General features: G+C 70.5%; 223 protein-coding genes, 10 tRNA genes and 1 riboswitch (2 of these 234 cut by a window edge). Of the genes, 105 read left to right on the forward strand and 128 right to left on the reverse strand.

Features of this window, described 5'->3' with window-relative positions; all coding sequences use genetic code 11:
• Together rnr and IEY69_RS00275 are read right to left on the reverse strand one after the other, a co-directional pair.
• Nucleotides 1–1,344: the 5' end (the start) of a ribonuclease R gene (rnr, locus tag IEY69_RS00270; RefSeq protein WP_189071187.1), read on the reverse strand. 2,745 nt of this gene lie to the left of the window's left edge; only the first 1,344 of its 4,089 coding nucleotides appear in the window; it begins with the start codon at nt 1,342–1,344; the stop codon falls past the left edge of the window.
• Nucleotides 1,345–1,589: 245 nt separating this feature from the next.
• Nucleotides 1,590–2,354, reverse strand: a complete 765-nt coding sequence (locus tag IEY69_RS00275) for an exodeoxyribonuclease III (protein WP_189071188.1) — start codon at nt 2,352–2,354, stop codon at nt 1,590–1,592.
• Nucleotides 2,355–2,510: 156 nt separating this feature from the next.
• Between IEY69_RS00275 and IEY69_RS00280 the strand changes: the two genes are divergently transcribed.
• Nucleotides 2,511–2,819 (forward strand): hypothetical protein, encoded by a 309-nt coding sequence (locus tag IEY69_RS00280; protein WP_189071189.1) that lies wholly within the window; start codon nt 2,511–2,513, stop codon nt 2,817–2,819.
• A 55-nt stretch (nt 2,820–2,874) separates the two neighbouring features.
• Here IEY69_RS00280 and IEY69_RS00285 read toward each other — a convergent pair whose 3' ends face one another.
• Both IEY69_RS00285 and IEY69_RS00290 read right to left on the reverse strand, forming a co-directional pair.
• Nucleotides 2,875–4,026, reverse strand: coding sequence for an aminotransferase class I/II-fold pyridoxal phosphate-dependent enzyme (locus IEY69_RS00285; RefSeq protein ID WP_189071190.1), 1,152 nt, complete (start codon nt 4,024–4,026; stop codon nt 2,875–2,877).
• 95 nt (nt 4,027–4,121) lie between these two features.
• Complete coding sequence (locus IEY69_RS00290) at nt 4,122–4,520, reverse strand: hypothetical protein (RefSeq protein ID WP_189071191.1); 399 nt, start codon at nt 4,518–4,520, stop codon at nt 4,122–4,124.
• A gap of 147 nt (nt 4,521–4,667) precedes the next feature.
• On the opposite strand from IEY69_RS00290, the gene IEY69_RS00295 reads away from it, so the two are divergent.
• From IEY69_RS00295 to trpD, 5 genes are all read left to right on the forward strand, one after another.
• On the forward strand, nt 4,668–5,210 hold the full coding sequence (locus IEY69_RS00295) for a DUF2721 domain-containing protein (protein ID WP_189071192.1): 543 nt from the start codon (nt 4,668–4,670) through the stop codon (nt 5,208–5,210).
• Nucleotides 5,211–5,229: 19 nt separating this feature from the next.
• A complete protein-coding gene (locus IEY69_RS00300) occupies nt 5,230–5,514 on the forward strand; it encodes a DUF1905 domain-containing protein (protein ID WP_189071193.1) in 285 nt (94 codons plus the stop codon).
• Between the two features lie 206 nt (nt 5,515–5,720).
• Nucleotides 5,721–7,145: an anthranilate synthase component I gene (trpE, locus tag IEY69_RS00305; protein WP_189071194.1), complete on the forward strand. Its 1,425-nt coding sequence runs from the start codon at nt 5,721–5,723 to the stop codon at nt 7,143–7,145.
• 50 nt (nt 7,146–7,195) lie between these two features.
• Nucleotides 7,196–7,822, forward strand: a complete 627-nt coding sequence (locus IEY69_RS00310) for an anthranilate synthase component II (RefSeq protein WP_189071195.1) — start codon at nt 7,196–7,198, stop codon at nt 7,820–7,822.
• Nucleotides 7,823–7,836: 14 nt separating this feature from the next.
• Nucleotides 7,837–8,823 (forward strand): anthranilate phosphoribosyltransferase, encoded by a 987-nt coding sequence (gene trpD, locus IEY69_RS00315; RefSeq protein ID WP_189071196.1) that lies wholly within the window; start codon nt 7,837–7,839, stop codon nt 8,821–8,823.
• A 117-nt stretch (nt 8,824–8,940) separates the two neighbouring features.
• Here trpD and rpsI read toward each other — a convergent pair whose 3' ends face one another.
• The 14 genes from rpsI to murF all read right to left on the reverse strand — a co-directional run bounded on the left by rpsI (nt 8,941) and on the right by murF (nt 22,052).
• On the reverse strand, nt 8,941–9,342 hold the full coding sequence (gene rpsI, locus IEY69_RS00320; RefSeq protein WP_046843115.1) for a 30S ribosomal protein S9: 402 nt from the start codon (nt 9,340–9,342) through the stop codon (nt 8,941–8,943).
• Nucleotides 9,342–9,767: a 50S ribosomal protein L13 gene (rplM, locus tag IEY69_RS00325; protein WP_046843114.1), complete on the reverse strand. Its 426-nt coding sequence runs from the start codon at nt 9,765–9,767 to the stop codon at nt 9,342–9,344. Before rplM ends, rpsI begins: the two co-directional genes overlap by 1 nt.
• A gap of 171 nt (nt 9,768–9,938) precedes the next feature.
• Nucleotides 9,939–10,331: a hypothetical protein gene (locus IEY69_RS00330; protein ID WP_189071197.1), complete on the reverse strand. Its 393-nt coding sequence runs from the start codon at nt 10,329–10,331 to the stop codon at nt 9,939–9,941.
• Nucleotides 10,328–10,759, reverse strand: a complete 432-nt coding sequence (gene aroQ, locus IEY69_RS00335) for a type II 3-dehydroquinate dehydratase (RefSeq protein WP_058975605.1) — start codon at nt 10,757–10,759, stop codon at nt 10,328–10,330. Before aroQ ends, IEY69_RS00330 begins: the two co-directional genes overlap by 4 nt.
• A gap of 67 nt (nt 10,760–10,826) precedes the next feature.
• Nucleotides 10,827–11,882 carry a 3-dehydroquinate synthase gene (gene aroB / locus IEY69_RS00340; RefSeq protein ID WP_189071198.1) on the reverse strand — a complete coding sequence of 352 codons (1,056 nt, stop codon included), beginning with the start codon at nt 11,880–11,882 and terminating at the stop codon, nt 10,827–10,829.
• Nucleotides 11,869–12,645: a shikimate kinase gene (locus IEY69_RS00345; RefSeq protein WP_308425416.1), complete on the reverse strand. Its 777-nt coding sequence runs from the start codon at nt 12,643–12,645 to the stop codon at nt 11,869–11,871. The genes aroB and IEY69_RS00345 overlap by 14 nt, the downstream gene beginning before the upstream one ends.
• On the reverse strand, nt 12,646–13,794 hold the full coding sequence (gene aroC / locus IEY69_RS00350) for a chorismate synthase (RefSeq protein ID WP_189071199.1): 1,149 nt from the start codon (nt 13,792–13,794) through the stop codon (nt 12,646–12,648).
• A gap of 94 nt (nt 13,795–13,888) precedes the next feature.
• Complete coding sequence (locus tag IEY69_RS00355; protein ID WP_189071200.1) at nt 13,889–15,853, reverse strand: secretin N-terminal domain-containing protein; 1,965 nt, start codon at nt 15,851–15,853, stop codon at nt 13,889–13,891.
• A 3-nt stretch (nt 15,854–15,856) separates the two neighbouring features.
• Nucleotides 15,857–16,975 (reverse strand): hypothetical protein, encoded by a 1,119-nt coding sequence (locus IEY69_RS00360; RefSeq protein WP_189071201.1) that lies wholly within the window; start codon nt 16,973–16,975, stop codon nt 15,857–15,859.
• Nucleotides 16,972–17,616, reverse strand: coding sequence for a GspMb/PilO family protein (locus tag IEY69_RS00365; protein WP_189071202.1), 645 nt, complete (start codon nt 17,614–17,616; stop codon nt 16,972–16,974). The genes IEY69_RS00360 and IEY69_RS00365 overlap by 4 nt, the downstream gene beginning before the upstream one ends.
• Nucleotides 17,606–18,301, reverse strand: a complete 696-nt coding sequence (locus tag IEY69_RS00370; RefSeq protein WP_189071203.1) for a fimbrial assembly protein — start codon at nt 18,299–18,301, stop codon at nt 17,606–17,608. Before IEY69_RS00370 ends, IEY69_RS00365 begins: the two co-directional genes overlap by 11 nt.
• Nucleotides 18,294–19,472 carry a type IV pilus assembly protein PilM gene (pilM, locus tag IEY69_RS00375; RefSeq protein ID WP_189071204.1) on the reverse strand — a complete coding sequence of 393 codons (1,179 nt, stop codon included), beginning with the start codon at nt 19,470–19,472 and terminating at the stop codon, nt 18,294–18,296. Before pilM ends, IEY69_RS00370 begins: the two co-directional genes overlap by 8 nt.
• Nucleotides 19,473–19,900: 428 nt before the next feature.
• Nucleotides 19,901–20,623 carry a hypothetical protein gene (locus tag IEY69_RS00380; protein ID WP_189071205.1) on the reverse strand — a complete coding sequence of 241 codons (723 nt, stop codon included), beginning with the start codon at nt 20,621–20,623 and terminating at the stop codon, nt 19,901–19,903.
• 103 nt (nt 20,624–20,726) lie between these two features.
• On the reverse strand, nt 20,727–22,052 hold the full coding sequence (gene murF, locus IEY69_RS00385) for a UDP-N-acetylmuramoyl-tripeptide--D-alanyl-D-alanine ligase (protein WP_189071206.1): 1,326 nt from the start codon (nt 22,050–22,052) through the stop codon (nt 20,727–20,729).
• A 93-nt stretch (nt 22,053–22,145) separates the two neighbouring features.
• On the opposite strand from murF, the gene IEY69_RS00390 reads away from it, so the two are divergent.
• Nucleotides 22,146–23,903: a bifunctional metallophosphatase/5'-nucleotidase gene (locus tag IEY69_RS00390; RefSeq protein ID WP_189071207.1), complete on the forward strand. Its 1,758-nt coding sequence runs from the start codon at nt 22,146–22,148 to the stop codon at nt 23,901–23,903.
• Nucleotides 23,904–23,967: 64 nt separating this feature from the next.
• Nucleotides 23,968–24,951 carry an acetamidase/formamidase family protein gene (locus IEY69_RS00395; protein ID WP_189071208.1) on the forward strand — a complete coding sequence of 328 codons (984 nt, stop codon included), beginning with the start codon at nt 23,968–23,970 and terminating at the stop codon, nt 24,949–24,951.
• A 7-nt stretch (nt 24,952–24,958) separates the two neighbouring features.
• Here IEY69_RS00395 and IEY69_RS00400 read toward each other — a convergent pair whose 3' ends face one another.
• Nucleotides 24,959–26,299: an amidohydrolase family protein gene (locus IEY69_RS00400; RefSeq protein WP_189071209.1), complete on the reverse strand. Its 1,341-nt coding sequence runs from the start codon at nt 26,297–26,299 to the stop codon at nt 24,959–24,961.
• Between the two features lie 568 nt (nt 26,300–26,867).
• Between IEY69_RS00400 and IEY69_RS00405 the strand changes: the two genes are divergently transcribed.
• Nucleotides 26,868–27,005: a hypothetical protein gene (locus IEY69_RS00405; RefSeq protein ID WP_189071210.1), complete on the forward strand. Its 138-nt coding sequence runs from the start codon at nt 26,868–26,870 to the stop codon at nt 27,003–27,005.
• Between the two features lie 41 nt (nt 27,006–27,046).
• On the opposite strand, the gene IEY69_RS00410 is transcribed toward IEY69_RS00405, so the two are convergent.
• The 11 genes from IEY69_RS00410 to IEY69_RS00460 all read right to left on the reverse strand — a co-directional run bounded on the left by IEY69_RS00410 (nt 27,047) and on the right by IEY69_RS00460 (nt 34,101).
• Nucleotides 27,047–28,294, reverse strand: coding sequence for a glycoside hydrolase family 16 protein (locus tag IEY69_RS00410; protein WP_189071211.1), 1,248 nt, complete (start codon nt 28,292–28,294; stop codon nt 27,047–27,049).
• Nucleotides 28,295–28,673: 379 nt separating this feature from the next.
• Nucleotides 28,674–30,284 (reverse strand): RNA-binding protein Rsr, encoded by a 1,611-nt coding sequence (gene rsr / locus IEY69_RS00415; RefSeq protein ID WP_229783514.1) that lies wholly within the window; start codon nt 30,282–30,284, stop codon nt 28,674–28,676.
• A 116-nt stretch (nt 30,285–30,400) separates the two neighbouring features.
• Nucleotides 30,401–30,475, reverse strand: a tRNA-His gene (locus tag IEY69_RS00420).
• An 82-nt stretch (nt 30,476–30,557) separates the two neighbouring features.
• Nucleotides 30,558–30,632: transfer RNA gene (locus tag IEY69_RS00425), tRNA-Asn, on the reverse strand.
• Nucleotides 30,633–30,636: 4 nt separating this feature from the next.
• A tRNA-Arg gene (locus IEY69_RS00430) sits at nt 30,637–30,712 on the reverse strand.
• 141 nt (nt 30,713–30,853) lie between these two features.
• Nucleotides 30,854–30,973: transfer RNA gene (locus IEY69_RS00435), tRNA-OTHER, on the reverse strand.
• 9 nt (nt 30,974–30,982) lie between these two features.
• Nucleotides 30,983–31,126, reverse strand: a tRNA-OTHER gene (locus IEY69_RS00440).
• A 21-nt stretch (nt 31,127–31,147) separates the two neighbouring features.
• Nucleotides 31,148–31,286, reverse strand: a tRNA-OTHER gene (locus tag IEY69_RS00445).
• A gap of 342 nt (nt 31,287–31,628) precedes the next feature.
• Nucleotides 31,629–31,703 (reverse strand) — tRNA-Gly (locus IEY69_RS00450).
• 444 nt (nt 31,704–32,147) lie between these two features.
• Nucleotides 32,148–33,707: a DAK2 domain-containing protein gene (gene fakA / locus IEY69_RS00455; protein WP_189072277.1), complete on the reverse strand. Its 1,560-nt coding sequence runs from the start codon at nt 33,705–33,707 to the stop codon at nt 32,148–32,150.
• Nucleotides 33,708–33,768: 61 nt separating this feature from the next.
• Nucleotides 33,769–34,101, reverse strand: coding sequence for an Asp23/Gls24 family envelope stress response protein (locus tag IEY69_RS00460; protein WP_189071212.1), 333 nt, complete (start codon nt 34,099–34,101; stop codon nt 33,769–33,771).
• 133 nt (nt 34,102–34,234) lie between these two features.
• Between IEY69_RS00460 and IEY69_RS00465 the strand changes: the two genes are divergently transcribed.
• On the forward strand, nt 34,235–35,557 hold the full coding sequence (locus IEY69_RS00465; protein WP_189071213.1) for a M17 family metallopeptidase: 1,323 nt from the start codon (nt 34,235–34,237) through the stop codon (nt 35,555–35,557).
• A gap of 48 nt (nt 35,558–35,605) precedes the next feature.
• Here IEY69_RS00465 and IEY69_RS00470 read toward each other — a convergent pair whose 3' ends face one another.
• Nucleotides 35,606–36,526 (reverse strand): DUF4032 domain-containing protein, encoded by a 921-nt coding sequence (locus IEY69_RS00470; RefSeq protein ID WP_189071214.1) that lies wholly within the window; start codon nt 36,524–36,526, stop codon nt 35,606–35,608.
• Nucleotides 36,527–36,753: 227 nt separating this feature from the next.
• Here IEY69_RS00470 and IEY69_RS00475 point away from each other — a divergent pair, with 227 nt between their 5' ends.
• The 4 genes from IEY69_RS00475 to IEY69_RS00490 all read left to right on the forward strand — a co-directional run bounded on the left by IEY69_RS00475 (nt 36,754) and on the right by IEY69_RS00490 (nt 40,197).
• Nucleotides 36,754–37,350 carry a sulfite oxidase-like oxidoreductase gene (locus tag IEY69_RS00475; protein ID WP_189071215.1) on the forward strand — a complete coding sequence of 199 codons (597 nt, stop codon included), beginning with the start codon at nt 36,754–36,756 and terminating at the stop codon, nt 37,348–37,350.
• 43 nt (nt 37,351–37,393) lie between these two features.
• A complete protein-coding gene (locus tag IEY69_RS00480; protein ID WP_189071216.1) occupies nt 37,394–37,924 on the forward strand; it encodes a mismatch-specific DNA-glycosylase in 531 nt (176 codons plus the stop codon).
• Entirely contained in the window at nt 37,921–38,670 is a 750-nt protein-coding gene (locus IEY69_RS00485) for a hypothetical protein (RefSeq protein WP_189071217.1), read from the forward strand. The genes IEY69_RS00480 and IEY69_RS00485 overlap by 4 nt, the downstream gene beginning before the upstream one ends.
• Nucleotides 38,671–38,763: 93 nt before the next feature.
• Nucleotides 38,764–40,197 carry an alpha/beta fold hydrolase gene (locus IEY69_RS00490; RefSeq protein ID WP_189071218.1) on the forward strand — a complete coding sequence of 478 codons (1,434 nt, stop codon included), beginning with the start codon at nt 38,764–38,766 and terminating at the stop codon, nt 40,195–40,197.
• 57 nt (nt 40,198–40,254) lie between these two features.
• On the opposite strand, the gene IEY69_RS00495 is transcribed toward IEY69_RS00490, so the two are convergent.
• Nucleotides 40,255–40,563: a hypothetical protein gene (locus IEY69_RS00495; protein ID WP_189071219.1), complete on the reverse strand. Its 309-nt coding sequence runs from the start codon at nt 40,561–40,563 to the stop codon at nt 40,255–40,257.
• A gap of 68 nt (nt 40,564–40,631) precedes the next feature.
• Entirely contained in the window at nt 40,632–41,480 is an 849-nt protein-coding gene (locus IEY69_RS00500) for a GNAT family N-acetyltransferase (RefSeq protein WP_229783515.1), read from the reverse strand.
• Between the two features lie 300 nt (nt 41,481–41,780).
• Here IEY69_RS00500 and IEY69_RS00505 point away from each other — a divergent pair, with 300 nt between their 5' ends.
• Nucleotides 41,781–42,464 carry a DUF4258 domain-containing protein gene (locus tag IEY69_RS00505; protein WP_373290962.1) on the forward strand — a complete coding sequence of 228 codons (684 nt, stop codon included), beginning with the start codon at nt 41,781–41,783 and terminating at the stop codon, nt 42,462–42,464.
• Between the two features lie 82 nt (nt 42,465–42,546).
• Nucleotides 42,547–43,260: a hypothetical protein gene (locus IEY69_RS00510; protein ID WP_189071221.1), complete on the forward strand. Its 714-nt coding sequence runs from the start codon at nt 42,547–42,549 to the stop codon at nt 43,258–43,260.
• 133 nt (nt 43,261–43,393) lie between these two features.
• On the opposite strand, the gene IEY69_RS00515 is transcribed toward IEY69_RS00510, so the two are convergent.
• The 3 genes from IEY69_RS00515 to purH form a co-directional block, all read right to left on the reverse strand.
• Nucleotides 43,394–44,611, reverse strand: coding sequence for a cytochrome P450 (locus tag IEY69_RS00515; protein WP_189071222.1), 1,218 nt, complete (start codon nt 44,609–44,611; stop codon nt 43,394–43,396).
• A complete protein-coding gene (locus IEY69_RS00520; RefSeq protein ID WP_189071223.1) occupies nt 44,608–45,078 on the reverse strand; it encodes a MarR family winged helix-turn-helix transcriptional regulator in 471 nt (156 codons plus the stop codon). The genes IEY69_RS00515 and IEY69_RS00520 overlap by 4 nt, the downstream gene beginning before the upstream one ends.
• 357 nt (nt 45,079–45,435) lie before the next feature.
• Nucleotides 45,436–47,001 carry a bifunctional phosphoribosylaminoimidazolecarboxamide formyltransferase/IMP cyclohydrolase gene (gene purH / locus IEY69_RS00525; protein WP_189071224.1) on the reverse strand — a complete coding sequence of 522 codons (1,566 nt, stop codon included), beginning with the start codon at nt 46,999–47,001 and terminating at the stop codon, nt 45,436–45,438.
• Between the two features lie 32 nt (nt 47,002–47,033).
• Nucleotides 47,034–47,125, reverse strand: a riboswitch (ZMP/ZTP riboswitch).
• A 197-nt stretch (nt 47,126–47,322) separates the two neighbouring features.
• Between purH and IEY69_RS00530 the strand changes: the two genes are divergently transcribed.
• Nucleotides 47,323–48,555, forward strand: coding sequence for a PrnB family protein (locus tag IEY69_RS00530; protein ID WP_189071225.1), 1,233 nt, complete (start codon nt 47,323–47,325; stop codon nt 48,553–48,555).
• A 174-nt stretch (nt 48,556–48,729) separates the two neighbouring features.
• Here IEY69_RS00530 and IEY69_RS00535 read toward each other — a convergent pair whose 3' ends face one another.
• The 4 genes from IEY69_RS00535 to IEY69_RS00550 all read right to left on the reverse strand — a co-directional run bounded on the left by IEY69_RS00535 (nt 48,730) and on the right by IEY69_RS00550 (nt 50,606).
• Nucleotides 48,730–49,284 carry a hypothetical protein gene (locus tag IEY69_RS00535; RefSeq protein ID WP_189071226.1) on the reverse strand — a complete coding sequence of 185 codons (555 nt, stop codon included), beginning with the start codon at nt 49,282–49,284 and terminating at the stop codon, nt 48,730–48,732.
• Nucleotides 49,285–49,326: 42 nt separating this feature from the next.
• Nucleotides 49,327–49,554, reverse strand: coding sequence for a hypothetical protein (locus IEY69_RS00540; protein ID WP_189071227.1), 228 nt, complete (start codon nt 49,552–49,554; stop codon nt 49,327–49,329).
• Between the two features lie 99 nt (nt 49,555–49,653).
• Entirely contained in the window at nt 49,654–50,226 is a 573-nt protein-coding gene (locus IEY69_RS00545) for a GrpB family protein (protein ID WP_189071228.1), read from the reverse strand.
• A gap of 23 nt (nt 50,227–50,249) precedes the next feature.
• Nucleotides 50,250–50,606, reverse strand: a complete 357-nt coding sequence (locus IEY69_RS00550; protein WP_189071229.1) for a winged helix-turn-helix transcriptional regulator — start codon at nt 50,604–50,606, stop codon at nt 50,250–50,252.
• A gap of 87 nt (nt 50,607–50,693) precedes the next feature.
• On the opposite strand from IEY69_RS00550, the gene IEY69_RS00555 reads away from it, so the two are divergent.
• Nucleotides 50,694–51,314: a nitroreductase family protein gene (locus tag IEY69_RS00555; protein ID WP_189071230.1), complete on the forward strand. Its 621-nt coding sequence runs from the start codon at nt 50,694–50,696 to the stop codon at nt 51,312–51,314.
• A gap of 164 nt (nt 51,315–51,478) precedes the next feature.
• Nucleotides 51,479–53,167, forward strand: coding sequence for a bifunctional metallophosphatase/5'-nucleotidase (locus IEY69_RS00560; protein ID WP_189071231.1), 1,689 nt, complete (start codon nt 51,479–51,481; stop codon nt 53,165–53,167).
• A 218-nt stretch (nt 53,168–53,385) separates the two neighbouring features.
• Here the strand turns inward: IEY69_RS00560 and IEY69_RS00565 are convergent, their stop codons facing one another.
• The 7 genes from IEY69_RS00565 to IEY69_RS00595 form a co-directional block, all read right to left on the reverse strand.
• Nucleotides 53,386–54,984, reverse strand: a complete 1,599-nt coding sequence (locus IEY69_RS00565; RefSeq protein WP_189071232.1) for an ABC-F family ATP-binding cassette domain-containing protein — start codon at nt 54,982–54,984, stop codon at nt 53,386–53,388.
• Between the two features lie 365 nt (nt 54,985–55,349).
• Nucleotides 55,350–56,162, reverse strand: coding sequence for an SDR family NAD(P)-dependent oxidoreductase (locus tag IEY69_RS00570; RefSeq protein WP_189071233.1), 813 nt, complete (start codon nt 56,160–56,162; stop codon nt 55,350–55,352).
• Between the two features lie 119 nt (nt 56,163–56,281).
• Entirely contained in the window at nt 56,282–57,091 is an 810-nt protein-coding gene (gene mntB, locus IEY69_RS00575) for a manganese ABC transporter permease MntB (RefSeq protein WP_189071234.1), read from the reverse strand.
• Nucleotides 57,092–57,167: 76 nt separating this feature from the next.
• On the reverse strand, nt 57,168–57,890 hold the full coding sequence (gene mntA / locus IEY69_RS00580; protein WP_189071235.1) for a manganese ABC transporter ATP-binding protein MntA: 723 nt from the start codon (nt 57,888–57,890) through the stop codon (nt 57,168–57,170).
• Between the two features lie 104 nt (nt 57,891–57,994).
• The gene (mntC, locus tag IEY69_RS00585) at nt 57,995–58,921 is read right to left on the reverse strand and encodes a manganese ABC transporter substrate-binding protein MntC (RefSeq protein WP_229783518.1); all 927 of its coding nucleotides are present in this window, start codon (nt 58,919–58,921) and stop codon (nt 57,995–57,997) included.
• Nucleotides 58,918–59,163 (reverse strand): 50S ribosomal protein L28, encoded by a 246-nt coding sequence (gene rpmB, locus IEY69_RS00590; RefSeq protein WP_110830972.1) that lies wholly within the window; start codon nt 59,161–59,163, stop codon nt 58,918–58,920. Before rpmB ends, mntC begins: the two co-directional genes overlap by 4 nt.
• 67 nt (nt 59,164–59,230) lie before the next feature.
• On the reverse strand, nt 59,231–60,286 hold the full coding sequence (locus IEY69_RS00595) for a CobW family GTP-binding protein (protein WP_189071236.1): 1,056 nt from the start codon (nt 60,284–60,286) through the stop codon (nt 59,231–59,233).
• 31 nt (nt 60,287–60,317) lie between these two features.
• On the opposite strand from IEY69_RS00595, the gene IEY69_RS00600 reads away from it, so the two are divergent.
• The 3 genes from IEY69_RS00600 (at nt 60,318) to IEY69_RS00610 (ending at nt 62,527) form a co-directional block, all read left to right on the forward strand.
• Nucleotides 60,318–60,809 carry a hypothetical protein gene (locus IEY69_RS00600; RefSeq protein ID WP_189071237.1) on the forward strand — a complete coding sequence of 164 codons (492 nt, stop codon included), beginning with the start codon at nt 60,318–60,320 and terminating at the stop codon, nt 60,807–60,809.
• A gap of 57 nt (nt 60,810–60,866) precedes the next feature.
• Nucleotides 60,867–61,841: a thioredoxin-disulfide reductase gene (gene trxB, locus IEY69_RS00605; RefSeq protein WP_189071238.1), complete on the forward strand. Its 975-nt coding sequence runs from the start codon at nt 60,867–60,869 to the stop codon at nt 61,839–61,841.
• A 170-nt stretch (nt 61,842–62,011) separates the two neighbouring features.
• Entirely contained in the window at nt 62,012–62,527 is a 516-nt protein-coding gene (locus IEY69_RS00610) for an HD domain-containing protein (RefSeq protein WP_189071239.1), read from the forward strand.
• A 191-nt stretch (nt 62,528–62,718) separates the two neighbouring features.
• On the opposite strand, the gene IEY69_RS00615 is transcribed toward IEY69_RS00610, so the two are convergent.
• Nucleotides 62,719–63,198: an FKBP-type peptidyl-prolyl cis-trans isomerase gene (locus IEY69_RS00615; RefSeq protein ID WP_189071240.1), complete on the reverse strand. Its 480-nt coding sequence runs from the start codon at nt 63,196–63,198 to the stop codon at nt 62,719–62,721.
• 102 nt (nt 63,199–63,300) lie between these two features.
• The gene (locus IEY69_RS00620; RefSeq protein WP_189071241.1) at nt 63,301–64,515 is read right to left on the reverse strand and encodes a CAP domain-containing protein; all 1,215 of its coding nucleotides are present in this window, start codon (nt 64,513–64,515) and stop codon (nt 63,301–63,303) included.
• Between the two features lie 62 nt (nt 64,516–64,577).
• On the opposite strand from IEY69_RS00620, the gene IEY69_RS00625 reads away from it, so the two are divergent.
• Nucleotides 64,578–65,771 carry a molybdopterin molybdotransferase MoeA gene (locus IEY69_RS00625; RefSeq protein ID WP_189071242.1) on the forward strand — a complete coding sequence of 398 codons (1,194 nt, stop codon included), beginning with the start codon at nt 64,578–64,580 and terminating at the stop codon, nt 65,769–65,771.
• A 56-nt stretch (nt 65,772–65,827) separates the two neighbouring features.
• Here the strand turns inward: IEY69_RS00625 and IEY69_RS00630 are convergent, their stop codons facing one another.
• Both IEY69_RS00630 and IEY69_RS00635 read right to left on the reverse strand, forming a co-directional pair.
• Entirely contained in the window at nt 65,828–67,294 is a 1,467-nt protein-coding gene (locus tag IEY69_RS00630) for a glycoside hydrolase family 13 protein (protein ID WP_189071243.1), read from the reverse strand.
• A gap of 57 nt (nt 67,295–67,351) precedes the next feature.
• Entirely contained in the window at nt 67,352–68,650 is a 1,299-nt protein-coding gene (locus IEY69_RS00635) for an HD domain-containing protein (RefSeq protein WP_189071244.1), read from the reverse strand.
• A 104-nt stretch (nt 68,651–68,754) separates the two neighbouring features.
• On the opposite strand from IEY69_RS00635, the gene IEY69_RS00640 reads away from it, so the two are divergent.
• The 11 genes from IEY69_RS00640 (at nt 68,755) to IEY69_RS00690 (ending at nt 81,342) form a co-directional block, all read left to right on the forward strand.
• Nucleotides 68,755–68,829: transfer RNA gene (locus IEY69_RS00640), tRNA-Ala, on the forward strand.
• A gap of 484 nt (nt 68,830–69,313) precedes the next feature.
• On the forward strand, nt 69,314–72,124 hold the full coding sequence (locus IEY69_RS00645) for a sensor domain-containing protein (protein ID WP_189071245.1): 2,811 nt from the start codon (nt 69,314–69,316) through the stop codon (nt 72,122–72,124).
• 81 nt (nt 72,125–72,205) lie between these two features.
• Nucleotides 72,206–73,726 (forward strand): GGDEF domain-containing protein, encoded by a 1,521-nt coding sequence (locus IEY69_RS00650; RefSeq protein WP_189071246.1) that lies wholly within the window; start codon nt 72,206–72,208, stop codon nt 73,724–73,726.
• Nucleotides 73,727–73,818: 92 nt separating this feature from the next.
• Entirely contained in the window at nt 73,819–74,586 is a 768-nt protein-coding gene (locus IEY69_RS00655) for a sulfite exporter TauE/SafE family protein (RefSeq protein ID WP_189071247.1), read from the forward strand.
• Nucleotides 74,583–74,861 carry a hypothetical protein gene (locus IEY69_RS00660; RefSeq protein WP_229783519.1) on the forward strand — a complete coding sequence of 93 codons (279 nt, stop codon included), beginning with the start codon at nt 74,583–74,585 and terminating at the stop codon, nt 74,859–74,861. The genes IEY69_RS00655 and IEY69_RS00660 overlap by 4 nt, the downstream gene beginning before the upstream one ends.
• A gap of 34 nt (nt 74,862–74,895) precedes the next feature.
• Complete coding sequence (locus IEY69_RS00665) at nt 74,896–75,789, forward strand: phosphotransferase (protein WP_189071248.1); 894 nt, start codon at nt 74,896–74,898, stop codon at nt 75,787–75,789.
• A gap of 44 nt (nt 75,790–75,833) precedes the next feature.
• Nucleotides 75,834–78,179, forward strand: coding sequence for a 3-hydroxyacyl-CoA dehydrogenase/enoyl-CoA hydratase family protein (locus IEY69_RS00670; RefSeq protein WP_189071249.1), 2,346 nt, complete (start codon nt 75,834–75,836; stop codon nt 78,177–78,179).
• A gap of 37 nt (nt 78,180–78,216) precedes the next feature.
• On the forward strand, nt 78,217–78,591 hold the full coding sequence (locus IEY69_RS00675; RefSeq protein WP_189071250.1) for a four helix bundle protein: 375 nt from the start codon (nt 78,217–78,219) through the stop codon (nt 78,589–78,591).
• On the forward strand, nt 78,588–79,811 hold the full coding sequence (locus IEY69_RS00680) for an alpha/beta hydrolase (protein WP_189071251.1): 1,224 nt from the start codon (nt 78,588–78,590) through the stop codon (nt 79,809–79,811). Before IEY69_RS00675 ends, IEY69_RS00680 begins: the two co-directional genes overlap by 4 nt.
• Entirely contained in the window at nt 79,808–80,149 is a 342-nt protein-coding gene (locus tag IEY69_RS00685; RefSeq protein ID WP_189071252.1) for a hypothetical protein, read from the forward strand. Before IEY69_RS00680 ends, IEY69_RS00685 begins: the two co-directional genes overlap by 4 nt.
• Nucleotides 80,149–81,342 (forward strand): thiolase family protein, encoded by a 1,194-nt coding sequence (locus IEY69_RS00690; RefSeq protein WP_189071253.1) that lies wholly within the window; start codon nt 80,149–80,151, stop codon nt 81,340–81,342. Before IEY69_RS00685 ends, IEY69_RS00690 begins: the two co-directional genes overlap by 1 nt.
• 60 nt (nt 81,343–81,402) lie before the next feature.
• Here IEY69_RS00690 and IEY69_RS00695 read toward each other — a convergent pair whose 3' ends face one another.
• From IEY69_RS00695 to IEY69_RS00730, 8 genes are all read right to left on the reverse strand, one after another.
• Nucleotides 81,403–82,263 carry an Ig-like domain-containing protein gene (locus IEY69_RS00695; RefSeq protein ID WP_229783520.1) on the reverse strand — a complete coding sequence of 287 codons (861 nt, stop codon included), beginning with the start codon at nt 82,261–82,263 and terminating at the stop codon, nt 81,403–81,405.
• A 157-nt stretch (nt 82,264–82,420) separates the two neighbouring features.
• Nucleotides 82,421–83,653 carry an MFS transporter gene (locus IEY69_RS00700; RefSeq protein WP_189071255.1) on the reverse strand — a complete coding sequence of 411 codons (1,233 nt, stop codon included), beginning with the start codon at nt 83,651–83,653 and terminating at the stop codon, nt 82,421–82,423.
• Nucleotide 83,654: 1 nt separating this feature from the next.
• Nucleotides 83,655–84,128 carry a hypothetical protein gene (locus IEY69_RS00705; RefSeq protein ID WP_189071256.1) on the reverse strand — a complete coding sequence of 158 codons (474 nt, stop codon included), beginning with the start codon at nt 84,126–84,128 and terminating at the stop codon, nt 83,655–83,657.
• The gene (locus tag IEY69_RS00710) at nt 84,125–85,372 is read right to left on the reverse strand and encodes a M16 family metallopeptidase (RefSeq protein WP_189071257.1); all 1,248 of its coding nucleotides are present in this window, start codon (nt 85,370–85,372) and stop codon (nt 84,125–84,127) included. The genes IEY69_RS00705 and IEY69_RS00710 overlap by 4 nt, the downstream gene beginning before the upstream one ends.
• A gap of 5 nt (nt 85,373–85,377) precedes the next feature.
• Nucleotides 85,378–86,052: a thiopeptide-type bacteriocin biosynthesis protein gene (locus IEY69_RS00715; protein ID WP_189071258.1), complete on the reverse strand. Its 675-nt coding sequence runs from the start codon at nt 86,050–86,052 to the stop codon at nt 85,378–85,380.
• Nucleotides 86,049–88,013 carry a lantibiotic dehydratase gene (locus IEY69_RS00720; protein WP_189071259.1) on the reverse strand — a complete coding sequence of 655 codons (1,965 nt, stop codon included), beginning with the start codon at nt 88,011–88,013 and terminating at the stop codon, nt 86,049–86,051. Before IEY69_RS00720 ends, IEY69_RS00715 begins: the two co-directional genes overlap by 4 nt.
• 99 nt (nt 88,014–88,112) lie before the next feature.
• Entirely contained in the window at nt 88,113–88,298 is a 186-nt protein-coding gene (locus IEY69_RS00725; RefSeq protein WP_189071260.1) for a hypothetical protein, read from the reverse strand.
• Nucleotides 88,299–88,338: 40 nt separating this feature from the next.
• On the reverse strand, nt 88,339–88,512 hold the full coding sequence (locus IEY69_RS00730; RefSeq protein ID WP_189071261.1) for a hypothetical protein: 174 nt from the start codon (nt 88,510–88,512) through the stop codon (nt 88,339–88,341).
• A 126-nt stretch (nt 88,513–88,638) separates the two neighbouring features.
• Here IEY69_RS00730 and IEY69_RS00735 point away from each other — a divergent pair, with 126 nt between their 5' ends.
• From IEY69_RS00735 to IEY69_RS00745, 3 genes are read left to right on the forward strand one after another with little or no spacing between them, the layout of a single operon-like run.
• On the forward strand, nt 88,639–89,598 hold the full coding sequence (locus IEY69_RS00735; protein ID WP_189071262.1) for an MsnO8 family LLM class oxidoreductase: 960 nt from the start codon (nt 88,639–88,641) through the stop codon (nt 89,596–89,598).
• Nucleotides 89,595–90,911: a radical SAM/SPASM domain-containing protein gene (locus IEY69_RS00740; RefSeq protein WP_189071263.1), complete on the forward strand. Its 1,317-nt coding sequence runs from the start codon at nt 89,595–89,597 to the stop codon at nt 90,909–90,911. Before IEY69_RS00735 ends, IEY69_RS00740 begins: the two co-directional genes overlap by 4 nt.
• Nucleotides 90,908–91,069: a hypothetical protein gene (locus tag IEY69_RS00745; protein WP_189071264.1), complete on the forward strand. Its 162-nt coding sequence runs from the start codon at nt 90,908–90,910 to the stop codon at nt 91,067–91,069. Before IEY69_RS00740 ends, IEY69_RS00745 begins: the two co-directional genes overlap by 4 nt.
• 149 nt (nt 91,070–91,218) lie before the next feature.
• On the opposite strand, the gene IEY69_RS00750 is transcribed toward IEY69_RS00745, so the two are convergent.
• Nucleotides 91,219–93,705 carry a hypothetical protein gene (locus tag IEY69_RS00750; protein ID WP_189071265.1) on the reverse strand — a complete coding sequence of 829 codons (2,487 nt, stop codon included), beginning with the start codon at nt 93,703–93,705 and terminating at the stop codon, nt 91,219–91,221.
• 281 nt (nt 93,706–93,986) lie between these two features.
• Between IEY69_RS00750 and IEY69_RS00755 the strand changes: the two genes are divergently transcribed.
• The 4 genes from IEY69_RS00755 (at nt 93,987) to IEY69_RS00770 (ending at nt 98,338) form a co-directional block, all read left to right on the forward strand.
• Entirely contained in the window at nt 93,987–95,222 is a 1,236-nt protein-coding gene (locus IEY69_RS00755) for a cation:proton antiporter (protein WP_229783521.1), read from the forward strand.
• A gap of 80 nt (nt 95,223–95,302) precedes the next feature.
• Nucleotides 95,303–96,511, forward strand: a complete 1,209-nt coding sequence (locus tag IEY69_RS00760; RefSeq protein ID WP_189071266.1) for a 23S rRNA (cytosine(2499)-C(5))-methyltransferase — start codon at nt 95,303–95,305, stop codon at nt 96,509–96,511.
• Nucleotides 96,512–96,535: 24 nt separating this feature from the next.
• Nucleotides 96,536–97,609, forward strand: a complete 1,074-nt coding sequence (gene dinB, locus IEY69_RS00765; protein ID WP_229783522.1) for a DNA polymerase IV — start codon at nt 96,536–96,538, stop codon at nt 97,607–97,609.
• Between the two features lie 33 nt (nt 97,610–97,642).
• Nucleotides 97,643–98,338: an HAD family hydrolase gene (locus IEY69_RS00770; protein WP_189071267.1), complete on the forward strand. Its 696-nt coding sequence runs from the start codon at nt 97,643–97,645 to the stop codon at nt 98,336–98,338.
• A 349-nt stretch (nt 98,339–98,687) separates the two neighbouring features.
• Here the strand turns inward: IEY69_RS00770 and ppsA are convergent, their stop codons facing one another.
• A complete protein-coding gene (gene ppsA / locus IEY69_RS00775; protein WP_189071268.1) occupies nt 98,688–101,051 on the reverse strand; it encodes a phosphoenolpyruvate synthase in 2,364 nt (787 codons plus the stop codon).
• A 182-nt stretch (nt 101,052–101,233) separates the two neighbouring features.
• On the opposite strand from ppsA, the gene IEY69_RS00780 reads away from it, so the two are divergent.
• Nucleotides 101,234–102,043 (forward strand): pyruvate, water dikinase regulatory protein, encoded by an 810-nt coding sequence (locus tag IEY69_RS00780; protein WP_189071269.1) that lies wholly within the window; start codon nt 101,234–101,236, stop codon nt 102,041–102,043.
• Nucleotides 102,044–102,512: 469 nt separating this feature from the next.
• On the opposite strand, the gene IEY69_RS00785 is transcribed toward IEY69_RS00780, so the two are convergent.
• Together IEY69_RS00785 and pgi are read right to left on the reverse strand one after the other, a co-directional pair.
• Entirely contained in the window at nt 102,513–104,843 is a 2,331-nt protein-coding gene (locus IEY69_RS00785; RefSeq protein ID WP_189071270.1) for an AfsR/SARP family transcriptional regulator, read from the reverse strand.
• A gap of 145 nt (nt 104,844–104,988) precedes the next feature.
• Nucleotides 104,989–106,620: a glucose-6-phosphate isomerase gene (pgi, locus tag IEY69_RS00790; protein ID WP_189071271.1), complete on the reverse strand. Its 1,632-nt coding sequence runs from the start codon at nt 106,618–106,620 to the stop codon at nt 104,989–104,991.
• A gap of 270 nt (nt 106,621–106,890) precedes the next feature.
• Between pgi and IEY69_RS00795 the strand changes: the two genes are divergently transcribed.
• The 3 genes from IEY69_RS00795 (at nt 106,891) to IEY69_RS00805 (ending at nt 110,083) form a co-directional block, all read left to right on the forward strand.
• Nucleotides 106,891–107,106, forward strand: a complete 216-nt coding sequence (locus IEY69_RS00795) for a hypothetical protein (protein WP_189071272.1) — start codon at nt 106,891–106,893, stop codon at nt 107,104–107,106.
• A 210-nt stretch (nt 107,107–107,316) separates the two neighbouring features.
• The gene (locus IEY69_RS00800) at nt 107,317–108,603 is read left to right on the forward strand and encodes a thiolase family protein (protein ID WP_308425419.1); all 1,287 of its coding nucleotides are present in this window, start codon (nt 107,317–107,319) and stop codon (nt 108,601–108,603) included.
• A 109-nt stretch (nt 108,604–108,712) separates the two neighbouring features.
• Nucleotides 108,713–110,083, forward strand: coding sequence for a 3-oxoacid CoA-transferase (locus IEY69_RS00805; protein ID WP_373290965.1), 1,371 nt, complete (start codon nt 108,713–108,715; stop codon nt 110,081–110,083).
• A 54-nt stretch (nt 110,084–110,137) separates the two neighbouring features.
• On the opposite strand, the gene IEY69_RS00810 is transcribed toward IEY69_RS00805, so the two are convergent.
• A complete protein-coding gene (locus IEY69_RS00810; RefSeq protein WP_189071273.1) occupies nt 110,138–110,791 on the reverse strand; it encodes a TetR/AcrR family transcriptional regulator in 654 nt (217 codons plus the stop codon).
• Nucleotides 110,792–110,992: 201 nt separating this feature from the next.
• On the opposite strand from IEY69_RS00810, the gene hpf reads away from it, so the two are divergent.
• The 4 genes from hpf (at nt 110,993) to tsaD (ending at nt 114,233) form a co-directional block, all read left to right on the forward strand.
• A complete protein-coding gene (gene hpf, locus IEY69_RS00815) occupies nt 110,993–111,556 on the forward strand; it encodes a ribosome hibernation-promoting factor, HPF/YfiA family (RefSeq protein WP_189072285.1) in 564 nt (187 codons plus the stop codon).
• A gap of 120 nt (nt 111,557–111,676) precedes the next feature.
• Nucleotides 111,677–112,756, forward strand: coding sequence for a butyrate kinase (locus IEY69_RS00820; RefSeq protein ID WP_189071274.1), 1,080 nt, complete (start codon nt 111,677–111,679; stop codon nt 112,754–112,756).
• A 55-nt stretch (nt 112,757–112,811) separates the two neighbouring features.
• Nucleotides 112,812–113,132: a hypothetical protein gene (locus tag IEY69_RS00825; protein WP_189072286.1), complete on the forward strand. Its 321-nt coding sequence runs from the start codon at nt 112,812–112,814 to the stop codon at nt 113,130–113,132.
• Between the two features lie 93 nt (nt 113,133–113,225).
• Nucleotides 113,226–114,233: a tRNA (adenosine(37)-N6)-threonylcarbamoyltransferase complex transferase subunit TsaD gene (gene tsaD, locus IEY69_RS00830; protein WP_189071275.1), complete on the forward strand. Its 1,008-nt coding sequence runs from the start codon at nt 113,226–113,228 to the stop codon at nt 114,231–114,233.
• 115 nt (nt 114,234–114,348) lie between these two features.
• Here tsaD and IEY69_RS00835 read toward each other — a convergent pair whose 3' ends face one another.
• A complete protein-coding gene (locus IEY69_RS00835) occupies nt 114,349–116,058 on the reverse strand; it encodes a long-chain-fatty-acid--CoA ligase (protein ID WP_189071276.1) in 1,710 nt (569 codons plus the stop codon).
• Nucleotides 116,059–116,395: 337 nt separating this feature from the next.
• Between IEY69_RS00835 and IEY69_RS00840 the strand changes: the two genes are divergently transcribed.
• The 5 genes from IEY69_RS00840 (at nt 116,396) to IEY69_RS00860 (ending at nt 119,056) form a co-directional block, all read left to right on the forward strand.
• Nucleotides 116,396–116,977: a nucleoside deaminase gene (locus IEY69_RS00840; RefSeq protein WP_189071277.1), complete on the forward strand. Its 582-nt coding sequence runs from the start codon at nt 116,396–116,398 to the stop codon at nt 116,975–116,977.
• Between the two features lie 65 nt (nt 116,978–117,042).
• A complete protein-coding gene (locus IEY69_RS00845; protein WP_189071278.1) occupies nt 117,043–117,936 on the forward strand; it encodes a ribokinase in 894 nt (297 codons plus the stop codon).
• A 54-nt stretch (nt 117,937–117,990) separates the two neighbouring features.
• Nucleotides 117,991–118,518, forward strand: a complete 528-nt coding sequence (locus IEY69_RS00850; protein ID WP_189071279.1) for a DUF1999 domain-containing protein — start codon at nt 117,991–117,993, stop codon at nt 118,516–118,518.
• Entirely contained in the window at nt 118,518–118,742 is a 225-nt protein-coding gene (locus tag IEY69_RS00855; RefSeq protein WP_189071280.1) for a heavy-metal-associated domain-containing protein, read from the forward strand. The genes IEY69_RS00850 and IEY69_RS00855 overlap by 1 nt, the downstream gene beginning before the upstream one ends.
• 2 nt (nt 118,743–118,744) lie before the next feature.
• Entirely contained in the window at nt 118,745–119,056 is a 312-nt protein-coding gene (locus tag IEY69_RS00860) for a DUF503 domain-containing protein (RefSeq protein WP_189071281.1), read from the forward strand.
• A gap of 81 nt (nt 119,057–119,137) precedes the next feature.
• Here IEY69_RS00860 and lepB read toward each other — a convergent pair whose 3' ends face one another.
• Together lepB and IEY69_RS00870 are read right to left on the reverse strand one after the other, a co-directional pair.
• Complete coding sequence (lepB, locus tag IEY69_RS00865; protein ID WP_189071282.1) at nt 119,138–119,935, reverse strand: signal peptidase I; 798 nt, start codon at nt 119,933–119,935, stop codon at nt 119,138–119,140.
• Between the two features lie 35 nt (nt 119,936–119,970).
• Entirely contained in the window at nt 119,971–120,837 is an 867-nt protein-coding gene (locus IEY69_RS00870) for a patatin-like phospholipase family protein (protein ID WP_229783523.1), read from the reverse strand.
• 93 nt (nt 120,838–120,930) lie between these two features.
• Between IEY69_RS00870 and IEY69_RS00875 the strand changes: the two genes are divergently transcribed.
• The 8 genes from IEY69_RS00875 (at nt 120,931) to IEY69_RS00910 (ending at nt 127,555) form a co-directional block, all read left to right on the forward strand.
• Nucleotides 120,931–121,683, forward strand: coding sequence for a serine/threonine-protein kinase (locus tag IEY69_RS00875; RefSeq protein WP_189071283.1), 753 nt, complete (start codon nt 120,931–120,933; stop codon nt 121,681–121,683).
• 214 nt (nt 121,684–121,897) lie between these two features.
• Nucleotides 121,898–122,620 carry an endonuclease III domain-containing protein gene (locus IEY69_RS00880; protein ID WP_189071284.1) on the forward strand — a complete coding sequence of 241 codons (723 nt, stop codon included), beginning with the start codon at nt 121,898–121,900 and terminating at the stop codon, nt 122,618–122,620.
• A 30-nt stretch (nt 122,621–122,650) separates the two neighbouring features.
• Nucleotides 122,651–123,676, forward strand: coding sequence for a 3'(2'),5'-bisphosphate nucleotidase CysQ (locus IEY69_RS00885; protein ID WP_189071285.1), 1,026 nt, complete (start codon nt 122,651–122,653; stop codon nt 123,674–123,676).
• A gap of 5 nt (nt 123,677–123,681) precedes the next feature.
• Nucleotides 123,682–124,245 carry a GNAT family N-acetyltransferase gene (locus IEY69_RS00890; RefSeq protein WP_189071286.1) on the forward strand — a complete coding sequence of 188 codons (564 nt, stop codon included), beginning with the start codon at nt 123,682–123,684 and terminating at the stop codon, nt 124,243–124,245.
• 4 nt (nt 124,246–124,249) lie between these two features.
• Entirely contained in the window at nt 124,250–125,173 is a 924-nt protein-coding gene (locus IEY69_RS00895; RefSeq protein WP_189071287.1) for an NAD(P)-dependent oxidoreductase, read from the forward strand.
• 1 nt (nt 125,174) lies between these two features.
• Nucleotides 125,175–125,624: a methyltransferase family protein gene (locus IEY69_RS00900; RefSeq protein ID WP_189071288.1), complete on the forward strand. Its 450-nt coding sequence runs from the start codon at nt 125,175–125,177 to the stop codon at nt 125,622–125,624.
• 46 nt (nt 125,625–125,670) lie between these two features.
• A complete protein-coding gene (locus tag IEY69_RS00905; RefSeq protein WP_189071289.1) occupies nt 125,671–126,834 on the forward strand; it encodes an alkaline phosphatase family protein in 1,164 nt (387 codons plus the stop codon).
• Between the two features lie 160 nt (nt 126,835–126,994).
• Entirely contained in the window at nt 126,995–127,555 is a 561-nt protein-coding gene (locus tag IEY69_RS00910) for a hypothetical protein (protein ID WP_189071290.1), read from the forward strand.
• Between the two features lie 10 nt (nt 127,556–127,565).
• Here IEY69_RS00910 and IEY69_RS00915 read toward each other — a convergent pair whose 3' ends face one another.
• From IEY69_RS00915 to IEY69_RS00930, 4 genes are all read right to left on the reverse strand, one after another.
• Entirely contained in the window at nt 127,566–127,991 is a 426-nt protein-coding gene (locus tag IEY69_RS00915; RefSeq protein ID WP_189071291.1) for a DUF5063 domain-containing protein, read from the reverse strand.
• Nucleotides 127,991–129,169: a tRNA 2-thiouridine(34) synthase MnmA gene (gene mnmA / locus IEY69_RS00920; protein WP_189071292.1), complete on the reverse strand. Its 1,179-nt coding sequence runs from the start codon at nt 129,167–129,169 to the stop codon at nt 127,991–127,993. The genes IEY69_RS00915 and mnmA overlap by 1 nt, the downstream gene beginning before the upstream one ends.
• A gap of 89 nt (nt 129,170–129,258) precedes the next feature.
• Nucleotides 129,259–130,107 (reverse strand): sterol desaturase family protein, encoded by an 849-nt coding sequence (locus tag IEY69_RS00925; protein WP_189071293.1) that lies wholly within the window; start codon nt 130,105–130,107, stop codon nt 129,259–129,261.
• Complete coding sequence (locus tag IEY69_RS00930; protein ID WP_189071294.1) at nt 130,100–130,792, reverse strand: GntR family transcriptional regulator; 693 nt, start codon at nt 130,790–130,792, stop codon at nt 130,100–130,102. Before IEY69_RS00930 ends, IEY69_RS00925 begins: the two co-directional genes overlap by 8 nt.
• 116 nt (nt 130,793–130,908) lie before the next feature.
• Between IEY69_RS00930 and lysA the strand changes: the two genes are divergently transcribed.
• Nucleotides 130,909–132,054, forward strand: coding sequence for a diaminopimelate decarboxylase (gene lysA, locus IEY69_RS00935; protein ID WP_189071295.1), 1,146 nt, complete (start codon nt 130,909–130,911; stop codon nt 132,052–132,054).
• A gap of 63 nt (nt 132,055–132,117) precedes the next feature.
• Complete coding sequence (locus IEY69_RS00940) at nt 132,118–133,110, forward strand: nuclease-related domain-containing protein (protein WP_189071296.1); 993 nt, start codon at nt 132,118–132,120, stop codon at nt 133,108–133,110.
• A 51-nt stretch (nt 133,111–133,161) separates the two neighbouring features.
• Here the strand turns inward: IEY69_RS00940 and IEY69_RS00945 are convergent, their stop codons facing one another.
• Nucleotides 133,162–133,794, reverse strand: coding sequence for a phospholipase A2 (locus tag IEY69_RS00945; RefSeq protein ID WP_189071297.1), 633 nt, complete (start codon nt 133,792–133,794; stop codon nt 133,162–133,164).
• Between the two features lie 101 nt (nt 133,795–133,895).
• Between IEY69_RS00945 and IEY69_RS00950 the strand changes: the two genes are divergently transcribed.
• The 4 genes from IEY69_RS00950 to IEY69_RS00965 all read left to right on the forward strand — a co-directional run bounded on the left by IEY69_RS00950 (nt 133,896) and on the right by IEY69_RS00965 (nt 137,788).
• The gene (locus IEY69_RS00950) at nt 133,896–134,495 is read left to right on the forward strand and encodes a TetR/AcrR family transcriptional regulator (RefSeq protein WP_189071298.1); all 600 of its coding nucleotides are present in this window, start codon (nt 133,896–133,898) and stop codon (nt 134,493–134,495) included.
• Between the two features lie 187 nt (nt 134,496–134,682).
• The gene (locus IEY69_RS00955; RefSeq protein WP_189071299.1) at nt 134,683–135,456 is read left to right on the forward strand and encodes a TerC family protein; all 774 of its coding nucleotides are present in this window, start codon (nt 134,683–134,685) and stop codon (nt 135,454–135,456) included.
• 77 nt (nt 135,457–135,533) lie between these two features.
• Nucleotides 135,534–136,016, forward strand: a complete 483-nt coding sequence (locus IEY69_RS00960; RefSeq protein ID WP_189071300.1) for a hypothetical protein — start codon at nt 135,534–135,536, stop codon at nt 136,014–136,016.
• Between the two features lie 455 nt (nt 136,017–136,471).
• Nucleotides 136,472–137,788, forward strand: a complete 1,317-nt coding sequence (locus IEY69_RS00965) for a LysM peptidoglycan-binding domain-containing protein (RefSeq protein WP_189071301.1) — start codon at nt 136,472–136,474, stop codon at nt 137,786–137,788.
• On the opposite strand, the gene IEY69_RS00970 is transcribed toward IEY69_RS00965, so the two are convergent.
• Entirely contained in the window at nt 137,776–138,627 is an 852-nt protein-coding gene (locus IEY69_RS00970) for a group III truncated hemoglobin (RefSeq protein ID WP_229783525.1), read from the reverse strand. The two genes, IEY69_RS00965 and IEY69_RS00970, sit on opposite strands and share 13 nt — an antisense overlap.
• Nucleotides 138,628–138,637: 10 nt before the next feature.
• Between IEY69_RS00970 and dusA the strand changes: the two genes are divergently transcribed.
• Nucleotides 138,638–139,684 carry a tRNA dihydrouridine(20/20a) synthase DusA gene (gene dusA / locus IEY69_RS00975; RefSeq protein WP_189071302.1) on the forward strand — a complete coding sequence of 349 codons (1,047 nt, stop codon included), beginning with the start codon at nt 138,638–138,640 and terminating at the stop codon, nt 139,682–139,684.
• Between the two features lie 158 nt (nt 139,685–139,842).
• On the opposite strand, the gene apaG is transcribed toward dusA, so the two are convergent.
• Nucleotides 139,843–140,235 (reverse strand): Co2+/Mg2+ efflux facilitator ApaG/CorD, encoded by a 393-nt coding sequence (apaG, locus tag IEY69_RS00980; protein ID WP_189071303.1) that lies wholly within the window; start codon nt 140,233–140,235, stop codon nt 139,843–139,845.
• Between the two features lie 129 nt (nt 140,236–140,364).
• Here apaG and IEY69_RS00985 point away from each other — a divergent pair, with 129 nt between their 5' ends.
• Nucleotides 140,365–141,414, forward strand: coding sequence for a M42 family metallopeptidase (locus IEY69_RS00985; RefSeq protein ID WP_189071304.1), 1,050 nt, complete (start codon nt 140,365–140,367; stop codon nt 141,412–141,414).
• Between the two features lie 65 nt (nt 141,415–141,479).
• On the opposite strand, the gene IEY69_RS00990 is transcribed toward IEY69_RS00985, so the two are convergent.
• Complete coding sequence (locus tag IEY69_RS00990; RefSeq protein ID WP_189071305.1) at nt 141,480–142,037, reverse strand: desiccation-associated late embryogenesis abundant protein; 558 nt, start codon at nt 142,035–142,037, stop codon at nt 141,480–141,482.
• A gap of 84 nt (nt 142,038–142,121) precedes the next feature.
• Nucleotides 142,122–142,487 (reverse strand): hypothetical protein, encoded by a 366-nt coding sequence (locus IEY69_RS00995; protein WP_189071306.1) that lies wholly within the window; start codon nt 142,485–142,487, stop codon nt 142,122–142,124.
• 99 nt (nt 142,488–142,586) lie between these two features.
• On the opposite strand from IEY69_RS00995, the gene IEY69_RS01000 reads away from it, so the two are divergent.
• Together IEY69_RS01000 and IEY69_RS01005 are read left to right on the forward strand one after the other, a co-directional pair.
• Nucleotides 142,587–143,555 carry a DUF1517 domain-containing protein gene (locus IEY69_RS01000; RefSeq protein ID WP_189071307.1) on the forward strand — a complete coding sequence of 323 codons (969 nt, stop codon included), beginning with the start codon at nt 142,587–142,589 and terminating at the stop codon, nt 143,553–143,555.
• Between the two features lie 65 nt (nt 143,556–143,620).
• Nucleotides 143,621–143,947: an HNH endonuclease gene (locus tag IEY69_RS01005; protein ID WP_189071308.1), complete on the forward strand. Its 327-nt coding sequence runs from the start codon at nt 143,621–143,623 to the stop codon at nt 143,945–143,947.
• 62 nt (nt 143,948–144,009) lie between these two features.
• Here the strand turns inward: IEY69_RS01005 and IEY69_RS01010 are convergent, their stop codons facing one another.
• From IEY69_RS01010 to IEY69_RS01020, 3 genes are all read right to left on the reverse strand, one after another.
• Nucleotides 144,010–144,696, reverse strand: coding sequence for a c-type cytochrome (locus IEY69_RS01010; RefSeq protein WP_189071309.1), 687 nt, complete (start codon nt 144,694–144,696; stop codon nt 144,010–144,012).
• 107 nt (nt 144,697–144,803) lie between these two features.
• On the reverse strand, nt 144,804–145,628 hold the full coding sequence (locus IEY69_RS01015) for a phosphatase PAP2 family protein (protein ID WP_189071310.1): 825 nt from the start codon (nt 145,626–145,628) through the stop codon (nt 144,804–144,806).
• Between the two features lie 77 nt (nt 145,629–145,705).
• Nucleotides 145,706–146,149: a hypothetical protein gene (locus tag IEY69_RS01020; protein ID WP_189071311.1), complete on the reverse strand. Its 444-nt coding sequence runs from the start codon at nt 146,147–146,149 to the stop codon at nt 145,706–145,708.
• Between the two features lie 97 nt (nt 146,150–146,246).
• Between IEY69_RS01020 and IEY69_RS01025 the strand changes: the two genes are divergently transcribed.
• A complete protein-coding gene (locus IEY69_RS01025; protein ID WP_189071312.1) occupies nt 146,247–147,821 on the forward strand; it encodes an ABC transporter ATP-binding protein in 1,575 nt (524 codons plus the stop codon).
• A 101-nt stretch (nt 147,822–147,922) separates the two neighbouring features.
• Here IEY69_RS01025 and IEY69_RS01030 read toward each other — a convergent pair whose 3' ends face one another.
• From IEY69_RS01030 to glgP, 3 genes are all read right to left on the reverse strand, one after another.
• Nucleotides 147,923–148,753: an EamA family transporter gene (locus tag IEY69_RS01030; protein ID WP_189072289.1), complete on the reverse strand. Its 831-nt coding sequence runs from the start codon at nt 148,751–148,753 to the stop codon at nt 147,923–147,925.
• A gap of 178 nt (nt 148,754–148,931) precedes the next feature.
• On the reverse strand, nt 148,932–149,306 hold the full coding sequence (locus IEY69_RS01035; RefSeq protein WP_189071313.1) for a carboxymuconolactone decarboxylase family protein: 375 nt from the start codon (nt 149,304–149,306) through the stop codon (nt 148,932–148,934).
• A 114-nt stretch (nt 149,307–149,420) separates the two neighbouring features.
• A complete protein-coding gene (gene glgP / locus IEY69_RS01040) occupies nt 149,421–151,937 on the reverse strand; it encodes an alpha-glucan family phosphorylase (RefSeq protein ID WP_189071314.1) in 2,517 nt (838 codons plus the stop codon).
• 105 nt (nt 151,938–152,042) lie between these two features.
• On the opposite strand from glgP, the gene IEY69_RS01045 reads away from it, so the two are divergent.
• Nucleotides 152,043–152,498 (forward strand): hypothetical protein, encoded by a 456-nt coding sequence (locus IEY69_RS01045; RefSeq protein ID WP_189071315.1) that lies wholly within the window; start codon nt 152,043–152,045, stop codon nt 152,496–152,498.
• 253 nt (nt 152,499–152,751) lie between these two features.
• On the opposite strand, the gene IEY69_RS01050 is transcribed toward IEY69_RS01045, so the two are convergent.
• From IEY69_RS01050 to IEY69_RS01070, 5 genes are all read right to left on the reverse strand, one after another.
• A complete protein-coding gene (locus tag IEY69_RS01050; RefSeq protein WP_189071316.1) occupies nt 152,752–153,000 on the reverse strand; it encodes a hypothetical protein in 249 nt (82 codons plus the stop codon).
• A 254-nt stretch (nt 153,001–153,254) separates the two neighbouring features.
• Nucleotides 153,255–155,036 (reverse strand): GAF domain-containing sensor histidine kinase, encoded by a 1,782-nt coding sequence (locus IEY69_RS01055; RefSeq protein ID WP_189071317.1) that lies wholly within the window; start codon nt 155,034–155,036, stop codon nt 153,255–153,257.
• A gap of 47 nt (nt 155,037–155,083) precedes the next feature.
• Nucleotides 155,084–155,881 carry an RNA methyltransferase gene (locus tag IEY69_RS01060; RefSeq protein WP_189071318.1) on the reverse strand — a complete coding sequence of 266 codons (798 nt, stop codon included), beginning with the start codon at nt 155,879–155,881 and terminating at the stop codon, nt 155,084–155,086.
• A gap of 148 nt (nt 155,882–156,029) precedes the next feature.
• Nucleotides 156,030–156,887 carry a hypothetical protein gene (locus tag IEY69_RS01065; RefSeq protein ID WP_229783526.1) on the reverse strand — a complete coding sequence of 286 codons (858 nt, stop codon included), beginning with the start codon at nt 156,885–156,887 and terminating at the stop codon, nt 156,030–156,032.
• A complete protein-coding gene (locus tag IEY69_RS01070) occupies nt 156,884–158,272 on the reverse strand; it encodes a glycogen synthase (RefSeq protein ID WP_189071319.1) in 1,389 nt (462 codons plus the stop codon). The genes IEY69_RS01065 and IEY69_RS01070 overlap by 4 nt, the downstream gene beginning before the upstream one ends.
• Nucleotides 158,273–158,407: 135 nt before the next feature.
• Between IEY69_RS01070 and IEY69_RS01075 the strand changes: the two genes are divergently transcribed.
• The 5 genes from IEY69_RS01075 to IEY69_RS01095 all read left to right on the forward strand — a co-directional run bounded on the left by IEY69_RS01075 (nt 158,408) and on the right by IEY69_RS01095 (nt 162,196).
• Nucleotides 158,408–158,483: transfer RNA gene (locus IEY69_RS01075), tRNA-Ile, on the forward strand.
• A gap of 4 nt (nt 158,484–158,487) precedes the next feature.
• Nucleotides 158,488–158,562: transfer RNA gene (locus IEY69_RS01080), tRNA-Val, on the forward strand.
• A 135-nt stretch (nt 158,563–158,697) separates the two neighbouring features.
• Nucleotides 158,698–160,422: a sensor histidine kinase gene (locus IEY69_RS01085; RefSeq protein ID WP_189071320.1), complete on the forward strand. Its 1,725-nt coding sequence runs from the start codon at nt 158,698–158,700 to the stop codon at nt 160,420–160,422.
• Nucleotides 160,419–161,495, forward strand: coding sequence for a DUF4097 family beta strand repeat-containing protein (locus IEY69_RS01090; RefSeq protein ID WP_229783527.1), 1,077 nt, complete (start codon nt 160,419–160,421; stop codon nt 161,493–161,495). The genes IEY69_RS01085 and IEY69_RS01090 overlap by 4 nt, the downstream gene beginning before the upstream one ends.
• A gap of 20 nt (nt 161,496–161,515) precedes the next feature.
• Entirely contained in the window at nt 161,516–162,196 is a 681-nt protein-coding gene (locus IEY69_RS01095) for a response regulator (RefSeq protein WP_189071321.1), read from the forward strand.
• Here the strand turns inward: IEY69_RS01095 and IEY69_RS01100 are convergent.
• The 4 genes from IEY69_RS01100 to IEY69_RS01115 all read right to left on the reverse strand — a co-directional run bounded on the left by IEY69_RS01100 (nt 162,193) and on the right by IEY69_RS01115 (nt 164,693).
• On the reverse strand, nt 162,193–162,792 hold the full coding sequence (locus tag IEY69_RS01100; protein ID WP_189071322.1) for a TetR/AcrR family transcriptional regulator: 600 nt from the start codon (nt 162,790–162,792) through the stop codon (nt 162,193–162,195). The genes IEY69_RS01095 and IEY69_RS01100 overlap by 4 nt on opposite strands.
• 146 nt (nt 162,793–162,938) lie before the next feature.
• Nucleotides 162,939–163,607, reverse strand: coding sequence for an LrgB family protein (locus tag IEY69_RS01105; RefSeq protein WP_189071323.1), 669 nt, complete (start codon nt 163,605–163,607; stop codon nt 162,939–162,941).
• On the reverse strand, nt 163,604–163,990 hold the full coding sequence (locus tag IEY69_RS01110) for a CidA/LrgA family protein (protein ID WP_189071324.1): 387 nt from the start codon (nt 163,988–163,990) through the stop codon (nt 163,604–163,606). The genes IEY69_RS01105 and IEY69_RS01110 overlap by 4 nt, the downstream gene beginning before the upstream one ends.
• 4 nt (nt 163,991–163,994) lie before the next feature.
• A complete protein-coding gene (locus IEY69_RS01115; protein ID WP_189071325.1) occupies nt 163,995–164,693 on the reverse strand; it encodes a 5'-methylthioadenosine/adenosylhomocysteine nucleosidase in 699 nt (232 codons plus the stop codon).
• Nucleotides 164,694–164,897: 204 nt separating this feature from the next.
• On the opposite strand from IEY69_RS01115, the gene IEY69_RS01120 reads away from it, so the two are divergent.
• A complete protein-coding gene (locus IEY69_RS01120; protein WP_189071326.1) occupies nt 164,898–166,079 on the forward strand; it encodes a MalY/PatB family protein in 1,182 nt (393 codons plus the stop codon).
• Nucleotides 166,080–166,141: 62 nt separating this feature from the next.
• On the opposite strand, the gene hisG is transcribed toward IEY69_RS01120, so the two are convergent.
• Both hisG and IEY69_RS01130 read right to left on the reverse strand, forming a co-directional pair.
• Nucleotides 166,142–166,777: an ATP phosphoribosyltransferase gene (hisG, locus tag IEY69_RS01125; RefSeq protein WP_189054742.1), complete on the reverse strand. Its 636-nt coding sequence runs from the start codon at nt 166,775–166,777 to the stop codon at nt 166,142–166,144.
• Nucleotides 166,774–167,982 carry an ATP phosphoribosyltransferase regulatory subunit gene (locus IEY69_RS01130; protein WP_189071327.1) on the reverse strand — a complete coding sequence of 403 codons (1,209 nt, stop codon included), beginning with the start codon at nt 167,980–167,982 and terminating at the stop codon, nt 166,774–166,776. The genes hisG and IEY69_RS01130 overlap by 4 nt, the downstream gene beginning before the upstream one ends.
• 75 nt (nt 167,983–168,057) lie before the next feature.
• Here IEY69_RS01130 and IEY69_RS01135 point away from each other — a divergent pair, with 75 nt between their 5' ends.
• From IEY69_RS01135 to IEY69_RS01145, 3 genes are all read left to right on the forward strand, one after another.
• The gene (locus tag IEY69_RS01135; protein ID WP_189071328.1) at nt 168,058–168,630 is read left to right on the forward strand and encodes a hypothetical protein; all 573 of its coding nucleotides are present in this window, start codon (nt 168,058–168,060) and stop codon (nt 168,628–168,630) included.
• A gap of 102 nt (nt 168,631–168,732) precedes the next feature.
• On the forward strand, nt 168,733–169,323 hold the full coding sequence (locus IEY69_RS01140) for a DedA family protein (RefSeq protein WP_189071329.1): 591 nt from the start codon (nt 168,733–168,735) through the stop codon (nt 169,321–169,323).
• 77 nt (nt 169,324–169,400) lie between these two features.
• Nucleotides 169,401–169,769, forward strand: coding sequence for a hypothetical protein (locus IEY69_RS01145; protein WP_189071330.1), 369 nt, complete (start codon nt 169,401–169,403; stop codon nt 169,767–169,769).
• 79 nt (nt 169,770–169,848) lie between these two features.
• On the opposite strand, the gene IEY69_RS01150 is transcribed toward IEY69_RS01145, so the two are convergent.
• From IEY69_RS01150 to IEY69_RS01190, 9 genes are all read right to left on the reverse strand, one after another.
• Nucleotides 169,849–171,447 (reverse strand): alpha-amylase family glycosyl hydrolase, encoded by a 1,599-nt coding sequence (locus IEY69_RS01150; RefSeq protein WP_189071331.1) that lies wholly within the window; start codon nt 171,445–171,447, stop codon nt 169,849–169,851.
• A 101-nt stretch (nt 171,448–171,548) separates the two neighbouring features.
• Nucleotides 171,549–172,694 carry an LCP family protein gene (locus IEY69_RS01155; RefSeq protein ID WP_189071332.1) on the reverse strand — a complete coding sequence of 382 codons (1,146 nt, stop codon included), beginning with the start codon at nt 172,692–172,694 and terminating at the stop codon, nt 171,549–171,551.
• Between the two features lie 54 nt (nt 172,695–172,748).
• On the reverse strand, nt 172,749–173,315 hold the full coding sequence (locus tag IEY69_RS01160) for a GNAT family N-acetyltransferase (RefSeq protein WP_189071333.1): 567 nt from the start codon (nt 173,313–173,315) through the stop codon (nt 172,749–172,751).
• A 67-nt stretch (nt 173,316–173,382) separates the two neighbouring features.
• Entirely contained in the window at nt 173,383–173,802 is a 420-nt protein-coding gene (locus IEY69_RS01165) for a hypothetical protein (protein WP_189071334.1), read from the reverse strand.
• A 76-nt stretch (nt 173,803–173,878) separates the two neighbouring features.
• Nucleotides 173,879–176,095, reverse strand: a complete 2,217-nt coding sequence (locus IEY69_RS01170) for an AAA family ATPase (protein WP_189071335.1) — start codon at nt 176,093–176,095, stop codon at nt 173,879–173,881.
• Nucleotides 176,092–176,409: an ATP-dependent Clp protease adapter ClpS gene (clpS, locus tag IEY69_RS01175; protein ID WP_188841595.1), complete on the reverse strand. Its 318-nt coding sequence runs from the start codon at nt 176,407–176,409 to the stop codon at nt 176,092–176,094. Before clpS ends, IEY69_RS01170 begins: the two co-directional genes overlap by 4 nt.
• Before the next feature lie 121 nt (nt 176,410–176,530).
• Nucleotides 176,531–176,797, reverse strand: a complete 267-nt coding sequence (locus IEY69_RS01180) for a hypothetical protein (RefSeq protein ID WP_189071336.1) — start codon at nt 176,795–176,797, stop codon at nt 176,531–176,533.
• A gap of 100 nt (nt 176,798–176,897) precedes the next feature.
• Nucleotides 176,898–177,989, reverse strand: coding sequence for an enolase C-terminal domain-like protein (locus IEY69_RS01185; protein ID WP_189071337.1), 1,092 nt, complete (start codon nt 177,987–177,989; stop codon nt 176,898–176,900).
• Nucleotides 177,986–178,780, reverse strand: coding sequence for a DEAD/DEAH box helicase family protein (locus IEY69_RS01190; protein WP_189071338.1), 795 nt, complete (start codon nt 178,778–178,780; stop codon nt 177,986–177,988). Before IEY69_RS01190 ends, IEY69_RS01185 begins: the two co-directional genes overlap by 4 nt.
• A gap of 117 nt (nt 178,781–178,897) precedes the next feature.
• Between IEY69_RS01190 and IEY69_RS21900 the strand changes: the two genes are divergently transcribed.
• The 4 genes from IEY69_RS21900 (at nt 178,898) to IEY69_RS01205 (ending at nt 182,598) form a co-directional block, all read left to right on the forward strand.
• Nucleotides 178,898–179,032 (forward strand): hypothetical protein, encoded by a 135-nt coding sequence (locus tag IEY69_RS21900; protein ID WP_268243842.1) that lies wholly within the window; start codon nt 178,898–178,900, stop codon nt 179,030–179,032.
• 19 nt (nt 179,033–179,051) lie between these two features.
• Nucleotides 179,052–180,791: a PRC-barrel domain-containing protein gene (locus IEY69_RS01195; RefSeq protein WP_189071339.1), complete on the forward strand. Its 1,740-nt coding sequence runs from the start codon at nt 179,052–179,054 to the stop codon at nt 180,789–180,791.
• A gap of 107 nt (nt 180,792–180,898) precedes the next feature.
• Nucleotides 180,899–181,852, forward strand: a complete 954-nt coding sequence (gene cysK, locus IEY69_RS01200) for a cysteine synthase A (RefSeq protein ID WP_189071340.1) — start codon at nt 180,899–180,901, stop codon at nt 181,850–181,852.
• Between the two features lie 77 nt (nt 181,853–181,929).
• On the forward strand, nt 181,930–182,598 hold the full coding sequence (locus IEY69_RS01205) for an MIP/aquaporin family protein (RefSeq protein ID WP_189071341.1): 669 nt from the start codon (nt 181,930–181,932) through the stop codon (nt 182,596–182,598).
• A gap of 155 nt (nt 182,599–182,753) precedes the next feature.
• On the opposite strand, the gene IEY69_RS01210 is transcribed toward IEY69_RS01205, so the two are convergent.
• Nucleotides 182,754–183,530 carry a DUF937 domain-containing protein gene (locus IEY69_RS01210; RefSeq protein ID WP_189071342.1) on the reverse strand — a complete coding sequence of 259 codons (777 nt, stop codon included), beginning with the start codon at nt 183,528–183,530 and terminating at the stop codon, nt 182,754–182,756.
• Between the two features lie 185 nt (nt 183,531–183,715).
• On the opposite strand from IEY69_RS01210, the gene IEY69_RS01215 reads away from it, so the two are divergent.
• From IEY69_RS01215 to IEY69_RS01235, 5 genes are all read left to right on the forward strand, one after another.
• Entirely contained in the window at nt 183,716–184,561 is an 846-nt protein-coding gene (locus tag IEY69_RS01215) for an ABC transporter permease (protein WP_229783529.1), read from the forward strand.
• Complete coding sequence (locus IEY69_RS01220; protein WP_229783530.1) at nt 184,554–185,372, forward strand: ABC transporter permease; 819 nt, start codon at nt 184,554–184,556, stop codon at nt 185,370–185,372. Before IEY69_RS01215 ends, IEY69_RS01220 begins: the two co-directional genes overlap by 8 nt.
• A 171-nt stretch (nt 185,373–185,543) precedes the next feature.
• Nucleotides 185,544–186,500 (forward strand): ABC transporter ATP-binding protein, encoded by a 957-nt coding sequence (locus IEY69_RS01225; RefSeq protein WP_189071343.1) that lies wholly within the window; start codon nt 185,544–185,546, stop codon nt 186,498–186,500.
• 5 nt (nt 186,501–186,505) lie between these two features.
• Complete coding sequence (locus IEY69_RS01230) at nt 186,506–186,892, forward strand: hypothetical protein (protein ID WP_189071344.1); 387 nt, start codon at nt 186,506–186,508, stop codon at nt 186,890–186,892.
• Nucleotides 186,889–187,512, forward strand: a complete 624-nt coding sequence (locus IEY69_RS01235; RefSeq protein WP_189071345.1) for a DNA-3-methyladenine glycosylase — start codon at nt 186,889–186,891, stop codon at nt 187,510–187,512. Before IEY69_RS01230 ends, IEY69_RS01235 begins: the two co-directional genes overlap by 4 nt.
• Here IEY69_RS01235 and meaB read toward each other — a convergent pair.
• The 6 genes from meaB to scpA form a co-directional block, all read right to left on the reverse strand.
• Nucleotides 187,496–188,455 (reverse strand): methylmalonyl Co-A mutase-associated GTPase MeaB, encoded by a 960-nt coding sequence (gene meaB, locus IEY69_RS01240; protein WP_189071346.1) that lies wholly within the window; start codon nt 188,453–188,455, stop codon nt 187,496–187,498. The genes IEY69_RS01235 and meaB overlap by 17 nt on opposite strands.
• Nucleotides 188,440–188,940, reverse strand: coding sequence for a hypothetical protein (locus tag IEY69_RS01245; protein ID WP_189071347.1), 501 nt, complete (start codon nt 188,938–188,940; stop codon nt 188,440–188,442). The genes meaB and IEY69_RS01245 overlap by 16 nt, the downstream gene beginning before the upstream one ends.
• On the reverse strand, nt 188,916–189,452 hold the full coding sequence (locus tag IEY69_RS01250; protein ID WP_189071348.1) for a hypothetical protein: 537 nt from the start codon (nt 189,450–189,452) through the stop codon (nt 188,916–188,918). Before IEY69_RS01250 ends, IEY69_RS01245 begins: the two co-directional genes overlap by 25 nt.
• Nucleotides 189,446–189,796: a hypothetical protein gene (locus tag IEY69_RS01255; protein WP_189071349.1), complete on the reverse strand. Its 351-nt coding sequence runs from the start codon at nt 189,794–189,796 to the stop codon at nt 189,446–189,448. The genes IEY69_RS01250 and IEY69_RS01255 overlap by 7 nt, the downstream gene beginning before the upstream one ends.
• A gap of 125 nt (nt 189,797–189,921) precedes the next feature.
• A complete protein-coding gene (locus tag IEY69_RS01260) occupies nt 189,922–190,146 on the reverse strand; it encodes a hypothetical protein (RefSeq protein WP_189071350.1) in 225 nt (74 codons plus the stop codon).
• Between the two features lie 71 nt (nt 190,147–190,217).
• A complete protein-coding gene (gene scpA / locus IEY69_RS01265) occupies nt 190,218–192,347 on the reverse strand; it encodes a methylmalonyl-CoA mutase (RefSeq protein WP_189071351.1) in 2,130 nt (709 codons plus the stop codon).
• 197 nt (nt 192,348–192,544) lie between these two features.
• Between scpA and rpe the strand changes: the two genes are divergently transcribed.
• From rpe to nspC, 4 genes are all read left to right on the forward strand, one after another.
• Nucleotides 192,545–193,219 carry a ribulose-phosphate 3-epimerase gene (gene rpe / locus IEY69_RS01270; protein ID WP_229783531.1) on the forward strand — a complete coding sequence of 225 codons (675 nt, stop codon included), beginning with the start codon at nt 192,545–192,547 and terminating at the stop codon, nt 193,217–193,219.
• 1 nt (nt 193,220) lies between these two features.
• Complete coding sequence (locus tag IEY69_RS01275) at nt 193,221–193,940, forward strand: 2-phosphosulfolactate phosphatase (protein WP_189071352.1); 720 nt, start codon at nt 193,221–193,223, stop codon at nt 193,938–193,940.
• A gap of 93 nt (nt 193,941–194,033) precedes the next feature.
• Nucleotides 194,034–195,641: a hypothetical protein gene (locus IEY69_RS01280; protein WP_189071353.1), complete on the forward strand. Its 1,608-nt coding sequence runs from the start codon at nt 194,034–194,036 to the stop codon at nt 195,639–195,641.
• A 47-nt stretch (nt 195,642–195,688) separates the two neighbouring features.
• Nucleotides 195,689–196,918: a carboxynorspermidine decarboxylase gene (nspC, locus tag IEY69_RS01285; protein WP_189071354.1), complete on the forward strand. Its 1,230-nt coding sequence runs from the start codon at nt 195,689–195,691 to the stop codon at nt 196,916–196,918.
• Between the two features lie 371 nt (nt 196,919–197,289).
• Here the strand turns inward: nspC and IEY69_RS01290 are convergent, their stop codons facing one another.
• Nucleotides 197,290–198,561: a DUF4384 domain-containing protein gene (locus IEY69_RS01290; RefSeq protein WP_189071355.1), complete on the reverse strand. Its 1,272-nt coding sequence runs from the start codon at nt 198,559–198,561 to the stop codon at nt 197,290–197,292.
• 196 nt (nt 198,562–198,757) lie between these two features.
• On the opposite strand from IEY69_RS01290, the gene IEY69_RS01295 reads away from it, so the two are divergent.
• Nucleotides 198,758–199,156, forward strand: coding sequence for a hypothetical protein (locus tag IEY69_RS01295; protein WP_229783532.1), 399 nt, complete (start codon nt 198,758–198,760; stop codon nt 199,154–199,156).
• 6 nt (nt 199,157–199,162) lie between these two features.
• On the opposite strand, the gene IEY69_RS01300 is transcribed toward IEY69_RS01295, so the two are convergent.
• A complete protein-coding gene (locus IEY69_RS01300) occupies nt 199,163–199,936 on the reverse strand; it encodes a DUF554 domain-containing protein (RefSeq protein ID WP_189071356.1) in 774 nt (257 codons plus the stop codon).
• A 359-nt stretch (nt 199,937–200,295) separates the two neighbouring features.
• Between IEY69_RS01300 and IEY69_RS01305 the strand changes: the two genes are divergently transcribed.
• Together IEY69_RS01305 and IEY69_RS01310 are read left to right on the forward strand one after the other, a co-directional pair.
• The gene (locus IEY69_RS01305; protein ID WP_373290998.1) at nt 200,296–200,472 is read left to right on the forward strand and encodes a helix-turn-helix domain-containing protein; all 177 of its coding nucleotides are present in this window, start codon (nt 200,296–200,298) and stop codon (nt 200,470–200,472) included.
• A gap of 22 nt (nt 200,473–200,494) precedes the next feature.
• Complete coding sequence (locus tag IEY69_RS01310) at nt 200,495–201,241, forward strand: hypothetical protein (protein WP_373290966.1); 747 nt, start codon at nt 200,495–200,497, stop codon at nt 201,239–201,241.
• Here IEY69_RS01310 and IEY69_RS01315 read toward each other — a convergent pair.
• From IEY69_RS01315 to IEY69_RS01330, 4 genes are read right to left on the reverse strand one after another with little or no spacing between them, the layout of a single operon-like run.
• Entirely contained in the window at nt 201,180–202,142 is a 963-nt protein-coding gene (locus IEY69_RS01315) for a phosphotransferase enzyme family protein (RefSeq protein WP_189071358.1), read from the reverse strand. The two genes, IEY69_RS01310 and IEY69_RS01315, sit on opposite strands and share 62 nt — an antisense overlap.
• Entirely contained in the window at nt 202,139–203,398 is a 1,260-nt protein-coding gene (locus IEY69_RS01320; protein WP_229783536.1) for a cytochrome P450, read from the reverse strand. Before IEY69_RS01320 ends, IEY69_RS01315 begins: the two co-directional genes overlap by 4 nt.
• Complete coding sequence (locus IEY69_RS01325; RefSeq protein ID WP_189071359.1) at nt 203,395–204,204, reverse strand: DivIVA domain-containing protein; 810 nt, start codon at nt 204,202–204,204, stop codon at nt 203,395–203,397. The genes IEY69_RS01320 and IEY69_RS01325 overlap by 4 nt, the downstream gene beginning before the upstream one ends.
• Complete coding sequence (locus IEY69_RS01330) at nt 204,201–204,851, reverse strand: YggS family pyridoxal phosphate enzyme (RefSeq protein WP_189071360.1); 651 nt, start codon at nt 204,849–204,851, stop codon at nt 204,201–204,203. The genes IEY69_RS01325 and IEY69_RS01330 overlap by 4 nt, the downstream gene beginning before the upstream one ends.
• A 317-nt stretch (nt 204,852–205,168) precedes the next feature.
• Between IEY69_RS01330 and bamA the strand changes: the two genes are divergently transcribed.
• From bamA to IEY69_RS01350, 4 genes are all read left to right on the forward strand, one after another.
• The gene (gene bamA / locus IEY69_RS01335; protein WP_189071361.1) at nt 205,169–207,760 is read left to right on the forward strand and encodes an outer membrane protein assembly factor BamA; all 2,592 of its coding nucleotides are present in this window, start codon (nt 205,169–205,171) and stop codon (nt 207,758–207,760) included.
• Between the two features lie 104 nt (nt 207,761–207,864).
• A complete protein-coding gene (locus IEY69_RS01340) occupies nt 207,865–209,427 on the forward strand; it encodes an Rqc2 family fibronectin-binding protein (protein ID WP_189071362.1) in 1,563 nt (520 codons plus the stop codon).
• 68 nt (nt 209,428–209,495) lie between these two features.
• Nucleotides 209,496–209,858 (forward strand): aspartate 1-decarboxylase, encoded by a 363-nt coding sequence (panD, locus tag IEY69_RS01345; protein ID WP_189071363.1) that lies wholly within the window; start codon nt 209,496–209,498, stop codon nt 209,856–209,858.
• A 97-nt stretch (nt 209,859–209,955) separates the two neighbouring features.
• Nucleotides 209,956–211,308, forward strand: coding sequence for an HD-GYP domain-containing protein (locus IEY69_RS01350; RefSeq protein ID WP_308425421.1), 1,353 nt, complete (start codon nt 209,956–209,958; stop codon nt 211,306–211,308).
• Nucleotides 211,309–211,674: 366 nt separating this feature from the next.
• Here IEY69_RS01350 and IEY69_RS01355 read toward each other — a convergent pair whose 3' ends face one another.
• The 10 genes from IEY69_RS01355 to ccsA form a co-directional block, all read right to left on the reverse strand.
• Nucleotides 211,675–212,586: a carbohydrate kinase family protein gene (locus tag IEY69_RS01355; RefSeq protein ID WP_189071364.1), complete on the reverse strand. Its 912-nt coding sequence runs from the start codon at nt 212,584–212,586 to the stop codon at nt 211,675–211,677.
• 205 nt (nt 212,587–212,791) lie between these two features.
• A complete protein-coding gene (locus IEY69_RS01360; protein WP_189071365.1) occupies nt 212,792–213,286 on the reverse strand; it encodes a GNAT family N-acetyltransferase in 495 nt (164 codons plus the stop codon).
• 8 nt (nt 213,287–213,294) lie between these two features.
• Nucleotides 213,295–213,891 carry a Rieske (2Fe-2S) protein gene (locus IEY69_RS01365; protein ID WP_229783538.1) on the reverse strand — a complete coding sequence of 199 codons (597 nt, stop codon included), beginning with the start codon at nt 213,889–213,891 and terminating at the stop codon, nt 213,295–213,297.
• Nucleotides 213,888–214,940 carry a c-type cytochrome gene (locus IEY69_RS01370; protein WP_189071366.1) on the reverse strand — a complete coding sequence of 351 codons (1,053 nt, stop codon included), beginning with the start codon at nt 214,938–214,940 and terminating at the stop codon, nt 213,888–213,890. The genes IEY69_RS01365 and IEY69_RS01370 overlap by 4 nt, the downstream gene beginning before the upstream one ends.
• On the reverse strand, nt 214,937–215,422 hold the full coding sequence (locus IEY69_RS01375; protein WP_189071367.1) for a cytochrome c-type biogenesis protein: 486 nt from the start codon (nt 215,420–215,422) through the stop codon (nt 214,937–214,939). Before IEY69_RS01375 ends, IEY69_RS01370 begins: the two co-directional genes overlap by 4 nt.
• Complete coding sequence (locus IEY69_RS01380) at nt 215,419–216,018, reverse strand: TlpA family protein disulfide reductase (RefSeq protein ID WP_189071368.1); 600 nt, start codon at nt 216,016–216,018, stop codon at nt 215,419–215,421. Before IEY69_RS01380 ends, IEY69_RS01375 begins: the two co-directional genes overlap by 4 nt.
• Nucleotides 216,019–216,058: 40 nt before the next feature.
• The gene (locus IEY69_RS01385) at nt 216,059–218,032 is read right to left on the reverse strand and encodes a heme lyase CcmF/NrfE family subunit (protein WP_189071369.1); all 1,974 of its coding nucleotides are present in this window, start codon (nt 218,030–218,032) and stop codon (nt 216,059–216,061) included.
• Between the two features lie 43 nt (nt 218,033–218,075).
• Nucleotides 218,076–218,558 carry a cytochrome c maturation protein CcmE gene (ccmE, locus tag IEY69_RS01390; protein WP_189071370.1) on the reverse strand — a complete coding sequence of 161 codons (483 nt, stop codon included), beginning with the start codon at nt 218,556–218,558 and terminating at the stop codon, nt 218,076–218,078.
• On the reverse strand, nt 218,555–218,686 hold the full coding sequence (locus IEY69_RS21905; protein WP_268243843.1) for a hypothetical protein: 132 nt from the start codon (nt 218,684–218,686) through the stop codon (nt 218,555–218,557). Before IEY69_RS21905 ends, ccmE begins: the two co-directional genes overlap by 4 nt.
• Nucleotides 218,679–219,386 carry a cytochrome c biogenesis protein CcsA gene (ccsA, locus tag IEY69_RS01395; RefSeq protein WP_189071371.1) on the reverse strand — a complete coding sequence of 236 codons (708 nt, stop codon included), beginning with the start codon at nt 219,384–219,386 and terminating at the stop codon, nt 218,679–218,681. Before ccsA ends, IEY69_RS21905 begins: the two co-directional genes overlap by 8 nt.
• Nucleotides 219,387–219,528: 142 nt before the next feature.
• Between ccsA and IEY69_RS01400 the strand changes: the two genes are divergently transcribed.
• Nucleotides 219,529–220,230 carry a hypothetical protein gene (locus tag IEY69_RS01400; protein WP_229783539.1) on the forward strand — a complete coding sequence of 234 codons (702 nt, stop codon included), beginning with the start codon at nt 219,529–219,531 and terminating at the stop codon, nt 220,228–220,230.
• 67 nt (nt 220,231–220,297) lie between these two features.
• Here IEY69_RS01400 and IEY69_RS01405 read toward each other — a convergent pair whose 3' ends face one another.
• The 3 genes from IEY69_RS01405 to IEY69_RS01415 are packed head-to-tail and all read right to left on the reverse strand — an operon-like array spanning nt 220,298 to nt 222,341.
• On the reverse strand, nt 220,298–221,014 hold the full coding sequence (locus IEY69_RS01405) for a heme exporter protein CcmB (protein WP_229783540.1): 717 nt from the start codon (nt 221,012–221,014) through the stop codon (nt 220,298–220,300).
• Nucleotides 221,011–221,667, reverse strand: coding sequence for an ABC transporter ATP-binding protein (locus IEY69_RS01410; protein ID WP_189071373.1), 657 nt, complete (start codon nt 221,665–221,667; stop codon nt 221,011–221,013). Before IEY69_RS01410 ends, IEY69_RS01405 begins: the two co-directional genes overlap by 4 nt.
• A complete protein-coding gene (locus tag IEY69_RS01415; protein WP_189071374.1) occupies nt 221,664–222,341 on the reverse strand; it encodes a cytochrome c biogenesis CcdA family protein in 678 nt (225 codons plus the stop codon). Before IEY69_RS01415 ends, IEY69_RS01410 begins: the two co-directional genes overlap by 4 nt.
• 82 nt (nt 222,342–222,423) lie before the next feature.
• Here IEY69_RS01415 and IEY69_RS01420 point away from each other — a divergent pair, with 82 nt between their 5' ends.
• Nucleotides 222,424–222,594 carry the 5' end (the start) of a hypothetical protein gene (locus IEY69_RS01420; RefSeq protein WP_189071375.1) on the forward strand. It continues 231 nt past the right edge of the window, so only the first 171 of its 402 coding nucleotides appear in the window; its start codon is at nt 222,424–222,426; its stop codon lies beyond the right edge, outside the window.

Here is a 222,594-nt window from a genome sequence, read left to right on the forward strand (position 1 = left end):
GTCCGTCAGTTCACGCCAGCCGCCCAAGCGGTTCATGGTCTGCCGCGTGAACGTCCGCTCCAGATCCCGCACGTGCACGGGGCGGCCCAGCTTGCGCAGCTGCGCCACCACGATGGACTGCAGCGGATTGGTGTCCGGCTGCGCGTCCTCGCCGTCCGGTGCGTCCTCCCCGGTGAACGGCTCAGTCCCCTGATCCACCACCGGCGCCGACTCGTCCGCCGCTGCGGGCGTCGCCTCCGGCACGGGAGCCGCGTCCGCCCTCTTCTTGCGGTCCCGGCGGCCCTTCGCCTGGGCGGGGGCCGAGGTGGACTGGGCAGCAGCGGAGTCGTCGACCGGAGTCGACGCTGCGGGCGCCGGGTCGGCCGAGACGGCCTCCACGCCACTCAGGACGTCCTCGAGGGGGGCAGTCGGGAGCGCCTTCTTCCGGCGGCCTCCCCGCAGGCGCGGCACCTCCAGAATCACCGGATCGGAGTCCACCGGGGCCGGAGCGACCTCGGGCTGGGCGTCCACCACCGGGTCCGCCTGCACGGGCGCGGCTTTCGAGGTGCGGCTCCGGCGGGCAGGTTTCACGCCCGGCTCGGCCACAGCGACCTGCGGCTGAGGCGCGCTGGCCTGGACGTCAGGCGTGGCCACGACCTCCGCGGCGGTGACCTCCAGCGCCGACGCCTGCTTGCGCGGACGGCCGCCCCGCTTCTTCGGGGTGCCCTCCGGGGCTTCTGGAGCCGTCACGGAAACCGGGGTCACGAGGGTGGCCTCGGCGGGTTCTCCCCCCGCGGATTTGCGGGCGCGTGACCCGCGGCCGGGTTTGCGGGCCGCCGGTTCAGCCGGAGTGGCCAGCGCGGTAACTGTCGTGTCCTGAACCGGAGCGGGGTCCGCCTCGGCCGTGACGAAGGCCGTCGGGGGGGTCGGCGCGGGGCGACCCCGGCGGGCCGCCCCGGTCTTCCCGGGTTCGGTCCCGACCGGAGCTGCGGCCTGCTTCGACCGCGTCTGGACGCTGGTCTTCCCGGCGCGGGCGGCGTTCACCGGCCCGGCAGCCTGGGTGGGTTCAGCGACGATTTCCGTCGGCATGGGGAGGGGCGCGGCCGCTTCGACCGGAGCCTCTTGAACCGCAGTCTTCTTCGAGCGGGGCGTCGCAGCTTTCCTGCTGCCCTGCGCGGTGGGTTTCTTCGCGGGCGTCTGGTCGGTGCTGGTGTTGGCCGGACGTGCGGTCTTGCTGGCCGCGGCTTTCGGCGCGGTCTGGGCGGCCTGCTTCTGAGCGCCGCGTTTCTGTGGGGTGGTCTTGGTGATCTCGGTGCCGGTCCTCTCGGTGCCGGGCACCGCTTCCGTCTTCTTCGTTTTCGGCATGTACGTTCCTGGTCACTCAGGACGCGCCCGTGGGGGTTAACTCGTGTGAGACGCGCTTCTCAGGCCCTGCGGCGCTGGCGTGCGCGCGACCCGCCCACGGGAACAGGTGTTCGCTATCCTCGGGTTGCGCCCTCCCTCCGGTGATCGGTCAGCAGGGGCTGAGCAGTCCCGGCAGGGGGCGCTGTCCTGAACCCGGCAGCCCGCCCAGCATAACACGCCCCCCCGGGCCGCATCTGACGCGGACTTTACCCTTCCTGACGGATGACGCCGCTCAGCGGCGCGTGGTCACTCAGGCGCGCCTCCCGGTCAACGCTCACTTCCCGCACGGTCACGCCCGCCGCCAGCAGGTAGTCGATCCGCCAGCCCACGTTGTTCGCGTAGGCGTTCGCGCGGTTGCTCCACCACGTGTACTCCGCCGCCTCGCCCAGGCAGTTGCGGTGTGTGTCCGTCAGGCCCGAGGCGAGGTGCGCGGTCATCCACTCCCGCTCGTGCGGCAGGAACCCGCTGTTCTTCTGGTTCGACCGCCAGTTCTTCAGGTCCACCTGCCGGTGCGCGATGTTGTAATCCCCACCCATCACGACCGGGTGCCCCTCGGCCAGCAGCGCGTCCGTCCACGCCTGGAAGTCCAGCAGCATCCGGTCCTTGAAGCCCTGGCGCTCGGGACCGCTGCTGCCGCTGGGCAGGTAAACGCTCACGAAACGCACGCCGTCCACCACGGCGCTCAGCACGCGGCCCTCGGCGTCCATCTCCGCGTGCGGCATCCCCAGCCGGACGTCCGTGACGGGGCGGCGGGACAGGACCGCCACGCCGCTGTACCCGGCCTTCTGCGCCGGGAACCACGCCCCCGCGTACCCCAGATCCGCCAGCGCCTCCGGCATGGGGTCCGCGCGGACCTCCTGCAGCAGCAGCACGTCCGGCTGCTCACGGGTGACCCAGTCACGCAGCCCCTTGCGCAGCGCGCTGCGGATCCCATTCACGTTCAGCGTGGTGATCTTCAGACCTTCCGTCATCGCCCACCACCCTAGCGTGCCCTGCCGAATCGCGCGCCGAAACCGGCCAGAGGCGCGCCCCGAGCGGTACCGCTTCCACGCCCTGTGGTACACATGAAGGACCGTTCGCGCAACTCTGCACGCAGTTCACGTGGCGTCTGTTACGCTGAGCCCACCATGGTCGAGATCAAGTTCCGCAACGAAGCCGACGGTCAGGAATTCCAGATGACCCACCCCAAGGCCGCCCGCGTCCTGTCGGACATCCAGGCCTGGGCGCAGCACAACGCCTTTGAACACATCGTGTTCTGGCGCGACCCGGAAGACCAGCACAAACTCTGGGTACAGCTCGGCGACGACCGGCTGAACTACTGGATTCACGACAGCACCTTCACCGAGGGCAAACACGAGACGGTCGAGATGCAGATGGACTATGCCCGCGGAGCGCAGCGCCGCAGCGCCGCCGGGTACGACAAGTTCGACAAGTAAACAAGGTGGGTGGCGGGGCGCGGGACGCGGTGAGACGTCCGCGCCCCGCCCGTCTTCAGGCGGTCGGGACCGTTCCCAGCTGCCGCGCCGCCTCGCGCAGGACCTCGGGCGGCTGCACCAGCGCGAACCGCACGAAGCCCTCGCCACCCGCCCCGAAGGCCGCACCCGGACTGACCGCCACACCGGTCGTCTCGGCGGCGCGGACCGCGAACGCCACGCTGTCCCGCAGGCCCGGCACGCGCGCCCAGGCGTACATGCTCGCCTGCGGCAGGGCCACCTCCCAACCGAGCTCGCGCAGCGCAGGCACCAGTGCGTCCCGCCGCGCCTCGAACACCGACGCCCCCACGCGGCCCACCTCGTCCGGCAGCGTCAGGGCATGCGCCGCCGCCCGCTGAATCCCCAGGTACGGGTGGAAATCAATCGCGCCCTTCACGCGGGCCAGCGCCCCGATCACCCGCGCGTCCCCCGCCGCGAAGCCCACCCGGAAGCCGCCCATGTGATGCGTCTTGCTCAGCGAGTGGAGTTCCACCACCCCATCCACGCCCGCTTCCAGCGCACTCGGCGCGCGGTACGACCCGAACGTCAGTTCCGCATACGGGTGGTCATGCACCAGCAGCGTTCCCCGCGCCCGGCACCACGCCGCCGCCCGCCGGAAGAACCCCGCGTCCGCCACCGCCGACGTCGGATTGTTCGGGTAGTTCAGCAGCAACGCGCGGGGCTGAATACTGTCCGGCACGGCGTCCAGATCCGGCAGGAAACCCAACTCGGGCCGCAGGGGCAGCGTCACCACGTTCAGGCCCGCCACCGCCGCCGCACCCAGGTACGGCGGGTAGCAGGGGTCCGGCAGCAGCAGCGTGTCCCCCGGATCGGTCACCGCCAGCAGCAGGTGCGCCAGCCCCTCCTGCGCGCCGATCAGCGGCAGCACCTCCCGCTCCGCGTCCACCGTCACGCCGAACCTCCGCGCCATATAATCCGCCGCCGCCTCGCGAAGTGGCGCCGTATCACTGAACAGCGGGTACCGGTACGTCCCCGGATCGCGCGTCGCCTCCCGCAGCACATCCAGCACCGCGTCCGGCGGCGGCAGATCACTGCTGCCGATACTCAGGTCCACGATGTCCAGCCCGGCCGCCCGCGCCCGCCCCTTCGCCGCGTCCATCAGCGCGAACACGCTGCCCGGCACCGCCGCCGCCCGCTGAGATTCCCACATGCCCCGCAGCCTAGAGCATCCGCCGCAGCGACCCGCAACGCGAAAGCCCACTCCCGAACGGAAGTGGGCACGCACCCTGGTGAACCCTGGATCGGTTACTCGCCGGACGCGGCGCCGTACACCGGGATCTGCACGGTGGTCAGGGTGCTGCCACCCGCGTTCACGTTGATCTGCGCCAGCGCGTTCACGTTCCCGTCCGTGCTGTCCCGGGTGACCGACACGAACAGCAGCGCGTTGCTGCCCTCGACGCTCACGCTGTCCAGCGTGATGTACGTCCCGGCAGGCAGGCCACTGACGGCGATGCTCAGGTCACCGGGCACCGTGCCACCCAGGGTGTTCAGGGGCACCTCGATAGCCATCCAACTCGACTCGGTGTACAGCCCCTGGAACTCACCGCCGTTCCCGTCGGTGGCGTACACGGTCATGGGGGTGGCCGCGAAGGCGGTGGTGGCGAGGCTCAGGGCAGCGGCGACGGTCAGCAGCATCTTCTTCATGGTGGGTCTCCTTTTCGATCCGGGTGCGGCCCGCGCCGCTTCCCTTCTCCTGATCCAGAGGATGACGGGGGGCCGTGCAGGCTTTTCGCAGGGAATGTGCAGATTTATCGAAGGTGTCCCAGCGCGGTTCTGGCGTACCTTCAGGGCATGGCCGACGCGAACCTGCAGGTCCTGACCGCGATGATCACCCCGGCCGTGCTGATCAGCGGCGCGGGCACGCTGCTCATGAGCACCAGCAGCCGCCTGGGCCGCGTGACGGACCGGGTGCGGCAGCTCACGGCGCGCTTCAAGGTGCTCGTGACCGACGAGGGGCGCGCCGAGGCGCTCGCGCGGGACGAGAAACGTCTGATCGTGCAGCAACTCCCGCGGCTGGCGCGGCGCAGCCGCATCATCGTGCGGGCCATGACGGCGCTGTACCTCGCCGTGGCACTCCTGGTCCTGACGAGCATCCTGATCGGCGGGAGCGCCCTGATCGGCGAGGCCGCCGGGCCGTTCCCCGTGATCATCGCCATCGCAGGGGCCGCCGCGCTCGCGTACGGCGCGCTGCTACTGAGCTTCGAGACGCGCCTGAGTGCCCGCACCACCAGGGAGGAGATGCAGTTCCTCGTGAACCTTGGCGAGCACTACGCCGGACTGTACGACGAGGCCCTGATCCGCAGCGCCCGTGAAGGCGTGGAAGAGAGCCGTTGATTCCCGCTACGCTGCCCGCATGGCCCTGACGTTCACCGCCGAGCTGTTTCACTGGCGGGGTCCCGCCCCGCATTACTTCCTGCGCGTGCCGGAGGATCTGGTTCCGGATCTGAAGGACGCGGCGCGCTTCGTGACGTACGGGTGGGGCATGATCCCGTGCGAGGCGGTGGTGGGGGAGACCCGCTTCCGCACCTCGATCTTCCCGAAGGACGGCGGGTACCTGCTGCCCGTGAAGGTCGCCGTGCGCCGCGCCGAGGCGCTGGAGGAGGGTCAGGCAGTGACGGTCACCGTCACGCCCGGCTGACCCGTCCGCCCGAGCGGCAGCCTGTCTACACACACCCTCTTCAGGCCGGGGGGGCGCGCTATGCTGCCACGCATGACCGTGTACGGTGCGTGGTGGTGGCCCAGCAGAACCTGGGTCTGATCTCGCATTCCGACATTGCACGGACGCGCCCAGGTGGAACTCCCACCCGGGCGTTTTTTCTTCCCCCCAGACCCCCCAGGAGACCCATGACGCAACCGAATCCGCGCCCACCGCTGGCCGTCGCCGTGCAGGAACTCAACGCCGACCTTGACACGCCCGTCACCGCCTACCTGAAAGTCGCGCAGGGCGAGACCGTCACCTTCCTGCTCGAGAGCGTGGAGGCCGGGGAGAAACTGGGCCGCTACTCCTTCATCGGCGTGGGCGAGCAGGGCCGTTTCGAGGCGCGCGGCGCGCACGTCACGAGCAGCGGTACCTTCGGCGACTTCGACGGGCAGGGAACCGACCCCCTGGCGCGGCTGTACCACACCACCGTCCGCCCCGCGCCCATCCCGGACGGCCTCCCAGCCTTGATCGGCGGCGCGATCGGGTACGCCGCGTACGACCTGATCCGCAACTACGAACGCCTCCCCGACGCGAACCCCGACGAGCTGAACGTCCCCGACGCGTGCTTCATCGCGCCGCGCGGCATGGTCATCTTCGACCACCTCAAACACCGCCTGATCACCGTCGCCACCGCCGATACCCACGCGGGCGCGCAGGAGGAAGTGCAGCGCCTCACCCAGCGGCTGCGCGGGCCGCTCCCTGCCGTGCCGGGCCGCACGCCCACCACCCCGCCCGAGTTCACCAGCAACTTCACCCCCGACTCCTTCCAGGCTGCCGTCAGAGAGGCCCTGGAGTACATCCGCGCCGGGGACATCTTCCAGGTGGTGCCCAGTCAGCGCTTCAGCGCCGACCTGGGCGACCTGCACCCCTTCGCGCTGTACCGCGCGCTGCGCCGCGTGAACCCCAGCCCGTACCTCGGGTACCTGCAACTCGGCCCCGTCACGCTAGTCGCCAGCAGCCCAGAGAGCCTCCTCGCCAGCGACGGCCACACCGTCACCACCCGCCCCATCGCCGGGACCCGCCCCCGCGGCACCACCCCCACCCACGACCAGGCCCTCGCGGACGAACTCCTCGCGGACGACAAGGAACGCGCCGAGCACCTCATGCTCGTGGACCTGGGCCGCAACGACCTCGGGAAGGTCAGCGAGTACGGCAGCGTCCGCGTGCACGACGCCTTCACCATCGAACGCTACAGCCACGTCATGCACATCGTCTCCAGCGTCACCGCCACCCTCCGGCAGGGCCAGACGCCCCTGCACGCGCTGGCCAGCGTGCAACCCATGGGCACCGTCAGCGGCGCGCCCAAGATCCGCGCCATGCAGATCATCGACGAACTCGAACCCGTCCGCCGCGGCCCCTACGGGGGCAGCTTCGGGTACATCGCCCTGAACGGCAGCATGGACATGGCCCTCACCCTCCGCACCATGGTCATCACCAAGGGCCGCGTGCACATCCAGGCCGGAGCGGGCGTCGTCGCGGACAGCGACCCCGCCAGCGAGGAACTGGAAACCCGCAACAAGGCCGCCGCCCTCATGCGCGCCGTCGAACTCGCCGCAGGCGGCCTCTGATGGCCATCACGCCGGCCGACCCGAATGCCGCCCGCTCAGGAGACTCACCGATGACCCAGGCCACCGCCCCCCTCCGCCTCCTCCTGATCGATAACTACGATTCGTTCACGTTCAATCTGGTGCAGTACTTCGGGGCGCTGGGCGCGGAGTTGACGGTGTGGCGCAATGATGCGTTTTCGCTGGATGACGTGCGGGCGCTGAATCCGGATGCGATCGTGGTGTCGCCGGGGCCGTGCACGCCCACCGAGGCGGGGCAGAGTGTGGCGGTGATCCGTGACCTGGGGTCCAGCGTGCCGGTGCTGGGCGTGTGCCTGGGGCATCAGAGTATCGGGGAGGCGTTCGGGGCGCAGGTGGGCCGCGCGCTCCTGCCGGTGCATGGGAAGACCAGTCCGGTGCGGCATGACGGTTCGGGGCTGTTCGCGGGCCTGCGGGACGGCGTGACCGTCACGCGGTACCACTCGCTGGTGGTGCGGGACCTGCCGCCGGAACTGGTGGCGACAGCCTGGACGACCGATCCGGGCGAGGAGGTCGTGATGGCGCTGCGGCACCGGGAGTTCCCGGTGTTCGGGGTGCAGTTCCACCCGGAGAGCATCGCGACGGAGGATGGGCTGGAGATGCTGCGGAACTTCCTGGCCGAGGTGCAGGCGTTTCGTGCGCGGCGGGAGGGAGTGAAGTGATGCACGCGAGGTTGATGAACGGAGAGCGCCTGACGCAGGTGGAGGCGGCGACCTTCATGCGCGAGGTGATGGAGGGCGAGCTGAGTGGCGTGCGGCTCGCGGCTGCACTGGCGGCCCTGCGGGTGCGGGGTGAGACGTCCGAGGAGATCGCGGGCTTCGCGCAGGCCATGCGGGAGCACGCGGTGCGCGTGAATGTCGAGCCGCGCGAGGTGCTGCTGGACGTCGTCGGGACCGGCGGGGACGGAGCGCACACCTTCAACATCAGCACCACGACGGCGTTCGTGGTGGCGGGCGCGGGCGTGCCGGTTGCGAAGCACGGCAACCGCGCCGCGAGCAGCCGCGCCGGGAGCGCCGACGTGCTGGAGGCGCTGGGCGTGAACCTGGACGCCACGCCGGACGTCGTGGCGGACGCCGTGAACACCCTGGGCATCGGGTTCATGTTCGCCCGGAACTACCACCCGGCCCTGCGGCACGCCGCGCCCGTCCGCTCGGAACTCGCCGCCCGCACCGTGTTCAACATCCTGGGGCCACTCAGCAACCCGGCGGGCGCCACGCACCTCGTCGTGGGCGTGTTCAAACCGGAATTGACCCGCACCCTGGCGGAGGTGCTGCGCCTGCTGGGTGCGCGCGGCGCGACCGTCGTGAACGGCAGCGGCCTGGACGAGTTCACCGTCAGCGGCGTGAACACCGTCTCCGGCCTGCGCGACGGCGAGATCATCGACCGCACCATTCACCCCGAGGAGGCGGGCGTGAGTCTGCACCCGCGCGAGGCGATCGTGGGCGGCAGCCCCGCCGAGAACGCCGAGATCACCCGCGCCCTCCTCACCGGGGGCGGCACGCCCGCCCAGCGGGACATCGTCGCCCTGAATGCCGGGGCGGCCCTGCGCACCGCGGGCCGCGCCGCGAGCATCCGCGAGGGCGTCGAACAGGCCCGCGAGGTCATGCGCGGCGGGCAGGGCTGGGACATCCTGCAACGCTACGCCGCGCATACGCGGCGGTAATGGAAGACAGTTGATGGTTGATAGAGGAAAGCGGTCCAGCCTCTATCACCTTTCAACCATCAACAAAAAAAGCCCCCGCACCCGAAGGTGAGGGGGCTTTTCGCAGCGTTCCTCGGATCAGCGCTTGCTGAACTGGGGGGCGCGGCGGGCCTTCTTGAGGCCGTACTTCTTGCGCTCGACTTCGCGGGGGTCGCGGGTCAGCAGGCCCTTGGGCTTGAGCTGCGCGCGGAAGTCAGGGTTGACCTTGAGCAGGGCGCGGGAGATGCCCAGCTTGATCGCGTCGGCCTGGCCGGTGGGGCCGCCGCCGACGACCGTGATCACGGCGTCGTAACGGCCGGCGGTGCCGGTTTCACGGAAGGCCTGCAGGGCGTGCACGGCGCGGAGCAGACCACGGAAGTAGGTCTGGAATTCCTTGCCGTTCACGATAATCTTGCCTTCGCCAGGGCGGAGGAACACGCGGGCGACGGCACTCTTGCGGCGGCCGGTGCCGTAGAACTGTTCGGGTTGCTGAATCGCCATTATTTGACCTCGAGCGTCTGGGGTTTCTGAGCGGCGTGGGGGTGCGCCTCACCGGCGTACACCTTCAGGCGGCTGTGCATGGCGCGGCCCTGGCGGCCCTTGGGCAGCATGCCGAACACGGCGTGCTCGATGACGCGCTCGGGGTGCTTCTTCAGCGCCTCGCGGGCGGTCTCCTTCTTCAGGCCACCCTGGTAGCCGGTGTAGCGGGTGTAGACCTTGCCGTCCAGCTTGTTGCCGGTCAGGGCGACCTGGGCGGCGTTCAGGACGACCACGAAGTCACCCTGGATCATGTTGGGGGTGAAGTCGGGGCGGTGCTTGCCACGGATGCGGCTGGCGATCAGCGTCGCGAGGCGGCCGAGGGGCACGTTCGTGGCGTCCACGACGACCCAGTTCTGCTCGTCATTTTTGGGGATGTAGGTTTTCACCGTGAAACTCCGAAGTTGGGGGATTTGGCTGCGACACGGTCCAGGCCGACGGGGGAGAAGGCTGCTGGCGTGTCCGGGTGCCTCCCGGTCATCTCGGCCCTACCAAGCGCGAGACACTAAAGGCAAGGGTACCAGATGAGGGCTGGCGGGGCAAGCGACGAACCGGAGTGCCTACGAACCGCGCTGGACAGCAGGCTGCTCAAGGCGCCAGTTCGAGTGCTCCTTCGGCGGATCGCCGACATCGCAGACGTGCTCGGGCAGGAACGGTACCTCCACTCCGGGGCGCAGGGAATCACCGCACGCCGTATGCGGCGTGGAATCCAGGACACCCACGTACACGTTTCCCTCCTGCCGGGAGACGATGACCCACATCCGCTCTGTGCCGAGCATCGGCCTTCCGTTCTCCTGAAACAGAATGTCGAACAGCAGTTTTGCAGCCTGTCCCCGCTGAAGGGAGGATCGAACCTGCAGTGTCGGAATCCAGAACGTGTCGGGGTGTGCCGCGTGCCGTTCCTCGGCAGACAGGAGCTCGAAGCCGTCCCGTTCGTACTCGGGCCATCTCACGCCTGTCCCTCGACAAGTGCTTCCAGGCCCAGGCGGTACCCAAGGAAGCCCAGGCCGCTGATCTTGCCGCGGCACACGGCGGCGGTGACGCTCCTGTGGCGGAATTCCTCGCGGGCGTCCACGTTGCTGATGTGCACCTCGATCACGGGGACGCGCTGCCCGGCGATCGCGTCGCGCAGCGCGTACGAGTAGTGGGTCAGCGCGCCGGGGTTCAGGACGATGCCGGTGAAGCCGTGTTCCTCGGCTTCGTGGATCCATTCGATGAGCTGGCCCTCGTAGTTGCTCTGGCGGCAGGTGACGGCCTGTCCGAGTTCCGCGCCCCAGGCGTCGCACTGGCGTTCCAGGTCTTCGAGGGTCTGGGAGCCGTACACGCCGGGTTCCCGCAGGCCGAGTCGGTTGAGGTTGGGGCCGTTCAGCACGAGCAGCATGCCCGCAGCGTACCGCCCCCGGCGTGTGGGCCAGGGGCGGATTGTGCAGCCCGCATGGAGGGGGCGCTCAGGTCAGCAGGTTCAGGTCGCGCAGATCGCCCTGCCAGCCGCTGAATTCCTCGCGCAGCACGTCTTCCGGCACACGCCTCAGGTACGGCTGCGCGAGGTCACGCAGGAGCACGAAGCGCACGCCGTCCGCGTCGGCCTTCTTGTCGCGCGCCATGAAGGTCAGGGCCTCCTCGAAGGTCACGGGGGGCAGGGGCGCAGGCTGCTGCCACGTCAGGAACGCGCGGGTGTGCCCGGTCAGGTCCGCGCCGCCCAGCGCGCGGGACAGCCGCGCCGCGTAGTGCATCCCGTACCCGACCGCGTCGCCGTGCGACACGCCGTGGTGCGTGACGGCCTCCAGCGCGTGCGCCAGCGTGTGCCCGAAGTTCAGGAACGCCCGCTCGCCGCGTTCGGTCAGGTCACGGGTCACGACGCCCGCCTTCACGGCGATCGCGTCGGCCAGCGTGCCCTCCAGCAGCGGTCCGCCGGGCCGGAAGTCCGGGGACAGCACCCGGTCCAGCAGCGTGGGGTCGCTGATCAGGCCGTGCTTGAACGCCTCGGCGGCCCCCTCGCGGAACACCGCGCCGGGCAGGGTGCCCAGGGTATCGGTGTCGCACCACACGGCGCGCGGCGGCCAGAACGCCCCCACCAGGTTCTTCCCCTCGGGGAGGTTCACGCCGGTCTTGCCGCCCACCGCCGCGTCCACCATGCCGAGCAGTGTGGTCGGCAGCGTGTAGAACGCCACGCCGCGCAGGTAACTGGCCGCCGCGAAGCCCGCCAGGTCGGTCGCCGCGCCGCCCCCCAGCCCCACGACCGCGCCGTCGCGCGGGATGTTCGCGCCCGCCAGCCGGGACAGCACGCCCGAGAGAACCTCCAGCGTCTTGCAGTCGTCCCGCGCGGGCACGGGAATCGTCACGGTGGGTTGCAGCGCCGCCTGCACCCGCGTCACGAATTCCTGGGGCAGGTCGACCGGGTGAATCAGGGCGACGTGCCGCTCGGGGACCCTCAGCGTGTCCAACAGGCCCGCGCCGACCTCCACCGCGTACGGTGACGCGCCACCGACCTCAATCCGACGCACGCGACTCCCCGCCCGGCGTGTGGTCAGGCGCCGCATGATCCAGAGCCGCATGATCCAGTGCCCAGGCATGCTGCGCGTCCGCCCACGACCACAGTCGGTCGATGATCTCCTCGACGATCTCCTCGCTGGGCCGCCCGTCGCTGTGCACATGGATAGTGCCCTGCTGGTATACCGGGGCGCGCTCGTCCATCAGCGTGCGGATGCGCTCGAGGGGGTCCTCGGTGCGCAGCAGGGGGCGGTCGCTGTGCTTCGTGCGCTGGTAGATCGTCTCCGGCGTCGCCCACAGCACCACCACCGGCCCGCGTTCCAGCAGGCAGCGGCGGTTCTCCTCCTGGATGAACGTCCCGCCGCCCAGGCTGATCACGGCGTGCTCCAGCCGGGTCACGCGGCCCACGACCTCGTGCTCGCAGGCGCGGAAGTACCCCTCGCCCTCCTGCGCGAACACCTCCGGGATGCTCTTGCCGACCACGCGCGTGATCAGCTTGTCGGTATCCACGAAGTGCAGCGCCAGCGCCCGCGACAGTTCCCAGCCGATCCGGCTCTTGCCGGTGCCCATGAAGCCCGCCAGCGCCACCCACGACACCGGACGCTCGATGAGGCCCGAACTGAACATGGGGGACAGTGTACGGGAATCCTCCGGCAGCGGCGTGACGCGTCCCCCGATGTCCTCGGGAACGTCGCGCAGGTGCCCGGCCAGACCGTCCTCCAGTCCGGCCCGGAACGCCTGCAGGTGCGGGCGGCCGCCCTCGGTGTCGTTCAGCATTCAGTAGGACTGCGCGAAGGCCCGCGCCGCCGCCACGCGCTCCTGCAATTCCGGCAGGGTGTCCCCACCGAACTTCTCCAGCATCGCCTCGGCCAGCACCCAGCCGATCACGCACTGCAGGATCACGCCCGCCGCCGGCACCGCCGTGGTGTCGCTGCGTTCGCGGGCCGCGTCGGACGCCTCGTGCGTGACCACGTTCACGGTCGGCAGAGGTTTCATCAGCGTGGCGATCGGCTTCATGGCGACCCGGACGATCAGCTCCTCGCCGTTCGTCATTCCGGCCTCCAGGCCACCCGCGCCGTTCGTGTCCCGCGCGTACGTGCCCTCGCGGTAGTACACGGCGTCATGCACGCGGCTACCCGGCTGAACGGCGTTCTCGAAGGCCCGGCCGATCTCCACGCCCTTCATCGCCTGCACGCTCAGGGCCGCCTGCGCGATCTTCCCGTCCAGCTTGCGGTCGTAATGCACGAACGACCCCAGGCCCACCGGCAGGCCCCGGAAGCGCACCTCCAGGATGCCGCCCAGCGTGTCCCCGTCCTTCTTCGCCTGATCGATCCGCTCCCTCATCTGCGCCGCGGCGTCCTCGTCCGGGGTGCGCAGGTCGCTGTTCTCGATGGCGTCCAGCGCGTCCCAGCTGAACGGCACTGTCGTCTCGATCCCCGCGAGGCTCGACACGTAGTTCGCGCCCTCCACGCCCAGCTCGGACAGCAGTTTCAGCGCGATACTCCCGACCGCCACGCGCGCCGCCGTCTCCCGCGCCGAGGCGCGCTCCAGCACGTCCCGCAGGTCCTTGTGGCGGTACTTCACGCCGCCCGTCAGGTCCGCGTGACCGGGCCGCGCGTCCGTCAGGGCCTTCTTGCGCGGCTCGCCGCCCGGCTCGGGCGACATGATCTCCGTCCAGTTCCGGTGATCCTTGTTCGCGATCGCCAGCGTGACCGGCGCGCCCGTCGTCCGCCCAGCCCGCACCCCGGAGAGGATCTCGGCCTCGTCCGTCTCGATCACCATGCGCCGCCCACGCCCATACCCACCCTGACGCCGGCGCAGCCACGGGTCGATGTCCCCCTTGCCGAGCGGCAGCTGGGAGGGCAGACCCTCGATGATGGCCGTCAGTTGCGGCCCGTGCGATTCGCCAGCGGTCAGGTACCTCATGCCACACGACTGTAGCGCCATCCCGCTGCCCGCCGCGCGCCCCTGCACAAACAAAGCGCGCCCCCGTGAAGGAGGCGCGCCGGGAAGACCCGCGTTACTGGACGATGTTCCCGGTGATGACCACCAGCAGCTGCGTCTGCTGCTTGGTCGTGCTCTGCGAACCGAACAGCGCCCCGACCACCGGGATGCTCGACAGGAACGGCACGCCGGCATTCGTGGTGGATTCCTTGGTGGCCAGCAGCCCGCTGAGCAGCAGCGTCTGCCCGTTCTTGAACGTCAGGGTCGTCTGCGCCTCGCTGTTCGTGAACTGCAGGATGTTCGGCAGCGTCGAGGCGTTGATGGCCGTCTGGAGGGCATTCACCTGCCCACGCACGCGCAGCGTGATCGTGCCGTCCGGGGCCACCTGCGGGCTGTAGAAATCCAGGTTCACGCCGTAATCGATCTGCTTCTGAATGGCCTGCACGTTCGCCGCTGCCGAGGGAATGTTCACTTCCAGGCGACCGCCGCTCTTGATGCTGGCCGCTGCCGTGCTCGACGCGTTCTGCGTGTCGCCCGACGCACCCAGCGAGCGCTGACCGCTCTGCATGGTGATGCTGCCGTCGTACACGCTCTTGCTGAGCCCCTGGTTCTGCAGGGTGTTCAGCGTGGCGCCGAGGTTGAAGCCCACGAGGCTCTGCGTCGGGTCAAAGGACAGGGCCAGGCCACTGGCGGCGCCCGTGGAGACGTTGAAGCCGCCGAAGCCTGCTTTCAGGTTCACGCCCAGACTGCGCGCGGCCGTCTCGGTGATCTCCTGAATGCGGACCTGCACGTTGATCTGCGGCACCTTCTGGTCCAGCTGCGGAATGAGTTCGGACACCTGGGCCACCTGACCGGCCGTGCCGCGCACGATCAGGGTGTTCGTCCGCTTGTCCGCGATAATGGTGACGGCGTTGGCGGTCGGCGTCGCGGCGGCGGCCGTGGTCGTCGGGATGGCCGGCGTCGCCGTGCCAGTGGCCGTGGTCGCCGTGGTGCCTGCCGCTGTGGTCGGCGTCGCGCCCAGTTCCCGGGCCAGCGTGCCTTCCAGCGTGGCCTTGACTTCCTCCGCGCTGGCGTTCACGAGCGTGAACACCCGCTGCGTGATCTGCTCACCGGCCACGACGGGCGCGGCGCGGTCCACCTGACCCAGCAGGGTCAGTGCGGCGTCCAGCTGGTTCTGCGGGCCGGTCACGACCAGTTGACCGGTCTGCCCGACCGGCGTGACCTTCAGGCCCGGGTACTGCGCAGCCAGCAGCGCCACGATGTCCGCCTGAGCGCCCTTAACGGCGTACACCCGCTGAACGGTCTGGATTTCTGGCGTACTGGTCGTCGCCGTGCCGGTGGTGGAGGTGGTGTCCAGCTGACCCAGCAGGCGCGTGACCTCCGCCACCTCCTTGTTCGTGCCGCGCACGATGACGGCGTTACTGCGCACATCGGGCACGATCCGCAGGGTGGTGCTGTCAAGCTTCACGTCCACCAGCGTGCGGGTCACTCCGACGGTGTTGCCCTGCGCGTCCCGCTGAGGGGTCTCGCTGTAGGTGGGCGTCCCGAAGAACAGCTTGACCTGCTGGGCCGCCTGGGTGGCGTCGGCGTTGCGCAGCGTCACCGTCCGCTGGATGGGCGTATTGCTCACGCGCAGGACCGGCTGGCCGGCCAGGGTGACCACGTCGTACGTCAGGCCGTACACGTCCATCAGCAGCGGCCAGACCTCGTTGAACGGCTTGTTCTGGAAGGAGTACACGACGGGACGGGCAGTGTCGGTCACGCCGGTCGCTGGGGTTCCCGTGGCGGTACCGGCGGTGGGCGCGGTGCCCGCCGCCTGGGGCAGCGCGTCCACGTTCGTGTCGAGGATCAGGCCGTACCCGGCGCTCTTGGCCAGCGCGGCCAGCAGGCTCGACAGCGGTCCGGCGTACCGGCCGATCTCGATGGTCACGTTGGCGTTCGTGAGGCTGGAGTCGGCCACCGAGGAGGTCGTGGGGGCGGTCTGAGCGGCGGCCATGCCCAGTGCAGCGGTCAGCAGGAGAGAAGCGAAGCGTTTAGTCATGGCTCACCTTTTATCCAGTTCGAGGGTCTTGGAGTCGTTACCGAGGCTGAGTGTCGCGCCAGTCGCCGTGACTTCCTTCACGGTGACCTGGCTGTCCGGCAGGGTCTGTCCGACCGCCACCACCACGTAGCCGTCCTTGCTGCGGAAGATGGCGGTGTTCACCGGGCCGAGCACCACGGCGTTGAAGGCCAGCTGCTGGGTCTGGATGAAGGTGTCGAGGGGAGTGGCGGCGGGCGCGCTGGGCGTGCCGCTGCCGACCTCGCTGATCACCTGGGGTGTGACCGGTACCGGCACGCTGGTCGGCAGCGCCGTGCCCGCCGACGCACCGGCAGGGGACGGAGTGGAGCCTGTTGCGCTGGCCACGGGACCGGTCGGGACGCGCGTCACGGCTGGAACGTTCACGCCCGCGACCGGCGGTTTCACCGGGGCAATGGCGACCGGCTCGGGTGCCGTGCTGCCGGGAGTGACGGCCACCGTGCCGCCGGGGTTGAGTGGCGTGACGACCGGAGGATTGGTGCTGCCGTCCGCTCCGGGAATGGTGGGCACCGGGATCGGACCGGTGGAGGTGCTGCCCGTCGACGCCGACGAGCCGGGCAGCGGACTCAGGCCCAGGGCACCGCCTGAAGTGATCGGCGTGACGCTGGGCGTGCTGACGACCGGTTCACTTGTGCTGGGCGTACTGACCGGCGAGGGCGTGGATGGGGCGGGCGTGCTGGTCTGGGCGCCCTGCCCACTCTCCGTGATGGACAGCGGACGGAACGGGTTGTTGCCCGGCACGGCGGCCAGCGTCCCGGCTGGATTGATCCCGGCGGGGGTGGGGGGCGTGTCCGTGGGCGCTGCGGGCTCCGGTGTGGTGGCTGAGCCGTCCGTGGGGAAAGGCGGAATGACCTCGACGTCCACCTCACCGCCGGACTGCACGCCACTGCCCTGACCGGCATTCCCCTCCGCCGGCTGGGGCGGAGTGACCGGCACGGTCTCGCCCGGCGTGGTGACGGGCGTCTGCGCCTCGGGGGTGCTGCCGCGGTTGGTCAGCACGTACCACAGGCCGATCGCGGCGACCAGAAGCAGCAGACCCAGCAGCAGTTTCATTTCTCGGGAGAGTTTGACGGGAGCGCGCGTCACTGGGTGCCTCCTGCCGGGGCGGGCGCGGCCGGCGCGGCGTCCGGAGCGGCCGGCGTCGCGCCAGCTGCGGGCGCGCTGGCCTGCGTGGGATCAAAGGTATACACGGTCAGGGCCAGGGTGCCTTCCAGATCCGGATCAAAACTGGACGCTTCGGGCAGTTGAAGGCTGATGTTGTTCACGTTGGTGAAGCGGCTCATGGTTTCGACCGAGCGCAGCAGCTGGAACAGTTCGCCGAACGTGCCGGAGACGTTGACGTTCAGATTGATGGGGCGGACACCGCCGGGCAGACCGGTGACGTTGCCGCTCGCGACGTTGAACGAGGACATGCTCGCGCCTGCGGCGGCTGCGTTGAGGCGGATCTCATCCAGGATGCGGTAGTAGTTCGCCGTCTGAGGCAGCGCGGCCAGGAACTCGTCCTGCTGCACCTTCAGCTTGGCCACCTCCTCGCGCAGGGCGGGCAGCTGCTGGGCGTTGCTGCGCAGGACAGCGACGCGGGTCTGCGCCGTTTCCAGGTCACCCTGAAGCAGACTGATCTCCTGCTGCCGCGACTGGAACCGCAGGGTGTACCACAGGGCGGCCACCAGCAGGCAGGCGGCCAGGACCACGAAGAACAGGTTGCGGGGAGTGAGCTTAATCGACACGTCCGCCCTCCTTCACGCTCACCGGTGCTCCGGGTGCAGCGGGCGCGGCCGGCGTGGTTCCGGCCGGCGTGGTGGGGGTCGCGGCGGAGCCGTTCACGATGCCCACCGAGGCACTGAAGGTGTACTGTCCAGTGTCCCCTTCACTCTGCAGGCTGCGGAAGTTCACGCCGAAGTTCGGATTGCTCTCGAAGGTCCGCAGGAAGTTCACGACGGCCTGCTGACTGCTCGCAGAGCCGCTCAGTTCAATTTCACGGGTCACGTTCTTGCCAGTGTACACACCGTTCTGCTGCTGAGTTGCGAGGTTGGCGGCGTCCAGCGGGCGGATGGTCATGCTCTTGAGGGCCACTCCGCCGCCGCTGGGCAGCTGGGCGGTGAAGGTGGCCAGGTCGTTGGTCCAGTACGTCTTGGCGTCGCGCAGCTGCCCGGCGATGGCCGTGATCTGCTGCAGCTGGGTCTTCTCCTGCGTCAGCTGACGGTACTCCTGATCGGCCGGGGTCAGGGCAGCGATCTCGCCGTTGACGCTGTCGAGCTCCTTGCGGATGTTGCCGACCTTCGTGGCGGTGGCCACCTCGACGCCGATCAGGATCAGTGCGGTCAGGACCGCCACGCCGATCGCGGCGGGTTGCCACAGGGTCGGTTCGTTCTGTTTGCGGTACTGCTGGGGCAGCAGGTTGACTTCAACCACGGCTGGTCACCCCCCGCAGCGCCAGGCCCAGCGGCACCGTGAATTCCGGCGCGTTGGCCTGCAGGTAGCCGGTGTCCACGTTGGCCTGATCGGTCTGAACGGTCAGCCAGGGGCTGGCGACCTCCACGCGGAAGCCCAGTGCGTCGCTGATCGCGGCGGCCAGACCGCGCAGTTTCGCGCCGCCCCCGGCCAGGAACGTCCGGTCGATGACGACGTCGCCACTCTGGACGCGGTAAAACTCCAGGCTGCGGCGGATCTCGGTGATCAGGTCGCCCAGCACGGGGCGCACGACCTCGAACACGCGGGCCGGGGAGTACTGCTCTCTGGACATGTCGAAGTTCAGCAGGTCCTCCTCGTCCTCGGTGGGGGTCGTGGCCGTCGCGTAGCCGAGCTTGACTTCCTCGGCGGCGCTGAAGTCCAGGTCGAACGCCTTCTGAAGCGCGGTCGTGAAGTCGTCGGCAGAGACGTTGATGTTGCGGGCCATCAGGACGCGGTCGCCGCGCACGAGGTTGATGACCGAGCTGCTCGCGCCGATCTCCATGACCAGGGCGACCTCGCCGGCCTCGGTGTAGTTGCTGCCGGTCAGGGTGCTCTTGGTCAGGTGCTCGCCCAGCAGGTTACCGCGCAGGGCGCGCAGGGCCGCGAAGGATTTGAGGTCCACGATGCTGGGCTCCAGGCCCGCCAGGCGCAGCACCTCGACCTGACGCGCGACGGCCTCGGTGGGGGCCGCCGCGATCACGACCTCCATCTGCCCGTCGTCCGGGACGTTGGCCGGATCGTCGAGCAGGTCGAAGTCCAGGCTGACGTCGTCGATGGGGTAGGGGATGTACCGCTCGGCCTCCCACTTGATGGCCTCCTGCAGGTCCTTGCGGTCCATCTTGGGCACCATGATGTTCCGCGTGACCGCCACCTGGTTCGGGACCGAGGTGACGGCGAAGCGGTTCGTGATGCGGTGCTCGGCCAGCAGGTTCTTGAGTTCGGTGGCGACCGCCTGCGGCTCGACGACCAGCCCGTCCCGCATGCTACCGATGGGCGTGGGCACCATCACGGCGTGCTGGAGGGACGGCGGCGCGCCGGGGCGTAGGGCAACGACCTTGATGGCACTCGTGCCTATTTCCACGCCCAGGGCATTCGGGCGCGGACTGAGTAAGCGGTTCAGGAAACTCGACATTCTCCCTCCAGGATCACGCGGATTTTAGCATTCACTCATCTGGCGGCGGGAAGGCCGGAGCAGGCAGCGAGACGACGACGCACGAACAACGAAGTGAGGACCGGCTGTTCAACTCCAAGATCACCTCACCACTCACGCAACCCTGACTCCCTGAAACGCGCACGGCGCGGCCGGGCGTCTTCCAACTCCGGTCACCTGCTGCCGCCTCCGGACCCTGGTGGGCACGACACGAGCAGCCCGGTCACCCCCCCGTGCATGAACATGAAGGCTTCTTGAACGGGGTGCTTTAGTACACCACAAGTCAGGCCCGTATTTCATCCAATTCCTCACGCTCCCGTGAGCCGAAGGCATGAAGCAGATGAGCGCCGCCTCCCGGTCCGCCCGCCCATCGGAACCGGGCCGGGCTCCGGCCCCCGCTCCATGCCGTTCTAGCGGGCTGCGAGATCCGGAGTGAAGACCCGCACGGCACCACGGGCGTCGACGGTCACCAGCCAGGCACCCACCATGCCCAGTCGCCCCGGCGGGTGCGGCACCCGGCCCCTGAGCACGCCCGCCGCGTCCCGGCGCTCCAAGTGGTCCCCCGTCAGCCGGTACGTTCCGGCAGGGATCTCGACCTGTGACTGCTGGTCCCCCTGCACGCCATCGGCCCGCCAGTTCAGGACCGTGAAGGCCGCCCCTGGCAGCGCCCAGCCGTCCGCGACGCGGACCACCCGGCCGTCCAGCAGCACGTACTCCTGACCGTCGCCGCCGGTGAGAGCTGCGGCCGGCGTCCCCAGCACGCCCGCCGCAGGAGTCCCGGCGTAATCGACCGCCGTGCCGTTCTCCCGGTACACCCGCCCGGCGCTGAGCGCCGCGACCCGACCCACCGTGACCGTCCGCGGCGCCCCGTCCAGTGTCACGATCACCCCCAGCGACGGCACGCCTGCCCAGGCCTGCCCCGCCTGCCACGCGACATCTGCCGCGCGGGGCACGGCCGGGCAGCTGACCTGGAAGGAGGGAGCGCGGGCCACGCAGGCCCGTCCGGCCGCGACCCACGCGACCCCGGCCTCGCTGAACGCGGCCCTCAGACCATCGTCCGGGCGGGAAGCCGTGGTCACGGACGGCGCGCACGCCGTCAGACTCAGAAGCAGGGCACTCAGCAGGACACGCATCCCAGTATTCTGCCCAGCCGGTCCCTGAGCGGCATGAAGGCCGCCCCCGGCGCCCCTCTGGCGGCACGCCCCCGAGCTGGCCACGGACACGCTTCGCCAGGATTCAGGTGCCTGGGCGGTCGTCCAGGCTGCCGGCCCGTTCCAGGAGAGCCTGCACGACCACGTCCAGACCCACCCCCTCCTGCGCGCGCCGCTCGGGCGTCCAGCTGATCCCGCGACTGGCCTTCACCAGAACGACGTCCCCGTCCCGGACCTCGGCCAGCAGCGCCGACAGCAGCTCCGGTACGGTCGCGACCGCCCGTTCGCCCAGCTCGGCGGCGAAGGCCCCCACCCCGAACGTCAGGTCCGCGCGTTCCCGGGCGTACGCGCCCACCTCGGCATGCAGGGCCCGCTCGGTCGGGCCGAGTTCCAGCATGCGGCCCAGCACGCTGATGCGCCGCCCCTGCCCGCCCGGCTGCCCCCACCCGTGCAGGGCGTCCAGCGCCGCGCGTACCGCCACGGGCGAGGCGTTGTACGCGTCGTCAATCACCGTGAAGCGCCCCGGGTGCACCCGGTACCGGCCGCCGGGCACGCTGACCGCCGCGAGCCTCCCGGCCGCCTCTGAGAGGTCCAGCTGCGCGTCCCGCGCCAGCGTGAGGGCCAGCACCGCCGCCTCGGCCTGCACCCGAGCGGCCAGCGGCAGCACCACCGGCACCCCCTCGAACGTGAACGACGCGCCCTGCGGCGACACCGTCAGGTTCTGCCCGGCGTGCGTCACGGTCCCGAAGCCGTAGCTGTCCACGCCCGGGTAGTAGGCCGAGGCCTGCTCGCCGACCAGACCCCGCACAGCCTGCCCCGGCCCGTCCATCAGGATCACGCCCTTCTCCCGCGCGATGCCCTCGATACTGCCCAGCTGCTCCAGGTGCGCCGGGCCGATGGTCGTGACGACGCCCACGTCCGGGCGGACCAGATCCACCAGTTCAGCCATCTCCCCGACCCGGTCGATGCCCATCTCGACCACCAGCGGCCGGCCCGACCGACCGAACTCGATCAGGAAACAGGCAATGGCGGGCATGGTGTTGAACACCGGCATGAACAGCGCGTCCAGCGCGGCCGCCACGTAACTTTTCGCGGTGGTCTTCCCGGCGCTGCCGGTGACGCCCACCACCAGCGGGGCGTACGCGCGCTCCGCCCGCGCCCATGCGAACAGCGCCGCCTGCGCCTCCGGCACCCGCACGGCGCGCGGCACGTCCAGATCCGTCAGGACGAACGGCGCCCCCGCCGCCAGCGCCTGCTCCACGAACGCATTCCCGTGCATCCGCTCGCCGGGCAGCGCCACGAACGCCACGTCGGGCGACGCCTCGCGTGAATCCCAGGTCAGGCGCCGCGCCGCGCGGGCCTCCGGGTGAACAGTGGCCTGAAACGGCAGGGGCAGATGCGGGTCCAGCATGATGGGCAGGCTAACACCCCGGCGGACCCCGGTCCGGCACTGACCGCCAGCACATCAAGTCCCGCCCCACCGTGAGTAGACCATGCAGGTCTTATGAAAACCATGCCTGTTCTCCTGCTGACCGTTGCGCTGGGCCTGACCGCCTGCACCACCGGTCCCCTCACCCCGGTCCCCGCCAACGTCACCATCCTGGGTCTGAACGACTTCCACGGCAACCTCGCCCAGAGCGACTTCACCCCTGTCGACGGAAAGACGATCAAAGCCGGTGGTATTGAAGCCATCGCCGCCGAAATCAGCGACGCCCGCAAAACCAACCCGAACACCATCTTCGTGGGCGGCGGCGACCTGATCGGTGCAAGCCCCATCAACAGTGGCCTGCTGCGCGACGAACCCGCCGTGTACGCCCTGAACAGCATGGGCATGAAAGTCAGCGCGCTCGGCAACCACGAGTTCGACCAGGGCCTCGACGAACTGCTGCGTATGCAGAACGGTGGATGCAACAGCAACGACGCCGCCAAAGCCTGCCAGTACGAACCCACCTACACCGGCGCGACCTTCAAGTGGATCGGCGCCAACGTCACGTACAACGCTGCCTCCGGCAAGACCGGAATGCCCTTCGCGCCCTACATCATCCAGGACATCAACGGCCTGAAGATCGCCTTCGTGGGCGCCGTCACCAAAACCACGCCCGGCATCGTGTCCCCCGACGGCGTGAAGATGCTGAACTTCACCGACGAAGCGGCCGCCGTGAACAGGTACATCCCCGAGATCAAGGCCAAGAAACCCGACGCGATCATCATGCTGATCCACGAGGGCGGCGACATTGTGCGGAAAGACGCCGCAGGTAACGACATCAACAAAGACGTGAATTACAGCACCGTTGGGTGCAAGGTCCTGGATGAGAAGACGCCCATTGTCGACATCGCCAAGCGCGTCGACCCGGCCGTCAGCGCCATCATCAGCGGCCACAGCCACCAGGGCTATAACTGCCTGGTGCCCGACCCCACCGGCAAGGACCGCATCGTCATCCAGGGTGAACAGTACGGTCACCTGCTCCAGCGGCTCGACCTGGTGGTCGACAAGGCCAACCACCGCGTGATGGAAGTCAAGGCGGCGAACCTCGTCGTGAACTACGACGCCCGCAAGGCCAACGGCACGCTGGACGCCAGCATGACCACCATCCTGAACAAGGCGAACGCGAAGGTGACCGCGATCAGCAGCGTGCAGATCGCCACGCTGGGCGATCAGCAGATCCGCCGCGGCTACACCAACGGCGCCGAGGACCGGAAGATCGAATCCGCGCTCGGCGACGTCATTGCCGACGCCCTGCTGTACGCCACGAAGGACCAGGGCGCCCAGATCGGCCTGATGAACCCCGGCGGCATCCGCAAGGACCTGCCCGGCACCGTCAACCCCGGCAACGCCGTGACCTTCGGTGACGTGTTCGCCGTGCACCCCTTCGGCAACACCACCACGGTCGTGACCCTGACCGGCCAGCAGATCAAGGACCTGCTGGAGCAGCAGTGGAGCGGCGGGAACGCGACCGCCAACAAGCTGCTCCAGGTGTCTGAAGGCTTCAGCTACAAGTACACGCTGAGCAACCCCGACGGTCAGCGCGTGAACATCGCCGACATCACCCTGAACGGCACGCCCATCAGCGCGACCGCCACCTACCGCGTCGCCACGAACAACTTCCTGGCGGGCGGCGGCGACAACTTCAGCGTGTTCAAGAGCGCCACGAACGTCACCCAGCTGCCCGGCCTGAGCGACACCGACGTCCTCAGCAAGTACCTGAAGGCGTTCGGCCCCAGCCTGAAGAACGTCGTCAAGGGCCGCATCATCAAGCTCTGATCTGACCTGCTCCCTGCCCGCCCTGGCTGACGCGCCGGGGCGGGCTGTGCTTTACCCTGACCCCGTGACCCGCCACCACCTGACTCTGGACGCCCTGCACACCGTCTGGGACCACGCCCTTCCTCCCGCCCTGACCGTCGCCAGCGGGGACACCGTCACGCTGGATACCCTGGACGCCTCCGGCGGCGGCGTGGCCCGCCGTGTCGCGAGCGGCGATCTGAGCGCCCCGGAGGACCTGCGCGCCCTGATCCTCGCGGACGCCCGCGACCCCCTGAGCGGCCCGCGCGGGCATCCTCTGACCGGCCCGGTGTACGTGGACGGCGCGCAGCCCGGCGACGCCCTGCGCATCGAGATTCTCGAGGTCCGCACCGCCGCGTGGGGCTGGACCGGCTGCCGCCCGGACGGCATCGGCCTGCTCGACGCCGCCCTGGCCGCCGAGGGCCTGCGCCCTCACACGCACCTGTGGGACCTGCGCGCCGGAACGCACGCGGATTTCAGGCCCGGCATCCGCGTGCCCCTCGCACCGTTCCCCGGCGTGATCGGCGTCGCGCCCGGCACTCCGGGACCTCACCCCACCGCGCCGCCCCGGCACGTCGGCGGGAACATGGACGTCCGGCAGCTCGTGGCGGGCAGCACCCTGTGGCTCCCGGTCGAGGTGTCCGGCGCGCTGCTGTCCGCCGGGGACCTGCACGCTGCGCAGGGCGACGGCGAGGTGAGCGGCACCGGCATCGAAACCGGCGGCCAGCTGACCCTGCGCGTCCACGTCGAGAAGGACGCCGGGATCACCACCCCGGAATTCACCACGCTCACCGGCGGCGGCCACAGCCGCCAGTGGCACGCCACCACTGGCCACCACCCCGACCTGATGGAAGCCGCCCGCATCGCCCTGCGCGCTGGCCTGCGCCGCCTGCAAGCGCGGGGCCTGAGCCTGGAAGACGCCTACGTTCTCGCCAGCGCCTGCGTGGACCTGAAGATCAGCCAGATCGTGGACGCCCCCCACTACACCGTCAGCGCGTTCCTGCCCCTGGACATCTTCTTGGAGGGCTGAACAGCCCTCACGCCCCCAGCGCGCCGCGCAGGGCCGCCGGGGTCAGGGGCCGACCGCCCTGCACGACCAGCCGGACGTCACGGGTGGCGCGGACGTCGGTCGTGGGATCGCCCGCCACGACCAGCAGGTCCGCGACCGCGCCGGGCTGCACGCGGCCCAGATCGGGGCGGCCCAGGATGTCGGCCGCCGATCCCGTCGCGGCACGCAGGGCCTGCGCCGGGGTGAGGCCCGTCTGCACCAGCCGCTCCAGTTCCGCGTGCAGGCTCCCGCCGGGCAGGGTGAACGCGCCCGCCGGGGTGTCGGTGCCCGCCCCGACCTGCCCGCCCAGCCGGGCGACCCGCACGGCGAGCTGCGCGGCCAGTCGCCCGTCTGCCTCTGCCAGCGCGCGGATGGGTCGGGTGCCCGCGTGCACGGCGTGCCACTGGGCGTCCAGGCTCTCGCGCAGAGGCCCACCCTGAGCGGCGAGCGGCAGGTCACACTGATCCAGTGGGGTGTCCGTCGCCAGCGGCGCGAACACGCTCAGCGTCGGCACGAGGGCCGTTCCCGCCTGCACGGTCAACGCGGCCAGTTCATCGAGTAGGTCCGTGGGTAGTGCGCCCGCCGGGTCAAAGCCCGCGCGGGCCGCAGCCAGGGCGAACCCGCTGGCATGCTCGATGGACCGCACGCCCAGCGCCAGGGCCTGCCGGGCGTCCACCTGCGCCGCGCGTCCGCGCGTGGTGAGCATGCCCAGGTCGGTCATGACCGGCAGGTTCAGCCGGGCGGCGGCGCGCGTGGCCGCCGCGTAGACGTCCGGTGCCAGCGCCTCGTACAGCTTGAGGTGCGTCACGCCCTGACCGGCCAGGAATGCCACGGCGCGTTCCGCCTGCGCGGGCGTGCGGACGATCAGCGCCCCGGCACTACGCTCCTGCCCGTCGCCCGGTTCATGCACCGCGCCGGGCCCGAACTGGCGGAAGAAGGCGTCCGGACCGTCCAGCAGTGGCCCCGAGGGCAGCACGCGCGGCGCGAGCCCCGCCGGGTTCAGCAGCGCCGCGACCATCTCCAGCGAGTTGCAGGCGTCCCGCACGGTCGTCACGCCCGCCGCCACGAACCACGGCAGGTACCCCGGCCGGGCGTGCACATGCGGGTCGATCAGTCCCGGCAGGATCGTGCCCGCCGTCTGCACGGTCACGGCGTCCTCCGGAATGGTCAGCCGTGCGGCGGGGCCGACTGCCTCGATCCGCCCCGCGCGGGTGAGGACCGCGCCGTCGTCTAGCGGGGTGTCCTGCACGCCGGTCCACACGCGGCCCCGCCACAGGACCGGCGTGCTGGGGGAGAGGTCGGGCAGGTCCGGCAGGGTGAAGGTGGGCATGGAGCCAGCTTCACGGGTAGGCTACTCACCATGGCAGGCTCTGCTGTGAGTAGCCCGTGCGAGGTGACCGACCCGGCTGCCGTGACCCTGCTGGCGCACGACCGGACCCGCCGGGTGCTGGGCGCATTTCTGGGTCGCGAGCAGACCGTGGCGGGTGCGGCGCGTGGGGCAGGGCTGGACCTCCGCGTGGTGCACCGGGACGTGCAGGCCCTCACGCGGGCTGGCCTGCTGCGCGTGCTCCGCGAGGAGGCCCGTGCCGGACGGCCCGTGAAGGTGTACCGCGCCTGTGCCGACGACCTGTTTGTGGACGCCCGGCACCTGCCCCCGCCGGACGCGCAGGCGGCTGCGCTGGACACCCTGTTTCACCACGCGGCGGGGCGAGAATTCCGCCGCGCCCTGAGCGACTTCGCTCCCGGCTGGGGCCTGCGCGTGTACGCCACGCCGGACGCGCCGGGGTTCGCGGTGCTGGAGGGACCCCGCACAGCCCGGCGGCTCAGCCCGCTGGACGGCTGGCAGGGCCCCCCGGCGAACCCCCTCGGCCCGCCTGACCGCCGCTCAGGTGACCGAGGTGCAGCGCGACCTGATCCTCCTGATGCGCAAGGTCGCGGACTTCACCGCCGCCAACGACGGCGCGGGCCAGCCCGTGCTGCTGCGCCTGGGACTGGCCCCGCTGAACGAGGACGAACTCCGGGGCCTGCACCGCTGACGATCAGCGCTGGCCCCAGTCTGGAAACATGGTCAGCAGGGTTACTGCCTGAAGAACTCCACGTCGTCGAAGTAGAGGTACTGGTACGCCCCGGCGGCCGTGTGGAAGCCGATCTCCGCCTGCCCATTCGTGACGTTCACGTTGGGGATGCTCACCTGAGTCCAGTTCGTGTACCCCCGGATATCGAGGCTGCGCTGCGTGCCGCCGAAGTTCTTGACGAGCATCTCGCCGACGCTCTGGCCGCCGGTGGAGCGCACCCAGGCGCGCAGGGTGTAGTTCCCGCTCGCCAGCCCGGTCCTGATCTGGTACGTGTGCACCTCGTACGGCGCGGCGCTGTACTCGGTGCCGTGCATGCCGTTGCGGCCACCGTACGTCTCGGCGAACGCCGTGCCCTGGAAGGCGTTGTTCGGGGACCACACGCCCCAGCCGTTCAGGCCCCCGTCGAAGGTACCGTTCGTGACGAGGTTCGGCCCCGGGCCGGTGCTGCCGCCCGTGTCGCGGTACACGCGCACGTAGTCCACGTACTGGTACTGCGGGAAGGTCGTGCTGCCATCCGGATTCCCGTCGAACATGCCGCCCACGGCGGTGTTCATGACCAGCTGCATGGTGCCGCTCGTGACATTCGCGGTGTGGCGGGCGCGCTGCACGCCGTCCACGTAGAACGTGATGCTGTCGCCCAGCCACTCCACGCGGTACGTGTGGAACGCCTGACTGAGGTCCGGGCCGGTGTACGTGCTCGTCTGGGACGCCTGGTTGGGATAGCTGCCCCACCAGTGCGTCATGAGGTTCACGGTCGGCTGGGAGCCACGCACCTCCATCACGTCGATCTCGGGCGGCCACGCTGAACCGCAGCCGTTGATGCCGTCGCAGGCGGTGCTGACCAGCCAGTTCGCAGGCCAGATGCCCTTGCCCCTGGGGATCTTCGTGCGACACTCGACGGCACTGCCGCGCGTGACGGTCACGTTGTTGCCGCTGCGGACCTCGCCGGACGAGTACCCGCGCCCGCCGAAGGAGCGTTTCTGGGTGCGCAGGACCAGGCTGCCGTTCTGCACGTACACGTCCTCGGGGGTGTAGTACTGCAGTTCGCTGTTGATGTTCGCGGGGCCGTTCACCGCGATCCACCGGCTGGTGTCCAGGGAGGTGCCGTTGAACTCGTCGGCGTACACGAGGCTCCAGGTGGCCTGGGCGGTCAGGGTGGGAGCGGCAGCTGCGGTGACGGGCTGGGGTGTCTGCGTGCAGGCGGCGAGGGTCAGGGCGAGGGTGGCGGCGAGGAAGGGGAAACGGTGCATGACGGACCTCCGGCTGGGCCACCGGCTCCCGCTCAGCGTCGTGCAGGGTACGACCTGAGGACGGGTGCGGGTCACCCGGTGAACTGTGGAATACCTCACCCTAACAAGAGGTGAAAGCGTTTTCAACCCCCTGAGAGGCGCCCCATCACAGCAGCATCCAGAGGGATGGATGGAAGCCCCCATTCCTCTGGATCAAGCGCAGCAGGTCCTGGACACAGCAGGAGGCGAACATGGAACGGGGGCGTGCCGTCGGCTCCTCCATGGAATGGGCACCGGCGGGCAGCGCGGCCCCTGGGGTCTGGCCAGCCACCTCCTTCCAGACACCACCGAAGACCGGGGCGCCGGAGCAAGACCACCTCCACGCCCCGCTCCACTCGCGCTACAGCCCGCCGCGGGCGAAGTCTGCCATCACGCCCGGCGCGGCCGAGTCGAAGCCCACCACGTCCAGCATGTCCGCACGGTCGGGGTCCGCGATGCTGAATCCCGTGGCTGTCAGCCCCACCACGATCAGGCGCGCGGGGATCCCCATCGTCTGCCGGTACGCGTCCAGCGCGGCGGTCGGGTGGACCTTCCCGGCCCAAGTCTCGTTGTCGGTGTACACCACGAACGTCTCCACCTGCACCTTCGCCTTCGCGGCCCACAGCATCGGCAGGGCGCAGTCGGTCGCGCCGAAGCTGTGGCTCTGCGCCTTGCGCATCGCGCCGTCGAGCGTGTCCCGCGCCGTGATGCCCAGCGGACGGAACGAGTCCGCGAAGCCCATCGTCAGGGCGTCCGGTTCGGTGCGCAGCGCCACCAGACTCATCGCTGCCGCGGCCATGTTCGGGCTCAGTCCCGGCACGCCGCCCACCACGCCGCAGGTCATGCTGCCTGATACGTCCAGACCCAGCAGGTGCCGCGTGCCCGCCGCACGCACGTTCCCGAACGACAGGTGGAACGCGTCCTCCAGGGCGTCCACGACCTTCGGCACGGCCAGCCACTCGCCCCGGCCCTTCACGCCGCGGCCCTGCGCGTACACCAGTCGCGCCTTCAGCACGTCCAGCGGGTGAATCCGCCCGCGCCGCAGCGCCTCCGGATCCGTCACGCGGCTCGTGACGGCGCGGATCACCTCGCGGTCGTTCACGCTCAGGACGCCCACGCGGCCCAGGTTCCCCAGGTTCCGCAGCAGCCACGTCAGGCCATTCGTGTCCATCGCCGCGCGGTAGACCTCCGCGCCGCGCAGGTGCGTCGGGACCGCCTCGATCGGCAGGCCGGACTCGCGCATCAGGGCCGCCGCCGCCGCGTCGGAAGTGACGCCCTGCACGCGCAGGTGCCCCTCGATCACCCGCAGGGCCGGTTCACTCACGCCGTCCAGGTCCGGCAGCACACCGTCCACCATGAACTTCAGGATGGCGTTCCGCCCGGCGTCCGCCACTTTCGGGTGGCTCAGGCGCAGCGCGTCCGCCTGACTCCAGCCGTCCCGCGACTTGTACTTCACGGCCCACAGCGCCAGCCGCGCCACGTCCACCGATTCGTACACGTTCGCCACGCCCCGGCGCGTCAGGCGACCCCAGCCGCCCAGCGCGTCCGCGAACGCCAGGAAGTGCAGCAGCATCGTGCCCGTGCGTGCCACCTCCGGCAGCGCCGCCCACGCGGCCCGGCGGTGCTCGGCGTCCGGGGCGGTCTTCGCGATCAGCGCCAGCACCAGCAGCGCCGGGTCCGCCTTCGGCGCGCGGCCCTCCCGCACGACGGCCAGCGTCACCGCCAGCGCCCGCGCCGCGTCCACCTGCACGAACGTCCGCACGAACTCGGTCGCCTGCACCGTGTGCGCCCGCTCGGACGCGTAGAACGTCCCGCCGTCCGTGCCCAGGATCAGGAAGCGCGTCAGGCGCGCCTCGTCCGACACGGCGTACACGAAGCCTCCGGCGTTGTTGACGACCTGACGGGCGTCCAGACGCTCCGTCTGCGGGCGGTTCAGGGGGTTGATGGCATTCAGCAGGTTCTTCATGGGCATTCGGCCCTCCTTCTTCGACAGGGCGGCAGGGGACACCCGGAATCGCCGGGCGCGAACAGGTGAACTGGCCGCCCCGGGCATCCACGCGGGATGGCCCAGGGGGCGCGGCACACGGTTGGGGAGGGTGGCGGGAATCGAACCCAGAACTTCCGCCTCCACAGGGCGGCGTGCAGCCTCTACACCACACCCTCCACAGCGCACGTTCCTCCCCGCGCCGGTCACCCGGCCTGCACTGACGGTCTGGTTGACTGACGGCCAGATGGCCGGCAGGGGTGGCTCCGGGAGCAGGGATCGAACCTGCGACGTCCTGCTTAACAGGCAGGCGCTCTGCCACTGAGCTATCCCGGAATGGTGGTGAACCGGGCAGGACTCGAACCTGCGACCTCCCCGTTCGTAGCGGGGTGCTCTTCCAGCTGAGCGACCGGTTCAGGTGGACTCCGGCGGTTGGTTTGGCACAACCGCGCCATTCAAGCGGAGCGAGAAGGAGAGAAGGAGGCGTCCGCGCGTGAAGCTGGCGGGTCGGTGTCTTCCGATCCGTCAGCGGAACAGACGGACGCCGCGTAGGGTGTTGGAACGGGTGGGATTCGAACCCACGACCTCTCGATCCGAAGTCGATGAGCCTGACGCTTCGGCCCCGGCGGGGCAAGGGACGCGCAGGCAACAGTGCTCTGCCACTGAGCTACCGTTCCAGGCTTGTGGGGGACGGGCGGGACTCGAACCCGCAGAACCTCTCGGTTGCATGTTCCAGAGAACCTTCACGCATCGGCCCTGAAGGGCAAGAGGTGGTGAAGGAACGCCCGCAGAGGGGCGACATGTGCGTCGACCAGTTCCGCCACCGTCCCCACGGTGGACTTGCAGATGGGTGCGGCGGAGCGGGCATCGAACCCGCGACCGTCTGATGAAGATCACCTTCCCCGAACGGCCCGCCGGGCGGACAAGAGGGTGGGGAAGAGGATGCCCGTGAAGGCAGTCAGATGCTCTGCCAGCTGAGCTACCCGCCGCGTACTGATACCCCCCCCGGGGTGCTCCTCAGGGGCTGGCTGCTCATTTCAACCGATGTGGTGGATGGAGTGAGATTCGAGTCTCACCTGCCGTCAGGCAGCCGATGGACAGTCGTCCGCGACTCGCCGTCGCCGCCCATCCAGAAATTTCGCGCCTGGACAGGGTGGGGATTTCGACGTTTCAGCGGCGTACCCCGGGTGACCGGCATGAACGGCCCTCGCTGCTTCTGCCCGTTTCGCCGTGCGTTCTTCAGTTGTGCGCTGGAAGCGGGAAGGAGGGGGAGCGGGAGTGCGTTCATGGGATGACCTCTGGACGTGGATTTGCCGTGCTGTTGGGCCTGTGTGGAGCAGACGGGTGGAGTTGCACCACCGTCACCTCGTTGGCAACGAGGCATCCTGACTGCTGGACGACATCTGCGTGGGGCGGGCAAGGGGTGAAGGTCGGCGTGGGAGTCGAACCCGGACCCGTGAGGGTCATCGCCAGAGAACCGATCCTTCCTCGGCCCGACCGGTGAAGCAGGGCGGCGGACAAGTGGGTCACGCAGGGTGGTTCCTTTTCAAAGAGAACCCTGGGTGTTCGGCCCGCGCCGGGTGCGAGGGGTGCCCTCACCTGCCGCGCAGTCTACGGGGGAGCGCGTGTGGGCCGCATTCGCCGCATGGCGTACGGGCGGACTACGCCATGCGGCGGGTCGGCCGTGAGGCCCGGGGTGACTGCGGTGGGGTGCCGGCCCGTGAGCAGCTATGCAGAGGGGGACTCTGTTCGCCGAAGGCGCATCGTCTGACGGGTACGTCCGCCAGTGAGTGGGGCCCGCAGAACGGCCGGAAGCGTGATTCTTCCGGCCGTTCTGCGGGGCGCTGACCCTTACTCCACGGTGACGAGGTAGTCGTACAGGTCCGGCCCGCCGGGGTGCGCTTCGACCTCGGCCATGCTGAATTCCTTCCCGATGCGCCCGGCGAGGGTCTCGAGGTCCTCCTGGGTGTGCTGCGGGCCGCCGAACACGGTGATGATCTCCTGCCCCTGGTAGTGGCGGTTGAGCATCTCCATGACGCTGTCCTCGGGGGTGCCGCCGCTCTGGACGAGTTCGTCGTCCATCAGGCCGATCACGTCGCCCTCCTTGATGTCCAGGGTGCGGCCGTCCTTCACGGTGATGTTGGTGGTGCGGCTGGCGCGGGTCACCTCGAAGGTCGTGACGGCGCGGGACGCCTCGGTCATGCCGTCCACGAGCTCTGAAGCGGGCACGTCGGGGCTGAAGTTCAGCGCCGCGCCGATGCCCTGGCCGAGGGTGCGGGTGGGGATGACGACCGCGCGGCCCTCCATGAGTTCCATGGCCTTCTCGGCGGCCATCAGGACGTTCTTGTTGTTCGGCAGGATGATGACCTGCTCGGCGCTGACCGACCGGACGGCGTCCACGATGTCCTGCACGCTGGGGTTCGCGGTCTGCCCGCCGGACACGATCCTGGCCCCGAAGCTGCGGAACAGTTTCACGAGGCCGTACCCGCTGGCGACTGCCACGAGGCCGCTGGGCGCGATTTCCTCCTCGGCGCGGGCAGTGGCGCCGGCCATGCCGAGGATCTCGGTGTGCTGCTCGCTCATGTCCTCGACCTTCGTCTTGAGCATCTTCCCGTAGCGGCCCACCGTGGCGAGCAGCTGGTCCGGCTCGTTCGTGTGGATGTGGCCCTTCACGTAGCCTTCCGCGCCCACGACGAGCAGGCTGTCCCCGAACGGCGTGACCAGTTCACGGATCTCCTCGATGGGCTTGGTTGCCTCGCTCATGAGGAACTCGGTGCAGAAGCCGAACTCCTCGTTCTCGAACTGCTCCTGCGCGTAGCTGGTGATCTCGGGCGCGGGGGGCAGCGCCTCGCCGCGCAGCTGCGCCAGCATGCCCTGCACGACGTACAGGTACCCCTGGCCGCCGCTGTCGATCACGCCCGCCTGCTTCAGCGCCGGGAGCATCTCGGGCGTCTGGTCCAGCAGCTCCTGCCCCCTGAACAGGGCGTTTTCCAGCACGTCCTCGATGTGGTCACCTTTCGCGCCCTCGGCCACGCCGCGCGCGACAGTCAGGATGGTGCCCTCCACGGGTTTCATGACGGCGCCGTACCCGGTCTTCTGCGCCGCCTGGAACGCGCGGCCCAGCGTGGCGGCGTCCACGACCTGCTGGTCCTTGATGGTCTCCGCGAAGCCCTTGAGCAGCTGCGAGAGGATCACGCCGCTGTTCCCGCGGGCACCCAGCAGCGCGCCGTAACTGATGGCGCGGGCCACGCCGGGCATGCTGCTCTCGTCGCAGGTGTCCAGTTCGCGGCGCACGGACTGCATGGTCAGGTGCATGTTCGTGCCGGTGTCGCCGTCCGGGACGGGGTAGACGTTCAGGGCGTTGACCTGCTCGCGGTACACGCCGAGCCAGTCGGTCGCGTAACGCAGCATGCGGGCCAGGTCGGCGGGGCTCAGGTGCGCGCGGTGCCCGGTGTGCGCGGCGTTCGTGACGTCAGACACGCTGGACCCCCACGGCGTGCACGCGGGTGGCGCTCAGGTCGATGCCCGCCTGGGTCTTCACGGTGTGCTCCACGCGCTCGACGACGTTGCGGGCGACGGTGGGGATGCTCACGCCGTACGCGACGACCACGTACAGGTCCGCGGCGTACTTCCCGGCGTCGCGGCTGATCACGACGCCGTCACTGACGTTCGCGCGGCCCAGCACGCGGCTGAGGCCCTCCTTGAGGTTGGCGGGGGCCATGCCGACCACGCCCGGGATCTCGTGGGCGGTCAGCCCGATCAGTGAGGCGAGGGCCGCCTCGGTGATTTGAATGGAACCATTCACAGTAAAGGGCAGTATACCTGCCCACCCTCACGCCTCCCCGGCACGCCGGTGACGCTCAGGGTTCGCTCAAGCCCACTTCCCGGCGTCCGGGTTCGCGGAACCCGCCGGGGGCGGCGCGTGATCTACTCCGCGCATGCCTCTGGTCACTTCCATGGACGCCGCCGACCTCACCCTGTCGTTCGTCACGCCGGACGGGGGCCGCCTGACCCGTGACCTGGACGGGGGAGAGGTCCGCCTGACCGCCCGCACGGACGCGGGTGATCAGGCCGTGGCGCTCGCACCCGCCAGCCCGGCCGAGGGGCAGGAACTCGGCGGCGCCCTGATCCGCCTGGCGCGCGAGCTGAAGGCCACCCGCGTGCGCGTCCCCGCCAGCGAGCACGCCGCCGCGCTGGCCGCCGCCGCCCTGAGCGCCGGGTGGCGCGACGGCCGCTACCGCCGCAGCGCCCCGGGGGACGTGCAACTGTTCGTGGAGGGCCTGAGCGCCGACGAGCACGCCCGCGTGGAGGCGCTGAGCGCGGGCCTGACCCTCGCGCGGGATCTCGTGAGCGCCCCCGCGAACGTCCTGAACCCCGCGACCCTGGCCCGCGAGGCCCGCACCCTGGAAGCCCTCGGCGTGGATGTGGACGTCTGGGACGGCGACGACATCACGGCGCGCGGCATGAACCTCCTCGCGGCGGTCGCGGCGGGCAGCGCGACGGGACCGCGCCTGATCCGCGCCACCATTCCCGCGCGGGGCGAGGCGCACACGGTCGTCGCGCTGGTCGGGAAGGGGATCACCTTCGACACCGGCGGGTACTCCATCAAGCCCGCCGCGGGCATGGTGAACATGAAGAGCGACATGGGCGGCGCGGCCGCCGTGCTGGGCGCCGTGCGCGCCCTGGCGGCCCTGCGCGACCTGATTCCCGAGGGGGTCGAGGTCCGCGCGTACGTCGCCGCTGCCGAGAACATGGTCGGGCCGGACGCCATGCGCCCCGGTGACGTGTACCGCGCCGCGAACGGTCTGCACGTGGAGATCACGAACACCGACGCCGAGGGCCGCCTCGTGCTGGCCGACGCGCTGACCGTCGCCTGCGAGGAGGGCGCGACCGAGGTCGTGGACCTCGCCACGCTGACCGGCGTGAAGGTCAGCGCGCTGGGCAACGACATCGCCGCGCTGTTCAGCAGCGACGCTGCCCTGACCGCCCGCCTGAAGGCCGCCGCGCAGGGTGCGGGCGAGCACGTCTGGGAACTGCCGCTGCACCAGCCGTACCTGAAGACCTACCGGAAGGGCACCATCGCGGACCTGAAGAACAGTGACATGCAGCCCGCCGGGGCGAGCATCAAGGCCGCGCTGTTCCTCCAGCAGTTCGTGACGCGCCCCTGGGCGCACCTGGACATCGCCGGGAACGCCACCCGCGAGGAACACGCGACCGGCTGGGGCGTCGGCACGCTCGTCGAGTACGTCCTGGCGCGGTAAACGGGTCGTGGAGAGTGGGTCGTGGTGAGTGGAATCACCACGACCCACTTACATCGCGGGGTTCAGTTTGCCGCGCAGCACGAGTTTCATGCGCTGACTGAGGCGCTTGTACATGGGCGGGGAGTGCTGCGCGCGGAAGTCCATGGTGGCCTCCTCGCTGCCCACGTCATGCCCGTACTTCTGCGTCAGGAAGTAGCGGTGGTCCATGATCCACAGGTACAGGTCCGCCTCGGTCCGCCCGGGGAAGCGGGACATCACGTCGTGCAGGTCGATGTTCTCCACGATCCGGCAGTACAGGCGGCGGTACCAGCTTTCCACCGCCTCCTCCCACGTGACGGGCGGCAGGCCCGCGCGGTCGGGTTTGCGGTCCAAGAAGTACTGCCGGGTGCGGATGTGCTCCAGCAGTTTCTCGTAGCGGCCCGGCGTGGTGAAGCGGATCGGGTGGTGGTTCGGGACGAGCGTGTCGAGGTTCGTGGCCTTCAGGAACTGCGCGTACTCGCCCTTGATGATCAGGTCCTTCAGGGTGTCGCCCTCCTCGGGCGGGACGGTGACGTGCAGTTCGATCACGTACGCGTCGATGTACTTCTGCCCCTGGCGGCGGGCGACGGACACGCGGTGGTTGCCGTCCTTGACGAAGTACAGTTCGCCGACCTTGTACACCTGGATGGGCGGCAGCTCCTTGCCCTGCAGCTGCGCGGCGCGCACGCCGATCCAGCGTTCGTCCAGGTGCGCTTCCTTGGGCAGGTAGTGCCGGTCGAACTCGCGGTAGCGGTCCACCGACCCGATGATGTGGTCCACCTCGATGGTCTCCAGGCCGCGCTGGTGCTCGCCGTCGGGGGCGAGGTGCCGGACCCAGTCGAACGGCAGCAGTTCGTTCGGCTGCCGCCGCAGGATGGACAGGAGGTCGCGCACGTCCCCGAGAAAACGGGCGCGTTCGACGTCGTGTTTGGCCTGATCGAAGATGGACATGGGACGGGTCACTCCTTGAGCCCCCTGCGGTCGGGGGCGGGTGGGGCCGGGTCGCCTCTGTCGTCGCCGGGAGAGAAGAAACCCGGACTTGCCGCCATGCTAGCGCAGCCCCTGTCAGGCGTTGGTGACGAAAGCCCCCCGGGCGGCCCTTCTGAAAGCGTTTAGGTTTCCGGTCAATGGTGTCCGGTGCCGCCAGCGTCCCCGCGCCCGCCGGTGTTGAATGCGGCATGCTTGGCAAGTTCTTCAAGAAGCCCGCCGATGACATGGGCGGCCGCGTTCCCCCGGGACAGACCCTCACCGTGCGCTTCCCGGTCCTCACGTACGGCCCCACGCAGCACTACCGGCCCGAGGACGTCGTCATCCGCATCACGGGACTCGCCGAGGAGCACACCTTCACCTGGGCGGACCTGATGGCCCTGCCGCAGACCACACTGACGTACGACATCCACTGCGTGACCCACTGGAGCAAGCTGGACACCACCTGGACCGGCGTGCGCGTCACCGACCTGATGGCGCACATCGGGCTGAAGCCCGGCGCGACGCACGTCATGCAGCACTCGGTCGGCGGCTACACCACCAACCTCAGCCTGGAGGACTTCCTGCGCCCGGAGAACCTGCTGGCCCACACCTTCGACGGGCAGCCGCTGGACGCCGAGCACGGCGGGCCCCTGCGGCTGGTCGTGCCGCACCTGTACTTCTGGAAGAGCGCCAAGTGGCTGACCGGCCTGGAATTCATGCCGGGCGACCAGCCGGGCTTCTGGGAACGCAACGGGTACCACATGCGCGGCGATCCCTTCGCGGAGGAACGCTACGACGACGACTGACCCCACCGGCACGCCCGACCTGACCGGCGGCGGCGAGTACCTCGTGCCGGACGTCCTGCGGCCCGGCCTGACGCTGATCCTGGTCGGGACCGCGCCCAGCCGCATCAGTGCCGCTGCCCGCGCCTACTACGCCAACCCCGGCAACCGCTTCTGGCACACGCTGGCCACCGTCGGCCTGACCCCGGAGCTGCTCATGCCGCAGGAGTACGCCCGCCTGCCCGAATTCGGCATCGGCCTGACCGACGTCGCCAAGCGGCACAGCGGCGTGGACGCCGACCTGCCCGCCGGTGCCTGGGCGCCTGATGAGCTGCGCGTCAAACTGCGGACCTACCAGCCCCGCGTGATCGCGTTCACCAGCAAGCGCGGCGCGGCCGAGACGCTGGGCGTGCCCACCGGCCGCCTCCCGTACGGCCCGCACCCCGAACCCCTGGAAGGCGCAGAGGTCTGGGTGCTGCCCAGCACCAGCCCCCTGGCGCAGACGCACTTCCAGCTGGCACCCTGGCAGGCGCTCGCGGCGCGCGTGCAGGCCCTGCGCGGGAACCCGGGCGAACCGGGCCGCGTACCGGAGTCATGACCCGCTCCCGCCCCCATCTGCGCGGTGGCGCGCGCCTCGCCCGCCAGCTGCTGACACCCACCCCCGACCCCGCGCCCGGCGGGGACCCGTGGCAGGTGCAGCGCCCCGGTGACCCCCGCGCCGCCCTGGCCCGCGGGCGCGGACAGGCCCGGCGACTGGGCGGCGTGGGCCTGCTGATTGTCCTCACACTGGTCGCCCTGTCGTTCCTGGGCACCCTGAGCGTCCTCCTGGGGATCGGCGTGGCATCCGGTAGTGACGTCGCCGGGTGGCTCTTGGCCCTGACGCTTCTGCTCAGCTTCGCCGTGATCGCCTGGAGTGCCCGCCGCGCCCGCCGCCTGCTGCGCGCCCCCACCCCCGACACTGTCACGCTGCACGCCGCCCCCGGCGACGAGCTGGGCCTGCTGCGCACCCTGCGGCAGTACGAACGCGCCCTGCCCACCCCCAGCCTGCCCGCCTTCCAGCAGGCCGTGACCGCCACCCGCGACGCCCTGCGCGTCACCGAGCACGCCTCCACCCTCACCCGCGACGTGTTCGACGCCCGGCAGGCCGCCCGCGAGGACCTGCCCCGCATCCTCGGCAGCTACGCCGCCGCCCACACCCCCGACCACCGGGAACTGGACCGCCAGCTGCAGCTCATCGAGGCCCGCATGACCGCCATCACCCGCGAACAGGCCCAGGCGCAGCGCCGCGACCAGCAGGCCGACACCACCTTCCTGCGCGACAAGTACACGCCCCCCCAGGACTGACGGGCACGCAGGTAAAGGCCACCTACAGAAAGCCGCAACCGCAGCGAAGGAAACCGGGGCCAGCGGCCTGCCGCCACCTGCCAACCTGACCTCATGTCCCGCCCCACCCCCCTCCTGACCGCCCTGCTGCTCGGCACCCTGCTGGCCCCCACCGGCTCGGCGCAGGACGCCGCGCTCGATGAACTGAACGCCCAGGCCGCCACGACCCTCAACCGCGTCGCCGCCACCCGCGTCACCCGGCCCGGGGCGGCCGTGCCCGGCACACCCACCGCCCTGAACACCAGCGTCACCGTGCGCTACGGCCCCACCCGGCCCGGCGCGGTGCTGCTGCTGATGCCCGGCTACCTGGGCGGGGCGGGCAGCTTCGACCGGCTGGCCCGGCAGCTGACCAGTCTGGACCCCACTCTGGCCGTGTGGGCTGTGGACCGCCGCTCGAACCTGCTTGAGGACCATGCGCTGCTGCTCAGCGCCGCTGCGCCGCAACTGGCTCAGATCGTCCAGCGCGGCCTGCCCACCCGTGACCCCGCCAGCGTCACGTTCATGAAGGACTGGGGCCTGGACACCACGCTGCGCGACTGGCGAGCTGCCGTGCTCGAAGCGCGGACCCTCACCCCGAACGTGTTCATCGGCGGGCACTCCATGGGCGGTACCCTGACCGGCCTGTACGCCACGTACGACTTCAGCGGCAAGGCCGGCGCGCAGGACGTACGCGGCCTGGTCATGCTCGACGGCCTGCCGGGCCTGATGAGCACCAAACCCATGACCCAGGACCAGTACCAGCAGGGTGGCGGCGCGAACCTCATGGGCGCCGTCCCGGGCCTGCAGCAACTGAGCCGCGCGCCCTTCGTCAGTGCGCCCTACTTCAGCCCTGACCTGGCCGCCCGCGCCGCCGCGCAGGCCCGCCTGGCCGCCCTGCAACCTGACGCGCGGGCCCCGCAGGGCGGCTTCGCGTCATTTCCCGCCACGAACCTCGCGGCGGCCATGACCCGCCTGGACCAGCGGTACGCCCTGCTGCCGTTCATGGCCATCAAGGCCGGACGCGCCATCAACGCCGCCGACGCGCCCTTCCTGCCCACCCAGGCGCTGGGCGGCAAGGGCACCCGCTGGATCACCGGCGCGACCGACCCGACCAAACCCGTCGGGTGGGTCAGTGACGCCTCCCAGCTGACCGACGCCCGCGACTTCGTCCGCCGTTATCTGACGCCCCTGAGCGATTACACCGAGTGGTACTTCCCCGCCCGCCTGACCCTGGATCTGGCCGCCGCCCGAACCGACACCACCGGCACCCCGTTCGAGAAGACCCTGCCGGTCCGTCCGTCCCGCACCCTGACCCTGCCCGTCCTGGGGATCGCCGCCGAGCAGGGCGTGACCACCGAGACGCAATTCCGCGAATATGCCGCCGGGACCCGCATGGCCCTGACCACGCGCACCCTGAAGGGCGCCGCGCACCTGGACATCACGACAGCCAGCAGCGATCAGGTCGCCCGCTGGATCTTGTCCTGGCTGGGGCCCCTGCGCCGCTCCTGACCGCCGGGAGGCCAGCAGGTGATCGACCTCCCCTCCGGCCTTGCCCCGTGGTCCGCTTTACCAGCTCTCGTCGTCCCGCTCCTCTCGTTTCCCGTCCCGGCGGGCCCGGCGCCGCTCGTCCTTGCCGCCCTTTCGTTTCGGTTTGGGCGGGAGTGACAGCACGTACAGCCGCTCCGGCTGGCACGGCGCGGGAATCTCCCCCAGGGCGTCCACCGGGTCGGCTGCACGCAGGCTGCCGATCACATGCGCGTGGCGCTCACCGCAGTAGGGGCAGGCGTCCACCACCCAGAACATCACCCGGGTGCCCGGCATGTCCCGCAGGGTCACGAACGCCGGTTGCGGGGTGCGCCGATCCTTCTTCGCCATAGGCGCGCAGCGTACCCCCGCACCCCGCGCGCATGTGTGGCGGGGCGCGGAATCTGCGCTGCGTGACCTTACACGTCCTCGTCGCCGTCGCGCATGTAGGTCACGATGCTGCGGCAGTGCGTGAAGCCCGCCCGGGAATACAGGGCGCGGGCGGGTTTCATGTGATCGTGCGCCCGGACCCGCAGGGTCCGCACCTCGGGGTGCGTGTCGGCCTCGGCGGCCGCTAGGGCCAGCAGCTTCTGGCCGTAGCCCTGCCCGCGCTCGGCCGGGTGCACCGCCACGTACGTCACGTCCGCGCGGGCCTCCTCCGGGCAGAATTCCAGTTCCGCGAACCCCAGCGGCTGCTCGCCCCGCATCAACGCCACGAGCCGCACGTCGTCCCGCGCGAAATGCTCGTCGAACTGCTCAGGTGTCCAGTTCAGCCGTCCTGCCCAGGCGTCCTCGCTGGACTTGAACAGCTCGCGGTACGCGCCCAGCGGCAGCTTCCGCGCGATGCGGGTCCCGGCGGGCGCGCAGGCGTGCGGCGTCAGGCGCTCCAGCGGGGCGCTGTAGAAGTCCGTGGTGTGCATCGCCCCGAACCCTGCGGTGTCCAGCGCCTCGCGGACCGGCAGGTTGTCCCGCGCAGCGAACGCGTACACCGGTAGCCCGTCACTGTGCGTCAGGGCGCGCCGCAGCAGGGTGTGCACGTGCCCTCCGTCACTGATCGGCCCTTCCAGCACCAGCCCGTCCCGGAAGGGGGAGAGCGCGCAGTACGCCAGGACGCCCTCGTCCTCCACGTCCACGAGGCAGAGGTTGTCCTCGCATTCGGTCTGCAGTTCGCGCGGGTCGCGGGCGTCGGGGGAGAACACCTCGCGTTCGGGGGCGTCGTCCATCCAGGAGAGCAGGGCGAGCACGTCGGGAACATCAGTGGCCAGCATGGGTCGGATCATGAGGTGACCTCCGGGCGCAACCGCCCAAGGAAAGTGACGCGAAGCACGTGGCGGCAGAACGGCAACAGGTCGCTGCTGACCTTCAGCCTAGTGACGCGCGCCGCGCGCTGTCTGCCCCGCCCGTCACGCCGCGCCGACCCGGGCGCGTGGTATGCTGCGCGCATGCCCTGAACAGGGTACGCCGCCTGCCTCCCCACAGACACGAAGCCGTGTTTGAGGGGCCTTTTCTTTTTGAAAGGGGCGGCCTGCGCGCCGCAGCAGACCCGGCCTGACCGGAGGTGCACCGCCGTGACGAAACAGTCCAGCAAACCGGCTTCTGGCCCCCTGCCCCGCCGAGCCCGCCCCCACACCGATGCCGCGCGCGCCGCCGACCCCGGCACGGCCCACACCCTGGCCGCCAGTGCAGACCTGCTCGCCCTGCGCGCCCAGCTGTCCCGCGCCGAGAAGGCCGCCCGCCGCGCCCCCACGCCCGCCCCGGCCCGCGCCGCGCGTCCCCAGGCTCCGTTGAAACCGCAGCGGGAAGCGGAACTGGGCGGCGTCAGCACCGACGACTTCAGCCTCGCGCAGGCGCACGCCCGACTGCGCGACGCCGTGTACGACGGCCGCTACCACCTGTGCCCGCACGCCATCGGGCACGCCCGCGCCGAGGGCTTCCTGGAACACGACGTGCTGAACGTCCTCCTGACCGGCCGGGTGCGCGCCGTGTACACCCAGGAGCGCCGCTGGCTGGTCTGCGGGTACTTCGAGGCGTGCGGCGTCGCCCTGCCCCTGCACGTCGTCGCCGAACCGCAGCGTGACGGGCACGTGGACATCGTCACGGCGTTCGTGCCCAGGCACCCGCACCACATCATCAGCCGCGCCCGGCTGGCCGTCATGCTCCGCTACGACGACCAACACGTCCGCGCCCGCACCGCCCAGGCGGGCAACCGCGTCGGGCACCGCGGCAAGGGCCGCTGGAAGAAGAGCGCCTGACCGACTGTGGGACCGGGGCTGACCTCCGGTTCCAGGCGTTCTGGACCCTGACGGAACACGGCCACGCTCTACACTGGCGGGCATGACCCCACCAGACGCGGCGATACAGGTGATCGGCGGGGCCGCGGTCCTGCTGCTGCTGTGGCTACTGCGGCCCCTGGTCCGCGCCGGGCTGGACCGCGCCAGAGCGCGCCGCACGCCACCCCCCGAACCACGGGATCCGGACGATGAATGGAAGCGGCGCGAGGCGGCACACCGCCGGGACGTCATGCGGTCCGGGCTGCTGCACGTCGCGTTCGACCGGGACAGCGTCAGCATGGGCGACGACAGCGAGGAGCACTGGCGCCTGCTGATGTTCGAGGAGAACCTCTCCCTGTCCGCTGCGCTGGGCCCCCCCATCTTCCGGGTGCTGACGTCCATGCCGGGCGGGCAGGCCACCTGGCTGATCGAACTGCGCGAGGAGATCCGTGCGCCTCAACGCTCGGCGGCAGGGAAGCTGGACCGCCCGGGCCTCGTGAGGGTCACGCCCCTGGCGGTGGTGGCGCAGCAGTGGTCCGAGCCTCACCTGCTGCACGCGGACGTGCCGGTGTCCCGACTGATGGGCGCCACGCTGTACGCCCGCTCCCTGGGACGGCAGGACCCGGCCGAGGTGGCGGGATCTGCCCACTTGATCCTGGAGGAGGAGACCGTCACGACCACCGCATACGACGAGTCGCAGGTGAGCGCGGATGACCGCGTGATGATCCGCGTCCGCCCGCGGCAGGTGGAGGCGGACGCTGCAGGTGAGCGCAGGTGACATACAGGTGCTGTCGTGACGGCCGAGCAGACGGGTACAGCTCCGCAGGAGCGCGAATGAAGAGGGTCGAGCAGGACGGGGAATGGAGGCATCATGCGTCTGCTGTCCTGATGCCTCCATTCGGGGAACTGCTCTAGGCCCGTCCCAGCGCGACGCGCAGGCCGCGCAGTTCGTAGCCTTTCACGACCTCGTTGAAGGTCACGCGGGGTTCCTGCACGAGGCGCAGGTCCTGCCAGATCAGCAGGCGACGCAGGAACGTGTCGGTCTCCTTGATGGCCAGGAACGCGCCGGGGCAGCGGTGATGCCCGTCCCCGAACGCCATGACCGGGGCCTGCACGCCGCGCGGCAGCGGCCGGGCGGGGCACAGTGCGGCCGGGTCGGCGCCCGCCACGCCGGGATCGGTGTTCACGTCCGCGAGGTTCAGGGCGAGCAGCGTGCCCTGCGGGATGGTCTGCCCGTCCACGGTCAGTTCGGTCTGCGCGCGGCGGTACAGGGTGGATACGACGGGTTCCAGGCGCAGGATCTCGTGCAGGATATCCAGGCGTTCCTTCTCGGTGCCGTGCACGTACTCGGCGCGCAGGTCGGGGGCGCGCAGCAGGTGCCACGTGGCGACCGTGATGAACTCGCGGGTGGTGACCATGCCCGCCGTGCCGTACGTGAGGCACTCGGTGAGGATCTCGATGTCGCTGTACTCCCGGTCGATCAGGTGGCTGATCAGATCGTCCCGGCGCGCCCGGCGGCGGGCCTGGATGGCGGGTTTCACGTCCAGCAGGTAGAAGGCCAGCAGGTGCCGCTGATCCAGGATGCTGTGCAGGCGGCCCTTCTCGGGGCTCAGGCCGGGTTCGCTGTTGCCGTCGTGTTCCACGAACCTCATGACGCGGTGCTCCAGCCCGGGCAGGCGGCTGCTCGTGAGTCCCACCACCTGCGAGGCGACCTGCACGGCCAGGGTCAGGCTCAGGTCGTCAATGTTGGCCTCGCCGCGGGTGGCCAGCTGCCCGATCAGGTCGTCGCTGAGCGCCGCGATCATGGGCTGGTACGTGGCGACCGCGGCGGGCGTGAAGTACCGGGCGGTGTCGCGGCGCATCTCGTGGTGTTCCTCGCCTTCGGTGAACAGCACGGGGCGGCGCTTGAGGATCCCGGCTTCGTTGACGGTCTCGGCGCTGAAGCCGGCCTGCGTGACGGCCTCGCTGCGCAGCACGTCCCGCGCGCCCTGGAACGAGTGGACCTGCACGACGCCGCGCGGGTCCGGGGTGGGGGCGGCGCCCGGCTGGTCCGGGCGGTCGGCGCGGCGGGTGAGGGCGTCGCCGCCGAAGGGGCAGCGGGGGGCGGGCGTGGATTCGGGAACAGTCATGGGGTGGCCTCCGGTGAGGTGGGGGAGAGGTCGGTCAGGGCTTCCAGTCCGGCTGTGACCGTGTTCAGCTGCGGTCCGAGGCGATCCAGTGCGGGCTGCGTGGCGTGCTGGACGGTCTGCATGGCTGCTCGCCACAGGTCCTGACCGGCGGGCGTGGTGTGCAGGGCGTGCCGTCGCGCGTCGCCGGGCGGCCGCTGGTACGTGACGGCTCCGGCCTCCTGGAGGTGGCGCAGGGCGCGGGCGACCTCGTAGCGGGGCAGGTCCAGCGTGCGGGCGAGGTCGCTGGGTGTCTGGGGGCCTGCCTGCACGTGACTGAGGATCAGGAAGGCGCGCAGGTCGAGGTCGTTGTGCTCGCGGCGCAGAGCGGCCTGCACCTGTCCGCTGATGCCCTGCCACGCCGTCCAGTAGGCGGCCAGAAACCGCAGCGGCTGCCGCGAGAGGTCCAGCTCGTGCGGATCAGGTGACATGATTGCATTCTGCAACAATCCACGCGCCGGTGGCTGAGGACCGGGTGAAGGAGCACGCGGCACAACAGACAGGGCATCGGGAGGGGAAGCGTGACGTGAGCGGTCACAGCGGTGTCCAGTTGCACCCCGGGGCCAAGGGCACGCCCCAGGGCTCCCCGTCCAACCGCTGTCCTTCTCAGGTGCTCGCTCTGCGGCGCAGCTCTTCGGGTCCGCTCAATTCAGAGATATTGAGAAAACCCTTCAATACCTCTGAATTCTGCTGTCAGATCGTGCGCCCGCTGTGGGCTACCATCCATCACCCAAAAAGTAAGGGGGTGGACGCCGCCACGTCCACCCAGGGGGTTCAGGGTTGGGGGGTCAGTGTTTGAAGTGGCGTGAGCCGGTGAACACCATGCTGATGCCCAGTTCGTTGCACGCGGCGATCACTTCGGGGTCGCGTTTGGCGCCGCCGGGTTGCAGGATCGCCGTGACGCCCACGCTCGCCGCGAGGCGCACCACGTCGTCGAAGGGGAAGAACGCCTCGGACGCCAGGACGGACCCCTGGGCCTTCTCGCCCGCGTTCGCCACGGCGCGTTCGGCGGCCCAGATGCGGCTCACGGCGCCCGCGCCCAGGCCGACCGTCACGCCATCTTTGGCGAGGACGACGGCGTTGCTGCGGGCGTGTTTCACGGTCGCCCACGCGAAGCGCAGGTCCAGCCATTCCTGCTCGGTCGGTTCGCGTTTGGTCACGACCTCGGGGCACAGGTCGTCCCAGGGGCGCGCGTCGCGTTCCTGCACGGCGAACCCGCCGGTCAGGGGCCGCACGTCCAGCACGCTGACACCCTGCGCGGGCGCGGCGACGAGAACACGCAGGTCCGGTTTCTTCTCCGCGAACCACGCGGCAGCCTCGGGTGTGACCTCGGGCGCGATGAGCACCTCCAGGAAGGTGCCGCGCGTCGCCTGCGCCGCCTCCAGCGTCACGGGCTGGCTGACGGCGACCACGCCGCCGAACACGCTCAGGGTGTCCGCGTCACGGGCGCGTTCCCAGGCGGTCTTCACGTCCGCCGCGACGGCCACGCCGCAGGGGTTGGCGTGCTTGACCGCCACGCACACGGCGGCGTGCTCGGGCAGCGCCGATTCCTGCGCGGCGAGTTCCTGGCACAGCGCCCAGGCGGCGTCCGCGTCGGCGTAGTTGTTGAAGCTCATGGGCTTGCCCGCCACGACCTGCGCGTCGATGACGGGGCCGCTGGCGCTCCCCAGGCGGTAGATCGCGCCGGGCTGGTGGGGGTTCTCGCCGTAGCGGACCTGCGCGGCGCGCGTCAGGTTCAGCGTCAGCGTCTCGGGCAGCGCGGTGGGCAGCTCGTCGCTGGCGCCGGTCAGGTACGTGGTGATGGCGGCGTCGTACTCGCTGGTGTGCCGGTACGCCTTCGCGGCGAGGCGGCGTCGCTCGGCGTCACTGACCTCGTCCTGCAACGCCACGGAGTAGTCGGCGGGGTCCACCAGCACGAGCACGCCCGCGTGGTTCTTCGCTGCCGAGCGGATCATGGCGGGGCCGCCGATGTCGATGTTCTCGATCACGTCCGCGTCGGGCGCGCCGCGCGCCACCGTCTCCCGGAACGGGTAGAGGTTCACGCACACCAGATCGATCGTGCCGATCCCGTGCGCCTCCAGCTGCCCCAGGTGTCTGGGTTCGCGCACCGCGAGGATGCCGCCGTGCACGGCCGGGTGCAGCGTCTTCACGCGGCCGTCCAGCATCTCGGGGAAGCCCGTCACGTCGCTCACCTGCCGCGCCGCAATCCCGGCCTGCACGATGCTCTGGTACGTGCCCCCCGTGCTGAGGATCTCCCAGCCGCGCGCCTCGAGCTGCCGCGCGAACTCCACGACGCCCGTCTTGTCGCTCACCGAGATGAGGGCCCTTCTGCTCTGTGTCCCATGCTGCGTCACTGTGACCTCCGAGGACCCCGCCAGCAGAGGCGGGGATCGACCCAGGCGCGCGATCAGGAAAAAAGTCCGTGTCGGGGGCTTCCCCGTGGTGTGCCCACGTTCAGCGCCAGTCGCCCCCCGGCCCAGCGGGCAGTGTACCGTCACGGGGCGCACGTGACCCCGCCCACCCCGGTCAGCAGTCCCGGACGCACCCACCCGACCAGCACCGCGCCGGGCGTGCCGGGGAGCAGCATGAGTCCTTTACCCTCCGGGTGGATGACGGAAATACGCAGCGCGGCCCGCCTCCGCTTCCTACAGTGGAGGTCAGGTCAGGAGGTTCAGTTGCGCCACGCGTCCCCCACCCTCCCCACGATCCTGGACACCTTCGAGCGGCAATTCGCCCGGACCGGGTTTCTGCCGCCCCAGGCGCCCGTCCTCACGCTGCCCGGCCCGTACCAGGTGGTACCCGACCTGATCCCCACACTGGCCAGCGCGTACGGCGACACCGGCGTCCGGCCCCTGATCCGGGAGGCGGTCGCGTCGTGGCCCCGCGACCTGCACGCGGGGCTGGCCGCGCTGGACGCCGATCAGCGCGACGCGCTGCTGTCGGCCACCACGATCCTGATGCACCTGTACCGCTGGAACGCCGTGCCGGTGGACCCCGCGCGCTTTCACGAGCACCCGGAGTTCCCGCGTGCCCTGGCGCACCTGTTCCGGACGCTGAGTGACGCGCGGGACCTGCCGCCCTGCGGCAGCCTGTACACCCTGAAGTACCTGAACTGGCGCAGCCCCGACGTGACGCCCGGCGAACCGTACGACGCGGACACGCTGCACGCCGGGAACGTCCGCATCGCGCACCCCTGGCAGGAGGGCGTGGCGGGCGAGCAGCTGGACCTGTGGATCCAGACGTTCGTCCTGGCCGAAGCGCGCGGCCTGGGTGTCCTGCGCGCGGGCATGGCGGCCCTGCGCGCCGCGCACAAGCAGGACTGCGCGGCGCTCGAGGCGGCGCTGGAGGACCTGCACCACGCGATCCGCACCGTGGCGCGCGGGATCAACGTGTACACCCGCTTCCACGTGATCCGCACCGACCTGTGGCGGGTGCACACCCAGCCCACGTTCGGCTGGGGTCTGACGGAACAGGGGCGGCTGCTCGAGGGCGCCAGTGGCCTGCAGCTGGGCGCCACGCAGTTCGCGGACCTCGCGCTGGGCGTCCCGTTCAGTGGACCGCTGGGCGGCGCGCTGCTCGCCTCGCGCGCGTACCTGCCGCCGGAACAGCGGGCGTTCCTGACCGCCTGGGACGGGCACCGGCGTGACGTCCGGGCAGGCGTGACCGGCTGGGGCGGCAGCCGCGCCCGCGACCTGTTCGACGCGTGCGTGCAGGACATGGAACGCTGGCGCGTCAGTCACCGCGAGCGCGGCTCGGCCTACCTGCGCGGGGACGGCCGGGCGCACGTCATGGCGTCCACCGGAACGCAGTTCTCGGCGGGCACCCCCCACGATCAGGACTTCCGGCACCTGATGAACTCCCGCATTCACGACACCCGGCGCCAGCGCATCGCGGACGACCTGCTCTAGGCCAGCAGGTGGGTGTTACAGCAGCATTCAGAGGTACTGAGGGTATCCCTCGATACCTCTGAATCGAGCGGACTCGAAGAGCTGCGCCGCAGAGCGAGGACCTGAAAAGGACAGGGGTTGGAAGTGGAGCCCAGGGGCGTGGTGCTGGCCCTTCAATGGAACTGGAAACCGCTGTCAGTTGCTGTTGCCGCTGCCGTCCGGTGAGGGACTCAGGAGGGCCGGGTCCTGCGGGGCGGGCGTGCCCGAGCCCAGCAGGGCGCGCAGTTCCTCGATCACGGCGCGTTCCTTGTCGTTCACCTGTTCGCCGCCGATGCCCAGGAACCCGCCTTCCTTCGCGGCCCCCGCGGTCCGCTCGGCGACGTTGAGGAGCATGGCGCGGTACGCGGCGGCGTCCTCGGGGCTGGTCTTGGCGGCGACCACCCACGCGGCCTGCCGCACGCCCTCGAGGCTCTGCTCGCGGGCCTCGTCCATGCTGCGGGCGCGGTCCTGATGCGGCATGGCCTGCGGGTCGGGCGCGGTCCCCAGCAGGTCGGCCGCCATGGCCTCCAGCAGCGGCGTGCGGGTCTGGGCGCTGACGCTCTCGCGGACTGCCTGCCCGATGGCCTGCGCCTCGGCGACCAGGCCGGTCAGGCCGCTGGGGCTGGCGGCCACGACCGCCGCGCCCGCCCGACCGGGGCCGGTCATGACCTTGAACCACTCGTCTGCCGTGAAGTTGTCCTTGATGCTCATGCGTTCAGGGTACGCGCCGCGCCCGGAGCGCGTGTTCGGGGTTCATTCACGCTCGGGCAGGGCACTCAGGTCGAACTGCACCCGCTCGGTGTCCTCGCGCATGCTGACCGGGTCGGCGTCCAGGCCGTGCGAGCCGAACATCCCGCCCGCCGCGCCGCTCGCGCCCAGCGGGTCGTGGCTGCGCTCGTCGGGCGGCACCAGGGGCTTCATGCGCAGGGCCAGCACGATCAGGACGGTGGGCAGCACGATGAAGATCAGGAATGCACTCACGAAACCTCCGGCGCACTCCGGTTCAGGGGAGGCGTGACCTCATGCTGTCACGGCGCGCCCCCGCTCCGCTGCCGGAAACCGGGCGCGCCGGGGGGTGATTCAGGCGTCGCTGGGGGGCACGCGCCAGCCGGTCCGGGTGGCCCATTCCTGAGCACCCGCGACGATCAGGTCCATGACGGGGTCCTTCACGGCGTAGTAGGCGTCCACGTCACGCGGGTGCAGCCGGGCGAGCTGCACCTTCACCTCGCCGTACGCGGCGGCGGCGGCCGGGGCGGCGCGCAGGAAGTCGCGCATCAGCAGCGGGTAGCGGTGATTGAAGCGGCCCACCTCGCGCACGTGTAGGTGGACCTGCCCGGCGCGGCTGGCGTAGGCCTTGCGCAGCTCGGCGCCGGGCAGGGTCAGGCCGGGGGGCAGGTGGTCGGCGGTGACGGCGGGGCGGGGTTCATAGCCCAGCGCGGCCAGGGTTTGCAACAGGGCCGGGGCGGCGTTCAGGTCGCTCAGGCCGATCTGGAGGTCGATCACGTCCTTGGCGCTCAGGCCGGGCACGGCGGTCGAGCCGATGTGGTGAAGCTGCGCGTCGGCGGGCAGGGCCGCGCGGATGGGGTGGGCCAGGGCGTGAAAACGTGCCGCCCAGGTGGGATCGGGCGGCACGACCGTGATGACCTTCGACATGGCGCTTGGCGGAGTGGCCGGGGTCAGCAGGGGGCCGGTTCGGGGTGCGGCGCGGCGGGGGCGTGCAGGTGGGTCTTGGCCCAGCCGTCGATGGCGTCGATGACGCTCTGGAGTTCCAGTCCAGCCGGGGTGAGGCTGTAGACGCTGCGGGCGAGTTTGCCGTGGCTGTCCTCGGTGCGTTTGTTGATCAGCGAGAGGGTTTCGAGTTGCTCGAGGCGCTGCGTGAGGGTGGCGCTGTTGCAGCCGCCGACGGCGCGCGCGAGTTCGTTAAACCCCTTCTCGCCGTTCAGCAGGGCGCGGACGATGTGCAGCACCCATTTCTCCTGCAACACCCCGATGGCCCGGTAGACCGGGCAGAAACCAGCGTGTTCAGTGCTCATGGGACAAGTCTACACGGCGGGACTGACCAAATCATGACGGAAGACACATCGCTTGACAATTCAAAGCAGTTGACCTAACCTCTCGGCATGACCGCGACCACCACCAAAGCCCTGAACGTCAAAGACGCCATCGAAACCCGCCGCAGCATCCGCAAGTTCGTCCAGGAACCCATGAACCAGGACGACCTGCACGAGATCCTGCGCCTCGCCAGCCTGGCCCCCAGCGCCTGGAACGCCCAGACCTGGCGCTTCGCCGTCGTGCAGGACCCCGCCATCAAGCAGCAGATCCAGGACGCCGCCTACGGCCAGGGTCAGGTCACGGGCGCCCCCGCCGTCATCGTCGTGTACAGCGACATGGAAGACACCCTCGCCACCGTCGAGGAAACCGCGCACCCCGGCATGGGCGAAGCCGGCCGCACCGGCCAGCGCACCACCTTCGACGGCGTCTTCGGCGGCCAGCCCGTCGCCCAGCGCGGCCAGTGGGGCCTCAGCCAGGCCAACATCGCCTTCGGCTTCCTGATGCTCGCCGCCCGCGGCCTCGGCTACGACACCGTACCCATGCTCGGCTTCGACCCCGCCAAGGTCAAGGAAATCCTCGGCCTGCCCGAGCACGTCCAGTTCGCCGGCCTGCTCCCCGTCGGCCAGCGCGCCGAAGAGGGCTTCCCCCACCACCGCCACAACGTCGAGCGCATCACCAAGTTCTACTGATCCACCACCGGTGTCGGGCCCGCGCGCGCGGGCACACCGGACTTCAGGCCGCCCCCACCGGGGCGGTTTTTTCACATTCCCCCTGTCCCCTCACCGGTACTGCACCCGGCGCGCCGCGCGGGCTGATATTCCACAGACAGGGAAAGCCCTACAATGTGGAGCGCATGAAAAACAACCTTCTCCTGATCGGCGCGGCGCTGAGCCTCAGCAGCTGCTCCATGATCCTGGGCCCCTCCACCGTCGACGTCACCGTCATCGGCGTCAACGACTTCCACGGCAACCTGCTGCCCACCAGCTTCCGCGTGCCCGACCCCGCCGACCGCACCAAGACCCTGACCGTCCAGGCCGGCGGCGCCGAAGCCATCGGCGGCATCCTCGCCGAGGCCCGCAAGGCCAACCCCAACACCGTCTTCGTGGGCGTGGGCGACATGACCGGCGCCAGCCCCCTGATCAGCGGCCTGCTGCGCGACGAACCCACCATCCTCGCCCTGAACGGCCTGGGCATGGCCGTCAACGTCGTCGGCAACCACGAATTCGACTACGGATTCGCCGAACTGATGCGCTACCAGAAGGGCGGCTGCAACAGCAACGACGCCACCAAGGCCTGCAAGTTCAACAACACCTTCGAAGGCGCCAAGTTCCCCTACATCGCCGCGAACGTCCTCGACGAGACGACCGGCAAGCCCGTCCTGCCCGCCTACAAGATCGTGCAGGTCGGCAAGGCCAAGATCGCCTTCGTCGGCGCCGTCCTGAAAGACACCCCCACCGTCGTCACGCCCGCCGGCGTCGCCGGACTGAAATTCGAGGATGAGGTGAAGAGCATCAACGCCGCCATCCCCGCCATCAAACGCATGGGCGCCGACGCCATCGTCGCCCTCGTCCACCAGGGCGGCACCAGCCGCGACGCCTTCGACGTCGTGGACTGCAAGACCCTCACCGGCCCCATCGTGGACGTCGCCAGGGGCCTCGACCCGGCCATCAGCGCCATCATGACCGGCCACACCCACCGCGGCTACAACTGCCTGGTGCCCGGCCCCGACGGCAAGGACCGCGTCGTCATCCAGGGCGACGCCCTGGGCCACCTGCTGCAGCGCCTCGACATGACCGTCGACACCCGCACCAACCGCGTCACCGCCATCCGCGCCAGCAACGTCGTTGTGGACGCCGCCAAGGCCCCCAAGGACGCCGCCATGACCGCCCTGGTGAACCAGGCCAAGACCCTCACCGACCCCATCGCCAAGACCGTGATCGCCACGCTGGGCGTCGAGCAGATCAGCCGCACCGCCACGCCCAACGGCGAGAGCCCCCTGGGCCGCGTCATCGCCGACAGCCAGCTGGCCGCCGCCGCACCCGCCGCGAAGGGCGGCGCCGTCATCGCGTTCATGAACCCAGGCGGCATCCGCGCCGACCTGCCCGTGAACGTCCCCAACGCCAGCAAACAGGTCACGTACGGAGACGCGTTCACCGTGCAGCCCTTCGGGAACATCCTGACCGTCATCACCCTGACCGGCGCGCAGATCAAGGAAGCCCTCGAGCAGCAGTTCGACAACCCCTCCGCCGGCAGCAACCGCATCCTGCAGGTCAGCAGGGGCTTCACGTACACCTGGGACAACGCCAAACCCAAGGGCGAGAAGGTCAGCGACATCACACTGAACGGCCAGGCCATCGACCCCGCCGCCAGCTACCGCGTCGTCGTGAACAACTTCCTCGCCGACGGCGGCGACGGCTTCACCGCCTTCGCCAAGGGTACCAGCCGCCTGGGCGGCGACCTGGACATTGACGCCTTCCGCGCGTTCCTGACCAGCGGCACCGTCACCCCCGACACCACCGAGCGCGTCAAGCGCCTGAACTGATACGGATTCCGGTTGAACGGTTTGCATAAACTGTTCAACCTGAGCGGATGCGACTCGTAGAGCTGCGGAGCAGAGAAGGAGCAAAGCGGGTTCCGGGCGTGGAGTTGGCAATCCGGTGAAGTTCCGGGTTGTCAACGAAACAGACGGAATCCGTATGAACCCAGCCGCAGGATGACTGGAGGCCGCTCACGTGCGGCCTCTGTTTCATTGCGGCCGGCTCACGCCTCCTGCACCCCGCTGCCCCCGACGCGCCACTCGCGGGTGGCGACCCGCTCCAGCAGCCGCCGGTCGTGGCTGGCAAGCAGCACCGTGCCTGGAAAGTCCAGCAGCAGCGCTTCGAGCGCCTCGATGGCCCGCACGTCGAGATGATTGGTGGGTTCGTCCAGCAGCAGTACCTGTGAGCGCGTGACCCGCAGCCGTGCGAGGCTCAGGCGGGTGCGCTGCCCGCCGGACAGCCCGGACACGGGGAAGGCCGGGCCGCCCGGCACCTCCAGCGCCGCCGCGACCTCGTGCAGCTGATGCGGCGTCAGCAGGGGATTGGCGTCCAGCAGCGCCTCGCCCACCGTGCCCAGCCCGTGCAGTTCCTCGCCGTGCTGCCCGATCAGGCTGACGGCCAGCCCCGCGCCCCACGTGACCGACCCCGCGTGCGGCAACCCGCCCAGCAGGGCGCGCAGCAGCGTACTCTTGCCCCCGCCGTTCGGGCCAGTCAGGGCCACCCGGTCGCCCCGGCGCACGTACAGGGTCACGCCGGACAGCACCACCTCCGATTCCCGAACCACGCCCAGGTCACGGACGGTCAGGACCTCCAGCGGTCCCGGTGGTACGGGCGGCAGCGTCAGCCGCAGCGTCCGCGCGTCCCGGAACGGCTTCTCCGGTGCCTGGGTGTCCATCCGTTCGATCTGCCGCTTCATGGCCCGCGCGCGGTTCGAGAACAGCACCTGCGCCCGCCCCGCCTTGTGCGACGACAGGAACTTGTCGTTGTCCCGCGCCCGCGAGCGGTTCTCCTCGACGCTGCCCCGGCTGCTCAGGCGGCGGCGTTCCTCGTCCAGCGCCGCGCGCCTGCGGCGGTACGCCTCGAAATCACGGACCTTCGCCTCGCGGAGCGTTGCCTTCAGCACCATCGCTTCCGAGTAGGTGCCGGGGTACACGCTCAGCGATCCGCGTTCCAGTTCCGCCACGCCGGTCGCCACCTCATCCAGGAACGCCCGGTCGTGACTCGCCAGCACGAACGCCGCATCCGACGCCCGGATCCAGTCGCGCAGCCACGCCGCACCCTCCGCATCCAGGTGGTTGGTCGGTTCGTCCAGCAGATACACGTCCGCCGGGGCCAGCAGCAGCGCCGCCAGCAGCACCCGCCGCGCCTGCCCGCCCGACAGGCGGTCCGCCCGCGCCCCGGCATCCAGACCCAGCTCCGCCAGCACCGCCGCCGCGCGCCCCGCGAAGTCGTAGCCGCCCGCGAGCCGATAGGCCTCCTCGGCGTCCGCGAAGGCCAGCAGCGCCGCCTCCGACCCGTCCGAGAGCGCCGCCGAGGCCGCGTCGAACGCCAGCTGAGCCTCCGTCAGTGCCGGGGGCGTGACCGCCTCCAGCACCGATCCACCGACTGACCCCGCCTGCGCCAGCAGCGCCACACGGCCCGAGCGCGTCACTACGCCCGCATCCGGCGCGTCCAGCCCCGCCAGCACGCGCAGCAGCGTGCTCTTGCCACTGCCATTCTCTCCGACCAGCGCCAGCCGCTCTCCGGCCCCCACGGTCAGCTCCACACCCGAAAACAACACGCGGTCCGCGAACGACCGCGCGACCCCACTCAACATCAGCATTTGATCCCCCTGACGGGACAGGCCAGCCCACACGCGGCAGGCGGCAACTCGGAACACGGCAGTCAGGGGTTACAGACGCAAGACAGGGGAGTCCTTTGAGTGAACGGAGGGGCAAACGACCGGGCAACCCCGGTGGTCAGGGCTGACCGTACCACTCGCCGCGAGATGAACGCATGCGCCGGGTGGCGTAGCGACCCCTCACCCCAGGGCAGAGGTCGGTTGGTCCGCTCATACGGATTCCGTTTGTTTCGCTGACAGATCGGAACACCACCGATCTGCCAGCTCCACGTCCGGAACCCGTTTTTCTCCTACTCGCATCCGCTCGGATTGAACGGGATTTGCAGCCCATTCAATCGGAGTCCGTATCACTCCTCGGCGGGCACCTCGGGGAAGCGCGACAGGGGGAAGGTGTCCACGTTCGCGCTGCGCTGCTGCACCAGCACCCCACCGTCCACGACCACGAACTGCCCCGTCACGTACGCCGCGTCGTCTGACGTGAGGAACGCCGCCGCGCCCGTCAGGTCCTCGGCGGTGCCGTAACGGCCCAGCGGCACGGTCTTCTCCCGCTGCGCCAGATCCTCACCTTCCAGCCCGTACGTGTTGATGAACCCCGGCGTGATCCCGTTCACGCGCACCCCGTACGGGGCCATGTCCAGCGCCAGCGCCCGCGTGAACGCCTCCACGCCGCCCTTCGCCGCGTCGTATGACGTGAAGCCCCGGTGCGAGCGGGTCGCGCCGCCACTCGACACATTCAGGATCACGCCGCGCCGCCGCGCCGCCATGCCCCGCGCCGCCCGGTGACTGCACAGGAACACGCTTTTGAGGTTCACGCGCAGGAACAGGTCCCACCACGCCTCGTCCGCGTCCAGGAAGTGCCGCTGATCACTCGTCAGCGCCGCGTTGTTCACGAGCACGTCCACCGGCCCCAGTTCTGCCTCGGTCGCCGCGAAGATCGCCTCCACGCCGTCGGCCACGCTCACATCCCCCGGCACGCTCAACGCCCGCGCGCCCGCCCCCGTCAGGGTGCCTGCGACCGCCTGCGCCGCCGCCGCGTTCACGTCGTTCACCGCGACCCGCGCCCCCTCCGCCGCATACCGGTGCGCCAGCGCCGCGCCGATCCCACCCCCCGCCCCCGTGATGAGCACCGTCTTCCCCGTGAACCGCTGCAAAGTCGTCATGACGCACAGGGTACGGCAGGGGAGACGGCATGAGCTCTGGGCTGTGAGCGAAAGAAAAGGCCGGAGCGTGTGCCCCGGCGTTCTTTCTCACAGCTCAAAGCTCAAAGCCCACCGCCCCTTCACTCCCGTCTACGGAACGCCAGTGCTGCCAGGAAGATGGCGGTGTTCACGAGGACGATGGTCGCGCCGGGGGCGGTGTCCTGGTAGTAGCTGAGGTACAGCCCGGTCACGCCGCCGACGGTGCCGAGCGCGGCGGCGAGGAGCATCATCTTCTTGAGGCTGCGGGCCAGGAGGCGCGCGGCGGCGCTGGACGTGATGAGCAGGCTGACGCTGAGGGTCGTCCCGACGAGCTGCACGGTGAGGACGACGACGAGGCCGATCAGGATCAGCAGCAGGCTCTCCAGGCGGCGCACGGGGAGGCCCACGGCGCGCGCCTCGGTGGGGTCGAAGGACGCGAGCAGCAGTTCCTTCTGGATGGCGGTCAGGATGCCGCCGACGACGACGGTGACGGCCAGTGCGCCCCACAGGTCGGCGGGCGTGACGCCGAGGGGGTTGCCGATCAGGAAGTTGCTGAGGTCGGTGGTGAAGGTCGGGGCGCGCGACAGCATGACGATGCCCAGCGCGAACATGCCGACGAACACGATGCCGATGGCGCTGTCCTGCTTCAGGCCGCTGCGCCGCCCGATCGCGCCGATGCCGAGTGCGGTGAGGACGGCGGCGATGAGCGCCCCGACGAGCAGGTTGCCCTGCATGAGGAACGCGCCGACGATGCCGGGGAACACGGCGTGACTCATGGCGTCCCCGATGTAACTCAGGCCGCGCAGCACGACCCACGCGCCGACGAGGGCGCACAGGACGCTGACGAGCACCACGGCCAGCAGGGCGCGGGTGAAGAAGTCGAATTGCAGGGGGTCGGTCAGCAGGTGCAAGGGAGTCCTCGAAGGCGCGGGAAGGTGGTCAGGCCGGGTGTGTCATCCATCATCTTTCAACCATCACCTGTCGACCTCACGCCTCGGCGTGCGTGTGTCCCAGGAAGCTGGTGCTGAACGTCGCCTCGATGTTCTGCGTGGTGTACACCTGTTCGGGCGTGCCGTCCGCGATCACGCGGCGGTTGACGAGCACGAGGTGGTCGCACCAGCGCCGCGCCTGTTCGAGGTCGTGCGTGACCATCACGACCGCTCGGCCCTTGTCCGCCTGTCTTCGCAGGAGGCCCATCAGGGTTTCCTGCGTGGCGGCGTCCACGCCGGTCAGGGGTTCGTCCAGCAGCAGCAGGTGCCCCTGGCGGGCCAGCATGCGGGCCAGCAGCACCCGCTGCCGCTGCCCGCCGGACAGCGCGCCGATGTGCCGCCCGCGCAGGTCGAACACCCCAGTTTCCTTCAGGGCGTCCTCCACGATCTGCCGGTCCTTCCGGCTGGGCCAGCGCAGCCAGCCCAGGCGACCCGTGCGGCCCATCATGGCGACGTCCCAGACGGTCACGGGGAAGCCCCAGTCGAGCGTCTGCTGCTGCGGCACGTAACTGATGCAGCCGCGCGCCGTGTGCCCCGGATCGAAGCGCACCGCGCCTTCCGGGTCGGGCAGCAGGCCCACCAGGGTTTTCAGGAGGGTGCTCTTGCCCGCGCCGTTCGGGCCGATGATCGCGCTGAACGACCCCGCCTCGAAGCGCACGCTGGCGTGCTCCAGCGCCGTCTGCGGGCCGTATCTCACTGTCAGGTTCTCGACGCCCAGCATCAGACCAGCATACCTCCCCGCGCGGTGATGTTGCGAGCGCAGAATCAAAAGCGGAAGCGGGTGGAGGTAGGCCGTGCCCCTCCACCCGCCTCTCCTGGCGACGGTTAGCCCTTCAGGGCTTTCACCATGATGTCCACGTTCGTCCGGAACGCCTTGAGGTACGTCTCGCCGCCGCTGCCTTTGGGGCCGAGAGCGTCGGTGTACAGCGGGGGGGCGATGCGCGCGCCGGTCTCGCGGGCGAGCGTCTGGGCGAGGCGGGCGTTGACGGTGTTCTCCGTGAAGATCACCTTCGCCCCGGCTTTTTTCATGGTCTGGGTCAGGGTGGCGAGTTCGCGGGCGCTGGGTTCCCGTTCGGTGCTCAGGCCCGGAATGACGGCCCCGATCAGGCGCAGTCCGTACCGTTCGGCGAGGTAGTGCAGGCTGTCGTGGTTCGTCACGAGCACACGCCGCGCGGCGGGGACCGTGGCGAACTGTTTCTTCGCGTAGGCGTCGGCGGCGCTGATGGCTTTCAGGTGCGCGGCGGCGTTCTTCGCGTAGGTGGCCTTCCCGGCGGGGTCGAGGCGGGTCAGGGTGGCCTGGGCGTTTTTCACGTACCCGGCGGCCAGGGTGGCGTCCCACCACGCGTGCGGGTCGAGCGGGCCGTGGTCGTCGTGCTCGTCATGCCCGGCCTCCGCGTGGTTCTCGCCTTCATCGGCGGCATGGAGTTTCAGCCCCGCCGTGAGTTCCTGCACGGGTACCTTGGGCGCGCTGGCCTTCAGTTTGGGCAGCCAGGGTTCCAGGCCCGCGCCGTTCGCGAACAGGGTGCGGCTGCGGGCGAGGTCGCGGATGGCGCCGGTGCTGGGCTGGAAGGTGTGGGTGTCCCCGCCGGGCGGCACGATGACGTTCACGCTGACGCGGGTGCCGCCGACGGCTTTCACGAAGTCCGCGATGATCGTGGTGGTGGCGCTGACCTGCAGAGGAGCGGCCTGCGCCGTGGGCGCGGCGCACGCGGCGAGCAGCAGCGCGGGCAGGAGGAGGTGGGGGCGCTTCACAGCAGTTCGATGCCCTGGTACGGGCCGCGGCTGAGGGTGCGCAGGGCGTTGGCGCTGAGCCACACGGTCTTCGTGACGCCGCCCTCGCGGATGGCGCGTTTGTGGAGGTTGGCGCGCTGCACGCGTCTGGTCACGCCCGTGACCTTGCGGCCCACGCCGCCCTGCGCGCGGGCCTTGCCGCGCCGGGTGACGCTGTTCACCACGAGGTTCTTCTTGCCGGTCAGGTAGCACTCACGACTCATATTGATTTCTCCTTATCACAAATGGGGGTGGGGGGAAGGTTCACCGGCGCACGTTCCGCGTGTGCTGTCAGGCGCCCAGAGCGCGGGTCAGCAGTTGATCCAGCGCGTCCGGGTCGAGGTCGTGCCCGATGAACACCAGTTCGCTGAACGCCTCGTCTGGGCTCAGCCACTCGCCCGCCGTTTCCAGGGCCAGCTGCCGTCCGGTGTGGTTCCAGAGGGTCGCCACGCCATTGCCCAGGTTCACCCACCCCTTGGAGCGGATCACGTTGCGCGGCAGGCCCAGTGTCAGCGCCTCGTTCAGGCGGTCCGGGTCGAAGGGCCGCTCGCTGCGGAAGATGTGGGTGCCCAGACCGTACGTCTCGGATTCCGGGGTGTGTTCCTTTTCCAGTTCGGCCATCCACGCGTCGAGCTGGCTGGAGTGGTCGAAGTCGAACAGGCCGGTGTTCAGCAGCTCGGTGGCGGGCAGGACGCCGCGCGTGGCTTCCAGCACGCGGGCGCGGGGGTTGGTGATGCGGATCAGGTCGCGCAGTTGCCGCACGTCGTCGGGTTCTGCGAGGTCGAGTTTGTTCAGTACGACGATATCCGCGAATTCCAGCTGCTCGGCCAGCAGTTCCCCGAAGCCACGTTCGAAATCGTCGCCGGGGATGGTGTCCTGACGGTTCCACAGCGGGAAGAACTGCGCGCTGTCCACAACGGTGATCATGGCGTCCACGTGCACGCGGCCCAGCAGGTTGGGAATGGGCGCCTGACCGTCTTCCGGTTCGATCTCCAGTTCCTCGGGCGTCAGGCAGAAGCTCTGCGCGATGGGCAGAGGCTCGCCGATGCCGGTGGATTCGATCAGGATGGCGTCTAGGTCACGCGTGGCCAGCAGGTCGTTCACGGCGTGCAGCAGGTCGCCTCGCAGCGTGCAGCAGATACAGCCGTTGCTGAGTTCGATGGTCTGCTCGTCGGTCTTCACGACGAGGCTGGCGTCGATGTTCACGGCGCCGAACTCGTTGACGATGACGGCCACACGTTGGCCGTCCGTCTGGGTCAGCAGGTGGTTGAGGAGGGTGGTCTTCCCGGCGCCGAGGAAGCCGCACAGGACGGTGATGGGAACGGAACGTGACTCAGGAGTGGACATAGCCTGATAACGATATTCTATTATCAATAATATGGCAAGGTTCCACACCCTTAGACGCTGCCCGCTGACCGCCCAGTTCTGGTTCCTGGGTCTCGACGCCCGCCAGGGCGACCTGACCCTGCGCGGCTTTCGCAAGACCCCCACCCCGCACGGCAGCAGCCTCTACACCCTGGACGGCCTCAGCCTGCACTCCGCCGGCCTGACCCTGCTGCTGCCCGGCGGGCCGCTGCACTTCAACCGCCGCACCCAGACCTTCACGCGCGGTGGCCGCACCGTGCCCGCCACCCAGGGGCGCCTGCACCTGCGCGCCGCCCTGCACGCCCACGAGGCCTGGATTGCCGACCGCCACGGCGCCGTGTACCGCGAGGGGCTCGTGGCGGGGCACCGCCCACCCCGCCCGGTGATGGGTGCGCTGGAGCCCTGGCGCATGTACGTGCAGGGGGCGCTGGCTGGGCAGACGGGGAGCCGTGGGCGGCACGATCACCCGGGTCGGCACCTGCTGACGTCACCATTCATGCTTTAAAAAGTAAAGTGTGCGTGGCTGACCATCCTCAAACGTGCCCGGTGGTACGCTTCACCCATGACGGGCAACACCCAGAACTACGACGTGGTCATCGTCGGCGGCGGCCCCGCCGGCCTCACCGCCGCCATCTACACCGGACGCGCCGAACTCAGCACCCTGATCCTCGAAAAGGGCCTCCCCGGCGGGCAGATCGCCCAGACCGAGGAAGTCGAGAACTACCCCGGCTTCCCCGAACCCATCAGCGGCATGGAACTCGCCAGCCGCATGCAGCAGCAGGCCGAGAAGTTCGGCGGGAAGATCGAGATGGACGAGGTGCAGAGCATCACCCGCACGGACGACGACCGTGAACACGCCTATCCCTTCACCGTCACCGGCTACAGCGGCACCTACCGCGCCAAAGCCGTGATCCTCGCCACCGGCGCGAACCCCAAGCGCCTGGGCGTGCCCGGTGAGGAGGCCTTCTGGGGCCGTGGGGTCAGCACCTGCGCCACCTGCGACGGCTTCTTCTACCGCGGCAAGCGGGTCGTCGTGGTGGGCGGCGGGGACGCCGCCGTCGAGGAGGGCCTGTTCCTGACCAAGTTCGCCGACGAGGTCACCCTGATCCACCGCCGCGACACCCTGCGCGCCAACAAGGTCGCGCAGGCCCGCGCGTTCGCGAACCCCAAGATGAAATTCATCTGGGACACCGCCGTCGAGGAGATCAAGGGTGACGACGCCGTCAGCGGCGTCCGCCTGAAGAACCTCAAGACCGGCGAGGAGAGCGAGATGGAGACTGACGGCGTGTTCATCTTCATCGGTCACACCCCCAACACCGAGTTCGTGCAGGACACCGTCAAGCTCCGCCCCGACGGGTACGTGGACGTCACGGACGAGATCTACACCAGTGTGCCCATGCTGTTCGCCGCCGGGGACGTCAGCGACTACATCTACCGCCAGCTGGGCACGTCGGTCGGCGCCGGGACCCGCGCCGCCATGAGCGCCGAACGCGCCCTGGCCGCCCTGGAACTCGAAACCGAAACCGCCGCCGACTGACACGGACTCCGATTGAATGGCTTGCAAAGCCGTTCAATCCGAGCGGATGCGAGTGGGAAACAAACGGAATCCGTATGAGCCCCACGCCTCACCGGCCATTAAGAACACTTCAGCGTGACAGCGGGACGTCCGGGCAGCACCGGCACGTCCCGCTCGCTTATGCTCAGCGCATGCCGCGCCGTTCCCTCCTCGCCCGCATCCGCCGCAAGGCGCGCGGGTACGCCGCCAAGGCCCGCCGCCTGCTGCGCAGCGTGAACGCCGAGGACGCCCACCCCGACGACCCCTGGGCGCAATCGCACCTGACGCCCGAGGAAGCCCGCGTGTACCTCGCCATGGACCCCCGTGACCGCGAACACGCCTGCCGCGTCACCCGGCACCTGCTGCGTGACCACCCCCACGCCGACCCACAACTGATCGCCGCCGCGCTGCTGCACGACTGCGGCAAGAGCCTGCGCCCCTACTTCCTGTGGGAACGCGTGCTGGTCGGCCTGATCCCCAACCGCCTGTCCCGCGTGCTGCCGCCCGTGGGCGCCATCGGCATCCGCGCGCACCACCCGGAACTCGGCGCGAGGCTCCTCGCGCACGCGGGCGCGCGGCCCCGCGTAGCCCGCCTGGTCGCCCGGCACCACCACCCCGGCGGGGACCCCGACGCGCTGCTCCTGCACGTCTACGACGACCAGGAGTAGGCACTGCGGAATTCAGCGGGATTGAGGGGGTCCCTGCATCCCTCCCAATCGAGCAGAGCGAGCACCCGGGGAAGCCGCACCTGGAGGTGCAACAGGGGCATGCTGTCGGCTGCTCACTGCTACTGAACACCTCGGTCAGGCAGCAGAACGGCGCCGCCCTCCAGAGGGAAGGGCGGCGCCGTCAGGCTCGATTACTCGTGGTCGTGGTCGCCGTCGCTGTGCGCGTGGCCGTGGTCGAGTTCCTCAGGCGTCGCGTCACGGACGTTCAGGACCTTCACGTCGAAGTTCAGGACCATGCCCGCCAGGGGAGGGTTGAAGTCCACGGTGATCTTCTCGCCGTCGACGCTCATGACCGTGAAGGGAATGACGCTGCCGTCCTCGGCCTGCGCGTAGTAGGTGGCGCCGACCTCGACGTCGTCCTCGAAGTCCTCGCGGGACAGTTCGTCGATGTTCTCCTCGTCCCGCTCGCCGTAGCCGTCCTCGGGCTGCACGGTCACCTGCAGCTCGTCGCCGACGGTCTTGCCTTCCAGCGCGCGCTCCAGCCCGGGGATGATGTTGCTGTGGCCCTGCAGGTACACCAGCGGTTCGCCGGGTTCGCTCTGGTCGATGATCTCGCCGTTCACGGTGAGTTTGTAGTCGAGTTCGACAACCTTGTCCTGGGTGATGTTCATGGGGTCTCCGTTTGGCCGCCACACCGAGATCAGGTGGGCCGCCCGGCGTGATCGCCTCCCAGGAGTGTACCCCCTGACCCGCTGGTCACGGTCTCCGGGCCGTCAGGGCTGCGTGCGGAACGACCACGACACCGGGCCGCGCGCCGTGACGAAGCGGACCTCCACGTCCGCCCCGGCGGGCAGCGGCGCGTCCGGCAGGACCAGCGCGCCCCCCTGCGCGGCCAGCACGCCCCGGCCCACCCGGGTCTCGCTGTCGTTCGCTCCATTGAAGGTGGACGCCGTGAGCAGACACGCTCCCGCCCGCCGCCCATTCACGCTGAGGCTCGCGGCGGTCACGTCCTGCGGACGCGCCGGGCCGAGCAGCAGCGCGATGGGCGCGCCCCGCACCGGCCTGGGTGGGCACCCGGCCAGCGCGTCCGGCCATTCGCCCGTCACGGCCGTCAGGGTGGGCGCCGCCTGACCGGGCGCCGGATACCGCACCGGGTAGCGCGCCGCGCCCGTCAGGCCGCGCCGGACGTCCAGCACCACCGCCGAGCGGAACCCGCCGCCCTCGTCGTGCGCCACGCCCGCCGCGACGCGCGTCAGGCGTGGGTCGAGCAGCTGCGGCAGGTGAAACGCGCCGCCCACCCAGTACCGCAGCGCCCGTTCGGGCGTGGCGTCCGCGCGACTGGAAACGAAGTAATGCCCGGGCGCGCAGGCCTCGCCCGCCGCAGACCGGAACGGACTGGCAGGGTCCTGACGGTGCTCGGCGCGGTCCTCCCGCACGAGGTACCGCGCGTGCCCCGCGCAGCCGCCCTGCCACGCCGCCTCGGCCTTCACGGCGGGCATCCCGGCCCGAGCGCGCACCCGGTTCAGGCCCGCCAGCAGGGGAGAGACGGGGGCGGCGGCCGCCGGGGGAGCGGTGGTGACCACCGGCCGGGGTGGCGTCGGGGTGGGCCGCCCCGGACCGACCGGTTGCTGCTCCCCGCTGGCCGGGGACGTGGGGGTCCTGTCCTGCATCTCCTGCTGAACCCCGGCGAGGTCCGACGGCACGGGCCGCTCCGCCTCGGGCGCGGTGGCGGGTGCCGGGGAAACGGGAGGCTCCGGCACCGCCGGGTCGGCCGGGACCTGGACCTCCGGCGTCGGGGCCAGGGGGGGCTGCGCGTCCGGGGTGGATGGCGCGGGGGGTTGCGCGAGCGGTTCCTCCACGCGTGGCGCGGGCGGCACAGCCGTCCGCTGTCCCGGCCACCACCCGGCCAGCCAGATGCCGCTCAGGCCCAGCGCGAACAGCGCCGCGCCACCCAGGATCGCCCACAGGGCCCGCCGGAAACCCATCATGATGCCCTCAGGCTAGACGGGCCGGGGCTGCGCCGCGTGGGGCGTGCGCCTATCCTGCCTTCATGACCGCCGCCCCGCCCTTCCCGATGCACGTCAGCGTGACCGACGCCCGCGCGTACCTGACCGCCCTGCTGCCCGAACGGACCCCCGAGACGGTGCCCCTGGCGCAGGCGTACGGCCGCACCCTGGCGGCGGACGTGCCCGCGCTGGTCAGCCACCCCAGCGCCACCGAGAGCGCCCTGGACGGCATCGCCGCCCGCGAGGCCGACACGCTGGGCGCCGCCCCGGACGCCCCGGCGCGCCTGCGCGTGATCGGCGAGAGTCGCGCCGGAGCGGCGTTCACCGGCACGGTCGGCGCGGGCGAGTGCGTGCGGATCTACACCGGCGCGCCCCTCCCGGCGGGCGCGGACGCCATCTGCCCGGTGGAACAGCTGACCGACGACGGCCCGGACGGGGTGCTGTTGCGCCGCCCCGCCAGTCCCGCCGACGTCCGCCATGAGGGCGGCGACTTCCGCGCGGGCGAGGTCGTCCTGCACGCCGGTCAGCGCCTCACTGCCCCCCGGCTGGCGCTCGCAGCGGCCCTGGGGCACGCTGAGCTGAGCGTGCAGCGCCGCCTGCGGGTCGCGCTGCTCTCCACCGGGGACGAGGTCGTCCCGCCCGGCCAGCCCCTGACCGCCGGGCAGGTGTACGACAGCAACAGCGTCGGCCTGCACGCCATGCTGCTCGAAAGCGGCTGCGAGGTCCTCCCGCTCGGGCACGCCCCCGACAGCCCCCAGGCCCTCCAGGCGGCCATCGACGCGGCAGGCGGCGCGGACGTCCTGCTGACCAGCGGGGGCGTCAGCATGGGCAAATACGACTTCATGCGGGACCTGCTGGTCGAACAGGGCCGCGTGAGCTTCTGGAAGGTCCGCATGCGCCCCGGCGGCCCCGCCATCCTGGGCGGCTGGAACGGCCTCCCCGTGTTCGGCCTGCCCGGCAACCCCGTCAGCAGCCTCGTGGTGTTCCACGTGATCGTGCGGCCCGCCCTGACCGGCCAGCCCCCCCAGACGCTGCGCCTGCGTGCCGCCAGCGCCTTCCGCGCCCTGCCGGACAAGACCGCCTACTGGCGCGGCGTGATCGACAGCGGCACGGTCCGCGACTACGGCCAGCAGGGCAGCGGCATCCTGCGCTCGCTGAGCGACGCCGACGCCCTGGTCATCGTCCCCGAAGGTCAGGCCGTGCAGGCCGGAGACGACGTGGACGTCATCCTGCTGTAAACGGCGAGGGGAAGTGGAGCGAGTACTGCCTCCACTTCCCCTTCATCACGACCGACTCACTCCAGGGGAACCAGCACCATCGCGCCGCGCGCGGGGACGCTCAGCGGCGTGTCACCGGTCAGGTGCACGGTACGGCCCGTGATCACGTCCCGGTAATCGCCGGGCGTGACGCCCGTGAAGGGCAGGTGCGCGTCGTCGCGGCCCGCGTTCAGGCCGATCAGGGCCGCGCCGCTCTCGTGACGGCGGGCGTACACGAGCTGTTCACCCTGCGCGTGCGTCACGTGGAAGTCCCCGCGTTGCAGGGCGGGCGTGGCGTGCCGTGCAGCGGTCAGTTTGCGGGTCAGGCTCAGGGTTTCCTGATTCCACGTGCCCTCGTCCCAGGGGAACGCGCGGCGGCAGTCGGGGTCGGGGCCGCCGGGCAGGCCGACCTCGTCCCCGTAGTAGATGCAGGGCGTGCCCACGTACGTCATCTGGAACACTGTCGCCAGCCGGAACGCCGTGTGATCCCCACCCACGGCGGTCAGGAACCGCGCCGTGTCGTGCGAGTCGAGCAGGTTCAGCTGCACGCGTACCACGTCCGGGTGGTACATCTGCGTCACCTCGGTCATGCGCTGCGCGAACGAGGCGGCGTCCATCGCGTCCACCCTCCCGGTGCCGCTGCGCTCGTTCATGGGGTGATCGAGCGTGTGCGCCCCGAAGAACGCCAGGCAGGGCCGCGTGAAGTGGTAGTTCATGACTGCGTCGAACTGGTCGCCCTGCAACCAGCGGTGCGCGTCGCCCCAGATCTCCCCGACGATGTACGCGTCCGGGTTGATGGCCTTGACGCGCCGCCGGAACTCCTGCCAGAAGGAATCGTCGTCGATCTCGTTCGGGACGTCCAGCCGCCAGCCGTCCACCCCGAAACGGATCCAGTGCTCCGCGACGTCCCACAGGAACGCCCGCACCGCGCGGTTGTCCGTGTTGAACTTCGGCAGCGCGCGGTTGCCCCACCACGCCGCGTAGTTCGCGGGCTGCGCGTCGTCGTACGGGTGCAGCGGCCAGCCGTCCACGTGGAACCAGTCGCGGTACGCGCTCGCCTCGCCCTGCTCCAGCAGGTCGTTGAACTGGAAGAAGCCCCGGCTGGAGTGGTTGAACACGCCGTCCAGCACGACGCGCATGCCGCGCGCGTGCGCCTCGTCGATCAGGTGCCGCAGCGCCTCGTTCCCGCCCAGCATGGGGTCCACCTGATAGTAGTCATGCGTGTGGTAGCGGTGGTTGCTGGCCGACTGGAACACCGGGCAGAAGTAGATGGCGTTCACGCCCAGACTCTGGATGTAGTCCAGTTTCGCCGCCACGCCCCACAGGTCGCCGCCCATGTAACGGTTGAAGTGCGGCGTATCCCCCCACTCCTGGAGGTTCAGGCCCCGCACGCGGCCCGATCGGGCGAAGCGGTCGGGGAAGATCTGGTAGAACACCGCGTCCGTCACCCACTGGGGCGTGACGGGGCGGGCATCGAGGGTGTGGTCGGGGTGGAGCGCGTTCATGACCGGGCCAGGATAGCCCCCCCGGACTGTCGGAATGCTGACGGCCCCCGGACCCGGCTAGTTCGCGGCGTTCCAGGCGCGCAGGAACGCGCGGACCTCCTCGGGAGTGGTCACCTCGCCCAGGGCCGCCGCCTCGGCCAGCGCGCGGGTCGCCTCGCCCACGCGGGGGCCGGGTGGCACGCCCAGCAGGGCCATAATCTCCTCGCCGCGCAGCAGCGGGGGCGGGGCGCTGGGCTGCTCCTCCAGCGCCGCCAGGACCCGCTCGATGCCGCGCGCGTACGCCCGGCGGGACGCCTCGCTGCTCAGCGGGCCGCGCGCCGCCTCCCGGTCCGCCAGCATGACCGCCAGCAGGTCCGGCAGCAGCGCGCGGCGGCGGTGCACGAAGCGCCGCGCCTCCCGCTCGCTGGCGGGCAGCGGGACCATGTGCGCCCCCACCAGCGCCGCCGCGTGCCGCACGTCCTCGCCCGGCAGTTTCAGGCGCGTCAGCACCTGCGCCGTGAGGGCCGCCCCCACCTTGTCATGTCCGTGGAACGATGCCCGCCCGGTCAGCTCGTCCCGCGCCAGCGTGCGGGGTTTGCCCACGTCATGCAGCAGCGCCGCCCAGCGCAGCGGCACTGGGGCGTCCGGGAAGCGCCCGATCAGCTGGTGCAGCGCCTCCACGCCATGCGCGAACACGTCCAGATGATGAAAGCTGCCCTGCGCCACGCCCCGCCCCTCGCGCAACTCCGGCACCGTCAGGGCCAGCAGGCCCAGCTCCTCCAGCCGCCCCACGCCCCGCGCCGCGTCCGCCGAGCGCAGCAGCGCGTGTACCTCGTCCCGCACCCGCTCCCACGCGGGCATCGGCAGCGCCCCCGCCGCCAGATCCGACGCGACCTCCCGCACCGCCGCCTCCGTCCCCGCCTCCAGCTGGAACCCCAGCGTCAACTCGAAGCGCGCCGCCCGCCACGCCCGCAGGGGGTCCGCCCGCAGGTTGTCCCGCGACACCATCCGCAGCCGCCGCGCGCGCAGGTCCGCCTGCCCGCCCACCACGTCCAGCACCCGCCCGCCCGGCAGCACCCCCAGCGCATTCACCGTGAAATCCCGCCGCCGCAGATCCCCCTCCACGTCTGCCGGGCGCGGCACCAGATCATGCTGCACCCCACCCGCCGCCGACACCCGCCAATACCCCCGCTCCGCGTCCAGCTCGAACGCCGAACCACCCAGCGCGTCCGCCAGCTCCCGCGCCGCCCCGGCCGGGTCCGGCACCATCCAGTCGAAATCCTTCGCCGCCACCCCACGCAACCAGTCACGCGCCGCGCCGCCCACCAGCACCCCACCCGGCGGGAACGGCGGCAGAGAAAGGCGGCGACGGAACATGCCCGCCACTCTACCCGCCCCCATCCCGGGCAGCCTCCGCCGCACGGCCTACGCCCCCACCCCTTGCCAGAAGCGCACCCCTCTGATACATTGCCGGGCGCTGAGGGGGCTTAGCTCAGCGGGAGAGCATCCGCTTTGCAAGCGGAGGGTCTGGGGTTCGAATCCCCAAGCCTCCACCAAGAAGATCACCGCGCTGCGAGGCGCGGTGTTTTCGTTGCGTGCGGCCATCAGCAGATGTTCAGAGGCGGTGAGGCGCTCGCTCCCTACCTCTGGTGGACTCGGAGGGCTGCGCCGTAGAGCGGGCACCCGAATCAGACTGCGGTGGGCTGTGGAGTCCAGGGGCGTGGTGTTGGCCCCAGGGTGGGGGCACCGCTGAGGGCCGGAGCGCCCTGGAAGCGGCGGGATGGCCTGGGTGGGCGGACCTCATGAAAGGGTCACGTCAGAGGAGAGGGCGCACAATGGCGGCGCTCCTGGCGAGCGCAGTCCTCCCGTCTCATCCGGCTTCCGTCTGCATCGGTGACCGGTCGGCACATCACCCAGCTGTCCGCGTCACGCCTGGAATCCTGCTGCCACTCTCTCGTCCGCTCGGCTGTACCGGTTCGGGCAGACCATTCCCCCCGAGTCCCCATTCCTTTCCCCGCTGTGCCTGCAGGAGAGCTTCCGATGCCTGAACGCCACGTCCAGATGTTCGACGTTGTTTTTCAACACGCCCGGCAGGGCATGGCCCTGATGGAACTGGACGGGACGTTCGTGACCGTCAACGACGCCCTGGGCCGGATTCTGGGTCTGGAGGCGCAGCTCCTGAGCGGTCTGAACGTTCAGCAGTTCACGCATCCTGACGACCACCCGTCGGACCGGCAGATTCTGGCTGAGTTGCAGAGTGGGGTGCGGCACGACTTCGAGACGGTGCGGCGCGCGGTGCATCACGCGGGACATGAGATCTGGGTGGACCTTCACGTGACGGCCGTGACGGACGACGCGGGCGCACCGGCGTTCTTCGTGGCGCAGGTGCGGGACGTCACGCAGGCGACCGAGCAGGCCGCGCAGCTCGAGGCGGTCACGGCGCAGCTGCATCTGGCGGTGAATGCCACGCAGGATGGGCTGTGGGACTGGCAGCCGGGGCAGGCGCACGTGAACGTCACGCGGCGCTGGAACTCCCTGATGGACCGCGCCGGGTCCGGGACCCGCGTGCCGCTGCGCTGGTGGTGGCGGCGCCTGCATCCGGACGACCGGGCGCTGATCCGGCTGCAGTTGCAGGAGCATCACGCGGGCACGCGCCCGCAGGTGGACGTGCTGCACCGGGTGCGGCGGGCGGACGGCTCGTGGCGCTGGCTGGCGCTGCGGGGCCGGTTCGTGTCCCGCGTGCCCGGCGGCGCGCCCACGCACCTGGCCGGCGCGCTGACGGACGTGGATGAGCGCGTGAGCAGTCAGCAGGACCTGCAGGTGCTGCTCAATCACCTGCCGGCCATGATCGGATACTGGGACGCGGACCTGCACAACCGTTTCGGGAACCGCACGTACCTCGACTGGTTCGGCAAACGGGCGGACCTGATGCCGGGAAGGCACATGAGCGAGATCATCGGCCCGGACACGTACGAGCGCAACCGGCCGTTCATCGAGAAGGCCCTGCGGGGCGAACCGCAGTCGTTCGAGCGGCGCATCACCGGACCGGACGGCCGGGTGCGGGAGACGCACCTGCAGTACATCCCGGACGTGCAGGGCGGGGAGGTCCGCGGCTTCTACGCGCTGGGGACGGACATCACCGAGTTCCGCCGCTCGCAGGCGGAGCTGGACGAGCACCGTGAACTGTCGCGCATCACGCTGGAATCCATCGGGGACGGGGTGATCACCACGAACGCGCAGGGGCAGGTGACGTTCATGAACCCGGTCGCGCAGCGCCTGACCGGCTGGCGGGAGCAGGAGGCGCTGGGGCGCGCGATCGAGACGGTCCTGCCGCTGACGGACGCCCGGAAGGGACGCGCCGCGCTCAATCCGCTGCGGGTGGCGCTGCGGGATCAGGTGGTGGTGGGCCTGTCGGCGGAGTCCACGCTGCGCAGTCGCCTGGGCACGCTGGCGCACATCGAGGATTCCGCCGCGCCGATCTTCAGCCGCACCGGGGAACTGCTGGGCGGCGTGGTCGTGTTTCATGACGTGACCGAAAAGCAGCTGCTCGCGCAGCGCATGAGTCACCTGGCGCGGCATGATCACCTGACCGGGCTGCCCAACCGCGCCACGCTGCACGAGAGCCTGTCCGCCACGGTCGTGCGTGCCGCCGCGGAGCAGCGGATGTTCGGGCTGCTGTTCCTGGACCTGGATGAGTTCAAGCAGGTGAACGACACGCTGGGGCACGCCCTGGGCGACGATCTGCTGCGGCAGGTCGCCACGCGCCTGCAGCTGGAGGTGCGGGGCGGGGACGTGGTGGCGCGCCAGGGCGGGGACGAGTTCCTGGTGCTGCTGCCCGAGGAGGTCTCGGCGGCCGACGTGCAGGCGGTGGGGCAGCGGCTGCTGCGGACCCTGAGCGCACCGTACCGGCTGGGCGAACAGGGGGTCACCGTGACGTGCAGTGTCGGGGCGGTCCTCTACCCGCAGGACGGCGCGGACGCCGATACCCTGATCCGGCACGCCGACACGGCCATGTATCACGCGAAGGCGGCCGGCAGTAACTGCCTGCGGTTCTACGACGCTCACCTGGAATCCCGCCTGCGGGAGGAGCAGGTGCTGCTGCGCGCCCTGAAGCTGGCGGTGCAGGAGGAACGGTTCCATCTGGTGTACCAGCCGCAGATCAACGCGCGGACCGGGCAGCTCACGGGGGTGGAGGCCCTGCTGCGCTGGACCACCGGGGACGGCGAGTCGTTGCCGCCGGGCGTGTTCATTCCGCTGGCGGAACGGGCGGGACTGATGGTGCAGCTGGGGTCCTGGGTGCTGCGCGCGGCGTGCCGGCAGGCGCGGCAGTGGCAGGAGGAACAGCGGCCCACGCGGGTGGCGGTGAACGTGTCGGCCGTGCAGTTCATGGACAGCGGCTTCGTGGGTACGGTGCGGGACATCCTGAGGGCCAGTGGTCTGCGCGCCGAACTGCTGGAACTGGAACTCACCGAGAGTTTCCTGATGCAGGACGTGCCGCGCGTGCAGTCGGTGCTGCATCAGCTCAAGGCGCTGGGCGTCAGCCTGTCCATCGACGATTTCGGCACCGGGTACTCCAGCCTGAGTTACCTGCAGTCCTTCCCGATCGACACCCTGAAAATCGACCGGTCGTTCATGCCCACGCAGGAGGTCAGTCAGACGGTCCTGAACGTGATCGTGGGGCTCGGTCAGGCGCTGGGGCTGCAACTCGTGGCCGAGGGGGTCGAGACGGCCGAGCAGCGCAGCACGCTGCTGGACCTGGGCTGCGAGGTCATGCAGGGGTACCTGTACGCCCGCCCCATGACGCCCGAGCAGCTGGACTGGTGGTGGGCGGAGCGGACCGTGCCGTCCTGACCGGCCGTTCGCCTGCCGGGGCGGTTCCCCGCCTGTCAGGGGGGTGTATGAGGGTCGGGGTTACCCTGGGAGTCCGGAGCCATGACGCGTCTGCCCCTGCCCCCCCTGTTCCTGCCGCTGCTGCTGGTGGCCACGGCGCACAGCGTCTCGCTGATCTTCAGTCACCGGGCGGGGGAACTGCTGACCATCTCGGATCAGCTGTACCTGCTGGTCCCGGCGCTGGCGGCGCTGGCCAGCTGGCAGGTGGTGCCCGCCGCGCGGCAGCGTCGCCTGGCGGTGTGGGCCGCCACCTGCCTGAGCCTTCTGGCAGGCGCCGAGGTGTACCTGGTGGCGGTGTACGACCTGCGGGACCTGCGCGCCCCGGATTACGGTCTGGGGGACGCGCTGTACCACGCGTACTACCTGGGGCTGGTGGGGCTGCTGCTCAGCCTGGGGCGGGGCGCTCGTGTGCCCGGGCGGCTGGGTCTGCCGGAGTGGGTGCTGGACAGCATGATCACCGGGGTGGTCGTGGCGGAGGTGTCGTGGGTGCTGGGACTGGTCCCGCTGCTGGCGGACGCCCGCACGACCCTGCTGTTCAAGGCGGTGAACGTCTCGTACGTCGTGCTGGACGTGATCGTGCTGACGCTGGTGCTGCTGCGCCTGCGGCTGAGCAGTGCGTCCGCGTGGCCGCTGCTGCTGGGGCTGGTGTCGTACGTGATCGCGGACCTCGTGTACCTCGTGGACGGCCCGGTGACGGTTCCGGTGGGTCTGGCGGACCTGCTGTGGACCTGGGGGACCGTGGGGCAGGCGGTGGGGTTCGCGCTGCTGGTCCGGCGCGACGCCGGGCCCGGTCGGCCCAGTGCGGCCGTGTCGCTGACCCTGCGGACGCTGCCGTACCTGGCGGTGCTGACCGCCTGCCTGATCCTGATCGGCAACGGCCTGAGCATGGACCTGCGTGGGCGGGGCGTCGTGTGGTTCACGGTGACGGTGTTCACGCTGGTGATGCTCCGGCAGGCGGTGACGCTGGCCGAAACGGGCCGCCTGAACCGCGCGCTGACCGAGCAGGCCGAGCAGCTGGCGCGCAGCCGGGACGAGATGGAGTACCGCGCGCATCACGACGGCCTGACGGGCCTGCTGAACCGCGAGGGGTTCTACCAGCTGCTGCGCGCGCAGCAGAGCGGCGAGCGTACCCTGCTGATGCTCGACCTGGACGGTTTCAAGCCGGTCAATGACACCTACGGGCACGCGGCGGGAGACCGGGTGCTGCGTGAGGTCGCGCGCCGCATTCAGGAGGAGGGCGGCGCGGACTTCCGGGCGGCGCGGCTGGGTGGCGACGAGTTCGCCCTGCTGAGCCTGACGCCACTGGAGTCCGCGCGGGCGCGGCGGTGCGCGCTGCGGCTGGTGGACCGGCTGTCCGAACCGTTCGCCGTGCGGGGCGGCACCATGCAGCTGAGCGTGTCGGTGGGCGTAGCCAGCGCCGAGGCGCCCCTGCCCGAGCAGGCGCTGCTGGGCCGCGCGGACGCCGCGCTGTACCAGGCCAAACGGGCCGGAGGCCGCCGCGTGCAGGACGCGCTCCTGAACGACCGGTCCCCGGCCGCGTCGTCCGACCCGCCTACCGCCTGAACGCCGCTCGCGGTGCGGTCACGCGCCGCCGTCTGACCCGCAGGGGAGTGTGATTCCGGCGTGCGTGTTAGCCTCCGGGACGTGAGATACACGTGATCAGCGCCGTGACGCTCGCCGTGATCGGCGTGGGCCTGCTCGCCGGGGTGCTCGGCGCGATCCTGGGTCTGGGGGGCGGCGTGGTCGTCGTGCCCGCGCTGGAGTTCATCCTGCCGCTCCTCGGGCGGGACATCACGATCGCGCAGGCGGTCGCGATCAGCCAGATCGGCGTGCTGGCCGTGGGCCTCAGCGGCGCGGCCAGTTACCTGCAGCAGGGCCTCGTGCGGGCCCGCACCGGGTACCTGCTCTCGCCGTACACCATCGTCGGCGGGGCCGCCGGGTCGTTCCTGGGCCTGATCCTCCCGGCGCGGGCGGTCGCGACCGTGTTCGCGGCGCTGCTGCTGTACTCCGCGTACAACCTCCTGCGCGGCCTGAAACGCGTGGAGGTCGAGCGGGAACCGTCGCGGCTGGTGCCGCCCGCCATGACCTTCGCGGGCGTCATGAGCGGCCTGCTGGGCATAGGGGGCGGCACCGTGCAGGTCCCGGTGCTGAACCTGCTGGCCGGGGTGCCCATCCGGCAGGCGATCGCCACGAGCACCTTCATCATGGGCCTGACCGCCGTCGGGAACGCGCTGGTGTACCAGGCGGGCGGGCTGCTGGACCTGCGGCTGGCGGCCGGGGTGGCGCTGGGCGTCCTGATCGGCGCGCGCGCCGGGGCCAGCCTCCAGAGCCGCATTCCCGCCGCGCAGCTCAAACTGTTCTTCAGTCTGCTCCTGATCTTCACCGCCGCTCAGCTGCTGTGGAAGTACTGGGGGCAGGCGTGAGCGCACCGGACCCTCAGCGCAGCGCCGAACTGGCCGGGCTGCCCGCGTGGCTGTACCCGCTGGGCTTCTGGGTGGGCGTGGGGCTGCTGGCCGTGGGGGTGCTGTGGCCGGATCTGGCGTGGGTGGGTGTGGTGTGGGTCGCGGCGGTGCCGGTGCTGGCCGCCGCGTGGGTGGCCGTGGTGGGCTGGCGGCTGGACCGCCGCCTGAGCGTCGCGGCCCTGGCGGCCCTGGCGGGGCTGGCGCTGGTGTTCGTGGTGAAAGGCTTCATCAAGTAGCCCGGCGTTCACGTGGGCGTGGTGGACTGGCAGGATGAACGCCCCGGAACTCCCGATCCTGACCCCGGCGCAGGTGGCGGGCCTGCTGCGCGCCGACCCGGCGTCGGTGCAGGTTCTGGGTGCGGGCAGCGATCACCGCGCGTACGCGCTGGAGGGGGACCGGGTGGTGCGCCTGCCCCGCTGGCCGGGCGGGGGAGACGCGCTGCGGCGGGAGGCGCGGTCGCTGGCGTGGCTGGCCCCCCGGCTGGGTGGTGCAGCGCTGCCGGAGGTGCTGCACCTGGGTGAGCCCGCGCCCCTGGCTCCGGAGGGCTTCAGCGTGTGCCGACGCGTGCCGGGCGCGTCGGCGCTGAGACGGCCGGTACATGGTCCGGCTGCGCTGGGCAGGATGCTGGGAGGCTGGCTGGCCGACCTGCACGCCCTTGACCCGCGGGGGGCCGGGCTGAGCGTGGATCTCGACCCGACCGGGCACGACTGGCGGGACGCCGCGCTGGCCGATCTGGAGGTCGCGGCAGCGGCGGGCGTCCTGCCAGAGGCGGCGGCGTGGGCGGGCCGGGTGCAGGCGGTCCCTGAGCTGCGGGAGGTGGTCCCTGGGCCCATTCACGGGGACTTCGCCGCCGAGCACGTCCACCTGGACGGGTCGGGAGAACTGGCGGGGGTGCTGGACTGGGCGGACGCGGCGCTGGGTGACCCGGCCCGGGATCTGGCGGGCCTGATCCACTGGGGTGACCCGGTGCTTCTGCAGGCGGCGCGGAATGTGTACCCGGCGTCGGGTGCCGTGTGGGAGCGGGCGGCGTGGTACGCGCTGTGCCGCGCGCTGGGTGATCTGGCGTTCGCGGTGGGGGAGGGGCAGCCTGCGTATCTGGAGGCGGGACGGCGGGCGCTGACGGGGGTGCGGGGCTGGTGGACAAACGCCCCGCCGCGGTCTTAAACTTGAACCGAGTCTAATTTTATAGGTATCTCGCAGGAGGTCGCATGAAGATTCAGAAAGCCGCAGTCATCGGTGCAGGCGTCATGGGCGCTGCCATCGCCGCCCAGCTCGCCAACGCCGGGATTCCCGTCACCCTGCTGGACATCGTCCTGCCCGACAACCCCGACCGCAACTTCCTCGCCAAAAGCGGCGTGCAGCGCGCCCTGAAAGCCCGCCCCGCCGCGTTCATGGACCCGGCCCGCGCCGCCCTGATTCAGGTGGGCAACCTCGAAGACGACCTGAAGAAACTCAAGGACGCCGACTGGATCATCGAGGCGATCATCGAGAAACTCGACGCCAAACGCGACCTGTGGGCCAAAGTCGAGGCGGTCGCCAAGAAGACCGCGATCATCAGCAGCAACTCCAGCGGCATCCCCATGCACCTCCAGATCGAGGGCCGCAGCGAGGACTTCCAGCGCCGCTTCGTGGGCGCGCACTTCTTCAACCCGCCCCGCTACCTGCACCTGCTGGAAGTCATTCCCACCCCCAAGACCGACCCCAAGGTCACCGAGGCCTTCAGCGAATTCGCGGAAACCACCCTCGGCAAGGGCATCGTCGTCGCCAACGACGTCCCCGGCTTCGTCGCCAACCGCATCGGCGTGTACGGCATCGTCCGCGCCATGGACCACATGGTCAGGGCCGGCCTGACCCCCGCGCAGGTCGACCAGCTGACCGGCCCCGCGCTGGGCCGCGCCAACAGCGCCACCTTCCGCACCGCCGACCTGTCCGGCCTGGACATCATCTACCACGTCGCGGGCGACCTGGGCAAAGCCACCCCGGATGATGAGGACTTCACCCTCACGCCCGCCTTCCGCGCCCTCGTGGAAGACAAGAAGTGGCTGGGCGACAAGACCGGCAGCGGCTTCTACAAGAAGACCAAAGACGAAAAAGGCAAGACCAAGATTCTCAACCTGAACCTCGACACCTTCGAGTACGAGGACCAGGGCAAGGTCAAGGTCGCCGCCGTGGACGCCGTCAAGGGCCAGCCCCTCGCCGCCCGCGTGAAAGCCCTGTACGCCGCCGAAGGCAAGGAAGGCGAATTCCTGCGCGGCGTCATGAACGACGGCTTCTGGTACGCCGCCAAGATGGCCGGAACCGTCAGCAACCGCCTCCAGGACATCGACAACGCCCTCAAGTGGGGCTTCGGCTGGGAACAGGGTCCCTTCGAGACCATGGACACCCTGGGCGTCCAGACCGTCATCGCGAACCTCGAGGCCGAGGGTCGCACCCTGCCCCCCCTGCTGGCCGCCATGAAAGCCAGTGGCCGCGACGCCTTCTACCAGGGTGACGAGATCGTCACGCCCGAAGGTCAGCCCACCCCCTACCAGGCCCCCTACTTCATCCTGACCGACCTGAAGAAGGACGCCACCAAGATCGTCAAGAAACGCGCCGGGGCCAGCGTCATCGACCTGGGCGACGGCGTCCTCCTGGCCGAATGGCACGCCAAGATGAACGCCCTCGGCGAGGACCAGCTCCGCACCGTGCAGGACGCCCACAAACTCGTGCAGGACATGGGCTACCACGGCCTCGTCATCGGCAACCAGGGCGACAACTTCAGCGCGGGCGCCAACCTCCCCCTGATCCTCTCGCAGGCCCAGGCGGACGAGTGGGACGAACTCGACGACATGATCAAGCAGTTCCAGCAGGTCACCACCAGCCTGCGCTTCAGCCCCCACCCCACCGTCGCCGCACCCTTCGGCATGACCCTCGGCGGCGGCGCCGAATTCACCCTGCACGCCGACCACGTCGTCGCCAGTGCAGAACTGTACATGGGCCTCGTGGAAGTCGGCGTGGGCCTCATCCCCGGCGGCGGCGGCACCAAGGAAATGCTCCTGCGCTTCACGGACATGCAGCAGCCCAGCCAGCGCCTCGGCGCCACGCTCCTGCCCGCCGTGCAGCGCGCCTTCGAACTCATCGGCACCGCCAAGGTGAGCACCAGCGCCCTCGAAGCCCGCAACCTCGGCTTCCTGCGCGACACCGACACCGTCGCCATGAACAAAAACCACATCCTAGGTGACGCCAAACGCCAGGTCATCGCCCTGGCCCCCGGCTACGTGCAACCCGCCCCCCGCCAGGACATCCCCGTCATGGGCGACGCCGCCATCGGCGCCATCAAGAGCGCCCTCCACGGCATGCACCAGGGCGGCTACATCACCGACTACGACCTCGTCGTCAGCGAACAACTCGCCAAGGTCCTCTCCGGCGGCACCGGCAACAACCGCACCGCCAAAGTGTCCGAACAACACCTCCTCGACCTCGAACGCGAAGCCTTCCTCACCCTCCTCGGGAAGAAAGGCACCCAGCAGCGCATCGAGCACATGCTCAAAACCGGCAAACCCCTGCGCAACTAACGTCGATAGTTGATGGATGAAGGTTGAAAGAGGACAGATGACTCAGGCACGCTTCTTCGGATTCGAAAAACTGGACGTCTACCACCTGTCGGTGGAGATGGCAGCCGACGTCTACCGCGTGTCCGGGCATTTTCCGCAGGACGAACGTTTCGGTCTGACCAATCAGCTGCGCTGCGCGGCGACCTCGGTCACCCTCAACATTGCCGAAGGGGCCGGGCGGGACTCCCGCAAGGACTTCGCCCACTTCCTGACGCAGGCCAGAGGGTCCACGTACGAGGTCGCCAGCGGACTGCAACTCGCCGTGCGACTGGGCTTCGTCCTGCAGGCCGACACCCAGGCCGTTCACGAGCAGGCACAGACCATCGCCGCCATGCTCAGCGCCCTCGCCCGTAACCTGAAGGCCGAAGCATGAAGCGCCAACCATCACCCATCACCCATCACCCATCAACCGGCGGCCGCCTGACCGACCGACTCCTGAACGTCCGTAAACGCCGCGCCCTCGGCTGGGCCGCCTTGGCTTACGCCGGGGTGGTGCTGGCGGGCGCGCTGGTGGGCGCCGACATCACCCTGCGGAGTAAGACGCGCTGGGTGAAGGGCGTGTTCGTGCCGGTGGGTCGGCGGGGGAACGAGGTGTACCTGCCCGCCGGCAGCGAGACGCTCTCGCGTGGTCCCATCGGGATCGTGCCGCTGCTCCCGAACAAGGGGCACGCGGTGCTGGGCGAACGGAAGGTCGTCGGCACGCTGGTGCGCCGCGAGGTGCAGGAGGAACGCGGCGTGCTGCCCAACGGCGCACTCGCATGGGCCAGCACGTTCGTGTACAACGGCACGCCCGCCCAGCTGGGCGTGGAGTTCGAGCACACCGCCGTTCACACGCCACTGGGCGATATGCCCGCGTGGCACATCCCCCCAAGCGGGGACGCACCGGGCCGCGCGGACGCCCTCGTGATCGTCATCCACGGTCACGGCGGACAGCGCGCCCAGGCACTGCGGATGCTGCCCGCGCTGCGGCGCACCGGGACGGGCAGCCTGTTCGTCACGTTCCGCAACGCCCACGGTGCCCCCCGCAGCGAGAGCGGCTACCTGACCCTGGGCGACCAGGAAGCCGAGGACGTCATCAGCGCCCTCCACTGGGCGCAGCAGGCCGGGTACAAACGCGCCGTGCTGTACGGCTTCAGCATGGGCGGCAACATCGCCCTGAGCGCCCTGCGCGAACGGCACCAGCCGTACCCGATTCCCGTCACGGGCGTCATGCTCGACTGCCCCGCGCTGGACTGGCGGGCCACCATCCTCTCCCAGGGCCAACGCTTCGGCCTCCCCCCCTTCCTCGCGCGGCACGTCGCCACCTTCACCCAGTGGGTCGTGACACGCCGCAGCGGCCAGGACTTCGACACCGTCGACCAGATCCGCGCCGCACCCAACTTCAACCTCCCCATCCTCATGTGGCACGGCACGCGTGACCGCACCATTCCCATCGCGCAGGCCGACGCGCTGGCCGCCGCCCGCCCCGACCTCATCGAATACCACCGGGTCGAAGGCGGCAAACACATCCGCGTGTGGAACATCAACCCCGAACAGTACGACGCCCAACTCGAAACCTTCATCGGCAACGTCCTGCCAGAGGTGGAAGGGTGAGTGCCCTGACCTTGCCTCTGCACCTGAAGGAGGACACTGAACTCGTGGTGGAACCGTGGGGTGAGACCTTCCGGCTCGCCGCAGGTGAGAGGTACGTCCTGAGCTGGCTGGGAAGCGAAGAACAACCCGAATGTCTCTCCATGCCCACGGGCCTGGTCGTATTCATGGGTGCAGGCGCGACGTTCAACCTTCAACACGAGAGTGGTGCATGGATCGGAGGCAGTGACATCCCTATCCCCTCCCTGCCTCCCTCGATGAGCACCAAAGAATTTCTGTCGATGACAGGACTGATTCACATTCAACCGTCCGAGAGCGACGGTACAAGGAGAGAACCCTGATGCGTGACGCTGTTATTGTTTCTGCCGTCCGGACGCCCGTTGGTCGTGGCGTGAAAGGCACCCTGGCGAACACCCGCCCCGACGACCTGGCGGCGCTGGTGCTGAACGAGGCCGTCAAGCGCGCCGGTGTGGACGCCGGTATCGTCGAGGACGTGTACCTCGGCTGCGCGATTCCCGAGGCGGAGCAGGGCCTGAACGTGGCCCGTCTGGCCGCGCTGCGTGCCGGGATGCCCGACAGCGTGGGTGGCGTGACCGTGAACCGCTTCTGCTCCAGCGGCCTGCAGACCATCGCGATGGCCGCAGCGGCCATTCAGGCAGGGCAGGCGGACGTGATGCTGGCCGGTGGCGTGGAGAGCATGAGCTTCGTGCCCATGAGCGGCCACAACCCCAGCCCGAACCCGGAGCTGGTGGACGCCCGTCCCGGCGCGTACATCGGCATGGGCATGACCGCCGAGAACGTCGCCACGAAGTACGGCATCAGCCGTGAGGATCAGGACGCGTTCGCGTTCCGCAGCCACCAGCGCGCCGCGGCCGCGCAGGACGCCGGGAAGTTCGACGCCGAGATCGTGCCCGTGCCCGTCCGCGTGGACAAACTGAAGGGCACGAAGATGAAGTCCGAAACCGTGAACTTCGACAAGGACGAACTGATCCGCCGGGACGCGAACCTCGCGGACATGGCGAAGGTCCGCCCCGCGTTCAAGGCGACCGGCTCCGTCAGCGCCGCGAACAGCAGCCCCTTCAGTGACGGCGCGGCCGCCGTGCTGATCATGAGCGGCGAGAAGGCGCAGGAACTCGGCGTGAAGCCGCTGGCGAAGTTCCTCGGCTTCGCCGTGGCGGGCGTCGAACCCGAACTGATGGGCATCGGCCCCGTCAAGGCCGTGCCGAAGGTGCTCGCGCAGACCGGCCTGACCCTCGACGACATCGACCTGATCGAACTGAACGAGGCGTTCGCCGCGCAGTCCCTCGCCGTCGCGCGGGAACTGGGCCTGAACCAGGACATCATGAACGTCAACGGCGGCGCGATCGCCCTGGGGCACCCCCTGGGCTGCAGCGGCGCGAAGCTCGCCACGAGCGCCATCTACGAACTGCAGCGCCGTGGGGGCGGGAAGGCCCTGATCACCATGTGCATCGGCGGGGGCATGGGCGCCGCCGGGATCATCGAAGTGTACGGCGCGGATCAGGCCGCCGACTGACCCGAGCAGGACAGAAGCAGGGCACCCGCCGGAAAGTGGGTGCCCTGTTTTCTTACTGGTTCAGCGCTTGATGAACCGGCTGGCGTTCAGGATCGCGGCGGCGTTCACGGGGCGAGGCTGGACGCTCAGGCTACCCAGGGCACGCTGCGCGGCGAGGCGTTGAATGGTGGCGGCGGTACGCGTGGTGGTCATCCGGGGCACCTCGGTGGAGACCTGGAGCATGAGGATACCGACGCTCTGAATGGCGGTGCCACTGGTGTCGTAGGTGCTCCCACCACCGATGAATGCCGGGTACGATTTCCCATTGCTCAGGGTTTCAACGCTGAACTTGCCGTCCAGATCGCGCCCATCGAAATACCCCACCTTGAAATCGTTCGTGAGGGCGAAGGCAGTCTCAAGTGACGTGGCGCTGGAGAGGTTGCCAAGCACGGTCGGGCCGCCCTTCGTCTGCGTGCCGTTGACGTACCCGCCGAGGGCCACGCTGCCGTCCGTGTCGACGCTCTCGTCGTTGTAGATCGCGACACCACTGTCGAGCAGGGTACCGCTCTGGTCAAAGACGCCCCACTCCCACACGCCCTGGTTCAGGGTGGTGACGTTGAACTCGGCGCTGGTGCTCACGTTGCCTCTGGTGTCGTAGGCCTTCGCGGTGAACCCGGTGCGGTCGTCGTTCAGAACATTGACGGTGTACTGGTAGGGCGCGGCCGTGTCGGTGGCTTTCAGGGTGCCGTTCTGGTAGAACTCCACCTTCGCGACGCCGCTGCTGTCCGTGGCGTTGGCGGTGATGGTCACGTCACTGTTGCCGTCGGAGGGGCTCTGGCTGAAGCTGATCTGCGGGCCGGTGGTGTCGGGGGTGCTGGGCCCGCCCGGCGTGCAGGCGGTGATCAGGAGTGCGGGGAGGGCCAAAAAGAAGGCGCGATTCACAGGGGGCACTCTAGGGTGCCGCGTGGTGCTCAGGTGGCGCAGACTGGGCACCGGCGGGCTTCATGAAGGTGCAACAGGTGAACCGGGGAGGCGCGTGAAGACCGGCATGGAGGACGGGCAGACCCTTAAGCCTGCCCGTCCCTCTGGATGGCGGTGATTAATCGGTGGCGGCTGGAATCATCGGCTTGTCGAACCCGACCCTCAGGGTGGGGTGCAGCCACGCGGCAGCGGCGGCAGCCAACAGGGCTGCGATCACCAGGAAGATGCTCTGAAGGGGCATCCAGGCGAGCAGCGCGGCCGCCCCGGCGTACCCCAGGGGTTGAATGGCGCTCGACAGGGACGAGATCACGCCGTAGGCGCGGCCCATCACGGCCTGCGGAATGTTCAGCTGGGACATGACGCTCAGCTGCACGTTCATCACGGCCGCACTCAGCCCCGCCAGCGCCAGCAGGACCAGCGCCTGCGTGAGGGTGGTGGCCACGCTGAGCCCGCCGATGGAGGCCGCGATGCCGAACGTGCCGCCCACCAGTGCCAGCCAGGGCCGCGGCAGGCGGTACGAGCTGAGGATCAGCATGCCCACCAGCTGCCCCACGGAGATGCTGGCGCTCAGGAATCCGAACTCGCGGGCGCCCAGACCCAGCGTGCGGGCGAACGGAGCCAGCGTGACCTCCAGCGGGATCAGCACGAAGTTCAGCAGCAGGCTGACGGCGAACGTCCAGAACAGCAGTGGGTTGGCCCAGATGACCTTCAGGCCGGCCAGCAGACCCTCGCGGGGTTCCTCATCGGCCGCTGGGGTGCCGGGAGTGGGCTGCACACGCGGTTCCGGCAGGGTCCACAGAGTCACGATGGCCGCGGCCAGCAGCATGGCGCCGATCAGCATGGCGCCGTGCACCCCGGCGAACCCGGTGGCGGTCCCCGCCAGGGCATACCCGGTGAGGCTGGCGAGACTGCCGGTGAGGCTCATCAGGGCGTTGCCCTGCTGGTACACCGCGCGCGGAATGATCAGGGGGACCAGGACCGCCGAGGCGGGTCCGCGCAGCGCCGCGACGAAGTTGGTGACGGCCAGCAGCGGGAACACGTATGACACCTGCATGTGCCCGCTCAGGACCAGCGTGGCCATCAGGACCAGCAGCAGCGCGTCGGCGACGTACGTGGCCTGGATCAGCAGGCGTTTGTGCTGCCGGTCGGCCAGCATTCCGCCGATGGGCGCGGCGATCAGGCCCGCCAGGGCGCTGACCAGACCCACGGACGCCAGCATGGTGCCGGACCCGGTCTTCTCGAGCACCCACCACATGATCGGGACGTTGTAGAACCCGCCACTCAGGGCGGAGAACAGGCGGGTGAGCAGCACCGAGCGGAACGCGGCGTTGCGGATAGGGTGAGCCGTCATATCAGTCCTCCGTCCAGCCAGCCAGGAAGAACGACACCTTCACGTCCCCGCCCTCCTGCTGTAGAGCTTCGATGTCCTCCCGCAGCTGCTGCAGGCGCCGCATGATGCCCGCCGCCTGCTCGCGCGGGACGCACACGCTGACCATCCCGGCGGCGCTGGGCAGCCCGTTGAAGGACGCCAGGGTCAGGCCACGTTCCGTCTCGTGGAACGCCAGCCCCAGGGCCCGCTCGTCCTTGACGCGCACGGCGCCCTCGGGCAGGCGGTACACCCGCTCGATGTGATGCCCGACGCGGTCCGTGCCGGTCTCGCACACCAGACCATGGGCCTGCAGGTGATTGAGGTTGCGCACCACGGTCGCCACGGGCCGACCGAGCCGCGTGGCCACTCCGCGCGCGGTGCTGGGACCGTCCAGCAGGGACGTGAAGGTCCGCCACAGGCTCTCTTCCATCTGAATGCCACTTCCGACTGTCGTCATACGACCACCTCCAGCAGGTCTGCCAGTTCCCCGTCGCTCATGCCGATCCCCACCATGGCCATCTGCTGCGGATTCAGGTATCCGGCCGCGGCCTGCACGTCCGCGGCGCTCACCTGCCGGTACATGCGGGCGGCGCGGGTGGGGAAGTACACCTCGTCGTTCAGCCAGTGCTGCGCGAGCTTGGTGGCCAGCCCGGGCCCCTCGGATTCCTGCAGGGCCTTCAGGGCGAAACTCTCGCGGGTCTCATCGGTCTCCTCCTCGCGGGGCGGGCTGGCCTGCACCTCCTGAATGAGTTCCATCAGGGTGCGGAACGCCTCCGGGACCCGCTCGCGGGCCAGGTCCATCGCCATGAACAGGTACCCGCTGCGCCGCCAGTGCGAACTGCCCCCCTGCGCCGCGTACGCCAGCTGCCGCTCCTCCCGCAGCCGCTGGAACATCCGCGACCGGAGGCCCCCACCCAGCAGCGCGCCGAACACCTCGGTGGCGGGCCGGTCCGGGTCACCCAGTGCCGGGCCCGGGCAGGACAGGTACAGCGTCACCCGTTCGCTGCGGCTGGGCACGCCGATCAGCTGCGGCACGATCTCCACTGGGCGGTACTCGGTGTGCAGCGGCGCGGCGTACCAGTCCTCGAAGTGCTCCTCGATCAGGCGGACGGTGCCGCTGTCCACCTTCCCGGCAATGACCAGCCGGGTGCGTTCCGGGGTGCAGGCGTCCAGCGCCCGCTGCCGCATCTGCTTGAGGTTCAGTTGCGACACGATCTCCGGCGGGCCCAGGATCGACATGCCGTACGGCGGGGCGTACAGCGCCTCCTCGACCAGCGTCCACAGGAACTCCGGCCGGTTGCGCTTGCGGTGAATTTCGTCCAGCACGATCTTCCGCTCGTGCTCCAGCGCCTGCTTGGTCACCTTGGGGTTGCGCAGCAGGTCCGCCGTGAACGCCATGACCTTCGGCAGGTCACGCGGCAGGCACGACAGGCCCAGCCGCGTGTGTTCCTTGCCGGTGAACGCCTCGATCCGCGCGCCACTCTTGGCCAGCGCCTGCCACTGCTTGCCCTGCGTGCCCGTCAGGTTGTTCGGGTTGAACAGCACGTGCTCCAGCAGGTGACTGATGCCGTTTTCCTGCTCACGCTCGTCCTTGACGCCGTGATCGAGGTACGCGGCCAGGTGAATGAGGTGAGCGCCGGGACGCGGGGCGATCAGAAACCCAAGGCCGTTGTCCAGATAGCCGGTGGTATAGAGTTCCATGCTGTTCAGTCTCCAGAGGGCAGGGTTGCCGGGGGGTTGCAGACCGCGAGATACACCAGCGCCTCGCTGCGCAGGCCCAGGCCCAGGCGATTCAGATGAAGATGCAATCCCTGCAGGTTCGCGCCGAGAGCGCCGGGCTCAGGCCAGTCCGGAGCCCAGGCCAGCGGCAGGGTCGCCTCCCGCAGCGCCGTGGCTGCGCGGGTCACGCCCGGCTGATCTGACAGGTGCGTCCGGGCAAACCGGGTCATGGCCTCGTGTGCCTCGGTCCGCGCGGGCCCGAGGCAGCGCAGCAGATGTGCCGCATCGACATACGCGGCCCTCATGCGGGCGTCCGGCGTTTCCAGGTCCCACACGGCCAGCGCCCGTTCACTGCTGGCCTGAAAGAAGCGTTCGTGAAGCGGGTAGTGCCGCGCCCCCCCGAACTTCCAGTATTCCGGCCGGTACTCCTGTTGGACTGCGCCCGGCACGGCCCGCCGCAGTTGAGCCCAGACCCGCTGCCGGGACGCCTCGCCGCGGCAGCACAGCCGCAGGCGCAGGTGCATGCCGCCTTCGGCGTGCCACAGGTAATGCCAGCGGCGGACCTCCGGCGCGAGGTCCTGCTGCAGGTGCCGCACCCGCTGCGCCTGCGAACGTTTCTCGAGATCCGGCCAGGTCAGACGTGCCGCGAGCCAGCCCGTCACGGCCGCACCGTGAAGATGCCCTCGAAGAGGTGCCGCGCACCGTCATGTCCTGTGAACCAGGCCAGGTCCGGCGTCACCACAGCTTCGCTGACCCGCACGCTGCCACGGCGGCATTCTGCCCGGAGGAGGTCGCGGTGCGTGACGTGCCGCCAGTCCAGTGTGAGTTGCCGGTCACCCCGGCCCACGCGCACCAGATCCGGAGCTCCCACCCGTTCCAGCCAGGCGAGCACCTCACGGTCCGGCGGGTCCGTTCCCTGCCAGTGAGCAGGCACGCGCCATGACGCCGCACTGAGCACGCAGCGGCCCCGGGTCACCCGTGGCAAGGTCTCCCGATCCCCCAGCGGCCCCCACCGCCACCGTGGAGGCGTGCGGCCCTGCAAGGCCACGGCGGTCAGCCAGCGGGCCAGCGGCCCCAGGTGATCGGTGCGAGTCAGCGTGGGCAGAACCAGATGAAGCTGTTGTTCACGCTGGGCGCACCACAGCTCGACCTGACCGTCCCGGCAGCTGACCCGCACGTCCGGCAGATCCACCCTGCGGTGGTCGGGGATCAACGGATGACCCGGGACGTGCAGTTCCAGTGGCGTTCCGGGGCGGCAGCGGGCGGTATCGTTCGCCGCAGCCAGCGGGTGCTGCAGGCAGAGTGCCGTGACCACCGTATTCGCCGGACCCCGTGCGCCCGGTGCCGGCAGGTGCGGGTGCGCCACCCGGAGGCGGGCAGTGGCCTGACCCACTTCCGGGGTGCTGCCACTCAGCAGCGCCAGGGTGTAGTCGCCCGCCCACAGATCGGTGGTGTTCCGCGCCAGGACCCACGCGAACAGATCGAACGGGTGGTCACCGGGTCGCGCCGTGACCGGCAGGCGAGCCAGCTGCACGTCAGTGAGGTCCAGCACGCCGGGCGCCCCGGCCAGCAGCGCGGGCCAGTCAGACCAGGGTGGGGCCGGGGGGGGCGCGGTCTCCAATGCGTCAGCCACCGTCAGGGCCTCACGGAGGGTCACGCGAGCGTCCCCGAACTGTGCGCGGAACGCCTCGGTGTAGGCTGACCAGTTCCCGGTCACAGGGGGACCCTGCGGGCTGCGTGTCAGGACGGACAGGCCCTCTTGAAGATCCACCAGCACCTGAGGCGGCAGGTGAGCCACGCCGTCCAGCGTGGCGTCCAGTGCGAGGTGGCGCTGCACGTCACCATCGAGCCCCTGACCGGCCAGCGCCTGCCGCAGGGCGTCCAGCCGCGCCGTCCCGCCTGGAAGATCGGCGTACACCGGGGCTGGGGGTGGGCCGCCCAGCGCCTCCACGCGCGCCGCCGCCTGTGGGGTGACCGTCAGCAGCGGCTGGAGCTCGCTGAGCAGCAGATCCTTGCGCAGCAGAACCCGCAGCAGGTCATCCGTGATCGCCTCCCCGAGCGAAGCCAGTGGGACCGGCGTCCGGGCCCGGACCAGAACGCGCCAGAATGCCTCGCTGCACGGAACCCGCCACTCGGTGCGGTCTTGCAGTCCCTGCCAGGTCAACCAACCGTTCTCATGGTGCGCGGTGCCGTTGAGCATCACCTGCAACGTGGGTGGCAACCGGTCTTCCAGGATCGGACGCGCCTCGGCCAGTGCACCCGACAGGGCGGTCAGCTGCACGCGCAACATCGGCTTCTGCGAGATGAACTCGGCGCTGCACTGGGCCGCGCCCGGAGCGGCGAAGAGACCGAACGGCACGCTGCGTGTACTCGCACGGATGAGATAGCGGTGCAGGCTGCGTTGCAGGGCCCGGGCCGTCTTTGCGCGCCGTGGGGTACGCCTGGATTCCCGCTCCAGGGTGGGAGACGCCATCAGCAGCGCCTCTGCCGACAGCGGCCAGTCGCGCAGGACGGTGATCGTGTCCTCCAGGGTCTGTGTGCCGCGCAACTCGCTGAACAGGTTCGCTGGGGCAAGCGGCACCCGGTACAGGCAGGCCGGATCGATCTGCGGACTCTCGAACATCAGGACGGATCACCTCCGACGTGGCGAAGAGGCGCCACGGATTGCCGCGGCGCCCCTCGACCGATCAGCCGAATCCCAGCGTGGGGACCGGCACAGGCTTTACAGCGCGGAGGACCCGCACTTGTAGATGTTGATGTCCGTCATGCCTTCCTCGTCCACCTGATCACGGCTCTTCAGGTCACTCAGCGCGGCGAACAGCTCGGGGTCCTCGATCACGACCTTGCCGTCGTCGGTGAGTTCCAGGGCCTTGAGATCCAGCTTCGCTTTCTTGTTTTCGTTGGTCATGATGATCACCTCGTGCAGGAGTGGGGGCGGTGGGGACGGTTCAACCGGGGCAGAAGATGTCGATCAGGATGCCTTCCTCTTCCAGCCCGGGCTCGACGATGCCGATCTCGGGCATCAGGGGCACCTCCTGGGCAGGCGGAGCGTGCGGTTGGTCCGCCGGTGGTTCCGACGGGCGGTCCGGACGCGGCGCTGGCCGGTGGGGGCTTTGACTCACGGTGTGTCACCTCCTGCTTCCTAGAGAACCGCAGGCCGGGTTGCGGCAGGGTTGCCTGAGCGCTCGCTCCCTGACAACCCCTCGGCAACCCCCCTGAAGGTCCAATGAAGACCAAAGGAGGGACGCATGACGGTCCAACTCAGTGTGCTCGATCCGGTCCCCTTGTCCTGCGGTCAGTCCCCACGTGACGCCCTCCGCGCCGCCATCCAGCTGGCTCAGACGGCTGAACGGTCCGGCTACCGGCGCGTGTGGTACGCCGAGCATCACCTGCCCCGCGCCGCCGTCTGCCCCGCCCCCGCCGTGCTGGTGGCCGCGGTGGCCGCCGCAACGGAACGGATCCGGGTCGGGTCCGGCGGTGTGGTCCTGCGGCACCACGCCCCCTGGCATGTCGCCGAGACGTTCAGCACGCTCGCGGCGCTGCACCCGGGCCGCATCGACCTGGGCGTCGCCGGCGGGACCGGCGCGGACGAGCAGACCACCCGCCGCCTGGGCGGAGACGGGACGCCGTACCCGGACCGTCTCGCGGCGCTGGATGAGGCGCTACGAGACCTGAACGCCGACGTGCACGGCTGGGTGCTGGGCGCCAGCGCCCGCAGCGCCGAACTGGCCGCCACCCTCGGCTGGCACTACGGCAGCGGCAACGTCACGGGCGACCCGGGCGACGTGCAGGCGTACCGCGAGCAGCACACGGCCCGGCGGCACGCGGGCCCCACCGTCGCGCTGGCGGTCGCCGTGGTGTGCGCCGACACGACCGAAGCGGCCCTGCACCTGGCCCGCAGTCACCGGGCGTACTTCAGCGCGCAGGGCACGGCGCCCGGCGGTCAACCCGTGCCCCCGCCAGCCGGTCTGCCGGTCACGCCCGGCCCGCTGGCCCTGTACCCCCGGCTGGTCGTCGGTGATCCCGTCACCGTCCGGTCCGCCCTGAACGCTCTGGCCCGCCGCTACGGCGCAGATGAACTGGCGCTCCTAACCATCACGCATGACCCGCAGGCCCGCCGCCACTCCTACGCGCTGATCGCCGAGGCGTTCGCGCAGGCTGCTCCACCCCCCATCCACCTGCCCCACCAGCCCGGAGGTTACCTATGACGGCCGACCTGAAACGCTCGCGGTACACCCTGCAGTCCCGGCAGGACGCCGGGGTGTACCTGCACAACACCTTCAGCGGCAAGGGCGGCTTCTACCCGCCCCGCGCCCTGGACCTGCTCAAGCGGGCCCAGCCGGACCCGACCGATCCGCTGACCGCGCAGCTGCGCCGCGACGGGCACCTGATCGCCGCCGACACCGACGAACTCCTGCGTGCCCGGCAGCAGCAGGTGACCGCCTTCTTCCGGGACGACGTGCTGCACCTGATCCTGTTCTCGACCGAGCAGTGCAACTTCCGCTGCACGTACTGCTACGAGAAGTTCCTGCACGGCCGCATGAAGCCCGAGGTGATCGAGGGCGTCAAACGACTCGTGACCCGCCGCGCGCCCGGCCTGAAACTCCTGTCGATCTCCTGGTTCGGCGGTGAACCGCTGCACGCCCACGACATCGTCCAGGACCTCTCCAATCACTTCACGGCCCTGAGTGAAGCGCACGGATTCAAGTACATGGCGCACGCCACCACCAACGGCTACTACCTGACGCCCGAACTCGCCCCGGACCTGATCCGCACCGGACTGCGCGACTTCCAGATCACCCTGGACGGCCCGCAGGAAACCCACGATCAGACCCGCAAGCTGCAGGGGGGCGGCGGCACCTTCGACACCATCTGGCGCAACCTGCTGTTCCTGCGCGCCTCCGACCTGGATTTCACCTGCACGCTGCGCATCAACTTCAGCCCCGACAACTACGCCCAGACACCCGAGTTCATCACTCAGCTGGGCGAAACCTTCGGGCACGACCCGCGCTTCCAGTTGCACACCCATCCGGTCGGCCGCTGGGGCGGCGAGCAGGACGAACACCTGACCGTGTACGACCAGGATGACGGCTTCGACCTGGCCATCCCCCTGTACGAGCACGCCCGCACCTGCGGCCTGAGCATGCGCCACGCGAACCTCAACCCGTTCGGCAGCACCTGTTACGCCGCGCGCGGCAACTCGTTCGCCATCCGGACCAGCGGGCAGGTCGTGAAGTGCACCGTCGCGCTCGACGACGAACGCAACCACGTGGGTCACCTGAACGCCGACGGGTCCCTGCACCTTGATCAGGCCCGGCTGCTGCCCTGGGTGCAGGACAACGCCCTGACCGACACCACCTGCCAGTCCTGCGCGATCCGGCCCTCCTGCCACGGCGCGGCCTGCCCGCTCGAGAAGATGGATCACGGCCGTCAACCCTGCCCGGACATCAAACGCAACTTCAAGAAGTTCCTGCCGCTCATGCACGCCGACCACACCCTGGAACTCGAGGTGCTTCAATGAAATCACTGCTGCGCGCCCTGGCCCTGCTGCTCGCCGTTTCCTCCGTCGCGTTCGCCGAAAGTGGCGGGGCGGGTCAACCCGGCGGGGGCACCCACTGGGACTGTGCGGGGGTTCAGATCACGCCCCTCGAATGCCCCTTACCTGTGCAGACTGGCTGACCGCGAGGTTCAGCTCCGCGCAGCGGCCAGGGGCAGGCCCATCAGCTCCACGGTCGAAGCGGTCCGCGACGTCCTCCGCGGGCCGCTCCACCAGTCATGGTGCTGCTCAGCTGTCTGAGCGGTGAGGGATCATCTGGTGAGCGGGCCCTTCACGCGTACGCCACCCGGAGCTGCCGCACGCGGGACGCCGCCCGGGCCCGGCGGGGATCGCTGGCGTCCAGGCGAGCCAGGGCGCACTCCCAGACCTCAAGATCATCGTCGAGTTTCACGGCGAGCTCGTTGAGCAGGGTGGGGTCCCGGTGACTCAGGACGGCCTGCCGCAGCGATTCGTGCAGCAGCTCACGGTACTCGGCAATGCCGGGCGCGTCCGAATCGGGCAGCAGCGGCCCGGCGTAGCGGCGCAGCGCCTCGGCCACACGCCCGGCCTGAAGCAGCGCCATGACGTCCAGGTAATCGGCCTGCACCGGGACGAGCAGCCGGTACGGTTGCGACGCGACCGGCACCATCTGACGCAGGCGGGAAATCCCGGCCTTCAGGGACGAGCGCGCCACCCCCTCGTCCCGGTACAGCAGGCTGGCAAAGCGGTCCCCGCCCAGGCCCTCGGGACTGAGGCTGAGCAGGACCAGCATCTCCAGGTGCCGGGGCTGCAACCGCAGGTGCTGGTCGGCCCAGACCACTTCGGAGCGGCCCAGCAGGTTCAGGTTCAGGGTCTGGGCGGGAACGAGCAGCGCCCAGACCTTCTCGAACAGACCCGCCGGGCCGCCCAGCAGCAGCCGACCCGACGGCCCGAGTTCGGCCGTCAGGGGCGCGACGCGCTGCATCACGCCGCTGGCCTGCTCCACCTGCCCCAGCTGAAGGTGCGCGAACGCCAGGTGCGCGGCTGCCCGGACCAGCGTGTCCGCCTTGAGGGGCTGCTCGAAGGCGTCCATGGCGTCCTGCAGCAGCGGCACGGCCTGAACCGGGTCGCGGTACGCGCGTGCCATGCCCAGCGCCAGGGTGGACCAGCGGGTGTAGGAACGCGCCTCATGCTGGGTCAGCACGAACGCTTCCTCCGCGACGCTCAGGGCGCGCTCGGGCTGATCGAGTTCAGTCAGGACGCGCACCAGCTGGGCGCTGTGCCAGCCCTGATGATTACGCGGCTGGTGCTGCCGGGCGGCCTCGCAGGCCCGCAGCGCGCGCAGGGGGTTGCCGCTGACCAGCGCGTGGTCGGCCAGGGTCGTCTGGAACAGCGAGTACACCTGCGGCGCCCCGCTGGCCAGCTGCGTCTCGGCCTCGCTCAACACGCCGGTCAGCTGCTCCAGGCGTCCGCTGAGCAGGCTGGTGTACGCCCACTCGTTCAGGACCGCGAGTCGCCGCTGCCAGTCACCCATGCGGCTGTGGTCGTACTGCCGCAGGGCGTACACGGTCCAGTGCAGCGCGTTGACGTACTGACCGGTCTGCGTGTATGTCGCCGCGAGGGCCTGCACGTTACGCACGACATCGGTGGGGGTGCCCTCGGTCTCCGCGCACTCCACGGCGGCCCGCAGGATGGGCAGCGCGTCGGTGGGGTTCTGCTCCGCGGTGGACAGGCCGTGGTAGTAGAGGGTCAGGGGCGTGTGGGCGGCCGCGGCGGCCCGCTGCGTTTCCCGGTGACGGTCCGCGAGGCGCAGGGTGGTCCCGGCGTGCAACGCGCGGAGTTCGGGCGCCTCGTGCCGTGACAGGTGAGCCGTGACGCGCGGGAGCACGCTGCGCGCGTGACCGGTCCGCAGCGCGGCGGAGTACAGCCAGCGCAGGATCTCGGGGTCGTCGTTGATGCTACTGGGCAGCGCACTCAGGAGTGCATGCAGGTGATGATGCAGCCCGCGTTCATGAAAGTGCGGGCCGGCCACCGTCAGCAGTTCGGGCACCCGGTGGGGGTGCAGGCGCGCGGCCAGCGGCAGCGCCTCCGTCCACCGCTGCCGCTGGATCAGGGCGTCCAGCAGACGGTCCGGTTCCACCTGGGGAGCCTCGCCACTCAGGAAGCGCAGGCCCTCCGGGGCGGGTTCCAGCGGGGGTGGCAGCTTCAGGGCCTGGGCCAGTTGCAGCAGCAGGGGGCGCATCTGCCCGCCCGTGTCACGCAGCAGGCGCTGCCGCGCTTCCGGACCACCCGGGAAGTCGGGCATCCAGTGGTCCAGTTCGGCCGGCTGCACCGCCAGATCTGTCGACGTCAGGGCCGTGACGGTGCGGTAGAGGGTGGCGGGTGGCAGGGGAGAGGTCGCGTGCAGGATGGTCACGGTCTGCTGGTCGTGCAGGGTCAGCAGCGCGCGGGCCAGCTGGGGAGCGTGCTGCGCGCCACTGAGCGCGAACACCCACGGGCCCAGGCGGTCAAGGCAGCCGCGCAGCACCTCGATGCCGTAGGTCCAGGGCATGCCGTACCCGAACAGCTGGACGTTCGCGGTGCGGTGGACGGCCTCGGCGAGCTTGTTGCCGAGCAGGTGGGGGTGGTCCTCGTCGCCTTCGGCCGCCTCGAGCCACAGCAGGGGCCGGGCTGGAGTGTCGGCCGCCTTGATGAAATAGGGAGCTCCGGCGTCGCCGTCGTCCCACAGGCAAAGAGGGTGTGTCAACGCCAGGCTGCGGGCCTGCATCCACGTCATGAAGTGAGAACGCTGGAGAATCATGTGGGTGTGCGCCGATTCTACCCTCAACCGGACGTGTGCCTGACCGGTCGTCTGCCTGATGCCGGGCGGTCAGTCGCGGGTGAATTCTCCGTCATGACCCTTCATCTGGCGTTCAGCTGGGCGGTGCTCCGGGTAGGCAGCCTCTAGAATCAGGACAAGTGCGCTGCCTTCCTGCAGCGGGGTGCGGTCCCTATAGGCCGCTGGGGTGGAGTCAGGTCAAGTCGGCCTGACTCCATGCCGTTTTGTTTCGACTTCTTGCAGTTCAACTGGAGGTGAGGGTGATGGTCAAGGGTATTCGTCTGGGCGTGCTGGTGGCCCTGTGGTCGGGCAGTGCGATGGCCGCGAGTTCGGCCGGAACGGCGGAGTTGCTGTTCGCGCTGTTCTGGGTGGTGCTGGCCGCCATGGTGTTCGGGGCGGTCGCCTCAAAGCTGGGGGTTCCGGCGGTGGTGGGGCAGGTGCTGGCCGGGATCTTGATCGGGCCGAGCGTGCTGAGTCTGGTCCGCCCGGACGAGTTCCTGCTGAGTCTGGCGGAGCTGGGCGCGGTGTTCCTGCTGTTCATGGTGGGCCTCGAGACCCGCTTCCGGGACCTGCTGTCCGTGGGGAAGGAGGCGCTGCTGGTGGCGGTGCTGGGCATCGTGTTCCCGCTGGCGCTGGGCTTCGGGTTCGGCCTGTGGCAGGACCAGGGGAACGTGAGTGCGCTGTTCGTGGGGACCGCACTCGTGGCGACGTCGGTGGGCATCACGGCGAAGGTCCTGCAGGAGATGGGCGTGCTGGACGCCCGCTTCGCGCAGGTGATCCTGGGTGCGGCCGTCATCGACGACATCCTGGGCCTGACGCTGCTGGCTGTCGTCAGCGGCCTGGGCGCCGGGGAGAGCATGAGTGCCGGACAGGTCGCGTTGATCCTGGGTCTCAGCGTGGGCTTCGTGGCGCTGGTTCTCGCGGTCGGCATTCCGCTTGTCCGCCGCTTCCAGCCCCGCCTGCAGAACCTGAGCCTGGCGCGCATGTTCAACGTGGCGATCGTCGTGGGCCTGGGCGTGGCCGCGCTGAGCACCGTGGCGGGCCTCGCGCCGATCATCGGGGCGTTCCTGGCGGGCATGGTCCTCGCGGAGGTGAAGGACGAGGTGGAATTCGAGTCGAAGGTGCACGCCCTGGAATCATTCCTCGCCCCGATCTTCTTCGTGGTCGTCGGGTTGCAGCTGGACCTGGGCGTCCTGGGTGACCCGGTCGTGATCGTCGCGGGCCTGATCCTGACGGTGCTGGCCGTGATCGGCAAGGTCGTGGGCGGCCTGCTGGGCGCGCGCAGCATGGGCAGGCGGCAGTCGCTGCTGGTCGGCGTGGGCATGGTCCCGCGCGGCGAGGTCGGGTTGATCGTCGCCAGCCTGGGCCTCGCGGCGGGCGTGATCGGCAAGCAGGTGTACGCCGAGGTGCTCCTGATGGTTCTCCTGACGACCGTGCTGGCCCCGCTGGCCCTGCGCGTCCTGGCGCGCCGCCCGGAGCCGGACGCCCCCGTCACCTGAACCCGGTGAGCTGAGGGAGGGGACGAGCTGCGTGAGCCGTCCCCTCCTGCCTTTTCCCGCCCGTGCGGTACCCTGAAGGGATGCCGGACGTTCCCGCCCCTCCCACCCGTTCCCGCCTGAGACTGCGGGTGTCCCCCGCTGCCGAGGCGCACGTCCGCGCCGGGCACCCCTGGGTGTACGAGTCCAGCCTCCGCGCCCAGAACCGCGACGGCGACGCGGGCGAGCTGGCCGTCATCTACGACCGCCGCGACCGCTTCCTGGCGATCGGCCTGTTCGACCCGGACAGCCCACTGCGGGTGCGGGTGCTGCACCAGGGCACCCCGGCCACGCTGGACGACGCGTGGTGGGCCGCGCGGCTGGACGAGGCGCTGCTGCGCCGCGCGCCGCTGTTCGGACCGGACACCGACGGGTACCGCGTCGTGAACGGCGAATCCGACGGCTTCCCCGGACTGGTCGTGGACCGCTACGCGAGCACGCTGGTCGTCAAGCTGTACACCGCCGCGTGGTTCCCGCACCTGAAGCTCATGCTGGTCCTCCTCGCCGAGCGCTTCCCGGACTTCGCGCTGGTGCTACGCCTGAGCCGCAACATCCAGACCCGCGCCCGCCAGGAGGGCCTGTTCGACGGGCAGCTCCTCGCGGGGAACGTCGGCAGCGGCACCGTCGTCTTCCACGAGACCGGGCTGGCCTTCGAGGCGGAAGTGCTGCGCGGCCAGAAGACCGGGTTCTTCCTCGACCAGCGTGACAACCGCCGCCGCGTCGAGAAGTACGCGCGGGGCCGCCGGGTCCTGAACGCCTTCTCGTTCAGCGGCGGTTTCAGCCTGTACGCCGCGCGGGGCGGGGCGGCGCACGTCGTCAGCCTCGACATCAGCGCCCACGCGCTGGACAGCGCCGAACGCAACTACGCCCTGAACCCGAAACTCACCGCCCCGCACGAGACCGTCCAGGCCGACGTGTTCGAATGGCTCGCCGACACCGACCGCGACTTCGACCTCGTGATCCTCGACCCGCCCTCCCTGGCCCGCCGCGAGACCGAACGGGCAGGCGCGATCCGCGCGTACGGGAAACTGGCCGCCGACGGCATCCGCCGCCTCGCCCAGGGCGGCATCCTCCTGAGCGCCTCATGCTCCGCGCACGTCACCGCCGAGGAATTCTGGGACGCCGTCCGCGACGCCGCCACCCGCTCGGGCCGCAAGTGGCGCGAACTGCACACCAGCCAGCACGCCCCCGACCACCACGCGACCTTCGCGGAAGCGCAGTACCTCAAGGCCATCTTCATCCAGTTCGACTGACCCCGCGCGCTCTAGCATGGGCGGGTGCCTGCGCTCCGCAAGATCATTCACGTGGACATGGACGCGTTCTACGCGTCGGTGGAGCAGCGGGATGACGCGCGGCTGCGGGGGCGGCCCGTGGCGGTCGCGTGGGGCGGGCGGCGCTCGGTGGTCCTGACCGCGAGTTACGAGGCGCGGCCGTTCGGGGTGCGGTCGGCGATGCCGCTGTACCGGGCGCTGGAGCGCTGCCCGGACCTGGTGGTGGTGGAGCCGAGGTTCGAGGCGTACCGGGAGGTGAGCGCGCAGATCCGCGCGGTGTTCCACTCGTTCACGCCGCTGGTGGAGCCGCTGTCGCTGGACGAGGCGTACCTGGACGTGACCGCCCCATTGACGGGCGGGCCGAGTGCGACGCTCATCGCGCAGGCGATCCGGCGGAAGATCCGCGCGGGGACGGGCCTGACGGCGACGGCGGGCGTGAGCGTGAACAAGTTCCTGGCGAAACTCGCCAGCGGCCTGCACAAGCCCGACGGGCTGACCGTGATCCTGCCCGCGCAGGTGGACGCGCTGCTGGCTGTGCTCCCGGTGGGGGACTTTCACGGGATCGGTCCGGCGACCGCCGCGAAGCTGGCCGGGATGGGCATCCACACGGGCGCGGACCTGCGCGCCGCCGATCCGGCCGCCCTGACGGCGCGGTTCGGGGTGCACGGCGCGCACTTCTCGCGGATCGCGCGGGGCCTGGACGACCGGCCGGTCGAACCGGACCGCCCGCACCGCAGCGTGGGCACCGAGGAGACGTACGGGCACGACCTGCGCGGGGTGGACGCGGTGGCCGCCCGACTGCCCGTGCTGGCGCAGGGGGTGGAGCGCCGCCTAGAGCGGGCCGGGCTGGCCGCGCGGACGGTGGTGCTGAAACTGAAGTTCGACGACCGCAGCGTCCTCACGCGCCGGGTCACCCTCCCGCTGCCCGTTCACGCCGCGCCGGAGCTGGCCCGCGCCGCCGCGCGCCTGCTGACGCCGGAGCTGCTCGCGGGGCGGGGCGTGCGGCTGGCGGGCATCACGGCAGCCTCGCTGGTCCCGGCGGGGCAGGTGCCCACGCAACCGCTGCTGCTGGGCGGATAGGGCAGAGGCCCGGTGGAGGGGTAGAGTCGGGCGGTGACCCTGCCCCTGCGCGCCGTGATCTTCGACCTGGACGACACGCTGTTCGACGACACGAGTTGCACGCACGCGGGCCTGCGTGCCCTGGCGGCGCATTCCGGCCTGAGCGTCCCGCCCGCCGAGCTGTTCGCGCGGCACGCGGCGCACATCCGCGGCATCGACCCGCTGCTGTTCCGGGGCGAACTGACCGCGCACGCGGCGCGGGTGCTGCGCTTCACGCGCCTCCTGACCGAGCTGGGCGTGCCCGATCCGGACGGCGAGGCGGCGACCGTCACGTACCGGGGGGCGTACCGCGCCGCTTGGGCGCCCCTCCCCGGCGCGGCGGGCGTGTTGCGGGACCTGCGCGCCGCCGGGCTGCGGCTGGCCGTCCTGACGAACTACGTGCGCGACGTGCAGGCGCAGAAACTCGCGCACTTCGGCCTGGACGCCCTGGTGGACGCCGTGCTGTGCGTCGAGGAGGTCCCGGCGGCGAAACCCGACCCGCGCGCATACCACGCCGCCTGCGCCGCGCTGGACGTCACCCCCGGGCAGGCCGTGATGGTGGGCGACTCCTGGGAGAAGGACGTGCAGGGCGCACGCCGGGCCGGACTGCGGGCCGTGTGGGTGAACCGGGATGGACAGTCGGGACTCGACCCAGACGTTCCGGCGATCTCCGCTCTGGCGGACCTGCCCGCGCTCCTGTGCCTCGTGTGAAGGACTCTGGCCAGGATCGTCGTCTGCAGTCACAGCGGTTTTCAGGGAGACCGAGAAATCCCTTAGTCTCCCTGAAACGAGCAGCGCGAGGACCCGCCGACATCAGCGATTGGAAGTGGAGTTGAAGGGCGTGCTGTTGGCCCTTCAATGGAACTGGAAAACGCTGTCACAACAGGATTCAGAGGTATGGGGGGACAACCCTCAAGACCTCTGAATCGAGGGCCCTGGCAGAGCTGCGCGGCAGAGCGGGCACCTGAGAACGACAGCGGTCGGACGCGGGGCTCTGGGGCGGCGCGCGGCAGACGACACCCCTCCCGGTCATCGTCGGGAGGGGTGTCGTTGGAAGCGGTTACGCTGGGACGGTCTCTCCGGCGAGGTGCAGCCATGTGCCCAGGACGCTGTCGGGGTTGAGGCTGACGGAGTCGATGCCCTGTTCCATGAGCCACTGGGCGAGGGCGGGGTGGTCGCTGGGGCCCTGGCCGCAGATGCCGACGTACTTCCCGGCGCGTTTGGCGGCCTGGATAGCCTGACTCATGAGTGCCAGGACGGCTTCGTTCTGCTCGTCGAACAGGTCGGCGACGAGGCCGCTGTCGCGGTCCAGCGCCAGGGTCAGCTGGGTGAGGTCGTTGCTGCCGATGCTGAAGCCGTCGAAGTGTTCGAGGAACTGGTCGGCGAGGATGGCGTTGCTGGGAATCTCGCACATCATGATGATCTTGAGCCCGTTCTCGCCGCGCTTCAGGCCGTTCCTGGCGAGGATCTCGATGATCTGCGCGGCCTCGCCGACGGTGCGGACGAAGGGGATCATGACCTGCACGTTCGTGAGGCCCATGTCGTCGCGGACGCTGCGGATCGCCTCGCATTCCAGCGCGAACGCGGCGGCGAAGTCGCGAGAGCGGTAGCGGCTGGCGCCCCGGAAGCCGATCATGGGGTTTTCCTCGGTGGGTTCGTAGGCGGGTCCGCCGATCAGGTGGGCGTACTCGTTGCTCTTGAAGTCGCTCAGGCGGACGATCACGGGTTTCGGTGCGAACGCGGCGGCGATGCTGGAGACGCCCTCGGCGAGCTTCTCGCGGAAGAAGTCGCGGGGGCTGGCGTACCCGGCGGTCTTCTCGTCGATCTGCGCCCGCACGTCGTCGGGGACGTTCGGGTAGTCCAGCAGCGCGCGGGGGTGGATGCCGATCACGTTCGAGCAGATGAACTCCACGCGGGCCAGACCCACGCCCTCGTTCGGCAGCGCGGCGAAGGAGAACGCGCGGTCGGGCGAGGCGACGTTCATCATGATCTTCATGCCGACCTCGGGCATGTGGCCCAGTTCGACGCGGTTCACGCGGTACGCGAGGCGGCCCTCGTACACGAAGCCGGTGTCGCCCTCGGCGCAGGACACCGTGACCTCCTGCCCGCTCTGCAGTTCACGGGTGGCGTTCCCGCTGCCGACGACGGCCGGGATGCCGAGTTCCCGGGCGATGATCGCCGCGTGGCAGGTGCGCCCGCCGCGGTTCGTGACGATGGCCGAGGCGCGTTTCATGACGGGTTCCCAGTCCGGGTCGGTCATATCCGCGACCAGCACGTCGCCGTCCTGCACGCTGTCCATCTGCGAGACGTCCCGCACGACGCGCACGACGCCCGCCCCGATGCGGTTCCCGACCGCGCGGCCCTCGACCAGCACGGGGCCCTTTCCGGTCAGTTCGAAGCGTTCCAGGGTCTTCCCGGTGCGGCTCTGCACGGTTTCCGGGCGCGCCTGCAGGATGTAGATCAGGCCGTCGCGGCCGTCCTTGCCCCACTCGATGTCCATGGGGCGGCCGTAGTGGTTCTCGATGGTCACGCACTGCCGCGCGAGTTCCGTCAGGTCCTCATCCGAGAGGCTGAAGGCGCGTTGCTGCTCGTGGGGGACGTCCACGGTCTGCACGCCGCCCTGCGGGGCGTACTCCATCCGCTTCTGCTTGCTGCCCAACGTGCGGCGCAGGATTGCCTTGCGCCCGGCGTTCAGGGCGGGTTTGTACACGAAGAACTCGTCGGGGTTCACGGCGCCCTGCACGACCATCTCGCCCAGTCCGTACGAGCTGGTCACGAGGACCGCGTCGCGGTAGCCGCTCTCGGTGTCCAGCGTGAACGCCACGCCCGACGCGCCCAGGTCACTGCGGACCATGCGCTGCACGCCCGCCGACAGCGCCACGTCGCTGTGCGCGAAGCCGTGATGCACGCGGTAGCTGATGGCGCGGTCGTTGTACAGGCTGGCGAACACCAGCCGCACGTGGTGCAGCACGTCGTCGATCCCGCGCACGTTCAGGAACGTCTCCTGCTGCCCGGCGAAACTCGCCTCCGGCAGGTCCTCGGCCGTGGCACTGGAGCGCACCGCGACGTCCGGTTCGGTGCCGCCCGACTCGGCGGTCATCGCGGCGTAGGCGTCCCGAATCGCTGTTTCCAGCGCGGCGGGGAGGGTGGCCGCCTCGACCTGCGCGCGGATCTCGCGGCCCGCCTGCGCCAGGGCCACCACGTCGTTCACGTCCAGCGCGGTCAGGCGGGCGTTGATGCTCTCCTCGATGCGGTTCTCCTGCAGGAACAGCCGGAACGCGTCGGCGGTCGTGGCGAAGCCGCCGGGCACCCGCACCCCGGCCCCCGCCAGTCCCTGGATGAGTTCGCCCAGCGAGGCGTTCTTGCCGCCGACGATCTCCACGTCCGTCATCCTTAGTGTACCCAGCACGCGAATCATATCCATTGCTTTTCACCGTTCCTGCGAAGCTCCAGCGAACTGGAAAGGGGCGAATTAGTGTTGCCTTACGCCCTCACCTTACCCGACCCCGCCCCGCGGCTGCGTCACCCGCCCGGTCACACCACACCCACCCGTCCAGACAGCCCGAACCCCCACCGGATCCCCGCGCCGCGTGTCACGCTGGCCCCATGCCCACCCGCACCGTCGTCATCGTCAGCGACCACACCGGCCTCACCGCCGAGAACATGGCCCGCGCGCTCCTCGCCCACTTCCCCGATCAACCCCTGCGCTACCTGCGCCGCCCCTTCACCGCCGACACCCACGCCGCCCAGGCCGTCTGCCGCGAGGTCACCGCCCTCCATGAGCGCGGCGAGCAGCCCATCATCTTCACCACCGTCACCCACCCCGACGTCCTGCGCGAACTCCAGACCGCCCCCGCCGAGGTCTTCGACCTGCTCGGCCCCGGCCTCAGCACCCTCGAAACGCAGTTCGGCACGCCCGCCGTCCGCCAGATCGGCCGCCACCACGACATGCACGACAGCGAGGCGTACCTGTCGCGCATGGACGCCCTCGACTTCGCCCTCGCCACTGACGACGGCATCGGCGACAAGCAGTACGGCCTCAGCGACGTCATCCTCGTCGGCGTCTCCCGCGCCGGCAAGACCCCCACCAGTCTCTTCCTTGCCCTTCAGCACGGCGTCCGAGCCAGCAACTACCCCCTCGCGGAGGACGACTTCGACCGCACCGGCCTGCCCATCCCCCTCGAAGCCCACCGGCACAAACTCCATGCGCTGACCATCGACCCCCGTCGCCTGCACGCCATCCGCACGCAGCGCAAACCCGGAAGCCGCTACGCCAGCCTCGAACAGTGCGAGCACGAGGTCCGCCGCGCCGAACGCCTCTTCCAGCGCGCCGGGGTCCCCGTGCGCGACACCACCAGCGCCAGCGTCGAGGAGATCGCCGCCGCCATCCTCAACACCCTGCGCGCCAGCCAGTGACACCCTGACAGAGGAACTGGCCACGCCCGGACACGCGTGGCCAGCCCCCAGACAAGCGGCTGGGGGTTCCGGCTGCGCGCACGGAACCCCCAGAGTCAAAGAAGACGCAGGAAGACGAAAGAGAAGACGCTGGAAGACGCTGAAGAAAACGAAAGGAACGACGGTATGGGGAAGACGCTGGGAAGGACGACCGACTCTCTGCCGCTAACGAAGAAGTTGAAGGTTAACCCGTGACTGGTCCCTGGCCGGTCGGGCAGCAGTCAGGCACATTCTGAAGGTCAGTGGACGCACTGACCGGGGAAAGCATGAGGGACAATAAAATCAGGCAACGCCCAAGAACACTCTTCATATTCGACGACCTCCACAACGGCTTGACTGAATTCAGTTTGACTGACACCCGGTTAACCTTGAGTCAACCTCACATCTAGGGGCGCAGGTCCGTGGAGTGGTATCGGGTTGAGTGCTGAATTTAATCGTGCAGGTGCCGTTTGGCGGCCTCGCGGGTTTGCCGGGCTAATTGAATGAGACCCGCCTGGTCGTAGGCGGCCGCAGTTGCCATCCAGGCAGATTCAAACAAGGGGTTCAGGCGGGTGGCCTGCAGATAGACCTGCGCGGCGGCAGCGGGTTCAACAGACTGGAGGGCCTGGCCGACAGACATCACCAGCGCCAGCCACTGCGATTCCAGCGCGTCCCGTTCCTCGGCCGCCCATTCGGTGCTGGCCTCGGGAAGAAACTGCCCTGGGATCACGTCGACCAACTGGCGCTGATGGGCTCTGTTCAGCTGTCCCCACCGTTTGAGATGAAGAGCGTCACTGTGAACGTCGAACCGTTCAGTCAGTCGGTACTGCCCACCACTCCAGACCACGGGTTCCGTCCCCGGAGGAAGAAGCGGGCGGAGCGCGTCTCGCAGGGCGTGCACCGTCTGCTTGAAGTAGGAGCCGAGTTCCCGGCGTGCCTCTCCATCCCACAGGGCCGTCATCAGTTGATCCCGCGTCGAAGGTCCCCGCAGGACCAGCAGAGCCAGAAGTTCGCGCGCTTTCCGCAGCCGAATCTGAACCTCGGTGGTGTTGACCTGAAGTGAGAATTCTCCGAGCAGTTGGAGGCGCAGGACCGGTCGTGCCCGGAGTGAGAGGCGGCGGGCAGCACCTCCTCCGAGTTCCTGATCTGCGAACGCCGCGTACAGCGAGGCGAGTCGGTCGGCATCGATGGCCAGTGCCAGTTCACCGCCGATATGAGTCAGGACTTCCAGCAGGTCGGCGCTGGCTTCCAGCAGGGACCAGCCCTTACTCCAGCGGCAGTAGGTCAGGAAGGCGTGGGAGCGCAGTCGAAAACCGTCAAAGAGTGCGACGCCCCTGGCCACGCGTTCAAAGCACTGTTCAGCATGTTCGAAACGGTGCTGTTCAAACGCCAGAAGACCCAGGTAGAAGGTTTGGGTGACCGTATCGAATTCCTGTGCTGGTCGCAATGCTTCGATTTCACGCTCGAAAGCTGAGACGTCAATCTGATCGAGGCGCCAGAGTCCCTCAGCCCGCAGGGCGCGGGCCAGCAGGTTGAACCGGTCACTTCCCTGGAGTTTCTGAATTTCCAGGCAGGCGGTCAGGTGTCGGCAGGCCAGCTCAAACTGTTCGTCCAGCAGGTACAACTCTCCGAGGATCAGGTGGGCGGTATCCCGCCGGTGATCGTTGAGTTCCTCGGCGCGCCGCAGGACCTCGTGGATCATCGTGAATGCCTCGTCGGGTCGCCCCTCGAAGAACAGGCGGTAGCCCAGGTCCAGACGCAGGGACAGGCTTTCACTGTGGCCTCCCAGTAGGTCGAACAGGCGAACCGCTTCACGGGCGTACCGGTCCTGGGAATCAAAGTCGTCCATGGATGCGCTCACGTTCTGTGCGAAGTACAGCGCGCGGGCGCGGGACCGTAATTCCGAGACGGGGATCTCTTCCAGAACGTTGGCCATGAGCTTCTGAGCTTCCGGCGCGTTGCCGAGTTCCACAAGTGCGCGGGAGTAGGAGCAGATCAGCCACCAGCGGGTCACCTGATCCGGCTGGGTTTCCAGGCCACGCCGGGCATGGGCCTGCCGCGCCTCCGGGCCGCTTCGCATGGCTGCCAGGAGACTCAGGCCCAGGTGAATCCGGGCGTCGGCTCCCGGATCACCGGAGGCGCGAAGCAGGCGAATTTCAGCCGCGTCCGTTTCACCTGTTTCCAACAGGGCCAGGGCCAGCTGCCCGACCTGTTTGGACGTCAGCGTCCGGCGCTGAAGGGCCTGCACGATATCGCCGTAATTCCCTTCTCGTTCCAGCTGGTCGATGCGGGTGGAGAGGGGGTCGGGTCGGGTTTTGAGGCTGGGGGAGGGTGTGGTTGGGGTGGTGAGCTGGACGTTGACGTACCAGTCGCCGTTTCTGGCCTGGGTGACGCGGCCGCCCTGGACGCGGCCTGTGGTGAGCAGGTGACGCTGGTAGTTGCCGAGGCGGGTGGGGATGGTGTGGCGGCCCTGGAGGGTCCAGAGGGTGACGTGGCCGGTCGTGGGGTTGATGCGGAGGCTGCGGGCGTCAAGCCAGTAGCTTTCGCCTTTCAGGCCGCCCCTGGTGTTGTGGCGGGCGTCGTGGGCGGCCTGCGCGGCGGCGCGGCGGGTGGCCTGCGGCAGAGCGGGGGCGTCGGGTTGGGTGCGGAGCAGGTCGTCGGTGGGGGTGTCGGGGTTGCGGCGGGCCTGGACGAGCAGGGTGTTCATGAGGCGGCTGATGTGGGTGCGGGTGTCGTTCAGCGCGCTGGCCTGCTGGGGTGTGGGTTGCAGGGTGAGTCGCACGGGCACCTCCTCTGGATTCGAATGGGGGGTTGGGTGGGGCGGATGTGCCTGGTATAGCAGCTTGCACCTGCTGGAAACTGTGGTGGCGTGCGGGTGTGGAACGCCGGAGGCCCGGGTGGGAGCCTCCGGCGGGTGGGGGTGGGGGTCAGCGGTGGGTGCGGTAGCGGCGGATCAGGGCGTTGGTGCTGCTGTCGTGGTGCAGGTCGGGTTCCTGGGCCGCGTGCAGTTCGGGCACGATCTTCCCGGCGAGGACCTTGCCGAGTTCGACGCCCCACTGGTCGAAGGAGTTGATGTTCCACACGGCGCCCTGCACGAAGACCTTGTGTTCGTACAGCGCGATCAGCGCGCCGAGGGTGTGGGGCGTGAGGCGGTCGGCGAGGATGGTGTTGGTGGGGCGGTTTCCGTCGAACACGCGGTGCGGCGCGAGCCCTTCGGGAACGCCCTCGTCCAGCACCTGTTCCAGCGTCTTCCCGAACGCGAGCGCCTCGGTCTGCGCGAACACGTTCGCCATGAGGAGATCGTGGTGGGGCGCGCCGCCTTCCAGGGGCAGGGGGTTGAGGGTCTGGCAGAAGCCGATGAAGTCGCAGGGGATGAGTTTGGTGCCCTGGTGGATCAGCTGGTAGAAAGCGTGCTGGCCGTTCGTCCCGGGCTGCCCCCAGATGACCGGGCCGGTCTGGTAGTCCACCGTCTGCCCGTCCAGGGTGATGTGTTTGCCGTTGCTCTCCATGTCGAGTTGCTGGAGGTACGCGGGGAAGTACGCGAGGTACTGGTCGTACGGCAGCACGGCGTGACTCTGGGCATCGAAGAAGTTGTTGTACCAGAGGCCCAGCAGGCCCAGCAGGACGGGCAGGTTGCGTTCCAGCGGGGCGGTGCGGAAGTGCTCGTCCATGGCGTGGAACCCGGCGAGCAGTTCGTTGAATCCGTCCGGGCCGATGGCGAGCATCAGGCTCAGGCCGATGGCGCTGTCCATGGAGTAGCGCCCGCCCACCCAGTCCCAGAAGCCGAACATGTTCGCGGTGTCGATCCCGAACCCCTGCACGGCCTCGGCGTTGGTGGACACGGCCACGAAGTGCCGCGCGACCGCCGCGTCGTCGCCCAGCGCGGCCAGCAGCCACGCGCGGGCGCTGCGGGCGTTCGCCATGGTCTCCTGCGTGGTGAAGGTCTTGCTCGACACGATGACCAGCGTCTCGGCCGGGTCGAGGTCACGGGTCTTCTCGGTCAGGTCGGTGCCGTCCACGTTCGACACGAAGCGCAGCGTCAGGTCCCGCTGCGCGTAGTGCTTCAGGGCCTCGAACGCCATGACGGGCCCCAGATCGCTGCCGCCGATGCCGATGTTCACGATGTTCTTCAGGGGCCTGCCGGTGTACCCCAGCCACGTCCCGGCGCGGATCTGCTCCGCAAAGGCGGCCATGCGGCCGAGCACCTCGTGCACGTCAGGGACGACGTTGTGGCCGTCCACCATGACGGTCGCGCCTTCCGGGGCGCGCAGCGCGGTGTGCAGCACGGCGCGGCCCTCGGTCACGTTGATCTTCTCGCCCGCGAACATGGCGTCGCGTTTGGCCGCCACGCCGGTCTCGCGCGCGAGGTCCAGCAGCAGGGTCAGGGTCTCGTCGGTGACGCGGTTCTTGCTGTAGTCCAGGTACAGGCCTGCACCCTCGGCGGTCAGGCGTTCGCCCCGCTGGGGGTCCTGCGCGAAGAGGTCCCGCAGGTGAGTGTCTTCCAGGGCGTCGTGGTGGGCAAGCAGGGCGGTCCAGGCGGCCGTGGTGGTGATGGTCATGGCGAGTCTCCCTTCGGCGGCACCCGGGGTGTGGCGGGGCGCGGCCTGTTCGTCCGGGAGCATACCGCCACCGTCCGGCGGGGCGCCGCAGCCTGTGCGGAGGACCGGGTGAATCACCCGCCGGTTCATCGAAACTCATGATTCTCATGGCAGTGGAGAGGTGGGCCGGGCAGTCCAGGACGGGCCGTCTGACCACAGGGGCACTCCCGCCCATGAGGCGCGACGGGCGTAGTCAGAGAATTGTGTGAAGTCCCCGGCTACGCTGCTGACATGACCAGGAAGGTGAGGGACGTGCACACAACATGGAACCGCTGGGGCACGCCCTACCTGGACGCCCGTCAGGACGAGACCGCACCGGCTGTCGTGAGTGGTTCGGCGGACCTGCGTCCCCTGTCGCCCGAGGCGATCCGCCGCGCCATCCACGCCGAGGAGCAGCGGCAGGTGTTCGCGCTGCTGGGCCGCCTGCGCCGCAGCCGCCTGGGCTGACGCGCCCGCCGGGCCCCCCGCTTTACAATCGCGTTCCGCACGCCGCCCCACGCACCTCTGGTGTCAGGGGCGGCGTTCCGTTTGACAGGCCGGCGGCCCTTCCCATCCGGGGGCGCGGCGCGCTTGAATGCAGGCGTCAACTGCGTTCATTCCGGGCCTCCCTCTGAACCATGGAGGCCCTCCCGCCTGCTTTCCCGGAGGTTCCCCACCGTGTCCCAGCTTCCTTCCCTCAGTTCCCTGCATGACCGTGACGTGGTAATCGTCGCGGCCGTCCGCACGCCCATCGGCGCCATCCGCGGCAGCCTCTCGACCGTCCGCCCCGACGATCTGGCCGCGCACGCCATCCGCGAGGCCGTCGCGCGCAGCGGCGTCCCGGCCGATCAGATCGAGGAGGTGATCCTCGGCTGCGCGAACCAGGCGGGCGAGGACAACCGCAACGTGGCCCGCATGGCCGCGCTGCTCGCGGGCCTGCCGGACAGCGTGGCGGGCCTGACCGTGAACCGCCTGTGCGCCAGTGGCCTGTCGGCCATCAACACGGCGGCCCGCGCCATCCGCAACGGTGACGGGGACGTGTACGTGGCGGGCGGCGTGGAGAGCATGACCCGCGCGCCCCTCGTGATGCCCAAGGGCGCGCAGGCCTTCGCGAACGGCAACGTCACCGCGTACGACACGACGCTCGGCTGGCGCTTCCCGAACCCCGCCATGGAGGCGCTGTTCCCGCTGGAGGCGATGGGGGAGACCGCCGAGAACATCGCGGGGCGCAGCCGAGAGGGCGCCTACCGTGGCGGCGAGATCACCCGCGAGGACCAGGACGCCTTCGCGCTGGACAGTCAGCGCAAGACCATGGACGCCCTGAACGCCGGACGCTTCAAGGATGAGATCGTGCCGGTGCAGGTCAAGGGCCGCAAGGGCGTCACCGTGTTCGACACGGACGAGCACCCCCGCGTGAACCGCGCGGCTGACGGCTTCACCCTCGCGACCGACGAGGCGACCCTGGCGGGCCTGAAACCCGCCTTCCGCAAGGGGGGCAGCGTGACCGCCGGGAACGCCAGCGGCCTGAACGACGGCGCGGCCGCGCTGGTCCTGATGAGCGCCGCGAAGGCCCGCGAACTGGGCGTCACGCCGCTGGCCCGCTGGGTAGGCGCGGCGGCGGCGGGCGTGGAGGCCCGCGTGATGGGCCTCGGCCCGATTCCAGCCACCCGCAAAGTGCTGGACCGCACCGGCCTGAGCGTGCAGGACCTGGACCTGATCGAACTGAACGAGGCCTTCGCCGCGCAGGCCCTTGCCTGCATCCGCGAACTGGAATTGCCGCAGGAGCGCGTGAACGTGAACGGCGGCGCGATCGCGCTGGGTCACCCGCTGGGCATGAGCGGCGCGCGGCTGATCGTGGCGCTGACGCACGAACTGGCGCGCCGTGAGGGCCGCTACGGACTGGCGACGCTGTGCGTGGGCGTCGGGCAGGGCGAGGCCGCGATCATCGAGAGGGTGGAAGCATGAGGCCGGTGCGCAGCACCCGAGCGGAGCGACAAGGCCAGGGGCGAGCCTCCAGAACGGGGCTGAGGTCGCAGGGGCTCCCTGCGGGCTCGGCGGAGTGGCGGAGGGGAGCATGACGGCGACGGCAACCCCGACGGTTCTGAAGCACGTCCCGGTCATCACCGCGCCGGAGGCAGCTGCGCTGGTGAAGTCCGGGCAGACGCTGCTGGTGGGCGGTTTCGGCATGACCGGCAATCCGGTGCACCTCGTGCATGCGCTGGCCGAGACGGACGTGCGGGACCTGACGTACGTGGCGAACAACGTCGGCGAGGCGGGCCTGAGTGGCGGGCGACTGCTGCGCCACGGGCAGCTGCGGAAGGCCATCGGGTCGTTCTTCACGAGCAACCGCGAGGCGGTGGCGGCCGCTCAGGAGGGTCGCCTGGAGGTGCAGCTCATCCCGCAGGGCAGTCTGGCTGAGGCGCTGCGTGCAGGTGGGGCAGGCATCGGCGGGTTCTACACGCCCACCGCCGCCGGGACCGTCATCGCCGGGGACGCGGACGTGCGGGTCCTGAACGGCCGGGAGATGGTCTTCGTGCCCGCCCTGCGCGGTGACGTGGCCTTCGTGCGCGCGTGGCGGGCCGACGAGGCCGGGAACCTCCAGTACCGCCTGACCGAGCAGAACTTCAACCGCGCCATGGCGACCGCCGCCGACCTCGTCGTGGCGGAGGTCGAGGAGATCGTCCCGGTCGGGACCATTCCCCCGGAGCAGGTGCACACGCCGGGGTTGTACGTGGATTACCTCGTGCAGGCGACCCTGACCGCCGACGCGCTCGGCAGCAGCGCGGACGTGAAGGGCAGTAGCAAGAAGGTGGACGAGGCGCGGATGCACATGGCCCGCCGCGCGCTGGCGGAACTGCGGCGCGGGGACGTGGTGAACCTCGGCATCGGGATTCCCACGCTGGTCGCGGACCTGATCACGCCCGAGCACGGCGTGAACCTGCACACCGAGAACGGCATGCTGGGCGTCGGCCCCGCGCCAGAGCAGGGCGGCGCGCTGGACTACCCGGTGAACGCCGGGAAGATCCCGGTCACGGCCCTGCCCGGCGCGAGCTACTTCGACAGCGCCGACAGTTTCGGCATGATCCGGGGCGGGCACGTGGATGTGGCGGTCATGGGGGGCCTACAGGTGGACGCGCAGGCGAATCTGGCGAACTGGGCGGTGCCGGGCAAGCCGCTGCTGGGCGTGGGCGGCGCGATGGACCTCGCCAGTGGGGCGCGGCGATTGATCATCCTGATGACCCACACCGACCCGGACGGCACCCCGAAGGTGGTCCCCGAATGCACCCTGCCCCTGACCTCACGCGGCGCGGTGAGCATGATCATCACCGACAAGGCCGTGTTCGAGTTCCGGGACGGCACGCTCACCCTGACCGAACTGATGCCCGGCGCCACCCTGGACGAGGTGCGCGCCAGCACCGGCGCCCCCTTCTCGGAAGCGCTGTAACCGCGACGGCAGCGGGCCGCCCTGACCATCGGGGCGGCCCGCGGTCCGTTCGGATCAGTCTTTCAGTTCGGCTCGGGCCGCGCTCTCCGGCGCCAGCGCGCCGTACATCAGCAGGCTGAAGCGGTCCTGCCAGTCGCGCAGCACGTCGCGCTGGTCGCGGTGCCCGCCGTGCAGCAGCGCCAGGATGAAGGCGTCCACCAGCAGCATGCTCAGCATCTGCACGTTCGCCTCGGGGCGCAGGCGACCCTGGGCCTGCATGGCCAGCAGCACCGGTTGCACCAGCGCCGCCAGGGTCAGCGCGGTACGCAGGCCGTCGCCCGGTGCGCGCTCGGGGGCACCGGGCCGCCCGGCCTCGGGCGGGGCGCCCAGCACCGCCTGTCCCACCGCGCCGACCAGATGGCGGTAGCGGACGCCCAGGTCGGCCATGCGGCCCGTGACGTTGTCCCACACCTGCTGCGGGTTCGCGCCGGCCCGCAGGCGTTCCAGGGCGTCGTCGCGGCTGGCCTGCACGGCCTTCTCGAAGTGCGCCAGCAGCATGTGGACCTTGCTGGGGAAGTAACGGTACAGGTTCGTGCGGCTCACAAAAGCGGCCTGCGCGATGTCCTGCGCGCTGATGGCGTCCAGGCCGCTGCGGGCGAACAACTCGAAGGCCGCGCGGGCAATGCGTTCGCGCCGCGCGTCGTCCTGTTCCTGCCGGTCTACCTTCACGCCCTCATGCTAACGCGCGTGGCTCACGCGGGGCAGCCCCCACCACCTTCATGCAACTGGGGGGAGCGCTCTACCCCGGAGCATACCGCGAATCAAGGGGGCGGCGCTGTGACGTGCTCGCATGACAGTCTCATGACCATGCGACTAGAGTGAATCACCGGAGCCAAACCCACCCTCCGGGAAAAGGAAGAGGTGAAAGCCGTGCACATCTACAAGCTGTCTGGCCGTAACGTTGAAGTCACCGATGCCATGCGCGATTACGTCGAGGAGAAACTCACGCGCCTGGATCGTTTCAATGACCAGATCACCGATGCACGCGTGACCCTGACCGTACGCGACGTCCGCGACGCCGACCGCCGCAACCGCGTGGAAGTGCAGCTGAACGTCCCCAGCGGCATCATCCGCGCCGAGGAGCACCACTCGGACATGTACGCTGCGATCGACCGGGCCAGCGACGTCCTGGAACGCCAGCTGCGCAAGTTCAAGACCCGCTACCTCAAGCACCGCCATGACGCCACGCCGCAGCCCGAGCCCGGCCCGGCCGAGGCCGATGTGAACGCCGGCATGGACGACGTGTCCGAGTTCATGCCCGAGATCGTGCGCCAGAAACGCTTCGACCTGCGCCCCATGAGCCCGGAGGACGCCGTGGCGCAGATGGAGGCCCTGGGGCACGACTTCTACGTGTTCATGAACATGCGCACCGATGCCTGCGGGGTCGTGTACCGGCGCAAGGACGGCCACTACGGTCTGATCGAACCCAGCTGAGCACGAACTGAGCGGACAGGGCGGGCGGCTCCGGGAACGGAGTGCGCCCGCCCCTCGTGCGGACCCACGGGGTGACCGGTCCCGCTGCCGTCACCCTCTGATCTGCTACGCTGCGGCGTTGTGATCGCCCACGTGATCAATCCTGGAACCAGCGGCGTGAAACTCGCGTGCGCTCAGATCGAGCCCAGCGCGAACTCCGCTCTGCCGGGCCAGCTGCGCCTGACCCTGACGCGCGCCGAACTGCCGCTGGACGCCCCACCCACCCCCGCAGACCTGCCCGATCTGACCCGGCAGGTGCTGGACCTGACCCGAGACTGGCCCGCGCCGGACGCCGTGGTGGGACGAGGCGGCTTCATCGGCCGGGTCACGACCGGCACGTACCGCGTCACGCCGGAACTCGCGGCGTTCGCGCTGGCCTGCGACGCCGGGCAGGACCCCCCGAACCTGGGCGGCCCGCTGGCCCTGGCCGTCGCAGAGGTGCGCGGCGTGCCCGCGTTCATCGTGGACCCGCAGAGTGCGGACGAACTGCTGCCCGAGGCGCGCCCCACCGGGCTGCGGGGCGTGAGCCGCCGCGCGGAATTCCACGCGCTGAACGCCCGCGCCGTGGCCCGCCGCGCCGCGTACGAGGTCGGCAAGCGCTTCCAGGACGCCCGCGTGGTCGTCGCGCACCTGGGCGCCACCAGCAGCGTCACGGCCTTCGAGGCTGGGCGCGCCATCGACACCACGGGCAGCGGCGCGAACGGCGGCCCGATGGGAGCCCGCCAGAGCGGTCCCGTGCCCGCCCGTGACCTGCTGCGCCTGCACGGGCAGCTGGGCGAGCAGACCCTGCATCACCTCGCCGCCGAGAGCGGCTTCCTGGCCCTGACGGGCAGCGCGAACCTGCGTGACCTGGAAGGCCGCAGCCTGGGCGATCCGGACGTCAGTCGCGTCGCCGCCGCCTTCGTACACCAGGCCGCCAAGGCCATCGGGGAGCAGACCGGCGCGCTCAGCGCCCGCCCGGACGCGATCGTCCTGACGGGCGGGATCGCCCGCTGGGACGAACTGATCGACCGGATCGAGCGGCGCGTTGCGTGGATCGCTCCGGTGTTCGTGATTCCCGGTGAACTGGAACTCGAGGCGCTCGCCGAGGGTGCCGGACGCGTCCTGCTGGGCCAGGAGGCGCTGCGCGAGTGGACGCCGCCCGCCGCGCCGGGGTCCTGACGTGGCCCGCCGTCGCCTCCCCCCGCGGGCCCCGGACCCCATCCGCGCGACCAGCATGTGGCGCGTGGATCAGGTGTTCCTCGCGCAGCGCGGCCCGCGCATCGAGGTGACCTGCTCGCTGGTGAACGACCAGGGCGGCCTGCGCAACCTGTCCGTCACCGCGCCCACCGAGGACCCGGTGCAGGCCGTGCGGCACGCGGCGCGCTTCATTGCCGGGAAGGGCAACGTGAGCGGCGCGCGGCAGGCCCGGCTGCGCTGGACGCGCGAGCAGGCCACCACCGCGCAGGACGCCCTGATCCGCGACCGCCTGCTGGAGGACGAGTTCCTCGACGAGTTCGAGGAGACCCTGGCCGCCGTGCGTGACCAGCAGCGCTGACCGGCCCTGCGCTGACTGGTCCCGCCCGTTCACCCTTCCGTTCTGCCTGCAACGTCCATTTGCCCCGCCTGCCCCCTGCTACACTCCCCGGCGATGACTGATCGCCCCCTTCCGCTGCGCATCCTGGGAATCGACACGTCCTGCGACGACACGGGCGTCGGGATCGTGGAACTCGCGGAAGGCCGCGTGACGGTCCTGGCGAACCGCGTGTGGTCGCAGGCGGTCCACGCGCAGTACGGGGGCGTCATGCCGGAACTCGCCAGCCGCGAGCACGTCGAACGCATCGACCAGATCATGGGGGACGCCCTGCACGAGGCGGGCCTGAGCGTGGGCGACATCGGTGCGGTCGCCGCGACCTCCGGCCCCGGACTGGTGGGCGCGCTGCTGGTGGGCCTGATGTACGGCAAGGGCCTCGCGCAGGCGCTGAACGTGCCGTTCCACGCCGCGCACCACCTGGAGGGCCACATCTTCGCGGCGGCCAGCGAGGCCGACCTGCGCGCCCCGTTCCTGGCGCTGGTCGTCAGCGGCGGGCACACCCACCTCTTCGACGTGCCGCGCGACGGCGAGTACGTCCTGGTCGGTGCGACCCGCGACGACGCGGCGGGAGAGGCCTTCGATAAGGTCGCCCGCCTCGCCGGGCTGGGCTACCCCGGCGGCCCCGCCATCAGCGAGGCTGCCACGCGCGGCGACCCGAAGGCCGTGCCGTTCAAGGAACCCCTGAAAGGCCAGAGTGGGTTCGACTTCAGCTTCAGCGGCCTGAAGACGGCGGCGCTGCTCGCGCACCGGGCGGGCGCCACCCCGGAGAACCTCGCGGCGAGCTTCCAGCGGGCCGCCGTGCAGACCCTCGTGAACACCACCGTCCGCGCGGCACAGTCCACCGGGCGCACCACAGTCGTCGTGTCCGGCGGGGTCGCCGCTAACCGCGCCCTGCGCGACGCGTTCGCCGCCACCGGCCTGCACGTCGTATTCCCCGGGAAGGGCCTGAACACCGACAACGGCGCCATGATCGCCCTCGCCGGAGCCGCCGCCATCCAGGCCGGACGCCCCGCCAGCGACCTGAATGGCGGCGCGACCGCGTACGCTCCCCTGGCGAATGCCTGAAGGGGGTTGTGGGCTGTAGGCAGGAGGGAGTGGGAAAAGAAAGGGGCGGCCTCAGCGGGCCGCCTCTGCTGTGTTCGGTTCCTACTGCCCACAACCTACTGCCGACACCCCCGCGTCAGGCACTCTTGGCTTTCTGCGCGTCGCGGGCTTCCTGGGCCAGCTGGCGGCGCAGGATCTTCATGGCGGCCGTCTTGGGGAGCTCGGCGCGGAATTCGACGCTGCGGGGCACCTTGTAGGGGCTGAGCAGGCCGCGGCAGTGGGCGATGATGTCGCCTTCCGTGGCGGTCGCACCGGGTTTCAGGGCGACGACGGCGTGGACGCTCTCGCCGCGGTACGCGTCGGGCAGGCCGACGGCGGCGGCTTCCAGCACGGCGGGGTGGCTGACCAGGGCTTCCTCGACCTCGCGGGGGTAGATGTTGAACCCCCCGGCGATGATCAGGTCCTTCTTGCGGTCCACGATCCGGAAGTACCCGTCGGCGTCCATGGTGGCCATGTCACCGGTCATCAGCCACGTCTGCCCGTGCGCCTCCACGAGGGTCTTGGCGGTCTCGTCGGGTTTCTGCCAGTAGCCCTTCATGATCATGGGGCCCGCGATCCACAGTTCGCCGACCTCGCCGGGCGCGACCTGCTGTCCGTCGTCCCCGACGACGATGGCGTGCACGCCGGGGAAGGGAATGCCGATGCTGCCCTCGCGCTGCTCGCCGTAGATGGGGTTGGTGTGCGTGCAGGGGCTCGCCTCGGTCAGGCCGTAGCCTTCCACCAGGTTCGCGCCGTTCGTGATTTCACGGAACTTGCGGGCCGTCTCGATCAGCAGGGGCGCGCTGCCGCTGATGCAGGCGCGGATGCTGGTCAGGTCGTACCTGGGCGTGTCCGGGTGGTTGTTGATGGCGTTGTACAGCGTGGGCACGGCGGGGAAGAGGGTCGCGCGGGTCTTCTGCACGGCCTTGAGGGTCATGGTCACGTCGCGCGGGTTGGGGATCAGCACGATGGTCGCGCCGATCAGGACGCTGAGGTTCATGGCGACCGTCATGCCGTACACGTGGAAGAACGGAATGGACGCCAGGGTCGTTTCCTGCCCTTCGCGCAGGTCGGTCATCCAGCAGCGGGCCTGCTCGCAGTTGGACACGAGGTTCCCATGCGTGAGCATCGCGCCCTTGGGCACGCCGGTGGTGCCGCCCGTGTACTGCAGGAGCGCCACGTCGTCGGCCTTCATGGGCACGGGCGTGGGGGTGGGCGGCTGGGATTCCAGCACCTTGCGCATGGACAGCACGCGGTCGCCGTAGGGGACGTTCACCCAGGTGCCCTCGCGCCGGGCCTTGACGGGGTACAGGACGTTCTTGGGGAAGCTCAGGGCGTCCTGCACGCCGGTCACGAGGACGCGCTTGACGTTCACGCGGCCCTGGATCTCCGCGTAGCGGGGGTAGAAGCTGTCGAAGATGACCAGCGTCTCGCTGCCGCTGTCCTGCAACTGGTGTTCCAGTTCGCTGGGCGTGTACATGGGGCTGGTGTTCACCGCCACCGCGCCCGCGAGCAGGGTGCCGTAGAAGGCCACCACGAACTGCGGCGTGTTGGGCAGCATGATGGACACGCGGTCGCCGGGCTGCACGCCCATCTTCTGCAGGGCCGACGCGAAGCGCTGCACCTGTTGCCACAGGCTGCCGTACGTGGTGGTCGCGCCGACGAAGCTCAGGGCGGTGCGGTCCGGGTACTTGCGGACGGTGCGCTCCAGCAGTTCGGGCAGGGTCAGGCCGCTGGGGCGGAAGGTGCGGGGCACGCCGGCTTCGTAGTGGTCGAGCCAGGGCTGGGGGAGGGAAGGTTGGGTCATGTCACTCCTCGGGGGGTGGGGGGTGCCCTGGGGGCGGCGTCCGGCTCCGCGCCGCGTGTGGACGGGAGGGGCAGATGATCTCGGGCGATCGGTGGCCGTTTGGGCCGGGTCTGAAATTAAACCAAGTATAAACATTGGGGCAGCGGCTTCAAGGGTCCCCGGCACTCCACCCGATAGGCGGGACCCGATCAGGACCGGTCCGCAGCGCCGCCAGCGCGGTCCGGTCCGGGTGTGGCCCATCCTGTGCCCGCGCGGGGAACAACACCCGCTGCGGGCGTGAAGGTCCCCTCACCCGCGCCGCACCCGCCACCCGCCCGGCACCCCGCACCCTGAACCCATGAGTGACGACCGGCCCACCCCTGACGTTCCGGACCTCGACCACACCCGGTACCTGCGCGCCGCGCTCGACCTCGCCCGCGAGGGACAGGCCGCCGGCAGCGCCCCCGTGGGAGCGGTCCTCGTGAATCACGACGGCCAGATCATCGCCCGCGGCCGCAACCGCGTCGGCGAGGCGCAGACCACCCAGCACGTCGGGGACGCCAGCGTCGCCCACGCCGAGATGGACCTGTACTTCCAGGCGGGCAGGCTGCAGGACCCGCACACCCTGACCCTGTACACCAGCCTGGAACCCTGCCTGATGTGCGGCGGCGCCAGCGCCCTGCTGGGCGTCGGACGGATCGTATGGGCCACAGATGACCCCTGGGGCGGCTCCGGTCGCCTGATCCGCTGGGCCGACCACCCCGCCCTGCAGGACACCCGGGTCATGCCCACCCCCGACCCGGACCTGGAACACGAGGGGGCCACCCTGTTTGCCCCCGAGGCGAAACGCGCCTTCCCGGAAGAGGGCTGGGCCCTGTGGCGCCAGCGCTACCCGCAGGAGACCGCTGTGGTGGACGCCCAGACCAGCCGCGCCCCCTGACGCGCTGGACGGCGCGCGGCCCACATGACCGCCGCAACCGCGCGCTCAGGCCCCACAATGGACGCATGACCGTCCTCGTCGTCGGCAGCGTCAACGCGGACCTCACCGTCCGGACCCCCCGCATTCCCGCCCCCGGCGAAACCGTCCTGGGCGGGGACGCCATCACCTCGCCCGGCGGCAAGGGCGCCAATCAGGCCGTGGCCGCCGCCCTGGCGGGCGCGCCGGTCGCCCTGACCGGCGCGGTCGGCCCGGACGCCTTCCGGGACGTCGCCCTGCGCGGCCTGCAGGAGGCCGGCGTGAATCTCGACCATCTGCGCACCCTGCCCGGCACACCCACCGGCTTGGCGCTGATCACGGTGGCCGCGCAGGGCGAGAACGCCATCACGGTCGCCAGCGGCGCGAACGCCCACGTCACGCCCGACCACCTGCCCACCGACCTGACCGGCGTCACGCAGCTGCTGCTGCAACAGGAACTGCCGCCGCACGTGACCCTGCACGCCGCGCGGACCGCGCAGGCCGCCGGGATTCCCGTCCTGCTGAACGCCGCGCCCACCCGCGACCTGCCCGGCGAACTGCTGCGCTGCGTCACGCACCTGATCGTGAACGAACACGAACTGGCGGCCCTACGGCCCGAGGGCACCAACCTGGAACGGCAGGCCCACAGCCTGCTCGACCGGGGCCTGCAGGCCGTGACCGTCACGCTGGGCGCGCAGGGCAGCCTGACCGTCACGCGCAGCGGCACGCACCGCCTCACGGCGCACCCCGTGCAGCCCGTGGATACCACCGGCGCGGGGGACACCTTCTGCGGCGTGCTCGCCGCGCGCCTGTCCCTGGGCGACCCGCTGCCCACCGCGCTGCGGGCCGCCGGTGTCGCCGCCGGACTGGCCTGCACCCGCCCCGGCGCGCAGGACGCCATGCCCAGCTGGCCGGACATCCAGTCGGCCATGACATCCGCCTGAACCCGACCCGATTGACCCTGGCCGTGCGCGCCGGACGTGGGCTACGCTCGGCACATGAGGTACCGCACCTTCACCGAACATGACTACGACGCGCTTCAGGCGCTTGACCTCGACGTGCAGCGCGCCCAGGAGCCGACCTTCGACACCCTGGCCAAGCGGGAACGCGACGGGCGGCTGCACACCAGCCTCCCTGCGCTGAAGTTCTACGAGCGCAGCGAACACTCCTTCGTGGCCGAGGAGAACGGCACCCTGCACGGCTTCATCCTCGCGCAGTCGGTATGGCAGGGCGACCGGCCCATCGTGCTGGTCCGGACCCTGAGCGTGCACCCCGGCGCGCCGGCCGGCGTGACCGAAGCCCTGCTGCACGCCACCGTGAAAAGCGCCTACGACACGGCCGTGTACGAGGTGCACTACCCGGTCACGCCGGCCCTGCGCGCCGCCGCTGCCGCCGAGAGTGCCGTCCTGACCGGCGCCTACGCGGTTACGCACCTGGGCACCCGCGCGCAGACCGCGCCGGGCGAGCGGCTGGACGGGCAGCCCGCAGGCGATCAGGTGCGCACCCCGCCCACCCAGGGCGCATAATGGCAGGCATGACCAACACCGCCACCCGCGTGCTGCTGGGCGTGCGCGGCATGAGCCGCGACGCCGGAATCACCGTTGCCGAGGCCCTGAGCGCCATCCCCGGCATCGTGAAGGCCACCCCCGACGAGGGCCAGCTGGAAGTGCACTACGATCCCTCGCAGCTGACCGTCATGGACATCGTGCGCGCCATCCGCCGACAGGGCTTCCTGGCCGGCATGATCTGACGGTGGCCCTGGGGTACGTGGGCATCCTGACCATCCGCGTCGAGATGCCCTGGGTCGCCAGCCTGAAGGAGAAACGCGCCCTGATCCGCCCGGTCGTCGAGCGACTCAAGGTGCGCTTTCCCCTGACGGTCGCGCGGCTCGACGGCCTGGACGCCCACGACTGGGAGGTCATCGGGGTGGCCACCCTCAGCAACGACTACGGCTGGGTGGAAGAGACCCTGCGCATGGCGGCCGACTACATCGCCAAGGAAGGCCCCTACCGCGTGACGAGCGAGGACATCGAGATCACCCCACTCGGCCCGGACGACGAGTAGCCTCCGGCAAGCTGCGTCCATCCTCAACGGCGAACGCGCCGGATCAGGTTCCTCCCGATCCGGCGCGCCTCTGTGCAGGGGTTACTTCAGTTCGCCGAAACCGGCCGGGCGGGTCAGCAGGCGCCAGTTCAGTTCATTGGGCCCACTGAATTCCGGAACGCTGTTGCCCAGGCAGTCGTACTTGGCGTTCACCTTGCGCATGATCGGCCACACGACTGCCGCCGCCCGCCCCGCCACGTCCCGGCGCGGAATGGCGCCCACGATGCGGGAGTCCTCGCTGCCGGTCGCGGTGCGGTTGTCTCCCATCACGAAGTACTGCCCCTGCGGCACCGTGAACTCCTGACGGTCCGGCACGACATTCACCGCCGATCCGGCGATGCTGGCGGACGTGATGTTGTTCGCCACGGCACTCTGCGTGTCCCAGCAGCCCTGCTCCTGCCAGTACGCCGTCGTCCAGCTGGAATCCAGCGGTTGACCGTTCACGGTGACCTCGCCCGCCCGGATGCTGATGGTGTCACCCGGCAGCGCGATCAGACGCTTGATCAGGAACGGCCGGTACGTCCACAGCCCGAACGCACTCTTGTTCAGGTTCTCGATCTTCGCGCTGGCCTCGCGGGGCGGCTTGAAGATCAGGATGTCCCCGCGCTTGAAGTCACCCACGCCCGCCTTGTGCAGCCACGTCTCGTACTTCGGTACGAACACCCGCTCGCCGTTGCGCAGGTTCGGCATCATGCTCACGCCGTCCACGCCCACCAGGGTCGCCACGAACTGCGTGATCACCACCGCAAACACGATGGGCTCCAGGATTTCCTTCCACAGTTTCTGCAGCGCGTTGGGCGGGGGGGTGGTCGGGGCGCGGGTCGGCTCAGGGGTGGTCATGCACCGCGCAGAATACCGGATGCCGCGCCCTCCGGTCAGTCCGGCAGGGTCAGCAGCCGCGGCAACTGGGCCAGCGCGGCGTCCGCCCCCGCCTGCACCGCCACGTCCGCCCGGCGGAAATTCAGCAGATCCACGTCGCGCAGCGTGGGGCGCAGCAGCACGTCCGGACGGTACAGCCCGACCCGGGCGTCGGTCAGCTGCGCCTGCATGATCTCCACCGCGCGGCGCAGGGTCTGCACGGTGCCCAGCTGCGCCGCGCCCAGAGTGGCCCCCGGGTGGCCCGCGCCGGGCCCGGTTCCGCCCTGCTCGCGCGACAGGCGCCGCCACAGGTGACCACGCCGCTCGGGGAGGGTCAGCGGGTCAGGCGCGGTGACGTCCACCGCCAGGACCCGCCGCGCACCCAGGAACAGCGCGGCGTCCACCGGCACCTGATTCAGGATCCCGCCGTCCGAGAGCAGCATCCCGTCCAGAGCCAGCGGCTCTACCGCGCCCGGGTACGCGGTCGTGGCGCGCAGCGCGTCATGGAGGTTCCCGCGCGACAGGTACACGGCCCGGCCCGAGAGCAGATCCGTGGCCGTCACCGCCAGCGGCAGCCGCAATTCCTCGAACGTGGCGGGCAGGTGATCGGCCAGCCACGCACTGACCACGGCGGGGCGCACCAGGCCCGGGCCGGGCCGCAGGTCCAGCAGGCGCCGCCAGGAGACGCTGCCCGCCAGGCGTTCCATCTCGGCGGCGCCGTACCCGGCGGCGATGAACGCCCCGACCAGTCCGCCCATGCTCGTCCCGGCCAGCACGCCAGGCGTCAGGCCGTGCTCCTCGAGCACCCGCCACACGCCGATGTGCGCCAGTCCGCGCGCACCGCCCCCTCCCAGTACCAGTCCGTACCCCATGTCAGCGGACATTCTATGATTGTTTTGCACCGGGTTCAGTTGCGGGGGGAGGCGCCCGGCCCCGCACCTACCCGCCACCGCGACTCCTGGGGTAGGTTGTGGGAGATGCCTCTCGCGGGACAGGTGGTGGGAAACGGCGTCCGACTGGTCCGCCCGGTCGGACGCGGTTCACACAGCCTGGTGTACTTCGCCGTGGCCCACAACGGCCAGCCCTGCGCCGTGAAGATCTTCCCCGCGCACCTGAGCGGCTACGCCGACCGCGAGTACGACCACGGGCACGACCTGCACCACCCGCGCCTCGTGCGCGTCATGGACCGCACGGTCGTGGACGGCCAGCCCGCGCTGGTCAGCACCCTGGCGCGCGGCGAGGTGCTGTTCCGACGCTACACGCAGCGGCCTGCCGTGCAGATCGAACGGCGCGCCTTCCTGCTGACCCTCGCGCACCTCCTCGACGCGCTCGGCTACCTGCACGAGCGCGGCGTTGTGCACCGGGACATCAAACCGGAGAACATCATCGTTGAGGAGGACGGCAGCGCCAAACTCGTGGACTTCGACCTGTCCGGACCCACCCTGGAAACCTTCGAATCCCCGCTGCGCATGGGCACCGCCGCCTTCCAGAGCCCCGAGGCGGCGCGCGGCGAACCCCTCGGTCCCGAGAGCGACCTGTACGGCGTGGGCGTGCTGCTCGGCTGGGGCATCCACGGCTCGCTGCCCGACCCGGACGACCCGCACCCGCACACCCTGGACCCCCTGCAACCCCTGTACCTGAGCCTGACCCGCCCGGCCCGCGCCGAGCGACCCCGCGACGCCGCGCAGGTCCGCGCGGAACTGCTGCGACTGGCCGGACTGCCGTACTGACCGCAGAGTTCAGAGGAAGTGAGGGTATCCCCCTATTCCTCTGAATCGAGCGAAGCGAGCACCTGAGAATGGCGGCGGTTGGACGTGGAGCCCTGGGGCGTGGTGGTGGCCCCAGGGTGAAACTGGAAACCGCTGTGACCGCCCCCCCCCGCTCGGGTCCGGGATCGCGCGCCCCGGCACGGTTCCCGCGTGCCGCGACCGCTAGCCTGCCGGGATGCCCCGCCCCGCCCCCGACAACCCGGTGCCTGAGACCCTGCCGGAGGTGACCCGGCGGCTGGCAGCGCAGCACCTCCCGGACGGTGACCTGCCCTTTCCCCGCACCCGCCCGGCGGATCTGCTGAGCAGCCTGATCCGCACCATTCTGGGCCAGCAGAACACCCGCGCCGCCGCTGACCGCCAGTACCGTGCGCTGCGCGAGGCGTACCCGCTGTGGGAAGCGGCACTGCTCGACGGCCCGGACGGTATCGAGGATACCCTGCGCGGCGCGGGCGGCGGCCTGCACCGCAGCAAGGCCGCCAGCATCCACGGCATCCTGACCACCCTGGCCGGACCCGACGAGGACGGCCCCCTGACCCTGCAGCACCTGAGCGGCCTGAGCGACGCGGACGCCCGCGCAGCCCTGGAGGCCCTGCCCGGCGTGGGCCGCCACACCGCCTCCTTGATGCTCCTGTTCGACCTGCACCGGCCCGCCATGCCCGTCGAGGGCAACCTGGACCGACTGGCCCGGCGGCTGGAATGGGTGCCGGACGGCTGGACCGCCGCGCGGGTTGAGCGCTGGTTCGACGCCGCCGTGCCCCGCACCACCCCGGACCGCCTGCGCCTGCACGTCGCGGGCGTCCGGCACGGGCGCGAGGTCTGCCTCAGTCGCCACCCCCGCTGCGGCGCGTGCGTGCTGGCCGACCTGTGCCCCTCCGCCGCGTTGCTCGGACCGGGCTGAGAGAGGGAGGCGCGGGCTATGCTCGGGGGCATGACCGCTCCCACCTTCTCGCATGAACTCACGGTCGCGTCGGCGCTGGCGCGCGAGGCCGGGGCGCTGCTGCTCGCGCACCTGCGCGCCGGGTTCACCGTGGAACACAAGACGAGTGCCGACGACCCCGTGACCGTCGCCGACCGCGAGGCGTCCACCCTGATCATGACCGCCCTGGCCGCCGCGTTCCCGTCGGACGGCCTGCTGTCCGAGGAGGAAACCGACGACCGCGCCCGCCTGGGCCATGACCGGGTGTGGATCGTGGACCCCATCGACGGTACGAAGGAGTACTCGACGGGCCTGCCGGACTACTGCGTCAGCATCGGTCTAGCGGTGGGCGGCGAGCCGGTGCTGGGCGTCGTGTACGCCCCGGAGACGGACGAACTGTTCAGCGGCGTGGTGGGGCAGGGCGTGTTCCTGAACGGCCAGCCGGTGCCTGCGCCCGGCAGCGGGCCAGACTGGCGCATTGCCGTGTCCGACACCGAACACGGGCGGGAACTGCACCGCACCTCGCTGCCCGGCATGAAACCCAGCGGGAGCATCGCCCTGAAACTCGCGCGGATCGCAGCCGGTCAGGTCGACGCGACCTTCACCATGTCCCCCCGCAGCGAGTGGGACATCGCCGCCGGACACGCCCTGCTGCGCGCCGCCGGAGGTGACCTGCGCCGCCGCGACGGCCGTCCCGTCCGGTACAACCAGCTGCGCCCGCACATCGAACAGGGGTTGATCGGCGGCACGCCCGCCGCCCTGGACTGGCTGGAAGGGCAGCTGCGCGGGCACCGCCTGCCCGTCGCGCACCTGGGCCTGACCCCGTCGGACCCCGCCTGGACGCTGCTGCCCGAATCCGACCGCGCCGCGCTGGACGGGCACCCCGGCGTGAACGTCCGCCACGCCAGCGGCGAGGTGCTGGCCCTGCTCGTCGTGAACCCCGGCACCCGGCAGGTCGAGCGGGCCGAGGGCGACGCCTTCCACCTGGACCGCCTGACGCGGGACGTGACCCGCGCGCTGGGCACCACCCAGAGCTGAGCGGCATGCAAGGCCCTCTCACACCCCGCGTCACCCTGAAACCCCTGCTGGACTTCACGCCGCACGAGTGGCGCGTCCTGCACGGCTTCTTCCGCGACCGGGAACTGGCCGACTGGAACGACGCCAAACCCATCCGCCTGCCCGGCTTCCTGTTCCGCCGCATCATGCAGGACGAGGAACACACCGGCGAACGCCACGGCTTCGGCATCCTCGACGAGCACGGCACCCTGATCGGCAGCGCCGAACTGTACGACCTGCGCCCCTCTCCGCCCCTCACGCCGACCGCCGCCACGCTGGGCGTCATGATCGGCCTGCCGGACCTGTGGGGGCAGGGCTACGGACGCGAGGCCGTGCAGGCCCTCCTGCAGTGGGCGTTCACGCGCCGCGACCCCACCCTGAACCGCATCCGCCTGACCACCTTCGGACACAACCGCCGCGCCCAGCGGGCCTTCCTCGCCTGCGGGTTCCGCGAGGTACACCGCACCGAACGCGAGGGCCGCACCGACGTGCACATGGAACTCACCCGCCCCGAATGGCTGGCCGCGCACCCGCCCGGCGGGTCAGAATAGACCCATGCGCGTCCTGCTGCCCGACCTGCCCGAATTCCGCGCCCTCAGCCAGCACGACGAACACGGCGTGCCCGGCGTGACCTTCGACCACTACCGCCGCGGCCACCTCCCCGACGGCGAGGCCGACGGCGTCGTCCTGTGGCTCACCGATGCCGCCACCCGCACCGCGCTGCTCGCCACGCCCGGCCTGAAGTGGGTGCTCACCCTGACCGCCGGAATCGAACACGTCCAGGCGCACCTCCCACCCGGCGCCGCCCTGTTCAACGCCAGCCGCCTGCACGACCGCGCCGTCGCCGTGCACGCCCTGAGCGGCATGCTCGCCGCCGCACGCGGCCTGCACCGCTTCCGTGACGCGCAGCGCCGACACCACTGGGACGCCCCCGCCCTGCCCGGCGACTCCGCCCTGACCACCCTGGACGGCGCACACGTCGTCCTGTGGGGTCACGGGCACATCGGCCGGAACCTCGAAGAACTCCTCGCCCCGCACGGCGCACACGTGCACGGCATCCGCAGCACCACCCCCACCGACGAGCGCGACGAACTGCTCGCCCAGGCGGACTGGGTCGTGCTGCTGCTGCCCAGCACCCCGGACACGCGCGGCATCGTGAACCCCACCACCCTGCGCGGCCTGAAACGCGGCGCGTGGCTCGTGAACGTCGGCCGCGGCAACCTCGTCGTCACCGACGACCTCCTGAACGCCCTGAACAGCGGGCAACTGGGCGGCGCGATCCTCGACGTCACCGACCCCGAACCCCTCCCCGAGGAGCACCCCCTGTGGGACCAGCCGAACGTGATCCTCACGCCGCACATCGCCAGCACCACCACCGACCTCGTCACGCGCGGCGCGCACCTGACCCGCGACTTCCTGATCGACCTGCAACAGGGCCACGAACCCGACGGACGCGTCACCGCCGGACGCACGTACTGATATGAACCGCGACCGGGCGCTGGTCGCCGCGCAGTTCGCGCTGCTGGCCGTCATCCTGGCCGGGGGGCGGCGGGGGAGAGGTCGGCCCCGATCCGTCCGGGCGGCGGGCGCGGCGCTGGGTGCCGGTGGCCTGACTCTGCTGGTCTGGAGCGGGCACACGCTGGGGCGGAATCTCACGCCGCTGCCCACCCCGGTCGCGGGGGGCACGCTGGTGCAGCGCGGCCCGTACCGCCACGTGCGGCACCCGATCTACACGGCGCTGCTCCTGCTGGCGGGCAGCTGGACGGTCGCGCGGGGCGGACGGGTGAGCGTGGCGGGTACCCTCCTGCTCGGGGCACTGCTGCGGCACAAGGCCGGGATCGAGGACGCTGCGTTGGCCGGACGTTACCCTGACCACGCGGCGTACCGGGCGCGTACCGGAGCGTTCCTGCCGCGCACCGGCAGGCGCTGAACGAAGCCTCAAGGTGGCCCGGCCACCCCGGCGGCTATCTTCACCCATGCACCTGCCCCCGCACGCGGTCCGGCCCGATTACGCGGGCGGCAGCGTCCTGAACCTCGCCGCCACCCTGGGCGCGCACCACGGCGTGCCCACCCCGCACGCCCCGTACCGCCACCCGCTGCCGCTGGACGGCGCGCGGCACGTCGTCCTGATCGTCGTGGACGCCCTGGGTGCCGGGCAGCTGCGGGACGCCATCACGCGCGGGGACGCGCCCACCCTTGCATCCCTGACGCCCACCCCTGGCCCCGTCACCAGCGTGTTTCCCAGCACCACCATGGCCGCCCTGACCACCCTGCATACCGCCCGCGCGCCCGCCGAACACGGGTACCTGGGCCTGACCGTCTGGCTGGAGGAGGCGCAGGCCGTCGTGAACCTCATCCGCCTGTACGACGTCTACACCCACGCCCCGCTGGCGGACGCGGGGTTCCTGGCGGCCGTGCCGTCCCTGTACCGTCAGTTGCGGGACCGGGGTGTGGCCGCGCACGTCGTCATGCCCGCCGCGTACCGAGACAGCGTCCTGACCCGCTGGGCCTGCGACGGCACCGAGTACCACCCCTACGCGCAGCCCGAGGAAACGCCGGCCCTGACCGCCGCGACCCTCCCGCCGGGGCAGCCGTCGTACACGCTGGTGTACTTCCCCGAGTACGACCTGGTCTGCCACGGCTCCGGTCCGGACAGCCCGGAAGCGCACGCCGAACTGCGCCGCACCGACCGCATCGTCGCGGACCTCCTCGTCGCGCTGCCCACCAACGGGGACACGTTGGTCGTCCTCACCGCCGACCACGGCCAGAGCCCCCAGCCCCCGGACGGCTACGTGGACGCCATCACGAAGAAAGTCATGAAAACGGCCCTGCGCAGCCCCGTTGCCGGAGAGGAACGCGCCGCGTACCTGCACCCCCAGCCCGGGCACCACGCCGAAATCGCGGCGCTGCTGGCCCCGCACGCCACCCTCCTGACCGCCGACGACGCCTGGACCGGCGGCCTGTTCGGCCCACCCACCCACGCCGACCCCCGCTTCCGCCCGCGCGTGGGCGACCTGATCGCCGTCCCGCACCCCGGACACGCCATCCGCCGCCCCACCAGCCCCGCCCCCATGCTCGGCCTGCACGGCGGCTGGACCGCCGAGGAAATGCTCGTGCCCGTGCTGAGTGCGAGGCTCTGACTATGAACCTGCCCCGTGCCCTCGCGCTGATGTCCCTGACCGGCTTGAGTCTGGCCGGAGCAGTCCCGGCTCCCGTCACCATTCACGATTCGAAGGTCACCGTGCAGGCCCGGACCGGGGGCGCATCCTCCTCACGCTGCCTGCCCGGCCCAACCAGACCGTGCAGGCCGAACAGGTGGGGCAGGGCGTGCTGGTCACGATCAGCCAGTATCGCCCCGCCCACCTGACGCTCATTGCGCTGAACACCGCGGGCCGCCGCCTGTGGAAGCAGGAGGTTGCCGCCAACCTGAACCGCACCATCACCCATTCCGGGCAGTTCCTCGTCGAGTACGTCACCAGCGGCGCTCAGTTGAACATCCACACCCTGATCTGGAACGGCCGCGCCGAAACCACCCAGGAGATTCCCGGCCGACTCCTGGCCCGCAATGAGGCCGCGCTGCTGTTCAACACCGAGAACGAGCTGAACCCCTACGAGGCCGCGCAGCTGACCTTCACCCGGTTCACGCCCGCGACCGCCACCCGCACCGGACTGACCTACCGCGTGCCCACCCGACCCGGCTGCGGCGACCCGCAACTGGACGTGTCGGACGGCGATCCCCTGCGGCTGACGGGACGGTACGTGGACGCCCTGCGCCAGGACCGCTGCGGCCCCTTCGTCGACCGTTTCGACTGGACGGGGGCGAACGACGCGGCACTGGTGTACCCCAGGCCACGACCGTAGATTCAAGGGTCTAGCCCAGCCAGCGCAGGTGCCGCGTGACGTCCTGCACGTGGTCGCCCCAGTGGGTGTCGTGGGAGAAGCGCAGCCACGCCAGCGCCTCGTCCTCGTCCGTGTCGGCCAGCGCAAGAGCCGTGCTCAGGTCGAGGGCGAGGTCCGTCAGGTCGTCCAGCGCGTCGCCGATCTCGTCGGGGAGGTCGCAGTGGCCCAGGGCGCGCCCGGTGGCTGGGTCGTAGAAGCCGAGTTCCGGCCACGCCACGACAATCCGGGCGCGCAGCTCGTGGTACGCCTCGCGCGGCAGGGCATCAGCGTCTGGGACGCCGAAGGGCAGCGCCTGCACCTCCCGCCGCAGTTCACTCAGCAGGTCGGCCAGCGCGCCGGGCGCGAGGCCTTCGCGGTCCAGCAGAGCCGCGTGAACCCGGCGCACCAGGGGCAGCATCAGGACAGCAGCACAGCAGGGCGTTTCTTCGGCGGGGCTTTCGGTTCGGGCAGCGTGGGCACGTGGTCCTCGATCAGGCCGCCGCCCAGCAGGCGCGGTCCGGCGTACAGCACGGCGCTCTGGCCGGGCGCGACCGCGAACTGCGGGTCCTGGAAGGCCAGTTCGAAGCCGCTCTCGTCGGCGCGGATCACGCGGGCTTTCACTGGTGCGGTGCGGTAGCGGACCTGCACCTCCAGCTCCTCGGGCAGTTCGGTCAGGTCGATCAGGTAATTGGCACTCTGCGCTTTCAGGCCGGTCCACAGGCAGTCGTCGTAGTCGCCCACCCAGACGGTGTTCGTGTCGGGCGCCAGGTGCACGACGTGCCGCACGCGGTGCGACTGGTACAGGCCCAGGCCCTTCTTCTGGCCCAGCGTGTAAAACTGCGTGCCCAGGTGCTCACCCACGACCTCGCCGGTGCTGATCTCACGGATGAAGCCCTGGCTCTGCGGGATGTGCTCGGCGACGAAGTCCTGCACCTTGCCCGGCACGAAGCAGATGTTCTGACTCTCGGGTTTCTGCGCGGTTAGCAGGCCCCGTTCCGCGGCGATCTCGCGCACGCGGGGCTTTTCCAGTTCGCCCACGGGGAAGAGGATGTACGGCAGCGCGTCGCGCGGCGTGCCCCACAGGAAGTACGTCTGGTCCTTGCGGGGATCGTCGCCCCGATGGAATTCCACCTCGCCCCGTGCGTTCTCCACGCGCTTCACGTAGTGCCCGGTGGCCACGTAGCGGCAGCCGAGCATCTTGGCTTTCTTCACCAGTTCGTCGAACTTCACCTTGGTGTTGCAGTTCACGCAGGGGTTCGGCGTGCGGCCCTTGCTGTACTCGTCGATGAACGGCCCGACGATGTGCCGCTGGAACTGCTCGCGGTAGTCCAGCAGGTAGAACGGCACGCCCACCTGCTCGGCCACGCGGCGCGCCTCGTACGCCGCGTCCGGCGAGCAGCACGAATCGAAGGTGTCCGTGCGCTTGTCGTCGGGCCAGAAGCGCATCATCGCGCCGACCACCTGATACCCCTGGTCCTTCAGCAGCGCCGCCGTCACGCTGCTGTCCACGCCGCCGGACATGGCGCACAGCACCCGTTCCCCGGCAGCGGCGGCAGGGGCGGGGACGGTCGCGGAGGCAGGAGAGGGGGCACTCATACAGCCGCGCAGCTTAACACCCGCCCCACTTGCCCGGCGGTGACGCGCGCGGCAATTGAGGCGGGTGCGGGGTGGGGCCGCCGGGAGGCTTACCGTTCGGGCTGCCAGCCGGGTGGGCGGGTCAGGTAGTGCAGGCGGTCGCGCCAGTTGCGGGCGGTGCGGACGTCGCGCCAGAGGGCCGCGAATTCGTGGAAGGCGACCTGCACGGGCCGGTGCGTATGGATGTTGTGCACGAGGCCGTAGCGGACGGGTTCCGTCTCGGGCTGGAAGGTGCGGTGCAGGCGGTCCCAGACGATCAGGATGCCGCCGTAGTTGCGGTCGAGGTACACGTCGTTGCTGCCGTGGTGCGCGCGGTGGTGGCTGGGCGTATTCAGCACGGACTCGATGGGGGCGGGCAGGCGGCCCACCCGTTCGGTGTGGACGAAGAACTGGTACAGGAGGTTCCACGCCTGCGCGAGCAGCACCATCCACGGCGCGAAGCCCAGCAGGGGCAGGATCAGCCAGAACGGCAGGGCGGTCATGGGCACCCAGGTCTGCCGCAGTGCGGTGGACAGGTTGTAATGCTGGCTGGAGTGATGCACGACGTGACTCGCCCAGAACAGCCGGACCTCGTGGCTGACGCGGTGGTACCAGTAGTACGCGTAGTCGTCCGCGAAGAACAGCAGCACCCACACCCACCACGCGTCCTGCGGCAGGCGCAGCGGCGTGAGGCTGTACAGCGCCGCGTAGATCGTCACGACGACGCCCTTCCAGAAGAGGTTGATCAGGACGTTCCCGATGCCCATGCTCAGGCTGGTGACCGTGTCGCGCGTGCCGTACCCGTAGTGCTCGTGCGGCCCGTCGTGATCGTGGTCGTGGCTGAGGTATCGGTACGCGGCCCACTCGATCAGCAGGGATAGCAGGAAGACGGGAATCGCGGCGCGGATCAGGTCAAACACGGCGCGCCTCCCACAGCTGCAGGCTGTCGAGGCTGGTGCTGCGCGCCACCTGCTCGGCGGCCGCGGGTCCCAGGGGCAGCGCGGCGTGAAGCGCGCGGTAGTGCTCGCGGGAGCGCTCGCGGCGCTGCGGGTCGCTGAAGTAGATCGCCCCGGCGCGGGCGTACACCTCGGCGAACGCGCCCAGCAGCAGCGGGGCCAGCGCGTTCCCGCTGCCGTGCGCGGCGAGCGTCTGGAACGCCCAGTCGAACGCTGTGAACGTCTGCGGCAGGTTCGGGTCGTCCGACTCGGCGGGCGGCGAGCCGAGATGAGCCTGGAGGGGCTGCGGGTCGCGGTCGGCGGTCTGCGCGACCCAGTGGGGCAGCAGCGCGGCGCGCAGGTCCAGCAGGTCCGGCACCATGCGCCCCAGTTCGCCGTGGCGGGACAGGTGCGCCAGGACGCGCAGGCCGCCCTCGTGCGGGTGCAGGACGCGGGTGGGTTTGCCCTGCCGGATCTCCAGCAGGCCGTCGCGGCCCAGGCGTTGCAGCGCCTCGCGCAGGGTGGGCCGCGTGACGCCCAGGCTGGCGGCCAGTTCCCGTTCGGCGGGCAGGGTGCTGCCGGGCGGGTACGTGCCGTCCAGCAGGCGGGCGAGCAGGGTGTCCTCGGCGTGCAGCGCGGGCCGCAGCGGGGCAGGGGTGGGGGCGGACATGCGAACCTCCTCGGGACAGCTCAGTGGTCAGTGGTCTGACCAGTGTGGGCTGACCGCCACCCGCCCGTCAACCCCTCCCACCTGTCAGGCCCGCCCCGCCCGGTACACTCCCCGGCATGAGCCTCACGCCCGAGCACCTCCAGACCGCCGCGCATACGTACGGCACGCCCCTGTACGTCTACGACGCCGCCGAACTCGACGCCGCGCTGGCCCGCGTCCGCGCCGCGTTCGGGGACGCCCGCGTGTACTACGCCATGAAAGCCAACCCCAACCTGACCCTGCTGCGCCGCCTGCACGCCCAGGGCGTCGGCTTCGAATGCGTCAGCGCCGGGGAACTCGCCCGCGCCGCCCACATCGGCGCGGCAGGTGACCGCATCCTCGTGAACGGCCCCGCCAAGACGCCCGGCGAGTACGCCACCGGCGCAGAACTCGGCGCGACCTTCATCCTCGACCGCGAGGAGGAGGTCCGCCTGCTCCCGCCCGCCTCCCGCGCGCTGGTCCGCGTGAACCCCGCCCTGAACGTCAGCACCCACGACCACCTCGCCACCGGCGCCGCGGGGAGCAAGTTCGGCGTGACCCTCGAACAGGTCCCGCGCGTGCTTGACGCCCTGCGCGCCGCCGGGCACACGGCACTGGGCCTGCACGTGCACATCGGCAGCGCCATCCGCGACGCGCACGACTTCACTGCCGCCTTCCACCGCCTCGGCGACCTGCGCGCCCACACCGGCCCGCTGGACGTCCTCGACGCCGGGGGCGGCTGGGGCCTCGGCGCCGACCTGCGCGGCATCGCCCGCGAGGCCCGCGCCGCCGCCGCCACCTTCGGCGCGCAGCTGTGGGTGGAACCCGGCCGCTACCTCGTCGCGCAGGCGGGCACCCTCCTGACCCGCGTGGTCGGCACCAAACGCACCGGACGCAAATTCGTGCTCGTGGACGCGGGCATGACCGAACTCCTGCGCCCCATGCTGTACGGCGCGCAACACCCCGTCACGCCCCTCTGGGACCGCAGCGGGTCCGACACCTGGGACCTCGCCGGACCCGCCTGCGAGAGCGGCGACCTCCTGGGGCGCGACCTCACCCTGCCCGACCCGCACCCCGGCGATCTCCTCGCCATCTACGAGGCCGGCGCGTACGGCGCCGCCATGAGCAGCAACTACCTCACCCGCGCCCGCCCCGCCGAGGTCCTGCACGACGCGGGCACCTGGACCGTCATCCGCCAGCGCGAAACCCCACAGGACATCTGGCGCGCGGAGGAGAACGTGTAAAAATTCGCGTCCACGTGGGCGATTTCGCCTCCTCCGGCGGACGGGACGCGCTAGCGTGACCGGGTGATCGTCAAGGACCTCGAACCCCAGCAGCACACCGACCCGCTGCGCCGCGCCGGGTACGACGCGGAACGGCAGATGGCCCACTACCTCAAACGCGCCTTCGCGGAGGACCCCCGCAAGTTCGTGTTCCACAACCTCCGCCTGGAACGGCGCGGCGAGGTCGCGCAGCTCGACCACCTGATCCTGCACCGGTTCGGCCTGCTGATCGTCGAGAGCAAGAGCGTGGCCGGACAGGTCAGCGTGAACGAGCACGGCGAGTGGACCCGCTGGTGGAACCGTAAGGGACGCGGCATGCCGTCTCCGGTCCTTCAGGCGCGGCGGCAACTGGACCTTCTGCTGGCCCTGCTGGACGACCACACGACTGACCTGATGGACCGCTCCATGCTGGGCCTCAAGCAGCGCACCCTGACCGGCGTGCGGCGCGACGTGCTGGTCGCCATCTCGGACGGTGGGCGCATCACCCGCAAATCGGAGGTGCCGGAACTCGTGAAGGCCGATCAGGTGCCCGACCGCGTGAAGGCCATCATCGGGGCCGAGCAGGAGAAGACCTTCGGCTCGTTTGGCCTCACCGACGCCGAGATGACCCGCATTCAGGCGTTCCTGCGGAACCGCCACGTTCCAGCACCTGCCCAGGAGGCGCCTGCCGCACCGGAACCGGCCCAGACCAGAGCCGCGCCCGTCAGTGCACCCCCGGTTCAGCCCGCACGCCCGGAACGACACAGCGCCACCCCGGTCCGCACGTCGCAGGAGCGGCAGGCGCAGGCGCGTCCCCGCCCGGACGTGGCGTGCCGCGCCTGCTCGTCCGCGAACGTGACCGTGCAGTTCGGCAAGTACGGGTATTACCTGAAGTGCGGCGACTGCGGCGGCAACACGCCGGCCAAGCCGGTGTGCGCGGCGTGCGGGCAGCCGGGGAAGGTGAGCAAGCGCGGCCTGGAATTCACCGCGACCTGCGCGGGCGGGCACACCTGGGCGTACTGGACGAACCCCGCCTGAACACAGGCAGGAGGCGGGAGCTGACTACGCCCCGCCTCCTGCGTTTCCGCTTTAGAAGCTGTCGCTGCCGCCGATGCGGACGCCCTGGTAGTAGGCGTACGCGGCGCTGTAGCAGGCGGGCCGGGCATACCAGCTCTTCGCGGCGCAGATGGCTTTCATGTTCGTGTAGAACACGTCGTCGCTGGTCAGGCGGTTCGCGTCGGTGCGCTGGTACACCTTGAGGTTGCGGTACGCGAAGTCATGCACGTTGCACGCGGGGCGGAAGTCCTCGCGGTAGCCGAGGCCCAGGCCGTCGGGGGCGCTGCACCCGTCGCGGGTCCAGGTGAGGCCGGTGTAGGGATTGCTCGTGCCGCTGTAGGCGCTGTACTGGTTGTTGTAGTTGCTGACGGTGCCCCACCCGGTGCGTTTGATGTACGCGAGTCGGTCGCTGGCGTAATCCTGCGCGCCCAGCGCGGGCACGCTGGGGTAGGAGAGGACGGTGGTGCGTTCACCGTACGCTTCCTGCAGCGCGGCGGTCAGGCCGGGGTCGGTGCCGTAACGGGCCAGGATGGCCTGACTGCCCGCGTCCTGCAATTCAGGGCGGGTGGCATAGGGGTTCACGCTGGGCGTGGCCTGCTGGGAGCAGGCGGCCAGGGCCAGGGGCAGTGCGACGGTAAGGGCGGCGGCGGGGAAGACTCGGCGCATGGGCAACTCCTTGAGAGAGGCGATGGGTTGTGTGACGCTTTTCACTCTACGCCCTTGTGTCAGGCTGGTGCCAGCCCCGCGCCCCGCTATCATGAGCGGCAATGACGGTTCCTCCTGTGTCTTCCCCTGCTGTGCCTGATACGACCCGCGCCCGCATCCAGCAGGAGGCGGCGCGGCTGTTCGTGCAGAGCGGCTATCACGGGGTGAGCATGCGCGAGGTGGCCGAGGCAGTGGGCGTGACCAAACCTGCCCTGTACCACCATTACGCGGACAAGGAGGCGCTGTTTCTGGCGATGCTGGAGGGGACCCTGGCGGGCCTGAGCCGCCTGATCCACGCGGCGCACTCGCAGGTGGGCATCCGGTTGCAGCTGGACACGCTGGTGTACGAACTGGTGGCCAGCGCGCCCGAGCAGCGGGTGGGCCTGCAGCTGGCCAGTGAACTGCGGCACGTGAGTGCGGACCGGCGCGCGGCGTTCGAGCAGGAGTACCGCCGGGTGTGGGTGGGGGGACTCTCGCGCCTGTTCGAGGAGGCCGCGGCGCGTGGTGAACTGCGCGGCGACCTGCCCCCGGCTATGCTGGCGCGGGCGTTCCTGGCCATCACGTACCCCCTGGTGACCGGGGCGCCGTCGGCGGATCCACAGGGAACGGCGCGGGCGTTGCTGGCGGTGTTCCTGGACGGTGCGACCCCGCAGGGGGGGTGACGCTGCACCCTGGACCGGGGCGACCAGTTCATGAAGGGCATTTAGGTGACCCTCACGATGGGTGGTCCCCTTCTCGCGGAGCATAAGAAGTGGCGCGCCGCACGGGCGCGGACTCGGGTTTCTCCACCCCCATCGGCATCCTGGACGTGCGTGGCAGCGTCCGCTTTCTGAATTCGGGAGTGACAACATGGAATCACTGTTCGGCTGGATCACCCAGCCCGAAGCGTGGCTGGCGTTCGGTACGCTGCTGCTGCTGGAAGTCGTGCTCGGCATCGACAACGTCATCTTCATCTCCATCCTGGCGGGCAAGCTGCCGCCCGAGCAGCGGCAACGCGCCCGCACCATCGGTCTGCTGGCCGCGATGATCATGCGCCTGGGCCTGCTGTTCTCGATCAGCTGGATCTACAGCCTGAAAACCGATCTGTTCACGCTGTTCGGCATGGGCTTCTCCGGACGGGACCTGATCCTGATCTTCGGCGGGTTGTTCCTGCTGTACAAGGCCGTCAAGGAGATGCACGAGCAACTCGAAGGGCCCGGCGCGCACGAGGGAACCCCCACCGCCGGGAAGGTGGCGGGCGCGAACTTCGCTGCGATCATCGGGCAGATCATGATCCTGGACATCGTGTTCAGTCTCGACAGCGTCATCACGGCCGTCGGCATGGCGGACGACATCGGCGTGATGGTCGCGGCGGTCGTCGTGACGGTGCTGATCATGCTGGTCGCCGCGCGCCCCATCGGCGAGTTCGTGCAGGCGCACCCGACCGTGAAGATGCTCGCCCTGGCGTTCCTACTCTTGATCGGCGTGAACCTCATCGCGGACGGCTTCGGCTTCAAGATCCCCAAGGGCTACACGTACTTCGCGATGGGCTTCGCCATCGCCGTGGAACTCCTGAACCTACGCATGCGGCGCGGCAAAGCCGTGCAGCTGCACGAGACGAACCGCCACCCCGACGCCAGCTGAGCCCACCCGTCACCCGCCCCGCCCCCCACCCGGAGGGCGGGGCTTTTGCGGGCCCGCAAATGCAATACGCTGCACACATGGAGTTCCTGCGCCTCATTCACGGCTACCAGATCAACAGCCCCGCCGCCCTGCTGTTCCCCACGCCCTACGCGCTGGCGACCCTGGTGCTGTTCGTCTGGAGTCTCGCCCCCGCCATCAAGGGCGCGGTGGGCGGGGGGTTCATGGTGTGGCTCCGCGTGACCTGGGTGCTGACGCTGCTGCCGGGCGTCACCGGGCTGCTGCTGGCCCTGGGCGGCGCCAAAGTTCCCAGCGCCACCGACATCGGGAACGGAGCCAGCAAGTACGGGTATAAGGTCGACCCCAGCCGCGACTGGGAGCACTGGATGTACGCCGGATTCTGCCTCCTGAGCCTGTACCTGATCGAACTGATGATCCGCGAGAAACTCACGCCGCAGCGCCTGGGTCTGCGCCTGCTGCCGGTCGCGACGCTGTTCCTGTACGGCTGCGCGTACATGGTGGGCCGCGTGGCCGTGTTCCCCGGCAGCACGCCCGGCACCTGAGATCGCCCGGCTCCCCTGAGACGGGCAGTTCCTGACACCGTCAGGAGCCCCCCTCACTTCTGACAGCGGTGTCCAGTTCTGCCCTGGGGCCAGGGGCACGCCCCTGGGCTCCACTTCCCACCGCTGATGTCTGATGTTGACGGCTTCCCGCTCTGCTCTGCAGCTCTGCGAGTCCGCTCTTTTCAGGTGTGCTGAGGGACCCCCTCGACACACCTGAACACCGCTGTCAGCCCCCGGGCTCGCGGCCTCCGGGTCCCTACCTGTGCGGGCTGTCGGGTGGGCTCGTCACGCGTCGGGCTGAGCCGGACGCGTGAGGTCCGGTCATCAGATTCGCGTCGGGCGCGGCAGCTCATCATGAGGGGCACCGGACCGGGTCAGGCGTGTGGTCCGGGCATGAACGTCACGTCAGCTTCAGTTCACGACCCGGGAGGGCAACTGTGATCAGGTGTGACCCCATGCGGCGACTGTTTGTTGTTCTTCTGCTGGCCGGACTCGGGCCCGCCGCGCTGGCTGTCCCGGCCAGCATTCAGGTCAGGTCGGGCGACACCCTCTTTCGCATCTCGACCCGTACCGGCGTCAGCATCGACCGGATCAAGCAACTCAACGGCCTGACCGGTAACACCATCCGGGTGGGACAGGTCCTGCGGCTCGTCGGCCCGGGCCCAGCGGCACTCCCGGTCCGGGCCGTGAACGGGCAGGGCGTGTACACCGTGAAGAAGGGCGACACCCTCAGCGCGGTCGGCGCGCGCTACGGCGTGAGCGTGGCGGCCCTGCAGGCGGGAAACAGCCTGAAAGGCACCGCTCTGGTGATCGGGCAGCCCCTCAAGATTCCGCCGCGCACCCGCAGCGCCGCGGCGCCCGCACCCACCACCGAGGTCCGCGTCGTGTACCGGTACGTCCGCGTGGGCGTCAAGGACACCCCGCAGCTGCTGGCGGCCCGCTACCGCCTGAGCGTGGACGGCCTGCGCCGCCTGAATGGTCTGGGCAGCTTCAAGCACATCGTGCCTGGCAAGAAACTGCTGGTGCCGTCCCACGTGCCGGTGCCCATTCCTCCGCGCCCGCAGCGGGACCCGGTGACGTTCAAGCGCCTGAAGCCCCTGAATGTTCCCGTGCAGATCGCGAACGTGGACCTGCGCTGGCGCAATACGCTGGTCGCGCCGGTCCTGCCCGGCCGGGCTCTGCTGTTCAACTCGGGTGCGCGAGTGGGTGAACTCGCGCGGCGTAGCGGAGCGCGGGTGCTCGTGAACGGCAGCTACTTTCACCCGCAGTCCTACGCGCCCGCCGGGGACATCGTCATGCAGGGGCGCCTGCTCACCTGGGGGCGCATCCCGCAGGCACTGGCGATCACGCCCGACAACCGCGCCGCGATCCGCCCCAGCGCCACGGCGCTGCTGGGCCGCCCGCTGGACACCACCTGGACCGGCATGGAGACCGTGATCGCTACCGGGCCGCGCATCCTCAGTGGCGGGCAGGTCGTCACGCGTTACAGCACGGCGTTCCGCGATCCGGCGCTGTTCGGCCGGGCCGCGCGCAGCGCCGTGGGACTGGTCAGCAACCGCGACCTCGTGCTGGTCAGCACGCACGCGAAACTGACGACCACCGAGATGGGCAAGCTGCTGCTGCGCCTGGGCATCCGCGACGCGCTGCTGCTCGACGGGGGCAGCAGCGCCGGGATCGCCTGGAACGGGCACGCCGTGCTGGACAGCGTGCGGCGGGTCAGTTACGGCATCGGGGTGTTCACGAACTACACCGGACGCCGCTACGCCCGCTGACGGCCGCCCAGCCGCGTCCCCATCGCCCGCGCACGCGCTGTCAGCAGGTCGGCGGCGCTTGCGGGCAGGAGGTCGCGCGCCGTCGCCTCCCACAGCGTCAGCCACGCCCGCAGGTGCTCGCCGCGCACGCCCAGCCCCGCGTGCGCCCCGTTCAGGTTCCCCCGCCACGGGGCGAGGTCCGCGTCGCCGCCCAGCAATGTCACCCAGAACGCCGTGACGCGCGACAGGTGCGCGGGCCAGTCCGTGACGTGCGCGGTGAACACCGGCCCCAGCAGCGGGTCGCGGCGGGCGCGGGCGTAGAACTCGGCCACGACCGCATCCAGGGCCGCCACGCCCCCGACCTCCTCCAGCGGGGAGCCGGGCGTGCGGTCCGCCCAGCCGGGCAGCGCCGCCAGAAACGCAGTCCGCACCCACCCGGGGAGGTCCAGGGCAGCCCAGGCCACCGCGCGACCGTGCGTCCAGTGCCGCGGCACCTCGCCCGCCCAGGCGTGGACCTGCGCGCCGCGTGGGGGGGCCGCCCATTCCAGGCCCCCCTCCGAACCGTGAATCGCGGCGCCCAGCGCGCGGCCCAGCAGCGCCGCGCCCGTGCCCCAGCCCAGGACCGGCACGCCCCGGCGCAGCGCCCCCGTCACGTCCGTCAGCAGCGCCCAGCGGTCCGGCCGATCCCGCAGGTCGGCCACCGGCCCCCCGTCGTGCGGCAGAAGTAGGCCCGCCGCGTCCCGCATGGGGACGGTGCCCAGCGGTCGGGCGTCCGGCCAGCCGGGCAGGGGAGAGGACGTCACGAGCATCGCGGGCAGGATACCCGCCTCACGGTTGGGGGCGGGGGGCGCGGCGTACACTGACGGGCTGATGAGTGCCCCCGCCCCCGCCCCGCACACCCCAGCGCAGACCCGGCCGCCGCACACGCTGTCGGTCGCGCCCATGATGGACTGGACCGACCGGCACTGCCGCGTCTTCCACCGCACCCTGACCCGCCGCACCCTGCTGTACACCGAAATGGTCACCACCGGCGCGATCCTGCACGGCGACCGCGACCGGCACCTCGCCTTCGACGCCGGGGAACACCCGGTCGCGCTGCAACTGGGCGGCAGCGACGCCCAGGCCCTCGCGGACTGCACCCGCATCGCGGACGGCTACGGGTACGACGAGGTGAACCTGAACTGCGGCTGCCCCAGTGACCGCGTCAGCAGCGGCTCGTTCGGCGCGTGCCTGATGGGCACCCCGGACGTCGTGGCGCGCGCCGTGGACGCCATGCGCGCCGCCACCACCCTCCCCGTGACCGTCAAGCACCGCATCGGCATCGACGACCTCGACAGCTACGAGCACCTGACCGGCTTCATCCGCACCGTGGAGTCCGCCGGGTGCGACACGTTCATCGTGCACGCCCGCAAGGCCTGGCTCTCGGGCCTGTCCCCCAAGGAGAACCGCGAGATTCCACCCCTGCGGCACGAGGTCGTGTGGCAGCTGAAAGCCGACTTCCCGCACCTCACCATCGTCCTGAACGGCGGGGTGCTCACGCTGGACGCCGCGCAGGACGCCCTGGGCTGGGCGGACGGCGTCATGATCGGCCGCGCCGCGTACCAGGACCCGTTCATCCTGGCCCGCGCCGATCAGGACGTGTTCGGCGAGGACACCCCGCCCGTCACGCGCCGCGAGGCCATCCACGCGTACCTGCCCTACGTTGCTGCGCAACTCCAGGCCGGGCAGCCCCTGAACCGCATGATGAAACACACCCTCGGCCTCTTCGCCGGGCAGCCCGGCGCCCGCCACTGGAAACGCACCATCAGCGAACAGGGCCACAAACCCGGCGCAGGCCTGGAGGTCATCCACGCCGCGCTGGCAGGCGTGCCGGACCACGTGCTCGACGAACGCCCGGGCCAGCGCGTCCCAGCCTGAAGGCAGCCCGAGGGTCGTCCGGCTCATACGGATTCCGTCTGTTTCGTTGATAGATCGGAACACCACCGATCCGTCAACTCCACGTCCGGAACCCGGTTCTCTCCTGCTCGCTCTGCTCGGGTTGAACGTTTTTGCAAACCGTTCAACCGGAGTCCGGCTCAGTTCAGGGTGCGGCCCGGTTCCGCCAGGATGAACGGCGCGATCGGCACGCGCGCCCGCGCGCCCCAGGCGTCCTGCATGACGTAATGGCCGCCCATGTGGCCGGGCGCGGCCTCCAATGTCACGAACGAGTCGTACGTGAACGACCCGCCGGGCGGCAGGACCGGCTGCTCGCCGACGACGCCCTCACCGTCCACGCTGGTCTCGCGGCCCAGCCCGTCCACGATGTCCCAGTGGCGCGCCAGGAGCTTCCACGTCTGGTCGCTGCGGTTCTCGATATGAATGATGTACGCGAACACCAGCCGACCCGGCTGACTGTGCGAGGGCATGAACAGCACCTCCACGCGAACATGGATGTCGGGGCTGTCTGTGAAAGGGGGAACGTCCGGCATGAACACCTGCATTGTGGATCATGACCGGCGTTCACCAAGCGCGTCTGACCGGACGGCCCTCACGCTGCACCGGGTCCAGCGGGGACCGCATGCCGGAGCGGACCGCTCGGCGGCGTTAGACTCGCGGGGATGACCATCAACCGTGACTTCCTGTTCACCCTTCTGGACGCCGCCGCGCCCAGCGGCCTGGAACGCCGCGCCGCCGACGTCTGGCTGGCCGAGGCCGCCACCTTCGCCCGCACGCACGAGGACCACTACGGCAACGTGTACGCCGAGGTCGGCCCCGAGGACGCGCCCGCCGTCGCCCTGATGGGCCACCTGGACGAGATCGGCCTGATCGTCTCGTACGTGGGGGACGAGGGCTTCCTGAGTGTCCTGCCGGTCGGCGGCTGGGACCCGCAGGTGCTCGTGGGGCAGCGCATCCGCGTGCTCGCGCCCGGCGGGGACCTGATCGGCGTGATCGGCAAGAAAGCCATTCACGTCATGGACGCCGACGAACGCACCAAGGCCAGCAAGATCGAGGACCTGTGGATCGACCTGGGCCTGACCAAGGAGGAGGTCACGGAGCAGGTGCCAGTCGGCACGTACGCCGTGATCGAGCAGGGCCCCATTATGGTCGGCACGCGCGTCGTGGGCCGCGCGCTGGACAACCGCGTGGGCGCGTTCATCGTGCTCGAAGCCCTGCGTGCCGTCGCCGGGAAGAACCTTCCGTACCGCGTGGTGGCCGTCGGCACCAGCCAGGAGGAGATCGGCTGCTTCGGCGCGCAGCTCGGCGGGTACCTCCTGAACCCCGTCGCGGGCGTCGCCGTGGACGTCACGCACGAGACGAAACAGCCCGGCGTGAGCGAGAAGAAGTACGGCGTGGTGCCCTTCGGGTCCGGCGCGAACCTGACCGTCAGCCCGATGGTCAGCCCTGTCCTGACCCGCCAGATGACCGACGCGGCCCGCGAGGCGGGCGTGCCGTTCACGCTGAGCGCCTCAGGCCGGTACTCCGGCACGGACGCCGACGCCCTGACCCTCGTGCGCGCTGGCGTGCCGACCGCCGTGGTCAGCATTCCCAACCGTTACATGCATTCCCCGAACGAGATGGTGGACGAGCGGGACGTCAAGGCTTGCACGGACATCATTGCCGCGTGGCTGGAACGCCTGCCGCAGGGTGCAGACTTCACCCGCCGCTGACCCCACCCCGCAGCAGGCAGCAGCGCCCCGCCGATCAGTGGCGGGGCGCTGCTGTGCTGAATGGATCAGGGGTTCTTGGCGTCGCGGGCGGCGCCCTTGACGTCATTCACGACTTTCTGCGTGTCGGCTTTCACCTCGGCCGCCCTGGCCTGGGTGTCCGCCTTGACCTCCGCCGCCTTGTCGGTCGCGGCGGCCTTCATATCAGCGGCCTTGTCCTGCGCGGCCGCTTTCACGTCGCTGGCCTTGTCGCTGGCGGTACCGGCCACATCCTTCGCGGCGTCCCCGGCTTTCGCGGCGGCGCCCTGCACGGCGTCTTTCACGTCACCGGCCACTTCCCGGGCCTTGTCCGCCGCGGCGTGCGCGCCGCCAGCTGCGGCGTCCTTGACCTCGCCGGCCTTGTCGGCAATGACGGCGCCGGCATCCTTGGCGGCCTCCTTGGTCTTCTCCCAGCCTTTCGTGACGCTCTCGCCCACATCGTGCGCGGCGTCCTTGAGGCCCAGTTCGGCCAGTTTGGCGTCCAGGGCGCGGCGGTTCTGCTCACGGCTGAAGTAGTACGCTCCGGCGCCCACCAGGGCGCCCAGAGCGAGCAGGCGTTTCACGGGGAAATGACGGTCACTTTTCATGAGAGTCAGCCTACGCCCGGCTCATCTGTGCAGGATGAGCGGTGATTTACACGGCGTTCAGGGCCGATTTTCCACGCCGCTCCATCAGGACGTCAGCAGGCCAAGTCGCCGGGCCAGACCCTCGCCCAGAATCCACTCCTCGGGCTCTTCGTAGCCGTCCACGCGGAGCAGCACGCAGCCGCGTTCCAGGTAGAACGCTGTGATCTTCGCCCAGGCCGCCTCCTCGTCCGGGGCCTCCTCCTCGATGTCCTCCAGGGTGCCCCACACGTCCCCGTCCAGGTCGGCGCTGCGCAGCGCCTCGGCGTGCCCGCTCATGACCCAGGCGTCCACCACCTCGTCCTTCGCGTAGGTCTCTCCGTCCCGGCGCAGGTCCAGTCGGTCGTCGCGTTCGTACAGTCCGGCCAGGAAGGTTTCCCAGGTGTCGGCGGTCAGGGTGATCACGTTCGTCATCCCCGCAGTGTAGCCCCGCTTCCTGCGGCCCCCGGGCGTGAAGGAAGGGTGCAGGTACCCGGCTGGACCGCCCGAGCCGCGCGCCCCGTAGACTGACGCATGACCCAAGCCCATCCCGGCGCCGCCCCCCGCCGCCTGCTGCTGCTCGCGGCCCTGCTGCTGTTCCTGACCGCTCTGCTCGTCCCGGTCGCGCACGCCCAGTCCGGCGGCGGTTTCGGCGGACGCAGCTCAGGCAGTTCCGGGGGCTCCAGTTCAGGCGGGTACAGCGGAGGCAGCTCCTCCCGCGGTGGCAGTTACGGCGGTGGGTACGGGGGTGGGTACAGCGGCCCGATCATCATCAACAACGGCGGGTACGGCGGCGGCTACGGGTACAGCACGGGCGGCGGCGGCTTCGGTCTGGTCGGGCTGATCATCTTCGGGGTGGTGATCTTCGCGGTCGTGATGACCATGCGCCGCAGCCTGGGCGGCGGCGTCCGCGGCCTGGGCAGCGTCAGTGGCACGGCGCAGGCGGTCAGCGTGCAACTGCTGCTCGCCGAGGGCGACGAGGTCAAGCGCGCCCTGCAACGCGTCGCGCAGACCGGCGACCCCGACACCAACGAGGGCCTAGCCCGCATGCTGCAGGAGGCCGCGCTGGTCGCGCTGCGCCACCCGGACCGCTGGGTGTACGGCACCGTGCAGCGCGCCCAGGGCTCGGCCAGCACCGCCGACAGTCAGGTGGGCGCCTGGGCCACCGAGGCCCGCGCCGCGTTCACCGAGCAGACCACCAGCAACTACCAGAACAGGGACCCGCAGAGCGGCTACCAGCACCGGGACGATTACACCTTCAGGGCGGACCCTGGTGACCAGTACCTCGCCGTGACGATCATGGTCGCCGCGCACGCCCTGGCGGCCCTGCCGCCCGCCGGGGTGACCACCACGCAGGAGGCCCGCGCGGCCCTGAATGCCATCAGCAGCGTCGCGCCCGGCGACCTGATCCGCGCGGACGTCGTCTGGAGCCCCGACGCGCCCGGCGAATTCCTCTCGGAGGACGAGGCCATCCAGAAGTACCCCACCCTGACCCGCCTGTAGATCCGGTGGGATTGCGACCCCCGGCGCAGTGGCAGTCCGGGGGTCGTGCCTATGCTGGAGGCCTGATGGCCCGCCGCCAGCCCGAGTCCACGTGGCCCCCGCCGCCGCAGCCCACCCCCGCGTGCGCGCTGTGTGACCGTGAGGTGCCGCAGCTGACCGAACACCACCTGCTGCCCCGCTCGCAGGGCCGCCGTCAGGGCCTGCGGGTGACGGACCTGCCCACCACCCTCCTGTGCGGGTCCTGCCACAAGTTTCTGCACCGCACGTTCACGAACGCGCAGCTGGCCCGCGAGTACAGCGACCTGGATACGCTGCGCGCCCATGATGACGTGCAGCGGTTCGTGTCCTGGATTCGCAGGCAGCCGGCCACGAAAGCCGTGCGGGTCCGCTGACCGGGCTGGACTCGTTTCCGTGCCGGACGGGCTGACAGACCGGTCCGGTCACGCGCTGAGGTTTACTTCAGGGTCGCGACGAAGGCGGAGACGGCCTGCATGTCCGCGTCGGACAGCGGCTTGACGGCAATCCGCATGGCGTCCGGGTACGCGATGCCCACGGGCGGCATGGAGTGGTACTCCTTCAGGGTGGCCAGGACGCTGGCGGCGCTGCGGCCCGCAATGGCTGGAATGCCCACGGCATCTGCGCCGCTGCCGTCCTCACCGTGGCAAACCGCGCAGGCCAGCAGGTCGCGGGCGGGGTTGCCTTCCAGGTACAGCGCCTTCCCGTCCGGCGTGGCGGTCGCGGACGGTGCCGTGGTGGGGGGCGTGGCCGGTGGTGTGGCTGGCGCGGCCGGGGCGGCGGCGGTCCCGGCGAAGAACGCGGCGATGTCCACGATGTCCTGATCACTCAGGCGCGAGGCGACGCCCTGCATGGTGCCGTTGCGGCGCGTGCCGCTGCGGAAGGCCACCAGGGCGTTCTGAATCTGCGCGGCGGGTTCGCCCTTCAGGACGGGGGCGCGGCCCGTGGGGCCGTGGCAGCTGCCGCAGCTGCCCGACAGGCTTTCGCCGTGGGCAGGGTCGGCCGGTCCGGCACGCAGGGTGGGGGCGGGCGAGGTGGAGGCCGGGGAGCTCTGCGCCAGAGCGGCGGCTCCAGCCAGCAGGGGCGCGGCGATCAGCAGGGTGACGGGCAGGGCGGGTCGGTTCATGAGGTCCTCCACGGTGTGGCGCGACAGCGCGGCGAAAGGATGTGACAACGACTATCCGGGGAGAAAGATGGGGCAGATGCACCTGCCCCGACGGTACTGGGTGATGGTCAGTGTACGGCCTGCGGCGCCCCCTGCGCGGCAGACGCCTGGGCAGGCAACCAGCGGCGCAGCGCCAGAGGCACGCCCTCGGTGGCGACCAGCACCAGCGCCACGTACCGCAGCGCCCGCACTACGCCCATGTCCTTGAGTTCCTGCGGCAGCGCGCCCAGCGCGAAGTACACCGCGAACACCATCACCAGCCCCAGCACCGCCACGATGAGCCGCCCGGCCCAGTCCCGCGGCGGAGCGAACGTCGGGCGCGACGCCCAGAAGCCCGCCAGCAGCCCCAGCCCCGTCCCGAACTCCCGCGGGGCGCCCGCCGGGATCAGGGCCGCGACGACCAGCAGCGCCGCCGGAATGCCCCAGCGCAGCAGACCCGCCTGCGGGAAGTGCACCCGGGCCGCCAGCAGCGCGAAGACAGCGCCCAGCAGCAGGCCCACCACGACGTCACTGGGGTAGTGGACGTTCAGCAGCAGGCGCGACGCCGCGATCACCGCCACCAGCAGGACGGCGAACACCGTGAACCCTGTCGAGCGCAGCTGCGCCGCGATGCCCAGCCACAGCGTGGCGCTCATCTGCGAGTGCCCGCTCGGCAGGCCCGGCCCGCCCGCCGTCGCCCGCGCGGCCTCCGATGCCACCGACGGATCGTTCGTGAACGGCCTGGGCAGGTTCAGACCGTACTTCAGCGCGGAGTTCAGCAGGTAGCTCAGCGCGAACGCCACGCCCAGTTCCCGCCCCCCCTGCGGCCGCACCAGCCACGTGAACAGCGCCAGCACCACGATGAACACCTCGTCACGACCCAGGTTCGTGATCATCAACCACAGCGATTCCATGATGCCCACATCATGACGTATCGGCCGGGCGAACGTGCGTGATGCACAGTTGAACAGGCCGGAGGCGACCTCCCAGGTCAGGCAGGGGCCAGGAACGTCCGCAGGTACGCCAGCGCCCGCCCCCACACGTCTCCCGGAAAATCCCAGGGAGGCCGGTGGTTGTTCCCGGCACAGAATTCCGCCAGCGGCACCGTGATGTCCTCCACCTCCGCCGTCCATCCGGGCTGCGCCGCCTGAAACGCCCTCCGGTGCTCCCGGAGCAACTCGACTTCGGGCACGTAGCCCTGCCCGTCGAACGCCGTGACCCCGTCCGAGACGTACACGTGCGTTCCGTGGAATCCTGCCGCCGGGCGGATGAACCGCGGCCGGAAACCCGCACGCGGGTACCGTTCCAGAAAAGCGAACGCCAGCACGTGACACGCCCCTGCCGAGAAGAAACGCAGGTCAGGCCGGGCGCAACTGAGGTGAATGTCCCGAACTTCCTCAGGCGTGCGCCTCAGTGCCGTGAGGGGGTGCCGCATGCGCCCAGCGTACCCGGCGTGACCAGCGCGCGCACCCCCGCCCCTCGCCCTGCCTGGGGTCTGTCCAGACGAGCCCGTGAAAGCTAGACTGAACGTTATGACTGTTCCCCAGGCCGACGTTCTGCGCGCCGTTCAGCACAACTCCCCGAACGCGCTGGAGTTGCGCGGCATCACCAAACGTTTCCCCCTCGTGCTCGCCAACGACAACATCTCCATGCAGGTCAAGTGGGGCAGCGTCCACGCCCTGTGCGGCGAGAACGGCGCGGGCAAGAGCACCCTGATGAAGATCGTGTACGGCATCCAGCCCCCCACCAGCGGCGAGATCGTCGTGGATGGCGAGACCGTGAACCTCAGCGACCCCAGCGAGGCCATCAAGCGCGGCATCGGCATGGTCTTCCAGCACTTCATGCTCGTCGAGACGCTGACCGTCACCGAGAACGTCATCCTGGGCATGGAACCCACCAGCGGCGGCAGCATCAACTACGCTGCCGCGCGCAAACGCGTCGCGGACCTCATCAAACAGTTCAACTTCGACCTGAACCCCGACGCCATCGTCGGTGAACTGCCCGTCGGCCTGCAGCAGAAGGTCGAGATCCTCAAGACCCTGTACCGCGGCGCGCGCATCCTGATCCTCGACGAACCCACCGCCGTGCTGACCCCCAGCGAAACCGACGAACTGTTCGACTTCCTGGTCAACCAGTACGCCAGGAGCGGCAACGCCGTCGTGTTCATCAGTCACAAGCTGCACGAGGTGCTGCACATCAGCGACACGATCAGCGTCATCCGCGACGGTAAGATGATCGGCTCGATCCCCACCCAGGGCGCCACCACCGAAACCCTGGCCCGCATGATGGTCGGCCGTGACGTCACCCTGAAGGTCAACAAGGCCCCCGCCCAGCCCGGCGAGGTCGCCCTGAACGTGCAGAACGTCATCGTGAAGGGCGAACACCGCAACGCCGTGGACGGCGTGAGCTTCCAGGTGCGCGCCGGAGAGATCGTCGGCATCGCGGGCGTCGAGGGCAACGGCCAGAGCGAACTCGTCGAGGCGATCACCGGCCTCCAGACGTACCAGGGCCAGATCACGTACCTCGGCAAATCCGCGCGCGGCGTGCGCGAGGTCGAGGCCAGCGGCCTGTCCCACGTCCCCGAGGACCGCAATGAACGCGGCCTGGTCCTCGAGATGAGCACCGCCGAGAACTTCATCCTGGGCGAACACGACCGCGCGCCCTTCGCCGGACCGCTCGGCTTCCTGAAGCAGGACGTCATCGAGGAGAACGCCCGCACCCTCAGCGAGCAGTACGACGTCCGCCCCCGCAGCGCCACCCTGCCCGCCGGGAGCTACTCCGGCGGGAACGCGCAGAAGATCATCGTCGCCCGCGAGATGCGCAAGGGCCCCAAGATCCTCGTCGCCAGCCAGCCCACCCGCGGCGTGGACATCGGCGCGATCGAATTCATTCACGGACGCATCGTCGACGCGCGCGACCAGGGCCTCGCCGTGCTGCTCGTCAGCGCCGACCTCGGCGAAGTCATGAACCTCGCCGACCGCATCCTGGTCATGTATGAGGGCAAGGTCGTCGGTGAAGTGAACGCCGCGAACGCCACCGAAACCCAGCTGGGCCTCCTGATGACCGGCAGCGGTCAGGACACCACCACCACCAAAGCCGGCTGGTAACCCGGGAGCAGGCAGGAGGTGGCCGCCCCACCTCCGCCCCATGAATCAGGCCCGCCAGCGGAGACGCCGCGCGGGCCTTGCGCGTGATTGACACACCCCGCCTAATTCACCGGTTCCGGTTCGCTGTGCGCGGCCTTCCCGGTCAGGTTGATCCCGGCGCTGGCGGCGATCACGCAGGCCATCGCGGCCCACTGCACGGCCGTGAGGCGCTCGCCGAGGAACAGCAGGCCGCTCAGGGCGGCCAGGGCCGGTTCGATGCTCATCATCACGCCGAAGATCCGGGCGGGGATGGCGCGCAGGGCGCGCATCTCCAGCGTGTACGGCAGCGCGCTGGACAGCACCGCCACGCCCAGGCCCAGCACCAGTGCGTGCGGCGCGAGCAGCGCCGGACCGGCCTGAATCACCCCGAACGGCAGGGTGACGAGCGCGGCGACGATCATGCCCGCGACCACGCCGGTCGTGCCGGGCACCCGGCGGCCCACCGCGCCCCCCGCGAGGATGTACAGCGCCCACATGCCGCCCGCCACGAGCGCCAGCACGATGCCCAGCACCGGGACGTTCCCGGCCCCGCCACTGCCGATGGGGGAGATCAGCACGATGCCCAGCCCCGCCAGCGCCACCCACGCCACATCCAGCGGGCGGCGGGACAGCGCCAGCGACAACAGCAGCGGCCCCACGAACTCCAGCGTGACCGCCAGCCCCAGCGGCAGCAGCCGCAGCGACTCGTAGAACGCGAGGTTCATCAGGCCCAGCGCCGCGCCGTACGGGAGGATCGCCCGCCACTGCGCCCACGACAGGCGGTTCAGCGCGGGGCGGAACACCAGCATCAGCAGCGCCGCCGCGAGCGCCACGCGGACCGTGGTCGTCCCCGCCGGGCCCAGCGTGGGGAACAGCGTCTTCGCGAAGGCCGCGCCGCCCTGGATGCTCAGCATCGCCAGCAGCAGGGACGGCACGGGCGGCAGACTGGGCCGCGCACGGGTGGCGGCGCTCGTCAAGGCCGGAGCACCGGGGGGGCGGGACTGACAGGGTGGTGAAGGACGCGGGACATGGCGGGCATTAGATCACTCCTCGCGCGCCTGCCGGGGGCGGGTGTCTGCCCTGCCGGAATGCCTACTCCTGCTCCTCCAGCACCCGCCTGGCAATGGTGAACCCGCTCAGGCCCGCCGGGACGCCCGCGTAGATCGCCACCTGATGCAACACGTCACTCAGGTCACGCGCACTGACCCCGGTGTTCTGCGTGGCGCGGACGTGCCCCTCGAACTCCCGCTCGCGGCCCAGCGCCGCCAGGATGCCCAGCGTCACCATGTGCCGCTCGCGGTCCGTCAGATTCCCCCGGCCCCACGCCGCGCCCCAGGCGTACTCGGTCAGGAAGCGCTGGTAGTCCGCGCCGAACGCCTCGGGGTGGCCACTGAACGCCCGGTCCACGTACTCCTGCCCCATGACCTGCGCGCGTTTGCGTTTCCCGCGTTCCAGTTGCTCGCTCATGCCTGAGCGTACCGGGTGTGAACAGAGTGGCCCTGTCACCGTTCGGGGGAGAGGACCAGACAGCAGAAACCCCCTCCCGGCGGGGGGAGGGGGCAGGCATGGTTCAGGTGGGGCTCAGGCCCACTTGATCAGTCCGGCTTCCAGGTCGTTGCTCAGCCCATCGATCACGGGCAGCATGCGCACGCCGACCGAGTACAGGCCGCTGTCCTTCAGGGGGATCTCGGCGCTGAACGTGCCGCCGCCGCGGCTGGTCAGGGGCACGCGGGTCAGGTGACCGCCGCGGTTCAGGACCGCCTCGACGCGCAGTTCGTCCAGGTTGATCCCGGCGGGGTTCACGTGCGCGGTGACGGGCACGGTCTGGCCGGGGCGGGCGGTGGCGGGCATCTGCGCGGTCGCGGTCAGGGTGGTGTAGGGCCACTGCTGGCGCACCCAGCCCTTCCACGCGGCGAGCTCGCGCGCGCGGGTGCTGTTGCCGCTGGCGAGTTTCGCGCCGCGTTCGGCGATGGGCCGGTAGTACTTCTGCACGTAGTCGATCACCTGACGCTGCATGGAGAAGCGCGGGCTGACCGTCTGGATGGCGCGGCGCACCGTGGACGCCCAGGTGGGCTGGCCGCTCAAACCGCCGTAGTAGCGGGGCGTGATGTCGGTTTCCAGTGTGTGGTACATGCTGAAGGCGTCCGCGTCGTCCTGGACGTTCAGGTCGGCGTACTCGCGTTCCTCGCCGATCGGCCAGCCGTTCGTGCCATCAAAGCCTTCGCGCCACCAGCCGTCGAGGATGGAGAGGTTGGGGCTGCCGTTGAAACTGGCCTTCATGCCGCTGGTGCCGGAGGCCTCCAGGGGGCGGCGGGGGTTGTTCAGCCAGATGTCCACGCCCTGCACGAGGTGCCGCGCGACGTGCATGTCGTAGTTCTCCAGGATGACGATCTTGCCGCGGAACTCGGGTTCCTGGCTGATCTTGTAGATCTCCTGGATGAAGGACTTGCCGGGGTTGTCAGCGGGGTGGGCCTTCCCGGCGAACACGAACTGCACGGGTCGTTCGGGGTGGTTCACGATGCGGCTCAGGCGGGCCTTGTCGCGGAACAGCAGCGTGGCGCGCTTGTACGTCGCGAAGCGGCGGGCGAAGCCGATGGTCAGGGTGTTCTCGTCCAGCAGGGTGTCGGTGGCGGCCACGTCGGCGGCGGACGCGCCGTTGCGGAGCATCTGCTCGCGCATGCGGCCGCGCACGAAGGTGATCATGTCGCGCTTCATGTCGCGCTGCACGTTCTGCAGCTGCTGGTCGGTCAGTCCTTCGACGGCTTCCCACATCTGCTCGTCTTCCAGGCGCTCGGTCCAGTCGGCGGGCAGCACGTTGCTCAGCAGGTCGCGCATGGCCTGGCTGGTGAAGGTGAGGTTGTGCGCGCCGTTCGTGACGTGGCCGATCGGCACCTCCTCGGTCTCGGCGCCGGGGTACAGGAACTTCCACATGTCGCGGCTGACCTCGCCGTGCAGTTCGGACACGCCGTTCGCCGCGCGGCTCATGTTCAGCGCGAACACCGTCATGGAGAAGGTCGGGACCGGGTGGCCGTCCCACATCTGCTCGTGCTCGGCCAGCCGGTACAGTTCGTCGCGGCTGGTGGCGAGCTGCGCGGGCCACGCACCGATGTACCGGTCCATCAGGTCGTACGCGAAGGCGTCGTTCCCGGCGGCGACCGGCGTGTGCGTGGTGAACAGCGTTGAGCTGGCGACCGTTTCCAGGGCAGTCTTGAAGTCCAGGCCGCGCGCCACGTACTCGCGGGTGCGTTCCAGGCCCAGCAGCGCGGCGTGACCCTCGTTCATGTGGTACACGTCGCCGGGGACGTTCAGCACGCGCAGCGCGCGGATGCCCGCGACGCCCAGCAGGACGTACTGCTGCACGCGCAGTTCCTGGTTGCCGCCGTACAGGCGGGCCGTCAGTTTCCGGTCGTCCTCGTTGTTCTCGGGGACGTTCGTGTCGAGCAGCAGGACCTTGATGCGGCCCACGTTCAGGTTCCAGATGCGGACGTGCACGTCGCGGTCGCCGATGCGGACCTTCACGCGCGCCTCCTCGCCGCTGTCCGTCAGGGCGGGCGTGATGGGCAGGGTGGTCAGGTCGAGTTCGTCGTACGCCTCGTTCTGCCAGCCGTCCTTGTCGAACAGCTGCCGGAAGTACCCCTGGTGGAACAGCATGCCGACCGCCGTGAAGGGAATCCCCAGGTCGGAGGCACTCTTGCAGTGGTCGCCCGCCAGGACGCCCAGACCGCCGGAGTAGATGGGCAGGGACTCGTGGAAGGCGTACTCCATGCTGAAGTACGCGACGGGTTTCATCCCGGCGGCGTTCTTCGCGGCCCAGGTGTCCTGTTTGCCCATGTAGGCGTCGAAGTCGGCCATGACCTTCGCGTAGCGCGCGAGGTACGCGGGGTCCGCGGCGGCCTGTTCCAGGCGGGCCTGGGGCACTTCGAGCATCTGGCGCACCGGGTTGTGCTGGAAGCGCTCCCAATTTGCCGAATCGAGTTCCTGATACAGCGCCTGAGCGTGCGGCGTCCACGACCAGTACAGGTTGTAAGCCAGTTCCGACAGCCGCGCGATGCTGGGCGGCAGCTGAGGCAGCACAGTGACCTTGCCAATGACGTTCATACCAACCGAGCTTACACTAAGCCGCTCAGACCCTGCCTTCATTGGTTCTCGCCGCCCACACAATGAACAGGGCGACCTGTCCAGACATTCACCCCAGGAGCCCCCATGACCCACGACCCCCACGCCGCCCTGATGACCGAAGGTGACCGCATCGCCCGGCAGCTCACGCAGACGCTGCACGTCACCACCCACGACCCCGCCCGCCTGACCCTGCTGGGCCGCAGCCTCGCCCTGAACCTCGTGAAAGCCTTCCAGCAGACCCTGGAACACGTCACCCGCCACGCCGGCCACCCCGTCCACGCCGACCTGACCCAGGACGCGCACGGGCACCCCACCCTGCACCTGACCCGCGCGGGAAACCTCGTGGGCGACCTGCCCGCCGCCGACCTGCTGCGCGACCTGCTGTGGCCCCACGGCACCCTGCACCCCGCCATCCGCGAGCACCTTCAGGACGGCCTGAGCGGTAGCGAACACCACGCCACCCGCGCCCTGGTCGCCGCGCTGCGCCACCCCAGCGTCCTGAAAGGCATGGAAGCGAAGATCCGTGCCGTCCTGCCGTGACGCGCCGCCTGAATCAGGCAGAGTGAGCAGTTCGAGCCGCGGGTGGACAGGGAGCCCTGACAGCGGTTTTCAATTCCACCCAGGGGCCAAGGGCACGCCCCAGGGCTCCACGTCCAACCGCTGTCCTTCTCAGGTGCTCGCTCTGCGGCGCAGCTCTTCGAGTCCGCCCGATTCGGAGATATTGAGGAAGCCCTTCAATACCTCTGAATTCTGCTGTGCGGGGCGAAGGGTTCCGCCGTCAGATTCGCCCGGCTTACAGGGGTTCGTTCACGCTACGCGACTGCGGGTTGAGTTTCGCATGCACGGCCTGCGGCGACAGCTGATCCAGATCCAGCGGCATGGCCCGGCCGGAAAACCGCAGCCCCCGGTTCTCGACGGCCGTCATCAGGTCCTCCCAGATCTGTTCGTACTCGGCCAGCGTCACGACGCTGCCATCCGTATGGGAGAGCAGGCCCATCAGCGCCCAGGTGCGCGCCTCGAAGGAAGTGTCCGCGTAGGTCATGCCCCAGCCTAGGCACCAGTGTCTGACAGAGATCTACCCGGCTCCGGATTAAGAGCGGGAAACCCCACGCTTCCGGCACTGCCCCGGTCGGCCCGTGAGCCTGTACGGGCACGCGGGCGGGCCGACTGGAGCGCGAAAAGGCTCCCTGTGGCTCCCCGGCGTTCGGCCCCGGGGCACACGCTTGGGCAACCCTGAAGTGCTCCCTCATGAACCCTGTCCAGTGCACTGGCGGGCTCGCGGGCCCGACCGGGTCGTCAGCCCTGCGGCAGTTCCGCCTCGACCAGCGTGCCGTGCCCGGGACTGGACAGCACCCGGTACAGCCCGCCGCGCGCCTCGATCCGCTCGCGCATCTGCAGCAGGCCCAGGCCGCCCGCGCTGCTCACGCGGCCCGTGATGGCCTCCGGGTCGAAGCCCGCGCCGTCGTCCTGCACGCGCAGCGTCACCTGTTCCGCGCCGTGCAGGGCCACCTTGACCTCCTGCGCGCGGGCGTGCTTGGCAACGTTGTTCAGGCTCTCCTGCAGGATCCGGAACACCACCGCCTCGTCCCCCGGCGACAGGTGCACGTCCCCGCTGACGTTCAGGTGCGCGCGCAGGCCATTCTGCTCGCCGAAATCCAGCACGTAGCGCCGCACGGTCTCCAGCAGCCCGTAGCGTTCCAGGTCGATGGGCCGCAGCGCGAAGATCGAGCGGCGCACCTCGCGGATCTGCTCGCGCAGCAGCGTCGTCGCCGCCCGCACCTCTGCCTCCGCCTTCGCGGGGTCCGCGTGAAGCTGGCGGGCCACCACGTCCAGCTTCAGCGCCGCGAACGCCAGGGACTGCGCCACCCCGTCGTGAATCTCCCGCGCGATCCGGGCGCGCTCGTCACTGATCGCCAGTTCCTCCGAGTACAGGTACGCCCGCGCGTTCCGCACCGCCAGCGTCGCCTGCCCCGCCATCAGCGCCAGCAGCGACACCCGCGCGTCATCGAACGCGTTCGGGTCCGGGTCGCCCAGCAGCAGCACGCCCACCAGGCCCTCCTCGTCCCGCATGGGCAGGCCCAGCACGCTGCGGGCCTCGGGGAACACCTCCCCGGCCTCTTCGTCCGCCGCCTTCAGGGCCGCCTCGGCCTGCGCGACCCGCTGCGCGAACGCCGGGGCGACCCCGCCGCGCCGCTCGCCGTGCGCGTCCTGCGCGTACTCCAGTCGCAGCACCCCATCCTGGTCGCTCAGGACCACCGCGCGCGCCCCGGCCCCCACGCGGCCCGCCATGGCGTGCGTCACGCGGCCCAGCAGGCGGCGCATGTTGCGCTCCGCGCGGATGCTCTGATCCACCGAGTACAGCGTCATCAGGTCCAGCGTCCGCTGCCGCACCGCCTCCACCCCGCGCGCCACCTCGGCCGCCAGCGCCTGCGCCAGCGCCTCGGTGTCCGCCGGAGGCACGGTCTCGAAATGCAGCGCCAGCGCCCCACCTCCCGGCACCGGAACCCTCAGCGTGTGCAGCGGCCCCGCCGCCTCGCTGGTCCCCTCGGCGCGGGCCGTGCCGCTCAGGCCGCCCGGCACCGTCAGCGTCGCCCGCTGCGCCCCCGTCACGCGGACCGCGCCGCGCGCTGCGACGTCCAGCACCGCGCCCATGTCCGCCGCGTCCGACAGGTCCCGCATGAGTTCCTGCACCGCGCCCAGCCGCGCGTGCGACACCCGCAGCTCGCCGTACAGGTCCAGCAGCTGCCGCTCGGCCCGCTCCCGCGCGCGGGTGCCCTCCGCGATCCACTCCACGCTGAAGTACGTCACCGCCGGACCCACCAGCCCGTAGAACAGCAGGTGCGCCCACAGCTCCTGCGTCGCGCCGGGCAGCAGCGAGATCAGGAACTCCACCACGCCCACCACCAGCACGATCAGCGGCGGCAGCACGTTGCGCACCACCCGCACCCGGTCTGACAGGCGGAAACTGCGCGGCCCACGCCCCCGCACCGGGGTGTCCTCCAGCGCCTCCGGGGCAGGCGAGAGGTCCGGGGTCAGGGCGTCAGGGGCAGGCTGGCGCGGCGCGGGAGCGTCCGTCATGCGCCCAGTCTAGGCCCGCAGACCGGGGCGGGCCGTCCCGGCCGGACTCAGCGGTCTGGCCGGTCGTCGGTGGCCGGGAGGTCCAGCTCGGGCCGCTCCGTCGGCGCGTCCGGTGCGGGCGTCTGCCGGGGGGCGGTCGTGCCGCGCGCGGCGGCGTCCTCGACCTTCCACTGCACCTGCCGCAGCAGCCCGCGGAACAGGCGGCTCTCGGCGCTGCTCATCAGCGAGCGGTCCAGCAGCGCCCGCCACAGCCGCAGCGTGTGCCGCGCCCGCACCGCGTCCGTGTACCCGATCAGGGTCATCGTCTCGCGCAGGTGCCCGTACATCGCCTCCATCTCCTCGCGCGTGGCGGTCTTCCGCTGCCGTTCGGGCAGTTCCTCCTGCCCCTGCAGGAACTCGTAACAGACCAGCAGCACCGCCTGCGCCAGGTTCAGGCTCGCGTAGTCCCCGGTCGGGATGCGCACCGCCAGCTGACACTGCTCCAGGTCACTGTTGATCAGCCCGGTCTCCTCCGGGCCGAACACCAGCGCGGGCGCGGCCGCCGCGCGCACCAGCGGACGCACGTACGCCGGATGCTGCGGCGGCGCCAGATCCGCCCGCAGGCGCGCCGTCGTGCCCACGCTGAGGTCCCGGTCGGCCAGCGCCTCGCGCAGCGTCGGGTACACCTTCGCCTCGCGCAGCAGGTCCGCCGCGTGGACCGCCATCGCCACCGCGCCGGAATCCAGGTGATCGCAGCGCGGCGCGACCAGCCGCAGGTCCCGCGCCCCCATGTTCAGCATGGCGCGCGCCGCCGAACCGATATTGCCAGGAGTTTTAGGAGAAACGAGCACCACCGCGAGATTCACACCCCCGATGGTACCTCATGCCGATTCCGGACCATTCCGTGACGCGTCATGGAACGGTCCCGACCGCAGGGAAAGGAAAGAGGTCCGGACGCCAGCCTGGACCTCCGGAACGGGACGAAATCCGGAGCAGGCGCAAGACAGTCCGCCGTCAGGGCGAGCTGATCAGTGGCGTCTCGTCCACGACGTGCAGACCCCACTTCAGGTCGTGCGCGAGCTCCTCGGGCGTGTCGCCCCAGGAATCCATGCTGAGCTGCGTGACGCCCTGCGCACGCAGGTGGGTGTTCACCTCGTTCAGCAGCGCCGAGCGCAGCGCCGTGTGCCGCCACAGCGGGTGCACGCCCGGCGCGTCCACGCGGCCCCGTCCGTCCTCGACCGCGGCGCGGCACACGCCCACCCCGCGCCCCTGATCGTCCAGCGCGACCACGCTGACGTGCGCGTCGAAATCCCCCGCGCCGTCCCGCGCGGCGTCCTCGTGCACCGCGTGGTGCCCGATGCGGTCCTCGTAGGTGCGCAGCGCCTCCAGCCGCGCCACGTGCGGCGTGTCCGCTAGGGCGCGCAGGGTCACGCCGTCCGGCGGGCTGACGTGCCGGTAGGGCACGCGGCCCTCCAGGCGGCGGTACGCGCCCGTCTCACCCCAGCCGAGCTCCAGGAAGGGTTCTGGCGGGAACAGGTGCCCGTCGGCGAACACGTACACGCGGCCCACCTCGGCCCGCGCGGCGTCCGCCAGGGCCAGGGCCGCGGCGTCCCGCAGCGGTCCGCTGAACACGCCGCCCAGCAGTTCCGACCCGTGCGCCGGGCTGGGCCGCGTCCCGGCGGCCCCCAGGACCACCTCGCGCGGCTCGCCGTCCTCGCCGGGCTGCACCTCGAACGCCACCCACGCGGCCGTGCAGGCGTCCGCCATCCACGCGACCGCCTCCTGCGGCGCGTCGTACAGCGCCGCCAGCGCGGTCGTCAGGCCCTCGCCCGACAGGCGCTCCACGTGCACCGGAATGACCCCCTCGGTCACGCGCCCACCTGGGCAGGCAGGGGCCGCAGCGGGCTGCTCATCACCCGCGCGTACAACCCCAGGTAGTCGCGGGTCGGGCCGTCCCAGCTGAAATCCAGGCTCATCGCCTCGGCCGCGCGGGCCGTCCACTCCTCGCGGTCGTCGAAGGTCAGGCGCGCCCCGGCGCACGCTTGGGTCAGCGCCTGCGGCGTCGCCCCTCTGAACCGGAAGCCCACCTCGTGCGGGACGGTGTCCACCAGCCCGCCCGTCTCACGCACCACGGGCAGCGTCCCGTAGCGCATGGCGATCATCTGCGACAGGCCGCACGGCTCGAAGCGGCTGGGCATCGCGAACGCGTCCGCACCAGCGTAGATGCGGTGCGCGAGCGGCTCGTTCATGCCCTGCGCGAACGCCACGCGCGGGTGCGCGTCCCACTCGCGCAGCCCCGCCTCCAGGCGCGGGTCGCCGCCACCCAGCACCACCACGTTCCAGTCGCGCGTCAGGGTGGGCAGCGCCTCGATCAGCAGGTCCATGCCCTTCTGCTCCGCCAGTCGACTGACCGTCGCGAGGATCGGCGCGCCGTCCAGCCCGAACTCCGCGCGCAACGCCGCCCCGCACGCCGCCTTGCCTTCCACGTCCGCGAACGGCGTGACGTCCCCGTCCGTGCGCGGGTCCCAGCGGTCCTGATCCAGCCCGTTCAGGATGCCGCTCAGGCGCCCCTCGTGCGTCAGGCGGATCATCAGGCCCTCCAGACCCTCGCCGTACTCGGGCGTGGTGATCTCCAGCGCGTACGTCGGGCTGACCGTCGTCACCTGCGACGCGAACACCAGCCCCGCCTTCATCAGGTTCACGTCCCCGTGGAATTCCAGACCCTCGTGCGTGAACAGGCCCGCGGGCAGGCCCGTCCAGCCCACGCCGTCCATCAGGTTCCAGCGGCCCTGGTACTGGAGGTTGTGCACGCTGAACACCGCCCGCACCCCCGCCAGCCGCGCGTGCGCCACCACCAGCCCCGCCTGCCAGTCATGCCCGTGCAGTACGTCCGGCACCACGCCCAGCTGCCCCAGCGCCGGCAACACCGCCCGGCCGAACTGCGCGAAACGCCACACGTCATCCGGAAAGTACAGCCCCGGCCGGTCGAACGCCCCCAGACCGACGAACAGGTACTGCACGCCGCCCTCCACCAGCTCGCCCAGGCGCACGTCAGTCAGCGGCACGGCACCCGGCGAGTCCAGCGCCCCGCGCCACACCTCCCGCACGGGCTGCGTGATCTCCGCGTACCACGGCGACACGACCGTCACCTCCGCCCCCAGGCGAGCCTGCTGCGCCGGCAGGGCGCCCAGCACGTCACCCAGCCCACCGGACCGCGAGAACGGGAACACCTCGGACGCTACATGCACGACACGCATACCCCGCACTGTACCGCCCGGCCTCCCACCCGTCCCCGCGCCGCCCAGTCAGGCCCCACCCCCGTTTGACAAGCCGCCGGGCCGTTGCTACACTTCCCCTCGCCCTGAACGCCAGGGTAGCCAGGGAAGCTCTGCGGGCTCTTAGCTCAACGGTCAGAGCAGTCGGCTCATAACCGATTGGTTGCCGGTTCAAATCCGGCAGGGCCCACCAACACGGGCGGTTAGCTCAGCGGTAGAGCATTCGCTTCACACGCGAAGGGTCGTAGGTTCAAATCCTATACCGCCCACCATTTCAGAGGACACGGACATCGCGCCGTGTCCTTTCTTCTTGCATTTCCGATCTCCCGTCCTCTGGGGGACGTGCGCCTTTCGGGGGACGCTGCACGTGCCCCCACGCCACTAGGCTGCGCGTCATGATGAGGGTGATGCACCAGGGACGTCCCACTCGACCCGGTCGCCCCGCCCGGCCCCCGGTCCTCGGGGAGCTGCTGGACCCGGCCACGTACCGCGCCGCCGGGTACGTGCTGCTGAGCGTCCCGGTCGGCGGGCTGATCGCCGCCCTGCTGACCGCCTCGGTCCTGGGTGGCCTGCTGACCCTGCCGGTCCTGATCGGCGCGCTGTTCCTGGTGGTGGCCCTGTGGCTGGTGGGCGCCCTGGGAGACCTGCAGCGCATCCTGGCAGGCCTGCTGGGCGTGCGGTTCGTGCGGCCCGCGCCGCCCCTGTCCACCGGCGGCCTGCTGGGCTGGCTGGGCGTGACCCTGGCCGACCCCGCCACGTACCGCACGCTGCTGTTCCACGTGATTCAGCTGCCGCTGGGCTTGGTGTGCTGGGTGGTGCTGGCCACGCTGCTGGCGGTGGTCGTGCTGGGCCTGGGCGCGCCCCTGTGGCTGATGAACAGCGCCACACCCCTGGTCTGGAACGAGTGGACCCTGCGGCCCGGCCCGGTGGCCGTGGCGGGGTTGGTCGTGATCGGCGCGGGAGCCCTGCAGGTCACGGCGGGCGTCCTGAACCTGATGGGCCGCATGTGGACCCGCCTGAGTGCGGCGCTGCTGGCCCTGGACGCCGGCGAGGCCGCGCGGCGTGAAGTGATCGCGCTGCGCCGCGCGGCTGGACGCGTCGCGCTGGGCGACGATCTGCACGCCACGCTGCGCGACCTGACCACCCAGGCCCGTGAGGCCAGCACCGCCGAGGTGGTCGCGCTGGTCGCGCCGGACGGTACGCTGCGCGCCGCAGACCTGGGATTCGCCGCGTCCGCAGAGTTGTTGAGCGGACCGCTGACGCGCCCCCCCGCGCCGGGCGAGGCCAGCCTGACCGCCCTGAGCGGTGGTGAGGCGCTGGCGGCGCTGCCCGTCACGCTACCTGCCAGCGCCGGAGGGGACGGTGGCACCCTGCGCGCCCTGTACGCCCCCGGCACCCGTCCCGGCGCGGACGAACTGGCGTTCCTGCTGTCCATCGCGGATCACGCCGGGACCGCGCTGCACGCCGCGCAGCTCATCGAGCGGGCTGGCGCGCGCGCCGGGGAACTCGAGCGCGCCCGGCTGGCCCGCGAACTGCACGACAGTGTCGCGCAGGCGCTGTACGGCATCACGCTGGGCGCCAAGACCGCGCGCGCCACCCTGGACCGCGACCCGAACCGCACCCGCCAGAGCCTCGAGTACACCATCCGCCTCGCGGAGGGCGGCGTCTCGGAGATGAAGGCGCTGCTGTTCAGCCTCCGCCCCGACGCGCTGGAGGAAGGCGGACTGGTCGCCGCCCTCACGCAGCACGCGCACGCCCTGGAAGCCCGCCACGGGCTGACCGTCCACGCCGAACTGAGCGTTGAACCCGACCTGAGCCCCGACGCGCAGGCCGCCGCGTACCGCGTGGCGCAGGAGGCGCTCCACAACACCGTCAAGCACGCCCGCGCGCAGCACGTGTGGCTGAGCGTCACCCAGGACGACCAGCACGTCACCCTGAACGTCCGCGACGACGGGCGCGGCTTCGACGTCAGCGCCCAGGGGCGAGGCACGCTCGGTCAGCGCAGCATGCGCGAACGCGCCGCCGGGGCCGGCGGACAGCTGGCCGTACTCAGCACCGCCGGAGAAGGCACCCAGGTCACCCTGACCCTCCCGCGCGCCGCGCTCCTGCCCAGCCCGGAGGTCGGCGCGTGACCAACCTGCCCCCGGCCCGCCCGCTGGCCCCCACCCTGACCCGCATGGCGCAGGGCCTGCTGGTCGCCGCCGCCGGAATGGCCCTGGTGTGGCACGGCAGCGCCCGCACCCTGACCCCCGGCATGAGCGTGCAGGACACGCCCATCAGCGTACAACTGGACGGACCGCTGCCTCTGGACCTCGCCAGCAGCGCCGCCGTCACCGTCCGCAGCGACCGCGCCGACCTGACCGTCACGCCCCTGCCCGCCGGGAGCCCCTACGCCCTGCGGGGCCGCGCGCACCACCGCGCCCGCAACCCGGTGCAGGCCGAGGTGACCCGCCAGGGCCGCGCCATCACAGCGGCCCTGACCCTGAACGTGCAGCCCCTGCGCGAACGCGGCGTGATCATTGGCGGCAGCGAGGGTGTGCAGCACGAACTGGACGCCGCGCTCAGCCGCGACCTGCCCATCACGCTCAGCACCAGTAGCGTCAGCGGGGACCAGCGCCTGACCCTCACGCCCCTGCGCCTGCGCGCCCTCACCGTCCGCAGCGACACCGGCGACCAGACCCTGACCCTCCCCGCCCGGGAGGCCGGAGCGATCAGCGTCGTCAGCCGCAGCGGACAGGTCGCCCTGACCGCCCCGGGCGGCAGCCGCAGCGACGCCCTGCGCGTGAATACCGGCAGCGGCGACCAGTTCCTGAACCTCACCGGACTGACCACCCAGACCCTCGGGATCGGCACGGACAGCGGCCGCGTGCGCCTGACCCTGCCGGTCATCACCGGGCGCGGCACCGTCACCACCGGCAGCGGCGACCTGCGCGTCACCGCCACCACCCGCACGCGCGGCACGCTGGACATCCGCACCCAGAGCGGCCGCGTCACCCTGATCCTCCCGCCCACCCTGACCGCCCGCGTCCGCTACCCCGACCGCGACACCGACACCTTCCCCCCGGATCAGCCGCCCAGTCCCGCCCCTGACCTGGACGTCTTCGTGGACGCTGGGCGTGACAAGGTCACTGTGACCACGTCCACCAACGACACGCCTCCCAGCCCGCCCCGTCCGCCCAGCCCGCCCAGCCCCACCCGCCGCTGACCCCCACCCGGAGACCCCACATGACCCACGACCCCACCCCCGCATCCCCCTCGCCCGCCACCGTCCGCGTGCTGCTCGTCGACGACCACGCCGTCGTCCGCCAGGGCCTGCGCCTCTTCCTCGGCCTCGACCCCCTGATCGACGTGATCGGCGAGGCCGCCAACGGCGAGGAAGCCCTCCAGGCCGCCGCGCAACTGCACCCCGACGTGGTCATCATGGACCTGATGATGCCCGTCATGGACGGCATCACCGCCACCCGCACCCTCAAACGCCAGCACCCCGACACCGAGGTCATCGCCCTGACCAGCACCCTCGAGGAACACAAGGTCAACGGCGCCATCGAGGCGGGCGCGATCAGCTACATGCTCAAGGACGCCAGTTCAGACACGCTGGCCGACGCCATCCACGCCGCCGCGCGCGGCGAGGTCCGCCTGCACCCCGAAGCCGCCAAACGCCTCGTCCGGGACTTCCGCGGCGGCGAGATGCGCGAAAGCCTCACCCCCAAGGAAACCATCGTCCTGCAACTCCTCGCCCACGGCTACAGCAACCGCGACATCGCCACCGACCAGGGCGTCAGCGAAGCCACCGTCAAGACCCACGTCTCGCGCCTGCTCAGCAAACTCGGCCTGGACAGCCGCACCCAGGCCGCCCTGTACGCCCTGAAACACGGCATCGCCACCCTGGACGGCGTGAACGTCTAACTGGCGTCGTCCGGCGGCCAGCCCAGTACGGCGCGCAGGCCCGTCATGCAGTCCGCGCGGTACAGCGCGAGGTCCGGGTCCGGGTCGGCCAGGAAGCGCACACTGAGGCCCTCGACGATGGCCCGCAGCAGCCGCGCCCGGCCCTCCGCCCCCGCCGACCCCGCCAGTCGCGCCAGTTCCAGATCCACCGCCAGCGACTCGGCCAGAAACGCCCGCTGCATGGTCATCAGGTCCGCGTCGCGCGTCGCCGCCGCCAGGAAGTCGAGGGACACCGTGTAGAACCGCCGGGTGTTCACCAGCCCGTAGAACTGGTTGTCCACGTACGCCCGCAGTTTCCCCTCGGGCGTGCCCGACAGCCGCACCGCGCGCCGCGTCGCCACCGCGATCGTCCGCGAGAACCGCCGCATCACGGCCGCGAGCAGCCCCGCGCGGCTGCCGAAGTGGTACACCAGCGTGCCCCGGCTCACGCCCGCGTGAGCGGCGATGTCCGCCAGCGTCACGCCCGCGTACCCCCGCTCGTAGATCGCCAGGTACGCCGCCTTCTCCAGCGCCGCCCGCCGCGCGCGGTCCTGAATGGGATTCACCTTGCGCGCCATTCCCCCCAGCATCCCGGCTCAGGCGGCCCGGGTCAAGGCGCAGAGGCAGGCAGGGGGAAGTGGAGGGGCGGGCGGTGCCCGTTCGGTCACTGACCTGCGGCGGAACATCCCTTCGACTGGTGGGACGTGGACAATCCACCCACTCCCTACGGCCCACTCCCCCCGACGACCGCCACGATCAGCGTGACGAGGATCGCCGCGAGCCCCATGCCGATAGACGACGCGGCGCCGGTCTGTTCGCCTTCCTCGCGGGCGCGGGCGGTGCCGACGCCGTGCGCGACGGACCCGATGGCGATGCCGCGCGCCAGGGGGTGCCGGACGCGCAGGGCGGTCAGGAGGGCGGGGAGGATCAGCGCGCCGATCAGGCCGGACAGCACGGCCAGAGTGGCGGCGAGTGCTGGGGGCGCGTGCGTGAACGGCGCGAGTTGCAGCGCGACGGGGCTGGTGGCGGGCGCGGTGTGCAGGGCGCGCTGTGCGTCGGGGGAGAGGTGCAACGCGCGGGCCAGCAGCGTGTCTACCATGACGCCCAGCGTGGTCCCGGTCAGTCCGCCGATCAGCAGGGCGCGCCACTGCCGGGCGAGGAGGGCCCGCAGTCGGTACAGCGGCACGGCCAGCGCGACGACGGCGGGCGTGAGCAGCGCCGAGAGAGGCTGCACGTCGTGCAGGTACGTGTCGTACGGCACCCGCGTGAGCAGCAGGGCAGCGGCGACGATCAGCGTGCCGATCAGGGTCGGGTTCGCCAGCGGGGACCGCACCCGCAATTGCGTCAGCATGCCCGCCGCGAAGGCCAGCAGCGTGACCATGACCCAGATCAAGAGTCCTCCGGGCGCAGCAGGCGCGACGCGAGCAGACCCGCCGCGCCCGCTCCCACCAGCAGGCCCGCCGTCATCACCAGCACCCACAGGCCCCACGCGGCCCCCGCGCTCAGGAACTGCAGGAACCCCACGGTGGCCGGAATGAACAGCAGTCCCAGGATGCCCAGCAGCCCGTCGGCGGCGTCCGTGATCCAGTGCAGCCGCACCAGTTTCAGGCCCAGCGCCGCCCACAGCAGCACCAGCCCCACCACCGACCCCGGCAGCGGCAGGCCCAGCGCGCCCGTCAGGGCCTGCCCGGCCGCCGCGAACGCCAGCAGCAGCCCCAGGCCCAGCACGAACCGGGCCGGGGCCGGCAGGCGCGCCGTGACCGACCCGGACGTCACGGGCTCAGCCCGCCTGGGCGCTCAGGCGGGCCAGCATGCCGCGCACGACCTGCTTGGCGTGGCGGGCCACCAGCGGCATGAACTCGCGGTAGTCGACGTTCGCGTCGTGGTCGGCGGTGTCGCTGACCGAGCGGATCACCACGAACGGCACGCCGGCCTTCGCGCACACCTGCGCGACCGCCGCGCCCTCCATCTCGGCGCAGGCCGCGCCGAAGGCCGTCCACAGGCGCGTCACGCCCTCCTTCGACGCGATGAACTGATCCCCGCTCGCCACGCGGCCGTCCAGCACGCGAATGCCCTCCACGTCCCGCGCGGCCTCCAGCGCCACCAGCCGCAGCGTGTCGTCCGCGGGCCACGCGGGCAGTTCGCCCGGCACGGTGCCCGCCGCGTAGCCCAGCGCCGTCACGTCCACGTCGTGCTGCACGCAGTCCGTACTCACCACGATGTCCCCGACGCGCAGTTCGGGGTGCACGCCGCCCGCCACGCCCGTGAAGATCACGCGGGTCGCGCCCTGCATCAGCAGGTACGTGGTGGTCATCGCGGCGTTCACCTTCCCGATCCCGCCGCGCGTCAGCAGCACCGGCACGCCGTCCAGCGCACCCCGGTGCAGCGTCACGCCCGGGAAGTTCAGGTCCTCGCGGGCCGTGAGGTCCGCCAGAAGCAACTCGATCTCTTCATCCATCGCGCCAATGATCGCCAGCATGAGAAGCAGTCTAGCCCCAGCCGGGTGCGCGGTAGGCGGGGCGCGGGAGGGGAGTGGGGAGTGGGTCGGAGGTCCGCGTCCCAGGAGTCTGGGGGGCTGTGAGTGCAGATGGGCAGGGGCGGATGCCCAGGCCGTCGCCTCCCACTGCCTACTCCCCGCCGCCTGCTTCCTGCCTCCTCATGGGCGGGGCGTATGCTCGCGGGCATGACGGACACCCTCAATCCGCGCGACACGCTGGACGTCACGGCCCTGCGTCACCCCGATTCCCTGAAGTGGACGCTGTACCCGGAAGACGTCATTCCCATGTGGGTGGCGGACATGGACTTCCCGGTCGCGCCGCCCATCATGCGCGCCCTGCACGAGCGGCTGGACGCCGGGCTGGGCTACGCGCAGCTGCGCGGCGACACCCGCCTGAAAGACGCCCTGCTGCCGAAACTGGCCGCGCAGGGCCTGGATAGCCTGACGCACGAGAACGTGACGTTCCTGCCGGGTGTCGTGCCGGGCATCTACGCCGCCGTGCACGCCCTGACCACCCCCGGCGAGCCGGTCGTGACCATGACGCCCATCTACCACCCGTTCCACATGGCGATCACCGAACTGGGCCGCCGCGTGGCGGGCGTGCCCCTGCGCGACGGCGAGAACGGCTATGAGATCAACTGGGCGGCGATGGACGCCGCGTCGCGCGGGTCGCGCCTGCTGCTGCTGTGCCACCCGCACAACCCCACCGGGCGCGTCTGGACCGCCGAGGAGTTGCAGAAACTGCGCGACCTCGTGCTGGCGCGCGACCTGTTCGTCATGAGCGACGAGTTGCACGCCGACCTGCGCTTCACGGACGGGCCGTTCGAGGCGTTCGCCGCCGACCCGCGCGTGCAGAACCGCACCATCACCCTGACCGGACCGTGCAAGGCCTTCAACACGGCCGGGCTGGGCATCGGCGCGATGATCAGCCACAACGCCCAGCTGCTCACCCGCGTGCGCGGCGCGGCGGGCGGCCTGATGGGTCACGAGAGCGCCCTGAGCCTCACCATGTGGCGCGCCGCGCTGGCCGAGGGTGGCCCCTGGCTGGCCGACACCGCCCAGTACCTGCGGGAGAACCGCGACTTCATGGCCGCGTTCCTGCGCGAACGACTCCCCTGGGTGCGCTTCCACGTCCCCGAGGCGACGTACCTCGCGTGGCTGGACCTGCGCGAGCACCCCCGCGCCGGGGACATCCAGGCCTTCCTGCTGGAGGAAGCGCGGGTCGCCATTCACGACGGCCCGGTCTTCGCGCACGAGGGCCACAAGCCGCAGTACCAGGGGTTCATCCGCCTGAACTTCGCCACCAGCCGCGAGCTGCTGACCGAGGCGCTGACCCGCATGGAACGCGCCCTGAACGCCGCGAAGTAAGCAGTTGGGGAGTGGATGCGGTGCGGCTCCACTCCCCACTCCCTCCTTTCCACTTCCTGCGTTTACTGCGAGGTTAGTTCGCGCAGGCGCTCGATCAGGGGCCGCAGGCGCTCGCGGCGGGTCTTGAGGGCCGCGCGGTTCACGACCAGCCGCGCGGTCGAGTGGAACAGCACGTCCACCTCCTCGAGGTTGTTCGCGCGCAGGGTGCTGCCCGTCTGCACGAGGTCCACCACGGCGTCCGCGAGGCCCGTCAGGCACGCCAGTTCGATGTTCCCGCTGAGCTTGACGATCTCGGCGGGAATGCCGCGCGCGTTCAGGTACGCGCGGGCCGCGCGGGGGTACTTCGTGCCGACCCGCGCGATGTCCCCGTCCGCGCCGACCTCGCGGATCAGGGAAAGGCGGCACCCGGCAAAGCGCAAGTCCACCGGTTCGTACACGGTGCGGCCCGACTCGATCAGGACGTCCTTCCCGACGATCCCGGCGTCGGCGACGCCCAGGTCCACGTACACCGGCACGTCCTGGTTACGCAGCTCCAGTACGGTCACGCCGGGGAACTCGTGCCTCAGCGCGCGGGACTTCTCCGGCATGGTCAGCGGCAGGCCCGCCTGTGACAGCAGCGCGATGGCGTCTTCGAGGATGCGGCCCTTGGGCAGCGCCAGGGTCAGGTGACCGGGGTCACGGGTGGGGGCGGGGGTCACCGCGTCACCTCCGTGGCGGGCTGGAAGGTCAGCGTGTCGCCCTGACTGCTGGCCCAGCGGTGGATGCCGCGCGCCGCGCTGAACGCCCGCAGCTCGGCCCGATCGTCCGTCCAGGCGAGTTCCGCGTGCAGACCCTGCGCGCGCGCCGCGTCGGCCGCCGCGAGATCCAGGGCCAGCACCACCTCCGGCTCGGGGGGCAGGTCACCGGCCAGGGCGCGCATCAGGCGTTCCAGGCCCAGTGCGAAGCCCGCACCCGGCAGGCCCCCCTCCAGCGCGTAGCGGCCCCCGCCCAGCACCGGCTGGTTCAGGCCCGGCGCGTACGCGCGGAACGTCAGCCCGGTGTAGTAGTCGTAGCGGCGGCTGACGCCCAGATCGAACAGCAGCGGCCCCGCGTACAGCGCGGCCACGCGGCGCAGGTGCGCGACCGCCTCCTGCGCCCGCGTGCCGCGCGCCAGCCCCTGCGCGGCGTCCAGCACCTCGGGGCCGCCGTACAGGTCCGTCAGGGCGTGCAGGGTGCGGCGGGTGTCGCCGCCCAGCCCGAACTGGCCGCACAGCAGGTCCACGTCCGCGCCGCTCTTGCGGTCGATCGCGTCGTGCAGCGCCGCCCGCGCCGCGCCGTGCAGCCCGGCGTCCTCCAGCACGGCGTCCACGAAGCCCGGATACCCGACCTCCAGCGCCGCGCCCACCCCGACCTCGCCCAGGCCCACTGAGCGGAGCGACGCCGCCGCCAGATGCAGCAGTTCCGCGTCCGCCTGCGCGGTCTCCACGCCGATCAGTTCCACCCCCAGCTGATTGAACTCCCGCAGGCGCCCCAACTCGCTGTTCTGCGCGCGCAGCCACAGCCGCCCGGAGTACTGCAACCGCAGCGGGAACGGCCCCTGCGGGTACCGCGTGCGGACCAGGCGGCCCACGGCGGTCGTGAACTCGCTGCGCAGCGACAGGACCTGCCCGCCCGAGTCGATCAGTTTGAACGCCACGGCGTCCTGCGGATGGTGCGCGCTGGCGTACTCCAGGGCGGGGACCTCCACGCCACGGTACCCCCAGCGGGAGAACAGGCCGGACAGCTGCGCGCGGATCGCTTCACGCTGCGCCCACTCGGGCGGCAGCACGTCGCGCGTGCCCTCCGGAATGAACGCCGACACGCGCGGCGCGGCGCCGGCTGCGGCGGAAGCGGTGGATGGGGCGGACGAATTCACGCCCGGCATTCTAAGCGCCACCCACGCCGCCCACCGTCACCCCCGTCTGAACGCCCCGGGCGCGGCGCGTATACTGCCCGCACTATGCGCCGAGCCCCCCTCCTCGCCCTGCTGGGGACCAGCCTGACCCTCACGCTGGGCAGCTGCGCCCGCACCACCGACAACTTCACGCCGCGCATCAGCGTCACCGACACCGGCGCCACCCGCAGCGCCAACGGCTTCCTCGTGCAGGGCTACGTCCTGGATGACACGGGCGTCACGGACATCCAGGTGGACGGCAAGAGCGTGCCCATCCAGCCCGGCAGCCGCAAGATCGCCCGCTTCCAGTTCCAGGCGGTGCTGTCCACGCCCACCGGGCAGTACACCATCACCGCCCGCGACGCCGCCGGGAACGAGGCGAAGTTCGTGCTGCCCGTCAGCGTGGACCCCGTGCGGCCCACCGTGAAGGTCACCCGCTTCGAACGCAGCGGGAACGTCATCCGGGTCGCAGGCGTCGCCACGGACAACGTCCGCGTGGCGCAGGTCAGCGTGGACGGCAACCGCCTGAACATCACCCCCGGCAAGGAGGTCGAGTTCTACGCCGAGACGACCGGCATCTGGGCGGACATTGCCGTCACCGACAGCGCCGGAAACGCCGCCACCCTCCGCGCCCGCTGAACCTTCATCACGCGGACCCTGCGTCACGCCACCCCTTCATGAACTGGCCTCCGTCCTGCGAGTGACGCGCCCGTGCCCGGAGGCACGGTAGCCTGCGCGGGTATGCACGACCTGACCAGCCTGATCCTCTCCGCGTCCTACGTGGGCCTGTTCGCCATCGTCTTCGCCGAGACGGGCCTGCTGCTGGGCTTCTTCCTGCCCGGCGACACCCTGCTGCTCGCCGCCGGGGTGCTCGCCGCCGGGGGCGCCCTGAGCCTGGGCGGCGTCATGGCCGTCGTCGTCGCGGGCGGCATCCTGGGCTGCGTCGCCGGGTACTTCATCGGCGGGAAGTTCGGACCGCGCGTGTTCGCCAACCAGGACGCCCGGTACTTCAAACCCGAGTATGTGACCCGCGCCGAACTGTTCTTCGCGCGCTACGGCTGGCTGGCCGTCGTCCTCGCCCGCTTCGTGCCGGTCGTGCGGACCCTGGTGCCCACCATGGCGGGCGTGAGCCGCATGCCCCTGGCGCCGTTCACGCTGTACAACATCCTCGGCGCCCTGCTGTGGGGCGTCAGCGTGCCCGCGCTGGGGTACTTCCTGGGCGACCGCATCCCCCACCTGGACCGCTACATTCTGTTCATCGTAGGTGGTGTCGTGGTGATCAGCATCGTGCCCGTGCTGCTGAAGGTCATGCAGGCCCGCCGCGCGACCTGACGCCGGACGTGGGAACTGGAGGGGGTGGGTGTCATCGCGTGACTGACCCCACCCCCTCCTGAGCAGAGGAGGCTGGGATGACGACGATGCAGAGGACCGGACTGGTGCTGACATGCGTCCTGCTGGCCGTGCTGATCGGGGCTGGACTGCGGGCAGCGCGTGACGCGAGGACGGCGTCGCCCCCTGCGGTGACTGCACCCCTGCCCGAGCCGAAGATGATCACACAGCGGTGCGTGAGCTTCGCGCGCCTTGTTCTGGCCAAGCAGTACCACGGGGCAGATGGGCAGTCCAACCGGCTGACCGGCGTGAAGGCCCTCACCCCGGAGCTGTGGCAGGTGCGGGGTGAACTGACGAGTCACGATGGCGCTCGCGTCACGGTGTATCCCTACGAGTGCCTGTACAGCGCTGATGCGATCAGCGCAAATGTTCACCCCCGAGTGCCGTAGCAGGAGAGGAGGGGGGAGGCTGTCACCGGACAACCTCCCCCTCTCTTTGTTTTTCCTACTCACCACTCCCTACTGCCCACTACCCCCGCAGGATGCGGGCTTCGTTCGGGCGCAGGGCCGCGCCGCTCGTGGGCTGGTCGCCGAGGCTGCTCAGGAGGGTCTCGCCGCGTGCCAGCGTGCCGAGGTCGTGGATCTGCGCGCCGAAGTTCAGCAGGACGGTCAGGGTCTCGCCGTGCTCCTCGCGGACGAAGGCGAACACGTCGTCGGGGGCGTCCACGCTGCGGTACGTGCCGCCGATCAGCGCGGGGTGCTGTTCGCGCAGGCGGGTCAGGGCGCGGAAGTAGTTCAGGTCGCTGGCCGGGTCACCCTCCTGCGCGGCGACGTTCAGGGTGGCGAAGTCGTCCGCGAGGGGCAGCCAGGGGGTCGTGCCGTCGGCGCTGAAGCCCGCGTTGACGCCAGCGTCCCATTGCATGGGGGTGCGTTCCGGGTCGCGGCCCGCCTCAGGGCTGTCGGGCTGTTGCAGCGCAGCGGGGTCCACGATGCGGTCGGCGGGAATCTCGACGTCGCGCATGCCGATCTCGTCGCCGTAGTACACGGTGGGGGTGCCGCGCAGGGTCAGCAGCAGGGTCTGCGCCACGCGGTACTGCGCGTCGCCCAGGCGGCTGCGGAAGCGGTGCTGGTCGTGGTTGCCGAGCACCCAGTTCGGCCACGCACCCGCCGCGAGGCTCGCCGCGTCGTAGCTGTCCGCGAAGCGCCGCACGTCCTGCGCCGTCCAGGGCATCAGGATCAGGTGGAAGTTGAACGGCAGGTGCACCATCCGCGCGTCCTCGGTGCCCGAGTACGGCAGGAGCTGCTCGACCGGCAGGTAGATCTCGCCGACCATCATGCGGTCGTCGAACTCGTCCAGCACGGCGCGCATCTCGCGGATGTACTCGTGCGTTTCGGGCTGGTCCTGCGTGTACGGGTGCAGGAGGCTCCAGTGTTCGGGCTGGCCGGGCTGCCAGTCGGGGTTCTCGGGTTCGTCCAGGTAGCGGTCGTCCTCGGCCAGGAGCCAGATGACGTCCACGCGGAAGCCGTCCACGCCGCGGCGCATCCAGAAGCGCAGCGCGTCGAACATCGCCTGCCGCACGGCCGGGTTGCGCCAGTTCAGGTCCGGCTGGCTGGGCAGGAACTGATGCAGGTAGTACTGCCCGCTCGCCTCGTCCAGCGTCCAGGCGGGGCCGCCGAAGAAGGACTTCCAGTTGTTCGGCACGCCGCCGCCCTCGGCCGGGTCGCGCCACACGTACCAGTCGCGTTTCGCACTGTCCTTGCCCGTCAGGGCCTCCTGGAACCATGCGTGGTCACTGGAGGAGTGGTTGGGCACGTAGTCCAGCATGACCTTCAGGTCCAGGCGGTGCGCCTCGGCGACGAAGGCGTCGAAGTCCTCCAGCGTGCCGAACAGCGGGTCGATGTCGCAGTAGTCGGCGACGTCATACCCGAAGTCGCGCATGGGGCTTTTGAAGATGGGGGAGAGCCACACGGCCCGCACGCCCAGGCTCGCCACGTACGGCAGGCGGCGGGTGATGCCGCGCAGGTCGCCCACGCCGTCGCCGCTGTCGTCCTGGAAGGAACGCGGGTAGATCTGGTAGATGATGCCGCTCTGCCACCACTTCAGCTCGCCGGTCAGGGAGGAGGTCATGCCCAGCACACTACCTTCTGAATCGTTTCAGATCAAGTGGGGGAGTGCGAAGCAGGGAAGGATGTACTCCTTCCACTGCCCACCCTCTCCTGTTCAGTCCCTCAGGGAGAGGGCGTGTCCGAACCCAGGCGCACGGTCACGTCCGCGCCGGACGCCAGGGGCTGATCGCTGACCGTGCCGAAGCCCACGTCGCGCAGCACCCGCGCCGCCGCCTCGCCCGACGCGGTGGTCTTCGCGGGGCCGCGCGTCTCGTTCACGATCCAGACGTTCGCGTACCCCAGGCCCTCCAGCCGCTCCTTCAGGCGGCGGGCGCTGCCGTCCGGAGCGTCAGCGTTCACGACTGCCACGCCCAGCGACCGCGGATCGTTCGGGTCACGGAAGTTCTTGGCGATCAGCGCACCCAGTGCGGCGCGGTCCACCTCCCAGATGCTCAGGCCGCCCCGACGTCCGAAGTCCCCCGGCACCTGATGAGTTTTCACCTGCATGCCGCTGAGCCCCGCGCCCATCAGCGCTCCCACCTGTTCGCGCGTCAGGTTCGACTTCATGTTCCGGTCCACTGCCGCCACCATCAGCGGGAGGCGCCACACGTTCAGCGGGTTGTGCACCTGCGCGCCCAGCGCCCCCACGAACTGCTGCTGCCGCCCGATCCGCCCGATATCGCCCAGGTTGTCGTGCCGGAAGCGCAGGAAGCCCACCATCTGCTCGCCACTCAGGCGCTGACGCCCGGGCTTCAGGTCGATGTGGAGGTTCCCGGCGTTGTCGTCGTACTTCATGGCCTGTCCCACGTCCACCGTCACGCCGCCTGCAGCGTCCGTCAGGGCGGGCACGGCGTTGAGGCTGAGCAGCGCGTACCCGTCCACCGGCAGACCGGTCAGGTCCTGCACAGCCTGCATCAGTCCCTCGGGGCCGCCGCTGCGGTTCGCGCCGTTGATCTTGCCCCACCCGGACTTCGGCAGATTCACCCACGAGTCGCGCGGGATGCTCAGCAGGTTCACCCGCCCGTCCGGCCACGCCTGCGCCAGCATGATCGTGTCCGTCCGGCCCCGGTACGATTCCGGCTGTGCCGGGTACGGCCATACCGGGGCGCTCTCGTTGTACTCCACGTCCACGCCCGCCAGCACCAGATTCACCGGTCCCTCCGCCTTGCGCGGCAGCGTCCCGTACCGCGCGAGAAACGGCGCGGCGGGCGACACGACCGCCACCACGCCCGCCAGGACGACCAGACCAACCACAACCGGAGTGCGCACGCGCGGAGCATACCGCCCGGCAAGCCCTGCGCGGATCAACCCTAAGGGGGAGGTTCAGGTCAGGTCGCGCACCAGATGCGTGTAGGTGCCGCCCGCCAGTGCGCGCTTGCCCGCCGGGCGGAAGCCCTGCCGGGTGTAGAGGCGCGCCGCTGGGTTGCCGTCCTCGACCAGAAGGCCGACCCGGTGCAGGCCCAGCGCCACGGCCCGGTCCGCAGCCGCGTCCAGCAGCCGAGCCCCGATGCCGCGTCCCCGCGCGGCCTCCGTGACGGCCAGGGTGTCCACGTACAGTTCACCGGGTGTGCCTTCGGACTCCACGTGCCCAGGCAGGCCCAGGGAGCGCAGTCGCTCGCGGAAGGGATCGTCCAGTCCCTGTGCCAGCGCGCCCGGGTACGCGAGGATCAGGCCCAACGGCTCCCCTATAGGCGACTGCGCGATGAACTGATGCTCGAAACTCAGGCGATTGCCGCGCAGCGGGTAGAAGCCCAGGAGGGTCCGTTCGGCGGTCACGTCGTCCGTCACGCCCGTCAGTGCGTGCCCGATCCGGCCGATGGTGGCCTGGATGAGTGGGACTGCAAAGGCCGCGTCGAATGGGTGGGCGGGGCGGATCAGCACGTCGGTCATCCCCCCACACTAGCGGCATAGCAAAAACCGGGCTCCCGAAGAAGCCCGGCCTTACGCATGCAGAGGTTTAGTTGAGGGTGATCTTGCTGGCGACCAGCTTCTCGCCTTCGATTTCGCCTTCCACGGCGACGTTGGCGTCGTTGCGGTCGGTGCCGAAGAACTCGTCGGAGGTGGTGGCGCCGCCTTCGTAGGTGGTGGTCTCGGTGACGCTGACTTCGTAGTTCTTGTCGTTCTCGTTCAGACCGAAGGTCTTGGCGGTGCCGTCGAAGTTCATGACCATGCCTTCGAGGCCGTCACCGGCCGCCATGTCGACTTCTTCGCTGGTGTTGGCGCTGTCGTCGTTGTTCATGGTGCTGTCGGCGGCCACACCGGTATCGGCAGTGGTGGTGGTCGTGGTGCCGTCGGTGGAGGTCTCGGTGGACTCGGTCTTGGGCGCGCAGGAGGCGAGGAGGGCAGCGGTCAGAAGGGCCAGCAGGGTGGGTTTCATGCCTGTCATCTTCCCGATTCCCCAGCCTTCTCATGTGAGGAGAAACCCAGGGAATCTTTACGTCTACCCGGGCGGCTCACCCAAAGGTGAATGAGCCGTCCCGGACGCCCACGCGCACGCGTCCGCCACCCTTCAGGCGACCGAAGAGCATCAGGTCAGCCAGCGGACGCTTGAGCTGCGCCTCAATCACGCGCGCCAGCGGCCGGGCGCCCATCAGCGGATCAAAGCCCAGCTCCGCCAGCCGCGCCCGCGCCGCCGGGGTGACCGTCAGGGCGACCTCCCGCTCCTGCAGCTGCACCTGCAACTCGCGGATGAATTTGTCCACCACGCCGCCCATCACGTCCGGCGACAGCGGTGCGAAGTGCAGCACGCCGTCCAGGCGGTTGCGGAACTCCGGCGTGAACGTGCGCTTCACGGCCTCCGCCTCCTCGCCCGCGCGGCCCGAACGCCCGAACCCCAGCGCGGGCCGCGACGCGTCCGCCGACCCGGCATTCGTCGTGAAGATCAGGATCAATCCGCGCCCGTCCACCTTCTTCCCGGTGTGATCCGTCAACGTCCCGTGATCCATGAGCTGCAGGAAGACGTTGTACACGTCCGGGTGCGCCTTCTCGATCTCGTCCAGCAGCACCACCGCATGCGGGTGCTTCGCCACGGCGTCCGTCAGCAGGCCCCCCTGGTCGAAGCCCACGTACCCGGGGGGCGCGCCGATCAGCCGCGCGACCGTGTGCGCCTCCTGGTACTCGCTCATGTCGAACCTCGCCAGGTGAATGCCCAGCCGCTCGGCCAGTGCGCGGGCCAGTTCGGTCTTGCCCACCCCGGTCGGCCCGGCGAACAGGAACGCCCCCTGCGGTTTCTGCGGGTCGCGCAGGCCCGCGCGGGCCAGTTTCACGGCGCTCGCCACGGCACCCACCGCCGCGTCCTGCCCGAACACCCGCGCCTTCAGGTCCGCTTCCAGCGTCGCCAGGGACGTGACCTCCTCGGCCTTCACGGCGCCCAGCGGCACGCGCGCCATGCGGGCCACGGTGCCCTCGATATCCGGCACGTCGATGGTGCCGCCGCGCCCGGCGCTGCTGCGGGCCGCGCCCGCCTCGTCCAGCACGTCAATGGCCTTGTCCGGCAGGAAGCGGTCGCGCAGGTGCCGCACCGACAGCCGCACCGCCGCGTCCAGTGCGTCCGGCGTGAACGTCACCCCATGATGCGCCTCATAGCGGGGCGCGAGGCCCTGCACGATCTTCAGGGCGTCCTCCTCGGTCGGCTCGGGCACCTCGACCGTCTGGAAACGCCGCCACAGCGCCCGGTCCTTCTCCAAGTGCCGCAGTTCCGCCGGGGTGGTCGCCCCCAGCACCCGCAGCTTGCCGCGCGCCAGGGCAGGCTTGAGGAGGTTCGCGGCGTCCACGCTGCCGCCCTCGGTCGCCCCGGCGCCCACCAGGGTGTGCAGCTCGTCGATGAACAGCACCGCGTTCTGACCGTCCAGCGCCGCCAGCACGCCCTTGAGCCGCGCCTCGAAATCCCCGCGGTAGCGCGTCCCGGCCAGCAGCGCCCCCAGGTCCAGCGCGTACACCGACGCGCCCCGCAGGAAGCCCGGCGCCTCACCGTCCACGATCCGCTGCGCGAGTCCCTCGGCCAGCGCGGTCTTCCCGACACCCGGCTCGCCGACCAGCACCGGGTTGTTCTTCCCGCGCCGCGCCAGCACATGCACCACCCGCTCCAGCTCCGACGTCCGCCCGATCACCGGATCGAACTCCCCGGCGCGCCCCTGCGCCGTCAGGTCCGCCGCGTAGGCCTCCAGCGGGTCCACCTCCGCCTCCGCCGCCTCGGGGGCCGGGCCGTCCACGCCCGCCACGCGCCGCTCCCGCTCGCGACCCGGCACCTTCGCCGCGCCATGCGACACGAAACTCAGCACGTCCAGCCGCGACGCGCCCCGCGCTTCAAGCGCCGAGCGCGCCGGACTGTCCGGCTCCTCCAGCAGCTCCACCAGCACCCGCGCGCCATCCGCGACCTCATGCCCCTTGCCGCTCGCGTGCAGCTGCAACACCGCGCCCTCCACCACCCGGTGCACGCCCAGCGTGAAATCCGGCTCGGCGTCCGGCACCACCTCGAACTCCGCCAGCAGCGCCTGAAGATCCTCACGCAGCCGCTCCACGTCCACACCCACCGCCAGCAGCGCCTCGCGCGCCTCCGGATCGTGCGTCAGGGCCAGCAGCAGGTGCTCCAGCGTCACCAGCTCATGCCCGGCCTCCCGCGCGTAATCCGCCGCGCGGGCGATCGTCACCTGCAGGTGATCGCCGATCATGCGTCCGGCTCCGGCTCGGCCACGACCCGCAGGGGGTGCCCGTCGCGGCGCGCGTGGTTCATGACCTGCGCGACCTTCGTCTCCGCCACGTCACGGGTGTACACGCCAGCCACGCCCTGCCCCTTGTGGTGCACGGCCAGCATGATCAGTTCCGCCTCCTGCTCGGCCTTGCGGAAGTAGCGTTGCAGGACCATCACCACGAATTCCATGGGCGTGTAGTCGTCGTTCAGCAGAAGCACCCGGAACAGGCGGGGCCGCTGCGTGTGCGTGCGTTCCAGCGTCTGGGTGCGCGAGTCTTGGTCCCGGCGCGTCATGCGCCCGAGTGTACCCGCCCGCGCCTGCCGGGGCTGCGGCGGCCCTCACGGTGCGGCGCCCACCCTGCAGGGCAGCGGGCGACCCACCCGCAAAGGGAGGTCGCCCGCGTTGTGGTCCGGTTTACTCGCCGCTGGGCTGCGGGGTGCCGTGGGGTGTCTGCAGGTGGCGGGTCATGAGGACCAGCACGAACAGGGCGTGCACGCACAGCAGCGCGAAGACTTCCAGGGTGGGTTGCAGGACGTACCCGGCCGCGCCGACGAGCTGGAAGAGGATCATGATCAGCAGGCCCTGGGGGCGCTGTTCGGGGCGCCGCAGGAAGACGAAGGTGCCGCCTGCGACGCTGAACATCAGCGGCAGCAGCAGGGCGTTAAGCATCTCTTGAGACATACCTCATTATTGGACGACAACTCTGACAGGCGTATGACCCGTCAGGAGGTTGTGTGGTCAACTTGGCGTTTCCGCGTGTGCAACTGCCTGGACAGGTCCTTCATGAAAGCCGGTATCGACTCAGCTGTCGGTCATCCACACACAGGTCTCTCAGGGAATTCACATCCAGCCACCCGTCCCGGAACTCGATCGGGCCACTCAGCAGGTCGTCCCGCAACTTCAGCACGAAACTCAGTTCGCACGGCTCGGTCACCTCCGCCTGCGTGGACAGCAGCGCCGCGTGAATGGTGCCCAGGCCCGTACTCGCCTGCGAGCCCACCATGCCGCGCTTCCCGGCCGCCGCCGCCCTCTGCAGCATCTGCACCCCGTCCGTGAAGCCGTTCCGGGCCGTCTTCACGTTCAGCACGTCGAAGGTATCGAAGTCCAGTTCCCGCTCCAGATCCGCCGGGGTGAAGCACGAGTCGTCCGCCACGACCGGCAGGCGCCCCTGCGCGTGCAATTCGGCCCGCGCCCGCAGGTTCCGGGCGGGCAGCGGCTCCTCGACGTACATCAGCCCCGCCTCGCGCATCGCGTCCAGCGCCGCCGGAGCCGACTGCGGCGTCAGGGTCTCGTTGCTGTCCGCGTACAGCAGCACGTCCGGGCCGAACTCGGCGCGCAGCTCGCGGATCACGCGCAGGTCCCGCTCGTGCTCGCGGCCCACCTTCACCTTCAGGCAGCGCACGCCCGCCGCTACCACGCGCCGCGCCTCGTCCAGCATCTCCTGCGGCGGGGCGATCCCCAGGATGAAACTGGGCCGCACCCGCGTGTTCGGCCCCAGCAGCGTGTCGAACAGCGTGACTCCCTGCGCGCGGGCGCGGGCGTCGTGCAGCGCCATGTCCAGCGCGCCGCGCGCCGTGTGGTTGTTCACGACACTGTTCCGCACGCGGTTCAGGGCCGCCTCGTCCGTGATCGGCAGGCCCACCAGCCCCGCCTCCAGATGCGCCAGGATGCCCAGCACGCTCGCGGTCGTCTCGCCGTAGATCGTCGGGCGCGGCGTGGCCTCCGCCATGCCCACCGTCCCGTCCGAGAGGGTCACCCGCACCAGCACGTGCTCGGCGGCACTCAGGGCCGAGTGCGCCCCCCACGCCAGCGCGGACGTCAGCGGCAGCCGGAAGGGAACGCCCTCCAGGCGCGCGACGGTCGGGGCGCTCACGCCTCACCCCCCGCCCAGGCCTGGACCGCCGCCGCGACGCCAGCCGGGTCGAGCAACACGGTGTCGAGCACCAGCGCCCGCGCGGGCGGTAGGGTCCGCAGGAACGCCTCGGCGGCGGCCGGGTCGTAGTTGCGTCGTTCGGACACCACGATCTTCACCTTCGCCAGCACATCCGCCGGGGCGAACCCCTGAGCGGGCAGCGCGGCCAGCTCGTCGAGGTCCGCGCCGTTGAACACCGCGTCCACGCCCTTCAACGCCGCCAGTTCCTCCCGCAGTGCTCTGCCTGAGCCGCCCACTACCTGATCGAAGGCGTCCGCGCGGCCCAGCAGTCGCCGCACCCGCACGAGGTCCGGCGCGCCCAGCGCCACGAACCGCCACGCGGGGAACGCCTGCGCTGCGTACCCCACCTCGTCCAGGCCCCGCAGCCCGTCGAACACCGGCGCCTCGCCCCAGTGCGCCGTGTCCGCGATCAGCGACCCCAGCGCCTGCGCCATCCCGCCCGGATGCGCCTCGCGGTACGCGGCCGTCAGGCGGAATCGTTCCTCGCGGTCCCGCACGGGCACGCCACCCGTCGCGGGGAGGATCATCACGGCGTCCGTCACCTCGCGCCGGTCCGGCAGCACCCGCACGCCCGCATCCGAACCCGTCAGCGCCGACAGGGCCGTGCTCTTGCCCACCCCCGTCACCCCCACCAGGACCGTCAGGGGCAACTCGGACAGCGCCCGCTCGGACGACGTGGGCGGCGCGCCCGGCGGGCGCAGGAACGGCAGGGGAGACGCAGAGGCACTCATGCCCTCAGGCTAGCCCCGCCCTGCATAAAGAGGCCCGCAAGGTTCAGTCAAGTCACGGTCACGCGTCCCGCACGGAGTGAACCCCCCCACGTCCATAGACTCCCCGGTGGAGGCCCCATGACCCGACTGAAAGGCAAACCCGGCGGAGGCGGCAGCCGCGCGCTGCTCATCCTCGTGATCCTGATCGTGCTGTTCCTGCTCGCCTACTTCCTGTACCTCAAACCGCAGGGCCTGCTCAACCTGGGCTTCTGACGCCCCTCCCGGAGACCCCATGATCAAAGGCAAAGACATCCTCAACCGCTCCATCGTCGCGGTCGGCACCGGCGAGAAGATCGACCGCGTTCACGACGTCATCTTCGACCACCAGGCCAACCAGGTGCTGGGCCTGCTCGTCGACGAGGGCGGCTGGTTCAGCGCCGCCAAGGTCGTCCCCTTCGACCGCATCCGCAGCGTCGGCGAGGACGCCATCATGATCGGCACGGCCGACGACGTCACCACCACCCGCGAGGACGGCCGCCTGAAAGAGGCGCTGGACAGCAAGGCCAGCCTGATCGGCCTGACCCTGCTGACCACCGACGGACAGAACCTGGGCCGCATCGCCGACGTGTTCTTCGACGAGCACACCGGCCGCGTCGAGGGCTACGAGGCCACCGGCGGCCTGTTCGCCGACCTGAGCAGCGGCCGCACCTTCGTGCCCGCCCCCGAAAGCGTGCAGATCGGCGCGGACACCGCCATCGTCCCCATCAGCGTGGCGCAGGCTATGCAGGAGCAGGACGACGGCGGCCTGAAAGGCGCCCTGAGCAGCGCCGCCGACAGCGTCAAGGAAGCCGTGGGCACCGCCGCCGAGGGCGTCAAGGGCACCTACGAGAACATCGCCGAGGCCACCCGCGAACGCCAGAAGGAATACGTGGTCGGCAAGACCGCCGGTGGAGACATCACCGCCGCGGACGGCCACCTGATCGTCGCGAAGGGCGAGACGATCACCGCCGCGCACGCCGACGACGCCGAGGTCGCCGGGAAGCTCGCCGCGCTCGCCACCGCCGCCACCGGCGGCACCCTCGCCGAGGCGTACGGCACGGCCCGCGACCGCGTGCAGGAATCCTACGACGACGTCAAGGGCGCCACCGCCGAACGCCAGAAGGCGTACGTGACCGGCAAGACCGCCCGCAGCGAGATCACCACCGACGCCGGCGAGGTCATCGTGCCCGCCGGAGCGACCATCACGACCTTCCAGGCCGACCGCGCCGAGCAGACCGGCCGCCTCGCCGCCCTGACCGCCGCCGCGACCGGCGGCGCCATCCAGGAGGGCGTGGACGGCCTGCGTCAGCGCCAGCAGATCGACCCGGACAGCCCCGAGGCGACCGTAGGCCGCCGCGTGAAGACCGACGTGCGCGCCCCCGGCGGCAGCCTCGTCGCCGCGCAGGGCCAGATCGTCACGCCCGCCATCCTGGAACGCGCGCAGCACGTGGGCGTCCAGCAGGCCCTGATCGACGCCACCACCGGCACGCGCCCCGCTGCCGCCACCACCAGTGCCGTCAGTCAGGGCCTGGGCACCGTCAGCGAGAGCGCCGGGAACCTCATCGACCGCGCCAGGAACTGGCTGGGCGACAAGCGCGAACAGGCCGAACAGGTCATCGACCAGCGCCAGCACGACGCGCAGGAGCAGAAGGTCCGCGACGCCCTGGGCCGCCCCGTGACCCGCGTGATCCTCGCGCCGGACGACAGCATCATCCTGAACGTCGGCGAGATCGTCACCAACAAGGCCGTGCAGGCCGCCCGCGACGGCGACGTGCTGGACATCCTCGTGGACAGCGTCAACAAGGAAACCCCGCACCTCGACCCGCTGGCCAGCCGCCCCGACGCGACCGGCGAGGCCGCCTTAGACAGCCAGCCCGACCCGCTGCACCCCGCCCAGACCAGTGCACAGACCAGCGCCCAGCCCACTCCCGGCAGTACCGACGAGCGCCGCCCCGCGACCCTCCCGGTCACGCCCGACGACCGCCTGAGCTGAAGACCCCGCGCGCATCCGCCCCGCCCACCCCGGCGCGGGCGGATGCGTTCCGTGACCTGTCTGCGCCGCGACCATCGTGCAGCCCGGCAGCGCCTATCCTGAACGCCATGATCGAGTCCCTCATCGGGCACACCCCCCTCCTGCAACTGACGCGCGTCGTCGAGCCCGGCATGGCCGACGTGTTCGTGAAACTCGAAGGTCAGAACCCCGGCGGCAGCATCAAGGACCGCACCGCCCTGGGCCTGATCGAGGACGCTGAACGGCGCGGCGTCCTGCAGCCCGGCGGGATCATCGTGGAACCCACCAGCGGCAACACCGGCATCGGCCTGGCGCAGGTCGCCGCCGCCAAGGGCTACAAGCTGATCCTGTGCATGCCCGCCAGCATGAGCGAGGAACGCAAACGCACCCTCGTCGCCTACGGCGCCGAACTGATCCTCACCGACCCGGCCCGCCGGATGCTGGCGGCCATCGAGGAAGCCGAGAAACTCGTACACGAGCGCGGCGCGGTCATGATGAACCAGTTCGGGAACCCCGCCAACCCCGCCGTGCACGAACGCACCACCGGCCCCGAACTGTGGGACCAGATGGACGGCCGCATCGACGCGTTCGTGTACGGCAGCGGCACCGGCGGCACCATCAGCGGCGTCGGCCGGTACCTCAAACGCATGAACCCCGCCGTGCAGATCATCGCGTGCGAACCCGCCCGCAGCAACGTCCTCACCGGCGGCGAGATGGGCACCCACGGCTTCCAGGGCATGGGCCCCGGCTTCATCCCGGACAACCTCGACCGCAGCGTCATCGACGACGTCATCGACGTCTGGGAGGAAGACGCCTACCCCCTGGCCCGCCGCCTGGCGCAGGAGGAAGGCGTGTTCGTCGGCATGAGCAGCGGCGCCATGGCCTGGGCCGCGCTGGAGGTCGCCCGCCGCCTAGGCCCCGGCAAGCGCGTCGCCACCATCGCCTGCGACACCGGCGCGCGGTACCTGACCACCAGCCTCTTCGCGGGCGAGGGCGACACGCCCCCCGGCTACCTGCCCCGCTCGCGCCAGCGCACCGCCTGACCGCCGCGCCCAGGGCCGCCCCACACCACTCCGGGGGTGATTGTCCAGACATCCGCACGCCCGCTACAGTGACGCGGATGTCACCCCAGAAACTCACCGCCGAACTCATCGGAACCTTCGCGCTGGTCTTCACCGGCCTGCTCGCCATCAACAATGAAGCCACCCTGCTGGGCGTCGCCTTCGCGCACGGCCTGATCATCGCCGTGATGGCCATGGCGCTCGGCACCGTCAGCGGCGGCCAGTTCAACCCCGCCGTCAGCGTCGCCCTGAGCCTCAGCGGCCACCAGGACTGGCGCACCACCCTCAGCTTCATTCCCGCGCAGCTGATCGGCGCGGCCCTGGGCGCCCTGGCCGCGCTGGGTGTCGCCGGACCCGCCCGCATGCAGGCCATCGGCTACGGCACGCCCGCCCTGAGCGGCGTCACGCTGGGCGGCGGCCTCCTGGCCGAGGTGATCGCCACCGCCTTCCTGGTCCTGGTGATCGTGAAGGTCGCCATTCACCAGCGGCACGTCCTGGGCGGCCTGATCGTCGGCCTGACCATCGTCGCGGACATCCTCGCCACCGGCCCCCTGACCGGCGCCGCCATGAACCCCGCCCGCGCCTTCGGCCCCGCCCTGATCGGCGGGAACTGGACGGACCAGTGGGTGTACTGGGTCGGCCCGCTGCTGGGCGCCGCCATCGGCGCGCTGCTCGCCACCTTCACCGAAGGCCTCACGCCCCGCCGCGTGCCTGAGCAGCTGAACTGATACGGACGCCGATTGAATGGGCTGCAAAGACCGTTCAATCCGAGCGGACTCGCAGAGCTGCGCAGCAGAGCGAGCAGGAGCAAAACGGAATCCGCATGAAACAGGAGAGAGGCCCGGCGCTGCGTGCGACCGGGCCTCCGCTGTTCTTGTTTCCGTCAGCGGCGTCCACCGAACATGCCGATCAGGTCGTCCAGGGCGTTGCCGTCCCGGTCGCCGTCCAGCGCGCGGTTCAGCGTGCCGAACAGGTCACCGCCCTGCGACTGCCCCATCTGCGGCTGAGCAGGGGCGCTGCGGCCCGCGTCCGGGTAGCCCGGCAGGACACTCCCGCCGAGACCGCCACCGAGGCCGCCGCCCAGCCCGCTGTCCATCCGGGGCGTCTGCTGGGGCACCTGCCCCTGCGACTGGCCGCCGCCCAGCAGCCCGCCGAGCAGGCCACCCAGCCCGCCGCCGCCCACCAGACCGCCCAGGATGCTGCCGAGGTCCGGGCCGCCGCCTGCGCCGCCGCTATTGGTGGGGTTCGCGGCTCCGCCGCCCTGCCGCTGACGGCCCAGGTACGCCAGCACCAGCGGGGCCAGCATGCTCAGGATCTGCATGGCGAGCTGCGGGTCGATCCCGGCGCGCTTGCTGACCGCCTGCGCCGCCTGGGTCTGCTGCCCACCGAACACGTGCCCGAGGATCTTCTGCCCGTCGCGCGTGTCGGGCACCTGCCCGCCCGCGAAGGCGTCCAGCGCCGAACCGTCGTGACGGCTCAGGGCGCCGCTCAGGGCGTCGAGGCCGCCGGGCTGCGTGGCGTTGCGGGTCAGGGCGCCCAGCAGCAGCGGCAGCGCCGCCTGCATGGCCGCCTGCGTCTGGTCCGGACTGGTGCCCGCCTGCCGCCCGATGCGTTCCTGCGCCTGCCCCATCCCGCCCAGCATGTTGAAGATGTCCATCATGGTGTGTTCCTCCCTTGGAATGCGCCCAGCGTAAGCCGCGCGCCCGGGGCGTCCATCCGCCCGGCGTTCAGGAAACCCTGACGCACACCCCCGCATCCCCTCCGCCACCCGGCGTATTCCGCCCAGCCCGGCCCGCCGGGTACCCTGAACGCTTCCGGTTCGGCAACTGGAGGAGGGAGGAATTCATGACCACGATGCCCGCCCCCCCCACGGGGGGACCTGTTTCACGTCGCTCATCGCTGGCGCTGCCCCTGGCCGTCGCCCGGCTGGGCTTCCAGCGGCAGTTCGCGTACCCGCAGGCGGCCCTGTGGGGCCTGATCACCAACTCCTTCTTCGGCCTGCTGCGCGTCGCGGTGCTGCTGGCGCTGTTCGGTACGCGCCCGCAGGTGGCCGGGTACACCCCGCAGGACGCCATCACGTACACCGGCCTGACCCAGGCGTTCATCATGGCGTTCAGCCTGTTCGGCTGGTTCGACTTCATGCGCGTCATCCACCGGGGCGAGGTGACGGCCGACCTGCTGCGCCCCGCCAGCCTGCTGGTGTTCTGGGCCGCGCAGGACGCCGGGCGCGCCCTGGGGCAACTGGTGCTGCGAGGCCTGCCCATGCTGGCGATCTTCCAGGTCATCTGGGGTCTGAACTGGCCGCCCGGCCCGCTCGCCTGGGCGCAGGTCACCCTGAGCGTCCTGCTGGCCTGGGCGTGCGGGTTCCTGTTCCGCTTCCTGGTGAACTGCGCGGCGTTCTGGTCGCCGGACGCCGTGGGTTTCGGGCGCTTCGCGTGGGCGGTGCTGGGCCTGGGCTGCGGCTTCCTGATGCCCCTGGCCTTCTTCCCCGAAGGTTTTCGTGCCGTGCTGGCCAGGACGCCCTTCCCTGGCATGCTGAACACCACCGTGGAACTCTGGGTGGGCGTCACCAGCGGCCCGGCGGCGTGGGCGGCACTGGGGACGCAACTGGCCTGGACCGTGGCGCTGCTGCTCGCCTGCCGGGTCACGCTCCGCGCGGGCCTGCGGCGGCTGGAGGTCGCCGGTGGATAACCTGCGGCATCACCTGACCCTGTACCTGCGGCTGCTGGGCGCGCAGATCCGCTCGCAGGGCGCGCACCGCACCTCATTCATCCTCGACGCGCTGGGCAGCCTGCTGATCACCGCCGCCGAATTCGCCGCCCTCGCGCTGGTCCTCCCGCGCTTCGGCGGGCTGGGCGGCTGGACGCTGGGCGAGATCTGCCTGCTGTACGGCCTCGCGGAACTCGCGTTTGTCCTCATGGACATCCTGTTCGGCGGCTTCGACGCGCCCAACCTCTCCGCGCACGTCCGCAGCGGCTCATTCAGCACCTTCCTGCTGCGCCCCGCTCCCCTGACATTGCAGGTGTTCGCGTCGGACTTCGCGCTGCGCCGCCTGCCACGCGTGCTGCTCGCCGCCGCCATCGCCGCGTACGGCCTCCTGCACGCCCCGCTGGCCGCCGGGCCCGAAACGGCTGCCCTCCTGACCGCCGCCGTGCTGGGCATGATCTGCTTCTTCGGCGGGCTGTTCGTCATCGGCGGCACCCTGACGTTCTGGACGGTGGACAGCGTCGAGGCCATGAACGCCCTCACCTACGGCGGCCGCACCCTGATCAGCTACCCCATGGACATCTACAGCGCGTGGCTGCGCCGCACCTTCACGTACCTGATCCCCGCCGCGTTCCTGAGCTACCTGCCCGCCCTGCACCTGCTGGGCCGCCCCCTGCCCGACGGACTCCCAGACTGGGCCGCGCTGATCGGACCGCTGGCCGGACCACTCGTGCTGGCCGGGGCGTTCGTGTTCTGGCGCGTCGGCGTGCGCCACTACCAGGGCACCGGCACATGATACGGATTCCGTTTGTTTCGTTGACAGATCGGAACACCGCCGATCCGTCAACTCCACGTCCGGAACCCGCTTTGCTCCTTCTCGCATCCGCTCGGATTGAACGGTTTGTACAAACCATTCAATCGGAGTCCGTATGACACCGCTCGCCACAGACCCGAAGGGAGGCACCCCATGATTCACGTCGAGCACCTGCGCAAGACCTTCACCACCCGCACCGGCCGCTTCCTGAGCGCGCAGCGGCGCACCCATGAGGCCGTCCGGGACGTGTCCTTCCACATTCCACGCGGCGAGATCGTCGGGTACCTCGGGCCGAACGGGGCGGGGAAGAGCACCACCGTCAAGATCCTCACCGGCCTGCTCGTGCCCGACAGCGGCACCGTCACGGTGGGCGGCCTGACGCCCTGGCAGGACCGCCGCCGCCACGTCGCGCGTCTGGGCGCAGTGTTCGGGCAGCGCACCACCCTCTGGTGGGACCTGCCGGTCATCGAGAGCCTGCGCCTCCTGCGGCACGTCTACCGCATCCCGCATGCGACGTGGCAGGCGAACCTGACCACCTTCACGGACCTGCTCGACCTCGGGCCGTTCCTACACACGCCCGCCCGCGCGCTGTCGCTGGGGCAGCGGATGCGCGCCGACCTCGCCGCCGCGCTGCTGCACGACCCCGAACTGCTGTTCCTCGACGAACCCACCGTCGGTCTGGACGTCGTCGCCAAGGAACGCATCCGGGACTTCATCGCGCACGTCAACCGCGAACGGGAGGTCACGGTGCTCCTCACCACGCACGACCTCGGGGACGTGGAACGCCTCGCGCGGCGCGTGCTGATCATCGACCACGGGCAACTGCTCTTCGACGGCGACCTTGCCCGACTTCAGGCCGCGTACGGCTCGCAGCGCGAACTGCACGTGGACTTCGAAGCTCCCGTCGCTCAACCCGACGTGCCCGGCCTCACCCTCCTGAGCCACGCGGCGGGCCGCGCCACGTACGCCTTCACGGGCGCCGCCGCGGACCCCATCGCCCGCGTCACGGCGCACGCCCCCGTCCGCGACCTCACCGTGCGCGAACCGGACATCGAGGCCACCATCCGCCGCATCTACGAAGGCGACCTGCTCCGCGCCGGGGTAGGGTAGAGGTCATGTCGTCCCCCGAAGTCACAGGCCCGGCGCCCAGCGTGAGCACAGGCGCGCTGTTCCTGGTGATCCTGACCTGCGCGGTCGCCTTCAACGTCCTGTTCCTGACGGTCATCCCCGACGACCGCCCCCTGCGTCTCGCCTGCGCTGCCCTGCCCCTCGCCGCGCTGCTGTGGACCGCCGTCGCCGTCTGGCGTTCACGCGGCGTGCCCAGTACATTCCCCGCCCCGCTCCTGCCCGTCTGCGCCACCCTCCTTAGCCTGCCCGTGTCCGGCGCGGCCCTCCGCCTCGCGCAGGGCGACACGCTGCCTGCCGGACAGTGGGCCTTCCTGGGACTGGGCGTACTGGCGTTCCTCGGGGCGACGATCTACACGTACCGCACCCGGCCTTGACCACCCCGCTGCCGCCCACGCACTTCCGGGGTGACCCGGTCCCCGTCGCGCGCGCGCTGCTGGGAGGGACGCTCGTGCGCGTGCTGGACGACGGCGCACGCCTGACCGGGCGGATCGTGGAGGTCGAAGCTTACGACTGCCCCCGCGACCCCGCCTGCACCGCCGGACGCTTCCACGCCGCCCGCAGTGCCGACATGGCCATCCCGCCCGGCACGTGGCTGTTCTGGACGGCGCACGGCCACCCACTGCTTCAGGTCGCGTGCCGCCCGGAGGGTGTGTCGGCCAGCGTCCTGATCCGCGCCATCGAGCCGCTGGAGGGACTGGGGCACATGCTGACCTTCCGGCCCGTCACGCGCGAACGCGACCTGACGAACGGCCCCGCCAAACTCGTGTACGCCCTGGGACTGGACCCCGCGCGGATCAGCGGGCGGCCCGTGAACGCCCCGGAACTGCACCTCCTGCCGCCCCCCGCCCCCCTCCCGGACGAGATGGTCGAGGTCACCGCCCGCATCGGCATCCGCGAGGGCCGCACCCTCCCGTGGCGCTTCACGATCCGCGGCAACCCCTGGGTGTCACCCGCCACGCCCAGCATGGACCTGAGCGTCACCCCGGACGCGTAGGGTCGTCCGCCAGCAACGCTGCGACGCCCTGCACCGCCGTGCGTTCGCCACGCAGGACCTCGCCGCGCAGGGCGTGCAGCCGCGCCGGGTCGAGGCCCGCCTGGAACGCCCGCCAGGCGGCCTCGCGCAGCAGTTCGTCGAACCACTGCGCCGCCTGCCGCTGCCGCTTCTCGCGCAGGTCCACCGCGGCGCGGTACGCCTCGACGGTGCTCCACACGGCGTCCAGGCCCTCGCCGGTCAACGCGGAGGCCCGCAGTGCCACGGGCCGCCACGGTGCGTCGTGCGGTGTGAGCAGCGTCAGCGCGGTGCGCAACTCCGTCTGGGCGCGCACTGCCGCCTGCGGGCTGACGTCCGCCTTGTTCACCACGCACACGTCCGCGAGTTCCATGATCCCCCGCTTGATGCCCTGCAACTCGTCCCCGGCGTTCGGGAGGGTCAGCAGCACGAACAGGTCCGTCATGGCCGCCACCTGCGTCTCGCTCTGGCCCACGCCGACCGTCTCCACGAGGATCACGTCGAAACCCGCCGCCTCGCACAGCGTGATGGATTCCCGCGTGCGCCGCGCCACGCCGCCCAGCGTGCCCCCGCTGGGGCTGGGGCGGATGAACGCGTTCGGGTGTACCGTCAGGCGCGGCATGCGTGTCTTGTCGCCCATGATGCTGCCGCCCGTCCGGGCACTGCTGGGGTCGACCGCCAGCACCGCCACTCGGTGCCCCGCGTCGGCCAGCCGCACGCCCAGCGCCTCGATGAACGTGCTCTTGCCGACGCCCGGCACGCCCGTCAGGCCGATCCGCACCGACCGCCCCGCACGCGGCAGCACCTCCGACAGGAGGGCCTGTGCCTGCGCCTCATGCTCGGGCCGCGTGGACTCCACCAGCGTGATCGCCTTCGCCAGCGCCCGCCGTGCGCCCGACAGCAGCGGCAGCGTCAGAGGATGGGCCATGATGTCAACTCCGCGCAGTTCAGCGCCGTGTAGGCTGTGGGGGACGGCGTGAACCGGAACGCCGCAGGCAGGGGCATGTCCTGCGGCCGGGGCGAACGTGAGTACCGCACGCCGTCCCGCTGACCCGAGGTCGTCACCCGGATCACCCGACCGTCCGCGCCCAGCGTCCACGCGATCGTCCCGAAGTCCCAGTCGCCCTGCGCCGTCCACGTCACCGTCTTCCAGCCTCCGTTCGCGTACCGGGTGAACGTCAGGTGCGTCACGGCGTCCATGACGCTCGTGTAGCTGAACTCCAGCTGCTGCACCCGCCCGGACCGGTCGCGGACCTCCTGCACCTGCTCGAAGGTCTGCTGGTCCAGAGGACCGCATGCGGGCAGTTCGAACGTCCGGACCGACCAGCCCGCGGGCCAGTCCGCCGCGCCTGCCCCTCCGGTCAGGCACGCCAGCAGCAGCAGGCGCGTCAGGGGATGGGCAGCGGCGGACAAGTGAACCTCTCTATCAGGTCGGCGGGGCGCAGTTCGCGTTCCAGGGTTGGCCAGGGGACGCGGTGCTCGGGCTGCACGTCGCCCCACTCGCGGGTCTGCACGACCTGCCCGTCCGGGCCGATCAGCCGTTCGATCCGCGCGGCCACGGCGTCCTGGCCGGGCGTGCGGCGCAGCACCCACGAGTACGCGCGGGGGCGGCCCGCGTCGTCCCAGTCGATGCGCTGCTCGGTCCGGTCCGGGTTCCAGCCGGATGCCGCGCGGAACACCAGCCGCCGCACCGTGCCGCGCGCGTCCGTCCACGTCTGCACGTCGAAGAACGCGTCCATGATGCAGGGCATCGACGAGCCCTGGAACGCCCGCCAGCCTCCCAGCGCCGCGTCGTTCCCGGTCACGACCGCCCGCGCGGACACCACAGGAGAGAGGCTCACCGGGTTGCCCACTCCGCCCGCCAGTGCGGCCCCACCCGACAGAGGCGCACTCAGCAGCAGCGCCAGCATCACCCATTTCAGCATGTCAGCCCCCCCGGCACTACGCGCAGGTACGACCTCAGCGGCGTCGTCACGCCCCGCGCGCGGAACCCCGTCTCCTTCACCAGACGTCCCCGCGCGTCGAACGACCCACGCACGTCCAGCAGGCGACCGGCGAAGCCACTCCAGCTGACGCTGAGGCCCGTCAGGCGCCCGGCGCGGTCGTAACTCTGCCGCACCCACAACCGGTTGTCCGGCACCAGCCGCGCGTACGTCAGGCTCCGCACCCGGCCCGAACGGTCCAGCAGGTACGTCGTGTCCCCCCGCTCACACACCCGCAGACCCCCCACCTGCGCGGGCGGCCCCGCAGGCGGCGCGGGCAGGCTCATCCCGGCAGCATCCGCACCGCTCAACCCAGCTACGCCCAGCACGGCACACGCCGCCACAGCCCTCAGTCGCTTCAACATGAGGGCAGGTACGCGGGGCGGCGGGTAGAGGTTGCGGGACGCGAGTGTCATGGCTCCTCGACCGGGCGGAACTGGTACGACACCGCGAACGCGATGAGTCCCACCACGAACAGGACACCCGAGCCGTACAGCAGGGCCGTGCCGGACCGGATCTCGGACAGGGTGTCCGTCGAGTCCGGGCCGCCTCCCGCGAGCACCAGCACGAAGCCTGTGCCCAGTGAGGGAAGGACCAGCAGCGCGCCGACCAGGGCGCCGAGCGCGCCGAGAGCCATGCCGCCGCACCCGGCCCAGCGCCACGTCTGGGCGAGTGGGTCAGAGGGTGCGGGGCTGGGCTGGGGTTCGCTCACGCCTGTTCGCGCGCTCGCAGGAGGTTCAGCACCTCGCGGGCGCTGCTGAGGATGGGGGTGCCGGGGCCGAAGATGCCTGCCGCACCTGCCTCGCGCAGCGCGGGGTAGTCCTGTTGCGGGATGACGCCGCCCACGACGACGAGGATGTCCCCGGCGCCCTGCTCGCGCAGCGCGGCGATCAGTTGCGGGACGAGGGTCTTGTGTCCGGCGGCCTGACTGCTGACGCCCACCACATGCACGTCGTTCTCGATGGCCTGACGCGCGGCCTCGTCGGGCGTCTGGAAGAGGGGGCCGACGTCCACGTCGAAGCCCAGGTCGGCGAAGCCCGTGGCGATGACCTTCGCGCCGCGGTCGTGGCCGTCCTGGCCCATCTTCACGACGAGGATGCGGGGGCGGCGGCCCTCGGCTTCGGCAAAGGCCTCGATCTCACCCTGGAGGGACGCGAAGCCCGCGTCGCCGTCGTACCCGGCGGCGTACACGCCACTCAGGGTGCGGATCTCGGCGGCGTGGCGGCCCCAGGCGCGCTCCAGGGCGTCGCTGACCTCGCCCACCGTGCAGCGGGCCTGCATGGCGGTCACGCTCAGGGCCAGCAGGTTGCCTGACCCGCTGCGGGCGGCGTGTTCCAGGGCCGCGAGGGCGGCCTGCACGGCCTGCGGGTCGCGCGTTTCCCGCACGCGGTTCAGGCGGGCGATCTGCGCGTCCCGCACGGCGGCGTTGTCGATGTCCAGCACGTCCACCGGGGTGTCCTGCGTGGGGCGGTACTTGTTCACGCCGACGATGACGTCCTCGCCCCGGTCAATGCGGGCCTGTTTGCGCGCGGCGGACTCCTCGATGCGCAGTTTCGGCACGCCGCTCTCGATGGCCTTCGCCATGCCGCCCAGCGACTCGACCTCCCGCATCAGTTCCCGCGCCTTCTCCGCGAGGTCGTGGGTGAGGCGTTCCATCATGAAGCTGCCGCCCCAGGGGTCCACGACGTGCGGGATGCCCGTTTCCTCCTGGATGACCAGCTGGGTGTTGCGGGCAATCCGGGCGCTGAAGTCGGTGGGCAGGCCGATGGCCTCGTCGAAGGAGTTCGTGTGCAGGCTCTGCGTGCCGCCGAACACGGCGGCCATGGCCTCGACGGTCGTGCGGATGACGTTGTTGTACGGGTCCTGCTCGGTGAGGCTCCAGCCGCTCGTCTGGCAGTGGGTGCGCAGCGCGCGGCTCATGGGGTTTTTCGGCTCGAAGGGCGCCATGAGTTCGCTCCACAGGAGTCGGGCGGCGCGGAGCTTGGCGACCTCCATGTAGAAGTTCATGCCGATCCCGAAGAAGAAACTCAGGCGCGGCGCGAACTCGTCGATGTGCAGGCCCTTGCCGAGCGCGGCCTTCACGTACTCCAGCCCGTCGGCGAGGGTGTAGGCGAGTTCCAGCGCGGCGTTCGCCCCGGCCTCCTGGATGTGGTACCCGCTGATGGAAATCGAGTTGAAGCGTGGCATCTGCTGCGCCGTGAACTCGATGATGTCCGCGATGATCCGCATGCTGGGCGCCGGCGGGTAGATGTACGTGTTGCGGACCATGAACTCTTTCAGGATGTCGTTCTGGATGGTCCCGGACAGCTGGTCCAGCGTCGCGCCCTGCTCCAGCCCCGCCACGATGTACCCGGCGAGGATCGGCAGGACCGCGCCGTTCATGGTCATGGACACCGACATTTCGCTCAACGGAATGCCGTCGAAGAGGATCTTCATGTCCTCGACGCTGTCGATGGCGACCCCGGCCTTGCCCACATCGCCCACCACGCGCGGGTGGTCGCTGTCGTACCCGCGGTGCGTGGCGAGATCGAACGCGACCGACAGGCCCTTCTGCCCCGCGGCGAGGTTACGGCGGTAGAACGCGTTCGATTCCTCGGCGGTACTGAAGCCCGCGTACTGCCGGATGGTCCAGGGGCGCGCGGCATACATGGTGGCGCGGGGGCCGCGCGTGAAGGGCGGCAGGCCCGGCAGGGACGCGGTGTCCACGTCGCGGGTGTCGTCTGCGGTGTACAGGGCCTGAAGGGTGATGCCCTCGGGCGTCTCGCGGTTCAGGCGCGAAACGTCGGCGCCTTTCAGGTCCTTGCTGGCCTGGGCTTTCCAGGCACTCAGGTCGGGCATGTGTGTTCCTCCGTGTGCTGCCGCCATCATGCCACCCACCCCGCACGCGCACCAAACGGTCGTTCGGTCCCGGCTCCTGAAGGCTGTTCCCGCGTGTGGGACAGCCCCGCCCCACATCATTCTGTGTCAGTGAGAAAACACCGCTCCTGCTTCGCCCCCCGTGAAATCAGAGTGTGGGGAATGCTAAGCTTCTGCCCGTGACCGCCGACACCCCCTCAGCGAGACCCGTGAAGCTCGCGCCCAGCATCCTGGCCAGCGACTTCGCCCGCCTGGGCGAAGAACTGAACGCCATCGAGAGTGCAGACTGGGCCCACGTGGACGTCATGGACGGCCAGTTCGTCCCGAATATCAGCTTCGGGCTGCCCATCCTGGCCGCCGCCCGCGCCGCCAGCAGTCTGTTCATGGACGTGCACCTGATGATCGACCGGCCCGAACGGTACCTGCGGGACTTCGCCGACGCCGGCGCGGATGGCCTCACCGTGCACGTCGAGAGCACCCCCCACATCCACCGCGCCGTGCAGCAGATCAAGGAACTGGGCAAGCAGGCGGGCGTCACCCTGAACCCCGGCACGCCCCTCGAAACCCTGCGACCCGTCCTGGCCGACGTGGACCTCGTCCTGATCATGAGCGTCAACCCCGGCTTCGGCGGGCAGAAGTTCATCCCGCACAGCCTGGAGCGCATCCGCACCGTCCGCCGCTGGCTCGACGAGATCGGCAGCCCCGCCGAACTGCAGGTGGACGGCGGCGTCAGCGCCACGAACGCCCGCGCCGTCGTGAACGCCGGGGCGAGCAACCTCGTCGCGGGCAGCGCCGTGTTCGGCCCCGGCGGCGCTCAGGCCGGACTGGAACGCCTGCGTGAGGCCCTGAAATAACATGCGCCTCCGGGTCGATCTCCTCCCCCACGGCACGTACCCCGACGTGGTCGTCGTCATCGACGTCCTGCGCGCCACCACCACCGCCATCACGTACCTCGAACGCGGCGCGGACGCCCTCCTGCTGACCGCCACGCCCGACGTCGCCCTGAACCTCCGCACGGAAGGCAGCCCCTACCTCCTCGGCGGGGAACGCGGCGGGCTGCCCATCCCCGGCTTCGACTTCGGCAACAGCCCCGTCGAGGCCGCCGGGCAGAACTTCACCGGCAAGACGGTCGTCATGAACACCACCAACGGCACCGGCGCCGCCCACATCGCCGCGCAGACCGGGAAACACATATTCCTGGCCGCCCTGACGAACGCGCACGCCGCCGCCCGCCGCGCCCGCGCCACCGCCACCGAGGAGATCGCCATCGTCTGCGCCGGCACCGACGAGCACGTCGGCCTGGAAGACGTGTACGCCGCCGGGGTGCTCGCCGAGTACCTGCTTGCCATGGGCGAATTCACCATCGACGACGGCGCCCGCATCGCCCTGACCGTCCGCCGTAACTGCGGCAACCCCCTCGAAGCCCTGGGCAGCAGCGGGCACGGACAGCACCTGAACCGCCTGGGCCTGGGCGAGGACGTCCGCGCAGCAGCCGGACTGAGCACCAGCACCATCGTGCCCACCCTGAACCGGGACAGCGCGCCCGAAGGCACGTTGAAATTCACCGCCGGGTGAGGTGGTCATCCCCGGTGCGCCCGCTCAGCAAGTGCGGCGTGGTGGGCATGTGCGTGCGGCACGACTTCAGATCTCCGCTAGCATGAAGGTTACATGAACGGTCCGGATCTCCTGAACCTGCTGCGCGCCCGCGATATCGAACCCCTGCACGCCCACCTCACCGACCTGCAGGCCCGGTTCGAGGCCGGGCGGGTCAGCGAAGGCGACCTGTTGCAGGCCTTTCGCGCGTTCCAGACCTCCGACCTGACCCTCGGGGAGGGCTTCCAGAAGTGGACCGAGGCGCACCCCGGCACGTACGCCCCGCAGGTGGCGCTCGCCGGGTGGTTCCTGGGCCGAGCCTGGGAAGCGCGAGGGCAGACCACGTCGGTCCACGTCAGCGATCAGGGGTACCGCGCAATGGAGCACTTTCTGGAACAGGCGGACGGGTGCGCCCGAAACGCCACGACCCTGACGAGTCGTCCCCTGGCGGCCTGGAACGTCGTGGCGGGTGCCGCCAACACGCGTGGCTGTCAGCTCGAACTTCACGATGTGCAGGCCCAGCAATACCCGGACTGGTTCACGCGCGCGCTCGCGGACAATCCCAACAGCCTGCATCTGCGCCGCGTGATGCTCAAGAACCTGCGGACCGAGTGGGGCGGTAGCGAGGAACACATGTTGAGTTTCGTCCGCCAGCAGCAGGAGGACGGACGGCTCGGTCAGGCCGACATGCAGCGCCTCTGGGCGGAATTTCACAGCCACGTGTCGCATCACGCTATGCACTTTGCGCGCGATCATGACCGGGCCATCGAACGGGCCAGTGTGGCCGCAGACCTCCACCCACCGCAGGCTGAACAGCTGTTCATCGCCCTGACCAGTGCGGCCTCGCCAGGGCCGGCGCGGCTAGCCGCACTGCGCCGCTTCCTTCAGGCCGCCGAGAAGGATCCGACCGTGACCCTGAGCGGGAACTTCTACTGGGCACTGGCCAAGGCTGCGTCCTGGATTCAGCCGGAACTGCCCGGACTGCGCGCCCTCCTTGCCCGTGACCTCCAGCAGGGTGGCCCGGACAGCGCCGTATGGATCGCCCGCCTGCGCCGCCGCCACCCCACTTGGAATCTGCCAGACCCGCTCACTGCGCTGCGCGTCGCGCGGGACCAGGGGCATACCGAAGCGGCTGAGCAGATCGTGTACGACTCGGAAGCCCCGACTCCAAATGCAGAGACCCGCGGCGACATTCTGAAAGCCGCTGACCTGTACAGCGGCGACATGAGCTGGCATGTCTATCAGGACTTCCCGGCTTACCAGCAGCAGTTCGGGCTGTCAGACCGGCAGCGGTTCAAGTACCTGCACCGCGCTGCAGACGGAGGCAACAATGAAGCCCGGGTCGAACTCGCGCAGCAGCTGCGTGCCGGGACGGTCGAACTGGGCAGTGACGGTGTGCTGCGCCCAGTGAACACTGCGCCGCTACAGTCCAGCCTCAATTACGCCCGGCACCTGCTCGAACGCGCAGCTGCCGCCAATCATGAACCTGCCCGGCGGCAGCTGCGCGACGCGGACCCGCAGGAGTGGAACGCAGACCGCGCAGCCTGCCGGATGCCCGCTGCGCAGACGCCCGCCATGGAAATGCCCGAACCCGCGCGGCGGAGCCGCTGGGACGTCTGGTGGAAGGTCATGCTGGTCCTGGCGGGACTGCGCCTCGTCGCGGCACTGTTCGGTCATCACTGAACGCCCGCTGACCTTCCGTGCGCCCCGCAGCCGTTACGCTGTGGGGCGTGACTGTTTTTCCCTCTGATCTCAAGTTGAGTGCCGTGACGCCCGTGGACGCGGTGGACTGGGCGGCGATTCCCAGTCCGGCGTTCGTGCTGGACGAGTCGCGGCTGCGCCGGAACCTGGAACTGATCTCGTACGTGCAGCGGGAGAGTGGCGCGCAGATCATCGTGGCGTTCAAGGGGTTCTCGATGTGGTCGGCGTTTCCGATGCTGCGCGAGTACGGGATTACCGGGGCGACGGCGAGCAGCCTGAACGAGGCGATCCTGGCCAGGGAGGAGATGCGGGGCGAGGTGCATGTGTACGCCCCGGCGTACAGCGATGAGGAGTTCCCGCGCATCCTGGCGCTGGCCGATCACCTGGTGTTCAACTCGTTCCGGCAGTGGGAGCGCTTTAAGCCGCAGGTGATGGCGGCGCGGGCGGAGGGCCGCACCGTGCACGTGGGTATCCGCGTGAACCCGGAGTACGCCGAGGTGGAGACGGATCTGTACAACCCGGCTGGGCCGTTCAGTCGCCTGGGCGTGACGCGGCGCGAGTTCCGCATGGACCTGATGGACGGCGTGGACGGCCTGCATTTCCATACGCTGTGCGAGAAGGACAGCGACACGCTGGAGCGGACGCTGGAGGTGCTGGAGCGGAACTTCGGGGACGTGCTGGCGCGCGTGAAGTGGGTGAACTTCGGCGGGGGGCACCTGATGACCCGCGAGGGGTACGACATTTCGCGCCTGATTCGCGTGGTGCGTGCCTTCCGCGAGCGGTGGGGCGTGCACGTGATCCTGGAGCCCGGCAGCGCGTTCGGCTGGCAGACGGGCTGGCTGGTGAGCAGCGTGCTGGACGTGGTGCACAACGTCAAGGACGCGGTGCTGCTGGACATCAGCGTGTCGGCGCACATGCCGGACGTGCTGGAGATGCCGTACCGGCCGCGCATCCTGGGTGCGGGCGATCCGCCGGAGCTGGATCACCACCGCGAGACGACCGAGGGCGTGGGTGGGCACGCGTTCATCATTGGCGGGACGACCTGCCTGGCGGGGGACGTGGTCGGGGAGTACGTGTTCGACCGGCCCCTGGATGTCGGGGACCGGGTGGTGTTCGATGACATGATTCACTACACGATGGTGAAGACGACGTTCTTCAACGGCGTGAAGCATCCGGATATCGGCATCCTGCACCTGGACGGGTCGTACGAGCGCGTGAAGTCGTTCGGGTACGAGGAGTTCCGCGCGAAGCTCAGCTGACGGAATGGGTGTGGGCCGCTCCCTCTGCGCGTGGGAGCGGCCCTGGTGCTGGAAAGCGGTGGTGAGGAGCGGGGTGTTCCCCTGCCCGTGGGGGCGGGGTGCCGATTGTGACCCCGTGTGGTGGCCGCGCACGTTGCGGCGTCGGGACGGGGGTGGGGGGTGGGCCGGGGGCGTGGTGTGGGTCCCTCCGGCAGCACGGCTGGTTCGATTGGTCTTAACCTCTTCCGAGGTGAGCTCAGGGTACCCCCCGGAGCTGACCCGCCACTGAAGCACACCCTCATGGAGGCGCTTTCGTCACTCATCCACCTTGAGGATCGCGCCCTGAACCACGCGAAAAACCGCCCCGACTGGGGCGGTCCAGGCGACCTGAATTACTTGCGGTAGACCTTGGTCACGCCGTTCACGGTGCGGATGGTGCCGCCCTCGAAGTCGGCCGCCCACGCGCCACTGATGGTGTACTGATCACGGGTGGGGAAGCCCAGGAACGAGCCGCTGCCGCCCAGCCCCTGGTAGGTCTTCAGGACGTTTCCGCTCAGCCAGAACGTGCCGTACTTCTCGGTGCCGTACAGCGCGCCGTTCTGGAAGAAGCCGTACAGGCCGCTGGTGCCCAGGCTGTTCTGCGGGATGACCTTCTCGTCACCGGCGGCCCAGCCCAGGCGGCTGGGGGGGCGGGTGGCGCCGTTCTCGCCCTTTGCCAGCGCCAGGTAGCGTTCCAGGATCATGCCGTGCACGGCGTACGAGCGGCTGCTGCCGTTCGCGTGAAGCAGCACGGCGTCACCGTACGCACCGACACCCTTGAACTTCTGCCACAGCCCGTCGCCCCAGCCGCTGGCGTACGTGGTGGCCTGACCGAGACTCTCGTCGCCCTTCAGGCGAGCGTAGGCGTCCACCATGGCCTGATCGCGCGTGCCGTTCTGCCGCTCGCCGGGCTGAATGGTGCCCGTGGGCTGCGCCGGCTGAGCAGGAGCGGGCTGGGCGGGAGTGGGTTGTGCAGGGGCGGGCTGCTGGCCCTGGCCGGGCGTGATGGTTACAGTGCCGGTCGTGCTGCCCGGCATGGCGGGCGTGGGGTTCGCGACCGGCGTGCCGCCCACCTTGAAGGTCACCACGTCCGTCGTCCAGCCGTCGGCGGGCAGGGGGTTGACGACGATACTCAGCGCGCGGGCCAGATTCTCCTGCCCCTTGACGCTCACCTGCGCGAAGCCCTGGTCCTTGGCGAACTTGGCGATGTCCGTCAGGTCCAGTTCTTTGGTGCTGGCCAGGGCCAGCAGGCGGTCCTGACCGTTGGGTCCGCCGATGTTCAGGCCGTACTTCGCGTTCTGCTGCGGGAATACGCGGGTCACGCCGCCCTGCACGAAGTTGCTCTCCTCGAAGTTGTTCGGGAAGAACAGGTCGACGACGCCGTTGGCGTTGATGTTGAACAGGTACACGTAGGCGTCCTGGTTGGTCTTGACGGCCACCTTGATCGCCTCGCCCTTGCGGTAGGTGGGGTTGGCCTTGCCGCTGGCGTCCTTGTTCACCCAGACTTCCACGTTCAGTTTCGTCTCGACGGGGTTCACGATAATGCTCTGGGCGGTGATCTTGGCGGGGCTGGCGCTGGCGGTGCCGAGCAGAAGGGTACTCAGGATCAGGGTTCGTTTCAGCATGGTGGTGCCTCCTTGTGGTGAGAGGCACCGTACCCCGCCACTCTGACCGGTTGCTGATAAAAAACCGTCCCACAAGGGATTCCCAAGGGTGACTGAAGAATTCTTGATGAGCTGATGCAAGCGTATGAGAGGTGGAAAGGCGGCCTATAACGTCGGGTTACATCCTCAGGGGCGCCCGGTGCCCTACCCTGAACCCATGCGGCGCGTCATGTTTGTTCTGCTGCTGGGCACCGGGCCGGTCACGGCACAGGGAACGCCGCAGACCATCTCGGACCCCTGGCCGGGTTCTGCGGTCCTGACCCGGCTGTTCGTGCTGTCTGCCGGACGCGCGGACCGGGATCAGCTGATCCGGACCCTGGACCTCACCGTGGCGCAGGTGCGGGAACTCCAGCGGCTGGCGTCCAGCGAGCGGGCCTACGCGCAGGCGGCCCGTCCCCTGAATCCCGCAGCTGCCCGGGGGCTGAACGTGAAGCTGGCCGCCATGAACGCCGAGAAGGACCGCAAGGTCCGGCGCCTGCTGGGCAGCGACTACGCGGTCTTCCGCGCGTGGGTGCGCAACTGGTGGCAGGCGCAGGTCCGGCGCGCCCAGAGCTGACCGGGTTCAGCTCAGGCGGGCTGCCAGCCACAGGGCCAGCGGAGCGATGGCCAGGGCCGGCAGCAGGCTGCCCACCCGAACGCGGCGGTCCTCGAAGCCCAGCCCGGCCAGCATGAGGTTCCAGCTGATGCCGATGATGGTCAGGCCGCCCGCGCCGGTGACCAGCAGCACGTACGGGTTCGTCTTCAGGACCTGCGGGTCCGCGCCGCCCAGCAGCCCGGCGGCAAAGGTCCCCGCCAGCAGGCTGATCCCGCCCTGCACGAGCAGCACCGTCAGCGCGCTGAAGCCCACCCCGATCCCGTACGCGCCCGCCAGGGCCAGCGCCGCAATGCCGTCCAGCGTGGCCTTCAGGACGTACGTGGCGTTGTCGCCGGTCAGGCCGTTCTGCAGCCCGCCGATCACGGTCATCGGGCCGATGCAGAACAGCAGACTGGCCGCCACGAACCCCTCCGTGAAGCGGCCTCCGCCCCGGAAGCGGCGTTTCAGGGTCTCGCCCAGGCGTTCCAGGGCCTCCTCGATGCCCAGCGCCTCGCCGATCACGGCCCCCAGCGCCAGACTGACCAGCGCCAGGATCACGCCGGGCACCGCGCCGCCCGACACTCTGTTCAGGCTGCCCGCCATGTCCAGCCCGATGAACAGCGTCACCAGACTCAGGGTCTGCAGCAGCGTGCGCTGCGTCCGTTCCGGCAGGCGCCCCCCCACCGCGAGGCCCACGGCAGTGCCCAGCAGGACCGTGACGACGTTGACCAGGGTGCCGGACAGCTGCGACAGGACGCTCATCGCCGCTGACTGTAGAGCATGCTGGCCTCCCGTCCGCGCCGACAGGCGAACCAGTCGCCCTCCGCCCGCAGGTCAGTGAACCTCAAGACCGGATGGGCCGGACCTCAAGATCAGCGCAAGACCTGTGACGCTCCGCTGATATGCGGTGTGGTACCTTCGTCGCAAGTTGAAACGAACGCTGCCCCACCTGCCCCGTACGCCGCGCCTGAGCGGTGGGCCGGGCGGCGCGCTCGTGAAGCCCATCCTGGCGTGCCGCGCGCTTTCCGGCACTGACATCGAATCTGAACGGGGCTGCCTGCGGGCGGCCCCGCTGCGTTGAAGGAGGTCTGACCGTGACCCTGAGCGACCAGTACCAGAACATGCCCAAACTTCTGAAAGTCAGTGAAGTCGCCGATTTCACCGGAACGCACGAACGAACCGTCCGCCGCTGGATCCGCGACGGCCGCCTGGGCGCCGTGGAACACCCCAGCGGCCTGCGCATTCCCCGCCGGGCGCTGTGGCGCTTCCTGGGACTCGATCTGGCCCTGAGCGCCTGACCGGCCGGGCGCGGCTGGCACAATGGCGGGCGTGACCGATCCGCTTCATGAGCTGCGCGCCGCCCTGACCCGACCGACTGGCCTCTTTGACCCGGCGGGCCTGGATCTCCCGGGCCACCTGACTGGCGCGCGGGCCGAGGAGGCCGCCGCCTTGGCCCTGCACTGGGGCGCTCCGGGCCGCACGCTGGCGTGGAGCACCGAGCCGCTGCTCCGCGCCGCCGCATACCTGAGAGGGGGTCAGACCGATGCGGCCCGCGCGGAACTGACAGGCGAACCCGAGGGCGCCCGTGTGACACTCCTGCGGGCCCGCGCGGCGTCCCTGGAGGCGCGCACCGATGCGCCAGATCTGGCGGGTTCCGCCCGGACCCTGGCCCGTCACGAGGGTGACAGCGCCGCCCTGATCGCCGCCGTGACCCTCCTGGCTGAAGGGCAGCAGGCCGACTCGCACGCGGCCCTGCGGACCCTGGCCGAGGGACTGAAGGTGGCCGAGATCGCCGGGCAGAGCGCCGACGCGCACCTGCTGGCCGTGCTGGCGCACACGCAACTGCGCCTGAACCCGCGCAAGGGGCAGGCGACGGCCGCGAAGGCCCTGGAACGCAGCGCGCCGCGCAGTCCCGCGCGGGTGCTGGCCCTGCGGGCCCTGAACAGGGCCGATGAGGGGATGCTGGAAGCCCGGGCTGGTGAGCTGCACCCGGGCTGGTGGACCTTTACCGCAGCCCCGACGCTTCCCACGCCTGCGGGAACGGCAGGTACGGCGGCGGACGGATGAACGCCCGGGGACCCGGGTTGCCGCGCAGGTACACGCTCTCGGAGACCCACACGTTCCTCTCCTGAAGCGCGGCGTACAGCTCGGCACCCCGCCGAAGTTCCTCTGGCAGGAGGGGCAGGTGCCCCCGGTAGGCCCGCAGGAACGCCCCGCCCAGGACCGGGTCGAGCCGCAGACTGAGGTGCAGGCAGCGCACTGCCTCCCATGCGCGCGGGGCGAGGCGTGGCTGCTCCCAGTCGATCACCGCGGCGGGCACGCCAGCGTGGAAGAACACGTTCCCGTCGTGGAAGTCGCCGTGCACGAAGCAGGTCGGCAGGGCAGGCAGGTCGTCCGGCGACGGCGCGGCACGCAGGTGGGCGAGGCGCTGCCGGGTGCGCTCCAGGGCCCAGCCGTCCGTGGCGTCCGGGTGGGGGAGAGCCAGAATGGCCGCCTCAATGACCCGCAGGCGGTCCAGGGTCACCGGCACGCTTGCCGGGGGCGCCAGCGCCGGCACCTCGAACGGGACCGATTCAGGGAGCCGGCTATGCAGGTCTGCCAGGAACGCCCCCAGCGCGGCGGCATGCGCCGGGGTCAGGTCCGGGCGGGGAACCCGTGCGCCGGGCGCGACCTCGAACAGGGCCGCCCAGTGCCCATGCAGCCGGGCCAGCGTGCCGCCCCCACGCGTGACGAGCAGGTCCGGGGTGGAGATCCCGCAGGTGCGGGCCAGCCGCACGGCGTGATGTTCGACTTCGGCCCGCTCGCGGCGGGGGTCGCGGTACACCCGCAGGTGAAAGGCGCCCGCGTGCGCCTGCACGCGCCAGGCGGCGTTGATGCTCACCGCGCTCAGCGGGGTCAGCGCCGTCACCGGACCGACCGGCCAGAGCGCCGCGACCTCCGCCGGGCCGATCCGGCTAGGGAGGGTCACCCGGCCTGCACGTCCAGCCGCGCCAGCCCGCGGATCACGAAGCCCCCGGTGTACTGCCCCGGCTCCTGCGGGTCCACGAGGCGCAGGTCCGGCAGGGCGCGGCACAGCGCGCGCAGGCTCAGGGCCAGTTCCAGCCGCGCCAGCGGCGCGCCCAGGCAGTAGTGGATGCCCAGCCCGAACGTCAGGTGCGGGTTGGGGTCGCGGCCCAGGCGCAGCTCGTCCGGGGCGTCGAAGCGATCCTGGTCGCGGTTCCCGCTGGCGTACAGCAGGCTCACGCGGTCGCCGGGCTTCAGGTCGGCGCCGTGCAGCGTCAGCGGTTCCAGCACGATCCGTTCGAACATCGGCAGCGGCGTGTCGAAGCGCAGCAGTTCCTCGACCGCCCGGCGGAACACGCTCAGGCTGTCCGGCGCGTGCGCCTGCGCGACCAGCGCCTCCCACTGCCCCCGGTCGCGCTGCAGGGCCAGCACGCCCGCCGTCAGGCCGTTCACGCTCGCCTCGTGCCCGGCGTTCAGCAGCAGGATGCAGGTGTCGACCAGTTCCTGCTCGGTCAGGCGGTCGCCGCCTTCCTCGGCCTGCACGAGCGCTGTGATCAGGTCGTCCTGTGGGGCGGTCCGGCGCTGCGCAACCAGGGCCCGCAGCAGCGCGCTGAAGTCCAGCACGGCCTGCTCGGCCTCGTCCTGATCGGCGGGCGTGGGCGCCGGCTCGTACAGCTTCACGATCGAGGCCGACCAGGGCCGCAGCTGCGCGCGGTGCTCCTGCGGGACGCCCAGCAGCTCCGCGATGACCGTCACGGGCAGCGGCTCGGCGTACTCCTCGACCAGATCGAACGGCCCCTGCCGCCCCAGGTCACGCAGCTGAGCGTCTAGGATCGCCTCGATCCGCTCCGAGAGGGCCTCCACCCGGCGGGGCGTGAAGGCCAGCTGCACCAGTGAACGCAGGCGCGTGTGCTTGGGCGGCTCGCTGTCCAGCAGGTGATTGCTGTTGAAGGCATCGAAGTTCGCCTGCCGGGAGTCCGGCAGCGGCCAGCCGAGCTCGTCACGTGAGAAGCGGTGCAGGGCGCTGCGCCCGAACCGGCGGTCGCGCAGCACGGCGCTGATGTCCGCGTGCCGGGTCAGGACCACCCGGTTCATGTCCGGATCGAAGAACACCGGCGTCTCGGTGCGCAGCCGCGCCAGCAGCGGGTACGGGTCCCGGACGAAGGCCGGGTCGGCGACCGGCAGCGCGAAGGTCGGCAGGGCAGAGGTCAGGGCGCTCACAGGAACTGCTGCGCCTCCAGCCGCAGGGGCCGGTCATCCGTCTCCACCTTCGACGGCCCCGGCGTCACCAGCGCGTGCCCGGTCAGCGGGGCCGCCGGTGTGGACTGAGGCAACGCTGGCGGCCCCTCCGCCTCCACCCGCGCCGCAGACGAGGTCAGCTGCTCCAGCCGCGCCACCGGCAGGGCCGTCTCCTCCGGCGGGGCGTGCCGGGACGCCAGTTCCGTGAAGGACGCCACCAGCGCCCGGTACCCGCTCAGGAACTGCGAGTACTCCTGCCGCGCCGCCACCAGACGCGCATTCAGTTCCGCGTGCCGGTCACTGAAGGTCCGCTCCAGTTCCGCCAGCCGCTCGGCCTGCGCCCGCTCGCGGTCCAGGGTCAGGACGTGATGATCCCGCTCCAGATCCGCGAAACGACCCCGGAACGCGGCCTCCAGCGCCGACAGGCGCGCCTGATGCCCTGCCTCCAGCTCGGCCCGGCGGGATTCCACCTCACGCATCAGGCCGTCGCGTTCCGTGGTCGCCTGCGACACCATCAGTTCCGCCTCTCGCGCCGCGTTCTCCCGCAACTCGTGCGAGATCCGCTCGGCGGCGATCACCGCTCGGCGGATCTCATCCTCATTCTGCCGCTGCGCTTCCAGGTCCTTCTGCAGCGCCGTGACGCGTTCCACCGTCGACTGATGCAGCTGCAGTTGCTGCTCGAGATCATCGGCCAGATCATGCAGGAACGCCCGCACGCTGCTTCGTTCGTACCCGCCCATGCGGGTGGGGAATTCCTGGTGACGCACATCAAGGGGAGTGAATTTCACGTGAACAGACTCCTTCCCACCCGAACCAGGGTGGCTCCAGCCGCAACGGCCAGCGGGTAATCCCCGCTCATGCCCATACTCAACTCTGCCAGACCCAGATCATGCGCGCGCCGGGCCGTGTCCGCAAACAGGGACCTCAACTGCCCCTCCCGCTCGGGGGTCGGCAGGTCGTCCAGATCGGGCGCCATGAGCATCAGGCCCCGCACCGTCAGGCCGGTCGCCTGCACCTCCCGCAGGGCTCCGCTCAGTTCGGACGCCTCAAGGCCATGTTTCTGCGCCTCGCCGTTGTGCACCTGCAGCAGGACGTCCGGCGCGCGGCCCCAGCTCTGCGCCGCCTGCGCAATAGCCTGCGCCTGCCACGGCGCCTCAATGGAGTGCACCAGCGACACGTGCCGCAGGTACTTGACCTTGTTGCGTTGCAGGGACCCGATGAAATGCCAGTCCTGATCCGGGTGCAGCGCCGACTTGTCCCGCAGCTCCTGCGCGCGGCCCTCACCCAGTGGGAAGTCGCCGTGCGCGAGGACACACCGTTCAATCGCCTCAAACGACTGCCCCTTGGTCACGGCGACCAGTCTCGCGCTCCCCTCGGGCCGACCCGCCACCTGCTCGGCCTGCCGGATCCCGCGCAGCACCTCCGGCAGGCTCATGAGGCAGTCCCGGCGCCCGGGGGACCCGCCCGCTGACATGATGAATTCACCCGCGCATTCTCACCCGAGACGCCCCATGGGCTCAAGTGAACTTCTCACGCCACACAGTCCCGTCCCAGGAAGGACTCATGATCCGGTGTGCCCAGCGATGCAGCGCACGCTCCGCCCTTCATGCCGATCATCAACGCTCCGCACACAATCTTCACCCTTCTCAGGCTCAGCCCCGCAAGTGTGAGCAGCGAGGCGCGCACCCGCAGCCCCCACCAGCACCAGCGGCCCGGGGGCGATGTCCAGGGGTGTGCGACACTAGGAGAAGCATGCGACACCCCCTGACGCTCGCCGTGACCGTCCTTCTTGCCGCGCCCGCCGTCGCCCAGACCGCCGGGACCGTGCAGGACGTGACCGTGGTCGGCACCAGTGAACTGCTGGCGAATTTCGTCCGCGCCACCCTCAGCACCCAGACCGGCACCCCCCTGTCCGGCGTGAACCTCCGTCAGGTCGAGCAGGAAGTCATCGCCACCGGCTACTTCAAGACCGCCGTCGCCGACCTGCGCACCGTCGCCGGAAAAGACACGCTGGTCATCACCGTCGTGCCCAACCCCACCATCAAGGACGTCACCATCACCGGCCTGACGTTCCTGCCCGCCGACGGCTTCAAGAAAAGCGTCGCCGACCTGCTGAACATCGCCCCCGGCGCCACCCTGAACAACCAGCGCATCGACGAGGCCAAAACCGCACTCGCCGAGAACTTCGAGCAGGAAGGCTACCCCTTCGCCCCCAGCATCAGCGCCGACGTCAAAACCGGCACGGACGGCACCGTCACCGTGAACTTCGTGGTCGACGAAACCGCCCCCATCACCCGCGTGGAAGTCGAGGGCGTGACCCTGCTGCCCGCCACGAAGGTCACGGAAATCTTCAAACCCCTGTACGACGCCAAACGCTTCAACCCCGAAGCCTACTACGGCGCCGTGCAGCTCCTACAGCAGGCCTACGACGACGCCGGATACGTCCAGGCTGGCGTGGACGTCCAGAACAGCACCCTCGAGAGCGGCGTCCTGAAAGTCCGCGCCATCGAGGGTCGCGTGTCGGCCGTCGACCTCGAGGACCTGGGCAACCCCACCGTCACGCTGCAGACCCGCACCGGACAGCCCGTCAGTCTGGCCAACCTGCAGGCCGACGTCCGCACCCTCGCCAACCAGACCGGCAAACCCGTCGGTTTCGCCATCCAGCCCAACCCGCAGAACCCCGCCCAGGTCACCGTCCTGTTCGGCTCATCCGGCGTCGAGACCGGCCCGGTCAAGGCAGTCGCCCTCCAGGGCAACACCCTGATCCCCACCGCCACCCTGCAGGCCGTCCTGAAGACCAGGGTCGGCGACGTGTACTCCCCGCAGCTGGCCCAGCAGGACTTCCTGGCGCTGCGCGACGCCTACCGCAAGCAGGGCTACGAGATCAGCACCCGCGACGCCATCACCTTCCAGGACGGCACCCTCACCTACAACCTGCGCGAGGTGAAGGTCGCCGGCTACGAACTGCAGTGGCAGGGCGCCCACAACACCAAGGACCGCGTCATCACCCGCGAACTGCCCGCTCCAGGCGCCGCCTTCAACCGGAACGAACTGAACGAGGCGATCGGCCGCATTGCCCGCCTGGGCTTCGTGCGGGTCACGACGGAAACCGTCCGCGCCGACCCGCAGAACCCCGAGAGCATCACCTACGTGCTGGGCGTCGCCGAGACGAAAAGTGGCATTCCCGTCAACCTGGGCCTCAGCTACGACCAGTTCAACGGCGGATTCGCCGGAGACGCCGGGTACTCGAACAACAACGTGTTCGGTCTGGGTCACAACCTGACCGCCACCCTCGGCGGACAGCAGAACGAGGCCGGACAGAACCTCGTGGCCGAGGTGGCGTATGCCATTCCCTGGCTGGACATCGACTTCCTGGACTTCCGGAAAACCCCGACCAGCGTCAGCTTCGGTGTCAGCAGCAAGGTGTATGGCAACAATGCCCTGTACAGCAGGGAAACAGATACTCCGGCACGCGCGGATACCGGCTGGGACTACACCGTGCGCGACACGGGCTTCAGCGTCAGTGCCGGGCGTAGCCTCGCCCGCAACCTCACCGCCAACGTCGGTGTGGGCTTCAGCTACAAGACCTACTACCTCGAAGCGCTCCAGAGCGGCGACAAGAACACCGTCACCTACAAGGACGCCAGCGGCGCCGACCAGACCCGCACCTTCAACGAGGCCGACGCCAAAGCCCTGCTGCCCGAAACCAACCTGACTACCCGACTCTCCACCGGACTGAACTACGACAGCACCACCAACGGCGAATTCCCCGACGGTGGCGTCCGCGCCAGTACCGGCGTGACCTACTCCTTCGGTCGCCAGGGAGACACGCCACTGCGCTGGACCAACGTCAGCGGCGGAGCCAGCACCTACTACGGCTTCGGCCGTACCCTCGAGAAGGACCTGGGTCTGAGTAACAAGCAGCAGGTGTTCGCCGTGCGCGCCAACGCCGGCACGGTCCTGGGCGTCGATACCGCCCCGGCCGGAACCGGGTACGCCATCGGTGGCGGCAGCGTCGCCACGCCCTTCCAGCTGCGCGGCCTGAAGGACGGCGAACTGTTCGGCACGAACTACTTCACCACCAGCGCCGAGTACCGCTACGACTTCGGCCTGAAGGCCGGGATCGCGCAGGGCCTGTACGGCGTGCTGTTCGCCGACGCCGGGACCGCCTGGGGCGGCAGCGCCACGAACACTGACCCCAGCCTGAAGTACGGCTTCGGCGCCGGCGCGCAGCTCAACCTCGGCATTGGCGGGGCGCTGCTGCCCAGCCTGCGCTTCGACTACGGCTTCAGCCCCCAGACCCGCACCGGGAAGTTCTACTTCCGCATCGGGAACTTCTGGTAACCCCCTGACCCGCCCCGCGCGGGCCACTCCCAGCGGCGCGGCCGGGGGTGGCCCGCGCGCTAGCATGCCCGGATGACGTTCCCCCCCCACCCCGGAGGCCACCCGTGGAAGGCCTGATGCTGGCGCGCGTCCTGCGCGACCTGACCGATCAGCTGCCGCTGCGCACGCTGGGCTGGGCCTTCCCCGACGAGACGACCGCCGCGCTGCTCCTCGACGGACCGCGGCTGGGCGGACAGACCAACCTGGTGCTGTCCTACCGCCCGCCGCAACCCGTGGTGTACCTGTCGCGCGAGCGGCTGCGCGGCGACCCCCGCAGTCCCTTCCAGCGCTTCCTGGCCGCGCGGGTCCGGGGGGACCTGCTGCGCGCCGAGCAGCTGAAACTCGACCGGGTGATCGCGCTGCACTTCGCGGGCGAGACCGGCTTCGTGGACCAGGCCCCCACCCGACTGCTGTTCGAGGTGACGGGCCGCAACGCCAACCTCCTCGTGCTGGACGAGGGCGAGGGCTTCGAGGGCCGCATCGTCATGGCCGCGCGCGAGATCACCGGCAGCCGCAACCGCTTCCGCACCATCCGCACCGGGGGCCGGTACGCGCCCCCACCGCCCTACGAGAAACTCGACCCGCGCACCCTGACCCCCGGACAGGCGCAGGACCTGCGGCACCTGCCGGTCGGACGATGGCGCGAGCGGCTCGACGGCCTGGGGCCCCTGCTGGGCGCAGAACTCGCCCGCCGGGCCGACCTCACCCCCGACAGCCCGCCCGGCGAGGCGTGGCCCCAGGCCCTGGCCGCCGTGCAGTCCCTGGTCGCCGACCCCACCGTCAGCGAGGGCGTCATGCAGGACGGCGCGCGCGAGGCCGCCCGGGGCGAGAAGGCCGCCACGCTGCGCAAGGCGCTGCGCGAACCGCTCGACAAGCGCCTGACCCTGCTGCGCAACCAGCTCGCGGACGTCACCCGCGCCGAGGCGGGCCTCACGGACGCCGCCCGCGACCGCCAGGAAGCGGACCTGCTCATGGCCTACGCCCACACGGTCCCCACCGGCGCCAGCAGCGTACTGCTTGCGGCCTTCGACGGCAGCGGCGAGCAGCCCATTGCCCTGGAACCCATGCTGAGCGCCGTGCAGAACGCCGAGAAACGCTACGCCCGCGCCCGCCGCCGCGAGGACGTGTACCTGCGCCTCGCCGACCGCGAGCACACCCTGCGCGCCGAACTGACCGAGGCGGAGGCGCGCGTGCAGACCCTCGACACCGCCGACCTCGCCACCCTGGAAGCCCTGAGCGTCCAGGTGCAGCAGGAACGGCCGGAGAAGAGCCCGTATGGCACGCGCTTCACCACGCCCAGTGGCCTGGAGGCCCTGGTGGGCCGCAACAACAAGGAGAACGCCACTCTCACCCACCGGATCGGCCGCAGCCTGGACTGGTGGTTCCACGCGCAGGGCTACCCCGGCAGTCACGTCCTGGTGCGCAGTGGCGGGCGCGACCTGGACCTGCCGGACATCCTGTACGCCGCCCGGCTGGCCGCCGCGAACAGCAAGGCGCGTGGCAGCAGCAACGTCCCGGTGGACTACACCCGCATCAAGCACGTCTGGAAACCACGCGGCGCGCCCGCCGGACAGGTGCACTACACCGACCAGAAGACCGTATTCGTGGACGGCACTCTGCCCGAGTGACCCCGCCGCCCCGCAGACCGTGAGCGGCCGCCCGGCGCGGCTGGCTGCACCGCGTACAATGGCCGCTCGTGGAACGCATCATGTTCAGGGCCAAGATTCACCGCGCCACCGTCACTCAGGCCGACCTCGACTACGTCGGAAGCATCACCATCGATCAGGACCTGCTCGACGCGGCGGACATCCTCGTGAACGAACGGGTGGACATCTACAACATCACCAACGGCAACCGCCTGAGCACCTACGCCCTGAGCGGCCCGCGCGGCAGCGGCGTGATCGGCATCAACGGCGCCGCCGCGCACCTCGTGAGCCCCGGCGACCTCGTGATCATCGCCGCGTACGGCAACTACAGCGACCAGGAGGCCCGCACCCTGGAACCGCACGTCGTGCACGTGGACGCCCGCAACCGCCAGATCCAGCTGCAACCCGCCTGACCCCCCCGGGTCAGCCCTCCAGCCAACGGCCCTCCCCCGAGGGCGACCGGGCCGCTGCGGCATGAAGCGCCGTGCAGCACGGTGCTATGCTGACCGGGTGCCCCGCTCCACCATCTGGTCGACTCTGGTGCTGCTCGGCGCTGCAGCCCTGCTGATCTACGCCGCCTGGCAGCATCACACCGCCCTGATGGCCGGAGCCGCTCTGGCCATGGCCGCCGCCACCGTCGGCGCCTCCGGTCAGATCCGCCTGCTGCCCGTCCTCGCCTTCGCCGTCGCGTTTCTGATCTCCCTGCTGCTTCCCGGCACGCCCCTGGGCCTGCTGGACCTCGCCGCGGCCCTCCTGATGATGGCCGGTCTGGGGTTCCGCATCGTGCAGGAGCAGGTGTCGGCCCGGCAACTGCACTGGCAGCGCAACACCGTCCTGGCCCTGCACGCCGGCAGCGAACGCCTCGCGGACGCCCGCGACGCCGACGCCATCATCCGCGCCGGTCTGGGCATCCTGGACAAGCTGCAGGTCGCGCCGAACCTCGCGTTCGTCGCCTACCGCCAGGGCACGCCGCACATCCTGGCCGCCAAGGGCGCCTTCGAATCCTTCCTGGAACGACCCATCCACCCCAGCGGCAACGACAGCCGCAGCGTCCAGGCGGACCACTGGGTGGCCGAGGAAGCCCTGGCCCTCTTGAAAAAACCTCAGCGGCAGCACTACCACGTGGCGCCCGTCTACGGCCGGGCCACCACCCACCTGGGCATGCTGATCCTGACCCGCACCCACGACGCCTTCGACGCGGAGGAAATCGACGTCGTGGCCTCCTTCGCCAGGTTGCTGGGCGCGCAGCTGGGCCAGTGGAACGCCATCCGGGACCTGCGCGACGCCAACGACCTGACGCTACGCTCCCTGGGCGCCGCGCTGGAACAGCGGGACGACGACACCGGCGGCCACACCAACCGCGTCGTGACCATGAGCGTCCGTCTCGCTCGCCGCCTCGGCTGGGACGAGGATCAGGTCAAGGCGCTCCGCTGGGGCGCGTACCTGCATGATCTCGGTAAACTCGCCATTCCAGACGCGGTGCTGCACAAACGCGGCGCGCTGGACTTCGAGGAACGCCGCGTCATCCAGACGCACACCACCATCGGGTATGACATGCTGCAGGACCTGCACTTCCTGCCCGCCGAGACCCTGGACCTCGTGCGTTACCACCACGAACGCTGGGACGGCACCGGGTACCCCAGTGGCCTGCGCGGGCCGAACATTCCCGACACCGCCCGCCTGTTCACCATCGTGGACGTATTCGACGCGCTGACCAACGCCCGGCCCTACAAGCCAGCCTGGACGCGCGAGCGGGCCATCAGCGAGATCCGCGCCCAGGCGGGACAGCAGTTCGATCCTCAGTACGTCGAGGCGTTCCTGCGCATGATGGCCGAACACGACGACGCTCACCTCGTGGTGTGACCGCCACACGCATCGGTGGGGTCGCGGACTGAACGGTGGCCCCACCGCCCTGTGACCCACCCACAGCGGTGCCCCGTGCCCCCCTGAGGCCAACACCACGACCCAGGGCTTCACTACCGCTGGTGTGTCGAGGTGCTCGCTCTGCTGCGCAACTCGGCGAGTTCGCTTGATTCAGCGGCAGGGCCAGACTCCCTGATCACCTCTGACAGCGGTGTCCAGTTTCATTGAGGGCCAACAGCGCGCCCATCCATTCCACGTCCACCTACTGGTGTTGACGGCTTCTCGATCCGCTCGTTTCAGGTGTGCTGGGAACCCCTCAACACACCTGAAAACCGCTGTCACTTGAATCCCGTATGAATTCTGCGGTCAGGTCAGGCTGAGGTCCGCGCGGGTGGGTGCGTACGCCCCGGCGTGGGCGCAGGCGGCGGCGGCGGCCCGCAGGCCCACCCGCAGGTGCTCGGTCCACAGGGCGCCGGCGTTCTCGGTGGCGCTGACGAGCAGCCCGGCGCACAGGGCGTCCCCGGCGCCGACGGTGTCCACGACCTGCACGGGAGCGGCCGGGAGGTCGGCGCGGCCCGCGCTGTGGTACAGGCTCGCGCCCTGCGCGCCGCGCGTGATCACGATCGGCGCTTTCGCGTTCAGGCCGCGCAGGCGGCGCATGACGTCATCCTCGGACTCGCCGGGGAAGAAGAACGCGAGGTCCTCGTCGCTGAATTTCATCAGGTCGGCGCGGCGGGCGACCTGCTCGAACACCGCCGGGTAGTCCGGGTGGCGGTGCGTGATGCGGGCGTTCGGGTCGAAGCTGATGCGCACGCCGGCCGCGCGGGCCGATTCGATCAGGCCCAGCAGGGTGTCCGCCAGCGGCCAGCGGGACAGGCTGATGCCTCCCACGTGCAACCAGCGCGCCGCGCCCAGCCAGCTGCCGGGCAGCAGCGCCGGGTCGAAGTGCAGGTCGGCGCTGTTCTCGCCCATGAACCGGTACGCGGGTGGGTTCGCGGAGTACACGACGGCCATCAGGGTGGGGGCGGGCACGCGTTGCAGGAAGCGCAGGTCCAGCCCGGCGTCCTGCGAGGCGCGGGTCAGGTCGTCCCCGAAGTTGTCCCCCCCGACCGCGCCCGCGAAGGCGCTGGGGACGCCCAGGGACGCGCAGGCCCGCGCGACGTTCCACCCGGCCCCGCCGGGGTGGGCGTGCCAGGCGTTCCCGCCGGCAGTCACGAGGTCGGTCAGGGCCTCACCGGCGCTGACAATCAGGGGCAGGTCGTTCTGGGGCAGGGACATGACCCTGTCATCCTAGCGTGATGGTCACGAGACCACTCCGGGCGGCCCCGCGCCTGTCTGACCTGCCCGGTGGGGGAGAACCCACCCTGCCCGCCGCGCCGATCATGGCCCGATCACGCCCCGGTGGTCCCCTGTGGTCAGGCGGGGTTCGGACCACTTCCGGATGGGAGGTGCAGGTCCGCACCCGCCCATCCGGTGTGGCCCGTCAGGCCCGGTTCACCGGCAGGCGGTACAGCACGACCTGAAAACCGAAGACCTCCCGTTCGTCCACCGGCTCGAAGCCGAAGGTCTCGTACAGGCCGCGCAGGGCGGGGCGACTGGCAGCGGTATCCAGCTTCAGCCAGGGCCGCCCCGCCGCGCGCGTGACCTGCACGGCGTGCTCCAGCAGCGTGTGCGCCAGCCCCTGCCCCTGGCAGGCGGGGTGAACGGCCAGCTTGTGCAGGTACAGCGCCTCGCCGGGCGGGTCGTCCGGCCAGAAGGGCGGGTCCGATTCCAGCAGGCTGAACGCCCCGACCGCCGCGCCGCCCCGCCACGCGACGTGCCAGCTCGGGGCCGGGTAGTGCCGCGCCAGCCGCTCGGGCGTGACACTATCGGGCGGCCAGAGGGTGCGGCCCAGCGCCTCCTGATGCCGCGCTGTCGCCCCCACCACCGCGGCAGCGGCCTGGATGTCCCCCCGCGTGAACGTCACGAGTTCAGTCATGCCCGGCATCATCCGGTGTACTCGGGCGCCGCCTCGATCCCGGTCGCCCAGACGTCCGCGCCGCGCCGCTCCAGCCGCACGCGGGGCAGAGGTGCGAGGGCCTTGCCGAACACCGCCTCGCCCGCCTTCAGGGGATCGAACACCGAGTAGTGGCAGCGGCAGCCCAGCTGCGGGTGCTCCTGCCCGCCGGGCGCGCGGTAGTTGAACGCGAAGGCCATCACCTCGGCGTCCCGCACGAGGTTCACGTTGCAGCCCAGGTGCGTGCACACCCGCGAGAAGCCCGCCAGGTGCCCCCCCGGCACCCCCAGCGACCCGCGCGTGGGCGAGGGGAGGCGCAGCAGCGTGCAGGGCCGCCCGGCATACGTGAAGGTCACCTCGGCCCAGTCGGTGCCCAGGTCGGCCAGGGCCGCCACGCGCTGCGGCGGCGCCGCCTCGAAGGCGGGCTCGCCGGGCGTGCGTTTGCCCAGCGTCACTCTGGTGGCGTACCAGCCCATGTACCCGAACGTCCCGACCGTGCCCGCCACCGGGAGCAGCCACCAGCGGTCCAGCAGCGCCCGGCGCGTCACGCGGCGCGCCCGTGGGGGAGGGGTCGCGGGGTCGCTCACTGGCCCTCCCGCTGCCAGCCTTCGAGCAGGGTCAGCAGCGCGTCCAGTTCGTCCGCTTTCAGGTCCGGGTAGGCGGGCATGGCGCCCTTGCCCTGCGTGATCACCTGCGCCAGCGCCGCGCGGGTCAGGGTGGACGCCCGCAGGCTGGGGCCGGTGCCGCCGCCCCCGCCCGGTCCGTGGCAGGACGCGCAGCTCGCGGCGTACACGCGCAGGGCCGGGTCGCTGGTGTTCAGGCGGGCGCGCAGCGCCGTGATCAGGTCGTCCGCGTCGCGGCCCTTCGGGTCCAGCGTGCGGTAGCGTTCCAGCGCGGCCAGCGCCGCCTGATCCTCACCGAAGCGGGCCAGCGCGAAGCCCAGCAGCAGCTGCGATTCGGGCTCCTGCGGGGCCAGCTGCGCCCCGGTGCGGATCAGCAGCGCGGCCCGCTGGGCGTCCTCGGCGCTGATGGCCTGCCCGGTCTGCTCGCCGCGCGTCAGGAGCAGGATGCCCAGGCGGCGCAGCGCCTCCGGCTGACGCGGATCGAGTTTCAGGGCGCTGCCGTACGCCGTGACCGCCTGATCGAAGGTGTTCGAATCGAAGGCCGCCTTGCCCCACGCCAGGTACGCTTCCTTCGTGCTGCTGCGCTCCGCCTGCGCCTTCAGGCCCGGCAGTTTCAGCACGGCCTGCACGTTCCCGGCCTCGTTGGGGGTCAGGCTGGCCAGCTGCCAGCGGGGCACGAACGTCACGGCGCCCACCACGGTCAGCAGGGCCGCGCCGCCCAGCAGCGCCAGCGCCAGCGTGCGCGTGCCGGGGCGGGCCTGCGGGGCGGGTGGCAGGGCGTCCAGGCCGCGCAGGGCCAGTGCCGCGCGCCGCTCCAGGTCCGGGCGGCGCGACTCGTTGGTCAGGGCCGCGAGCTCGGCGTACAGCCGGTCCCGTTCGGCCCCCAGGCGTGCGCGTTCCGCCGCGTCCGGATCGTCCGGCGTGCGCGCCCGCAGCGGCTCGGTGACCAGCCACACGCAGGCCAGCGCCACGAGCGCCAGCAGCAGCACGTTCAGGAGGACCGCGCCCGTCACGAGTCACCGTTCCGGCGGGTGTCGCGCTGCACCTGCGCGAGGTACGGGTCGAAGCCGCCCGCGTCGTTCAGCGGTTCGTCCGGCAGGGTCGCCGCCGGGCGGCTGCGGCGCAGGAACGCCCACAGCACCCCACCTCCGGCCGCCAGGGCCGCCAGGGGCGCGCCCCACAGCAGCAGGTTCCGGCCAGACTTGGGCGGGTCGAGCAGCACGAAATTCCCGTACCGCTGCGAGAAGTACACGTAGATGTCCGAGTCGCCGCGCCCCTGCGCGACCTGCTCGCGGACCGATTCGCGCATCTTCACGGCGATGGTGCTGCGCGAGTCCGCGATGGACTCCCCGGTGTCGCACAGCGGGCAGCGCAGGTTCTTCTCGATCGCCAGCGCCCGTGCCTCCTGCGCCGGGGTCAGGGACGGCGTGGGCGACGGGGCGGCGGCCATCGCCCCGCCCAGCAGCGCGCCCGTCAGCAGCAGCGCGCGCCTCATAGGCCGGGAACGCCGATCTTCGCCAGACCCACGTTCAGGCGCTCGCGGGTCAGGCCGCCGCGGTCCATGTGCTGCACCACGCCGTCACGGTCGATGAAGACCGTCTCGGGAATGCCGCTCACGCCGTACTCCAGGCCCGTGTTGATGCCGGGGTCGCGCAGGTTCGGGTACGCCAGCGCGTACTCCTGAATGAACTGCCGGGCGTTCCCCTCGTTCGTCTCGTTGAACAGGATGCCCACGACCGCCAGCCCGTCCCCGCCGCTCTGGCGGGCGCTCAGCTCGCGGAACATCGGCGCTTCCTCGCGGCATGGGCCGCACCACGACGCCCAGAAGTTCACGACGACGGGGCGGCCCCTGAGGCTCGCCAGGGACAGCGGCGTGTCGTCCAGGCTGGTCAGCGTGAACGCCGGGGCGGGTTTGCCGACCAGCGGCCCGCCGGTCTGGTCGTTGCTGGCCGGGGTGCGCAGCGCGACCGCCAGGACCGCCACCAGCGCGAACGCGATGGCCGGGGGCAGCAGGCGACGCCACAGTGGCGCAGGGGGCGCGGGGGTTGGGGATGCAGGGGACTTCGGGGCAGAGGGGGTCGATTCGGTCATCACAGCTCCGGGAAGGTCAGGCAGGAAGGGGAGGAGGGCATCAGTCGGTGGCGGGTGCCAGTCGCGCCGGGGCGGCCTGGGCAGCGCGGCGCGGCGTGACCAGCGTGAACGCGGCCCCCACGCACACGAGCAGCGTGCCCCACCAGATCCACGACACCAGCGGCGACTCGATCAGGCGCACGCTGGCCCACTGACCCTTCGGGTCCACGCCGGTCATCACGAGGTACGTGTCGCCGGTCAGGCCGTAGCGCACCGCCGGGGAGGGGAAGGGCGTGTCGCCCCCCTGCGTGTACGTGTTCAGGCGGGCGCTGAAGGGCCGCCCGTCGATCAGCACGCGCGCCACGATGGACCGCCCGTCGGGCCGGGTGACGGTCTCCAGGTCGGTCAGGGTCAGGTCCTCGTTCAGCAGGTGAACACGCTGGTTCATGTTCAGCGTGACCTGCGCGTCGCGGCGGTACGTGCCGCTGAACGCCAGTCCCAGCGCCAGCACGATCAGGCCCGCGTGGGACAGGTACGCCCCGTAGCGGCGCGGCTGCGCGCGCAGGGTGCGGCCCAGCCCGCCCGCCTGCCGGGCCGCGCGGGCCGTCAGCAGGCCCAGGCCCAGCAGGTTGTACCCGCTCAGGGCCACCGTCGCCAGCACGCCTGGGTGACGCACGCCCAGCGCCAGCGCCAGCAGCGCCGCACCTGCGCCCGCGATCATCAGGGGCCGCAGCGCCCGCCACAAGCCCTGCCCGTCCGCACGCCGCCACGGCAGCAGCGGCCCCACGCCCATCAGGAGCAGCAGGCCCAGACCCAGCGGAATGGCGAACGCGTTGTAGAAGGCCGGGCCTACGCTGGCGTCCCGGCGGCCCTGCACGGCCTCCACGATGGTCGGGAACAGCGTCCCCACCAGCACCATCACCGCGAACACCACGAACAGCCAGTTCCCCGCCAGGAACGCGCCCTCGCGGCTCAGCGCGGCGGGCGGGTCGTTGTCGTCCCGCAGGTGCGGGGCGCGCCACGCGGCCAGCAGCGTCCCGGCCAGCAGCAGGAACGCCAGGAATCCCAGGAACACCGGCCCGACCGGGCCGCCCGCGAAGGCATGCACGCTCTGCACGATGCCGCTGCGGTTCAGGAACGTGCCCAGCACGGTGCTCGCGTACGCCAGTACGATCAGCCACACGTTCCACGAGCGCATCAGCCCCCGGCGTTCCTGAATCTGGATGGAATGCAGGAACGCCGTCGTCAGCAGCCACGGGATGAAACTGGCGTTCTCGACCGGGTCCCACGCCCAGTAGCCGCCCCAGCCGAGCGTCTCGTAACTCCACCAGCCACCCGCCACGATCGCCGCCGTCAGCAGCGCCCAGGCGACCAGCGTCCAGCGGCGCGTGACGACCACCCAGTGGTCCGACAGGCGACCCGTCACCAGCGCCGCCACAGCGTACGCGAACGGCACGCTCAGACCCACGAACCCCAGGTACAGCAGGACCGGGTGCACGGCCATCATCCAGTGGTTCTGCAGCGCCGGGTTCGGGCCGCGCCCGTCCGCGACCAGCGTCGCCACCGGCGTGAACGGCGAGGCGACCGTCGCGCACACGCCCACGAAGAACACCAGACTGGCGAACATCGCCGCCAGCGCCCAGGGCCGCAGCGCGTCGCGGCGCAGCGTGACACTCAGGATGAACGCGTACCCGGCCAGCAGCCACGCCCACAGCAGGATGCTGCCCTCCAGCGCGCCCCAGAGTCCCGTGACCTTCACCCAGGTCGGCGAGGCGCGCATGGAGTGCTCCGCGACGAAGCGCACCGTGAAATCGTCCCGCAGCAGCGCCGCGAGCAGCACCAGCGTACTCAGGCTGACCAGCGCGAACACCGCCCAGGTGGCCCGGCGCGCGGCCTCCGTGACGCGCGGGTCACGCCGCGCGCCGCCCAGCAGCGCCAGCAGCAGGCCCGCCACGCTGAACAGCAGCGCGCCCAGCAGACTCAGCTGCCCCAGTGCGCCGGATGCACTGGACGTCCATGAGATCAGGTTCAGCACATTCACTCCCACCGCGCCGTGCGGGCGCGGTCCACCCCCGGCCTCAGTCGGCCGACTTGATCATGTCCTTCAGTTCGGCCTGCGTCTTCGGGACGTTGTACTCCTCGCTGTGCTTCACGACCAGATCCGTCGCGTGGAACGTGTTCCCCTGGAACTCGCCGCGCACCACGACCCCCTGGTTCTCCTTGAACAGGTCCGTCACCGCGCCCCGGTACTGCACGGGGTAGCTGACGCTGCCGTCCGTGACCGTGAAGCGCAGGTCCAGCGTCTGAGGTTCGTACTGCACGGCCTTCACCAGCCCCCCGATCCGCACCGGGCGGCCCTGCAGCTGCGCCTGCTGCTGCGCGTACTCGCTGGGCGTCACGAAGTACTCCAGCGACTTGTTCAGGTTCCCGAACGCGATGGTCGCCGTCAGGCCCACCAGCGCGGCCACGCCCAGCACGACCGGCAGTGGGCTGCGCTGACGCCGCCGCGCCTGTGGCAGCGGCGTTAGGGGCGTGGGGGATTCAGAACCGGGCACGCTCAACGGGGGGCCTCGCTGGCGTCCTCGCCCCGCACGGCCCGCAGCCGCACCCACATCCACGCCAGATACCCGATCAGGACGCTGAACGTCGCCAAGTACGAGAACAGCACGTACCAGAAGTACTTATCCACGGGCCACCTCCAGACCGGTCACGCCGGTCAGTTCGCGTTCCTCACGCGCCTCCTCACGGGCCGCCAGGATGCCGCGCAGGCGCAGCAGGAAGAAGTACAGCACCGTGAACGACGCCACGCTCAGCAGCAGCGTCGGCAGGTACACCGGCGCCGCGTCCCAGCGCACGCCACCCAGCAGCTTCAGCGTCTGCGTCTGGTGCACGCCGCGCCACCACTCCACCGCCATGTAGTTCACGGGCACGTACAGCGTCCCCACGATCCCCACCACCGCCGACACGCGCGCGCGGCGCTCGGGGTCGTCGATCAGCGACCGGATCAGCAGGTACCCGCCGTACACCACCAGACTCAGCGCCGTGGTCGTCAGCCGGGCGTCCCACACCCAGTACGTACCCCAGGTCGGTTTGGCCCACAGCATCCCGCCCACGATGGTCGCCAGCGTGAACAGCAGCCCGATCTCGCCGCTGGCCATCGCCAGCCGGTCCCAGTGACGGCGACGCTGAATCAGGTACAGCAGCCCGAACAGACCGGTGCCGCCGTACGCGAGGTAACTCAGCCACGCCTCGGGCACGTGCACGAACATCAGCCGCACCAGCGACCCCTGGTTCACGTCCAGCGGAGAGGTCAGGCTCAGGCCCAGCACCACCGCCAGACCCAGGAGGCTGGCCGCGCCCAGCACGGTCGTCGTGACGTCTCTTTTCATATCGCTCCCTATTGTGCCGTCAACGCCGGGCGGGGAACCGTGAGGCCCGCCGCGCAGCGGTCATTTCCGGCCCGCAGCATCGCGCCCCACGCATGAAACAGGCAAGTGCGAGTGTCCCCGCCGCAGTATGCTCGGGGTACCCATGACGCGAATCCTGCCCGCCGCGCTCCTCGCGCTCAGCGCCCTTCTGGCCGCCTGCGCCCCCGCCCAGACCGGCCCCCTGCCCGACCCCGCCACGTACCGCCCCGGCCCGGCGGACGTCGCCACCCTGCCCGACCTGGGACCGGTCGGCCGCTGGATGATCACCAGGACGCTGGAACCCGCCACCTGGCTGGGCGAACGGGTCAGCGGACGCACCCTGCGCGAACCCATCAACGTCCTGATCCTCGACCGGACCTCCACCACCCCCGAGGCGGCCACCGCCCGCCTGAACGCCGCCATGACCGCCGCCGGGTACGGCCCGAAGAACATGCACAGCGACGGCTACAGCGGCCAGCTCGGCGAGCGCCTCTACCCGCAGCTGCCCCCCAGTGGCAAGGGCCTCGCGTTCAGTGACGGCCCCTGGTACGTCAGCAACCACCACGGCCGCGTGTTCGGCCCCGCCCCCGTTCAGGGCGGCTACCTGTTCAGCGCCGCGTTCAGCCTGGAGGACATGCGCTGGCTCCCCAAACCCGGCCACACCTACAACAGTTTCAAGGCGACCCGCGAGGACCTCGCCACGCGCCTGAACGCCACCGGCCTGTACCGCCGCGCCCCGAACGTGGACCTCGGCAACCGCCTCGACACCCCCCAGGAGACCACCGGCGACCACGACGGACAGGCCGCGCTGCTCACCACCCCCTGACGACAGCGGGCAGAGGCCCCGGGATTGTTCCGCCGGGGCCTCTCTTGTCTTGCGGTCACACGGGAGGTCAGCCCTCGACGGCCGCCGGGAACAGCAGGGTCGCCAGGATGACCGTCCCCAGGTCGAACGCGGTCAGGAACGTCAGCCAGGTGCCGACCTCGGGACTCCAGCCGCCCTCCAGGAGCAGGCGGGTGGCCTGCACGGTCGCCAGGACCGCCGGGACCAGGATCGGGAAGGCCAGCGCGGGCAGCAGTGCCTCACGCGCGCGGAGGTTCACGGTGATGCTGCCGTAGAAGGTCGTGGCGGCCGCGAAGCCCAGCACGCCCAGTGTGGTCGTCAGCGCCAGCGCAGCCCACGGCAGGGCGCGGCCCGCCGCCGTGACCGCCTCGGACGCGCCGAACAGCACCAGACCCGTCGGCACGGTCACCGCCGCGACCAGCAGCAGGGGCGGCAGCACGCCCAGCAGCTTGCCCAGGTACAGCGCGCCGTGCGGCCCGGGGTACGCCAGCAACTGCTCCAGCGCCCCGGCCTCCTGCTCCTGCGCGAAGGCCCGCTGCGCGCCCACCGCCGCCGCGAGGGCCAGCGCCGTCCAGATCGCCCCGGCGGCCAGCGGCGCGCTCAGGCGGGCGTCGCGGGACACCACCCCGCCGCTCAGGGCGAAGCCCAGCACCAGCAGCACGATCCCCGCGAAGAACGCCGTGGCGAGCAAGGTGTCGCGCGTGCGGCCCGCCACGCGCAGATCCTTCGCGGCGACCGTCAGCACCTGCCTCAGCGCGCCCTTCACGCGGGCACCTCCTCGCGCAGCAGGCCGCCCGCGAGGCGCAGCGTGCGCGGCGCGACCACCTGCGCCAGCGCAGGCTCGTGTGCGGCGATCAGCAGCGAGCAGCCCTGCCCGCGCAACTCCAGCAGCAGCTCCTGCACCAGCGCCCGCCCCGCGTCGTCCAGATTCGCGAAGGGTTCGTCCACCAGCGTCACCGGGCGGGCCAGCAGGTGCGCGCGGGCCAGCGCCAGCCGCTTGCGCATCCCCGCCGACAGGAACCGCGCCCGGCGGGTGGCCGCGCCCTCCAGCCCCACGCGGCGCAGCGTGCCCGGCACGTCCCCGGCCCGCGCGTGCATCCGTAGCGCGAACTCCAGGTTCTCCGCCGCCGTCAGGTCCGGGTACAGCCCACCGTCCACCGGCATCAGGTGAATCGCGTCCCGCACCGCGCGGCTGTCACGCAGATCGAAGCCCAGCACCCGCCCCTCGCCGCGCGTGGGCCGCAGCCCGGCGCTCAGCAGGCGCAGCAGCGTGGTCTTCCCGGCCCCGTTCTCGCCCAGCAGCGTCACGCCCTGCCCGGCCGGGACGTCCAGCGTCACGCCACGCAGGATCACCTCGCGGCCCAGCCGCAGCCACACGTCCCGCAGCTGCACCGCGAACGCCGTGCGGGGTTCAGTCACAGGCGCAGCCACTCGGGCATGATCGAGAAGAAGAACGTCGCCAGCCGCGTGAACTGCCCCGTCAGCATCATCAGGCCCACCACGACCAGCAGCGCACCCCCCACCTTCTCGAACACCCCCGCGAAACGGTTCAGGCGGCGCAGGTTCACGCGGTGCCACAGCGCCGCCGCCAGCAGGAACGGCACGCTCAGGCCCAGCGTGTACGCCGCCAGCAGCGTCACGCCACTGCCCAGGCTGGCGCTGCTCGCCGCGAGACTCAGGACGCTGCCCAGCGTCGGCCCCAGGCACGGACTCCACCCGAACGCGAACGCCGCGCCCAGCGCCACCGGCCCGTACCCCCCGGCATTCGCCAGGGCGCGCGTATCCCGCATCAGGAACGGCAGCCGGATCAGGCCCAGCATCACCAGCCCGAAGAAGATGATCAGCGCCGCCGACACCTGCCCCAGCAGCGCCTTGTGCGGCGCGATCAGCGCGCCCAGGCTGCTGGCCGTCGCGCCCAGCGCGATGAACACCAGCCCGAACCCCAGGATGAACCCCAGCGCCCGCGACCACGGCTGCCGCTCACCGCCCAGCACGCCCAGGTAACTGGGCACCAGCGGCAGCACGCACGGACTCAGGAACGACACGAGCCCCGCCAGGAACGCCACGGTCAGGGAGGGGGATGCACTCGTCATGCCCGGCAGTCTAGCGGCACACGCTCAGGCCGCCTGTCCCGGTAGTGCGTCCGTTTGGCGGGAGATATGGCAGCCTGTTCATGTGCGGCGTCTTGCAACTCAACATCACCACACTTTGACCTTTTCGCCAGATGAACCTGTGCTTGCGATGGCTTTCGACCAATACACCCGCAGCTTTGCCGTCGGCGTAACGGCAGCATTCGTCGGTGATGACGTGATGCTTCTGGGCGTGCGACTTGAAATCAGTGGCTGG

The organism is Deinococcus sedimenti (assembly GCF_014648135.1).
In the GTDB taxonomy this organism is placed as follows: domain Bacteria; phylum Deinococcota; class Deinococci; order Deinococcales; family Deinococcaceae; genus Deinococcus; species Deinococcus sedimenti.

What these genes read in the sequence shown, in the direction of transcription:
- IEY69_RS00275 (WP_189071188.1), bottom strand. Translation starts at nt 2,354, where the DNA reads ATGACGGAAGGTCTGAAGATCACCACGCTGAACGTGAATGGGATCCGC.
- IEY69_RS00280 (WP_189071189.1), top strand. Translation starts at nt 2,511, where the DNA reads ATGGTCGAGATCAAGTTCCGCAACGAAGCCGACGGTCAGGAATTCCAG.
- IEY69_RS00285 (WP_189071190.1), bottom strand. Translation starts at nt 4,026, where the DNA reads ATGTGGGAATCTCAGCGGGCGGCGGCGGTGCCGGGCAGCGTGTTCGCG.
- IEY69_RS00290 (WP_189071191.1), bottom strand. Translation starts at nt 4,520, where the DNA reads ATGAAGAAGATGCTGCTGACCGTCGCCGCTGCCCTGAGCCTCGCCACC.
- IEY69_RS00295 (WP_189071192.1), top strand. Translation starts at nt 4,668, where the DNA reads ATGGCCGACGCGAACCTGCAGGTCCTGACCGCGATGATCACCCCGGCC.
- IEY69_RS00300 (WP_189071193.1), top strand. Translation starts at nt 5,230, where the DNA reads ATGGCCCTGACGTTCACCGCCGAGCTGTTTCACTGGCGGGGTCCCGCC.
- trpE (WP_189071194.1), top strand. Translation starts at nt 5,721, where the DNA reads ATGACGCAACCGAATCCGCGCCCACCGCTGGCCGTCGCCGTGCAGGAA.
- IEY69_RS00310 (WP_189071195.1), top strand. Translation starts at nt 7,196, where the DNA reads ATGACCCAGGCCACCGCCCCCCTCCGCCTCCTCCTGATCGATAACTAC.
- trpD (WP_189071196.1), top strand. Translation starts at nt 7,837, where the DNA reads ATGAACGGAGAGCGCCTGACGCAGGTGGAGGCGGCGACCTTCATGCGC.
- rpsI (WP_046843115.1), bottom strand. Translation starts at nt 9,342, where the DNA reads ATGGCGATTCAGCAACCCGAACAGTTCTACGGCACCGGCCGCCGCAAG.
- aroQ (WP_058975605.1), bottom strand. Translation starts at nt 10,759, where the DNA reads ATGCTGCTCGTGCTGAACGGCCCCAACCTCAACCGACTCGGCCTGCGG.
- IEY69_RS00345 (WP_308425416.1), bottom strand. Translation starts at nt 12,645, where the DNA reads ATGCTGAACGACACCGAGGGCGGCCGCCCGCACCTGCAGGCGTTCCGG.
- aroC (WP_189071199.1), bottom strand. Translation starts at nt 13,794, where the DNA reads ATGAGGTACCTGACCGCTGGCGAATCGCACGGGCCGCAACTGACGGCC.
- IEY69_RS00355 (WP_189071200.1), bottom strand. Translation starts at nt 15,853, where the DNA reads ATGACTAAACGCTTCGCTTCTCTCCTGCTGACCGCTGCACTGGGCATG.
- pilM (WP_189071204.1), bottom strand. Translation starts at nt 19,472, where the DNA reads ATGTCGAGTTTCCTGAACCGCTTACTCAGTCCGCGCCCGAATGCCCTG.
- IEY69_RS00380 (WP_189071205.1), bottom strand. Translation starts at nt 20,623, where the DNA reads ATGCGTGTCCTGCTGAGTGCCCTGCTTCTGAGTCTGACGGCGTGCGCG.
- murF (WP_189071206.1), bottom strand. Translation starts at nt 22,052, where the DNA reads ATGCTGGACCCGCATCTGCCCCTGCCGTTTCAGGCCACTGTTCACCCG.
- IEY69_RS00390 (WP_189071207.1), top strand. Translation starts at nt 22,146, where the DNA reads ATGAAAACCATGCCTGTTCTCCTGCTGACCGTTGCGCTGGGCCTGACC.
- IEY69_RS00400 (WP_189071209.1), bottom strand. Translation starts at nt 26,299, where the DNA reads ATGCCCACCTTCACCCTGCCGGACCTGCCCGACCTCTCCCCCAGCACG.
- IEY69_RS00410 (WP_189071211.1), bottom strand. Translation starts at nt 28,294, where the DNA reads ATGCACCGTTTCCCCTTCCTCGCCGCCACCCTCGCCCTGACCCTCGCC.
- rsr (WP_229783514.1), bottom strand. Translation starts at nt 30,284, where the DNA reads ATGCCCATGAAGAACCTGCTGAATGCCATCAACCCCCTGAACCGCCCG.
- fakA (WP_189072277.1), bottom strand. Translation starts at nt 33,707, where the DNA reads ATGCTGCGTTACGCGACCGACTGGCTCGGCGTGTACCGCGAGCAGGTC.
- IEY69_RS00465 (WP_189071213.1), top strand. Translation starts at nt 34,235, where the DNA reads ATGCCTCTGGTCACTTCCATGGACGCCGCCGACCTCACCCTGTCGTTC.
- IEY69_RS00470 (WP_189071214.1), bottom strand. Translation starts at nt 36,526, where the DNA reads ATGTCCATCTTCGATCAGGCCAAACACGACGTCGAACGCGCCCGTTTT.
- IEY69_RS00475 (WP_189071215.1), top strand. Translation starts at nt 36,754, where the DNA reads ATGCTTGGCAAGTTCTTCAAGAAGCCCGCCGATGACATGGGCGGCCGC.
- IEY69_RS00485 (WP_189071217.1), top strand. Translation starts at nt 37,921, where the DNA reads ATGACCCGCTCCCGCCCCCATCTGCGCGGTGGCGCGCGCCTCGCCCGC.
- IEY69_RS00490 (WP_189071218.1), top strand. Translation starts at nt 38,764, where the DNA reads ATGTCCCGCCCCACCCCCCTCCTGACCGCCCTGCTGCTCGGCACCCTG.
- IEY69_RS00495 (WP_189071219.1), bottom strand. Translation starts at nt 40,563, where the DNA reads ATGGCGAAGAAGGATCGGCGCACCCCGCAACCGGCGTTCGTGACCCTG.
- IEY69_RS00500 (WP_229783515.1), bottom strand. Translation starts at nt 41,480, where the DNA reads ATGCTGGCCACTGATGTTCCCGACGTGCTCGCCCTGCTCTCCTGGATG.
- IEY69_RS00510 (WP_189071221.1), top strand. Translation starts at nt 42,547, where the DNA reads ATGACCCCACCAGACGCGGCGATACAGGTGATCGGCGGGGCCGCGGTC.
- IEY69_RS00515 (WP_189071222.1), bottom strand. Translation starts at nt 44,611, where the DNA reads ATGACTGTTCCCGAATCCACGCCCGCCCCCCGCTGCCCCTTCGGCGGC.
- IEY69_RS00520 (WP_189071223.1), bottom strand. Translation starts at nt 45,078, where the DNA reads ATGTCACCTGATCCGCACGAGCTGGACCTCTCGCGGCAGCCGCTGCGG.
- IEY69_RS00535 (WP_189071226.1), bottom strand. Translation starts at nt 49,284, where the DNA reads ATGAGCATCAAGGACAACTTCACGGCAGACGAGTGGTTCAAGGTCATG.
- IEY69_RS00545 (WP_189071228.1), bottom strand. Translation starts at nt 50,226, where the DNA reads ATGTCGAAGGTCATCACGGTCGTGCCGCCCGATCCCACCTGGGCGGCA.
- IEY69_RS00550 (WP_189071229.1), bottom strand. Translation starts at nt 50,606, where the DNA reads ATGAGCACTGAACACGCTGGTTTCTGCCCGGTCTACCGGGCCATCGGG.
- IEY69_RS00555 (WP_189071230.1), top strand. Translation starts at nt 50,694, where the DNA reads ATGACCGCGACCACCACCAAAGCCCTGAACGTCAAAGACGCCATCGAA.
- IEY69_RS00560 (WP_189071231.1), top strand. Translation starts at nt 51,479, where the DNA reads ATGAAAAACAACCTTCTCCTGATCGGCGCGGCGCTGAGCCTCAGCAGC.
- IEY69_RS00565 (WP_189071232.1), bottom strand. Translation starts at nt 54,984, where the DNA reads ATGCTGATGTTGAGTGGGGTCGCGCGGTCGTTCGCGGACCGCGTGTTG.
- IEY69_RS00570 (WP_189071233.1), bottom strand. Translation starts at nt 56,162, where the DNA reads ATGACGACTTTGCAGCGGTTCACGGGGAAGACGGTGCTCATCACGGGG.
- mntA (WP_189071235.1), bottom strand. Translation starts at nt 57,890, where the DNA reads ATGCTGGGCGTCGAGAACCTGACAGTGAGATACGGCCCGCAGACGGCG.
- rpmB (WP_110830972.1), bottom strand. Translation starts at nt 59,163, where the DNA reads ATGAGTCGTGAGTGCTACCTGACCGGCAAGAAGAACCTCGTGGTGAAC.
- IEY69_RS00595 (WP_189071236.1), bottom strand. Translation starts at nt 60,286, where the DNA reads ATGTCCACTCCTGAGTCACGTTCCGTTCCCATCACCGTCCTGTGCGGC.
- IEY69_RS00600 (WP_189071237.1), top strand. Translation starts at nt 60,318, where the DNA reads ATGGCAAGGTTCCACACCCTTAGACGCTGCCCGCTGACCGCCCAGTTC.
- trxB (WP_189071238.1), top strand. Translation starts at nt 60,867, where the DNA reads ATGACGGGCAACACCCAGAACTACGACGTGGTCATCGTCGGCGGCGGC.
- IEY69_RS00610 (WP_189071239.1), top strand. Translation starts at nt 62,012, where the DNA reads ATGCCGCGCCGTTCCCTCCTCGCCCGCATCCGCCGCAAGGCGCGCGGG.
- IEY69_RS00615 (WP_189071240.1), bottom strand. Translation starts at nt 63,198, where the DNA reads ATGAACATCACCCAGGACAAGGTTGTCGAACTCGACTACAAACTCACC.
- IEY69_RS00620 (WP_189071241.1), bottom strand. Translation starts at nt 64,515, where the DNA reads ATGATGGGTTTCCGGCGGGCCCTGTGGGCGATCCTGGGTGGCGCGGCG.
- IEY69_RS00625 (WP_189071242.1), top strand. Translation starts at nt 64,578, where the DNA reads ATGACCGCCGCCCCGCCCTTCCCGATGCACGTCAGCGTGACCGACGCC.
- IEY69_RS00630 (WP_189071243.1), bottom strand. Translation starts at nt 67,294, where the DNA reads ATGAACGCGCTCCACCCCGACCACACCCTCGATGCCCGCCCCGTCACG.
- IEY69_RS00635 (WP_189071244.1), bottom strand. Translation starts at nt 68,650, where the DNA reads ATGTTCCGTCGCCGCCTTTCTCTGCCGCCGTTCCCGCCGGGTGGGGTG.
- IEY69_RS00645 (WP_189071245.1), top strand. Translation starts at nt 69,314, where the DNA reads ATGCCTGAACGCCACGTCCAGATGTTCGACGTTGTTTTTCAACACGCC.
- IEY69_RS00650 (WP_189071246.1), top strand. Translation starts at nt 72,206, where the DNA reads ATGACGCGTCTGCCCCTGCCCCCCCTGTTCCTGCCGCTGCTGCTGGTG.
- IEY69_RS00665 (WP_189071248.1), top strand. Translation starts at nt 74,896, where the DNA reads ATGAACGCCCCGGAACTCCCGATCCTGACCCCGGCGCAGGTGGCGGGC.
- IEY69_RS00670 (WP_189071249.1), top strand. Translation starts at nt 75,834, where the DNA reads ATGAAGATTCAGAAAGCCGCAGTCATCGGTGCAGGCGTCATGGGCGCT.
- IEY69_RS00675 (WP_189071250.1), top strand. Translation starts at nt 78,217, where the DNA reads ATGACTCAGGCACGCTTCTTCGGATTCGAAAAACTGGACGTCTACCAC.
- IEY69_RS00680 (WP_189071251.1), top strand. Translation starts at nt 78,588, where the DNA reads ATGAAGCGCCAACCATCACCCATCACCCATCACCCATCAACCGGCGGC.
- IEY69_RS00690 (WP_189071253.1), top strand. Translation starts at nt 80,149, where the DNA reads ATGCGTGACGCTGTTATTGTTTCTGCCGTCCGGACGCCCGTTGGTCGT.
- IEY69_RS00700 (WP_189071255.1), bottom strand. Translation starts at nt 83,653, where the DNA reads ATGACGGCTCACCCTATCCGCAACGCCGCGTTCCGCTCGGTGCTGCTC.
- IEY69_RS00705 (WP_189071256.1), bottom strand. Translation starts at nt 84,128, where the DNA reads ATGACGACAGTCGGAAGTGGCATTCAGATGGAAGAGAGCCTGTGGCGG.
- IEY69_RS00710 (WP_189071257.1), bottom strand. Translation starts at nt 85,372, where the DNA reads ATGGAACTCTATACCACCGGCTATCTGGACAACGGCCTTGGGTTTCTG.
- IEY69_RS00720 (WP_189071259.1), bottom strand. Translation starts at nt 88,013, where the DNA reads ATGTTCGAGAGTCCGCAGATCGATCCGGCCTGCCTGTACCGGGTGCCG.
- IEY69_RS00725 (WP_189071260.1), bottom strand. Translation starts at nt 88,298, where the DNA reads ATGACCAACGAAAACAAGAAAGCGAAGCTGGATCTCAAGGCCCTGGAA.
- IEY69_RS00735 (WP_189071262.1), top strand. Translation starts at nt 88,639, where the DNA reads ATGACGGTCCAACTCAGTGTGCTCGATCCGGTCCCCTTGTCCTGCGGT.
- IEY69_RS00740 (WP_189071263.1), top strand. Translation starts at nt 89,595, where the DNA reads ATGACGGCCGACCTGAAACGCTCGCGGTACACCCTGCAGTCCCGGCAG.
- IEY69_RS00745 (WP_189071264.1), top strand. Translation starts at nt 90,908, where the DNA reads ATGAAATCACTGCTGCGCGCCCTGGCCCTGCTGCTCGCCGTTTCCTCC.
- IEY69_RS00750 (WP_189071265.1), bottom strand. Translation starts at nt 93,705, where the DNA reads ATGATTCTCCAGCGTTCTCACTTCATGACGTGGATGCAGGCCCGCAGC.
- IEY69_RS00755 (WP_229783521.1), top strand. Translation starts at nt 93,987, where the DNA reads ATGGTCAAGGGTATTCGTCTGGGCGTGCTGGTGGCCCTGTGGTCGGGC.
- IEY69_RS00760 (WP_189071266.1), top strand. Translation starts at nt 95,303, where the DNA reads ATGCCGGACGTTCCCGCCCCTCCCACCCGTTCCCGCCTGAGACTGCGG.
- ppsA (WP_189071268.1), bottom strand. Translation starts at nt 101,051, where the DNA reads ATGGATATGATTCGCGTGCTGGGTACACTAAGGATGACGGACGTGGAG.
- IEY69_RS00780 (WP_189071269.1), top strand. Translation starts at nt 101,234, where the DNA reads ATGCCCACCCGCACCGTCGTCATCGTCAGCGACCACACCGGCCTCACC.
- pgi (WP_189071271.1), bottom strand. Translation starts at nt 106,620, where the DNA reads ATGACCATCACCACCACGGCCGCCTGGACCGCCCTGCTTGCCCACCAC.
- IEY69_RS00795 (WP_189071272.1), top strand. Translation starts at nt 106,891, where the DNA reads ATGACCAGGAAGGTGAGGGACGTGCACACAACATGGAACCGCTGGGGC.
- IEY69_RS00805 (WP_373290965.1), top strand. Translation starts at nt 108,713, where the DNA reads ATGACGGCGACGGCAACCCCGACGGTTCTGAAGCACGTCCCGGTCATC.
- IEY69_RS00825 (WP_189072286.1), top strand. Translation starts at nt 112,812, where the DNA reads ATGTGGCGCGTGGATCAGGTGTTCCTCGCGCAGCGCGGCCCGCGCATC.
- tsaD (WP_189071275.1), top strand. Translation starts at nt 113,226, where the DNA reads ATGACTGATCGCCCCCTTCCGCTGCGCATCCTGGGAATCGACACGTCC.
- IEY69_RS00835 (WP_189071276.1), bottom strand. Translation starts at nt 116,058, where the DNA reads ATGACCCAACCTTCCCTCCCCCAGCCCTGGCTCGACCACTACGAAGCC.
- IEY69_RS00840 (WP_189071277.1), top strand. Translation starts at nt 116,396, where the DNA reads ATGAGTGACGACCGGCCCACCCCTGACGTTCCGGACCTCGACCACACC.
- IEY69_RS00845 (WP_189071278.1), top strand. Translation starts at nt 117,043, where the DNA reads ATGACCGTCCTCGTCGTCGGCAGCGTCAACGCGGACCTCACCGTCCGG.
- IEY69_RS00850 (WP_189071279.1), top strand. Translation starts at nt 117,991, where the DNA reads ATGAGGTACCGCACCTTCACCGAACATGACTACGACGCGCTTCAGGCG.
- IEY69_RS00855 (WP_189071280.1), top strand. Translation starts at nt 118,518, where the DNA reads ATGGCAGGCATGACCAACACCGCCACCCGCGTGCTGCTGGGCGTGCGC.
- lepB (WP_189071282.1), bottom strand. Translation starts at nt 119,935, where the DNA reads ATGACCACCCCTGAGCCGACCCGCGCCCCGACCACCCCCCCGCCCAAC.
- IEY69_RS00870 (WP_229783523.1), bottom strand. Translation starts at nt 120,837, where the DNA reads ATGTCCGCTGACATGGGGTACGGACTGGTACTGGGAGGGGGCGGTGCG.
- IEY69_RS00875 (WP_189071283.1), top strand. Translation starts at nt 120,931, where the DNA reads ATGCCTCTCGCGGGACAGGTGGTGGGAAACGGCGTCCGACTGGTCCGC.
- IEY69_RS00880 (WP_189071284.1), top strand. Translation starts at nt 121,898, where the DNA reads ATGCCCCGCCCCGCCCCCGACAACCCGGTGCCTGAGACCCTGCCGGAG.
- IEY69_RS00885 (WP_189071285.1), top strand. Translation starts at nt 122,651, where the DNA reads ATGACCGCTCCCACCTTCTCGCATGAACTCACGGTCGCGTCGGCGCTG.
- IEY69_RS00890 (WP_189071286.1), top strand. Translation starts at nt 123,682, where the DNA reads ATGCAAGGCCCTCTCACACCCCGCGTCACCCTGAAACCCCTGCTGGAC.
- IEY69_RS00895 (WP_189071287.1), top strand. Translation starts at nt 124,250, where the DNA reads ATGCGCGTCCTGCTGCCCGACCTGCCCGAATTCCGCGCCCTCAGCCAG.
- IEY69_RS00900 (WP_189071288.1), top strand. Translation starts at nt 125,175, where the DNA reads ATGAACCGCGACCGGGCGCTGGTCGCCGCGCAGTTCGCGCTGCTGGCC.
- IEY69_RS00905 (WP_189071289.1), top strand. Translation starts at nt 125,671, where the DNA reads ATGCACCTGCCCCCGCACGCGGTCCGGCCCGATTACGCGGGCGGCAGC.
- IEY69_RS00915 (WP_189071291.1), bottom strand. Translation starts at nt 127,991, where the DNA reads ATGCTGCCCCTGGTGCGCCGGGTTCACGCGGCTCTGCTGGACCGCGAA.
- mnmA (WP_189071292.1), bottom strand. Translation starts at nt 129,169, where the DNA reads ATGAGTGCCCCCTCTCCTGCCTCCGCGACCGTCCCCGCCCCTGCCGCC.
- IEY69_RS00930 (WP_189071294.1), bottom strand. Translation starts at nt 130,792, where the DNA reads ATGTCCGCCCCCACCCCTGCCCCGCTGCGGCCCGCGCTGCACGCCGAG.
- lysA (WP_189071295.1), top strand. Translation starts at nt 130,909, where the DNA reads ATGAGCCTCACGCCCGAGCACCTCCAGACCGCCGCGCATACGTACGGC.
- IEY69_RS00945 (WP_189071297.1), bottom strand. Translation starts at nt 133,794, where the DNA reads ATGCGCCGAGTCTTCCCCGCCGCCGCCCTTACCGTCGCACTGCCCCTG.
- IEY69_RS00950 (WP_189071298.1), top strand. Translation starts at nt 133,896, where the DNA reads ATGACGGTTCCTCCTGTGTCTTCCCCTGCTGTGCCTGATACGACCCGC.
- IEY69_RS00955 (WP_189071299.1), top strand. Translation starts at nt 134,683, where the DNA reads ATGGAATCACTGTTCGGCTGGATCACCCAGCCCGAAGCGTGGCTGGCG.
- IEY69_RS00960 (WP_189071300.1), top strand. Translation starts at nt 135,534, where the DNA reads ATGGAGTTCCTGCGCCTCATTCACGGCTACCAGATCAACAGCCCCGCC.
- IEY69_RS00965 (WP_189071301.1), top strand. Translation starts at nt 136,472, where the DNA reads ATGCGGCGACTGTTTGTTGTTCTTCTGCTGGCCGGACTCGGGCCCGCC.
- dusA (WP_189071302.1), top strand. Translation starts at nt 138,638, where the DNA reads ATGAGTGCCCCCGCCCCCGCCCCGCACACCCCAGCGCAGACCCGGCCG.
- apaG (WP_189071303.1), bottom strand. Translation starts at nt 140,235, where the DNA reads ATGCCGGACGTTCCCCCTTTCACAGACAGCCCCGACATCCATGTTCGC.
- IEY69_RS00985 (WP_189071304.1), top strand. Translation starts at nt 140,365, where the DNA reads ATGACCATCAACCGTGACTTCCTGTTCACCCTTCTGGACGCCGCCGCG.
- IEY69_RS00990 (WP_189071305.1), bottom strand. Translation starts at nt 142,037, where the DNA reads ATGAAAAGTGACCGTCATTTCCCCGTGAAACGCCTGCTCGCTCTGGGC.
- IEY69_RS00995 (WP_189071306.1), bottom strand. Translation starts at nt 142,487, where the DNA reads ATGACGAACGTGATCACCCTGACCGCCGACACCTGGGAAACCTTCCTG.
- IEY69_RS01000 (WP_189071307.1), top strand. Translation starts at nt 142,587, where the DNA reads ATGACCCAAGCCCATCCCGGCGCCGCCCCCCGCCGCCTGCTGCTGCTC.
- IEY69_RS01005 (WP_189071308.1), top strand. Translation starts at nt 143,621, where the DNA reads ATGGCCCGCCGCCAGCCCGAGTCCACGTGGCCCCCGCCGCCGCAGCCC.
- IEY69_RS01010 (WP_189071309.1), bottom strand. Translation starts at nt 144,696, where the DNA reads ATGAACCGACCCGCCCTGCCCGTCACCCTGCTGATCGCCGCGCCCCTG.
- IEY69_RS01015 (WP_189071310.1), bottom strand. Translation starts at nt 145,628, where the DNA reads ATGGAATCGCTGTGGTTGATGATCACGAACCTGGGTCGTGACGAGGTG.
- IEY69_RS01020 (WP_189071311.1), bottom strand. Translation starts at nt 146,149, where the DNA reads ATGCGGCACCCCCTCACGGCACTGAGGCGCACGCCTGAGGAAGTTCGG.
- IEY69_RS01025 (WP_189071312.1), top strand. Translation starts at nt 146,247, where the DNA reads ATGACTGTTCCCCAGGCCGACGTTCTGCGCGCCGTTCAGCACAACTCC.
- IEY69_RS01030 (WP_189072289.1), bottom strand. Translation starts at nt 148,753, where the DNA reads ATGCTGAGCATCCAGGGCGGCGCGGCCTTCGCGAAGACGCTGTTCCCC.
- IEY69_RS01035 (WP_189071313.1), bottom strand. Translation starts at nt 149,306, where the DNA reads ATGAGCGAGCAACTGGAACGCGGGAAACGCAAACGCGCGCAGGTCATG.
- glgP (WP_189071314.1), bottom strand. Translation starts at nt 151,937, where the DNA reads ATGAACGTCATTGGCAAGGTCACTGTGCTGCCTCAGCTGCCGCCCAGC.
- IEY69_RS01045 (WP_189071315.1), top strand. Translation starts at nt 152,043, where the DNA reads ATGACCCACGACCCCCACGCCGCCCTGATGACCGAAGGTGACCGCATC.
- IEY69_RS01050 (WP_189071316.1), bottom strand. Translation starts at nt 153,000, where the DNA reads ATGACCTACGCGGACACTTCCTTCGAGGCGCGCACCTGGGCGCTGATG.
- IEY69_RS01055 (WP_189071317.1), bottom strand. Translation starts at nt 155,036, where the DNA reads ATGACGGACGCTCCCGCGCCGCGCCAGCCTGCCCCTGACGCCCTGACC.
- IEY69_RS01070 (WP_189071319.1), bottom strand. Translation starts at nt 158,272, where the DNA reads ATGCGTGTCGTGCATGTAGCGTCCGAGGTGTTCCCGTTCTCGCGGTCC.
- IEY69_RS01085 (WP_189071320.1), top strand. Translation starts at nt 158,698, where the DNA reads ATGCACCAGGGACGTCCCACTCGACCCGGTCGCCCCGCCCGGCCCCCG.
- IEY69_RS01095 (WP_189071321.1), top strand. Translation starts at nt 161,516, where the DNA reads ATGACCCACGACCCCACCCCCGCATCCCCCTCGCCCGCCACCGTCCGC.
- IEY69_RS01100 (WP_189071322.1), bottom strand. Translation starts at nt 162,792, where the DNA reads ATGGCGCGCAAGGTGAATCCCATTCAGGACCGCGCGCGGCGGGCGGCG.
- IEY69_RS01115 (WP_189071325.1), bottom strand. Translation starts at nt 164,693, where the DNA reads ATGCTGGCGATCATTGGCGCGATGGATGAAGAGATCGAGTTGCTTCTG.
- IEY69_RS01120 (WP_189071326.1), top strand. Translation starts at nt 164,898, where the DNA reads ATGACGGACACCCTCAATCCGCGCGACACGCTGGACGTCACGGCCCTG.
- IEY69_RS01130 (WP_189071327.1), bottom strand. Translation starts at nt 167,982, where the DNA reads ATGCCGGGCGTGAATTCGTCCGCCCCATCCACCGCTTCCGCCGCAGCC.
- IEY69_RS01135 (WP_189071328.1), top strand. Translation starts at nt 168,058, where the DNA reads ATGCGCCGAGCCCCCCTCCTCGCCCTGCTGGGGACCAGCCTGACCCTC.
- IEY69_RS01140 (WP_189071329.1), top strand. Translation starts at nt 168,733, where the DNA reads ATGCACGACCTGACCAGCCTGATCCTCTCCGCGTCCTACGTGGGCCTG.
- IEY69_RS01145 (WP_189071330.1), top strand. Translation starts at nt 169,401, where the DNA reads ATGACGACGATGCAGAGGACCGGACTGGTGCTGACATGCGTCCTGCTG.
- IEY69_RS01150 (WP_189071331.1), bottom strand. Translation starts at nt 171,447, where the DNA reads ATGACCTCCTCCCTGACCGGCGAGCTGAAGTGGTGGCAGAGCGGCATC.
- IEY69_RS01160 (WP_189071333.1), bottom strand. Translation starts at nt 173,315, where the DNA reads ATGACCGACGTGCTGATCCGCCCCGCCCACCCATTCGACGCGGCCTTT.
- IEY69_RS01165 (WP_189071334.1), bottom strand. Translation starts at nt 173,802, where the DNA reads ATGAAACCCACCCTGCTGGCCCTTCTGACCGCTGCCCTCCTCGCCTCC.
- IEY69_RS01170 (WP_189071335.1), bottom strand. Translation starts at nt 176,095, where the DNA reads ATGATCGGCGATCACCTGCAGGTGACGATCGCCCGCGCGGCGGATTAC.
- clpS (WP_188841595.1), bottom strand. Translation starts at nt 176,409, where the DNA reads ATGACGCGCCGGGACCAAGACTCGCGCACCCAGACGCTGGAACGCACG.
- IEY69_RS01180 (WP_189071336.1), bottom strand. Translation starts at nt 176,797, where the DNA reads ATGTCTCAAGAGATGCTTAACGCCCTGCTGCTGCCGCTGATGTTCAGC.
- IEY69_RS01190 (WP_189071338.1), bottom strand. Translation starts at nt 178,780, where the DNA reads ATGAGTGCCTCTGCGTCTCCCCTGCCGTTCCTGCGCCCGCCGGGCGCG.
- IEY69_RS21900 (WP_268243842.1), top strand. Translation starts at nt 178,898, where the DNA reads ATGACCCGACTGAAAGGCAAACCCGGCGGAGGCGGCAGCCGCGCGCTG.
- IEY69_RS01195 (WP_189071339.1), top strand. Translation starts at nt 179,052, where the DNA reads ATGATCAAAGGCAAAGACATCCTCAACCGCTCCATCGTCGCGGTCGGC.
- cysK (WP_189071340.1), top strand. Translation starts at nt 180,899, where the DNA reads ATGATCGAGTCCCTCATCGGGCACACCCCCCTCCTGCAACTGACGCGC.
- IEY69_RS01205 (WP_189071341.1), top strand. Translation starts at nt 181,930, where the DNA reads ATGTCACCCCAGAAACTCACCGCCGAACTCATCGGAACCTTCGCGCTG.
- IEY69_RS01210 (WP_189071342.1), bottom strand. Translation starts at nt 183,530, where the DNA reads ATGATGGACATCTTCAACATGCTGGGCGGGATGGGGCAGGCGCAGGAA.
- IEY69_RS01215 (WP_229783529.1), top strand. Translation starts at nt 183,716, where the DNA reads ATGACCACGATGCCCGCCCCCCCCACGGGGGGACCTGTTTCACGTCGC.
- IEY69_RS01225 (WP_189071343.1), top strand. Translation starts at nt 185,544, where the DNA reads ATGATTCACGTCGAGCACCTGCGCAAGACCTTCACCACCCGCACCGGC.
- IEY69_RS01230 (WP_189071344.1), top strand. Translation starts at nt 186,506, where the DNA reads ATGTCGTCCCCCGAAGTCACAGGCCCGGCGCCCAGCGTGAGCACAGGC.
- meaB (WP_189071346.1), bottom strand. Translation starts at nt 188,455, where the DNA reads ATGGCCCATCCTCTGACGCTGCCGCTGCTGTCGGGCGCACGGCGGGCG.
- IEY69_RS01250 (WP_189071348.1), bottom strand. Translation starts at nt 189,452, where the DNA reads ATGCTGAAATGGGTGATGCTGGCGCTGCTGCTGAGTGCGCCTCTGTCG.
- IEY69_RS01255 (WP_189071349.1), bottom strand. Translation starts at nt 189,796, where the DNA reads ATGAGCCTGCCCGCGCCGCCTGCGGGGCCGCCCGCGCAGGTGGGGGGT.
- IEY69_RS01260 (WP_189071350.1), bottom strand. Translation starts at nt 190,146, where the DNA reads ATGGCTCTCGGCGCGCTCGGCGCCCTGGTCGGCGCGCTGCTGGTCCTT.
- scpA (WP_189071351.1), bottom strand. Translation starts at nt 192,347, where the DNA reads ATGCCCGACCTGAGTGCCTGGAAAGCCCAGGCCAGCAAGGACCTGAAA.
- IEY69_RS01275 (WP_189071352.1), top strand. Translation starts at nt 193,221, where the DNA reads ATGCGCCTCCGGGTCGATCTCCTCCCCCACGGCACGTACCCCGACGTG.
- IEY69_RS01280 (WP_189071353.1), top strand. Translation starts at nt 194,034, where the DNA reads ATGAACGGTCCGGATCTCCTGAACCTGCTGCGCGCCCGCGATATCGAA.
- IEY69_RS01290 (WP_189071355.1), bottom strand. Translation starts at nt 198,561, where the DNA reads ATGCTGAAACGAACCCTGATCCTGAGTACCCTTCTGCTCGGCACCGCC.
- IEY69_RS01295 (WP_229783532.1), top strand. Translation starts at nt 198,758, where the DNA reads ATGCGGCGCGTCATGTTTGTTCTGCTGCTGGGCACCGGGCCGGTCACG.
- IEY69_RS01300 (WP_189071356.1), bottom strand. Translation starts at nt 199,936, where the DNA reads ATGAGCGTCCTGTCGCAGCTGTCCGGCACCCTGGTCAACGTCGTCACG.
- IEY69_RS01305 (WP_373290998.1), top strand. Translation starts at nt 200,296, where the DNA reads ATGCCCAAACTTCTGAAAGTCAGTGAAGTCGCCGATTTCACCGGAACG.
- IEY69_RS01310 (WP_373290966.1), top strand. Translation starts at nt 200,495, where the DNA reads ATGGCGGGCGTGACCGATCCGCTTCATGAGCTGCGCGCCGCCCTGACC.
- IEY69_RS01330 (WP_189071360.1), bottom strand. Translation starts at nt 204,851, where the DNA reads ATGAGCCTGCCGGAGGTGCTGCGCGGGATCCGGCAGGCCGAGCAGGTG.
- bamA (WP_189071361.1), top strand. Translation starts at nt 205,169, where the DNA reads ATGCGACACCCCCTGACGCTCGCCGTGACCGTCCTTCTTGCCGCGCCC.
- IEY69_RS01355 (WP_189071364.1), bottom strand. Translation starts at nt 212,586, where the DNA reads ATGTCCCTGCCCCAGAACGACCTGCCCCTGATTGTCAGCGCCGGTGAG.
- IEY69_RS01360 (WP_189071365.1), bottom strand. Translation starts at nt 213,286, where the DNA reads ATGACTGAACTCGTGACGTTCACGCGGGGGGACATCCAGGCCGCTGCC.
- IEY69_RS01375 (WP_189071367.1), bottom strand. Translation starts at nt 215,422, where the DNA reads ATGAGGCGCGCGCTGCTGCTGACGGGCGCGCTGCTGGGCGGGGCGATG.
- IEY69_RS01380 (WP_189071368.1), bottom strand. Translation starts at nt 216,018, where the DNA reads ATGACCGAATCGACCCCCTCTGCCCCGAAGTCCCCTGCATCCCCAACC.
- ccsA (WP_189071371.1), bottom strand. Translation starts at nt 219,386, where the DNA reads ATGAAAAGAGACGTCACGACGACCGTGCTGGGCGCGGCCAGCCTCCTG.
- IEY69_RS01400 (WP_229783539.1), top strand. Translation starts at nt 219,529, where the DNA reads ATGACGCGAATCCTGCCCGCCGCGCTCCTCGCGCTCAGCGCCCTTCTG.
- IEY69_RS01415 (WP_189071374.1), bottom strand. Translation starts at nt 222,341, where the DNA reads ATGACGAGTGCATCCCCCTCCCTGACCGTGGCGTTCCTGGCGGGGCTC.